The sequence below is a fragment of the Companilactobacillus metriopterae genome (assembly GCF_002762335.1).
GTDB lineage: Bacteria > Bacillota > Bacilli > Lactobacillales > Lactobacillaceae > Companilactobacillus > Companilactobacillus metriopterae.
In genome coordinates this window covers 230,686-461,371 of sequence record NZ_CP024610.1, presented here as the reverse complement: position 1 = coordinate 461,371, position 230,686 = coordinate 230,686, and the positions used below count along the sequence as shown (strand labels likewise).

The following is a 230,686-nucleotide window of genomic DNA, read 5'->3' as shown; positions in this document are numbered from 1 at the left end:
CAATACCCGAATTATTGTTATTGAATTCTAAAGTTAGTTCCGCAGTAACGGGTGATTTAGTAGTTGTAGATCCATCTTTAGTGGTTTCAGTATCACTATCAGCTGACATATCAAGTTCACCTGATTTTTGCCAAGGAACATATTGTGCTTTCATAGTGGCACGTTTAGCGTATGGACGGGCAAGAATAATTAAATCTTTACCACCTAATTGCTTTAATTCTTCAGTCATAAAAATAACCTTCCTTTATAAAATTTTGAAATGTAAATCTAATATTCCATGTAGTAGAATTTGATTTTCTACACTGGTATCAATTACCAAACGTTGTTCGGTTCTATTAATTTCTAAAGCTAGGTTATAGTGATTGGTACGTCTGATTTTTAAAGCTTCTTTTAAAAAGCTATCAATCATTTCACTTACATTTGCCCTATCTTTAGCGTCATTCCAGAACTCAATTGTTTGGTCAATTGATCCATTTAAACTGAACTTTGTACTATCGTTAACCGTTTGAGAGTTTCCAATAATAACAAATGGATATTCAGCGTTCTCATCTTCCATTGGTAAATAGTCATATGTGCTATAACCTTTATCAGATGAAAATTTATACAAATAATTGAATAGTTCTAATTCTGGGGATTGCATATTAACCCCTTTCAACCGCTTTTTTAATATTGCTAATAAACTTGGGATATACAGTATTTAGTGCAGGCTTCATAACTGGTTCAGCTGACATGTATCTGGTACCTAATTCCACATATGGTGAATAGTTAGTTTCCATAACAACACGCCAAGAAAGACCATCTCCCATTGGATATTTATTAATATGACTACGTGTAAATCCTTTTGAATATCCTTTGTTGTAGGCAGTACTAGTATTCCTAATGGCAGTTTCTTCTAGTTCTTCAGCGCTTTTTTGTACTGCAGTTTTAACAGCTGATAAATTCGCCTGTTTTTTTAACTGAACTTGTAATTCATTCAAACCAGATATCTTAAAATGAATACCCATTAAGCTTCACCTACCAGTAAGCTCTTTACTTTTGAAGTGTCTAAGTATTGCTTTTTCACATACTTAGTCTTATCTTTTCCAATCATTAAAAAAGACCAGTTTAACCTAATCGGCTTAGCTAGTCTTATTGTTTTAGTGTTGGAATCGTACTTACCAAAAGTTTCAAAACTTCTTTGTGTACTATTATCTGTAACGTTTGCCCAAATAGTGGCTACCTCAGTTTCAACAGTCTCATGTTTACCAGTTTCAGTATTGTAAGAGTCTTCTTCATGAATAAAAGTAATTTTCTTGTTAAACCTCATCGTTAACTCTCCTTGCATAAGGATTGGTTAAGCTAGCGACTGGTTTAGAACTATCGTCATTTTCGTTTAAATAGTCTTGAATATCCTTGTTAAAATCTGAGAAATCATCATCTTTAAAAGTGATGCTTTCACCGTCTTGAGAATAGCTGGTCATACCCTCATTTTCTACTCGATTAAATCTACGAATAGAAACCTCAAAAATAATATATTCAAGTTCAAAAGGTATTTCTTCATCCTTTTTCAAATGAAGTTTATTTAAAAGACGCTCTCTTGTCTTCTTGATAATAAGTTTAAGCTGGTTATCTTTATCCTCATCATCAATCTCTAAGAGCGTTTTAATATCATCCAGCATTGTGTTTTCTTCTGGCATATAACCCTCCTAACTGGCTGGTGTAGTGAACTCCGGAATATTAGTAGAGTCACCTGTCGCATTATCGTTTTTAGCAAAGATAATTAGTTCACCTGTTGCATACTTTTTACCCGGAGTTAAACCGGGGGCACTAACAACTGAGCTACCAACTACACCATTAACTAATATTTTGTTTGCTACAGTGTCTTTAATCTGTAACTTATCTACTGGGTTCAAATTAGAAACAGTGACTTTAACATGCGTACTATCCGGAACTTCAACCTTACTAATTACTGGAACTGGTGGTTTCCATGCAACAGTAAACTCTGGAATATTAGTAGTTACTTCATCGTTGAAACTGTTTGTAGCTTTCAAAGTATAAGTTCCTACTGAATATTTAGTTCCAGGTTTTAGTCCTTTAATGTGAATAGTTTTAACACCAGTATTAGCAGTCGCAATTACTTTATTATCTTTATCCACTACACTCAGTTTTTGATCGCTATCAATTAATTTAACAACGATGGTCACATCATCAGATGTAGTAGAAGAAACAGAAGCAATTTCTATTGGACTAGGTATCGGTTTTGACGTTGTGAAATTATCACTGAAAATTACTTCATTTTGATTTTTTAACTCAACTGTTTGCGATTTTCCAATCAACATATTTTCAGCATGAAATAATTCCCCAACTTGAAAATCTTTTTTAACAAGGGAGTTGTTTAAATATAAGTCAGACATTTAAAATCCCCCACTTTCTATATCCACTTAAGATTAATTGTGTAATCTTGGGGTTCAGGTACATCTTCGGTAGCTGCTTGTTTAATAACTACTTTTTGAGTTACCCCAATGGCTATTCCTGCACCTTCATGTCCTTCAAGTTGAGCTGGTGTAACAGCATCTATCTGAATTACAGGTGTACCGTTTTTAGAAATTAGAGAGTTTTGTATATAGGCTACATCATCAATAAAGACTTCAATGCCCGGTTTCAAGCTCAATAGTTTCTCTGTTGGTTCGCCATCTTCATTGACAAAGTAGTTAATGAACGTATCAATATCCTCCTCAGGAATAACTGTTCCCTTAGGAGCGGCGTATTTGGCTCTTGCAAAGGACAATTGACCGGCTTGAATATCTTTTGAGTATGAAACAGTTCCCTCGGTTGTATCTTTAAGTTCTGCTTCAACTCGCAAATCCATGACTTCTCCATCCAATTTACCAGACCATAAGAACCAACGAGAGGCAGGTATTTTCAAAGAAAATTCTTTCTCATCAAGTACATCTCCGTTGTCATCTTTTAGCATGGCTTTATTTGTTGATCCACCCATATAGTCCTTAAATGTCAATTTATCCTTAACGTTAAAACCATCAGTACATTCTTCATCGTTAATAAATAATTTACTCATATTTAATCCCCCACTATATCAGCGCTAGTTTCAGTAATATTACTTATTTTTAGCGCTTTTGCTGGGTGTGGCAGGCTTGTCGCCTCCAACTGTTGCAACTATAACCTTTGAATCATCATACAAATATGCTCCATAGATCTTATCAGCAGTCATAATTGTAGTTTTGCGTGTAATATCTCTATCAGATTCCGCATTAATATCACGTTTTATCAATAGTTTAAGAGCTGGACGTGCTTGTTTATCTTCTGGGTCAACAGTTTTAATGAAGATGGCTTCATTCTCAGCTAATCTACGAGTTCTAACTAGTTGAACACCTAAAATATCAGCGTAAGTACCTTTGATTAATTCATTTGCTCCAACGTCAGTATTAATTTTTTGTTGAATGGCATCATAGCGAACTTTACTTGCTGTTTTAGGATTCATAAGAGCTACTACCACTCCGTCTTCTTCTTCGTTATAAATATCCATAGCTGTATTGATACCTTCAACCGTTGCTTCAATCGTTACCTTTTGTGTACCAGTTTTAGAGGCATCAATTACATCATTTTCAACTTTATTAGCAATAGCAATACCTAATTGTTTTTGATGTTCCCCAACAACATCACCCAATCCGCTTAGATATGATTCATCAGTGAATTCAGTACCTTTTGCAGCTTTTTTGATTGTCATTTTAGTAGTTTTGGTTCCAATCTTATCAAGCGGAATTGCTTCACCTTCTGGAATATCTTTTGCATCTCCCATATATGTAAACTGAGGAAATGTTAAAGTGTCGCCGGGGTTACCTTGCAAAGTATCGTCAACTTGAGCAATTGGTGTAAATCTAAGTGCGTTTTCCATTTCATATGAAACGATTGGTGCCATAACTTCAGGATTTACTAAATCCTTTAACATTGTTAGTGTTCTTTCTTCTGCCATTATATTAATGACCTCCTGTTATTTGTTTAAATTCTTCTGGATGTTCTCTTGAAAATTGAACTCTTTCAGCAGTGTCCATTTTCTTAAAATCCTCTCCAGTAACTGTTTTTGTGGCTGTACCACCGTTTACTCTTGGAGTACTTCCTTGAGATAATTCTTTTCGTACTTCTTCTGCGATAGCATTTTTAAAGTCAACCAATGCTTCTACATTCTTATTCGCAACATCTTCATCAGTTGAATTAAGAATGTTAATTAAATCAGATGAGATAGTATCCATTGAGATACCATTTTCTTTTAAGGAACTAGTAATTTGATCAGCTGAATTTCTTAAGCTAAGTGCTTCTTCTGCTTGTTTAGCTCGTTCTTCTGCTTGTTTCAAGTCATCATTAATTCTTTCTTCAGCGGACATCTTAGCTCGTTTCTTTTCTTCTTTAAGTTTTCTTTCATTGTCTGCTTTTAATTCTGAAAACTTCTTAGTAAACATTTCATCAAGCTTTTTATTAAAATCATCTTCGGTGTAAGTCTTAGTTTCTTTGTCTGTATTTTGGTCTAAGTTACTATCCTTAGATTCATTCTCTTCAGTAGATACATCTACTTCTTCATTAACTTCTTGTGTTTGATTTTCGTTTTCCATGCTATATATTCTTTCCCCTAGCTTTATATGTGAATCAAGGCTTGCACATTATAATTCCCATAGCTTTTATAGTCTTCAATGCTTGGACTAAAAAAGCACTCAACTATTTTAGTTGAATGCTAGTCAATCGTTATTCCTATAAAGTGACATCTACAATTAGGATGTACTGGTAAATCAGGAACTTCTTTTATCTTAAATATCTTATTGTCGTATGGTTTGCAAATTGAACACGCACCACGCTCACACAGCCATTTTACGTTTTTGTAACCTTGCGACTTGATTAAATCTATTTTATACTCCGAAGCCATTCTTGCCGATTCTGTTCTAGCCAATCTATCAGCTGCGTAATTTGCATTCTTAACACTTGAGTTAAGTTGCTTCTTGATTTTAGAAATAGACTTATCCCAACGTTCACCTTGTATCATTCCGCGACTTAACATCTTATCTAATTCGGCTTTAAGTGCATCGTTATTCATCCACAATCTTTCTGAAAATGTGGTGTTTTGATAACTACCATTAAGAAGTGTGTTTATCTTTAGACTTTGTGATTTAGTAATATCTACTCCAAGAATACCCGCGTTCTCTTTTGCTTCTTTATATAGATCTTCACTTAAATGTTGCTTTAGTAATTCTTCAATCTCACTATTAGTTTTAATAATATCAAGCCCTATACGAGCTTTAAGAGCTTCTAATCTGTTTATACGTAATGTTGCATTATAAAGCCTTAAACGTTCATTTGCATAATCTGAGAAGTCTTTATCTTTAACCATTTGTTTTGCTTGATTTTGAAATGATTTAACATCAAACTCACTTACTTTTTTACGAGCTTGGTCTAAAGTTAAACCTTCTTTTTTGGCATATCGTACATAAAACTCATTAATTTCTCTGTTAATTTCTAGCTCTAGTGAATTATATTTTTGACTTAATAGTCTGGCGAATTCTTCATCATCTTTGATTTTATTATCACTCCAAGACTTACTACGTTTTTCCCAATATTGATTACTAACCATCTATGTAATCAGCTCCAGGGTAATTTTCCTGTGCTTTTTTAACTTTCTCTTTATCTTCTTCAAACATGCGCTTGATTTCAGCTGTAGGATCTTTGACAAATGAAGCTAAAGAAAGTCTTGTTTCATCTGATACAACACCGTCTAAGTTTTTAAGTAAGTCAGCTTCCTCAGAAGTATTATTAGGAAGGTTGCGAGTGAATGAATATGTAAAATCAGACGGTTCACCAATTTGTATATTAGTAGCCAAAACATCGAACAACCAACGTAATGATTGAGTAAATTTACGTTCTTTATTAGCAGTTAGATTTCTCATAGATAGCAGTTTATATTCCAAAGCAGTACCACTTGTGGCATTACCAAAGACTTCATCATTAATATTAGCTATCATTGAAGTTTGGAATATTAAATTAGTTAATCGGTCTAATTGGTTTTCTTGCAAGTCATCAGCGCTAGGTTTCTCTAAAAACTTGGCGTCAACATCAATGTCTGATGAAGGATTTTTAGTTGAAATAATCCTCTGTTCTTGAATGTTAAGCTGTTCTTCTTCTTCTAAAGCAAAGTTCTTTAAGAACAAGTAACTATTGGCGAAATAATCAATATCATCAGATTTAGCACTTAAGGTTTCATTAATTGCATGAATAAGTGTAAGCACATTATCAAAGACACCCTGACGTTCTTCGTTATCATAGAATTCAATTGCAGGAACATTACCTTGAAAAATAAGTGTATTAACTTCTGTTATTCTTAGTCCACCCGAATAGGTGAAGTGTTGGCGCTCGTTTGAATAATAAATATCTCCAACAATCTCATTGTCTTTAGTTTTACTATAGTTAACAAAGGCTAATGGTTTTCTTTCTATAGTGTCATCAAAAATCATAAATGAATTAGTTGGAGAACAAACAGTTACCCGTGTTTCACTCTGTTCATTGTTGTAAACGAGCATGTAAGAACGTCCATAAATAGATGACTGCTTACTAACTTCATTAATCTTATCTACAACTGAATTCTTGTTAATCCATGTTTGTAGTTCATTATTCTGTTGTTCTTTCTTGGTTGTAATTGTTGGGGGAATTCCAACAAAGAAACCATTTAATGTATCTACTAAATACTTGGGAAAAGGAACTGCCAATCGTTTATGATCTAGCATACTTTCACCAAAACTTTTAGTTAGTATTGGAGCGTTTGTTTTATATTCATCAATCTTACTTTGGTACATCTTTGATTCATTATTGATGTGATAATCAATAAAATCAGAGATATCTTGATTAGTTAGGTGTTTATCTACTGGAAATAGATAAGTATAATTATCTGTTACAATTCCATTTTCTAACATTTAATTCCTCCTAGAATAATAGGTTTCTATATGTTTTAACTTGTACTTTTCCTCTACCATTAATCTCTTCAACTGCATATCTAGTTGCATCTAAAACGTGATTGAACAGATCGGTCGGTTGATTAGTGTATTCATTACTCTTCTTATCTTTTTGCCATGTATAGTTATCCAATTCTTCAATTAAAGTAGTACAACGATCATCTACATCAAATTGATATTGTTGTAAGAATTGAATACCTTGAATAACAGAGTCCTTACCTTTTTTTGCTGGTCGGATACGATCGATACCTTCTCTTCTAATTTCAGCTATTGACTTCTGTTCTGCTGCATCGGCAGTAATAACTTCTTTTTCATATCCCATATCTTTAATTGCTTGAGCTATCTGATTATTAAGTAACCCTTTTTTTGTATATTCTTCCAAGAAGTAAATAGTTTTATTTCTTTCATCCACTTTGATATGAATAAACGCTGAAGGATCATTTGAGTAACCAAAATCCAATCCAAACATGCTTGGAAGATTTCTGAGTCTATCAGAATTCTTATCTAAGCGACTTGTTTTATAGTTAGGAAAGATTAGTTTATCTAATGTTGCAAACTCTCCTAGAGCATATATTCGATACCATGCGGGATTAGTAAGTTTGAACTTTTCAATCTGTTGTTTAGTATTTTCATCTAAAAAATGATTATCCTGATATGTAGATTGATGAATAATAGTATTAGATTGATCGTGTAAAAAGAAGTATTGATATACCCAATTGGCTTTAGAAACCGGATTAAACATTAAATAGATTTGTTTATCAGGATGTTTCTTTTCACGAACACGAAGAGTTAACTGTTCATAGTCTTCTTGATTAAATTCAGTTGCTTCTTCCATTACTACATCAGATAATCCTTTAATTGATTTAATCTTTTCTGGGTTATCCATTCCTTTGAACAAAAAAACACTCCCATTAGGAAGTGTTATTTCATAGTTAGATTTGTTAACTCGACAATAAGGAAGAATGCCCCACTCAGATAGTCTTATAAGAACATCTTCATAGATAGATTCTTTAACAGTTGCACCAACCTTACGTAAAAAAAGAACCTTACGAGGATATTTCCAATCCTGCAAGGCTTTTACTACAACTTTTTGTACAACTCCGTGAGACTTACCAGAAGCAGCACCACCATACCAGATTTCAGTGAAGTTTGAATAGTCTTCTAATTCATAATAAACTTGGCGATTAAATACATTTTGAGGATGTTTAATATTAATATTTATTGTCATAATTAATCCACCGTTATCTCAATATCTTTATCGTATCCATCTATTAACGACTTAAAATCAACTCCATTATCTTCCAATGTATCTAAGCTCGACATAACATCAACAACTCTAGATGAAGTTTCAGTATCTAAGTTTTTTGAAATTATTCTTTTGTATAAATTAATTTTAAAGTTGCTATATTCTAATTTGTTTTTTAAAGCATCATTTTCATCAAGAACGTTTTCTATAATTGTTTCAAACTTATTCATCTTCGTAATCTCCAATATTGATATCTATATTTGTATTAGTTTGTTCCACTTTATCAGTAAATAAGGCATGTCTCTTGCCCATTAATTCGGCCGCTTTCAATCTTTGGGGCATAGAAGCAGTAATCTCTACAACTTCACCGGTATTAGTTAACTCTTGAGATGTAGTATTTCCTCGCATAGTATCAGTTAAAAAGGTCATTACTTCCTCTGCATCGGCGATAATTTTTTTGTTCACAGATTTCATCTGTTGCTCGATTGCTGATTTTACTTCAACATTTTTCAACAGCCTTTGTCCTTGTGAATAAGCTGTCTTTTCACTATATCCAGCTCTAATTGCAGCCTGAGTTGCGTTTAAATCTTTTAAATATTCAGTTACAAATAACTCTTGTTTTGGTGTCATTTAATCACCATCCTTATCCAACATCCATACAATCAGACCGCCTACGCCTAAAATAAGCAAAGCTAACAATAAAGGTATGAATACTGGTAAGAAAACCAACCACCAACTCCAAGTAATAAACCCTGTTATTTTTGCAATAACAAATATCAATGTTAATAATCCACAGAAACCAATTCCGGTATGTTCTTTTTCATTAGATTTCATAAGTAACCCTCAATCTTTCTTCATCGTATTCAAAAAGGTACATGACTTTTTTACTAGTCGTGTACCCATTTTTTATTTCATAAGGATCATTAGGTTTTGGTGTTCCTAATTGTCTCCATGTAATTCCGTTCACATCTCTAAATCTTTCAGTATGATAATGGCCTGTATGTAGTTCATGAGTACTACCTAAATACCATTCATCTTTGTACTCAACAGGATATAATCCCATAAGATTTTTAGTACCATAACTACCATGGCTTAACATAATAGATACTCGACCTAACATATAGCACATACGCCAATCAGTGGCAGGGTTATTATCATTAAACTCTATATCTAATTGTGGATATCGTTCACGCATTGCATATAAAAATACATACTCAATATCTCCAGAGTGGTTACCAAAGACAGTCTTAAGTTGAACATGTTTAGCGTGTTTAAATGCAGTACCAAGGATTATATCAAACATCTCTAAAGCATCTTTGATACCTTGTCTCATATCCGCATTGTCCAGCAATGTACCACTTACAGTAGTAGAAGTATTAATTTGGTCTGAATGGAATAAGTCACCCAACTGTTCAATAACGATAGTGTCATATGTTTTAGATTGAATGACGTCGTTAATGTTATCTAACATATCCGTGATATCTGATAGCTTCGTCCAACCTAAATGTATATCAGCCAATGGAATTACTAAGTTACGTTTTGATGTTCTACCATGCAATTTACTAAATTTGAGAGGCTTAATATCACCCTTGAATAATTCAGCAAAATCTTTAGCAGTTAATTCATCACTTGGTTTAACCGATATCTTAGATTGAAATGAGGTTGTGCCTTCGCTTTGTTTCCAAAAGTTTGAAGTACCATTGGATATTTTCCATAATTTAGGATTATACCCATGGGCTATTAAAATATCCTCAGGTGTCTTACATTCATTATCTATAACATTGATGATTGTTTCTGAGGTCTGTACATGATCACTATTCCACTCTCTATTTTCAGCAGTGAGTGTTTCAGTAACATCATCACGTAATCCTTCACGTCGAAGCATTGAACTCACACTATCTTGCGTAAAGGGACGATCAAATTCATCAGTTAATTTCTGAGCAATTTGGGCATATGTACTGCCAGCTTTTCGTAAATCCCTTGCTCTATTAATTTCTTTCATATTCCAAGTTCTCAAAAGCTTCCGTCTCCTTACGTAAAATAGTGTTATTTTTATTTCTTAATAAAACTCTTATAGTAATCAAATCCACGATATGTAGAATAAAATATTTGGAAGATACCAATCATTATCAAAATAATTCTTCCAATTAAATTATCAGTAATAATATAAAGAACAGCCGTAAAGGTTATAGATATAAAGCTTCCCCATATCAACATTATAAAAAATGCTTTATCCATTTTTATTTCTCCTCAAAAGTTAAATATCTCTGTATCCCTTATATATCAAGTACTCTGTTTTTCCTTTCAATAATGCAAAACAAAAAGCACAGCCGAATGAGCGACTATGCTTTTTATTGTAATTTTTTCATAGGGTCCGCAATTCTTGCGGTCCTTTTTATTTTTATTTGCCTATCCGGGAAGATAGACATATGGTGTTAGATAGAATTGAACTACCGACACGATGGTCTTCAACCATCTGCTCTACCAACTGAGCTATAACACCGTTACTCATTAAAAACTAAATCAAAAATATATTTGGGCTTTTACTCCTGCTTCAAATTTTTATCATTTATTAGGCTATGCGCTCAAAAGGTCTGAGTATACAGGAGCTACCTCTATACTTCCTTTTGCATTACTTACGCAGTCTATCTCGACGGATAACAACTTTCACACGAACATTCAGATTTTTAAATTTATTATTTTAAGTTGTTCTGTATAGGTTGACCTTGTGCTACTCGTACTAACTTCATTTGTTATACACATACTTCTATGCTTCACGTCAAATAGCCTTATTAAACATACTAGCGTTAACCAAAGTGTTTAACTCTCTAGCAATACTAGCTTCCCCGAATTACGTTTATCCGTTCTATTGTGGCTACCAAATGTTAGTTATGCCTTAATGACTACCAATTATCCACATGGCAACAAACGATAATAGCGTTTACTATAGTTAAATATTGTCTCCAATACTCAACTCATCAATTATAAGTATCCCAATAATCAAATTAACCGTTTTACAGCTACCATCACAGCATGATGTTCAATCATTCTCCACTGTGTTCAAATATATTCTTGATTTAATTTTCAATGAGCTAAGCGAGCAGTAGGAATCGAACCTACATATAAGTACGTCTGTTTTAACGTCTTTTACCTGACAAACAGCCAGTCAAGGAATCGAACCTTGATCATCGTAGGAGTTATTTAAACGCTATGCGTCCTCGTACCAATACCAATCTGGCTACATCGGTTAATAATTATTTTTGCTACTATATCAATTTAACATGTTGACACGGTAGAAAACTATACGTTTTTTTCTACACTTATCAATCCTTTTTCAATCGCTAACAGTTCTAATAATCTATATCGTTTTTTATAAATACCCGCGATAGAATAATTTAACCTATCTGCAACTTCTTGCCATCCAAGATAATCAGAGTTAGCAAATCTCATATTATACATAAGTAATTGTTCATCGCTCATTTTATTAATAGCACGTTCACAATCAGATTTTAATTTAAACAGACGTTGAAGTTCCTTATCTTCGTCTTTTTTTATCACCAATATTTCTTGTGGCTTGATAATGATTCCAGATGAACCACCACCAATATTAGAATCGCTTTCTGTCCAGGGATGTTCTAATGAAACCACACGGACAGCAATATTGTAATTAACTTGTTGATATTCTTTAAAATCCTCTTCTAGTTCTAGAAGTCTACTCTTAGTTAATTGTTGAATAATTTAATCCCTCCTATCTAACTTAGGATAGTCAACTAATCTTTTACTCTGATTTCTGATAACCCTCCACCATCCAATCAATATAAGTTTTAGCTTTTTCTAAATCTTGTACTGGATCATCCTTATATCCAGATCTAAATAGATATTTAATGGCATTGCCTCGAAGATATCCCCTATATTCTTCTTCTGTCATTGCCTTCATTGCATCAATTACTTCTACACTTCCATGTGTGTAATGTGAGGGGTGTTCTACTGATTTATTCATCCAATCCACTCCCTAATCTTATCTAATTCAAAATTACTCCAAGTATCTAAGGCTTCACTACCATCATCTTCCATACCAGCATAGACTCTGATAACTGGAAAACTTTGATGTCCAGCCAATTTAAACTTATTAAGTTTCTGTTCTCCCCATTCAGTGTTAGGGTCTACTAATATTTTTGTAACAGGAATATCAGCCTTTTCAAAACGTTCTGCAGTGAGTCTGCATTTCATACAATTTTTTGTGTGGTATATAACCACGTGTATTGGGTTAGTCATTTTTTATAAACACTCCATCTATAGTCTTGCCTGTTCTATCTTTAATCTCTTCATAAGCACCATTAAGACATTCATTAATATCAACACTAGTTTGCTGACACAAGATTATCAGTACTACTAGGGTATCTCCAATACTATCTTGAAATGAACCATTTGTATTAGAGAAGTCTTTATTAGTTAGAGCATCTGAAAGTTCTTGGACTTCCTCTTTTAATTTAATGAGTTGTTTCTCTGGGTCATTATTATTTAAACCACGTTTTGTTGACCATTCTTGAATTAGTGTTATTAGATTGTTATTCATTCTTCCACCTCATATTCTGTAGGATATATGCGAGTGATATAACTTGGATTTATATAGAAATTTTTTAGATGATTGCCATGATAGTCATACTCACTAACTGCTAATAATCCGTTTACACTATCAAAGTTTGCTAAGGCAATAGCATTGTCCTCACTGGTAAAGAAAGTATCTTCATAGATCGAATCGACCGCATACAACTTTTCTTTTGCCATTACTCTTCCACCTCTTCAATCGAGTAGTTAACAAAACTAGGAAATTCTTTTTCCCAATTTTCAAGTGTCATAGCTAATGGCTCTTTAATAAAAGGAATAAACCAACCATATTTAACAAGCATATTATCTTCTGCATCATATTCCCCTAAATACTGATGGGTCCCTTTGTTATATAAATAGTATTTTTTCATTCTTCAACCTCAACTAACATCTTTTCGTATGCAGGGTTAATATCTAGCCATTCTTGCTTGGTGTGTTTTAATAATTTTGCTTCACTCATGGCTGCACCAACGTCATCGAACCATTTATTTAGATTTGAATTTGAAAAAGTGAACCCTACATTGCACAATATCTGATCTGTATATTTATCCTTCACATAATACAAAGGCTCTTGATATCCACCTTCTACATATTTATTAAAGAAGTCTTTTTTGTTTCCATTTCTCGGTAAATCTTCGTCCGCATAAAGCCACATGTCTATCAATTCATTTAAATCACACCCTAGTTGGTCATCTGTGAATATGTCACATGTGAACCCCCCGTTATTGAAAGTCCAGGTATCCTCATATACATCACATACCAGTTCACCAATAAATTCATTTATATTATCGGTATCAAGTGCTGTATTGTATACCTGTTCCCCATATTCTTTTTTAATCTTCATAGTTGTTCTCCTTTTTATTAATATTCGATGGTATTCTTTCTTGTGGACACATCAACTGCCTCGATTGTATATGTTATTTTTACGTTATATGTGAATGGTTCCTTTGAAAGTTGTTCATTCAAGAGATTTAAAATGTTGATTGCTTTTTTTAATGTGCCGGTTGTGGCCACTATGTCAGCAAATGAATCTATTTTATCTGAGGTTCTTGCACCCCCAAAATTATTTAGACCTTTATACAAATATTGATTTCTTGTTTTTATAATATTAAACATCACTGTTCTCCTTACACTAATTATTACTAGCCGACTTAAGTAACTCACTTAAGAACCTGTCAGCATCATTTCGTTTTCTAATATTCACACCCATAGGTGTCTCAATATGTGGTTCATATATTGAGTTTACAAATTTAATATCAAGTGTCTTCTCCGCTAATTCATTGCAGGGAACTATATTCACATCACTAAATCCCATCGGGTCATCTAGATAGTTTTGAATTAGAAATACATTACTGGCAGTTTTCTCTAAAGAGTCACCCATTACTATTACTGCGTTCATTCCTCTGATTGACATATTGAAAATCAATATCAATGTTGCTAGTTCGTCTAGCTCTTCAAGATAATGAAAATGTTCGCTAGGTCTATATTCCCAAGGGAACTCTTTTTGACATTCCTGCCACCAGTGAGCAATTGCAAGACCACCTGAACCAGCTGCAATTTCATAATAGTTATCATCTTCAAATTCAGATAATCTATTTAAAACTTGTGCCACACTGTTGGGTGTAAAGTCCTGTTTCTTTTTCTTGCGGTTTGCCATTTCAGACATAAAGAGTTCATGGAATTGATCCTTTGATAAATCTGAATCCTCTTCTAAAAACTTTCTAAAAAAATTTTCTCTAGTTTGTTTATCAAATAGGATATTTTTCAACTTGTCAGGCATTTTATAGAAGTCTTTCTCTATACCGAATAAGTCAGCATTCATAGCTGTCTCCCACACATAGGGCAGTAGTTTATCTCTGTTCCAATAGTAAAACCTTTACCAAAACCACCTTTATACCTTACTAATAAATTATTTTCCGAGACTTCCATCCATGCTTCACCAATTACACTATTAGTATTAAAAAGTCTTTCTTTATCACTCTTTCTACAATATCCACATTCTTCCATTACAGTTTCCTCCCACAGTTAAACCTATCGTTCATAAAGTGGTAATTTTTTCACCCACCTTAAGTTACCTTTATTAATTTCGTTATCTATTGACCATGTTGAAATACCAACAGATTTTGCCACTCTTCTTTTAGGAACGCCCTGGTCTAATAACTTTTGTGCGTACTTTATATCGTAATGACTACTTACAGAAATGGCATTTAAATATGCTTTGTGATCAAAATAGTTGTACTTATATAAGAAATTAATAATTGTGTAAGACATTCCTAGATCATCATGAATTTCTTGTTTTTTACCTTTATCTAATAATCTTTGCGCTTGTTTTAATTGTGGATTTTTTTCACTCCAAGTTTTAAGTGACAATTCATTTCTAATAACCATATTAGTTAACATCGTTTGACTGATTGAATTGTTCCTTGCTACATCATCTAAGGTTAGATATCCGCTATCTAAATCAAATTGAATAACTTTTATCATTGCTGGATGAATAGTTGTATCTGGTCTATCTAATTTTCGTCTAAAAGCTTTAATCCTAGGATCATCTAGATGTTCTAAGAGATTTTCAGGTCCAAATTCCTTTTCAACATCAATTACTAAATGTGTATAGTTAGTCATTAATACCCCTCTCTGTATATAAAGTCTCCCTTGATATACTCTTTATAATTTTTATAAGTTATTATTGCCATATCTCGAGAGTCGATCATGATATCAATAACACCTTCATTATTTGTTGTTATGTAGTACTTTTTAAATCCAAATTTATACTCTAGTGATTTCATTCTCTTCCTCAAGTTCTTCTATTTTTAAAAGTAGAGTTTCGTTTTCTATTTTCAATTGTTTTTTCTCAATTTCTAATTCATGTATTTTTTCGATATATAATCGTTCATCCATTAATAATGTTGATTGCATCTTCCACTGAACGAGCCACACCATACAACACAGGGTATTGTTCTGCCATAGCCTTAAATTTAATCTGTTCAGGGCGCAATCTACCTTTCTCATTTTTAACTTCGATAAAAAACATTTTTCCATCGCTATGTCTGAAACCACATAAATCAGGAAATCCTTTAGGCATAGCTTTAAATATTCTTCCATCAGGTAATTTAACCTGACCAGCATTACTTCTGAATATTGTGCAGTCATGTTTAGAAACTTCCAACATGATGTTTGATTGTATATTGTGTTCTGATTCCATAGATTTAATAAATTAACCACTAGATAACCACTACAAGTGGTTACTCCGTATCCCTTGTCAGACAAAGGTTTAGGTAACCAAAAACCACTTACCATTAAAAATGTTTGAAACTTTATAAGAGTGTTAAACAATATATACCTATAAAAAATATTTAAATATAGTGGTTTAGTGGTTATAAAAAGCTGTGTTCCTTGATAGAGTAAGCTTTAATCATAACCACTTAAGTGGTTATTAAGTGGTTATAGTGGTTATATTTTTTCATATCCTCTCCTAAAACTTCCGTTAACCATTTTTCTTTTATAACTCCACCCATCTTTGTTATCCATGATGTTTTTTATCTTTTTACCTAACCTAGGATTAGTTGCTAAGTTATCAACCCGCAGAGCTTCTTTAGCAATATCTGCACTAGTAGTGAATTGCAGATCACTGTTTTCCAGAAACCTATCAATCTCTTCTTCAAACGGTTCAATATAGATAAATTGAGAACGATGATTGTTTAGCATCTCTTCTTCTTCATCTGTTAAATTGAAAGAAAAGTCATTCTTATATAGGTTCACCGCTTCACCCCAGATTTGATTAACTGTAGGTTGATCTAGGTATTGAACTGGATGTAATAACTGCTTCTTCTTATCAACTAAGTTTGGCAAGAAACGTCGTGAACCTGTCTTATCTTTCAAGTATTGAACTTGATTAGTAGTTCTAGATAATACAAAGTTCTTGTATTCATTAGTAGTACTCTTGCCGTATGCTTTACGGAATTCTAAACGTTCCGCACTGGCAAACTTCTTCAAGTCCTCAAAACTGCTTCTAGCAGTCGCAGTCATTTCATCATCATTAACAATCCATGATCTAAGCATATTGACATAACTATCCTTATCTCTAAAATCACTGAACTGATCTGTGTACCAACCATTGGATAGTTTCTTTAGAAGTGTTGTTTTACCAGCTCCTTGTCCCCCTACTAGATCTAATACGAAATCAAACTTAGTTTCAGGTTTAAATACCTTGGCTACTGCACCTACTAAAAATAATCTAGTTTGAAGTTTGGTTATTTCAGTATCTTCAACACCTAAATAGGTCGGTAATAAATCGTTAACTCTAGGTTCTTTATCCCAGTCTTCAAAACATTTATTTAAGTAGTCAATCACAGGATTATAACTGTGTGCGATTGCCTCATTAATAATGGCTGATTCTAGTAGATTCTTTGGAAACAATACTTGGTATTTATCTTCAATATATCTAAGAATCAATGGTGTATAGTCATCTTTCATCCTCGTATCATTGATATATAATTCAGGAATTGTTTTCAGTAGTTCTATTTCATGAGTGAAATTATTGTAAGCAAATGTATGACTTAATAATTGATCAGCCTCTAGAACTAAACCAACATTTCTAAGACTGTTTTGTTTAGGTTTTCCATATTGATTAAGGGTGAAAAATATTGGAAATTGAGCTATATTTTCAGCTTTAACAGCTTCTTTGTGTCTCTTGATAGATTCTTCAACACTCAAACTTCACCACCCCCACGTCTTCTAATATCTTTATCTAGCATTGATTCAAATGTTCTATTTAATTCTTTATCTGGTAGAGGATCAGGTGTATTTTCATTAGCCATAACAGCTAACTGATATGCCATATCTGCCTCAACGTTTCTATATAGCAGTCCACCTATTAATGAAGTCAATTCATTATTTCTACTACCGTTATCACCTAACCCATTGACTAGTGACTCAAATAATTTAGTAGTTGCTGTCTTGGTACCAGAATTATAATTAGTAAAATCAACCGAGCTCTTATTTTCTCTTTGATTGATTAACTGAATTAATTTCTTACTTGGTGTAACAATTGGATTATGATTTTCCCATTCGTATTTCTTACCATTTATTTCACTAGGCGATATTAATACATAGTTATTTTCATGTGCTTTTATATCTACACCTGGTAACCAGCCAATGTTTTGCCTAACTTCAATGTCATCTCTTTTCAGATAAAACAATTGACAACCACCGCCAGCTGTTTTTTGTGACAATGTAGATTTTAATAATTCTTTGCGTTCATAATTTTCTATAGTTTGAAAACCATCTGCACCATCATCATGTCTATCAATATCAACTACAAAGAAGTTAGTAGTTCTAAGAGCTAATTGAGCGTCTGGATGTTTTCCCCAGATTTCTTTAATCTCGTCGCTATTTAATGGTGGTTTATCAGCAAATTTAATGAGTGGTTGTTTATCCACCATAGGTAAGACACTCATACCTTTTTCTGCATAAGCTAATGCATAATTAACTAGATTAGCCATTATCTAACCTCCTTAGAAAGGAAGGTCTTCTTCTTTTACTTCAATTGCTTCATTAGCATTAGGGTCCATTGGATAAGCAGTTTCACTAAAGTTCCAAGGTGCAACTCTGTTAACCATTCTTGTTTCACCGTTGTATGTATTTTCTTCTTCTTTTACATAGACCTTAGCTGGCTTACCTATCAATGCATTTCTAACGTCGTCAATTGTGTTGTATTCTTTACCTTCATCAGTACCTACAGCTTTAAAGATGTTTTGAATACTTGCCCAGTCATAATCTTTAGATTCTTTACGCTTCCAGTTGTCCATGAATACAATTCTGTTATGATGTTTACCATTTGTTTCTGGTAGTGCCTTGTCTAAATCCTTACGAACTCTAAGTTTAAGTTGCAATGTTTCTGCACCATTCTTTGTTGCATTCTCTACAACATCTTCAATAACCATTTCATATTCATCAGTTGGTAGTGCAGTATATTCTCTGTTTTCTGTATTTGAGTAATCTGTTTTAATAAGTGGCATATTTAAATAATTCCCTTCAATTTAGCTTGGTAGTATACCCAGCCATTTTTATATTTTTTTGCTTTCGCATATTCTTGTAATTCTTTGTAGCTGTTTAGTTCACTTACTTTTTTAGTAACAATATAGTTAGTAATAACTTCTAACTTAACGTCTTTCTTTTCGTCCATTTTTACTGCGTCTGCTTTTAATTCAGCTCCACAGTTTGGACACGTATTAACTCCACCCTTCATTACAAAGAAACATTCAGGGCATTGTTTAATAACAATAGAATCAGTGTTAGTTTTTTTCTTACGTTTCTCTCTATCATCTAGCGACCAGAAACGTTCACTATCTGGTAATCCAAATCTAGAATAATTTCCGACGTGATCAATAATTGTAGATATCTTATTAGGCTTATATCTCATACCCCGCATTGATTGTTGGATATTCAATACAAGTGATTCAGTAGGTCTTAACATAATTACCACTGAACAATCTGGTACGTTAAAACCTTCCGAGATAAGGTCCACATTACTAATAACTTGCAGGATTCCTTTTTTGAAATCAGACATTATCTGTTCACGTTCTTTATTAGGTGTTTTAGAATCCGCATGAGCTGCCTTTATACCTGATTTATTAAACTGTTCAGCTATATACTTACTGAATTCAATAGAGTGACAATATACAATGGCTTGCTTACCATCTGCTACCTTCTTATAGGTGCTTATTACATCTCCAAAGATTGTTCGACCTATCGCATCGTCAATTGATTTGTTAGTGTAGTCACCAGTGCTAGAACGTTTTAGCTTTTCATCATCAACTAACTTCACTGAATAGTACTTGTAAGGTGCTAAATAGTTATTCTTTATCAACCATTCAACGCTAGGACCTTCAACCATTGAATCGTATACATTGCCTAAACCCTTACCATTCATACGCCATGGAGAAGCAGAAAAGCCTAATCTAGGAACATCAGAATAATATTCATATATTGATTGATAAGTCTTAGCTAATGAATGGTGTGTTTCATCAGTGATTATTAATGTTGGTTTTGGTAGACTATCTAATCTGTTAGCTATCTTTCCAACAGTCATTACAGTGCATCTATTTAAATCCACATCATTATTTTCAAATGATTGTTTAATCTGCTCTACTAGCTCTTTTCTATGAACAGTAAACATTACCTGTCCATCTGGTTTTAACAATGCTAGACGTGCAATTTCTGCAATAATGACCGACTTACCAGAACCAGCAGGACTAACTATTAATACTGATTTACTTTTCTTACTTAGTTTCTGTCTTGCTTGATTTACCAGCGTCTGTTGATACTGATGAAGCTTGTACATTAACATCACCCCAGTTGAAAAGTTGCTCTATACTAGTTGCTTTACGATTGTCTAATCTATTCTTAGCAAACATTCCGTCATTTCCTTCTAAGAAAACTCCTCTATTACCTGATTCTGGATTAATTGCCATACGACCAACTACATCAGCTAAACCTAATAAGCCATCTCTAACTGATTCACGTAACTGTGGAGCAAACTGATTAAATTCTTGACCATTGGCATTAGTTACTTGTCTATTATTTTCCCAAGCGGTAGTTACAATGTTAATGTCTGGTAACATGTAAATCATTGTCATAACTCTGGCAAAATAATTAGTCCACTGTGAGTAATCTTGTAACTCATTACTGATACCATTGTGTGAATTACGACCCTTTTCAACGAACCAATCCTTTTCAAAACTAGAAACGTTATCAATAACCAAGTTGTCATAATTCTTTATTGCTTCAGGTAACTCCTTTAAAAGAGTTTCCATAAATTCTTCTGGGTGTACTCTATCAAATTCGATTATGTCTACATCAGTACCAGCTAGAACCCTTGAACTATTATCTAAATCAATTACTAAGGTCTTACCTTTTAAGTTCTTAATAGCTGATGTTTTACCAACACCAGGCTTACCGTATAAAATAACCTTCCAATTTTTACTTCTAGAAATATTTTTAGCGTTCTTTATTTCCATTATCTAATCCTTAAAGAAGAACCAGTTTCTAGAGTTGCCCCAGGAACTTCTTTTCCTTTCTTTAAGTCTTCTTTTAGTTTTTGATTATTGAGTACATACTTTGTTTCAAAATAACTAGCTGGTACTTTTCCTTCATCAAATGTGTTTAAAGATGGTTGGTTGTTCTGAACCCAAATTGTAAACTCAGGTGTTTTAATCTTTTCCTTACCGATTGATTCCATTTGTTCAGCTAAACTGTTTTTTAATTTAGCTCTATTATTTTTAATAGTGGTTGCTCTAGCTCCAAGTCTTTGAATCTCTTCTCTAAGAGCCACTTCATCTTTAGCTAATTCTTTATCAACCTTTGCATAGTTAACTGCTTTATCTTCTATTGCTTCATCTATAGAATCCAACGTGTCATGGAACAATGTTGGGTCCATATCTTCTGCATAATCTAATAACTTCATGTAGTTATCAGTTAGTTCATATAATGTAGCCATAAGTACTCCTTTCGTGGTAAACTTAACTTGTAATTTATATTGCTTAGTCCCTTAATCAGTTGCCGCTGATTGGGACTTTTTTTGTGCCCTAGAATATTCGATATTTATCACCCCTTTCTTTGGTATAATTTTGGTAATGATAGTATTGGAGAATAGATTCATGATTGATTTTTTGAAAACATTAAATGCTTCTGATTGGATTGCAGGTATTTCATTTTTACTTAGTCTTTTGTTAGCAGTCGACAAATTATTTTCTTATAGAGCGAGGACACAAATTCAAAAAATTGAATTTGTTTATCCGCATAATGCCAATTTTTATATACATCTATACATAACTAATAAATCTTCTAGAACCATTGGTATTTACGACATGAAGATTAAAGATACTCGCCTAATAAAACATTCGCATGATTTTAAGCCTTCTAATTCTTTACCGTACGGAAATATTCAAACATCAATGTTTCCAATTAATATAAATCCATGGGAACAAAGAGAGATACTAGCTGAATTTGTATATGAAACCAAAGATGAAAACGAACATATTGTTGGACCAAGCCAAGGGGACAAAATTACAATTAAAATTCAAACAAATAGAGGCATAGTATCTAAGGAAACTGTTCTTCCAATGATTCCTAAAGAACAAGGGAAAGCACTAGAAGAATGGTAGATAAAATCCATAATGACCACCATAATTTATCATCCAATCTGACACCTCCGGGTGTTATTTTTTTACTCTTCTTCTGCCCATTCATCGTACAAACGATCTTCCAATTCATAATCGTATGTATCGTTAAAACTAACTCCATACCAGTTTCCGTCTTCGTCCATTAGTCGAAGTAGTCCTTGATATTAAAATTATGTTTAGCTAGGTCTTGAATGAACATTGTTATGCTGACTGAACCTATAATTGCTACTCCAAGCCAGCTTAGTAATACGTCTATTGAAATCATCAGTTTCTCCTCTCGTGTATTTCCTGAAAATGATCGGACATAAACTTTTTGAATTTGGCTGGTTCAAACTCCCAAATGTTCTTACCTGAATTTTCAGGTTTGTTTACGAAGTCTTTCAGTTCATCCTGCCACTTTGGAACCAATAAACATCTTTCTTTAAACCAATCTAAATTGTGGTTATATCTTTCTTTTAAATCTTTAGCTGTCCACCATCTAGCAGTATCCTGTTCTTCTTTTAGTTCTATATACTCAGCTTTATCAATCAATACTTTGTCTTCTGGCATCTCTAAAGTCAGCGTTGTAGTTATTTTTTGTGGCATGTGAATCACCTCCTTTTGGGTTATAAATTAATTTTCTTTTTTCTTTGTACGATTATTTCGTACTTTTTGCCCAAAAAAATATCGTCAAATTTAACATCAAATATATCCATATACTTTTTCAACAAAACAGTTGGTAAGTTACTACTATCCTTTTCGTATTTAGCTAACGTTTTGGCTGAAATATCCAGCATATTTGCCATTTCAACTTGGCTGATACTAACACTCTTTCGTAATTCTTCAATTGTTGTAATTTTAATCACCTCCTGACAACACAAATAAGTATAGTACGTTTTATTCGTACTGTCAATATTTATTTTCGTATTTTTCGTATTATTTTGATTGCTTTTGCGTAATTACCGTAATATAATGTTTTCGAGGAGTAACATAATATGAAAAATAACGAAGAACGTAGAAAAATTATTGCAGCTAACATAAGAAAATACTTGTCTCAAAACAATATGAGCCAAACTGATCTTTCCGAGAAAATTGGAATATCAAAAAGTACCCTTAGCGATTATATAAATTTAAGATCTGCGCCTTCATATGGAGTAATCCAAAAAATTGCAGATACATTCAATGTTAATAAGAGTGATATAGATTCAACTTTCAAAAATAGTGAAGAGATCAAATCGATTGTGTCTGGCAAATACAACTACTTCGATGCAGGTATTTCAGCCGGAACTCTTCAAACTGTAGACCCCTTCACATCGAATGAAGTTGAAACTATAGATTTACCCGACGTTATTATGGGTAGATATGCAAATGATCCTTCTATATTTATAACTAGAATAAATGGCGAATCAATGAATAGAGTATTACCAAATGGTTCATTAATCGCTGTTAAGAAGTTTAAAACATTATTAGACTTGAAAGATGGCGATATCGTAATATTCCAAGATGGTGGTGATTTATCAGTTAAACGATTCTACAATGACACTAAGGGACAAATACTTACGTTTATGCCAGATTCAACTGAATCAGATTTTGTACCTATTAACTACAGATATGAAAGTGCCGATAAAGTAAATATTATAGGTAAAGTTGTTATTTATACGGTGGAATTATAATTAACTGTCCAAACACTGAAGACACAAAAAGCTGAACATTTTTAGGGAGAATTTATTATGAAAAAGTATGTGTTTGGTTTATTAACGATATTTTCTGTTTTTATAATATCTGCATGCTCTGTCAAAAATACAGAAAACAAAACAAGTGATGATACAAAAACTGTAAAAAAAGAAAATAGTAAGAAAGAAAAATATTATTTTAAAAATAACAAGCTGGTTATGCAAGATGTTGATATAAATATAACTGATGAAAAAATTATTCAACCAGGAGAAACTGGTAATGAATATGGAGAAAAACCAGTTATTGCATTTTGGTATGAAACAACAAATAAAACAAATAAAGAAATCAATCCAATGACTGCTTGGATTTCTGCTTTTAAAGCAATACAAGACAATAATAAAAATAGTGTCAATGAATTAGATGTTGGTATGTTACCCGATGAGCAATTTTTGGATTCCCAATCAGAGAATATCAAAAAGAATGGCACAGTTAAAAATGCTATTTCATATGAACTAGATGACACAAACACACCGGTTCAATTAACTGCTACAAAAGGCTATGACGAAACAAAATTAGGAACTATGACATATAATTTAAAATAATTAAATAAGCCACACTAGGCTTATTTATTTTTAGCTAAATTAGGAGGCGTAGCAATGGAGGTATATAAGAGAGGAAATTCTTGGACTGTTAGAATAAGGTACAATGATGGCATAAATCAAAGAAAATCATTTTCTAAATCAGGTTTTAAGACAAAAAAAGAAGCTTCTATTTTTGGTAATGAAAAAGAGCTTCAATTAAAAAGAGATGGCATTCAGCAATCAAACATTGCTTTTGATGAATACGTTAGAAATTGGATTGTTGTATATAAAAAAGGACGTGTCAGTGAGCACAGTTTTTACATATACTCACAAATACCAAAAGAAATAGAAAAATATTTTGGGTCTTTACCTATCAATAAGATAACAAAAATTAAATACCAATCATTTTTAGATGTTTATGCCACTGATCATGTGAAAGAAAGTGTTCAAAAACTAAATACTAGAATCAAAAGAATTATAGCTGACGCCATGGACGAAAAGTTAATAACTCAAGACTTTACTCGAAATGCAATTATAGGTGGGAAAAATAGCAAAGACAAAGATTTAAAATTTATTGAGTTAGATGATTTAATTAAATTAAATCAAATCTGTAAAAATGAAATGGATTTTCAAAGTATAACTAAATATGCGATTTTCGTTGGATTAAGAACTGGTATGAGATATGGTGAAGTTGTGGGCTTAACTTGGGATGATATAGATTTTTACAATCAAACCATAAACATAAATAAGACATATGATTATCATAATCATACTGGTTTCAAACCAACAAAGACTGAATCTTCAAACAGGATCATCGACATAGACAAAGAAACTGTTTTAGAACTCAAAAAACTAAAACAAACACAAAGCATAAATTTTGTTGAACAAGGATATAGAGATCCACTGAATGCTGTTTTTAGAAATAATAGAAAAAATATTCCAACTAACGATACAACAAATAAGGTGCTTCGGGATTTACTTAAAAGAGGAAACATACAAAAAAGCATAACATTTCATGCATTAAGGCACTCTCATGTGTCTATGTTAATTGATAAAGGAATCGATATAAGCTATATTTCAGAAAGACTTGGGCACTCAAATACAACAATAACATTAAGCGTATATGCACACTTACTTGAAGACAAAAGAGAAAAAGAACGCAAAAGAACATTAGACCTCATAGAAAACATTTTATAGTTCGTCCCACATTTATCCCACTAAAACCACAAAAACATTGATATATAAGCGTTTAAATAGTAAAAAGATCACCTTCTAGGTGATCTTTTTTTTATGATGCTTGTTTTACTAAACTTGTAACACCATCGTTAAATGATATTAACCCATGATCTTTATCAATCATAGCGCCAGAAAGTTTGTTTTCAACTATAACTGCAAGGAATTCTTCAAATCCTAGTGACATACCTACAGTTGCCCATACGTGTGCAAATGCTGCATCTAGATCCAAGACTGTTACTTGTTCCAAAGTAGTATTTTGATCATATTCATAATTTGTTAAATCAGGCTCACCACTAATGGTAGCAATTGATAAGTTTTCTACATTATATTCTACTGATTCACTAGCATCTTCAAATCCTTTAATTTGAACACCCCACTGGAATTCACTGTCAGGATCTGTAGCAAATTTGATATCACTGCCAGCATTCATAGATATACCTACAATATTTTTATTAACTAATAAAGGACGTAGATACTTGTTAAATGTGTCTTCCATAGCCCAAGAAACGATTATATCTGATGGATTATACTCTTTTTCACCAAAAGCTGAATAAGCATCTTTTGTAACTGATTGGATAAAAATTGCTTTTGAATAGATAGATTGAAAGTCTGGTGAGTTTACAAGATCATAGTTTTCACCATGTCTATAGTTATTAATCATTGAAGTTGGATTGGTTAGTGAAAACTCTTCTTGAATTCTTTCCATGCGTTCTGAAATTTCAGCAGTAGCTTCATTTAAACTATCTTGTACATCAGCATTCAAATCAGTTGCAGCAATTTTTATTGTAATATTTGTGTCCATCTTGTTAATTACCATTGCTGGATAATAATACTTGTTAAATAAATTTTTCATAATTAAGTCCTTCTCTCGATTTACGTTGTTTATGTTTTTAATTTCTATTTATTAACTTGAAACCAAGTATATCGGGATTTTTTGAATTAATTATGAACATTGTGGGTAGTTAATAGGAATAATTAATTAATAAAAAAAGAAGCTTAATAATAAAACATTAAGCTTCTTTTTTCTTACCCATTGAAAAGAATATATTTAAAATTATTGCTGCAAAACTACCAATTACAAGACCGTTATTTAAAATAGTTTGTAAAGTTGATGGTAAGAAATGAAGTAGATTTGGTTGAACTGTAACTCCCAATCCTAAACCAATAGCTACTGCAATTATTAACATATTATCGTTATTTAAATTAACTTTTGATAACATACGAATACCTTCAGCACCAACAGTACCAAACATAATTAACATGGCCCCACCTAGTACAGATGTAGGTATCATAGTTGCAATTGCACCAATCTTAGGCATCAATCCTAGTATTATAAGTAAGAATGCTGAATAATACACAGGTTTTTTACTCTTAATTCCAGATAATCTAACCAAAGCCACATTTTCTGAGAATGTTGAGTATGGAAATGTATTAAAGATACCACCTAAAACAGCAGCTAATCCTTCAGATACATAACCTCTTTGTAAATCTGATTCATCTAATTTTCTATCAGTGATCTCAGCTAAAGCATAGAAAACACCAGTAGATTCAATCATACAAGTCAAAGCAGCTAGAATCATAATTAATGATGATGACCATTCAAACTTGGGAACATCGAAGTAAAATGGTCGTGGTATTTGGAACCAACTAGCATCATTAAAACTTGCTATCCCTACTTTTCCCAATCCGGCGGCTACTAGTGAACCGGCAAGAATTCCAATTAAAACAGCAGTTCTTTTGATAAATCCTCTACCCCAAACATTGATAATTAAAATAAGTAATGCTGTAGAGAATCCTAGGATTAAATCAGTTGGATCTCCAAAATTTTTGGCAGTTGGATCTCCACCACCAATATTTTGAAAAGCAACCGGTATCAAAGTAAATCCAATTAATGTAATCAATGAACCAGTTACAACTGGTGGGAAAAATCTCTTTAGTTTCGCAAAGAACTTGGCTACCATCATTATAAAAATTCCTGCAATAATAATAGAGCCATACATATAGGCAAGTCCAAAATGCTTACCTATATTTTGTAACGGTGTTACATACTGAACAGCCGCACCTAGAACAACGGGTAATCCAACACCCGTAAGTGGTGTTCTTTTTAGTTGAAGTAACGTAGCGACCCCACACATGAAAATATCCACTGAAATCAAATATGTCATTTGTTTAGCGGTAAATCCTAATGCAGCACCGACCAAAAGTGGTACAAGCACATCTCCCGAATACATTGCAAATAGATGTTGAAATCCTAAAATAAGGTTCTTACCAAAGGATTGCTGTGGTTCCTCGTTACGAATATCCATAGTCCCCTCCAACATTAAGTTTTGAAAATTATATCACTTTTTCAGAAAGTATTGAATGACTTAATCAAATGAAAATAAATTCATTTCAAATTTAATGTGATAATATGAAAGTGTCGATTAGGAGGAAGTTTAAAAATGAAAAAAAATCATTTAGATGATGCTTGTACAACAATTTTAGTTGGAAAGAATGCTAGTATTGATGGTTCTACTATGATTGCCAGAAATGATGATACATTTTTGGCAGTTTCACCACACAGTTTCGTCATGAATCCTGAAGTAAAAGGTGAAGAAGGACGTACTGTTAAATCTTGGTTAAATAAATTTGAAGCTCCCATTCCAGCAAATGGTCATAAGTGGCCAGCTGTTCCCAATGTTGATTATAAAAAACATGGCTACTATGACGAAAGTGGTATTAACGGAGTAAACGTAGCAATGTCAGCTACTGAAAGTACATATGGTAATGAACGTGCATTGGCATATGATCCACTAGAAATTGATGGTATGGACGAAGATACTATTGTGAGAATGGTTCTTCCATATGTAGATTCAGCCAAAGATGCAGTTCAAAGAACAGGTGACTTAATTAAAGAATACGGATCTCCTGCTGGAAACTCAGTTTTATTCAGTGATAAAGATGACGTTTGGTATATGGAAATTGTTACTGGTCATCACTGGGTAGCTCAGCGTATTCCCGATGACAGTTATGCCATAGCAGCAAATCGTGTTTCTATTCAACAAGTTGATTTTGATGATTCAGAACAATTTATGTGGTCAGATGATATCCAAGAATTCGTTGAAAAATATCATCTTAACACTGACCAAACTGGATGGAATTTCCGTCATATATTTGGTACAGATAATATGAAAGACCGTCACTACAATACTTCTCGTGTATGGTATGGTCAAAGATACTTCAATCCTGAAATTATTCAAGATCCAGAAGATGGCGAGTTGCCATTCATCATGAAGACAGATAAAAAAATTACAGTTGAAGATATAGAGTATGTACTAGGATCTCATTACAATGAAACTCAATATGATCCACTAGGTACAGGTTCTGATGAAGATAAATATCGTTACCGCCCTATCGGTCTAAATAGAACTCAAAATTCTCATATTTTACAGATTAGAAATGATGTACCCAAAGAATATGCTGCTATTATGTGGTTCTGTTTTGGATACCCAACATTCACTCCATTTGTGCCATTCTATACAAATATGGATGAAACACATGAATCTTATCGAGATACCGATTTAAAATTCAATTTCAAAGATGCTTACTGGATGTTCAATTCATTGGCTGTTCTAGTTGAATCTCATCATAAAGAATTCATTCAAGACGATATTGATTGGCTAACAGATTTGAAACAAGAATTCAGAACATTCATTGCAAAAACTGACGAAGAAGCAGCAACAAAATCACCTGATGAAATGTCAGCCTTCCTTACAACGAAAAACAATGAATTAACTGAAGAAGTTCAAAATAAAGTTCATGATTTCTTTGGTCAACTTTATACTAAAGGAATTACCTTATCTAAACTTACATTTAATATGGATAAAAATCTTTAATATAAAAAGCTTAACTATGCAGAATATAGTTAAGCTTTTTATTTTTCGAATCGCTAGAAAAACCAATTAAGGTAAGTAATGCTACAATTAAATTATTATTAGTGAAATTCTGTATCCTATAAATAATATTAGCAAAATATTTAATGTTGTAGGTATAATAGAAAATAAGAATTTATTATTAAAAGGGGAATTATTATGGAAGAAAAGAACAAATTAACTTCCGGTACTTTGCGTAGGGGATTTTGGCTTGCATTTGCTGCTTCATCTCTTTGGGGTATTTCCGGTGTTGTAATGCAATTGGTAGCAAAGGATTTCCAGTTACCTGCTGTTTGGTTTATTGGAACAAGAACTACCGTAGCGGGAGTTCTATTATTGGTAATTTCTTTATTCGTATTACCAAAGAACCAATTCTTCGCTATTTTTAAAAATTGGAAAGACACTCTCACTTTAGTGGCATTTTCAGTATTTGGATTATTAGCTAATATGTATACCTTCTTTTATGCTATTAAAACTGGTAATTCATCTACAGCTACGATTCTGCAATACTTATCACCATTGTTTATCATGGTTGGTGCTGTATTATTTTTCCACAAAAAAGTACTTCGTGTAGACGTAATTTCATTTGTACTCGCATTAATTGGTGTTGTTCTTTTAATTACTCGAGGAGATATCAGTCATCTTTCAATACCTGTTAGTTCACTACTTTGGGGTATCGCATCTGGTGCTACTGCTGCTTTATATGTAGTTATTCCTCAAAAGCTAATAGCAAAGTATAATGGCTTGCTAATCACTGGTTGGGGTATGTTGATTGCTGGTATTATATTTAACTGCATTCGTCCTATATGGGTCAACCCACCAAAGATGGAAACAAATGCTATTATAGGTGTTTGTGCTGTTATTTTAATCGGTACCGTTGGTGCTTTCCTACTAATGGTATTCAGTACAAAATATACAACTGCAGCCACTGTAAGTATTACAGATGCTGTTCAACCATTTGTCACACTTATTCTAAGTATTCTATTCTTAAGTTATGACGTTAACTTTATAGAAATTCTAGGTGCTGTTATTGTTGTATTTGCTATTTATATTCTAAGTAGATACGACACTGGTAATAAATAATTTCGGAGGTAAAGTATGAATATATTTGGATATGGAATTAGAGAAGACGAATTACATGCATTAAATCAATGGATTGATAACAATCCTGATGTAGAAGTTCAATACACGGATAAGACACTCACACCTGAAACTGCTGCCTTAGCAGAAGGAAGTGATGGAGTTGTTACTTTACAAACTACTCCATATGAACGTGCTGCACTAGAAAAGCTAACTAGTTTTAATATTAAATATATCTCAATTAGAAATGTAGGATACGATAATTTTAATCTTCAAGATCTATCTGATTTAGATATGACATTAACTAATGTTCCTGTCTATTCTCCATATGCAATAGCTGAACACGCTTTACTTCTTGCCGGAAGATTATTAAGAAGAGTTCCAGAAGTGGACAGAAAATTTGACGAAGGTGACTTCACTTGGGCTCCTACTATTGGTAAGGAACTTAGAGAACAAACTGTTGGTATCATTGGTACAGGTCATATTGGACAAGTCGCTGCTCAAATGTTTCACGGTATGGGTAGTAAAGTTATTGGTTATGATGTTTCTGAAAAAGACAATTTTAAAAAATATGGTACATATGTTGAAAGTCTAGAAGAACTTTATCAAAATTCTGATATTGTTGATTTGCACGTTCCTCTTTTTGATAGCAACAAATATATGATTAATGACGAATCCATCGCCAAAATGAAGGATGGAGTTTTCATTATAAACGCTGCCAGAGGAGAACTGATTAACACAAAATCTCTTATCAAGGGACTAGATTCTGGTAAAATTGCCGGAGTTGGACTTGATGTATTGGACAATGAAAATACTGTCTTTGGTAAAAAAATAGGTAGTATTGAAAATATTTCTGATCCGGATATCAAGAATCTTGCAGAACGAATTAACGTTATCATCACACCTCACAATGCATTCTATACAGAAACAGCTGTTTATAACATGATTACTGTTGCATTTGACTCTAGCAAAAAATTAATTTCTGGCGAACAACCTGAAAATATTGTAAAACCTAAATAAATACAAAAAAAGAAGTTGCCATAATGGCAACTTCTTTTTTATTTTAATTAATAAAATACTCTTTTAACACCTGCAATGTTTCCTCTGTTAGACCAAATACTTGAAATTTGGACTTTTGAAGGCCATGAATCAATCATTGTGTTTCCATCTAATAAAATTCCGACGTGCCAAATCACACCAGTGCTGGGATCAGTGAAGAATATCAAATCCCCTCTTTGTCGATCAGCAAATCTAATTGATTGAAAATTATTATCTTGCCACATCAATCTAGAATTCCATTCATTTCCTGGTTGAGCATGTTGGATAGATGAATATCCTGATGTATCAATTCCTGCAGCATATAGTGATTGAGTAACTAGACCTGAACAATCAACACCATAATATGGATAGCTTGAACCGCCTGAATACCAAGGTTGTCCTAAGTATTGTCTTGCTTGATTAATCATTGCTTCAACATAATCACTTCTTGTTGATTGTTTATTTATAGCTAATGGAGCCACATAAGAATCTATATCGTACCAATCAGATTCGGAAAATCCCATAGCTTTCCATGTTGCAAGATCTGTAACTCCTGTAACAGGTAAACCTACTCGAGATTGAAGATTTTTCACCGCATTAATACAGGCGCTATCATAGATAGTGTGCTTGTTTGATAAACCAAAATGTCCTCTTACCAAAGCAACCTTGACACCTTCTACACCACTATATAAATCGTATCCTACATTTCCTTGCGGTTGTATTTGAGTGTACTGTATCTGATACATTCCAGATGGATTCTGATATGCCGGACTCTGACTTGGATCATATGTAGTTGAATCATTACTGTTCAACCAAATGTCAGTCGCTATTTGATAATATGTAACGCCATCAACCACGACAGTGCTAGAATATTTCCATTCTGAACCACTAGGTAAAATATTTCCCAATTGGTTTACATCATTAGAATCAGATAAGTATGAATATTCCATTGCTCCCCAAGACTTAACTCTTAAGTAGCCACTAGAATTTGTATTTTCTGATGACAGTAATGTCTTAGTACTTTCAGGAAATGCAAAAATATCTTGCTCAGTACTCTGAGCGTATGTTGATACTGGTTGCCCTAACAACAATACCGTAGAAAATGAAGCTAATAAAACTACCCTATTCAATTTTTTCATATATTAATCCCCTGCCCAAATGTATTAATAAAATAATATCATAAATAAATTATTCTATACAGTCTGAATCCAACCTTCAGGTGCTTCCACATCTCCAAATTGAATACCTGTTAAAGTATCATACAGTTTCTGACTAACTGGTCCCACCTCTGTCTCACTATAAAATACGTGGAAATTACCATCGTGTTCTATCCCACCAATTGGCGAGATAACAGCTGCTGTCCCACAGGCACCTGCTTCTTTGAATTGATCTAATTCATTTATATCAATTTTTTCTTCAGAAACTTTCATGCCAAGTCTATTTTCAGCTAACCACAACAATGAATACTTAGTTATACTTGGCAGAATCGATGGTGAAATAGGAGTTTTGAATTCATTGTCTTTAGTAATACCAAAAAAGTTGGCCGCTCCTACTTCTTCAATATATCTATGCTCTAGAGGATCTAGATAGACGCAATCCGCAAAACCTCTACCTTTTGCGTCTTCCTCAGGCAATAGACTTGCAGCATAATTACCACCAACTTTAGCTTGACCAGTACCTCGATGAGCTGCACGATCCAGTTTAGAAGTTGTAAAATTGACTGGTTTTAAACCACCTTGAAAATAACTTCCAACCGGCATAGCAAATACAGTAAAAATATATTCAGAAGCTGGACTTAATCCGATATTTTCACCTACACCAATGATTAATGGTCGAATATACAAAGTCGCACCAGTCCCATATGGAGGTACAAAATCTCTATTAGCTGAAACCACTGATTTTACTGCTTCCACAAACTTATCTTCAGGATATTCCGGCATTAACAATCTTTGACATGATTTTTGTAATCTTTTAGCATTTTGGTCTGGTCGGAACAATTGAATTTTATCATCTTTAGTTCGATATGCTTTCAATCCCTCAAACGCCTGTTGACCATAGTGAATTGCCGGAGAACCCTCATTAATAGATAGGTTACTATCTTCAGTCAATCCACCATCTTGCCATTCACCATCCTTATAATGCGCCAAGTAACGATATGGCAAGTCCATATAATTAAAACCTAAGTTGTTCCAATCTATTTTATTTGCATCTGCTTTTACCATAATTATTCCACCTTTCATTCTAAAAATTAGAAATTAATTAGAATTGTTAGTTAAATCGTAATTTGTAATCGTTACTTTGTCAATTATTACAGGTATTATTAATATAATAAAAAGAACCCAACACTTAATTGCGTTGAGTTCTTTTATTTAAATAAACTTGTAATGATGATAAGCACAATTATAGGAAAAAAAGCACGATGCTTGAATTAATCAAACATCGTGCTTTCATTTTTCCAATTAGGAAATTATTTTGAAGCTTTTTCATCGCGATTCTTTAGAAAGTTGATAACTTCTAAAGTTTTCTTTTGACGATCTGTACCGTTCTGTGCGTTTACGGGACGGCGGTGACCTGTCATACCTTTATGATTATTTTGTGACATCGAAAATCCCTCCTCCCTTTCTTACTTGAATGTTACTAACCTTAATAGTATAAATGGATAACTTTATTTTTTCAAGTGTTATTTAAGCCCAGTTACCATTTCTCATAACTGGAACTGCTGAGCCATCTTCTAAAATACCATCAATGCTCATATCATCAGACCCTATCATAAAATCTACGTGTGTTTGAGATATATTCATACCATGTTCTCCGAGCTCCTCATCTGACATCTTGGTGCCACCTTGAATGTTAAATGGATATGCGGCACCTATCGCCACGTGATCTGATGCATTTTCATCGAATAAAGTATTATAAAAAATAATTCCTGACTCTGCTATTGGAGATTTTTGAGGTACCAGTGATATTTCACCTAATGAATGAGTTCCAGCATCAGTTTCAATAAGATCTTTTAAAATTTCCTCTCCAGTGTCAGCTTTGGAATCAATAATTTTACCATCTTTAAATGTTAATTGAATTCCCTCTATCAGACTTCCAGAATAACTTAATGGCAACGTAGAACTAATTACTCCATTAATCTTTCGATTATCAGCTGAAGTAAATACTTCTTCTGTTGGCATATTAGGAACGAAGAAATTACCTGAAATATCATTAGTTCCAGCAGCCTCCCAAAGATGATTCTTTGGTAAACCGATTGTTATATCAGTTTTAGCTGACTTATATTTTAACTCTTTAAATTGATGTTTATTTAACCAATCTGCTTTTTCATTTAAAGTGGCGATTTGTTTATCCCATGCTAGTTCTGGATCGTCTTGATCCACTCTAGTTGTCTTAAATATTTCTTCCCACAACTTATCTTCTGCTGCTTCTGGAGAAAGATCTGGAAATACTTTTTTTGCCCATTCTTGATCAGCTGCTCCTACAACTAACCAGCTAATATCATTATTTTGAGTTGATTTACGTACCGATTTCCAAGCTTCTCCTAGTGACTTCTGATACATTGATAATCTTTTAGAATCAACATCCTTAAGTTCATCTGGTGCACCCGATAATACAGATATTCTTGAAGCCCTTTTTTCCATCAACTGATCTGCCTTTTGAGAAACATATGCAGGCTGATTTTGAAGTCTATCTTCACTAGCGTGATTCAAAAACCCCTTTGTAATCTCTGAATCATTCCACTCAACTACCACCTCATTAGCACCTAGTTGATAAGCTTGATCAACAATTTTTCTAGCTAATTTCAATTGATTGACGCTAATGTAAAGTATTATAGTTTGTCCCGGTTGAACGTTTACACCATTTTGTGTAATTAATTTAGCATACTTGTCTAACTTTTCATCAAAATTTGGTAATGTCATAATAATACCTCCAGTATTGGTTTTTTCATTCTATCACTAATAATATTGTTATATAATAAAAATTATATTAAATAAAATATTATGTACTAGGACAAAATTATCGAAAACGGCAAAAGATCAATCATTCAAAATTTGAGTTACATCTATTTTTTAGTAATCGGGGGCCCCGCTCTCTATATCGGCTTCATTACATCATTAATGTCAGTAGCTGCCTCACCTAACCCATATTTATGGCTTTGGGTGGAAATGATCATTGTTATACTTATTATATTTGTAGTACCTCTAATTCTAATAACTTTGTTGCATAAAAACTATAGTTTTATTTATCCTATAATTTTAATAGTTTGGGGTGTCATTACATTTTTTCAAATCATACCTCTAGTAATCATTGGTGTATCTGGTTGGATATACAATGGTTACCATAAAAAACCTGTTGAACCAACAAAAACGGATCAGCAAAATGACGAGAATTGAGCATAAATTTTGTATAGCATAATTACAATCAGCACTTATATCTATATATATTAAAAACAGATCTCAAAAAGAATGAAAAAAATAACTTACGAGGATTTTTTATTTATGCTAGGCTAGATATCTAGTAATAAATAAGGAGTTTTAAAATGCCAAGAAATTTAAAAGAAGAATTACTATTTACTCTTGTTATGGCTGGCTTGATGGTTTTAGTCATGGCTGGTTATAACATTGCGCTGAATGATGGATTTAGCAATGGATATGTCATGGAAGTATTGAAGGGATACCCTCTAGCATTAATTTTTGCTGGTGCTGTAGATTTGATAATTGTTGGACCAACAGTTAAACATATATTTTTCAAACACATGATTAATGATTATATGAAACAAAAACAAATCCGTATTGCTTTAGTTATCTCAACTATGATGGTTCTAGGAATGGTAACTATCATGTCAGCATTTGGAATGGTTATGCAACAAAGTTTTGGTAACAATATCTTACTATCATACCTACATATCTGGATTTTCAATCTTATTCTTGCTCTACCTTTACAAATACTTTTAGTAGGTCCTATCGCAAGAAAGATCTTAGCTTCTGTTCAAAAAACTGCAGAATAAAGATAGAGACTTATAAATAAATATTATTATATAAAAAAGAGTAATTACTAATTTTTAGTAATTACTCTTTTTTTATGGACGTTTAAATTAACTAAATAATAGCTATTTAGAATTATGTTTATTTTATTAGAGAAGTCTTAATAATTGAAATGATGTATGATAGTGCTAGTCTACAGTTGAATAACTATTAGGAGGAGAAAAATGAAAGACTTTACAAATAAGAATGTAACTTTACCACTTACAGTAAGCCTTATTATTAATTTTGGTCATTTTTTTTCAATTCCATTTTTGACTTTACTACTTCAGCACAGAGGTATGAAATTAACACTTATTGGAATAATTTTAGGTATCCCAGCATTTGTATCATTTGTAGCTAGTCCTCTGATTTCATATCTACTAAATAGGTATTCCCCTAAGTTAATTATGCTTGTTTCATTATTTCTTATAATTGTAGGATTCTCAGGTTATACCTTACTGCAAAATTTTTACGGATTAGCATTCAGCTCATGTCTGGTAGGTCTAGGATTTTGCAGTTACAATCCTATTTATCAAACACTATTGTCAAGTCTACCAGGAAAACAATCTGATAGGGCAATGATGGCAAGTTATTGGTTAACCAATCTGGCTGGAGCAATAGGCCCTCTGGTTGGTAGTTTAATCGGTGGTGGTAAAAGCTCTAAACCATTCATACTTTACATTATTCTTTTATTTATAGTACTAATTCCAGTATTTCTAATTGATTACACGATAATAAAAGTTGATAAAAATAATGAGAATATTTTGAAGAATACCTTTTGGAGCGTGTTAAAGAATCGTACTTTCCTACTACTAGCTTCAATTTATCTACTATATTTCATCATAGAAACTCAATATGATTCTTCTTTTGCTATTCATTTACAAGCAATAAGTAATAATGGAGCCAGATACTTATCATACATGACGCTTTCACTCACTATATCAGTATTACTTTCCCAATTAATAGTAATGATTTTTGAAAAACATGAAATATATAAACTAGAAATTTTCATAGGTATAGGTCTATATCTTATTGCAATTATGGGATTTATTTTAATTAAGAATGCCCTAATACTATCAATTGTTGTCGGAAGTCTGCTAGGTGTTGGAGAGTCAATGATAGGTCCAAGAATACAAATATTGATAGGTAAATCCGTTTCACCTGAACAGAAATCCACAGCATTCATAATCAATAACGGTTTTGGTAATGTCGATTTCTTTATAGGACCCACTTTAGGTTTATCAATTATATCAATCAACTTTAATCTATACGAAATCCTATTGTTTGGTTTAATAATTTTAATAGGTTTTATATTCTTTTTATTTTTCAAATCTCAACCTTTATCTGCTGAAAGAGAGTAATAGATTAGAGTACTATGATAAAATGAGTTTAATATTTATTAGCGAGGTTAGTCATGAAACCAAAAACAACAGCTGTTCAGATTACCGGATATGTCATATGGGGAATTGAAACTGCTTTTATTATTTTAATAGAATCAATTGTAGGATTAGCTCTGGCAAATGGTGATAAAGGAACATTTACAGCTACTGAAATGTCTGTATTAATTTTTGTCGTTTGTTTGATAGGATTTTTTATGATTTCACTTCAAGTTCTTAGCTTCTTTGCAATTTTTAATCTGCATCGTAACTATTCAATGGTTTGGCCAATTATTTTGACAATAACTGCTGCTCTATCGTTTAGACTCATGTTAATTCCTGCAATCTGGGGAATCATTTATAATCTACAAAATAAAACCCACTCAATTTAATGAGTGGGTTTTTTATATTTTTAATACCAAGATGGCTTATCTCCGTCAGTGTTAGGTTTATTCACACCAATTGAATCACGAACGTAATCACTAGGTTTTTTAGTTGTATCAACAACTACCTGAGCAATAGACTTACGGGATACTTCTGTACCTTTAAATGTATCATCACGATGGGTAACTTCAAAGTTAACCTCATCATTATTAGTCAACCATGCAGGACGAATAATAGTATATTCGAGATCCGATTCTTCAATAACTTTGGCTGCTGCTGCATATTTTGTGATATATGATCCCAAAATATTATTATTCCATTTACCAAATTCACCTGGAACTTCATCATATATACCAAGTGTTGATATCCAAATCAAACGTTTAACACCAGAATTGTTCATTGATTCTACGACAGATTTAGCTTGTTCTTCTATATTATCTCCTGCTAAATTAGCATATACGATATCTACTCCATTAAGAGCATTGGACAAACTATTCTTATCAGAAGCATCGCCTTCAACAATTTCTACGCGATCACTTTCTTCAATAGACAATTTGTTAGGATGTCTTAAATACAATCGTAAATCAAAATCTGTTTGATCAAGATATAGTTCTTCGGCAATTTGTGCTATTTTGCCCCCAGCTCCTAATATCAATACTTTTGTCATAATTAAAGCCCCCAATTATTAAATTATAAATACAATATAATCCAATTTTTGATTTATTACAAAAAATATTTCTCATAATATTAAAAGCTAGTTTGTTAGTATTTTATCAATCTCCAATGATATACTTAGTGAGTAAAATAAAAATATTGCGAGGTAAGAAGTAATGACTAAAGTAATTATGGACTGCGATCCTGGTATTGATGACGCTATTGCGTTGACTGTTTTACTTGCTCATCCTGAAGCTGCTGATCTAATCGGAGTAACTACTATCGGTGGTAATGTACAACTTTATAAAGTGACAAAGAATGCTCAAAAACTACTTACTTTCCTAGGATCTAACACTAAAATTGCTATGGGACAAAGTGATCCCTTAGTAAAAGAAATTGAAACAGCTGGAGAAATTCATGGAAAAACTGGAATGGACGGATATCAATTTCCTGAAAACAGCTTGGAATACCCTATAGTTAGTGACAACGCTATAACATTCATGAATGAAGAGATTACTAATTCAGATGAAAAAGTAAATATTGTTGCCACTGGTCCTCTTACAAATGTTGCTTTACTTCTTAAAACTTTCCCAAAAGTTGCTGAAAAAATTGAACATATCTATGTTATGGGTGGATCAATTGAACAAGGAAATATCACACTAGCTTCTGAATTCAACGCTTATGTTGATCCTGAAGCAGCAAAAATTGTTTTTGACTCAGGATTGCCGATCACTCTCTCTGGTCTTAACTTAACTGAAAATAAAGCCTATCTAACAATGGATGAAATATCACAAATAAAAAATCTTGGCAAAACTGGTGAAATGGCTAGTGCTATTTTAGATTTCTACGCTTCAGCTGAACGCGAAAAAGGAATGACTAAAATTCCGGTACATGATGCATGCGCGGTACTAAGCTTAGTCGCTCCAGAACTATTCACCAAGAGCGAGAAATTTAATATTGAAGTAAGTCTTACTAATGATCAATTCCGTGGTATGACTTATCCTGATAGACGTGTATATGCTCCTGATGATAAAAACATTGAAGTACTAGAAGATGTAAATCGTGAAAAATTTGTTCAATACATTTTTGATTCAATTCAAAGTCATAATAAATAAATTAAAAAAGCTACCCAATTGGGTAGCTTTTTTAATTATTAGAAACAACATCGTCATATGATTTTGTTCCCTTATAAATATCATCTTTAAGAGGATTTTTCTTAAACTTGTAAATACGATATAGATTTAAAATTAGAACTAAGATATTTGCAATCAATGCAATCGAACTAACTGTCATTAATGCTGCATTAGAGTGGCTGCTCCTTACTGCAAATTGAGAACTTGTAACAAATGCTGGAACCGACATTGTAAACATCATCCAGAATGCTAGCGTTTGAGCACGAGCTTGTAACCATGTACCTCTTTTTACAAAGAAAGCTGCTAGAGTACATGAGATTAGCAATGCTGCTCCTGCATAGAATGAATGATCACCAACACAATTATAAACGTAAGCAAAGTTCCATAGATCATAAGCAATTATCCAAGGCCAAATTTGATCAGGCCAAATCATATCTTTTTGCTTATCTTTACTAATAAATATTCCAAACCAGCCCGTAATTGTAATAATGTTTAGAATACCAGCAATACCGTTCATTATATTCCAGGCACCACCATTCATAAATACACCGTCAATCATTCCATGCATACCATAAACTTGGAAATCTCGAATAACTGCTTCAAGAATATTTACACTTAAAATAATTGGTGGAAATAATAAATACCACTTGTTATTTTGCAATGACGGTATAAATCTTAGTGCCATAAATCCTAAACATCCGGCTAACGCAGAATAAACTTTAACCCAGTGGAACCATGTACCTGTACTACTACCTGGTCCGGCAGTGGTAGGCCAAACAAAAATAGTTAAAATAACTGGTACAGCAACAAACAAAATTAAAGCTATCCATTTGTTTATCCTAGCAAGTTCATTTAAAACCATTAATCCAGCTATAACTAATATCCAGACTAAAAAGTCTGCCCCTGATATATTTTGAAATAGAAACATAATAATCACCCCTATATAATGAATTCTTTCACAATTTCATTGTATCGCAATTATTAAAATATTAATAGGGAAAAAAGAACACCCTGCTGGATGTTCTTTAGTTTAGATCATATTTTTTATTTAAGTACACATAAAATGGAATACCTAAAATTGTTATTAATAATCCTATCATTGTAATGCCGAATTGCGTTATTACGGTACTTATAAGTATAAATAATCCACCGATGATAGCGATGATTGGAATTAAAGGATACAAAGGAACTTTATATGACCTCTGTAAATCCGGTTGTTGTCTTCTCAATTTAATAACTGCCCAGAACGCCATAGTGTAAAATAACCAAATAACAAATATCAGCATATTGGTTATAGCATCAAATTTTCCAGATAATATCATAAAGAAAGCAATAACAAACTGAACAATTCCACTAATGTAAGGAACACCAGATTTATTTAACTTAGATAAATATTTACCAAATGGTAATTTGTTTTTTAATCCCATAACATATGGAACTCTCATCCCTGTCATGATATAACCATTCAGCCCACCATAAACAGAAATCAAAATTCCAATAGTTATTATTTTTCCACCAATTTCACCAAAGATAACATTTGAAACATCTGATGCAATATTTAAATTACCAGATATTTCAGAAATTGGTTTTATCCAATAAAAAACACCATTTACTAGCAAGTAAACTACCATAACAATAGCGATACCAATAGCAATCGCTAATGGAAGATCTCTTTTGGGATTTTTCATTTCCCCAGCCATATTACCAACATGAATCCAGCCATCATAAGCAAACATTGTAGCTAGTAGAGCTTGTCCTAAAGCTGTGAAAAATGGGCTTCCTGAACCTGCTGTTACTGGAAATAAACTAAAGGCTTCACTTCCTGAGTGGAAAAAACCAAGTACAACGATTGCAACCAAGGGAATTAATTTACATATTAAGGCGATAGTCGTTACTTTTCCGGCAACCTTAACACTTATAAAATTAATTGTCATTATAGTTATTACACAAATTATAGCTGCGGGTATTATATATATAGCTTTTAATCCAAATAAATTTACAAACTGTGTCCCAAATGCAATCGATATTGCTGCAATATTTGCGGGAAAATATACAACCGCTTGTGCCCATCCAGCTAAAAAGCCCCAAAATGGACCATAAGAATATTCTATATACTTTGTTAGACCACCTGTTTCGGGGTACATTGCTGCCAGTTCAGCAGCAGTAAGACCAGCACATATTGTTATAAGTCCGCCAATCAACCATGCTAGCATAGACAAACTGACGGTTCCTGTTGACTCTGTTACAGCTGATGCTTTGAAGAAAACTCCAGTTCCTATAACAGTTCCAGCAACTGTAGATAATGCTGCTCCAAATCCTATTGATTTCTTTAGCTTAGCTTCTGCCATGAGTCAAACCTCTATCCAATTCCACCGTCTGGATGAACTGGTGCTAAGAATTGATCTATAATATTTGAAACTCTTTGTAGATCAACGTTTCCACCAGAAACCATGGAAACAACTTTTTTGTTTTTTAACCATTTTTCATCAATTTTATTTGATTCCAATGCAGCTGTGGGTAGTGCTCCTGCTCCCTCTGCAACAACTTTTGCTCTTTGCATAAGATCACGCATAGCCTTTGAAATTTCATCTTCACTTACAGTTACAATTTCATCAACAAGATCTTGGACGATTGGAAAAGTGATATCACCAGGTTCAGCAACATCAGTTCCATCAGCAAGAGTAAAATCATCATGATGGAAAGAAATCTTACCTTCATCAATAGACTTCTTCATTCCATGAACATTCTCAGATTGTACTCCAACAATGTGAATATGTGGATTAAATGATTTTAATGCTATTGCAATACCAGAAATTAATCCACCACCACCGACAGGTATAATGACTGTATCAACATCCCAACAATCATCCAATATTTCTAACCCAATTGTTCCTTGTCCAGCAATAACCAACTCATCATTGAATGGATCTACAATAGTTTTACATTCTTTTTCAGCACGTTCATGCATCCATTTTTTGGCCTCATCAAAAGTTTCACCATGAATATCAACTTCTGCTCCGTAGCCTGCAGTAGCATCACGTTTAGCTTGTGGTGCCTCTTCTGGCATAACAACAGTTGTTTTTACACCAAGTAATTTACCTGTTAAAGCAACTCCCTGTGCATGATTTCCTGCGGAAACCGTTATAATACCACGATCTCGTTCTTCTTTGGTGAGATGATTTATTTTATTATTAGCACCTCTAAATTTAAACGAACCAGTAAGTTGCATATTTTCCAATTTAAGAAAAACATCTCCACCAGCAACATTTCTACTCAAGAACATTGATTGAATTAAAGGTGTTTTACGAGCATATTTTCCAATAACATGTTTTGCTTCTTGAATATCTTGAAGTGATACTTTTTGAACTCTTGCCTTGTTTTCAACATCCATTTCCATCATGATTATTTCCTCTTAGTATATTTATTAGATTAATGTAGTTAAGTCCACATATGTTTGATCAACAGATCCTGCTAAACCAGAATTAGTAACATTACCATTGTATATATTGATTCCTGAAGCCAAAGCTGGATCGGTTTTGATTGCATCGACGATACCTTTAGATGCAATTTCTAAAATATAATCTATATTTCCTTTGGCTAGTGCCATTGTAGAAGTTCGTGGTACAGCTCCTGGTTGGTTAGGTACTGCATAATGAAGTACTCCATACTTTTCAAAGATTGGATTTTCAATTGTAGTTGGCGTATCAATTGTCTCTACAGTACCACCTTGATCAATAGCAACATCAACAATAACACTACCTTTTTTCATTGATTTAACCATATATTCTTTAACTAGCTTAGGTGGTTTTGATCCTGGGATTAGTATTGTTGATATAAATATATCTGCTTCTTTAATTTCCTTTGCTAAATTATCTTCTGTTGATTTCACAACTCTTACGTTAGAACCCTTAAACTCGGTTTCTAATTCTGAAATACGTTCGTCATTAAGCTCAATTATTACCACGCTACATCCAAGACCTAACGCCATTTGAGCAGCATTAGTAGCAGCATTTCCACCACCAAAAATAACAACTCTACCAGCTTCTATGTTAGATATATCAACTCCTGGAAGAAGAATTCCTTCTCCTCCATGTTGTGCTTCCAAATAATAAGCACCCATAATTACTGATCTTCTACCAGCAATAGCTGACATAGGTGCCAATAATTCTAATTTTCCATCTTTTTCAATTGTTTCTCCACCAATGGCAGTCATTCCACTTTTAACCATCTCATCCACAGTTTCTTTTGATGATGCCAAATGTTGAAATCCCCATACAATCTTACCTTTTTCAAAATACTTAAACTCAGATTCCATTGGTTCTTTAACTTTTATTGCTAGATCAGCTGACCATGCATTTTCATGGCTAACTATTTTTCCACCAACATTTTTATATTCATCATTACTAAAACCAGAACCTAATCCGGCATTCTCTTCAACAAGGACCTCATTACCAGCTTCAACCATACGTTTTACATTTTCTGGTGTGGCAGCTACGCGTCCTTCTCCTTCTTTTTGCTCTTTAATTACTCCAATTTTCATAAAAATTTGCTCCTTTGTTAATATTTTAACAATTTCCAAAGGTTACTGTATATCTTTTTTGTTTTTTTTTCAATACGATTTTTTGCTGTTTTAATAAGATCAATTGTGAATTTTCTTTCTATTCCACTTATGATAAGTATTTTCAGTTAACTAACTTTTTTGAAATTTTTTTGAAAATTGTGAATGTAAGCACAATCATTTAGTAAAACGTTTTCCTTCAATAAGATTTATCTTATTTTTTTATTAAACACTGTATACACTTGTCTTTTTGAGGAGATCAAAAAAGAGCTACTAAAATTAGTAACTCCATTTTATTTAACTTACAATTTAAAAAAGTTTCTAAAAAATTTCCACTTTAATTCTAATTAGAATTTCCATAAAATAATTATTTTAATAAAATTTCCATTTATCTAAAAAATTATTATTTATGATAAGTACGATGACTATTAATCATAAAAGATCTATATATTTGTTCAGTTAATACAAGACGCATTAATTGATGTGGATAAGTTATCTTACCGAAACAAAGTTTAAAATCTGCACGTTGATAGACTTCGTCGCTAACTCCTAAAGATCCCCCGATTATAAATGTAATATCACTTGTTCCATAAGTTGATAAATCATCTATTTTTGCTGCCAACTCTTCAGATGTCAGTTCTTTGCCACGAAGATCTAACAAGATAACATATTCTTTATCCTTTATCTTCTCAAGAATTCGAACTCCCTCTGCTTCCTTAACCATTTTTTCTTGCGCATCACTTAGCGTATCTGGTGCTTTTTCATCACTACATTCCACTATTTGTAATTTACAAAATGCAGAAAGTCTTTTGGAATACTCTTCAATTCCATTTTTTAAATACTTTTCCTTAAGTTTTCCAACAGTTATTATCTTAATGTTCATCTATCTACTCCTACCCCTTAGTTTTTAACAATACTTATTCACATCAATGTGATGCATCGATATCTAAAGTAATTCATTAGTTATTAACAGCTCAAATAATGTTTGTGTTTTTCTCAATAGTGCCCTTTAAGCTTATTATATCAACATTAATTACTATTATTTATTTTATATTACTTAGTTATGCACAAGATCATTCTAATCTGTGTATAAAATTATACCTTGTTTTAAAAACGTTTTTCCACAGTTATACACAAGTTATTCACACCTGTGTTAAACGTCTTAAGAAATTCTTTACATTTACCCGAATTTTCTTAACCTTTTCTTAAACATTGTTCAAAAAAAGACGTGAAACTATTATAAGTTCACGTCTTTTATCTTTAATCTGATGTTTTTTCAGTTAAATGCACTGATGCAGTTTTCAACTTACCATTATGATAATACTTGATTTTCACTGTATCACCAACTGATTTTTCATATAAAGCACTGTGCAAATCAGCCACAGAAGCAATTTTCTTACTTCCTAATTTAACGATAATATCATTTTTTGAAATTCCTGCTTTTTTAGCAACTGATCCGCTGTTTGTTTGTGCGACTACTACACCTTGTGTAACTGAACTTGGAACCTTCAATGATGTCTGAGAATCATCTGAGATTTGATCTAAATCAATTACTGATATTCCTAAACTTGGTCTCTCTACTTTACCATTCTTAACAAGTTGATTAATAATTTTAACTACTTCATTACTTGGAATAGCAAATCCCATACCTTCAACAGAAGTACCATCAGTACCTGATGTTAGTTTCATAGAATTGATACCTATAATCTGACCATTAGAATTAACAAGAGGTCCTCCCGAATTACCAGGATTAATAGCTGCATCAGTTTGAATAACTGTGGCCTCTCCAATTGTTTGTCCTGTTGTTTGGTCCTGTGTTTGAACCGTTCTGTTTGTTGCTGAAACTATACCTTGAGTAACACTAGTTGCGTACTCGCTTCCTAATGGTGAACCAATAGCGATAACTGAATCAGCTGGTTGCACACTATCTGAATTACCAAATGATGCAATTGCTGGCACCTTATCTCCGTCAATTTCAATAACAGCTAAATCAGTAGTAGCATCACTACCAATTAATTTACCTGTTAATTTTGTTCCATCTTTTAAGATAATCTCAATTTGATCTGACCCATCAACAACGTGGTTATTTGTAACAATGTAACCTTTTCCATTTTCCTTAGAGTAAATTACTCCGGAACCTTCACTATACTCTTGTAGAGAATCTGAAGATGATGATGAATTTGAGATATTTGAGTCTGATCCCGAATTATCTGAGCCAGATGAATCAGAAGATGAGCTATCACCGTCACTACTATCACCAAAAAGATCTCCGAAAATTGAAGAAGAATCTCCCTGTATTTTACTTTGCTTTTGTAAATTAACAACGGAAACAACTGCTTCATCTACTTTATTGTAGGCTTTTGTCATTGTACCCGTCGATTTGGTAGAACCTGTACTTACTTGAGTAGTACCTGGTCCACCTGATGATGAAGTTGTGTCAGGAACTGATGATGAAAATTGTGAGAATCCCCAAGTAGCAATTCCCACACCTAACATAGCAGAAATAAGAGCTACAATAGCTGTTTTAAATAAAGGACTTTTAAAATTCAAAAAATTACCTCGATTCTTATCTGATGATCTACGTTCAGGATTGTTATTATCCATTTGTACATTCTCCTTAAAGTATATATTCATAATAATATCTAAATTTGAAATTTTTATGAAACATATTTGAATATTATTATGCACTAAAAAAAAGTATAAATTCAAAATTTATACTTTTTTAAAGAATTATTAAATCATCTGGAATAATTGGATCAGTATCATTCAAATAAAAATCATGATCAACAGCCATATCATGGTTTTTCAAAAATGTTGCCACTGTCTCATGAGCTGTATATTTTGTATTGTTTTCAGGACTAAGGTGACCTAAATATACTTGCTTAGTATTTTCACCGATTACATCCATCAACCCTCTTGCTCCATCTTCATTTGAAAGATGACCCTTTTCACTGAGTATTCTTTGTTTGAGGGACCATGCGTAAGATCCATTTCTCAACATATCTACATCATGGTTGCATTCAAACAGATAACCATCAGCATTTTCTATCTTTTTTTCAACAGTATCAGAGATGTAGCCTGTATCAGTCAAAATGACAAAATCCTTGTTATTATGATGAAATTTATAAAATTGTGGATCAGCTGCGTCGTGTGATACTCCAAAACTCTCAATATCTAAATCGCCTAAACTTAAAACTTTATTTTTATCAAAAATGTTAATTTGATCGCTATCTACTTTACCTATTTTAGGCATCATAGCTTGCCATGTTTTTTCATTTGCATAAACATTTAAACCGTATCTTCGTGCTAATACTCCGACTCCTTTTATATGGTCGGAGTGTTCATGAGTAACAAATAGCGAATCTATTTCTTCAATATTTTTGCCAACAGAGTCAAGTAACTCTTTAATCTTTTTACCTGACATCCCTGCATCTACCAAAATTTTGTGCTGAGGTGTCTCGATATACGTAACATTTCCTGTACTGCTGCTGGCAAGAACACTTATCTTCATATTATCTAATTTTGAATCCAATTTAATTATCTCCAATAGACGACGAATCATCCTTAATTATCGCACCAGTAAATGCGTTGACCTGTTTTGTACTACTTATATCGTTGTCTGTATTTTTAATAGTTACAAACCATACAGGTATATAAATAGTATTATCGTTTGCTTCTAGCAATTTAGTATACGCCAAATTTATATAAGTTATCTTAGAATTATTCGGAATTTCAGAATTTGTATATAAATTATCCACTACGTCTTTTTCACTTTTTAATACTGATTTTTCATGTAAAACACTAGCTGAAGGAATATAAGTTTGTGTGTAACTAACTATCTTGTCACCTGAAACAGTAAATACCAATTGTGCTGTTTTATCAAAAATGGCTCCTGAGGAAACATTTTGAGCATACACAATTTTTGTACTTGAAGAAAGTTGTGGTGAATATGTGTACTTTTCACCAAATAGTATATTTGAGTCTTTCTTCATAAAATTATCGATTACAGAAACTTTTTTCTTACCATTCACATTCAATGTAGAAATTAAATTACTTGATATTTTATCATCATTGGCAATGTATGTAACAGATTGATTTTTTAATTTATTATAGTTTTGACCTAACACTCCACTGGGTTTAGCTCCTAAATAGTAACCGTATTGTTGATCACTATCCAATTTACCTGTTGAAATATTTCTCTTCTTCATTTCAACAGATGTTGATGTTACAGTACTTCCGCTATTAAAAAAGTGTTGACTACTTCTGAAAGACAGCAGCAAAAAGACATCTAGTGAAACGAAAACAACAAGAAAAATTATTTCTATTCTTCTAAAATCCATTTGCTACTCCTCCAAAGCTGATAAATTTGTCCATTCTGAATATGTTTTCCATTTACCTTGCATCTTAACGTAGTAGGTTGGAACTAAATCAACCACATTATCCGCATTTTCTTCATTCTTCCATTGATACCCAACTTCAATATCTTCAATATCATTAGCTAGATATCCTGAATTTACTAAACCTGTAAGTATGTCACTTGTAGGTTTCAGTTCTGTTTTTTGTTGATCCGATGGCACTGGAACTTCTAATACCCTATTTATAAACATTTCTGTTGAACCATCTCTACTAAAGTTGACTCTAACTGAACCAAACGTTGTTTTGTTAAATATTGGGAATCCCTCAACATACTCACGATAGATAAGACTCTTTTGTTTATAGTTTCCACGGAATAAACGTAAATTAGAAACCGAACTTTCTATCTTGGTAACTTTGTTATATCCACGCAAGAAAAAGTCTAAACGATTCTTTGGAACACTATTGTCACTATAGTCGTTAAAAGTTAGTTCTCCTGTTGAATGATCAGATTCAAGTCTAAGTGAATCTCCATAAGCATAAATATAATTATCACCATTTTGCGATGTACTTATATCATACTTACTAGAAGAAAATAGTGGCGAGGTATACTCGCTATCATTCTTGGATGTAATAACATATGAGTATGATTGCATACTAATTGGTTCCTTGAAGAATGTTCTGATACCTTGTTTCATTGTGTTCAACTGAACATCATAATTAATATTGGACTTCTTGGCCAAATCTAATACAGGTAATGACGATGCATTACCAACTTTTGCTCGATAAACTGTATAGCTATCATCGTCAGCCAAATATACAAATGGATCTTTTCCATTGTTTGTAGTAAATATAATTCTATCAAATGTTTTGTCAGAAGCTTTTTGCAGAATTTTATCACCCAATATATAACCCAACGTATTAACAGAAATCTGTGTTGGATAAACCAACTGGATAGTATCTTTTTGCTGGATCTTTTGTTGATATTTGGCACCATCTTTTTTAAAAACTAACTCAGGTGCTTGAATCTTCCACTTTTTCATGGACTCTTGAATTGTATAAGATATATTTTCTTTACTATTATAGATAAGTTTCTGATTCTTACCATCATGCCAAATAACTTGAGTAGGACTAATAATTTGATCAATTGGAATATTATCCTTGTCATATGAAGAAGACTCAGTTAAATCAATATCCTTCCCACGTTGGTATCTAGCTGTATTTGACCAGACAAAGAAAGATAGGACGATACTAGTTACTACAGCAATTATTAACAAAATTTGAACTACTCTACGACTAAATCTCATCCCACTCTCCTCCTGTCTCATTTGGATTAAATGGTAGAGAAATATAGAATGTTGATCCTCTACCTTCAGCACTATTTACCCAAATACGACCTTTGTGTTGTTCTACAATCTCCTTAGAAATTGATAATCCAAGTCCTGTACCACCTTGTTGCCTTGAACGAGCCTTATCTACTCGATAGAAACGTTCGAAAACATTCTTTATATCCTTACGAGGAATACCTAATCCCTCATCGGAGATACTTATTATGATATGTTTATTAGTTTCTAGTAATCGACATGTAATTACTCCACCATCTGGCGAATATTTAATAGCATTATTAATAATGTTATCTATAACTTGAGTCATTTTATCTGTATCAATTTCCACCCATAAATCTTTGTTAGTGATGACTCGCTTGATTCGATATTTTTTAACTACTTTATTATTATCTTCCTCAGCATCTGCTAACTGTTTCTTAAGCATCATATCGAATCGATCTAATATATATGAGAAGAATTCGTTGAAGTTTACCAACTCTTTATCTAGTTTTGATCTACCCTGATCCATTCTAGATAGATTTAGTAGGTCTTGTATCATACGAATCATACGATCAGTTTCTTCTGCTGTAACGCTCAAGAATTGTGGAGCAAGTTCTTTATTTTCCCAAGCACCATTATTAAGAGCATCGATGTAACTACTAATACTAGTCAATGGGGTTCTTAACTCATGAGAAACGTTGGAAACAAACTGACGGCGCTCTCGGTCAATCTTTTGTTGTTCTGTAACGTCATGAAGAACACAGACCATACCACTCACAAACCCACTATTTCTTTGAATAAGAGAGAATTCAGCGTTCAATATTAGTGAGTTATCTTCAGCGTAGTCTATCTCATCATTTGCATCATTTATTTCCAAAACCATAGGTTCAGGATTTTCTAACAATTCTTCAAATGTAACTTCATCACTAATCTTAAGTAAGTCAGTCAACATCATGTTGTGAACATCTTTTTCAATATTCAAGAATTCTATGGCCATTTCATTAATAACAGTGATATTACCTAATCTATTTGTAGCGATAACACCATCCGACATCTGAGAAAGAACACTATCCAAACGTCGTCGCTCAGATTCTGAGTTCTCAGTAGCTTCTTCAACCTTTACCGATAAATCATTAACCGACATGGCGAGTTGTCCTAATTCATCAGGTGAATAAACTCTAACCTGTCCTGAATAATCACCCTCTGCCATACGAACAGCTTGTTGACGCATTTCATCAATAGGACGAGTAATTGCCCTTGATATGAAAATAGAAATTATGGCACCAAGTAATCCAGCCATTAATGAAGCGGTTAGAAAAATAACAATGATGTTATTAATTCTAGAGTACACGGATTCCATGTTGGCTCGAATATATACTGCTCCAACTACCGTACTATCATCGGTTGATGATATTGGTTGGATTAATTCATATGAGCTACCACGGTCTTTGTCATAATATATTTGTGTAACTTTTTTATTACTCTTCATACTTTTTTCGATGGATTCACGTAATGATTTAGTTCCAACCACCGTATCACCATCAACTTTTGAGCCCACAATAATATTGTTATTATCAACAACTTGAATATCCGTAACATCTGAGTTACTGCGAGCATAATCTTGAATAATTTTATTGATATTATCCCTAGTATGGGAATCATTGTCTGTCAGATTGGTAGATAATTGTGACAAAACATACGGTGTAACAACAATTGTTTGTTCAAACTGGGATACATTTTGCTCTTCCAGTTGACGAACAAAATAAGCCCCAATAATTTCAATTGTGACAACAAGAATAAGAATAAACGACAACCCAATTTTGAAATGGATTGACTTGAAGAAACCAAATCTTTTTTTCAAATTAATTCACCCATATAAATTTAATAAACATTACTTATATTATACTTCAGTTGGAAAGAATAATAAAAAAGCAGTTTAGTCTAAATAGACTTAGCTGCTTTTAATTATTATCTGATTCTGGATCGCGTAGAAAATATCCTACCCCACGACGAGTCATTAACCATTCGGGCTGACTGGGGTTATTTTCTATTTTTTCCCTCAATCTACGAACTGTAACATCCACAGTACGTACATCACCGAAATAATCGTATCCCCATACTGTTTGAAGCAAGTGTTCACGCTTCATTACTTGACCAATATGTTGAGCCAAATAATGTAACAGTTCAAACTCACGATGTGTAAGTTCTATTTCCTTACCATTTTTTGTAACAGTATATGCATCTGGGAGAATAGTTAGGTCTCCAATTTTAATTTCTGAATTATTATTATCATCAGTTTTAGCTGGCATTTGAATACGTAGTCGAGCTTTGACACGAGCAACTAATTCACGATTAGAGAAGGGCTTTGTAACATAGTCATCAGCACCCAATTCTAAGCCGATAACTTTGTCAATCTCGCCATCTTTTGCAGTTAGCATAATAATAGGTGTATCTTTTGTTTTACGAACGGTACGGGCTACTTCTAAGCCATCAATTACAGGCAACATAAGATCAAGTAGAATAAGATCTGGATTTTCTTCTTCTACTAAGTCTAGTGCCTCTTGTCCGTCAAATGCAGTTAGTACTTCATAACCTTCATTTTCAAGATTATATTTTACAATATCGGAAATTGGCTTTTCATCATCTACTACTAGTATTTTCTTTGACATAGTTTCACTCCTCAATGATTACATTATACTAGGTATCGATAATTAAAACAAAATTCTAATAAATTAACCTTAAAAATCAGTAAAAAACTGTTGCTATATGGTGTTTTTTTGTGATAATATATATCTCGTTGATCAGTTACAAACATTTAATGGGCGGTTAGCTCAGCTGGCAGAGCAACGGACTCTTAATCCGTGGGTCCAGGGTTCGATCCCCTGACCTCCCATACCAATAAAATCAACACTAAACAGTAATCACGCAGCTTAATAGCCGTGGTTACTGTTTTTTTTCGTCTTAAAATTCATGATTTTTGATATCTTTATCGGTACTTAGATTAAACCTGTTGAGCATTCTTCTATAAAAAACAACGACGCTTATACGCCGTTGTTTTTATTTTCCAATAATTCTAATAATTCATTGTAATTATTAATTCTAGAGTTACTGTTATTTTTAATTTTTTGATAAAGATAAGAAAAAATTTGTGATCCTTTATTTAGATTTTGGTTAACCATAACAACTAATATAAAATGAACCCTTTCTCCATCGACCACTAATTCATTACTCATATTTATACCTAATATGTCATATTGTTGATCAATATCTGCTGATATATGTGGTATAGAAATATGATTGACAATTAATTGATTTCCTTCCAATTCACGACTCACAATTTTTTTCTTATCATTACTGGATAGTAGCTTTCTTTTACAAAAAATATCTAATCCATCATTTAAGGCTTCTATAAAATCACCAGTATTATTTTCTAAATTTAAAAAATTATCTTCAGAAAAATCTAGTGAAATATATTTATCAAATTCAATATTTTGAACTAGCTTTTTTATTTCCCTAAGTGAAACATCATTTAATATTCCATTGTATTCAAAATCATAATTTACCTGAGATAAATTACTGCTAGAACCAACTACTAAATCCGCATTATCATTCTCTAAATTCGAGTCTTGAACAATTTCCACTGAAACATTATCTATGTTATCTAATAACAATGTTTGATTAATCGATGCTATAGAATACTTATCTTCTATTAACTTTATGTTAACTTTATTTATCTCATTAATTCTTAGATTATTAATTACGTAAAGTGCTATGTAATTAGAATCTATATACACTTCCTTATCAAAAAAATTATTTAGATTTTGAGCTATTTCATATGATAGTTCAAATTCAAACGGATTATTCTGCCTTAACAATTCAAATTGATTTTTTTCTATTTCATTAAAATAATTAGGAAATAATATAGAACGAACAACATGATTTTTTAATTCTTCAAGAAATTTATCATTGACCAGATTTATATGGTAGTTACCATTAATTTCTGAAAATAATGACGATAAATCCAATTTAACAAAATCATCAACTATTGTTCTTTTTTGTTTACTAAAGTCGTTAAATCTATAATCTGTGGATTTACAAGCATCTATCTGAGAAACTAATTGTTTTTCATTTAAATATTGGGAATATGATAGTTTATCAATATTCGTTGAAGAAACATCATCTTTAACAAAAATCAAACTAGATAATAAATCTACCTTTTTGTACTTAGATACATTAAGATAGTTACCCACTCTGACTTTAGTTTTTATTTCAAAAATTTGGTTATACTTATCGTTAATCAAATCAATTAAATCGTGCAATTCTTTAGTTGTTAAATTTAACTGTTCTGTTAGTTCATCAGTTGTCTCAAATTCATTTATCAATAGTTGATAAATCAAACGGTATTGAATACTTTGAAATTCTTTCATTTTTGATTCTAAAAGATAATCATTATTAACATTTAAACTGTATCCCAAATTATTATCAACGAATCCTATATTATCAATTCCTAGCCAATAATTAATTGCATCAATATCTCGAATTATAGTTCTTCTAGAAACATCTAAAACTTTTCCTAACTCTTGACCTGAATAATTTTTCTTCAATCTTTAACAGCAGGTTGATCATTACCCATTTTAATTTTAGATTCCTTATTACCACCTAAAACATTTGCCTTACTATCAATGTCATCGAACAGAGTATCAATATGTTTTAAAGCTTCAGAAACAGGTAACTCAACAACCTTTTTCCCTTGGAAACGGTCTTTATCTTCATCAGTAAGACCCTTTCCTAATGCCAATACAACATAGTCAGCTTCTGCTATTTGTTCACTAGTTAATTTGTTCTCTACACTACTAGCACCTTGTGTTTCAATATGTACTTCATATCCTAGACTTTTACATTTTTCTTCAATTGCTTCAGCCACCATGTAAGTATGAGCTATACCAGCTGGGCAATTTGTTATACCTACTATTTTCATTACATTTCCCCTAATTAGTTATGACATTATTTACAATTTCTAAAATTTCTTCCTTAGTTCCATTTTTCAAAACATTTGTAAAATCTTCATGCATAAGTTGGCGACTCAATTTTGCCAATAATTTCAAATGTTCATCAGCTTGATTGTCAGGTACCAATAGATTAATCATGGTGTTAACTGGCTTACCATCCAAAGAATTCCATTCAATTAGATTATTAGTTCTAATTACAGCAACAGTAACATCAATCACTGCAGAGTTTTTAGTATGCGGAATGGCTATTCCTTTGCCAAAACCTGTAGTGGATTCTTTCTCTCTTTCAATCAGTCCCTGGTATATACTGTCAACATTATTAGCACGTCCATTTTTCACCGAACTATTTGCAAGATACTTAAAAACATCATCTTGAGTAGACAAATCTAAGTCTAAATTAACCAAATCTGCATCTATTATATTCATATTTTCACCTCATTGATTTTTATATCTTTATATTAATTCTTAATTAAGAAAGCGTTAACATATTAAATGTCACTTTTTAAGTGACATAGATAATTTATTCACTAATGCATATGTTTTAATTTTTTAAAAATGTTAATATTAACCCATAACAAAAGGAGATATCATGACAAAAATAGACGTATTCGCTCATGTATTACCAGAGAAATTTTATAATGAGATGTTAGAAATTGATAGCACAATTCCAAAACAATACCCTTTTATCAAACAAAAAGAATTGTTATCTGATATAAAAAATCGTCGTACTAACTTTCCTGTAGATGTTAAACAAGTTATTTCTGCAGTTAACGTAAATCCTGAAGATTACGTAGATGCTGATAAATCTGCCAAATTATGTATTGAAGCAAATAAAGAAATTTCCAATTTAGTATCTGAAAACAGTGATTTATTTACTGCCGGTATAGCTATGCTACCGATGAATAATATCGATGCTTCTCTTGATATCATGAAAGATGACATTGCCAAATCATCTGAATTAATCGGGATTCAATTATTCACTCGTGCTTTAGGTAAAAGTATCGCTGATACAGATTTTCTACCCATCTTTGAAACTGCTAGTAAATTAGATATACCTATTCTTCTACATCCAGTTTTTGATTCTAGAAAACCCGACAATAATATCGTTTTCAGCTGGGAATATGAACTATCCCAAGCAATGCTGCAAATTGTTCAAGCTGGCATATTCCAAAAGTTTCCTAACTTAAAAATAATTGTTCATCATGCGGGTGCAATGATTCCCTTCTTTGCAGGCAGAATTGATAATATATTACCTTCAGATCAAGCAGAAGATTTCAAGAAATTCTATGTTGATACTGCAATACTTGGTAATACAAAGGCTCTAGAATTGGCAGTAAGTTACTTTGGTGCGGATCACATGTTATTTGGTACCGATGCACCATTTGGTATTCCTGATGAAGGAGCTACTGAAGAAATAATCTCTGCAATTAATGAGATGAAAATCAGTGACTCAAATAAAGAACTAATCTATCAAGGCAATTTTGAAAAAATCTTTGGAGATCAGTAATGATATTTAGAATATTTAATTTGAGAACAGACTTAAATAACATCAATGAATTTAATAATCTAGGCAAAACTAATATAGAATCAGCAATAAAACTGGAGTCAGGCACCAAAACTCTACTATCTGCACACGATACAAATGACGTTACTGATAATTTTGTTTTAGAAATTTATGAAGATTACAATTCATACATTAAGCATGCCGATTCTGAATACTTTAAAAAGTTTGCTGAATTTTCCAAAAATTAAAATCTTGATCGACATGAGATATTCGAACTTGACCCTGAACTTCTGACAGAAAAGAAAGCTCCTATTCAAGAACTTTATAATGCTCAAACTTCAGTAAGATTAGCTAAAATAAAAATTGATACTACTAATGCTGGTATATTCAAAAATGTCGTTTTCGAAGAAATGAAAACTGCGGTGGAAGTAGAATCTAGCGTTTTTCTTATGTACGCTGGCTCTCTTAACGATGATCCATCAAAATGGATATTCTTTGAAATTTACCAAGACAACAAAGCATATCTGAAACATTTAGAGACTGATCACTTTAAAAAATATATTTCTGGGACTAAAAATATTGTCTTAGAAAAACAACTTTATGAATTAAAACCCAATACCCTTGCAAATAAGGGTGGATTATTTTATCAAAGTAAATAAAAAGAAGTAACGACATCAGTCGTTACTTCTTTTTTTAATATGTTGTCTGTAATTGTAAAAGCTGTGCCTGATTTATCTCTGTAAATAAGGTACTGGATATTTCTTGATTAATTTCTCCGTTATTAAAGCATTCCTGTATAAAACTGTATTCATGTTGGAAAGCTTCCATGTAATAGGAATTATCAATTGGCTGTTTATTTGCTTGATATTCATGCTTAACATTATTAAAGAATCGATCCATAACTTTTCTAACCATGAATATATGAGTATTTTCAGTCTTATTTTGCTCAAGTCTTGCCTGCATAACACTATCCAAGTAGTTGTCCACTTCTTCAATTACTTCATTATTTAATGATAATAGCTCTTCTCTGGTTTTGGTCCATTCAGAAACCTTTTGAGCATACTCTTGGTCATTTTCAATTCTTCTATTTCTAAAGACTTCACGCTGTCTTCTAGTAATAACCCTATTTTTAGTATGCCAAATTATCTCTTTAGACATATGTTGAATTCTATCTCTTAAAGGAATTCTTTTATTTTCAATTAGTGACCGATACATAATATGATCGTAAATATCAATGGTTTGTGGGCTATATTTTTTATTTATCTCATCACTATGAATAAAACTATCCGTTAAACTCTTTGTTTCATTGAAGAGTAAATAAAAATTATCATTGAAATCTTTTCTATTCAGAGTGGTACGGTTTCTCTTCTGTGTTTCCAATTGATATGTCAATTTTTCTCTAGTATCGTGATCTTCTATTGTCGATCTCATTTGTAAAATAGCGTAATCCACCATTTTATTTCTAGTATCATTTAAATCTTCGATATCATAATCCTCTGATTTACTCTTAAGAATAATTGGGAATATTATGGCACTAAATATCATACTAATTATAATCACAAATGTTGTAATCGTAATTAGTTCTTCTCTGTAGGGAAATGCTTGTCCGCCAATGGTTTTAGGCAAAGAAAATGCCATAGCAAGTGTAACAGTTCCGTGAATTCCACCAATTGCAAAAATTTTAGAATACTTTTTATCTTCTTCTCTGGAAACGTTTCTCCAAAAGGTTTTCTTAATACCGTCATTTCTATAAGTTCCAAAGTATCTAATGGCTATCATTACCAGATAAATTATCAAACTTACCAATAGCATACTTAAAATCTCTCTAAAACCTATTTTTTCAAAGTTTTTCCATATACTAGGTAGTGCTAATCCTAATATCAAGAAGACCATATCATTCAGAATATCTGTTATAACAGACCAGATTGTTTTTGTTGTTAATTGAACATTTGTAGAAGTTAGTTTCAATCTATCTGACTCCCAATTGTGTTCTATACCTGTAGCAACCACAGCCAGGATCCCTGATACACCAAAATATTCAGCTAATAAATATATAAAAAATGGTGTTAATAAACTAATAGGAATCGTAATTAATTCAGGATTATCCCCATGAATATTGATATTATACCTAACCATTACAAGAATAATTCCACCTATCAGTCCTACAATGATTCCACCTATTGAAACAAATAGGAAGTGTCCTATCCCACCGACAATTGAGAAATTACCCTTATATAAAACAGATAAGGCTAGATCTAATAGCACTAATCCTGTTGCATCATTAAAAAGAGATTCCAGTTCTAGAGCATCATTAACACCCGTAGGAACTGATCTATTAGAGGTCATTGTTTTTACAGCCATTGCATCCGTTGGTGTAACGATAGCTGCCAAAGCAATAGCTAGTGGAAGAGTCCACTTAACTTCAAATGTGTTAGCTGTGAAACCTACAATCAAGACAGTCACACAAGCTAAAACTACGGACATTATAAAAATTCCCCAAAATTTGGATCTCACTTTTTCAAATGATTGCTTTTGTCCGTCATAGAACATCAACGGAGCAATAAATAGCAACATAAAATACTCAGGCTCTATTTCAAAATTTTGAAAAATAGGAAAGATCGATAAAAATGCCCCTGTTGCTATAAGTATAAAAACTTCGGGAATTTGGGTAACAAATCTTCGAATAATATTTGCTCCAATAACCCCAACTAATAAAAATGCTACTGTATAAAAAACTGTCATATTTATTTCCTTAAATGAATTAGATATTGATTGCCAATTCAGTATTTTACTCAGTTTCCTGTGAACGGTCTACCTATTTTTAAATATATACAAAAAAATCTAACCTAAAATTTTTTTTGAGGTTAGATTTTATAAATTTGAAGTCAATATCAAAATATACACTACCGAATAAAAAATAGACCCTATGGCAGGTATCAATAAATTATTTTTAATTTCTATTTTTTCATCATTTAAAACGTAATAATAAAAAGATATAAAAATAATGGGAAATAAAATTAAACTAGCAATCTTTAAATTTATCGACGATAAAACTAATGATAGTAAAAGGCTAACAACGATTGCCATAGTTTGACTTAAAATAAGCGCGTTAAACATTTGATTCCCCTGGTTATATTTCCGATCGGTTAATATTAATAAAGAAATTATTACGATATACAAAATCAAAATTGATATCATCATTTTAAATCCCGAAAATACAGATTGTAAAAACATGATATTTATCGCTTTATTCACAGTAAAATTCAAAGAAGCAAAAGATAAAATGATTTCTGAAATTAGCATTGTCAGTAAAAATACTGTAGATTTTTTTGATTTACCCATAATTAATAACTATAAAAATAACCCTAATCCCGCTAATCCTCTTTGAGTAGCGGCATCTTGATTATCTTTGCCAATTAATTTAACTAATTTAGATAACTCAGCAGATTTTTCATCACTTAAAGATATTTTATTTTCCTTCATACATTTGCCAACTTGTAGGAGAAATGTTGCTCCGTAGATGTCACCAGAATAGAATTCTCCTAACAGTTCACGTAATGGTTCTTCATTCTTTTCAGTTAACATCCCTATTAATTGAAATGCTAAATATTTTTGTTCATCATAATTTTCTGACATTTTTAATACCCCAATCCCCATGTTTTTCAATACTATAATAAACTAATGCGATACTAAGAATAACTAGCAATCCCCAGCTGGATATTTTACCCAAACCTACCAAGTGCCAACCCATTCTCTGATTTGGATACTTCCAAGCAGAAAAAAATGTTGAAATATTTTCAGCTACCCACAAAGCTATCCCAATAAATAAGAATGCCATATTCATGTACATATAATGAACTCTATCTTTAAGTACAAAAAATACTTTGGTTTTCCAAAAAATAATTACCGTAGCTGCTATAATTATGTACCTTAAATCCCATATAAAGTGATGGGTAAAAAAGTTTAAGTAAATTGCAATACACAACACAACCACAGATAATTTTTTGGGCCAACTTTCAAATTGTAAATCAAAGACCTTCCATGCACGAAAAATATAACTACCAACACTAGAGTACATAAATCCGCTATACAAAGGCACTCCTAATATTTTAGTATAGGCAGGTTCTGGATATGCCCACATCCCAATAGACGTTTTAAATATCTCTAGTATCAAACCCACCACATGAAATATTAAAATCACTTTCACTTCTTGCCAGGTTTCATAACCTGTTACTATTAAGGCAATTTGGAATATAATTGCTAAAATTAGCAACAAGTCATATCTATATAAATGTGGAATATGAACATACTTAGTTACGAACATTGCACCAAATAACAATACCGGAAACAAACAACAGGATGCTTCTTTTTTTATGAAATCTATCATGTAATCAAATTCTCCCCAATGTAAATTTAATTGCAATGTTATAAATATAATAATACAAGGCAAATAAAAAACAACTACACGGATAACGATATAGTTGTTAATTTTCGGGATTTATTAGATAGTACAGTGCCACATCTCGATATGTTCCTTTGTTAAACAAGTAATCTTTGAGTATTGTTTTTTCTGTGAATCCAGCACTTTTTGCCACAGCTCGACTGGGGTGGTTATCGATATCAGCAAGCAAATCCAAACGATGGATTCCCAAATTATTAAATGCTACATTTATCGTTTTTTTGAGAGAATTATGCATAATGCCCCTATGGGAATACTTATCACTAAGCCAATAACCAATTTCACCTCGATGATGTTCATCAAGAATATTATGTATATCAATCATTCCAACTAATTTATCTTGATAATAAATAACCATTAACCATAATTCCCTGTTGGATATTTTTTCAGATAACATATTAATTGAATTTTTTTCATCTTCAATAGATTTAGTTTTTTCTACCCAACTTAACCATTCATCAAGAGTATCTCTGCTTTCATCTACTGCATTATATATTTCTTCCGCCTGAGAAATATCAAGACTCTTTAGAGTTATATCTTCGGATACTTTGTAATACTCCATAAAAAACACCCCCAAATTATTAAGCTTAGGGTAAACTTTTTTTACAATTATTTCAATTCGTATCCAATTAAAATTCCACCATCTTCAGCATAATAGCTACACAATCCTTGGCAAGGAGTTATTTCAACAATCGCTTGCGGATAATTTTGATTAATCAATGATTGTATACTTTCAGCTAAAATTGGATTATTTACATGGTTAACTTTTACTTTTCCACCTGAGTAGCCATTGGAGTTCATTTGTTCTAGCAATGTATTTAAAAATTTCTTTTGGCTTCTTACTTTAGTAACAAGTTCTAATTTTCCGTCTGAACTAGCGGTAATTATCATCTTAATATTTAAAAGTTTAGCGCACTTAGCGAGCGCTGAATTAACACGACCATTCTTTGCCATATTATCCAAAGAACTCAAAGCAGCGAGCAATCTTGTTTTTTGCTGATATTCAACGATATTATCCGCAATTTCTTGAAATGATAGTCCTTCTTCAATCATTTGATCTAACTTTTCAATGATTAGACCCATTTCCGGTCCTGTCGATTTTGAATCTATCACCTTAATATTAATGTTAGGATTTTTTTCTTTGAATATTTCAGCTGCTTGTACAGCTGATGAATAGCTCCCAGATAGTTGACTGGTGATAGTCACCACAAATATATTGTCTGCACCCTCAAAAGTTGTCATCCACTCGTCAATATTAGGACATGAAGTTCCTGAGTTTTTTGCATTTGAAAGACTCATCTGCATTTTTTTAATATCTAATTCTTGATTATCTTTATACTCAACATCATCTGCAATAATTGTTAAAGGGACCTGTTTATATAATTTATTATCTAAATTTCTAACATCTGATGAGGAATCTGAAATAATTCTAAATGTCATAGTAAACACCTTCACCGTTTTTCTATATTCTATCGGTTTTTCAAAAACCTGTCAAAAGTTTCATAAATACTTTTAAGAAACTAATTTGAACTTTATGAACGCATCTTATATAATTTATACTCAAGAAGGTGTAAATACATGGACGAAAAGTCGCAAAAAACTATCGCTGATTCTATCAAAAACTTCACATTACCAAGTTATAAAGAGATTCCTAATGTTGGCCTATATCTCGAACAAACTGTTAAGTATTTAAATGAATATCTGGAACCACTGGGTGATGTTACTATTACTAATTCAATGATCAGTAACTACGTAAAGAAAAAATTAATAGATAGTCCTATTAAAAAGCAGTACTCCAGAGATCAAATCGTAATTTTATTCTTTATTGCGATTTCAAAGGTAGTTCTTTCTCTAGAAGACATCAATAAGTTGTTATCTGTTCAGGCAGATACTCATAATGTTCAAGAATCATATGAATATTTTTGCTCAGAGCTAATTGATATATTAAATAAAGTATTTTCACGACAAAAATTAAGCGAATTTGATAGCTCTAATGAACCTGAAGAAAAGATAATGTTACAAAATGTAATAACCGCCATCGCTAATAAAATCTACTTAGATAAATATTTTGAAATGCTATAAAATAAAAAAAAAACTAACCCTATGGGTTAGCTTTTTTCAACGATTTGAAAGTTAATATATATTTCATAATCCAGGTAATATCATATTCCAAATATCGTCAAATCGTTGCTTATAATCTGAACGATTCCAAGTTTCTTTAAAACTTGGCAAAGTAAATATCGCAAAACAAGATAATATTGCTTCGGATTTTCTAAAATCTTCATCTCTATAATTCATGAGTTCATTGATGTAGCGATAACTTGGTGTTAATACATTCCTTATTTCAGAAGGATGATCATCCAAATAAATAGAAATCAAGTTGAATATCTCTAAATGTTCGTTTGCAGCTCTTTTCTTGGCATTGGCAAATTGCCACAACCAATCATATAGTTCATCCGTATTACTTTTATAACTAGATTTCAGCTTTATAGATGCGACAATGTTTTCTTCAAACCAACATATCGAAGCACATTGCCATAACTCGTTTTTATTTTTAAAATATTTATAAATTGCGGCATGTGTTACGTCTAATTGATCTGCAATTTGTTCAATTTTTATATTTGTTTTTTTCTCGTCGATTACCAATTTTAATGCGGTATCGATGATTATCTGTCGTGATAAATTTGCCATATCCGCCTCCAATTGAAAATATTATAACATTTTTAGTTACATTTTTTGAATTTTGAAACTAAAGGTGTTATATTATCATCAGTTACAAAAAAAGAAAAACGTTACTGGAGATTATTAAAAATGAAAGCAGCTCAATTAACTAAATACCAAGACGATTTCAAACTAGTAATTAACAACATCGACAAACCACAAATAAAATCAAATGAAGTTTTAATAAAAATTAGTTATGCCGCAGTAAATCCACTTGATATACTTGTTGGCACTGGAAAAATCAAATTAATAAAAAACTACAAACTACCACAAACTCAAGGGAATGAAATTTCAGGAGTTATCGAAGAAGTTGGTTCTAACGTTCATGATTTTAAAGTTGGTGATGAAATATATACTCGATTACCTACTGAACATATCGGAGGATTTGCTGAATATATTGCTCTAGATAGCTCAACTATAGCTAAAATTCCCAATTCATTAGATTTAAAAACAGCTGTAGCAGCCCCCTTAACAGGTCTGACAGCAATTCAAGCATTAAAAGATATAATGAAAGTTGAGTCTGGAAAAACTATTTTGATCCCTGGTGGATCTGGTTCTTTTGGTCAATTAGCGGTCCCTATTGCTAAAAGTTTAGGTTTAAAAGTTATCGTCACAGGAAATGCTGACTCTAGAGAAAGAATTACCGCTCTAGGTGCAGATGTATATTTAGACTACAAGATCGATAACTACTGGGAAAAGCTTTCTGAGATAGACTATCTTATTGATACACTTGGAACCAAAGAATACGATCATGAATTGTCTGTTATGAAAAAAGGTGGCAAAATTCTCTCTCTAATTAGTGGACCAAACAAAAATTTTGCTGAATATTATAACTTCACAGGTTTGAAAAAAATGCTATTCAGTTTAGCAGGCAAAAAATTAGATCGTAAAGCGGCTGAACATGGTGTTAGTTATAATTTTATTTTTGTTAAAAATGATGGTTCTCAACTAAAGCAACTTTCAAAAATAATTGACGATAATAAAATAGTTCCTGCTATTGATCCTGAAGTATTTTCTTTATCTGAGATAAATGATGCAATAGATAAAGTACGTAACGGACATCTACAAGGTAAAGTTGTTATTAAACTATAATAAAAAAGCTAACTATTAATTAGTTAGCTTTTTATTTAAAATTCTTTATTGTGTTTATCAAAAAAATCGTGATATATCTTTACGTTATCTAACTCAGTCCATTTTTTTGTAGTGACTGGATTAGAATCCATATCAAATATCTTGGCATACTTTATAGAAAGTAAAAACGGTGAATGAGTAGCAATAATAAATTGGCAATTATAAAATCTAGCAGAATCTTCAATGAATCTCACTAATTCAATTTGTAATTTTGGGGACAATGAATTTTCTGGTTCATCCAAAATGTACAACCCATCATCTTTAACTAATTTTGTAAAATAATTGAACGCACTCTCTCCGTTGGACTGTTCCCGAATGTTATCCATTACATGTTCGCGTGTAAATTTGGATTGAGTCTGTCTACGTGCCGTTGTTATTTCTTTTAATTTATTATAGTCTTCTGGTCCATGATAATGAAAATTTGCATGCTTAGCATCTAAATATTCCTCATACACTTCACTTTTTCTTTTATCAATACCTTCATTGACTTCTCTAATATTGAGCATGTAATCAAAAACATCATCACTGGTGATAATGCAGCTACTAGGCGTTAGTTCATGAGAAAGATTGAAATCTGACATATCCAAATATTCTTCATAAAAATTAGTTCGATTATATGGGGTTTCTCGACTAAGCTTTAGTTTTTCAGAAATAACATTAAGAATTGTTGTCTTACCAGATCCATTGCTACCACTAAGTATTGTTATTGGTTCAAAATTTATGGTTTGAACTCCTTTGCTTACTATCGTTTGAAAAGGATAGTAGCTGTTGTACACTTTCAATTCTTGATTTATAAAAAATCTCCATTCTTGATCTTCCGTCGGAAAAGTAAAATTTTCTAGGTAAAGCATATTCCCTCCAGTTTTTAAATTAATAAAACAGATTAATCTTACCTTAAAATTACATTCTTCCGTAAATAAAATCAACATCTCATCTTTTTTCAAAAAATTAAGATAACATATAGGTATTAAAGGGAGAACTATATGAAAACCATTTTATTAACTATTGCTGCGTATTGCTCGACCAGTATCGATTATTTAATTATATTAACTATTCTCTTTAGCGGTATTAAAACTAAAAATCAGAGATGGCTAATCTATTGGGGTGATTTTTTAGGTACAAGTGTTCTTATCGGTGTATCACTTTTATTTGGACTCGTTTTAAATTTTGTACCAGATGAGTGGATATTAGGATTACTTGGTATTATTCCGATTATATTCGGTATTAAAATTTTAATTTCAAATGATGATGATTCTGAGGTAAGTGCTCAATTTTTAAAAAATAAACATATAGTCATAAATGTAGCTATTATAACAGTCACTTCGTGTGGTGCAGATAATCTCGGTATTTATATACCTGTTTTCTCCCAAATAAATATTTCTGAGATTCCTATTATGTTAATTACATTCTTTATTATGATGTCTATTTTTTGTTACATTGGTTACCTTATTTCAAAGGCACCTGTTATCTCTAGTATCCTTGATAAATGGCAAAAATATATAACATCATCAATTTATATAATAATAGGTGCTTATATTTTATTTGAATCTGGAACTATAATTCACTTTATTTAAAATATTTATTTCTAGCTAAATATACCCTATTTGATTTATTATTGAATATACAAGTGGAGGTTATTAATTATGAAAGATATTAAATTAATTGCTAATTTTGGTACTGGTACCATGGGTCATGGCATAACGTTACAATTTGCAATGGCTGGTTATGACGTAAACCTGATAGGTCACTCTGAGGCAGGGCTTAATCGAGGTGTCGAAAATATCAATAATGATCTAGATTCATTTGTTAATGCTGGTTTAATCAATTCAGATGACCTTCTTTCTATCCAGGATAGGATTCACCCAACAATGGATATAGAAGCATGTTTAGAAAATGCAGATTTCGTCATTGAATCAGTTGTGGAAGATTTGAAAATAAAACAAGATCTTTGGGAACATATTGAAAGTTTAGCTCCAAAAGATGCTATTTTTGCAACAAATACATCAGGGTTAAGCCCCACAGAAATTAGTAAAAATCTTGAGCACAAAGAACGTTTTGTTGTCGCTCATTTTTATAATCCTGCACAACTTATGCCTCTTGTTGAAGTTGTTCCAAGTGAAAGCACATCGCAAGAAGTCTTAGATACCACTATAAAACTAATGCACAATATAGATAAAAAACCAGTTGCTCTCAAAAAAGAAACTCTTGGTTTTGTTGGAAATAGACTTCAAATGGCACTTATACGTGAAGCACTTAGCTTAGTTGAAGAAGGAGTTGCCACTCCGCAGGATATTGATGAACTAATGAAATATAGTCTAGGAAGACGTTGGAGCCTCGTAGGACCTCTTGAAAGCTTAGACTTAGGTGGATTAGATGTTTTTGATAAAATAAGTAAATACCTATATTCAGATTTAGAAGATAATAAGGGCGAAGATCCCACACTAAAAAAATTAGTAGATGCAAATAAAACTGGTTTAAAATCTGGTCAAGGTTTCTATACTTGGTCCAAAGATAAAGGGCAAAAAGTTACTTCAGATAGAGATAGTGAACTTATAAAATTACTAGTTTCTGATGTCCAAAAAACAAAAAAGAAAAATGCCTAAGGTATTCTTCTTTTTATTTAACTAATTCTGTTAATCTCTGTAAATTTATTTCAAAAGGTCTTGAAAATGTATACTGATCTTTAACAGCATTAGAATATAAATCTTTTGCTAAACCCTTAATAATATCTTCTGGATCAGCGTGCTCTTTAACTAGATAATTGTATGCTTCCAAAAGCTCTTGCTTAATATCAACGTACTTATCGTCATTTACTTCCCTAAGCATTTGAGCAACAATACGCTGAGCTTCTTTATTTAAAAGTCTTCTTTTTCTACCACGATTAAACAATATAGTACCTCTCAAATTTTCCATCTAAGTTTAATTATACTAATTTAATGAAATAAAGGGAACTAGTACACTTTAAATATTCCAATGATATAATTCTTACTATAACTAGGGGGATTTATGAAAAAATTATTTAAAGTATTTACATTGATATTATTACTAAGCATTTTTGTTTCTGCTTGTGCAAATACAGCAAGCAAAAGTACTGCTAAAGAAGAAAACACTACCAGTAAAAAAGTTACAAATAAAAAGAAACTAAGCAAAAAAGAACAAAAAGAAATATTAGATATTTTTTACAAAATGGAAACTACAATAGCCTACTATGACAGTCAAATTGGAAACATTGGTTATATGGTTCAAGATGGTATTGATCAACAAGTTGTCGAATCTGTTCAAAATTCTACTCAAGAAAATCTAACAAACAAAAAAGATAAAATTGCTAATAACGCTACTGAGTATAAAAATGAACTAAGAGCAACTAAAGCCGATAAAAAAGATGTTGAAAATGTTATTAGTGAATACGATCAATTATTTACATACTACAACGGATGGATTCAAGATTTAGAATCATTAAACTTATCAAACGTTTCTACTGTTAGCTCATCCTTGAGTGATGGACAAGACGACTATCTGGCTGTATCAAATGATCTTAGTGAAGATATGATGGATACACTAGTAAAAACCGGTATGTCTAAATCTGATGCTAGCTTACAATTCAAAAAAATAATTAAAAAATCAGTTAAAAACTATGGCGATCCAGTTGACGCAGAAAATATGAAATATTATTAAAAAAGAACACCCTTATAGGTGTTCTTTTTTTAATTTATAACAGTAATCAATGAAGACAAAAAGTTAACAAAATAAATTATGCTAACAATCATAATTGTGTACAGATTAACCTTATTACTATTTTTCTCGGAATAAAATAAAATATCAAATGTTATCAAAACTACTGCTGGATGAACAATTGCAATAATATCCAAGTCAAATGACCCTGACAAAATAATTGCTACAGCATTAGCCACTGTGACAGATAATATTAAAGTATTGAATATTCTACCGTTCACCTCGCTACTGCGTTCTTTCGTTATCCACTCAATCAATAACCTAACAATCACAAAAATTATCAAAAGAACTAGATAACTCATCAACAGAGTACCAATCATTGCTGCAGCTTCTGCCCCGGTTTGACTCAGATGTAGTTGATTTTCTAGATGTATAACCAGACCTCTAGAAGTATCATCTCTAATGAGAATAAAATCATATATTGCTAGTGATAAAAAGTAAAATAGTAGCATGAATCTTGATCTATTTTTGTACATTTAATTTCTCACTTATCTTAGTCTTATATCTATTAAAACATAAACTAAAAGTATTTACTTTTTTCAAAAATAAACTTTACTTATAGTTAACTCTAAGTATTACAATGTTTAAAATTATAAGGAGTAATAAATAAAAATGACAAATATACTTATTATAGGAGCAACTACTAGAGATTATTTTTTGAATCATACAAATGACAATTTAACATTAATGGTCAGAAATACTTCCAGATTAGGAAATATAGATCAAAATCGAGAAACCGCGATTAAAGGAGATGCCACTAAAGAGTCTGATATAGAAAATGCTTTAAATAATCAGGATGTTGTGTTTGTTGCAGTTAGTGGCAATCTACCAACTGTAGCTACTGCTGTGATTAATGCTATGGAAAGAAAAAATATAGATAGATTATTGTTTATAACATCAATGGGTATATATAATGAAATTCCTGATTCTATTGGATCTAATGGAAATTTAGAATTTAACCCTATCTTATCTAGCTATTGAAAAGCTGCAGATATTATTGAATCTACAAACTTAAACTATACAATTATTAGACCTGGTTGGTTCCAAAATAGTTCTAATGTTGATTATGAAATTATAAAAAAAGGTGAGCCTTTTGGTGGTCACGATGTCACATTAGCTGGTATTGCAGACTTAGTAGTCAATTTATCACATGATAAAAACTTAGGTTCAAGAGATAGCTTAGGCATTAATAATAAATAAAAAATCTCACTCGATAATCAAGTGAGATTTTTGTTTAGTCATAAGAGTGACCTTTATCAACTAGAAATTCTTCAAAATCCTTACCAGTGCCATTTTCAATAATATCTTCATACCACTGAACTTTGTCATCGAGAATCTCTTTCGATTTCAATAGTGCTTGAATTTCTTTTTCAGAACGCAACTGAACAGAATGTAACAAATCTAATCTCGCCGAAATTGTTGAATCACCCTGCGATCTTAGTTTTACATAAGTTTTTAATTCTGATATTGTCATACCGGTTTTTTTCAAATATAGAATAAACTTCAACCAACTCACATCAGACAATGTGTAGTATCTTATTCCACTAGAGGTTCTGTGTGCTTTGACTAATTCCTCTTTTTCATAAAAACGAATGGTATAACTACTAACACCAACTATGTCAGCTAATTCACCAATTTTTAAATTCTTTTGTTCATCAATTGCATCCATATGTCTAATCCTTATAAACTTCTTTTGCTCTGTTAAAAGCTGACCAAGCCTTTGGCCATCCTACATAGAATGATAAGTGTGTAATCATTTCTGATATTTCTTCTTTAGTTATACCATTTTGCTTACCAATAGTTAAGTGAGCATCTAATTGCTCCAAATTTCCTCCAGAAATAAGCGCTGATATAGTTATCATTGAACGATCATGTGCAGAAAGTTTGTCTTCCCTACTCCACACCTCTCCAAAAAGTACATCATCATTTAACTCAGCAAATTTGGGTGCAAATTCACCCAAAATGTCATGTCCTGCAGTTTGTTTTTTAGCCATAATTTGATCTCCTTATTTTGATAATTTATTATAATCTTCATCAGTTACTTTATTTAACCATTCACTAGAACCTTTTGTTATGGCAATATGTGAGAACCAGCTATCTTTTGTTGCTCCATGCCAATGTTTTACACCATCATGTATCGTTACAACGTCACCTTCTTTTAATAATTGAGCAGGCTTACCTTCTTCTTGATACCAGCCTTCTCCAGCTGTAACTAACAATAATTGGTATCCATCATGATGAATATGCCAATTATTACGACATCCCGGCTCAAATGTTACATTTCCCACATTAACATCAACTTCAGGATCAGCTACAAGCATTTTTAAATAACTTTGACCGATGAAGTATTGCGCATAAGCATCATTCTTTTCACCTAAACCAAAAATATTATTTGTTTTTATATCTTCATTCATAGATAAAACCTCCAAATTTATAATTACAATCCTACAACTTAGAGTTAACTTTAAGTCAAGGAGTTATTTTAATAAAACATTATTTTTATCATTCTCTTGATGACGTGTTAACATAATTGATGAAGGAATAGGAAAGTGTGATTAATGATGACTAGAAAATTTATTGAACATAAGGACACGGCTTTAAAACTTTTAGATCAACTCTACGATTCTATCGCTGATAATTCTGACAATAATGTTGTTTTCAAAAATTTGATTGAAGATGCCTCCGTTAAAATAGAAAATAATGAATCTTCTGCTAACATAATAATAAAAAAATTACTAAACGACTTAAAAGCATTAGAAAATAATGAGCACTTTGCCATTAACGAAAAAAGTTCATATTATCTTGATAAATTAAATAAACTGGCTTCAAAAGAAAAAGTGTCTATTTTAATTCAAAGTATTTTTAGTGACATATCATAAAAAGAGCATAACCCATTGGTTATGCTCTTTTCTTGTGATTATTTACTGTAAAATATGACGTTATAGGGACTGTAAATATTACCCCTATAATACAAACTAGCGTTGTTAATATCTCAGCAACAAGTAATTTATCATTGATAAACTCTGAATTAGTAAATTTTAAACTATGCATCAAGTAGATCAAAGTAAATGTTGAAGCAAAAAAATTAAGTAACATTGTATTAATTTGTGTTATTAAAATCTTATTTCCTACTGAAAAACCATCATTAAAGATTTCGCTATCAGTTAAATCCGGCTTATTATCAATGATTTCATTTAATCCACTAGAAATTGCAACACTAGTCTCCGAAATAACTCCTAAACTATTAATAACTATAATTGCTATCGCAATTTCGGGAAATGATATACCTAACTGTAAGGAAAAGCCTTCTAACTCTTCCTGATTTTCAATCCACATCCCTTGGAAATTAGCATAGTATTGAACTAAAAATGTAATACCAAGTATCAATAACATAATAATTAGAGAAGTTTTAAACGCGGTATTAGCAGTATCATAATTTTCTACACTCAAATAGATAGCTATTACTAAAACAAAAATGGAGATTACCACTGTTGTTATAATCGGATCAAAACCATCAGCAATCAAAATTACTAAAACTAATATTAAAACAACATTAATTCCTAATCCAAAAAGAAATGTTAAACTTCTCTTTCCCATCACAATTATGCTTAAGAGGATAAACGCAATAAATAAATAACTCATTTTGCAACCCTCCTATTGATAATTTTTGTAGCAATAAAACTAGTTATCGGAACTGTGATTAATATACCGATACTACTTATTAGTAATTGTGCGATTCCTAAAGTCAATGTCATATCAATAGTATAATTGATAGAATTCCCATTGCTTAGATATAGGAAAACAATATTTAAATGTTCTGCCACTACAATAAACAATAATATATTAATTAATGGTCCGACTAATTCTCTACCAATATTCATACCAGATTTAAACAATTTTCCGTCCTGCACATCTGGCACTTCTTGTTTAATCTCAATTAAAGACGCTGTAATGTCCATTGTCTCGTCCATAATTACACCTAAAACGCTAAAGATGACTCCGGAAATGAAAACCATAAAATATGGCTGCAAACCATAATCAGAATATTCCAAATGAATATTTTGATTATTAGATAAATACATCAAAAATATACTTAATAGAATCGCTAAAGTAGTCGATATTGTGGTACTCAAAAAAGCCACTAACGCATTAAAACTCGGTCCCAATATTACCACCAAAGAGATTATAGTTACCAGCAATGCTGTAATTATTGCAGATATTAATAAAATACTCTTTGGAACATTAATGATAATGTACATAAAAATAACAAACACAATTATATTTAGTACAATACTTAAAAATAGTCGAATTCTATCGTATTTCATCAAAAATAGAATTAATACAACTAAAGAAATTAAACCTACAACAACGGTATCTCTTTTCTGTGAATAGATTGAGTACTCTGATGAATTCTTTTTAACCACTAATTGTTGACCAACTCGATATTTTTGAGTCATCAGCAAAGAACTATCATACTGATTGGTTAAATTTATTGTTTTACCTTTATCTTTAGTATTTAAAAATTTACCAGTGATTGTTTGATTATATATTTTAGCCTCATTTTTGTACTCATCCGTTTCGGTACTTTGATAATTTGTTTTTACACTTGTCACCTGTACAATAGGATCACTATAGATTGCAGAATCTATTCGAGTGAGAGCTGTAATTGCTATTCCAATTAGACAAATAATTATTATCTTTACCCAGTTTTTCATATAATGTCCTCTTTATTTACTACCATATTATCTAACTTAATTGACAATTGTTAAACCTTAAAATATTCTGTATAAAATGCTTAATACATATCAGGGGAATCGACATTCATGAATAAACATACAAAAAGAGTGTACGGAACACTCATAGTACTATTTTGCTTTTTAGTATTTGCGTTTTTCTACGTTAAAAATGATACCGAAAAAGCTAAAAACGATATGCCTAAAATAGGTGTGCTACAACTGATGTCCCATCCTGCTCTTGATGAGATAAATCGTGGTTTAGACGACACATTGAAAAAGAATGGCTACATTGACGGTAAAAACATAAAAATAGAATTTCAAAATGCGCAGGGTGATCAAAGTAACTTGCGTACTATCAGCAAGCAATTTGTTGAGGACAACGTAGATGTTGCCGTTGGAATAGCTACTCCATCTGTTCAATCACTCAATAGTGCTACTTCAAATATACCTATAGTAATGGGTGCTGTCACTGACCCCAAAGGTTTTGGAATTATACCTAGTAATACTAAACCTGGTGGAAATATTACTGGAGTATCTGATCAAGCACCAATTGATCAACAACTTAGTTTAATTAAGCAAATTATGCCAAATACAAAAACAATTGGAATCATATATACCTCAAGTGATATGTCTGCCACAACAGAAGCTAAACGTATGCAAAAATTAGCTGAGAAACAAAATTTGAAAGTTAATGTCAAAACGATTAACAGTATAAATGATCTCGATCAAATTGCTACAGATCTATCACAAAATGTTGATGCAATCTATGTTCCTACTGACAATACTATTGCCAGCGGTATGCAACTATTGTCAAAAATAGCTAGTCAAAATAATGTTCCCGTCTTCCCTGCCGCTACAACAATGGTAAAAGATGGTGGCCTAGCAACTGTTGGTATAAGTCAATATGAACTAGGTCAAAAAACTGGTGAAGATGTTATAAAAATTTTAAAGGGTAAAAAACCAGGAGATATACCTGTAACCTTTATTAAAAATGGTCATCTTATTTTAAATGAAAAACAAGCTAAAAAATTAAACATTCAGTTCCCCGATTCACTAGTTAATAAAGCTGAGAAGAAAGGTCAGGTTATCAAATGAATTTAATTATTTCTACTATTGGTCAGGGATTAATCTGGTCACTTCTAGCTGTGGGTTTGTTCATCACTTTCAGAATTTTAGATTTTCCCGATATGACAGTTGAAGGATCTTTTCCCCTGGGTGCTGTGACCAGCATAATGCTTATTCAACAGGGATATTCTTCTGAGTTCTCATTACTAATTGCATTTATCTATGGTGCATTAGCAGGTTTTGTTACTGCTTTCTTATATACCAAACTCAAAATTCCAGTACTTCTATCTGGAATACTTACAATGACAGGTCTATATTCAGTAAATTTAAGAATTTTGGGCAAAGCCAATATGTCTTTAACTAAACCACAAAATATCTTTAATAAATATGGTATGGATAAACTACCTGTAAACTTTAACGGAATTATATTAGGAATCATTTTAATAACCATTATCATTGGATTACTGATGCTTTTCCTAAATACCGAAAAAGGACAAGCACTTATTGTAACTGGTGATAATGAAATTATGGCATCATCAATTGGTATTAATACTACTCGTATGAAGTTTATCGGATTGATGTCTTCTAACGGCATTGTTGCCCTAACTGGTGGATTAATAGCTCAACAAAATGGATTTGCTGATGTGAATATGGGTATAGGGGTCATTGTTATCGGACTATCAGCTATTATCATTGGAGAAGTTATCTATCCAGATGTACCTCTAAATATTCGTATTATTACAATTGTTATTGGTAGTATCGTTTACCGATTAATCTTAATGGTTGTTCTTCAATTAGGATTTAACCCTAATGATTTGAAACTTATTTCTGCAATTATACTTTCACTATGCCTTGCTCTACCAACAATTCGCGAACAGTTTATTCACACATTAAAGAGAGGAGTAAAATCAAATGCAACCTCTACTAGAGCTAAATAATGTAACTAAAACAATCTATAATCAAAATGAAGATATTAATATCTTAAATGGAGTATCTCTAAAAATTTATCCTGAAGACTTTATTGTAATACTTGGAACTAATGGTGCTGGTAAATCTACTTTATTCGATTCCATCACTGGCGCCCTTAATATATCTAGCGGAAAAATTTTGTTGAATAATTTAGATATTACTTCAAAAAATTTAAATACTAGAAGTAAATACATCTCTCGCGTATATCAAGATCCAAAATTTGGTACTTCACCAAAAATGACAGTTGCAGAAAATCTTCTGCTAGCAAAAAGACGTGGTCTAAAGCGTCGATTAATATTTAGAAATCTAAAGAAACATTTACCAGAGTTTGAAGAGCGTTTAAGTGAATTTAAAACACTAGATAATCGTTTAAACACATTTACTAATAAATTATCTGGTGGTCAACGCCAAACTCTTAGCTTCTTAATGTCGATAATTCAAAAACCAGACCTATTGATGCTAGATGAGCATACTGCAGCGCTAGATCCACAGACCAGTCATGAACTAATGGAAAAAACAGATGAAGTTATCAAAAAAGAAAAACTTACCTGTATGATGGTTACACATAATCTAGAAGATGCAATGAAGTATGGGAATCGTCTGATTATTTTGCAACATGGACAAATTATTTCAGATTTCAATTCTGAAGAAAAAGCTCAGTTAAAAGAAAAAGACTTGTTGAAATATTTTTAATTTCAACAAGCTTTTTTTGTAGAAAAATAAAAACTTTGAATATTTATTCACATATTACAAATTCAATTAATTTCATTTGTGAAAAATCATATTCTAATTTTCTGATTATTTTACTTAGATGTTTTATTTAAAGTGAGATTTATTTCAAAATTATGTATTTTATTGTGATTTACTTATCATATTCAAAATCCTAAAACCCTTGATAGCACTTGCAGTAACCGCTTACAAGTGTAATAATATAGAATATAAATTAATCAGGGGGTTAATTAATTATGAAGAAACGGAATTTTATATACGCTTTTATTTTTTCACTTCTTATTGGGGTAACTGGTCTTTTCACAATCCAACAGACTACATATGCCGATAATAATGATCCTATTGTTTTCGTCCACGGATTAACTGGTTGGGGTCGTGGTGAAGATGGCGACAATCTATACTGGGGTGGCAAAACCACAGATATCATCACTCGCCTAAATAACGAAACAGGACATACAGTCTATGAAGGTGTTGTAAGCCCATTTGGTAGCGATTGGGATCGTGCCTGTGAACTTTACGCATACATCAAAGGTGGTACTGTAGACTATGGTGCTGCCCACTCTACTGTTAATGGCCATGAAAGATATGGTAGAACATATCCTGGACTATATCCTGATTGGGATGAAAATCACCCTATTCATTTAGTAGGACACTCTATGGGTGGTCAAACAATTAGAGATCTTGATTCTCTACTTAGAAATGGTGATCAAAAAGAATTACAGATGTCTGGTGAAGATGGTACTAGTCCATTATTCAGAGGTGGACACAACTGGGTTGATTCTGTAGTTACAGTAGCAACACCAAATAACGGTACACCAACAGCTGAAACAGTTGGTAATCTACAAGCTGTTAGAAATTTACTTTACACAGGAGCAATTGTTTCTGCTAAAGTTCCAAATGTTGTAATCTCAAATGATTATAAATTAGATCAATGGGGCCTAGTGCGCAAACCGGGTCAATCTCTTGTTAGTTACCAAAAACAAGTTCTTAAGAGTAAAATCTGGAACTCAAATGACAACTCAATATACGATCTAACATTTGATGGAGCTAACGCTATAAATGCTAGAACTAATTTAGGTAGCAACGTTCACTACTTTACTTATTCTGGATTAGCTTCATATCCAACAAAAACAGGACGTTACAACCCTATCGATACTATGAACGTTGTTGATCCTGCTGGATCATGGTTGATTGGACACTATGGCAACGATCCACAATGGTGGCCTAACGATGGTGAAGTTCCAGTTATATCAGCTAAATATCCATTTGGACAAGCAGCTGCTCGTGATGATCAAACACCTGATTCTCAAACTGGTGTATGGCAATACAACGATCCTATCAATGGTTGGGATCACAAAGACTTTGCATTATTAGATGCTAAACAAGCACCTGAACTTGAAGAGCCAGTTATGAACTTCTATAAAGGAATTGTTAACAAACTAGCTGCTCTAGATTAAATAAAAAAGCTATCACAATATGTGATAGCTTTTTATTTTGCCTTTTTTATAGCTTGTTGCAAATCGTCTAGTAAATCTGCTTCATCTTCAACACCAACAGAAATACGGATAAGTTGATCTGTAATACCATTTTCTAATCTAATTTCTCGTGGAATAGAGCTGTGTGTCATAACTGAAGGAACTTCAATTAAACTTTCAATTCCACCCAAGCTTTCAGCTAGAGTAATTAATTGTAATGATTCGATAAATTTCGTTACATCAACATTTTCAGCTAATTCAAATGAGATTATAGCTCCAAAGCCCTTCATTTGACGTCTAGCTACTTCGTAGCCCTTAGAATCAGGGTCACCAGGAGAAAAGACATTGCCGACATCTGAACTTTCTTTTAAGAAGTCATAGATAACTTTAGCGTTATGATGATGTGCTTTCATTCTAACGCCTAGTGTCTTAATTCCACGCATAATTAACCAAGAGTCATCTGGTCCTAATACACTACCTATAGAATTTTGTAGGAAAGCCAATCTTTCTGCTAATTTTTCATCATTAGTTGCGACTAATCCCCCAACAACATCACTGTGGCCACCTAAATATTTTGTAGCACTGTGAAGCACTATATTGGCACCTAGTTTTAATGGATTTTGATTGAAAGGTGTTGCAAAGGTATTATCAACAATTGTAAGTAATCCATTTTCCTGACTTAAATTAGCTATTAATTCAATATCTGAAATTGTTAACAAAGGATTTGTTGGTGTTTCTAAATATACAGCTCTGGTATTTTCTTGAATGGCTGATTGGATTTCTTCTATTTTGGATGTATCTACAAAAGTAAATTCCAATCCATTTTCTTTTAATACATTGTCAATCAAACGGAATGTTCCACCATAGACATCATTTCCAACAATTATATGGTCACCTGATTTGAATAGAGAAAATACTGAATGAATTGCTGCTAATCCAGAAGCATATGCAAAACCATGTGTTCCTCCTTCAATATCAGCTATCAGTGATTCCAAAGCTGCTCTGGTAGGATTACCTGAACGTGAGTATTCCCAGTCGGGATTTCCACCTAATTTATGTTGATGAAATGTTGAAGATCGATAAACTGGTATAGAAACAGCACCTGTTGTTTTATCTTCACTAATGCCACCATGAATAAGTTTTGTGTCAAATTTCATATTTTATAACCTTCTTTATATTAATTACCAATCATTATAGCTAATAATTTATTTTTTATCTTTTATTTAACAAAAAAAGATTGCCTTTCGGCAATCTTTATTACATTTTTACAACTATTTTACCTTTTGCATGATGTGATTCACTAATTTCATGAGCTTTCTTTAAACCATCTTCGCTAAACTCTTGAACTGAATCAATAATAACTTTAACTTTTCCCTGACTAACTAGATTAACTAATTCAGTTAGTTGAGCACCATTTGGTGATAACCACAATGAAGTAGCAGTTACTTGATTTTCTTTAGCTAAATCTTCATTTACTGCACCGGCGATAGTAGTTAGTTTTCCACCTGGTTTTAAAATCTTATAACTTTTATCAAGAGTATCTCCACCGATAGTATCAAATACCGCGTCCATATCTGATAAGACTTCACTAAAATCTTCAGTATTGTAATCAATCACTTGATCAGCACCTAATTCTTTTAAGAAGTCGGCATTCTTGGCACTGGCAGTAGTAACCACAGTTGCACCAATGTGTTTTAAAACTTGGATAGCAATAATTCCTACACCACCAGCACCACCTTGGATGAGAACTTTTTGACCTGGTTGAACATCTAATTCATCATAGATTCCTTGCCAAGCTGTAAGTCCAGCTAGTGGAAGAGCTGCACCTTCTTCGAAAGACACATTATCTGGAAGTAATGCTAACTTATCTTCCTTAACTGCTGTATATTGAGCATAAGTACCACGATTTGTTAGATCTGGACGAGCTAAGATCTTATCCCCAACTTTGAAGTTAGTTACATCTGATCCAATTCTAGTAATGACCCCTGAAACATCCCATCCTAGAATAATTGGAAAATCAAGTGGAATCATCTCAGATAAGTAACCCTCACGTAATTTCCAGTCAATTGGATTAATTGATGTAGCCTTAACTTCAACTAATACTTCATCATTTGCAATATCTGGTATTTCAATATCAGTCATTTTTAGTTGGTCTCTACTACCATACTCGTTAATTACTACTGCTTTCATAATTTATAATTCTCCCTATTCAATTCATTATTTAATTAAGATTAATTTTACCACTCACATAGAATATATGGTTTATTTAAATCTTTACTTTGATAAGTTATTTTATAATAAATAAAGATAATAATGCAAAATTAAAATCTAGTATTTTCTTAAACTAACTTGATCTACAAGATGATTATTGGACTTATGTAAAACTAAATTGGCACGATTTTTTGTTGGTGCTATATAATTCTTTAAATTTGGATAATTGATCTCATTCCATACTTCCTCAGCCATATCAATAGCTTCTTGACGAGGAATCTTTGTAAATTGATGATAATAACTTTCAGTATCATTTTTAGAAATATCCAATAATGATTCAAATCGGTTCATAAACCAGGATTTTATATTTTCAACTTCTGCATCTATATAAATAGAAAAATCAAAATAATCACTCATGTATATTTGTTGATTAGCGGATAATTGTAGAACATTTATACCTTCAACAATCAATATATCAGGATTTTTAACAGAATTATATTGATCTGGAATTATGTCATAGATATTATGCGAATATAGCGGATACTTGATTTCCTCACCCTTAGTTTTGACATCACTTAAAAACTTCAACAATTTATCCATATCATATGTTTCTGGAAATCCTTTTTTCTCGGAAATTCCTCGTTCTTCTAAGATACTATTTGGATACAAAAATCCATCGGTAGTCATTTGTTCCACACTATATTGAGGATAAGCTCGTTGAATTAATACTTTTAGAAGTCTAGCTGTAGTACTTTTTCCTACAGCAACTGAACCAGAAATACCAATTATAAAAGGGACTTGCACATTCTTCTGACCTAAAAATTCATTTCTCAATTTTACTAATTTGCGATGGTTCTTCAAATAAATGTGTAATAGATGCCTAATTGGAGCATAAATATCTCTTACATCGTCAATAGAAATTTCATCGTCTAAAGATTTTATATTTTCTAGCTCTTCATCTGTAATTGGTTTTTTGTCATATTCTCCATGAAAATCACGCCATTCTTCACGCGTAAATGAATCATAGTTATTTAATTTGTTCATATAAAAAATACCCACTCATTGTTGATTATATTCATTAACATTTATTATTTTTCTGGTATTCTAATATTATAGAACATTTTACATTTTAGGGGCATACTATGAAGAAAATAGTATTAATCGGGGACTCACTTCTAACAAATTTTCAAAGTGAGCATTTAGAAAATTCTGTTGATAATAAATTCATTAATCTATCTAAAGATCAAGATAATTCAAATTCTATCTCAGGTAAATTAGACACCATTAGTAATCAAGATCCTGATGTTATTGTCGTAGGATTTGGAATCAATGATATCTGTGTAGTTGATGATATAAAACCGGGCAAATATGCTTACAACATAACTAAACTAATCGAAAATTTCGGTACAGAGAAATTAATTTTACTGTCGCCACAATATATCGATTGGACTAAAAACCCTGATTATCCTTGGACTCGACAGGTGCAGTTTGAGCTCATAACAGAAAATATTTCTAAAAAGCATAACCTTAGATATTTGGACATTTTGCACAAAATGTCTTATGGTAATAAAGATGAATTTTTGAAGAATGATGGAATTCATTTGGCAGATAAGGGACTTAACTTTGTAGAGTCCAGTATTGCTCCAGAAATAGACTTTTTATTAGCACAATGAAGGAGTTCATATGAATTATAATATTCCACAAAAATATTTTATACTGGCCTGCGATGAAAAAGGTAGTACAAAGATATATACAAATAGTCGCAAGAGAGCTTTTTTAGCTGCCAGTTCATTCTTTGATCTTGCTATAAATGACATTATTGATTTAACGGAGAAGAGCGTTATTATCAAGAAGGTTCTTCCTCCTGAAAAAGAATACTTAAATCAGTTTTTCCAGCTTATTAATAAAAATCAGGGTAAGAGTGTTGTTCACGTTCTTCGATCTATGAATAGTGAAAAAGTAACTAAACCTATCTACAATCAAATTGGTGATTCATTATCTGTTCGAGATGTTGTTCGAAAAGAAGTTAAGGGAACTATTTTCAACAAATATAATAATTATTTTGCTGACACTACCTTACAAAATAAGCTAAAAAATGAATTAACAGAAGAAGCATTTAGTAATGAAAAATTAGATCCTGAAACTATTGCTATATTATCAGTTTTATATAATGGTCACATAGTTAAAAACAATATTACTAAATCTCAGATGGACGAGTTAAAATCTAAATTCAAAGATATGGAAAAAGACCCTGATTGCGAAAAGATTATAACTATTTCCAAGAGACTAAACAGAACTATTTCCACAATAATTTAAAAAAGAAGACATCAGCTGATGTCTTCTTTTTTATATATATGTAATTTTCATTCCTGATAGGTATAGATTACCTTCGATATTCACTTTAGGACCATCACCTTTTACAGGACGACCACTCTCAGACAAGCCACTCAAAGTGTTATTGATTCTATTGTTGATATTCCATTCTCTTGGAATAAATAAATCTACATTACCTAGTGAACAGTCAACATAAATACTTGCTTCATCTTCTACTGTGACATTTTCAAAATAGACTTTAGCATCACCCATTGAAACTGTGATATTAGCACTTCTAAAATCGTCTGATTCTATATATCTGATTCCCTGTGACATTCTAACCTGAACATTTACGTCAGGATTATCAACAGTTTTTACATCACTATTGCCAAAATTTTGTCCATAAGACATTATTTTTTTTTTGTAATAATTAACATATCTTCTCTGATGTTCTCTAATAATCAAAGGTCTAAATATTAATGATAATCCAATTGACAATAATACTGCAATTCCAATAACAGTCCATGGAACTAGGCTAGATATGCCCAAAGGTTTTGAGAATATCATTGCCAGAAATGCTAGTGAAAAAACTGCACCTGTTACTTGCATATGTACCAAACTCTGTACAAAAGCAGCTACTAAAAATACTGAAGCTAAAATAGACCAAAATCCAATATTATAAGTGATTAGATTCATTTGACTTGCTGCCAAAATGGCTGCGCCTAGAACGAAGAAAACGCCCCAAAACCATCTTTGTCTCATAATTAATAATCCTTCTTCCCTAGTTTTATTTTTACATCCTTATAAAATCTTCGTGATACATAAACTTGTTTATAAGAATTCTTGAACTCAATCAAATTTCCTGTAACTGATCGAGTTAGCGAACGAACTTGATCTAAATTTAAAATTGTAGATTTTGATACTCTGATAAAGTTTGCTGGTAATATCTCTTCTAACTCATACAATCTTTGATTAACTCGATAAGAATTATCACTTGTATGAGCATAGACATCACGGTCATTAGTTTCAAAAAACAAAACTTCTGTAAGATCTAGTTGGTATACCGTATCATCATGATAACCAGAAATTTTTTGTAATTCTTGAATTATTGACTCTAACTTTTGAACTAAATCTACAACTTCTTGATCATCTTTAGGAGATTGAATTACAATTGTCTTCTCAGAATATTCATCTGAAATATCTAATTTAACTTTCAAAATTCAATCCCCCTTTCGCTTAATATTATTAGACCACATCATTTATTCTTAGTATACCGTATTTGTATAAGTGGTATTTTTTGATTACTAAACGGTCAAAAAAAGCTCGCACAATTAAGTGTGAGCTTTTATTTTGAATAATATTCCGTTGGTATTTTAGACAATAATGATGACAGTTCGTTTATCGCTATAACTGTAAGTTTATGCATAGCACGAGAACAAATTGTATAAACTAATTGTTGCTCATCATCTGTAAAGACATCTTTTGAAGCATCCCAGAAAATGACAGCATCAAATTCCAACCCCTTTGCAAGATATGATGGAACAACTATTGTTCCTGATGCCAAACGTTGATTTTCAGAACTAATCAATGTTGATCTAACATTTTCTTTTTTTAGAAAATCATGGACTTTTTTGGCATCATCTAGCGTCTTCGCAATAATAGCCGTTGTATATTCATTTTGAATATTTTCATTGAGTTGTTTTACTACAGTTTTTATACCTGTTGAAACATCTTTATCGATAACAACATTTGGCAAATCGCCTTCTCGATTGAACGGTTCAATTTTTTGACCGTTAGTCAAAATTGCTTTTGTATAATTAGTAATCTGCTTTGTTGAACGGTACGAATGTGTTAGTTGAACAACTTTTGTATCATCAATATCAAATAGTCCTTGAACTTCTGACAGCAATGTTTGAGAATTTTTCTTTGTGAAAATTGACTGATTCAAATCGCCAAGCATCGTATAACGAGCTCTTGGGAATCTGTATTTCATATACGCCAATTGGAACGGTGTGTAGTCTTGTATCTCATCTATGAAGACAAACTTCATGTCTAATTCCGGTTTGCTACCTGTTACCAAATCGTATAGATACAAATATGGCGTCAAATTATCCATTGAGATTTGCTTATTATTAAAAGTATCAATGAAATTCTGAACATAATCATCCCAATTTTGTTCTGTAATTCCATATTTATCTAATTCAGCAATTTGAGGAACTGACCTTAAGAAATTCAAATAATTTGTTGAAACATTTAAAAATTGGAAATGGATTATTCTTTTGTAAACTTTTTGAAGAGATGCAGTAACAATTTTACGTGCAAGGTATTTCTGTTCCTCATCCCCATTCTTAAATTCCTGATCTGAGGTTCGATACATTGCTTGTAATTCTTCAGTGCTGAGATTTTCGATTCTTTCTGAAACCCATTTTGCTCTCATTTCAGAATTAATTTTGCGATTCAACAATTTTACAAGTCTTGTAACTGTAGCATCTAATCTATTACCAAGGTTGTATTGTGGACCATAACTATAATAAATTTCAGCTATTTTTTCTTTAGATATAAATACTTTTCCTTGGAATTTAATGTCTTTAAAACTGACACCACTTTGATTTAATAAATTGGAATAATTAGTTAATAGTTTAAAGAAGTCTATATCAGTAATATATTTTGAAATTTTCTTCTTCTCTGGATCAATCGTTTTTTCAAATTGATCTGCCAAATTCTCAACAGTCAAATTAGGAAGTCTTCGTGCTAAGAATTGATTGTATGTCATCTGAACCATATTTTGCTCACCCATTTCAGGTAAGACATTTTGGATATAGTCGTTGAATAACATATTAGGTGAGAACATTACAACCTGACTAGATGTTAAATTCCCACGATATCTATATAGAAGAAAGGCAATTCTTTGTAGAATTGCTGAAGTCTTTCCAGATCCGGCAGCTCCTTGAACAAATAACAATTTAGAGTCTGTATCTCTAATTATCTTATTTTGTTCCTTTTGAATAGTTTTAACTATCCCTTTCATCTTAGTAGATGAACGTCCATCTAAAACTTCTAATAGCATTTGATCGCCAATAGTTTCTTGGGTATCAAAATAAGTTGAGATTTGGCCATCTTCAACTAAAAATTGTCGTTTTAAGAATAAATCAACAGTTTGCTCACCATCTGGAGTTTGATAGGTAACATTTCCCAAATTACCATCGTAGTATATCGATGAAATGGGTGCGCGCCAATCGTAAACTAAAAATTTATCATTTGCATCTGTAAAAGAACTCAAACCAATGTAAACTTGTTCTTTTTTAGGTTCGCCTTTTTCCTGAAAATCCAATCGTGCAAAAAATGGTGTTTTTTCTAGTCGGCTTAAGATATCCAACCTTTGTTTAGATTGACGCCAACTATTATTTCTTTCATTCAACATCTGTTGTTGTTGATGGATTGAAAGTGCCGCATCCATTGATATGCCATCGCCATCCATACCAACATGTATATCGCCAAATGCGTTATTGATTTCTTTAAGCTCACCTTCAGCTAATTCTATCTTTTCTTGCAAAGAATCCTTGGCAACTCTGATATTATCTACAACGAAATCTAGATGATCTTTCTCTAATTGCAATTCATCTAGTTGATCCATCTCTGTTTGATTTGTCATGTTGTCCCCTTAATTAAAGTCATAATATGTTAACATTTATGACTTAATATATCAAAATTATATAAAAAATTTATAAAACTCAATTTCCAAAATTTATAAAAACTTCTTTTGACACTCAAATAAGTTGCCAAATATTATACGATAAAGTGAATTGAAGTTCCAACAGTTAGACTCTAAAATTACTTTTGATTATTTTATATATAGTCATATACTGTTAAGCATAAGGAGATGACTATATATGAAACAAGGAACAACGATTATTACATTAGATAACGGATACCATCTATGGACTAATACACAAGGTGAAGGAGATATTCAATTACTTTGTCTTCACGGTGGACCTGGTGGAACACATGAATATTGGGAAAACTTTGGTAAAGAACTTGCTGATTTAGGCGTTCAAGTATCAATGTATGATCAACTTGGATCATGGTATTCAGATCAACCTGATTATTCTGACCCTAAAATTGCTGAAAAATACCTAACATACGATTATTTTTTGGACGAAGTAGAAGAAGTTCGTCAAAAATTAGGATTGGATAATTTTTACTTAATTGGACAATCATGGGGTGGAGCTCTTGTACAAATGTACGCTGAAAAATATGGCGATCATTTAAAGGGCGCTATCATTTCAAGTATGGTGGACGAAATTGATGAATATGTTACAAGTATTAACCAATGTCGTATGGATGCTTTAGGCCCAGAAAAAGTTAAGTATATGGAAGAAAAAGAAGCAGAGAACGATCTTGAAGACAAAACTTATCAAGAATACGTTGATGTTTTAAATGCTGAATATATTGACCGTAAGCAACCTGCAGCTATCTCACACGTAATAAGCACAATGGCAACAGATGTATACAATGTATTCCAAGGTGATAATGAGTTTGTTATTACAGGTAAGCTTAAAGATTGGCATTTTAGAAGTCATCTTAAAAATATAACAGTGCCTACCCTTCTAACCTTTGGAGAACACGAAAGTATGCCAATTTCTACTGCAAAAATTATGCAAAAAGAAATTCCACATGCAAGACTAGAAACAACACCAAACGGAGGTCATCATCACATGATTGATAACCCTCCAGTATACTTTGATCATTTGAAGAAATTCATTCGAGATGTAGAATCTGATAATTTTAACGATTAAAAAAAGACCTCAAATTGAGGTCTTTTTTCTATCCTTATCTATTAAAAATATTAGTAAAACTAGCAACAATATAATTACAGACAATACAACTAGCTCCTTAAAATGGCTCTGGATGATTGCATTGCCTCCCAGTGCATATATTATTGCCATGGGTAAGCTACCAATAATTGTAGCTGTGATAACTTTTTTTCTAGATAAATTGGTACTTACAGAGGTTAAACTGATAATTGATGTGGGAATAAATGGTATCGCATAACCTATCACAATTCCCATGCTCGGATGATTCATAGATCTAATTTTTTGACCAAATTTCGTTTTCTTTTTTCGTTTATCTATGTGTTCATTAAAGTTAATAAATATGCGTTGAGCAATCAAATTTCCAGCTACCATTCCCGTAACATTAATAAATGAACCTATGATTTTACCAAAAATTATACCTGATAAAATTCCTATAACTGATACAGGTAATCCTGGCACGATGGAGAAACAAGCTAATAAAAGTAAAAATAGAAATATGTCTAAAAATCTATATTGCTTAATACTAGTCAGAAACTTTTCTAAATTTAACATAGAAAAAACAGGTCGCAGATTTCCCCACTCCCTTAAAATTATTATTAGAATAATAATAACAGCTAATAACGATGTTAAATAAATATATTTTTTAGAACTGTCTAATTTCAATCTTATCCGCCCTTTTAATTTAAACGTTAGTCTAATTATAGTAGAATAGTACTATTAAGACTAGGAGTGATTAAATGTCAAAATACGAAATTTACTTTATTAGGCACGGTAAAACTGTTTTCAATACATTTAAAAAAATGCAAGGTTGGTCTGATACACCTCTTACAGAAGCAGGAGTTTTGGTTGCAGAAAAAGCCGCATTAGCACTTAAGGATATTAAGTTTGATATTGCTCTTTCTTCTGATACAACTCGTGCAATGTCCACTTGTCGTATTATCCTTCAACAAAATGTAAACAAAGATAAGTTAAAGCAAGATACTATCAAGGAATTTAGAGAAGAATTCTATGGATACTTTGAAGGAATGAACTCTGATGAAGCCTGGCTAATGGCTGGACAACCACATGATGTATTCTCATTCCCTGAAATAAACGAAAAATATGGCCTAGATGCTTCTAAAAACTTCATGAAAGAAGCAGATCCTTCTCACATGGCTGAAAATGCTGAAGAATACTGGGCAAGAATTGACAAGGGATTTGAAAAATTAGATAAAATTGCCAAAGATGGTGACAAAATTTTACTAGTTTCTCACGGTACAACTATTCAATCTCTTGCTGATAAATATAAAAAAGAGGACTTCAATACATTTACTGGTCCTAGAAATGCTTCTTTAAGTCGTATGGTCAGAGACAATGGCGTAAATGTTATGGAAACTTACAACGAAATTTTAGGCTAAAAACACCCTTAGAGGTGTTTTTTTATATACTAGATACGATTAATAAAACAAAAATTCAAAAAAATTTTAGAGTATAATATCTATGTAACAATGACAGTTTGTGGCACCCTGTCTTAAAAAATCACACAGTTAAGGAAGTAGTCTCCATGAAACGAAGTACCGAAAGTAACTTAATTTCAGTAGGTATAGTAGCAGCCTTATATGTTGCTGTGACACTTGCTATTGCACCGTTTAGTTACGGAGCAATTCAACTAAGAATTTCTGAGTTGTTCAATCACCTTGCAGCATTCAATAAAAAATATATTTTTGCGATAACCTTAGGCTGCTTTATAGCAAATATATTTTCGCCATTAGGTTTGATAGATATGATTTTTGGAACTATAGCTTCACTTATTTGCACAACATTAACCTGGTTCTTTGCAAAAAATATCAAGAATAAATATTACAAATACATTATTGCAACACTTTGCCAGCTACCTGGTACATTTATAGTTGCGTTAGAATTAAACATATACATGAAGTTACCGCTATTATTGACATGGTTAACCGTTACAATTGGTGAATTTATTTCCATGTTCATAGGTGCAATCATTATCGATCTTGTTTCTAGAAAAATAAACTTTAGTGAAGGAAAAATAATCAAATGAAATTCTCAGATGTATTAAAAGAGATTGAAAACGGTAAAAAAGCACGTCGTAAAAGTTGGTCAGTTGGTGAAGAATATATATTTGAAGTTACTGATTTAAGAATTTCAGGAGACGAGGTAAATCCTTTTCTACTCATTAAAACTGACGAAAATCCCAGTCTTTCAATATTTCAACCAAATACCTGTGAAATTCTAGCAGATGATTGGGAAATTGTAGAATGACTGCTATTTACCCTGATTTAAAAGGAAAAAAGATTTTTATAACTGGTGCTAGTAGTGGAATTGGAAAAGCACAGTGCTTAGCTTTTCTTAATCAAGGCGCAATTGTTTTTGCTGTAGATAAATCTAAATGTAACATTAAACAGAATAACTTTAATTTTAAATTAATTGATATCAACGATTCTGATGACATTATAGATTACTTAAATAAATTAAATAACATTGATATAGTTTGTAATACTGCTGGTATTTTGGATGATTTTTCTCCCAGTCTGGAAACCTCAAGATATAAATGGGATAAGGTCATAAATACTAATTTAACCAGTATGTTTACCGTTACAAACGTAATGGTAGAAAAAAGCCTCTCAACCAAATCACCTTTAGTGTTAGTAAATATGGCTTCAATTGCTGGAATGATTGCAAGTGGAGGTGGAGCTGCTTATACCGCTTCAAAGCATGCTATCGTTGGTTACACAAAGCAACTGAACTTCGACTATGGAGAAAAAGGAATAAGAGCAAATTGTATATCACCCGGTGCTGTTAAAACTTATATGACAAAAGAAGATTTCAATAATAACGCTGAAGTTGCTAAAAGAGTTGCCTCCGAAACCCTCATTAACCGTTATGCTGATCCTAGTGAAGTTGCAGAATTAACATTATTTTTAGCTAGTGATAGTTCCAAATATATTTATGGAGCTAACATACCTATCGATGCCGGTTTTATTCTGGGGAAGAAAATATAATAAAAAACACCTTACATTGTAAGGTGTTTTTTATGCCATTCTTCTATCAATAACTTTTGACAATAATGACAGTGCATAACACACAACGAAATACATTACAGCCATCGCTACAAAGATAGGAACGATAAAGTTGGGATCTTGACCATAGACTACTTGACCATGTTGCATTAATTCCGGAACAACAATGATTGTAGCCAACGATGTATCCTTAATTAAAGAAATGAACTGACTAACTAGTGCAGGTATCATTTTCTTGTATGCTTGAGGCAATACAACATGCCACATTGCTTGAATAAACGTCATACCGTTCGCCCTCGAAGCTTCCATTTGTCCAATATCAACGGCGTTAATACCAGATCTAATAATTTCAGCAATCATCATTGATTCAAATACCGAAATTGCTAGTATTGCGGCTGGAATAGTATCCGGTTTGAATCCAAACGCTGGCAAACCAAAATATGTAAAGAAGATAATCAACAATAGCGGTAGATTACGTACAATATCAATTATCAAGCCAATAAATTTTGAAAAATATGGAATTTTAGAATATCTAATTATTCCTAAAACAGATCCTAATATGAAGCTGATAACTAGAGAAATTACAGAAATTTCAATAGTTACTAATAGACCCTTTAGAAGGAATAATATATTAACTGGTGAATAAGCGTCGATAAATGTTTGCATAATATTTTCCTCCTTCTAGACGATCTTTCTCTCTAAATGCTGCATGTAGTAACTGATTGGTAAAGTAATAATAAGGTAGAAAATAGCTACTACAAAATATGTATTAACTGTTTCAAATGTAGTGGATGCAATTGAATTACCTTGATACATCAAATCAAATCCAGCCACAAAAGCTAACACACTCGAGTTTTTAACTAGGTTTACAAATTGATTTCCTAACGGTGGAATTACATATTTAAATGCTTGTGGCAAAACAATATAACGCATTGCTTGCACATATGTCATACCATTTGAACGAGATGCTTCCATCTGTCCGACATCAACTGAATTAATACCAGCACGAACTGTTTCAGCGATAAAAGCTGATGTATAGATTATTAATCCAATTGTACCAGCAGCAAACCCGTTAATTTTCACAACATACATTGGTATTACTAGATAAAAGAACATTGTAATAACTAATAATGGAATATTTCTAAAAATTTCTACATAAACATTACCAACAATTCTAGCGAACTTATTAGGTATAACTTCCAGAATAGCAAAGAATGATCCTAAAATTAAACTAAAGAATAATGCCAAGACACTTGATAATAAAGTCCATCCGAATCCTGTAAGAAATTGAGACCAATTATCTACAAAAAGTTTAATCATATCTTAGCACCTCCTTATAGTTAAAGCCGGGAACATCCCCAAACCATTTTTTAATTAGCTTATTATATTCTCCATCTTTAATAACTTCTTCTAAAGCTTTATTGATAGCTTGTTTGAAATCATCTTGACCTTTATTAATTCCAATCCCATATGGTTCCACAGTAAATGGTTTTCCTTGAACAACATAACCAGGATTTTGAACAGCCATACCTGCCAAAATAACATTATCAGTTGTTAGAGCATCACCCTGTCCAGATTTCAATGCTGTCATAGCTTGTGCATAATCTGGTAACTGTAGAACTTTAGCATCTGGCGCGTATTTTTGAACATTCTGAACTGAGTTTGATCCTACAACACCAATTACCGTTTTACCATTAAGATCACTAACTTTTTTAACATCAGATCCGTCTTTTACAAGAATAGATTGACCAGCATCAAAATATGAATCTGAGAAATCAAGAACCTTTTCTCTATCTGGTGTAATTGTCATAGTAGCAATAATTGCATCTATATTACCATTTTTCAAAAGAGGAATTCTTGATTGAGATGTAACGGTTACAAATTTTGCTTTAGCATCTTTACCAAGCATTTTTTTAGTAATTGCTTTGGCTAAATCAATCTCAAATCCCTTCTCTTCACCATCTTTAACATCAATCAATCCTATTAATTTTGTATCGGCCTTAACACCCCAAGTAATTGTTTTTGATTCTTTATCATTGTCTAAAATATTTTGTTTTGATAATGGCTTTTGACCACAACCACTCAACAATATTAAAGCTAGAAATAGGGTTGAAATTAATAGTAAATATTTTTTAAATTTCATATATTATTCCTCCCCTATATCAATGTTTAATTATCTTACTTAAGAATTGTTTAGCTCTCGGATTAGATGGATTTTCAAAGAATTTACTTGTTTCATCATCAGCCAATATTTGTCCTTGATCCATAAAAATAACTCTATTTGCAACTTCTTGAGCAAATCCCATTTCATGGGTAACGATCAAGCTTGTCATATCACTTTGACTTGTAACATATTTTATAACTCTTAAAACATCATCAATCATTTCAGGATCCAAAGCACTCGTTGGTTCATCAAATAACATGCACTTAGGTCGCATTGCTAGTGAACGTGCAATTGCCACACGTTGAGCTTGACCACCTGAAATTTGAGATGGCATATTCTCAGCTTTATCAGCTAAACCAACCTGATCCAAAATGTCCATAGCTCTTTTTTTATTTTCAGTTTCATCTAATTTCAAAACTATCCTAGGTGCTAACATGACATTCTCTAAAACGTTTTTGTTTTGATATAAATTAAAATGTTGGAATACCATACCTACATCTGTTCTAATACGATTTATATCTGTTTTTCTATCAGCAATATCATGACCATTTACAATAAGCTGACCTTCTTGAATTGTTTCCAGACCATTTACAGTTCTAGCAAGAGTACTCTTACCAGAACCTGACGGTCCTATTAAAACTACAGTTTCTCCCTTATCAATTTCCAAATTAATATCTTTTAATGCGTGAAACTTCCCATAATATTTTTGAACGTCACGAAATTCAATCATTGACATATTCCCTGACTCCCTTCATTTATTAGTTAATCGTTAAAGACTCATTAAAAATATTCTAATATTAAAAGACTTCTTAAGCAAGTCTTTTAATAACAGCGATTAAATACTTCCGATTACAATAATCATAGATCAAACTCAAATATTATTCTAATTTTCCAAACTTATCTAATATATTGATCAAAAAATTATAGCTTTACCTTTTATTTTTACTTATAATGTTAATTCTATGTTAAAAATGGAGGTGGATTATTTTGGATAATAAACTCACTGAAATTACTTCCAAAAAATCCTATATTTCTTGGCCGGTTATTGCCTTACTAGATTTTGTCACAGTTATTAGCTTTGACGATCTTATTTACAATTTTAAGAATCAAGGACTAGGTGTTGTTACTACTTGGATTTTAATGCTAGTTTTATTTGTCGTACCATATGAAATGATGGTCGGTAATCTAGGTTCTGCTTTTTCTGGTGACTCAGGTGGTCTGACGTCATGGGTAAGAGAAACCAGTGGAAATACCTGGGGATATATCTGCGCCTGGGTATACTGGATTTCTTGTCTTCCATATATAGTTGATGTTGCAAACTCTACTTTAATTTCATTTGGCTGGATTTTAACCGGTAACAATTCAATCTCTAAATCAATGAGTAACAGTACTTTTGCTTTACTAACCGCTGCCATATTTATTACTTTTATTTTCATACAGCACCGATTGAAGAACTCTATCAAGTGGTTGGCAATAATTGGTGGAAGTGCAATGTTTATAATTACAGTTCTTTATGTAATGTTGACGTTCGTTTATCTTGGAACCGGCAATGCTCCTAGCACACAACCATTCAACTTGAAATCATTTATTCCTAAATTAGATCTTCATTATATTTCTACATTTAGTTTGGTTATCTTTGCAATGAGCGGTTCAGAATATGTCGGTCCTTACATTAGCCAAATGAAAGATGGTAAAAGAGATTTTCCTAAAGCAATGTGGCTTTTGGCAATAATGACAGGATTCCTTACAGTTTTAGGATCATTTTCTCTAGGCGTATTTTTCAATGCACATAGCTTACCTCATGATTTAAAAATGAATGGTTCATACTATGCTTTTGAAGCTATGGGCAATCATTTTGGATTAGGAAAACTATTTCTATATACATTCTCGATTACACAAGCTATCTATATGATGGCACAATTAGCTGTCTTACTAGATGCTGGAACTCGAATGTTTCTATCAGATACTGCAAAAAATTATTTACCCAAAGCCTTAACTAAGCTAGATAAAAGAGGATTGCCTATTAATGGATATTGGCTGACCGCAGGAATTTGCACGTTAATAATGGTTTTAAGTGCTACCCTTCCAAATATGAACGACATTTTTAATCAACTACTTAGCCTAAATGGAATTATTTCACCATATGCCTCATGTTTTGTTTTTAGTTCTTTCATAATACTGAGATTTAAAGACGATAAATTTAACTCGGAATTCAAGTTTATAAATAACAGAAATTTAGCAATAATAGCTGGTATATGGTGCTTAACTTTAACCTTTTCCGCTGCAACGCTTGGAATCATCCCTGCTGATGCCAAATTTGGCACTACAACTTGGTACCATACACTTATACTGAATATTTCTGAGCCTTTGATTATGGTTGCCATCGGAGCTATTTTGCCAATAATTGCCAAATATGAAAGAAGAAACAAAAAAAAGCTATCTTAATTTTGATAGCTTTTTTATTTTAAATTAAAAAATGTTATGATATTAGGAATCGAAGGGACTGATTATCATGAGAAATAAAATGTTAAAAGTTAAAAAGTTAAAATAATTTTAGAAATACCTCTAGGATATTTCTAACTAATCCAGGAGGATTATATGGACAACACAAATATTGAAAATCAAAGAGTAATTATTGCTGGAGTTAGTCATTTACAATCAGATTTTGATTATACTATGGAAGAATTAGAATCGTTGGTAAATGCAAATAACATGGAAGTAGCTGAAGTTATAAAACAAAATCTTGACCATGTTAGTGGTTCTACCTACTTTGGTAAGGGTAAAGTAGAAGAGATTGTCCAGATTGCAGAAAACAATGATGTCACAACTATTGTTTTAAATGACGAATTAACCCCATCTCAAATTAGAAATTTAGAAAAAGCTACGAAGTTAAGCTTCATGGATAGAACTGAACTAATACTGCAAGTTTTCTCAAATCGAGCTCAAACAAAACAGGCTAAGCTACAAGTTGAAATTGCAAAATTAGAATATCAATTGCCACGCATTCACCCGTCAGGTAATCCATTAGATCAACAATCTAGTGCCGGTGGATCTGGAGCAGTAGCTAACCGTGGTGCTGGTGAAACAAAATTAGAATTAGATCGTCGTGTTATTAGAAAAAGAATTACATATTTAAAATCACAATTAGCCGATGTCGATAAAACATTAGATGTACAGAGTCGCAAAAGAACTAGTAACTCAACTCCACTAGTATCTCTAGTGGGTTATACTAATGCCGGCAAGTCTACAACTATGAATGGACTTTTGAATTTTAATAAGGAAGACTCACAAGATCGAAAAGTTTTCGAAAAAGATATGTTGTTTGCAACACTAGATACCAGTGTACGTAACATTGAATTAGAGGATAATACTAATTTTTTACTATCTGATACAGTGGGATTTGTTAGTAAGTTACCCCATAAATTAGTTGAATCATTTAAAACAACACTTAAAGAAGCACAGAACGCTGATCTTTTAGTTCAAGTGATCGATGTTAGTGATGAAAATTCTAAAAAAATGATTGAAGTTACTGAACAAACACTTAAAGAAATTGGTGTAACGGATAAACCAATGATTTATGCTTACAACAAGGCGGATCTAAAAGAAGGTATGACATTCCCTACTATTGAAGGTGATAACCTTTATTATTCTGCAAGAGATGAAAACTCAATTAAGGAACTACTAAATTTGATCAAAGAAAGAATTTTTTCTAACTTTGAAACTGTGGAATTAATTGTTCCTTATACTGATCAAAAAATTACTGAACAAATTCTTAGAAAATCTCAAGTTGTTGAAAAAGAATTTCAAAATGAAGGAACTTATATTAAAGTTAAATTTTCTCCAAATGAGATTAAACAATATGATAAATACCTAAAAAAGGCCTAACTAATTATAGTTAGACCTTTTTATTTTCAAAATACTTATTTTTTATTAAATTAGAGTTTTTTTAATATTAATTTCTTGAATTTAATAATATTTATAGTAATCTAATAATATGATAAGCCTTAAGGGGGTTTAATAATGAATAAAAAGAAAATATTTCTGGCTTTATTACCAGTTTTTTTACTCACTACATTATTAGTCGGTTGTGGCAACAATAATGAAACAAGAGATAAGAAAACGCTTGAACTTACTTCATCTACACAAATTAATACAATGGACTCTTCTCTAAATACCGACATGTATGGTGCACAAAATTTAACTAATACTATGTCAGGGTTATATAGATACGATGGTGACAAATTGGAACCTGATTTGGCAAAATCTGTTGTAAAACCTACAAACGATGGTAAAACATATACTTTCGAATTACGAAAATCTAAGTGGTCAAACGGTAAATACGTTACAGCTGACGACTTTGTTTACGCATGGAGAAGAATCGTTGATCCCCAAACAGCATCACAATATGCCTATATCTATAGTGGTGTAAAAAACGCTGATGATATTATGATAGGTAAGAACCCTGTAGATTCATTAGGAATAAAAGCACTTGGAAAATATAAACTTCAAGTAGACTTGGATCAACCTATACCTTACTTCAATGCTTTAATGACTAGTTCTCAGTTCTTTCCACTGTATAAACCAACTGTAGATGCAGCTGGTAAACAATACGGTCTTGATAGTAGCAAAATGGTTTTCAACGGACCATTTAAGCTAGTCAATTGGAAGGTTGGTAACATGACTTGGACCGAAGTAAAGAATGATAAATATTGGAATAAAAACAATGTAAAACTTGATACAGTTACATACGATGTAATTAAAGACAGTAACACTGGTATTAACCTCTACGATACACATATGGTAGATAGATTTGAAAAAATTGGTGGCGACATGGCTAGACAAGTCAAAACTAATAAAGATTTCTCTATTGATAAGCAACCTTCAACTGGCTATATAGAATTAAATCAAGCCAAGAACCCAATATTAAAAAATCAAAAAATTAGACAAGCAATTTCTCTATCTTTCGATAGAAAAGAACTTACTGAAAATGTTCAAGGTAATACAGCAATTATTGACCCAACAGTAGTCCCATCAGGTATTTCTAAAGATCCTACTACAGGTAAAGATTTCACAGAAAATCCTAAACTTGATAGCTTGAAGCAATATTCTGAATATAATCCTAAAAAAGCAGCTAAATTGTGGAAAGAAGGACTAAAGGAAACCGGTGGAAAGAATCTTACATTTACTCTTCTAGGTGACAATACATCTGTTAAACAAAGTGAATTCTTACAAAGTCAAATGGAAAAGAATCTTCCAGGAATTAACATAAAGATTGAAAATGTACCATTTAAGAACAGATTGCAACGTTCAACTTCTGGAGACTTTGACATGGTGGTATCACTATGGAATGGTGATTATCCCGACCCTATTACATTCTTAAACCTATTTACTACAGGAAACCCTCAGAATAATGGTAAATATGAAAATAAAGAATATGACAAACTAATTAATGATAGTAGTACTATTCACGCTAATGATCCTGTTGCTAGAAATAACGATTTAATCCAAGCAACCAAGATTATCACTGAAGAACAAGGTGTTATTCCACTTTATCAAACTGTTCAAGCAAACTTAACTCGTCCTAACCTTAAAAATTATGAGGTCACTCCGGTTAGTTTGTACAACCTAGCAACTACTTACAAAAAATAAAAATTAGGGGAAAAACTATGACAAAATATATTCTCAAAAGAATACTATATTTATTCATTACTTTGTTCATCGTTGCCACTATTACTTTCTTCCTAATGAAGTTACTTCCAGGTACACCCTTCTCTAATCAAAATAGATTAGCACCTGAACAACTTGCATTAGTTAAGAAACAATACGGTTTAGATCAACCTATCTGGATTCAATATTTAAAATATTTAGATAGTTTGCTACATGGTAATCTTGGAACTTCATTCCAGTTCAATAATGAACCTGTTACAGAATTAATCACAAGCCGACTAGCTCCTTCAATGCAAATTGGTGCTCAAGCTATGATTTTAGGAACTATCCTTGGTATTCTACTAGGTGCTGTTTCTGCCTTTAAGAAGGATACATGGGTTGATACAACAGCTACATTCTTTTCAATTTTAGGACTTTCAATTCCTTCATTCGTTCTAGCTATTGTTCTACAGTTCTATCTAGCACTAAAATGGGGTATTTTCCCTGTAGCGCTATGGAAGAATTTCCAATCAAGTATCTTACCAACATTAGCTCTGGCAGCCTTACCTCTTGGTAATATTGCCAGATTTATGAGAACTGAAATGGTTGATGTCTTAAGTAGTGACTACATTGAACTAGCTAAAGCAAAAGGAAATAGTAGTTGGCAAGTTGTTGCTAAACATGCTTTAAGAAATTCATTGATTCCTATTATTACTATTATTGGACCTATGGCAGTTGGTATTATGACTGGTTCAATGGTTGTTGAAAATATATTCTCAATACCAGGTATTGGTGATCAATTTGTTTCTTCAATCATTACTAATGATTATCCAACAATCATGGGACTTACAATATTCTACTCATTCTTATTAATCATAATTTACTTAGTAGTAGATATTCTTTACGGAATAGTTGATCCAAGAATCAGATTAGGAAACGGAGGAAAAGAGTAATGGAAAATTTACCTAACATATCAAAAGATAAATTAAAGTTAGTTACAAAAACTAATGATCAAGATAAAGAAAAACTTGATACTCCTTCCCTAACCTATATGCAAGACGTACGTCGTCGACTTTTCTCTAACAAAGTATCAATGGTAACTTTGACTATTCTAGTTATTATTATCTTAATCTCAATTTTAGCTCCCCTTATTGCTCCACACGACCCAAATGCACAGCAAGTTACATATGCTAATTTGCCACCAAAACTGGCCCAACTAAATATACCTGGATTTAATGGTTTTCAAAATCAAAATGGTCATATGGTCGATGCTTATAAACAATTAAATGTACCAAAAGGTCAATATTACATCTTAGGTACTGATTACCTAGGTAGAGATTTACTTTCAAGAATTATCTATGGTACAAGACTTTCATTATTTGTTGCTTTCGTTGCTACACTAGTTGATTTAATTATCGGTGTACCTTATGGAATTATCTCAGGATGGAGAGGTGGACGTGTTGATGCGTTCATGCAACGTTTCATCGAAATTATTTCATCTGTTCCTAACTTAATTGTTGTCATACTTATGATTTCTGTTTTACAACCCGGTATCACTTCAATTATCCTAGCAATTGCAGTTACAGAATGGGTAACTATGGCGCGTCTTGTCAGAGCCCAAACTTTCCAACTAAAAGAACAAGAATATATACTAGCTGCTAGAACTTTAGGTGAATCTTCATTCAAAATTGCAATGAAACATCTAATACCTAACCTTTCTTCAACTATCATTATTCAAACAATGTTTACTATTCCTACCGCTATATTCTTTGAAGCCTTCTTAAGTTATATCGGTATCGGTGTTCCTGCTCCAAATGCTTCATTAGGTACTTTACTATCAAACGGTCAACTGTCATTTAGATTCCTACCATATCAAATGTGGGCACCTGCAATTATCTTGAGTATCATCATGATTTGTACAAACCTTCTAGGTGATGGGTTACGTGATGCATTTGACCCTCAATCTGACCACTAAGGAGAAAAATAATGGATAAAATTTTAGAAGTTAATGATTTAGAAGTAAATTTTAATACCTATAATGGTACTGTCCATGCTATCCGTGGTGTTAGTTTTGATTTAAATGCAGGTGAAACTTTAGCTATAGTTGGTGAGTCAGGTTCTGGTAAATCCATAACTGTTCGTTCAATAATGCAACTACTTGCCTCAAATTCTGACATTACTAATGGTAGCATCAAATATCATGGCGATGATTTATTGAAAAAATCAGATAAGGAAATGGATAAAATTCGTGGGAATAAAATTTCTATGATTTTCCAAGATCCTATGACATCATTGGATCCTACTATGACTATTGGTAAACAGGTCGCTGAGCCTCTACGTATTCATAAAAATATTTCTAAAAAAGCTGCGTTAAAGCGTGCAGAAGAAGTTCTAAATCTTGTGGGTATTCCTAACGCTAAGGGTAGATTGAATGACTACCCTCACCAATTTTCTGGTGGACAACGTCAAAGAATTGTTATTGCAATAGCTATCGTAGATTATCCAGAAATTCTAATTGCTGATGAACCTACAACAGCTCTTGATGTGACTGTTCAAGCACAAATCATTGATTTGCTTAAAGAACTACAAGAAAAAATTGGTACATCTATCATATTTATAACTCATGATTTAGGTGTCGTTGCAGGTATTGCTGATCGTGTTGCTGTTATGTATGCAGGAAGATTAGTCGAATATGGAAATGTAGATGATATTTTCTACAATCCTCAACATCCTTACACATGGGGATTATTGGACTCTATGCCTACTTTGGACGTTGACGAAAATCAACATCTAAATTCTATTCCTGGTACACCACCTAACTTGCTCAACCCTCCAAAAGGAGATGCTTTTGCACCTAGAAACAAGTATGCACTAGAGATTGATCTTGAAGAACAACCACCGTTCTTTAAAGTATCAAAAAATCATTATGCCGCAACTTGGCTATTACATCCTGATGCACCAAAAGTAACCCCACCTGCTTCTGTCCAAAGACGTTTTGATGAATATAAAAAGTTAGGAGAAACAAATAATGGCTGATCAAAAACAAAAAATTGTTGAAGTTAAACATTTAAAACAATATTTTAATATTGGCAAAAAGAATGAAGTTAAAGCTATTGATGATGTTTCTTTTGACATTTATAAAGGCGAAACTTTAGGTCTTGTTGGTGAATCAGGTTCTGGTAAAAGTACAACAGGAAGATCTATAGTCCGTCTATACAGTCCAACTGACGGTGAAATTTTGTTTGAAGGTCAAGATATATCTAAGATTAAAAATCATTCTAAAAATATGAAAAAATTTCGTAAAGAAATGCAGATGATCTTTCAAGATCCGTATGCTTCATTAAACCCTAGAATGAAAGTTAAAGATATTATTTCAGAAGGATTAGATATTCATGGCATTGCCACAGGTAAAGAGGAACGTGAAGAAAAAATTGCTGAATTATTAGATATGGTTAACTTAAATCCTGAACATATGTCACGTTATCCCTACGAGTTTTCCGGTGGACAACGTCAAAGAATTGGTATTGCTCGTGCTTTAGCAGTTGACCCACAATTTATTATTGCTGATGAGCCAATATCAGCACTTGATGTATCTATTCAAGCTCAAGTAGTAAATCTACTTCAAGATATCCAAAAAGAGCGTGGCCTTACCTACCTATTCATTGCTCATGATCTTTCAATGGTCAAATATATTAGTGATCGTATTGCTGTTATGTACCATGGTAAGATTGTCGAACTAGCTAGTGCTGATGAAATATATGACAATCCTCTGCACTCATACACAAAGAGTCTTCTATCTGCTATACCTATACCAGATCCAGAAACAGAAAAGAAACGTACTAGAATTGATTTTGATCGTAGTCAAGCATTTACAGATCAACATTCATTCAGAGAAGTATTACCAGGTCATTTCCTTTACTGTACTGAAGAAGAAGCTGCTAACATCAAATAAAAAAAACTCCTATCGACTAATGATAGGAGTTTTTTATTTGTATATTCTTTTAGGGGGGAGAATATATTTATATATTAAGAGAATTAATGTTTTATAGGGGGGAATATTATTGAAAAAAATTTACTATACGGCTTCGATTGCTTATTCGTTTCACCTCTTTGTTATTTGAATATGTATTTATAATAACTTAGACCTGTGACCAAATTTTTATGACAATTAGAAGTAATTAATAAATTTATATGAATAAACTATGAACTTGCATAACTATTTATCTCTTTCTATTGCATAGAATTCAAACTATATCTATCGACCTACTGTGACTACTTAAATGCTTCAAAATTTCATATAGATTTGATATCTGATGATGATTTTAACAATGAAAATATTAAGTCCACTATTCAAATAATGAAGTCTAACTACGAAACATCTTTAGATAGATTCTCTAATAAAGATAATGATGATGACCAAAAGTAATTAACTCAGATAAAAAAGACTATCCGTTTAGGATGGTCTTTTTTAATATCCTTTAAACTTAAATAGAACAAAAAAAGAGACTATCCAAAATGGATAGTCCCTTTTCTTTTCAACAATTAATTGAAAGCATAAGTGTTCTTATTAAATCTTTGTTGGTTCCATACAGCTCTTTGTGCTGCATTGCAGATACATTCTACAAAGTTTCCATTGTTATCTTTGTATCCACATACTTGATCGCCTGTTAATGAATCATAACAATTACAATTATCAAGATCTGCTCTATCCCCTTCTTCAGAAAGATTTACACAGTCACAATAATTGATGACATTGCCTTCTTCGTCGTAGTCGAAATAGTATTTGCAGTAAGAGTGATGAACGCCTTGAAGATCTGTATAACAACAAACCATCATAATATCGTAATGTACCCAGAATCCTAATGAAGGAATCTCACGGATAACATTGTTTCCATTTCCACCGTTTGTAAATGATGGACTTAGAATTAATGCAGGTTTCTTAGTACCATTTGCATTAAGTCCGCTCATACCTGGAATTGATTGTCCTAATAGACCGATCACTCCTATTAACATTAGTAGTGTTCCTAGTACACCACCTAATAGTCCTAGTGTAATCATGCCTAGTGCTAATGGGATTAGTAATGCGTTGAATAATAATCCTAATAGACTTAATAGATTTAATGGAAGTGCAATAAATCCATTTAATACTGGTAGTGCTAGTAATCCTAATAGAGGAATTCCAACAAACAATGTTAGTACTACTGGTAATACAAGTTTTAGTAATCCTAAATTACCCAATGTTAATAATGGTCTTATCAACAAGTTCAATGGTAATGCTAGTAATACTAATGGGAACAATGCATTCAATAGACCTAACAATAATCCTAATGGTACTAGTACTAGATGTGCTAAGAAGTTGTTTAGAGTCATTAGAGGTAATAGTAACAAGTCTGTTAATCCCTTAGCTAATAGTGGTAACAAGATCAATTCTAGAGGTTTGATGATTAGTAATAGAGGTAACAATACTAGATCAAGAAGAACCTTTAGGAATCCTGGTAACAATAGTAGTGAAAGAATAGCATCGTTGAACAATCTAATACCATTAATAACATCTAACAAGATCATTAGAAGACCTAATGCCAATAGAGGCAAGTTACTAATTGCTAGCAACAATAGACCGTTAAGAATGATTGGAAGAATAGCCTTCACGATAGGAAGAGTTAGTCCTGTTAACAATCCTAAGTTCAACAAGAACAATGGAAGTGTCAACAAGCCAGAGATAATTGGCAATGCCAATAGTCCCAAGATATCTAATCCAATATTTAGAATTGGTAATAGTAATAACATCAATCCTAATGGAATTAGAAGTTTCAAGTTATCAACTAGTACTTTAGCAAGTGCTAGTGGAATAGCTACTAGACCTAGAGCAAGAGCTAATGGTAGTAAGACAGGTAATAATGGCCAGAATAATGGATTTAACATATTCAATAGAGTCAAGATACCTAGACCACCAAGAAGCAATAAGTTCAATAGATCAAGTGGCAAGTTAGCTAATGGTCCTAATACATCCTTCAAGATATCAATTAGCTTGAATGGAATTAGTAGTGCGATTGTCCACAATAGTGGGTTTAGCACTAGAAGTAGAGGCCATAGCAATGGATTAATTAGTACGAATAGTTTACCTAGTAATCCTAGACCTAACAATAGAGGAAGAGCTAGAAGACCAAATAAATCAAATGGTAGTTTAATCAATCCGTTTAGAGCACCTAATAATAGAGGAATTAGGTTACCTAGTACAAATGCAATTGGTAATGACAATAATAAATTACCTAGAAGCATTAGTGGTAGCAACAATAGATCTACTAATAACTTGATTGGTAAGTTAACTAATCCAGCAATTAGAGGAAGCAATAATGTCAATACGATTGGCAAGCTTAGTAATGTCATAGCTAGTGTAACTAGAGGCAATCCAAGCAAGAATGAACCAAGTCCTAGAAGAAGAGGAAGACCAAACAATAGGAATGGAGTTTCCACTAGACCTCTGAACAAGTTCTTCAATAGTTTGAATGGCAATAGTAGCAAGTCAGTTACTAATAATAACCAGAACGCTGCCCTTCTAATGAAGTTTAGCAATGGTAGGTTGAACCAAAGTGGCATTGTCAAGATAGCTAGAGCTAATGGCAATAGACTGTTAAATAGTTTCAATCCAGTTGTTAATAGTGTAATTGGTAATACCAAGAAGAATGTCAAAGCTTGTCCTAATAGAGGAAGAGCAATGAATAGCAATGGAGCTATTACAAAGACATTCAAACCTAGATTTCCTAAGAAGATTGGTAGGAATGATAATAATCCAAGAATTGGTAACAATAATAATGACAATGCGTCTTTAATCAAGTTAGCAATTGGATATGTAATCAATCCAGCAAGTAATCCCCAAAGAATTGGTGCAATTAAGTTTCTCAATGTATCTAATAGTAATGGCAATAGAGCCAATTGAGTAAGAATTAGTAGAGGAAGAGCAATTAGACGAACACCAGGAATTAGAAGACCAACTAATGACAATAAGTTCAATAGAGGTAATCCTAATAGTCCAAGAATATCTAATGGCAATCCACCAAGAAGACTTCTCAATAATGGAACAACAATTGAAGCAAGAATTGCAGGAACTAAACTAGTTAGTTTATGTAGAAGCAATAGAGCTGGTACTCCAACGAATAATGTCAATGCTTTGAATAATAGAGAACCTAGAATTGAAAGCAATGGAACAAAGATCCAGTTTAGAGGGTTAAACAATTGAAGTGGTCCAAATACTGGTAGTAGTAATAGGTTTAATCCTAGAGCTACCAATAGAGGCAATAGACCGTTAACTAATAGATCAAGAAGAACCTTAAGAGGTAGTAATACAAGATCAATTACTGCTAGACCATTTAATAATGCAGGGATCAAGAATTGTAAGTCTAAGAATAGATCTAAGAATGGAATTAATCCAGGTAGAATCAAGAATCCTAGAAGCAATAGTTGAGCGATGATATTAAATAGATCTATAGCGTTACGGATAGCATTGAATAGAAGAACTGCACCATTCAATAGTAATCCTAGTAACAATGGCAATGCATTGGCAACAAGAGCGCCAAGAACATTAGCAATAATAAATGGTAGAACACCCTTAGCTATTGGGAATGTTAGAAGAGTCAATAGTACTAAGTTAATCAAGAACAATGGCAATGTTAGAAGACCACTTAGAAGTGGAGTTAAGAACAAGCTCAATAGATCATTGATTAGATTAATAATTGGCAATGCAAGAATAGTTCCTAATAGAGCTAATGGCAATCCTAGAAGAAGTAATCTAGCAATATCCCCTATTGTTCTGATAAGAGCAAGAGGTAAACCAACTAGAGTTGCGAACAAGTTGATTGGTAATAGAATTGGTGCAAGTAGTAATCCAAGACCTGGAATCAATAGACCTAGAAGAGTAAGAAGTTGAACTAATGGAATTAGAACAAGCAAGTTCAATAGATCGATTGGTAAATTACCAAAGATATCTCTAAGGACGTCAGCAATTGCAAGAGGGAGTAGCAATAAGCCAAGTGGCCATAGAATTGGTGTCAAGATGTTCAAACCAGGGATAAATGGTAGTAACAAGTTGAATAGAACCAAGCCAATAAGTTTAGCTAAATCAAATGGTAGTTTAAATAGATGTCTGAATAATCCACTTAACAACAATGGTAGTAGCAATCCAGCAAGCAATGCTAGAGGAAGACCTAGAAGCTTATTACCTAGAAGTAATAGTGGTAATAGGATTAGATCAACTAGAAGTTTAATTGGTAACAATAAACCAGCAGCTAATAGAGGCAATAGCAATGCCAATAGAATTGGCAATGATAGAAGCATATTTAGCAATGTGATTATTGGAAGACCAAGAAGCAATGTTGTTAAACCAGCTAGTAATGGTAAACCAAAACCAAGCAATGGAAGACCGAACAACTTAATAATGTTGTTAAATCCGTGTAGTAACAACAATGGTAGAAGTAATAGAATCAAACCGATTCTAATTACATTCAATAGAGGAAGACCTAGCCAGATTGGCAATGTTAGAAGAGCCAAAGCTTGACCGATCAAACTATTGATAAGTTGTAGCGCTGTAGTTAATAAGTGCAATGGTAGTAGTCCTAAGAATGTTAAGCCTTGAGCCAATAATGGAAGACCGAACAATAGTAATGGACGTAGAGCCAAAGCGTTACCTAGTACATTGAATAAGAATACAGGCAATGTTAGAAGTATAGAAAGAATTGGAAGACCTAGAAGAGTCAAGATGTTCTTAATTAGGTTAGCAATTGGATATACAACTAGGCTTGCAAGTAGACCCCAAAGAATTGGAGCGATTAAGTTTCTTAATGTATCTAATAGTAATGGCAATCCTAATAGCTGTGTCAAAATTAATAGAGGCAAGGCAATTAGGTTAACACCAGGAATCAATAGACCAAGAAGAGATAGAAGATTGATTAGAGGCAATCCAAGTAATCCAAGAATATCTAGAGGTAAACCACCAAGTAGAGCTCTTAGAAGACCAAGAATAAATCCATTAAGAAGAGCAGGAAGAATACTTAGAATCAAGTTATTCAATAGTAATAGAGGTAATAGGAATAGTGTAGCGGCAATCTTAGCTAATAGAGTAGCAATAGCAGAAAGGATACCCATGTTAATCCACTTCAATGGGTTCAATAGAGAAATCAAACCGAAGAATGGAATTAATAGAAGTAATGAGCCAAGGAACACTAGACCAGGGATAAGAAGTTGATTGAATAGATCGAAGATCCACTTCAAAGGAGTTCTTAGAAGATTGAATAGAGAAAGACCATTCAATATAGCTGGAATAAGGAATAGACCAGCCATTAGAAGATTCCAGAATGGAATCAAGTGAGGCAATCCAAGGAATAATAGAATTCCAAGATCAGCCAATAATCTTAGACCATCTAGAAGTATTACTGGTAGGCCTAATAATGGTCCAAAGATCATATTAATCAAACCAAGTGCAATAAGAGCGCCAGTTACCAACCAAGGTAACAATAATTTTGTTATTGGGAATGCAACAAATGCAAGGAATGTTAATAACAAGAATAATGGCAATGCACTTAGTAGCATTAGTCCAAGTAGTAATAATGTACTAATTGTTAAATTAATTAAGTTCAAGATAGCAAATGTTGCTAATCCTGTAACTAATGACCAGAACAATTGTGATAATAGGTCTAACAAGCTCTTCAATAATGTAAATGCTGCAAGAGCTAATAATGGTAAGAATGCTAACAACCATAATGGTATTGTTAATAGATTTAATAGTGGAATAAAGTTTAAAAGACCTAGAAGTAGACTTCCAATTAATAAACCACCTAATACTAATAATTTCAATAAGTTCCATAGCAACGGTCCAGTAATGAACGTTACTAAACTAACAACAAATTGATTAATTAAACTAATAATACCATTTATAATTCCCCTAACTATTCTATTAAATAATAATAATGGAAGAGCTAGTAATCCACCTAATAATGGTAATCCCAACAAGAATAATGGTATTGCCAACAATAGGATTGGGAATGCTAGTAATAGTAATGGTAATAATAGTGTTAATCCTAATAACAGTGTACCTAAAGGAATAATTAGGAATGGTAGTGCAAATAACAAGAATGAGAATGCAGCTATTGCTGCAACCAATAGTTGTGAACCAAGGGCAATCGAAATTAGTAATGGTAATATCAACGCACCTGGGAATATTAATAATAATGGAATAATTGGCAATAAGAATGATGCTCCCACTATATTAATTACAAATAATGGCCATAGAATTCCCATACCGATAATTGAATATGAAATGGCTGTAGCCATTCCTGACCACCATAGTCCGATTGGCATGTATGTCCAGTCTGTGATCAATTGAACAATCCAGCCAATTATTGGAACTAATCCTATTAATTGTGCTTCTTGCCAAATTGGATTTCCAAAAATCAAGTAATTAATAAATGGAATAAATGAGAATGTATTTGGTAGCCATTCTACAGCAAACATAATAAATCCTGATAGAATATTACCAACAGATCCCAATCCAACGAGTTGGGCAATTAACAAATTAATTATTCCAAACAATGGATGAGCAAGTATTGCATTAACAAATCCAATTACTAATGAAATTGCTATAACTGGTCCAAATAGAAGTAAATCAACCCCACTTATAGACATCATAATAACCATATTTATTAACGTTAATAATAATGGTTGGATTACAAATGCAACAATCATTACCCATATTGTAAATACGTTTGGTACATTAATACCTAATGTAGCAAATGCATTTAAGAATACAATGATAAATGCAATTATCAAAATAATAACTACATTTAATATCAAAGGAACTGTTACCAATAGCGGATTGATAAATGCAATCTTAATGAATTCAAGAGCTATTGTAACAACAGCAACTTGTAGAGCAAAGAATGCAATCCAACCAGCAACAAAGTTCAAACTAATTGGTGAAATAACTTGTGTTAATACAAGCAATCCCATAGCTATAACGGCATTGAACAATCCTACAAGAATTGCAAATGCAGATATAAATTTAAATAAATAGTTCAAAGGATTTAACCAATTTACAAACATTCCAACAAATGAGAACAATGTCAATGGAATTGTAATTGGCCATACCAACCAGTAGAACAATGGTGTAATAAACATTGTATAAATCATTACAATGAATGTCTTCAAATCAGAAATTGGGTTTACCAATATCTGAGTGAAAATTGGTGCAAAGAACCAAATAATAAGTGCTTGTGCAGCAATTCCAATAATTATTATAGGAAGAACAACGAGTGCTATTCCAATTAATACCGGAATAGAAACAGCAATAGCAAATGCAATTAGTCCTACAATAGATGGAATTATCAACAATAGTGCTATTGGTAATAAACCAATTACCAAGTACAACCCGATTGTTCCAACAATAAATACTAAAGGAACAGCAATAGTTAGGAATATTGTATAAGAAATTGCAGCTAAGAATCCTGGACCCCATAGACCAATTGGCATGTATGTCCAATCAGTAATTAATTGAACAATCCATCCAATTATAGGTACTAATCCGATCCATTGTGCCAATTGCCATACAGGATTACCAAAGATTAAATATAATCCAAATGGTAATAGTCCAAAGACACTTGGTAACCAAGATTGAGCAAGCATAAATAATCCCAATAAGAAGAACACTATTGATGATACGGCTACTGTACCAAGTACAACTAGTTGAATAATTGTTAGGATTGGTGTTGAAATCAATGCATTCAAAATTCCAAAGAATACTGATGGAATTGTTATCAAACCACCCAATACTACGGCAATTAAATCATTTACGATCATAAATGGTAATAACACTAGTGCCAAAGTCACACCTGTAGCAACTTCCAATACTTGAAGCGCCCAAATTGTAAATACATTAGGTACATTAATTCCTAATGTTGCTAATGCATTTAGGAATACAATAATGAAGTCAATTACTAATGCGATCAATGCAAATATAATAATAGCATTACTTGCTAAGAATGCATTAATAATGAATACACCCAATACAAGAGCAATAGTATTGAAAGCAGTTAGAATATTGAAGAATGCAAGAATGCCTGCTAATCCCTTCAATCCAAAGATTGATAGATTAATTAGAATTGGTGCAATAATCCATACACTAAATAGTTTCAATAAGAATGTTGGTAGTCCAATCAAGAAGAACAAGATTACTTGATTAATTAAGTAAATAATTAATCCAATTACTGCTGTAATCAAGTCTGTTATTACCCCTGCTATTAATGCAAGAATAATTGAATTAATTGGACGTAGGATAAAGAAGTATCCTAATGAGAATGGCCAGATTAGAAGATCTAATCCACTAACGACCAATACAATAATTGATGGTAGGAATAATAGTAAATCAATTCCAAATGATAGTAGTGTGATTAATCCAAAGATTGGTGTAAAGAACCATCCGATGACAGGAACTAAAATTGATAGTCCTGTTAGAAGAAGATTAAATAGATTTACTGCTATATTTATTGCCCTTAAGCCCCATACAAGTACGAAGTTCAAACCAAGAATAAATGATAGTACAAATCTTGCACCTAATCTGAATAATCCGACAAAGAATCTTAGAATATGAACAATAATTCTTACTGTCCATTTAATTACTAAGTTAATTCCTATTTGAGCAATTGCTGGAATAATTACTAATCCAGCTACAATTGCAATGTGTAGAAGTGTCTTAGCAATTGATGTGAATACCCAAATTGCTAATCCGATTAATGCGTTAATTGTTGCAATTACTGCATTAATTAACATTAATCCTACTGCAACTAGTCCAATAACAATTAATGAAACCAAACCAATTAAAGCAAATATTGAAAGTGCATTGAAGATTAAGTTTAGAGGATTTAACCAGTTAACAAACATTCCAATAAATGATCCTATTGTTAATGGAACAGTTATTATATCAAATACCCAGAAGAATATTGGATTTATAAACATCGTATAAACCAAAACAATAAATGTTACGAAGTCAGATATTGGATTTACCATAATTTGCAATACAACTGGTCCCAAGAACCAAATGATAACTGCTAATGAAGCAGCACCAAAGATCAATGCAGGGATAGCAAGTAATCCAAGGATGATAACTGCAGGAATAAATGCTGCAAGTATTAATAGTAATCCACCAAGTATAGCTGGTATAGCAAAAATCAATACCACTGGTAATAGATATAATGCAAATGCACCTACTATGAATACTAGTGGTACAAATAAGACAACGAATATTGCGTAACTAATTGCAGTAAGCAAACCTGTTCCATATAATCCAAATAGCATGTAAGGCCAGTCAATAATCAATTGAACAATCCAGCCAATTATTGGAACTAATCCGATCCACTGTGCTATTGCCCAAATTGGATTACCAAAGATTAAGAATACTGTGAACGGAATCAATCCGAAGACAAATGGTAACCATGTTTCTGCTAACATGAATAATCCAAGAATGAACATTACCAGAGAAGAAACACCCACAGCTGCAATAACAACTGCATGAATCAATGTCAATATTGGAGTAGAAATGAATGCTGTCAACAGCCCAATTAGAGTTGTTGGAATTACAACAAATCCACCTAGCATGATTACAGCAAAATCAGCTGTTATCATCAATGGTAGTAAGATAAGTGCTAATAATACAGCCTGTGCAACTTCAAATACTTGCATTGCCCAAACTGTAAATACATTAGGTACATTAATTCCTAATGTTGCTAATGCATTTAGGAATACAACAATAAAATCAATTACTAATGCGATCAATGCGTATATAACAATTGCATTACCTGCTAAGAATGCATTGAATACAAGGGTTAAAAATACAAGAACAACAGTATTGAAAGCAGTTAGAATATTGAAGAATGCAAGAATGCCTGCTAATCCCTTCAATCCAAAGATTGATAGATTAATTAGAATTGGTGCAATAATCCATACACTAAATAGTTTCAATAAGAATGTTGGTAGTCCAATCAAGAAGAACAAGATTACTTGATTAATTAAGTAAATAATTAATCCAATTACTGCTGTAATCAAGTCTGTTATTACCCCTGCTATTAATGCAAGAATAATTGAATTAATTGGACGTAGGATAAAGAAGTATCCTAATGAGAATGGCCAGATTAGAAGATCTAATCCACTAACGACCAATACAATAATTGATGGTAGGAATAATAGTAAATCAATTCCAAATGATAGTAGTGTGATTAATCCAAAGATTGGTGTAAAGAACCATCCGATGACAGGAACTAAAATTGATAGTCCTGTTAGAAGAAGATTAAATAGATTTACTGCTATATTTATTGCCCTTAAGCCCCATACAAGTACGAAGTTCAAACCAAGAATAAATGATAGTACAAATCTTGCACCTAATCTGAATAATCCGACAAAGAATCTTAGAATATGAACAATAATTCTTACTGTCCATTTAATTACTAAGTTAATTCCTATTTGAGCAATTGCTGGAATAATTACTAATCCAGCTACAATTGCAATGTGTAGAAGTGTCTTAGCAATTGATGTGAATACCCAAATTGCTAATCCGATTAATGCGTTAATTGTTGCAATTACTGCATTAATTAACATTAATCCTACTGCAACTGTGAGAGTAAGAACAATTCCAACCAATCCAATCAAGGCAGCAAGTGCAATACCATTAAATATGTAGAATAATGGATTAAACCAGTTAACAAACATAGCAACACCAGAATATATAGTTAATGGAATTGTAAATACTTGGAATACCCAGTAGAAGACTGGATTAAGAATCATTGTATAAACCATCACAACAAAAGCTTTAAAGTTTTCTATTGGGTTAACAATTAATTGAAGAATTAATGGTGATAAGAACCAAACAATTACACCCAATGAAGCTAGTCCAAATACCAATACTGGAATTGCTATTAGAAGAAGTCCAATAATAACGGGAATGAATGCTGCGAGTACTAGCAGTAATCCACCAATTATGGCTGGAATTGCAAAAATAAGAACTAGTGGTAATAAATATAGTCCAAGCGTTCCAACAATGAATACTAATGGTACAAATATGACAACGAATATTGCGTAACTAATTGCAGTAAGCAAACCTGTTCCATATAATCCAAACAACATGTAAGGCCAGTCAATAATTAATTGAACAATCCAACCAATTATTGGAACTAATCCGATCCATTGTGCTATTGCCCAAATTGGATTCTCAAATATCAAGAATACTGTAAATGGAATAGCCCCAAAGACAATAGGTAACCAAACAGCAGCGAGCATGAATAATCCTAATACAAAGAATACTAATGATGCCGCAGAAGTTACTGCTAATACTAACGTAAGAAGTATTGTCAGGATTGGATTTGTTAAGAAAGCAAACAATAATCCAAGTCCCATATTAATAACAAATGGTAAGAAACCAAGAACTACTAGTAGCCCATCGGTCAATATCATAATTGGTAGTAACAGAAGTGCCAATATTACAGCTGTTGCAGGTTCTATAAGTAACATAGCCCAAACCGTAAATACATTTGGTACATTTATACCTAATGTTGCTAAAGCATTTAAGAACACAATAATAAAGTCAACTATAAATGCAAGAAGTGCATATAAGACGACAGCATTACCAGCTAAGAATGCATTTAGTATGAATCCTCCTAATATCAATAGCACAATGTTAAATGCAGTTAATACAAAGAAGAATGCTGGAATACCTGTTAAAGCACGTAATCCAAGAGTTCCAAGTGCTGTATTTATAAGGAAGAATCCGATTATTACTGGGAACAATACAACTATAGCCACTAATCCTATCACTGCAGCGATTGAAACACCGTTAACAATATAGAATAGAGGATTTAACCAGTTAACAAACATTCCAACAAATGAAAGTAGTGTTAATGGAATAGTAAATACTGCAAATACCCAGTAGAAGAATGGACTTTGAATCATTGAATAAATCATAACGATTAAAGCTTTGAAATCTTCAATCGGATTAACTAATAAAACAAGTACTATTGGTGCTAAGAACCAAACCAACACTGCTGTTGCTGCGATACCAATTACAAACGTAGGAATTGCAACTAATAGTGCCAACAATATTAGAGGAACTGAAATTGCAAGTAATAGTAATACTCCACCAATAAGTGCAGGTATAAGAACTAATAATGCAATTGGTAATAGAGCTAATTGAATTGAGAATAGCAAGAACACTGTTCCTAGAATAAGGGGCATTGCTAGACCAAACCATAGCATGTACATTACAGAAGATATAAATCCTGGTCCCCATAGACCGATTGGCATGTATACCCAATCAGTAATCAATTGAACGATCCAACCAATTATAGGCACTAATCCGATCCATTGTGCTATTCCCCAAATTGGGTTACCAAAAATTAAGTATTGTAAGAATGCAAATCCACCAAATACAATTGGTAACCAAGCGTGTGCTAAGTGGAAGAATCCACCAACAACTACAGGAACCGCAATAACTGCATTTAAAGCAAGAACTAATATAAATGGTATCGATAGTAACGGATGAGCTAAGAATGCAAATAAAAGACCAAGATTTAATTGCAATGCTGTTAAAGGAATTGCAATTAAAGTAATAATAAAGTCCACGAAAAGCATTACTGACATATTAATTAACATCAAAGGAACTATTGTTGCAGAAAATCCAATTTGCATAATCCATACAGTAAAGATGTTAGGAACATTAATACCTAGAGTTGCAAGAGCATTTAAAAATACAATAATAAATGCAATTAATAAAGTAACTAGTACTGTAAATACAAGCATACTTCCAACAAGGAAGGCGTTGAATGCATAAAGTCCCACTGTAACAATTATATTTAACACAGCTAATGAAAGTGCAACGAAAGCTGGAATTCCAAAGATTGGCAATAGCCCAATCAATGATCCAAATTTCAAAATTTCAATAGCTAAGAATGATCCAAAGAATGTTACTAACATTCCCACTAATCCGATAGCATCAAGTAGATGGAATAAGATATTAAGTGGGTTTAACCAGTTAACAAACATTCCAACAAATGAATAAACTGTAAGTGGGATAAATATAATCCAGAAAACCCAGTAGAAGAATGGGTTAAGAATCATTGTGTAAACACTAATAACAAATGCTTCAAAGTCAGCAATTGGGTTTACCATAACCTGCAAAATAATTGGTGCAAGGAACCAAATAATTACTAGTGAAGCTAATCCAAATAGGAATAAGAATGGAATTAGCAATACTGCTAGAAGCAACAATCCTAATGTAATAGGAAGAGCTAATAACATTGATAGTAGAATAAATGGTATAGAAGCAAGTAAGAACAGTATAATTGGTAAAATAATTAGTCCTAGTGCTAATAGACCCAATAATATAGGCAATGCAATTGCCAATAAAGGTAATGTTAGCAAGAACAATGGAAGACTTACGAATAGCAATAATGGTAATAATAGCAGATCTAATAAATCACCTAGTAAGTTCAATAGTAACTTACTGATAAATTTAGCAACTAGACCAGCAATAAAGCTATTCAATAAACTACCTAAAGCACCCAAGATTGATAATGGAAGACCAATCAATAGTGAAAGCAATGCCAAAGGTACAGTAATTAAGTGCACACCAGGAATCAAGAATGTTAATAATCCAAGAAGAATCATTGGGATTAAGAACAATAGTTGTAATCCTAGGAAGAATGGTAATCCACCAAATAGTAATTTAGCCAAACCAGTAAGTAAACCAACTAGTAATGAAGGAATAATACTTAGTAGTAAACTACCTAAAATATTCAATGGTAATAAAATTAATGGAAGTAGTAGTAACAACAATACAGTTCCTACTAAACCAATAATAGGAGAAAGAATTAAATTAATTAATAATCCTAACAAGAAAGTACCAATACCAGCAAGAATAGCTAGTGGTAATCCTAAGAACGCATTAATTAATGGCAAGATTAAGAATAAGAATGCCTTAATCAATCCAACAAGAATATTTCTAACAATTCTCAATAGTACTAATCCAACAAGAAGTTTTCTTAATAGATTAATTCCTGGAAGAATTGTCCATAATGGAAGTGTTAATAGTGTTCCAGCAATGTTTAGTAATTCTAAACCAAATTCCAATGCTCTTCTGATTAAGTTAAATAGTACTAATGCACCAAATGTTAACAATTGATTTAACAATGGTAGACCAAATAATAGAAGTGGTCTTAGTAATAGTGCATTACCTAATAAGTTAATGAAGAATAATGGCAATGTTGAAAGCAACATTAAGATTGGCCATAGAAGTAATAAAGCAATGTCAAAGAATAGATTTAGGAATAAGTATGAAACGATTGTTCCAAGTACGTTCCAAATCAATTGTTTGATTAGGTTATTTAGAAGACCTAATAGAACAAGTGGTAGTCCTACTAGTCCAGCTAGTAGTCCAAGTGGAACTGTAATCAAGTTTAGTCCAGGAACTAGTGCTGTTAGTAGTCCATTAAGAACTAATGGTAATAGAAGACCAAGTGCTAGAAGCAAGAATGGTAGTCCACCAAATAGTGCACGCAATAGACCTACTAGTAATCCAGCAAGTACTGCAGGAATTAAACTTAATAGTAAGTTGTTAAGAATGCTTAATGGTAGAGCTACTAGGTAGAATAATACCTTAGCTAGCAATGTAACTAGAGCTGCACCGATTAAGTTATTCAACCATGATAGAGGATTTAGAATAGAAATTAATCCTAATAATGGTAGTAGTAATAAGAATGATAGACCAGCTACCAATAATGGTAGAAGGAATGTATTTAGCAAGTCTAATAATAATTTAACTGGTAGAAGCAATAGACCTAGTCCGCTAATCAATAGAGTAGCTAGACCTAATAGGTTTAGTGCTAATAAAATTAGATCTAAGAATGGAATTAAGTTAGGTAGTAATAATAGAATCAATGCAAGTACTGGGAATTGTAATCCTAGTAATTGTAGACCTAATAGACCTAGCAATCCTAGTGCTCCAATCATTAGAGCAAAAGGCAATCCAAGAGCTAATGCCAATCCACTAACAGCTAATAACAATGGTAATAGAACCAAGTTATTGAAGGCTTTTAGAAGAATAGCAGGAATACCAATTAGATTAAATAGTAGGAATTGATTTAACAATACTAATGGCAATGAAAGAAGAGTCATAACAATATCTGAGATAACCCCTGCTCCAAGAGCCAACAATACTGAAGTAAGTGGTCTAATGAATAACCAGTATGGGATTTCTAATAGAAGACCCACAAGAGTTAATGCATTCAATAGACTAGCAATCAATTTAAGTGGTAATAGAATCAAGAAGTTTACTAGTGATATTAAGGCTGTGATTACGTTGAATAGGAATAAGAAAGGACCGGCAACAGGAACAAGCAATGAAGGAATTGCTAGTAATGCACTAACTATTCCGATAATTGCGCTGGCTGCCGTGGCGACTCCAAGTACAAGACTTGCTAGTCCCAAAATAAATTGAAGAACTAGTCTTGCGCCTAATCTGAACAAGCCAATAAAGAATCTAACTAGATGTACAACTGCTCTAATTCCCCACTTAACAGCTGTATTAATTACAAGTTGTCCAATAACAGGAAGTAAGAACAATCCTAATAAGAATCCTAAAACAAGAAGATTATTTAGCAATGTTAGTGCTAACCAAATATTAAATCCAATAAATAGATTGAAACCAAGAAGTAACAAGTTATTCAAAGCGGCTAAGCCTAGAATAACTGGTAGAGCAACAAGGAATAATAGGATAATTGCACCTAATAATAGTAGTTGTGCCCCTATTCTTAGTAATCTGTTAAAGATTTGAATAGCAATCATAGCAAGTACTGTTAAACCAGCAATTGCAAATGATAATGCAAGTGTTGCCAATAGTGACAATACCAATGGAATAGCAACATTGATAAACTTCAAGCCTAAGAAGTTTAGAGTTGTTAGAGGTAGTAATAGTAAGAAGTTAATAAGACCAAGTCCCAATGGAAGAATAAATCCAAGAGCTAGTTCTACAACGTTCTTAATAAGGTCAAAGCCGGCTTTTAAAATACCAATTGGTAGAAGTAGTGCAACAGTTAGTGCTGCAAGTCTTCTTAGTAAGTTAATTACTGGAAGTATTGACCATAGAGGAAGTGTTAGAAGTGTTGATCCGATATTAAAGATATCAAGAGCTACTTCAATTCCTCTCTTAAGCAATGTTAGTCCCCAAAGAGTAACAAATGTTAATCCTTGTGCTAACAATGGCAATCCAAGCCATAGTAGTGGGAATAGAATAAATTGTGCTCCCAACAAGTTACCGAATAAGAACAATGGTGTTCCTAATAGTAATAGTAATGGTACAAGAGATAATGTTAATAGATCTTTTAGAATGTTAGCTGTTACATATGTAATTACAAATGAAGCTACAGACCAAAGGATGTTTGTAAATAGATTGTTTAATAGTCCAAGTGTAACTAATGGTAGACCAATCAAACCTGCAAGTAGTCCTACAGGAACAGTAACTAAGTTAAGTCCTGGAACTAATGCAGTAAGGAATCCATTTAGTACAAGTGGCAATAGTAAACCAAGTGATAATAGTAAGAATGGTACTCCACCTAGAAGTGCACGTAACAATCCAGCAAGGAATGATACAAGTGCTGCAGGAATGAAACTTAGCATTCCATTAACAACAAGATTTAGAGGTAGTAAGATAGCATTCAAAATCAATTGGTTAAGAGTTGTACCAACTAGAGATAATAGTGGTAGATTAATCCAGTTCAATGGGTTTAGAAGAGCAATAGGTCCAAATACTGGAGCTAATAATAGCTTGCTTCCTAACCATACAAGGAATGGGATTAATAAGTTAACAATTGTGTCTAGAAGTAATTTCAATGGAAGACCAATGAACAAGTTCAAGACAGATAGTACCAATAAGATTAATGGCAATACGAATAATAGATCCATGAAAATATTAAAGAATGGAATGAAACTTGGTAGAGCTAGTGCTGCAAGAGCCAATAGTGGCAATCTTAGTGATAGCAATAATAGACCAAGTAATGCAATTAGTCCTAATCCACCGATAGCCAATAATAATGGTGTACCTAGTGTTAGAGCCAATGCCAAACCATTGATAATCAAAGGTTCTACAAGTAATGCATTAAATAAGTTTAATAGTAATAATGGTAATGTGATTAGTCCTTGTAGTAATAGTTGTCCTGATAGGAATGGAATTACTGACAATAGACCAGTGATAATATCAGAAATTAATCCAGCACCTAATGCCAATAGAATAGAAATAATTGGTCTTACAAATAGAAGCAATGGAAGTGTTAACAATAGGAATCCTAATGATAACAAGTTCAATAGACCTAGTACTAGTTTTACAGGAAGTAGAATTAGCGCATTAGCCAATGAAAGAAGTGAAATAATTAAAGGAAGAAGTGCAAGGACCGGTCCAACAACCGGAATCAATGCTGTAAGAGCTGCAATAACTCCACTAACAACAGCGGAAATTACAGAAGCAGCCTTAGCTAATCCGGCAGCTAGGTTCAATAGACCTAGAACAAATGATAGAACCAATCTTGATCCTAGTTTAAACATACCAATAAAGAATCTTGTTAAATGAACAAGTGCTCTAATTCCCCACTTGATTGCAGTATTAACAGCAAAAGTACCTAGTAATGGCAATGTGAACAATGCAATTGCAAGACCTAATAACATTAGTGTCTTAGCTAAATTGATCAATCCCCATATTGCGACAGCACCTATACCATTAATTAATAGTAAAGCGAAGAATAGAAGTGCTTGACCACCTAGAACTAGTAATGGAAGTCCAAGTAGAATTGTAGCTGCAATAATAGCTGTAATTGCTAGTCTAATTCCACCGTTAATTAAATCAAGAAGTACTTTAAGTACAAGATTTAAAGCAAATGTTCCTAAAGCAATCAAACCACTTAGAATAGTTGAAACAACGAATGCACCAATAAATGGTAGAGAAACGTTGAACAATGTTAGACCAAGAGTGTTCAATAGAGCAATTGGTGATAGTAACAAGAATGTTAGAGCACCAGCTGCTAGTGGGAACAATAGTGTATTCAATAGACCTAAACCTAGAAGAACTAGATCTAGTAAACCTTTAATAACTGCTAGAGGGAATCCAATAAATGATAGAGCAAGAGCAATATCAACAATTCCGTTAACAACAGCTTTAATTACGTTAATAAATAGTAATGCATTAAATGTTAAGAATTGTACAAATGTACTGATAGCTGCAGTAATTGCAAAATTCAATACCATTGGAAGAACAATGTCCAATAGAACAAGTGGAATTGATCCAAGCAATGTGTTAAGCAATGCTAGTCCAAGACCTACAACAGTATTAAAGATAGCGATTGGTGCAGTTAATAGAACAGATACAACTGTACTAAAGATAAATGTATTAATAAGATCAAAGACACCAAATGCTAGTTTAGCACCGATAATCAATGGTAATGCACCCAATAATAGTGGGATTGCGATTGGTGCAAGTAGTAATGCAGGAATCACAATTGTAATAATTGGAAGAACAAATGGTATTGCCAACGCAGCAGTAATAGCTACAACTGGTGTGATTAGAGCCATTGCACCAAGAGCAAGTGGAGCTAATAAAAGACCACCTAGAACTAATGGAGCAGACAATAATTTAGTTATAATACCAAATGGTAATCCAGCGGCAGCTGAAGCAAGAGATGAACCTGCAGTAACAGGCGCAGCAACTGCAGAAGCTGCAGAGTTAGTTTGTGCTTGGTTCATATAGTTTTGATATGCTTCAGAAGTTTGAAGTGCACTGTTATTAACAGCTTGATCAAAGTCCCCTGCCTTCATATCTTTACCTAATGAAGCCAAAACAGAAGAGAATTGTTGTTCGAACTTATTACCATCAGGAATAACACGACCATCTACTGTATAGTAGATATCTCTTCCGTCAGATGATCTAAGAACGAAGTTGTGGTAGTTACCAACAGTGTCATTTTTATCAACAGAATTTGACAAGTAATTCCAGATTGTAGGAATAGACTTAGTCATTTCTTGTTTTTCAGCTTCAGAAGCCCATGGTGTCATCTTGTTGTAAGTGTCTTTTTGAATAGCACCAAATTGTTGCATTGAGCTATTGTCATTGACAACTTGTGCATCACCATGAGTAGATGAACCATTAGAGTTATTGATTGCTTCTTGCAACATAGCATCTGTGTCTATAGCAGAAATGCTAGGAAGAGAAACAACACTAGCTCCATTAGTTGGTGCATCTAAACTGATAGTTGAATGATTCAACACAGTGTTGATAGCATCCGCTGCACTTGTGGAATCAGAATTTTCAGGATATTTTCCCTCTAAATATTCCTGATAAATTTCTGATTTCTTAAGTGTATCGATGTCCATCGCTTGATCAAGAGCTCCGGGTTCGATTGAACGTCCAAAACTTCTTGCCAATTGTGGCATTTGCTTTTGTAATTTATTATAACTTGCTTGATTAGCAGTTGTATCTATTGTAATAAATAGATCACGACCTGAATCAAGAATTGTATGGAACTTCCATACTTGACCTTCAGTATCAGATTCAAGTGTGTTGTGTCCAATATAATTCCAGACAGTTGGCATGTCTTTTACAATTTCAGCAACTTCATCAGAAGTAGCACCAGTAGCTTTATTATTTACATGATTGTAAATTTGAACAAACTCTTGGTTTGATTCATTTACATCAGTAGATTCACTACCAGTTGTAGTTTGACCTTGTGATAAATAATTATCCAAAGTAGCTTTAGGATCACTTGATCCTTGACTTTGGAATTCAATATAGCCATCATTTGTGGCTTGAGTAGTAGATGTTGGTGTTACCGAACTTGTAGTAGCAGGTTCTGTAGCATCGTTATCAGTACTAGAAGTTGTAGTTTCATCTGAATTAACGTTAGAATCCACATCTGATCCCTCAATCGATGTAGTTTCTGCGTTAGAAGATTGAACTTCTGGAGTTACATTATTTTCTGATACAGCAGCTGTAGTAGATTGTGTACTTGGAGCTGTTGTTGTTTCAGAGTTAGTTGTTTGATTAGAAGAAGTTACATTACTTGTACCTGAAACTTCTATAGTAGTACGATCATTAACCGCATTCTCAGCTTCTGAGAAAGTTGGATTAGGCGAAGATGATGATTGACTAGTCGTTGATTGTGACTGACTAGCACTTTGTGAAGAAGCAGCTGATTGTGTAGTAGCTGACCTATTAGCGTCCCCCTCAGAATCACTATTAGATTTTTCTTCATTATTAGAATTACTTTCTTGAGAATTGTTTGATTCTCGTTGAGAAGTATTTACCTTAGATTGAATTTTATTATTTTTTATATCAATTGATTTACCGGCGAAGGTAGCATATGCTTTTGTGTTTGCTTTTACATTCTTAGTAGCAACCCCAAAAGTTTCTTGATAATTGGCATTCGTTGAATCCTTCTTGAAGTTAACAATCAGTTTGCCGTTAGTTTTAGTAACGTCATAAAGATCATTCACTTTATTGGAGGCCCGCTGAATTTTCTTCACATCGACATTTTTCTTGTCAAACGTGATTTCCAATTTATCACCCTTCTTGATAACATCATTTGATGTAGCATTAATATTCAAGCTCATAATAGGTACATCATCTTTTTCAGATATAGAGATCTTAACTATCTTGTTAGGATCCCGAGTCGGCGTCTTTAATGAAGAACTCGGATCGACGTCACTCGATGTATTCGGTTCGTACTGTGCGGCCTGAGCAACCTCAAGTCCAGAGTACGCAGCTACCGGAAGTAATATAGTAAGAACCGATAACCATGTTATTATTTTCTTAAATAAGGAACCTTCGCCATAAATCATAATAAATTCTCCCCAACTGTATCTCCTTTGAAAACCCCTCAATTTCCAAAAAATAAGATGTGTTTTTAGTTTTTGCTTATCATATACATATCAAAAAACTAATTCATATAGAGCATAATAATCCCTTATTCAATTAAAATCAATATCAAATATAAATAATTTTTAAAAACTGCATTTATCTAAAACAAAATTATATCTATTTAATAATTAAATATAAATAAAATATTAAAACCCCTCATTTAGAACTTTTATTAACTATTTCGTAGTCGTAACTAAATATATAATTATTTATTCTATTATTACTTATCAAGATTACTAATATCTAATACCTCGGAAGTTTCATATATATTATTTTTAATGTAAGATATATCTTCTAGTAGAGATTTCTTATCCTTGTATGATTCGCTTTTTGCTATAATTTCTTGACTTTTTGACATTATCATAAAATAGAATTTTTCATTTATCGATGACTTAATTATTAAAAAATACATGTACTCACCTCTTTTATATTAGATTATTATTATTATAGCTATAATTTTAAAATTATTAAAGAAATGTTGAATAATTTAATTTTATTTTTTAATATTTAATTATCTTTAAAAATTCAAAAACACGTACTTATTAAGTCTAAATTATTCAGATTTGTATGTAAATTTTAATGCCTGTTATATTCTCTCTAAAAATACTTATAAATAACAAAAAAAGTAGTCAAAATTTTAAATTTTGACTACTTTTAAATTATTCGATGTTTTCTTTCCAAAATAGAAAATATGAAGATTATCAATGATGAAATTAACAGTACGTAATACCCTAATCCCAATAATGATGTGAAATAATTTGAAAAATCAGATCCAGACTGATTGAACAAAAAATATATAACTACATATATAAATGCCATCAGCCCTGATGTGATAAATCTAACCAGTCTAGACAGAAATCTAATCAAGGTAAAGAATAAGGCTATTACTGACAACGCAATTAACAAATAGACAATATACTGAATAATAGCAAGTTCCTGTGGTGGTGTTGAAACTAGACTTATAATGCTATCAATTTGGTTTACACTGTCTATTACACCATATAGGGTTATTTTTTGAGATAGCAGATTGGACACTTCAGAGGGAATCGGGACTCCCTTAGTAAAACTATTGAGAAGCGTTTGACTATTTAAAAATGGTAAATAAAATATCGCATATATATTTACCACTGAAGCTAATAAACTAATAAATTTGAATACACTTTTATTCTTAAGCATTTTTACACCATGTAATTATTGATTTACTTAATTATACAAAAAAACAAGCCCAAAGGCTTGTTTTATATATTCTTAACTTTTAATTATGCATCAACGTGAACAGCAAATGATGGCATAAAGTAACTTGACATTGTACGTACTGAAACGCTTTGTCCTGGTTTAGGAGCATCAATGTATTGGTTGTTTCCAAGATAGATAGCTACGTGATATGAAGAACCTTGGTTACCCCAGAATAATAGATCACCGGCTGATGCGTTTTGAACAGAGATTTGTGAACCTGCTGATTCTTGAGCAACAGTATATGATCCAATTGGTTTACCTGTAGCTTGTTGGTAAACATAACCAACAAATCCTGAACAATCAAATCCTGAAGTTGTCTTTCCACCCCATACATAAGGTGTTCCGATTAGTGATTGAGCTGTATCAATAACTGATTGTGTAGTTGTTGCTGCTTGTGTAACAGCTGGTGCAGGGTCAACAGTTACATCGCTAGCTTTTAGCCATGCATTGTTACCAACAGCATACCAAAGGTTGCCTGCTTCGTCTTGGACTTCTGAAACTACTGCCCAGTCAGTGCTTACTGCAACAGAACGATCGGCTGTCTTAGCTCTTGATGTTGTGGCAGAAGGTGATGTATATAATTGTGCTTCAACATTAGTGCGAACAACTGAAGCTTTATTTGTAGTTACTTCTGTAACTGCAGCTTGTACAGTTTGTGATTCATTGTTGTTTAGATTTGTAAGACCAGCAGCTGTTGTAGCAAGTGCTGCGGCTGTAGTAAGTGATACGAAACTTCTTTTAACTGTTTTATTCAAAATTAAATCTCCCAATAAATGTTTAATTCGATTTTTACGATTTTTTTTTTTTATAATTATTTTAAGTTGTTTTGCTTAACCAACGCTCACTATACTACGCTTATAATATTTCAGTAATGTTACAAAAGCGGTAATATAACATTACATATTTTATTTATAGTAAAACCCATCCCCCAAGCACTTGATACATATAGGATTATAGTGCTTAAGTTTTTTATAATTTTTTCATAAACTTTCTATAATTAGGTCTATTTGTCCAGTAGTTTGCTCAAAATCATTATTTTTTATTTCAAATGCGTGACCTTTTAGTTCATTTGGGAGAAATAAATCACGTTTAAATTCCTCACTACTTAATCTTAAATCAATTCTACTTTCTTCATCCCCGCGATTGACTAATCTATCTGAAATAATTTCTTCATCTAAATCCAAAAATATAACAACACAGTTTTCTTTGTATTTATTATAGTAAGAAACAGCACCTGCTGTATCTAATACTATTGATATCAAATCGTTGCTTTCCCACATTTTATTAAGACCTTCTATAGAAGAACCATATTTGTTGTTTGAATACTCAACTCTTTCTAGATAATGATTTTCTTCAAATGAATTTATCGATTCAAAATAGTAGTCTATGCCATTAACTTCTCCATCACGAGGCTTTCTTGTCGTATGAGTAATGACACTAGGTATATTATATTTATCTTTTAAATATTGGCTGACTGTGGTTTTTCCTGTTCCACTTGCTCCTGTGATTACAATAACTTTTTTACTCATAAAAAATTTCCATTCTATATAAATTGAAATATTCTCTCTATTATATTATTATACAGTGACGTTAAGTAAATAATTTTGGGAGTCAGTATATATGAAAATTGAAGATTTAAAAATTGGTGAAACATACAGCTGTGAAGTTGAAGAGGACATGGACTTTCCTTTTAAGGGTAAAGTAGAAAAAGTTTATGAACATTCAGCATTAGTTGAAATTACGGATGTTGATCCTAAAGATGAAACAAATAAAATGGAACTTAACAACAAAATAGTTGTAAGTATTAAAAACATCACCGCAGTAAAATAAAAAAAATGACCTCTTAAGGTCATTTTTTTTTATTTATTATCTGTTTTAATAAATGATCTATCTGGAACACGTATTACTCTGTACTCAGAAGCAAGCTTTCCTGCGTTCATTCCTAGTCCATTTATGAAATTTTTCTTATATCTTGCCTGTCCAGTTATTACATATGCTCTTGTATATTTATTATCATATTTAGAAATATCTTTTTTGTTCCACTTCATAGCTACACGTGGGACATTCAAAGGCATAGTTGCATCTGATAATGTTGCATACTGACTAGATACTGAATAGTTTGAATCATCTACACGATATTTATAGACATCAATATTCGAGGATTTATCTCCATCTATCTTTACATAGTAACCTTTTCCTGTTGCATCTGTCTCAACTCTTAAAGGTTCATACTTATATGTGATTGCATAATTTGAAGATGATTTTGTATCTACTTTAGTAAAGAAGCTGACATACAACATCCCTACTACTACTGCTATTAAAGCTATCATTTCAGCAAAGTCTATTGCCAAAATTCCAGCCGATATTTTCTTTTGACGATATACGAGTTGCCTTAAATGTCTTCCTCTAATATTCAAAACTACAAATATCAATAAAGCTAATACGATTAACCAAGCAAAAATCCCTATCAAGTTCCACATATATATGTCCCTACCCATTCCACGGAAAATTTTATTAATGTCAAGTCTAGTACTTTAAAAAATTTACAATATAATTATCTTTAAGGTCAATTTTATCATAAATAAATTTTAGGATAAATTTAAATAATTTAAACTTTTCTTAAGATTTTGAAAATTGAATAATGTACTATATATAGTACTTCCTGAAGATTTTTTTACTATATCTTGTATATTTCGAGTATTAGTAATTGATTTTAGGAACACTTGTTCTATACTAGAAACATCAAGTTCATTAAGGGGATGACAGAAATGAATAGTATTGTAGTATACAGTAAAAATAATTGCATGCAATGCAAGATGACAAAGAAATATTTAAAAGAGCACAATGTTAATTTTGTGGAAAGAAACATCAATGATCAACCAGAATATCTTGATGATTTGAAGGCCCAAGGCTTTCAGAGTGTACCAATCGTTATGAATGAAAACATTAACCCAATTGTAGGATTTAGACCAGACAGCCTTAAGGAACTGATTGACTAATGACACAATTGGTTTTTTATTCTATAACCGGTCAAACTAGACGTTTTATCTCTAAACTTGACTTACCTGAAAACCAAGTAATTGAAATAACTGATGACAATCCTCTTATAAATATGACTGAGGACTATATCCTACTAGTCCCAGCCTATGAAGATGATATGATGGATTCTGTGATCGATTTTCTAAATTTCGAAAACAATTCTGCAAATTGTATAGGTGTTGCTGGTTCTGGAAATCGTAATTTTAATACTCTATATAATCAAACTGCTAGAAAAATTGCTCAAGGACTAGAACTGCCAGTAATATTTGAATATGAATTTAACGGCACCGAGAAGGATGTTAATAACTTTAAGAAAGTGGTACAGGAATTTGGGACTAAACACACTAGATCTTAATAAAGTAAGTTACTTTAAATTAAATAATGAAATTAATATTCCAGTAAACAATTCAATTCCACTGCACAAGGATAAAGAAGCCATTGAGGCTTTTTTAAATGAGAATGTTTACCCTAATACTATGGAATTTCTTTCTTTCAAAGACAGAATTCAATATCTACTTGATAATGATTTTATTGAAGAAGAAGTTATCAATAAGTACTCAATTGAATTTATAGAATCACTATATAACTCACTTAAGAAGAAAGATTTCAAATTCCAATCATTCATGGCAGCATATAAATTTTTTAATCAATATGCTCTTAAAACAAATGATGGCGATCTTTACCTTGAAGATTATGAAATGCGAATCCTTTTCAACTCATTATTGTTTGCCAATGGAAATGAGGAACTAGCTAAGTCTCTTGCAGAAGAGATGATCTCTCAAAGATATCAACCTGCTACTCCTTCATTTTTAAATGCAGGACGCAAAAGACGTGGCGAATACGTCTCTTGTTTTTTAATTCAAGTGACTGATGATATGAACAGTATTGGTAGATCCATCAACAGTGCCTTACAACTTTCTCGTATTGGTGGTGGAGTTGGTATCACACTGTCAAATCTTCGTGAATCTGGATCACCAATTAAAGGTGTAGAAAATTCTTCATCCGGTGTAATCCCAGTTATGAAATTGTTAGAAGATAGTTTCAGTTACTCTAACCAACTTGGCCAACGCCAAGGTGCTGGTGCAGTATATCTAAATGTCTTTCACCCAGATATCATCGATTTTCTTTCTGCTAAAAAAGAGAATGCCGACGAAAAAATTCGTGTTAAGACATTGTCACTAGGTATCATTGTTCCTGATAAATTTTATGAATTAGTTCGTAACAATGAAGATATGTATCTATTCAGTCCCTACTCAGTTGAACGTGTTTATGAAAAACCATTTTCATATATTGATATTACTGAAGAATACGACAATCTGGTTAAAGACGAAAGAATTAAAAAATATAAAATCAGTGCCCGTGAGTTAGAAGAAGAAATAAGTAAGCTACAACAAGAATCTGGTTATCCATACGTTATCAATATCGATACAGCAAATCGTGCTAATCCTATTGACGGAAAAATTATCATGAGTAATCTTTGTACAGAAATTCTCCAAGTTCAAACTCCTTCTGAATTAAATGAAGCTCAGGAATATGTTCAAATGGGTACAGATGTTAGCTGTAATTTGGGTTCTACAAATATTGTTAATATGATGAACACCCCTAATTTTGGTAAATCAGTTGAAACTATGACACGCGCTTTAACATATGTTTCTGATGCTTCAAATATTGAATCTGTACCCACAGTAGCATTAGGTAATAAGCAAAATCACGCTATAGGATTAGGTGCAATGGGTCTTCATACATACCTTGCAATGAATCAAATTGAATACGGTAGCCCAGAGTCAGTTGAATTTACAGCTACTTATTTTCTACTATTAAATTATTGGACTTTGAAAGCCAGCAACAAAATAGCTACTGAACGTAATGAGACTTTCAAAAACTTTGAAAAATCTGACTACGCAAATGGTTCTTACTTTGAAAAGTATATTAATGAAGATTTTGCTCCAAAGAATCCTCGTGTTATTGAATTATTTAAGGACATTGATATCCCAACTATTGAAGACTGGAAAGAATTAAAAGACAGTATTCAAAAGAATGGACTTTATAATGCTTATAGAATTGCTGTAGCACCTAATGGATCAATTTCTTACGTAAATAACACTTCAGCTTCTCTTCAACCAGTAACAAGACTAGTTGAAGAAAGACAAGAAAAGAAAAATGGTAAACTATACTTCCCTGCTCCATATTTAAGCAATGATACAATCAAGTTCTATAAATCAGCTTATGACATTGATATGCGTAAAGTTGTTGATGTTTATGCTGCTGCTCAACAACATGTTGATCAAGGAATGAGTATGACTATGTTCATCCGTTCGGAAATTCCTGAAGGTCTATACGAATGGAAAAACGAAACATCTCAAACCACACGTGATTTAAGTATCATTAGAAATTATGCTTTCTATAAGGGAGTCAAATCAATTTATTACATCCGAACATTTACTGAAAATAATGATGAAATTGGAAGTAACGAATGCGAAAGTTGTTCAATTTAGGAGAATAAAATGACTGATACATACTACAAATCGATTAACTGGAACAAGATAGAAGATCAAGTTGATAAAGCATCTTGGGAAAAACTAACATCACAATTTTGGTTAGATACACGTATTCCATTATCTAACGATATAGATGATTGGCGTACACTAACTCAAGAAGAACATGACTTAGTTGGTCACGTCTTTGGAGGTCTAACTTTACTAGATACTCTTCAATCCCAAGACGGAATTGATCAATTAAGAAAAGATATTAGAACCCAAGCAGAAACTGCTGTTTTCAATAATATTCAATTTATGGAATCTGTTCATGCAAAGAGTTACTCATCAATTTTCAGCACACTGAATACCGCTGAAGAAATTGAAGAAATTTTTGATTGGACTGACCATAATGAATATCTTCAAATAAAAGCAGAATACATAAATGATATCTATCAAAATGGAACTCCCTTGCAGAAAAAAGTAGCTAGTGTTTTCCTTGAAACATTTTTATTCTATTCTGGATTCTATACACCTCTTTATTACCTCGGTAATAACAAACTTGCAAATGTCGCTGAAATTATCAAATTAATCATACGTGACGAATCTGTTCATGGAACTTATATCGGTTATAAATTCCAACTTGGTTTTAACGAACTAAGTGAAAAAGAACAAGAAGAAATGCAAGAATGGATGTACAGTTTACTTTATCAGCTATATGAAAATGAAGAAAAATACACTCATCAACTATATGACAATATTGGTTGGACTGAAGAAGTATTAAAATTCTTGAGATATAATGCAAATAAAGCTCTTATGAATTTAGGTCAATCTCCACTCTTCCCTGATGGAAATGCTGAAGATGTTAACCCTATTGTTATGAATGGAATTTCTACCGGAACAAACAATCATGATTTCTTCTCACAAGTTGGTAACGGATACCTAATGGGAAAAGTTGAAGCAATGAAAAATTCTGATTACACAATTGGATATACAGACAATAAAAAAGACTAGGACAAAAATCCTAGTCTTTTTTATTTATAAAACATTTAACTTCTATATCCCCAAAAGATTGCAAATATAAGAATAATTAAAACAATTGTAGTAATGATTGTGTATAGTTTGTCACCTTCTTTGAAGAAGGCATAAATAGATACCACCACTCGCAATACTGGTGTGAGAATTAGCATGAAAATTCCCAACATTATAACTGCATATGATTTTCCCGAAGCTATTCCCGAAAAAATTTCAGTAAATCTTCTTGGAAATTCACCACTACCACTGTATCCTGATCCTGATATAAAATAAATTATTATACCTGCAGTAATAATAATTGCAGAAATAACCACTCCTATACGAAGAATTCGACCAATGATTAATTCGATATCTCTTTTTTGTTGATCCATTAGATTGTCACCCCGAATCCTTTAAGAGCCATTTGAATTCCTAAATAAATAAGAATAGGAATGAAAATCATTCTAATAACTCTTGGTCTCATACGTTGCATAATTCTTGCACCAACTAAAGATCCTACCAAAACTCCAAGTGCTAGTGGTCCAGCAATATCTGGTTTGATAGATCCATTAAAAAAATAAACCGTAGCACTAGCAGCTGCAGTGACACCCATCATCAAATTACTTGTTGCACTTGATGCTTTTAAAGGCATCTTCATAATGGTATCCATTGCTATAACTTTAAATGGACCACTTCCGATACCTAATAAACCTGAAGCCAAGCCTGCTCCACCCATCATTGCAAATCCACCAGGAACATTTGTTAATGAATAATCTATTTGCTTTTTCTCAACCTTGTCATAATATGATCCTTCAAGTTTCATCTTTTTTACAATTGGATCATTTCCATGATAAGGTTCCTCACTCTTATTACCAATCAACTTCATTATCATGTTAACTGATGAGTATAGAAGGAAAAATCCAAATAAAATAAATAGCCAAGCACTTGGAAAAATTCCTACTAACATTGCACCTACAACTGCACCCACAGTTGTAGCAATTTCTAAAAACATAGCTACTCGAAGATTCAACATATCATCTTTTAAGTAAGCAATTGTCGAGCCTGAACTTGTAGCAATAACAGTAACAATACTAGCACCGATAGCATATTTTATATCTACTCCCATAGCCATTGTTAATACTGGAGTAACAATCATTCCACCACCAATACCTAACATAGCACCTAAACATCCAGCCAAAGCACCAACCAATAATAGTATTAAAAGATAGTTCATATAAATCTCCAATTAAACATTATTTTAAATAATTAAATTTCCTTTACAACTTTTTCTTTATAGTTCTTTAAAGATGTTTCGTAGTTAGACTGCATTATTTGAATAGTGGACTTAATATTTTCATTGTTAAAATCATCATCAGATATCAAATCTATATGAAATTTTGAAGCATTTAAGTAGTCACAGTAGGTCGATAGATATAGTTTCGTTTCTACTTCAGATTCTTCATCAAAGAAATTTGATACTTTCTTAGAATCCTGAAATGGTAGGTTAATAATGCCTGTTTCAATACAAAAATCTATATCGAATTCGGAATCAACCACATGAATGATTACTTGTGATAGTTCATTGTTAGCTAAATCTTTTTTTATTTGTTCACTAGCTTTATTTATTGACCATAGATCAGATTGAAGTAGATCATCTTTACTTATATCAAGATTAGTACTTTTAAAATTGTCTTCAGTTAGATCTTCAATAAATTTACTTACTTTAATCTTCATAGATATCTCCTAATTAATCAGTTTCTTTTACTAGCAACATAAGAACGGCCATCAATATCATTATAATTGTAATACCAAAGAACATATTTGCAAATGACATCACAGTAACAACTACGCTACCCACGTAAGGACCTAATGCACGTCCCAATGATCCAAAAATAGTATAGAAACTTTGGTAAGTTCCTCTATTTTTATCAGTTGACATCTTACTCAATAGCGCTGGAATAGTTGGAAATACCAATGACTCTCCGACAGTTAATATTAGCATACTGATTATAAATAGAGAATAATTGTTTGCTCCTGGCAATAATAGGAAGGATAGCCCCATGATAACTGTTCCAACAAAAATTTGTACTTTCAAATATTTGATTATTTTCGAAATTACTCTATTAACAATTGGTTGAATTATCAATAATGATCCGGCATTAACAGTAAATATAAATCCATATTGTCTTGTAGAGAACCCCTTATTTAACATATAAATGGACATATTACTGTCCCACTGAGAATAACCCATCCATACTGCAAAAATAGCAAAACAGATGATAACCATATTTAAAATGAAACGATTATTCCCTATTATATCTCTTGGATTAACCTGATTTGAATCTTTATAGGGCTTATTAGATTTAGTGGCATCTTCGTTAACACTATCCAGAACATCTGACTTTAAAAATAGAATTACTATACAAATTAAGAAAAATAATACTGGTATAAAGAATGTTAAGAAAATACTATTATTAAAGATAATTCCGACGGCTGTTGAACCAACAGCTATACCGATATTGGATGCTAAATACATATTATTAAAAATAATACGGCTATCACCAACAGATTGTTCAGCAACAAACGCTGTATAGCCGCTAATGGCCGTATAAGCGATTCCCATCCCGAACCCAAGTGTTACTAGTAAAATTACGTAAGTGGGCCATACGTGATGAAATGACATTATTAACAGCGATATAACAGATATGAAGTAACCTATATATAATGTTTTCCTTCTTGAAAATTTATCAAAAAGAATTCCACCCAAAGCATTACCTAACATCATTAATAATGAATATATCATTAATGCAAATCCGGCAACTGTAAGAGGTTGGTGTAAATTTTTGTTAATAAAAATAGTATTTACTGGCAGTATAAATCCCATTACTAAGTTGAAAACAACATTTAATGTTAGCAACCACATTCTTTGACTTTTCATAATCTTAACGTACTAATTAAAGAATTAGTTTACCCCTTAAAGAATTTATAAAACAAAAAGAGTACAGATCCATAAAGGAAACTGCACTCTTAATGCGGTAGTACTTATAAAAATAAGTAAATAAACAAGAGGTTCACACAATTGTTTATAAATATCGCTCACAATACGGTGAGTAATGCCTGATATTCTACCATCAAGTGCTACATAAAGTGTAGCTCTCGACTCATCGCATTTGATAATTGTATATTATTTAGACTAATCTTGCAACTCGAATAAACTTGGGTTGTCAGTAGCCTTTTCATCTGTCCAGATTTTATATATCAGATTTAGTAGAGCACCCATTTGAGATTGAGCACCATCAGGACGCCATCTAAATATACATACATCATCTCTAAAGCCATCTGGCAATTGATTTGCATTTGATGTAATTACAACATCAGCTTGGTCAGGTTCATTAACTATTTTTACATAAGGTAATGAGTCTAAAGTGATTGATAAATCTGAGTAAACTAGGAAAAATGATTCTAATTCTAGATAAACTCGTACTTTAAGCACAGGACTATACATTGCTGAGAATCTGAATGCCATTGAGTATAATGCATCAGCAATTTCAGTGTAGCTGTAACGTAATGATGCATATTCCTCTTTTCTAACTAGATGTTGAACTGTCGCTAGAATATTATTTCTTAGATCATCATCTCGCAGCTTACTTATAGTATCTCCTGATCCAGCAAATAATTTCAAACATTGTAAATAATTTGTTCCCAAAACCATAACACCAGCTACGGAACTCATCAAATTATACTGATATCTAGCAAATGAGTTTTCTGTTAGTCCAAATTTAGTAATAATTTCTTCGTTATCATATGGAACTAACTTTAAGAATTCTTGTGTGAAGTTAAAGAAAGTAGGATTATATTTCTGCATTTGAGAAGTTACAGATTGAATGTATGAGTCTGAAACGTCAAACATAGAAGGCACACAAATAACCAAGATATAAAATTCTGCTGATTGTGACATTTGTTCTTCTAATGTCATTTTATTTCTAATAATATCAACAACTTTTTTAACATTATCTGATTGAGGTTTAATATCTAAAAGTTCATCGATAGAATCAAACACATTTGGGAATGGATAGTTTATTGTTTCGAGATTCTTTTGACCCATAGAAATATGACCATCTAACATTCTGTATACATGGGCCATAATCAAATATGAATAGAATTTTTTTGTAATCTCATTAGGTGCTGCTAGTCTGTACTGTTCCAATCCAAGTTCGACAACCTTAAGAGCAGTCTCCTCCCTTAAGTCATCAAAAGGCCAGAAGTATCCTCTAGTTGCATTCCAGTATAAAGAAGCAATTGCTAATGTAATAGATTCTTCATCACCAACAAAACGAAGTGGTTCGTAGGCAATCCTAACACCAAAGCCCTTTAAAAACTCTCTAACTTCTTTTAAATGTCTAAGTACGGTTGCTTTACTACTGTCTAATTTTGTATAGAATTCAGTAAATGATGTTTCTCTTTGTTTTACAATTCCCTCAATAAGTAAATAGGCATCTGATTTTGTTGTCAAATAAGCATGATATTCGTCTGAAGAATATTGAAAAATATCATTAATTTCAACGTCATCTTTTTTGTATATTTCCTTAAAGTCTTCTTGTATACCTAAGAAAGTATTATAAACACTACCATAGCTTTTGTTCATTTCGTAAGCAGATTTCCTTAAATTAATATCGCTTACTTCTATTTTTCTAGTTCTATATGTATCAATCAAGTTAGCACTTGCCAACTGATTAATTTTAATTTGTTTAATTTTTGTAAATAACTGAACTTTTTCTATTTCAGATTTTGACAAAAATATATCTGTAAAACTATTCATGTGTATACCTCCATATCATTTTTAAATTATATCATTCGTTCAAATATTATTAAATATTATTGTCTTAATTTATTAAAAAACGATACAGTGTTGATTTATTAAAGATATATTCAAGTTTAATTATTAAAAATAATAAAGAGATTGTTGTCAGGTTTCATTTTTTAGAACTAAAAACTTAAATAAAACAAAAAAAGAGACTATCCAAAATGGATAGTCCCTTTTCTTTTCAACAATTAATTGAAAGCATAAGTGTTCTTATTAAATCTTTGTTGGTTCCATACAGCTCTTTGTGCTGCATTGCAGATACATTCTACAAAGTTTCCATTGTTATCTTTGTATCCACATACTTGATCGCCTGTTAATGAATCATAACAATTACAATTATCAAGATCTGCTCTATCCCCTTCTTCAGAAAGATTTACACAGTCACAATAATTGATGACATTGCCTTCTTCGTCGTAGTCGAAATAGTATTTGCAGTAAGAGTGATGAACGCCTTGAAGATCTGTATAACAACAAACCATCATAATATCGTAATGTACCCAGAATCCTAATGAAGGAATCTCACGGATAACATTGTTTCCATTTCCACCGTTTGTAAATGATGGACTTAGAATTAATGCAGGTTTCTTAGTACCATTTGCATTAAGTCCGCTCATACCTGGAATTGATTGTCCTAATAGACCGATCACTCCTATTAACATTAGTAGTGTTCCTAGTACACCACCTAATAGTCCTAGTGTAATCATGCCTAGTGCTAATGGGATTAGTAATGCGTTGAATAATAATCCTAATAGACTTAATAGATTTAATGGAAGTGCAATAAATCCATTTAATACTGGTAGTGCTAGTAATCCTAATAGAGGAATTCCAACAAACAATGTTAGTACTACTGGTAATACAAGTTTTAGTAATCCTAAATTACCCAATGTTAATAATGGTCTTATCAACAAGTTCAATGGTAATGCTAGTAATACTAATGGGAACAATGCATTCAATAGACCTAACAATAATCCTAATGGTACTAGTACTAGATGTGCTAAGAAGTTGTTTAGAGTCATTAGAGGTAATAGTAACAAGTCTGTTAATCCCTTAGCTAATAGTGGTAACAAGATCAATTCTAGAGGTTTGATGATTAGTAATAGAGGTAACAATACTAGATCAAGAAGAACCTTTAGGAATCCTGGTAACAATAGTAGTGAAAGAATAGCATCGTTGAACAATCTAATACCATTAATAACATCTAACAAGATCATTAGAAGACCTAATGCCAATAGAGGCAAGTTACTAATTGCTAGCAACAATAGACCGTTAAGAATGATTGGAAGAATAGCCTTCACGATAGGAAGAGTTAGTCCTGTTAACAATCCTAAGTTCAACAAGAACAATGGAAGTGTCAACAAGCCAGAGATAATTGGCAATGCCAATAGTCCCAAGATATCTAATCCAATATTTAGAATTGGTAATAGTAATAACATCAATCCTAATGGAATTAGAAGTTTCAAGTTATCAACTAGTACTTTAGCAAGTGCTAGTGGAATAGCTACTAGACCTAGAGCAAGAGCTAATGGTAGTAAGACAGGTAATAATGGCCAGAATAATGGATTTAACATATTCAATAGAGTCAAGATACCTAGACCACCAAGAAGCAATAAGTTCAATAGATCAAGTGGCAAGTTAGCTAATGGTCCTAATACATCCTTCAAGATATCAATTAGCTTGAATGGAATTAGTAGTGCGATTGTCCACAATAGTGGGTTTAGCACTAGAAGTAGAGGCCATAGCAATGGATTAATTAGTACGAATAGTTTACCTAGTAATCCTAGACCTAACAATAGAGGAAGAGCTAGAAGACCAAATAAATCAAATGGTAGTTTAATCAATCCGTTTAGAGCACCTAATAATAGAGGAATTAGGTTACCTAGTACAAATGCAATTGGTAATGACAATAATAAATTACCTAGAAGCATTAGTGGTAGCAACAATAGATCTACTAATAACTTGATTGGTAAGTTAACTAATCCAGCAATTAGAGGAAGCAATAATGTCAATACGATTGGCAAGCTTAGTAATGTCATAGCTAGTGTAACTAGAGGCAATCCAAGCAAGAATGAACCAAGTCCTAGAAGAAGAGGAAGACCAAACAATAGGAATGGAGTTTCCACTAGACCTCTGAACAAGTTCTTCAATAGTTTGAATGGCAATAGTAGCAAGTCAGTTACTAATAATAACCAGAACGCTGCCCTTCTAATGAAGTTTAGCAATGGTAGGTTGAACCAAAGTGGCATTGTCAAGATAGCTAGAGCTAATGGCAATAGACTGTTAAATAGTTTCAATCCAGTTGTTAATAGTGTAATTGGTAATACCAAGAAGAATGTCAAAGCTTGTCCTAATAGAGGAAGAGCAATGAATAGCAATGGAGCTATTACAAAGACATTCAAACCTAGATTTCCTAAGAAGATTGGTAGGAATGATAATAATCCAAGAATTGGTAACAATAATAATGACAATGCGTCTTTAATCAAGTTAGCAATTGGATATGTAATCAATCCAGCAAGTAATCCCCAAAGAATTGGTGCAATTAAGTTTCTCAATGTATCTAATAGTAATGGCAATAGAGCCAATTGAGTAAGAATTAGTAGAGGAAGAGCAATTAGACGAACACCAGGAATTAGAAGACCAACTAATGACAATAAGTTCAATAGAGGTAATCCTAATAGTCCAAGAATATCTAATGGCAATCCACCAAGAAGACTTCTCAATAATGGAACAACAATTGAAGCAAGAATTGCAGGAACTAAACTAGTTAGTTTATGTAGAAGCAATAGAGCTGGTACTCCAACGAATAATGTCAATGCTTTGAATAATAGAGAACCTAGAATTGAAAGCAATGGAACAAAGATCCAGTTTAGAGGGTTAAACAATTGAAGTGGTCCAAATACTGGTAGTAGTAATAGGTTTAATCCTAGAGCTACCAATAGAGGCAATAGACCGTTAACTAATAGATCAAGAAGAACCTTAAGAGGTAGTAATACAAGATCAATTACTGCTAGACCATTTAATAATGCAGGGATCAAGAATTGTAAGTCTAAGAATAGATCTAAGAATGGAATTAATCCAGGTAGAATCAAGAATCCTAGAAGCAATAGTTGAGCGATGATATTAAATAGATCTATAGCGTTACGGATAGCATTGAATAGAAGAACTGCACCATTCAATAGTAATCCTAGTAACAATGGCAATGCATTGGCAACAAGAGCGCCAAGAACATTAGCAATAATAAATGGTAGAACACCCTTAGCTATTGGGAATGTTAGAAGAGTCAATAGTACTAAGTTAATCAAGAACAATGGCAATGTTAGAAGACCACTTAGAAGTGGAGTTAAGAACAAGCTCAATAGATCATTGATTAGATTAATAATTGGCAATGCAAGAATAGTTCCTAATAGAGCTAATGGCAATCCTAGAAGAAGTAATCTAGCAATATCCCCTATTGTTCTGATAAGAGCAAGAGGTAAACCAACTAGAGTTGCGAACAAGTTGATTGGTAATAGAATTGGTGCAAGTAGTAATCCAAGACCTGGAATCAATAGACCTAGAAGAGTAAGAAGTTGAACTAATGGAATTAGAACAAGCAAGTTCAATAGATCGATTGGTAAATTACCAAAGATATCTCTAAGGACGTCAGCAATTGCAAGAGGGAGTAGCAATAAGCCAAGTGGCCATAGAATTGGTGTCAAGATGTTCAAACCAGGGATAAATGGTAGTAACAAGTTGAATAGAACCAAGCCAATAAGTTTAGCTAAATCAAATGGTAGTTTAAATAGATGTCTGAATAATCCACTTAACAACAATGGTAGTAGCAATCCAGCAAGCAATGCTAGAGGAAGACCTAGAAGCTTATTACCTAGAAGTAATAGTGGTAATAGGATTAGATCAACTAGAAGTTTAATTGGTAACAATAAACCAGCAGCTAATAGAGGCAATAGCAATGCCAATAGAATTGGCAATGATAGAAGCATATTTAGCAATGTGATTATTGGAAGACCAAGAAGCAATGTTGTTAAACCAGCTAGTAATGGTAAACCAAAACCAAGCAATGGAAGACCGAACAACTTAATAATGTTGTTAAATCCGTGTAGTAACAACAATGGTAGAAGTAATAGAATCAAACCGATTCTAATTACATTCAATAGAGGAAGACCTAGCCAGATTGGCAATGTTAGAAGAGCCAAAGCTTGACCGATCAAACTATTGATAAGTTGTAGCGCTGTAGTTAATAAGTGCAATGGTAGTAGTCCTAAGAATGTTAAGCCTTGAGCCAATAATGGAAGACCGAACAATAGTAATGGACGTAGAGCCAAAGCGTTACCTAGTACATTGAATAAGAATACAGGCAATGTTAGAAGTATAGAAAGAATTGGAAGACCTAGAAGAGTCAAGATGTTCTTAATTAGGTTAGCAATTGGATATACAACTAGGCTTGCAAGTAGACCCCAAAGAATTGGAGCGATTAAGTTTCTTAATGTATCTAATAGTAATGGCAATCCTAATAGCTGTGTCAAAATTAATAGAGGCAAGGCAATTAGGTTAACACCAGGAATCAATAGACCAAGAAGAGATAGAAGATTGATTAGAGGCAATCCAAGTAATCCAAGAATATCTAGAGGTAAACCACCAAGTAGAGCTCTTAGAAGACCAAGAATAAATCCATTAAGAAGAGCAGGAAGAATACTTAGAATCAAGTTATTCAATAGTAATAGAGGTAATAGGAATAGTGTAGCGGCAATCTTAGCTAATAGAGTAGCAATAGCAGAAAGGATACCCATGTTAATCCACTTCAATGGGTTCAATAGAGAAATCAAACCGAAGAATGGAATTAATAGAAGTAATGAGCCAAGGAACACTAGACCAGGGATAAGAAGTTGATTGAATAGATCGAAGATCCACTTCAAAGGAGTTCTTAGAAGATTGAATAGAGAAAGACCATTCAATATAGCTGGAATAAGGAATAGACCAGCCATTAGAAGATTCCAGAATGGAATCAAGTGAGGCAATCCAAGGAATAATAGAATTCCAAGATCAGCCAATAATCTTAGACCATCTAGAAGTATTACTGGTAGGCCTAATAATAATCCAAGGAATGGACCAAAGGCAGCTAACAATAGCACTACAAGATTACCAAGAATTAATGGAAGAAGACCTGCAATAATTGGGAATCCTAACAATGTTAGTACAGCAAAGTTTAGAAGTACTAATGGCAATGTTAGTAATCCGCTAAGAATTGGTAACAACAATAGATTAATTAGACCATTAATCAAGTGGAACACAATAGAAGCGGCAATAAAGATTAGCAATGCAGGAACAGTTAGATTGAAGATATCCTTCAATACGTTGAAGATTGCCAATGGAAGTTGAATCAATCCCAATACCAATTGTAGAGGCAATAGAACTAAGAAGAACAATGGCCATAACAATGGGTTAATTAGAGCTAGGAATGAAAGGATAAACAATGGAAGAGCTAGCAATCCAAGACCTAATAGAAGTAATAGATCAAGAGGAAGAGCAGCTAGAGGTCCAAGAATATTTTTTAGAACATCTAAAATCTTGAATGGTAGCAATGCACCTAGAATCCACCATAATGGTGTAAGCAATAGAAGCAATGGCCATAGAAGAGGATTTAGAAGAGCTAAGATTTGTCCTAAGAATACAAGGCCTTGAAGCAATGGAAGACCTAGTAGACCAAGTAAATCAAGTGGTAACTTGATAAATCCTAGCAATTGGCCAAGAAGTAATGGCAAGATCAATCCTAGAAGTAACGCAGGAATTAGACTTAGAAGTCTATTTCCAATAAATAGCAATGGCAATAATAATAGATCAGCTAATAGCTTAATAGGAAGAGCTAATAGTAATGCTAGTAATGGAATTAGTAACTTACCAATTAGAGGTAAGAATAGGAATTTCAATGCCAAAGTAATTAGAGGAAGACCTAATAACATAGCACCTAAACCAAGTAATGCAGGAATTGCAAGAAGAGCCAATAGTTTCAATGGAACACCTACGAATAGGTTAAGAAGTTTCTTCAAGATATCTAATGGCATACCTACAAGAAGTGTCAACCAGAAGGCAACTCTTCTAATGATATTCAATAGAGGTAGGAAGAACCAAATTGGCATTGTAAGAATTGTAAGAGCTAATCCTAACAATCCGTTAAATAGTTTAAGAGCAGTATTTAATAGACTTAGTGCCCACATAGCTAATCTCAATAGATGTTTACCGATAATTGGTAACAACAAACCAGCAAACAATGGAATACCTAAACCATTCAATAATAGATTGAATAGAAGTAATGGTAAGAATAGCAATGCTTGTGTTAATAGACCTAACAATGATGAAAGAATGTTGTTAATTAGGTTAAAGATAGGATATGTAATCAAGAATGTTAGAACACTCCAGATTAGTTGTCCTAGAAGATTTCTCAAAATATCAAGGTTAAGTAGACCTAGTAGTGGTAGACCTAGCAATAACAATGGTAGTGCAGCCAATTGAGTAAGAATCAATAGAGGCAATGCGATTAAGTTAAGTCCTGGGATAAGTGAACCAATTAGAGAAAGAATATTAACAATTGGTAATCCTAGTAATGCACCTAATATAGCCAATTTACCAAGAATATCTAGAGGTAGACCACCAAGTAGACCTCTTAGTAATGGAACAGCAAGTCCAGCAATCAATGCAGGAACTAAACTCAATAACTTGTTCAATAGAATTTGTAGAGGAACAAGAATTAGAGGTAGTAATAGATTTGTTAACAGTAATCCTAAACCAGTTAGAAGTGGTGCTAGTAACCAATTAATTGGATTCAATGGGTTAAATAGCAAGAAGCTAAGAGGTAGAGAAAGTAAGAACAATCCTAGAGGTAATAATAGATTTGCCAAAATATCATTAAAGATATTTAGAGGTAGCAATAACAAGTTAATTAGAGAAGCGAGATTGATAAGTAGAGGGATAAAGAATAGAGCAGAAAGTACTAGATCAATACCGATTCTAATAAGACCTGGGAAACCACCAAAGACAACAAATTCAAGGAATAACTTGAATAGAAGTTTGGCAATATCTTTTAGCACTCTAAATGTATCAATTAAGAATACTGGGATTCCTATTAAACCAGCAAACAATGGTAAACCAAGTCCCAATAATAGAGACAATAGAGGTAGAACCAATGGAAGAAGAACAAGACCAAGGAATGCAAGAGGATCTAAGATCAACTTAGCAATGAAACCTAATACAGAGTTGATAAGTAGCGGTAGAAGACCTAGTAAACCGATAATAAATGCGCCTAATAAGTTAAGACCAAGATTTATTAGAGGTTTGATAACTAGATACTTCAACCAATCCCAAGCTGCCCATAGTAGTGTTATTGGTATGAATAGTAATCTGAATAGTGCGTTTATTATTTCAAATGGTATAGATAATGCAATTAATATCTTAATACCTAATAAGGTTAATGGTAACAATAGACCAAATACTAGGTAGAATGGTAGAGATAGAACTAAGTTTCCTAACAATGTTAACAATAACGTATTTAGTGCTGCTAACAATCCCATTGCTAAACCATATAAAGCTGGAAGTATCATTTGGACAGCAATAGGAACAACTATACCGATATTAATTACACCAAATATAATCCCAATTGCAATCACAATTGCATTAATAGCAGGAAGTAAGAATGGTATAACTCTAAGAACTAGATAAATTATATATCCAATAACATTGTATATAGCGTCAACTAGGAAAATAATGGCATCAATAAGGATGGCAACAAATCCTACAACGGCTCCAACAACAACGTTAACAATAAGAGTTAAGATAAACCAAATTAATCCACCTGGAGCACCAAAACGTAATGTATTTGTGAAAACAAATAATTCATGAATCGAGGCTAAAATATTACCAAAGATAAATACTGGGAATAGGATTGAAGAAGATATAGGCTCAATTAAGAACTTAAATATCATTTCATACCATCCACCTGGTGTTAAGAACATAATTGGTAGAGAAGCAATAATACCACCCAAGTTTTCCAAAATGTTAATACCAAGTAAAATTCCGTAGAAAATTTTAGCAACAAAAACTTCAACAAAAGTTGATATTACCAGTCCTAAAATCCAATTAATTGAATTCAAAGCTCCAAGGACATATAAGTAAAGGACTCTTATCAATACTATTCCCAAATGTATTGGCAAGAACAGTGCACTAATTGGATTTAAAGTAATAAATCCAACTAATACATCATAAAATGACAATAAATTAACAATAGGCAATGAAGATATTGCTAATGAAAATAGCATACGTACAGCCTGTTCACCTATAAGAGCAATATCTAGTAATGGAATCAAAGTCCAAGCTAGAGCATTAATACCTGTAGTTTGATCAGCAATTAAAGGAATCCAATCAATACCGAAAGGTAATAGTGCAGCAAATATTGAAACAACACCAAACACATATTTATTAATAACCAGAACAACAATGTATATAACTGCACCAAGTAAAAATACCAGTACATGATCAATAACATCCATAACAAATTCAAATGCTGGAACATTAGTTGTTAATAAAAGTCCCAATCCAAGAGAAGCTAGAGGAGTTAATTGAGAAAGTGATACAAATAGTCCCTCAATAAATCTAATTGTTAAATATACAGGTATTTGGGCAATAAATAGCAATTGGAATACACCCAATGTTACAGCTAATAATGCGAACGGTATTGAGGTTGCCAAAGGATCTAATAATAACATTGGCAACAATACAACTGTAAACAATAGTACGGATACCAAATCATAAGGTCTGTATAGAAGTGAAGGTAATCCACCTAAAACAGTAAGGAAAGTATTTATTAAAGAAGGTACAAATCCTAAAACAATAATAAGTTTAATAAATAAATCTAATACAGTTAATTTAATAACATTCAAAGTAAAGTCTACAAATGTACCTAAATGACCTACAAGTCCTAGTATTGTCGATAATATTGGTCCAATAAATGGAACAAAGAATAGCAATGCTTGGAAAACATATAGTGAAATATCTAAGAATACTTGTATTAATAATGAAATAGTTAATGGATTTACTAATAAAGCAAAAATAACTACTTCTGGCAAGAATATTAATAAGTTAACTGGGGTTAAGAATGTAAATGGACTTGTAAATACAAATGCAATTAAAGCTAGAATAATGGCAAATTTGATAAGCTTACTAAATCCTAGTATCAATGAAGCAATAAAATACAAGAAAATTGGAGCAAATAGTAAAGGTATAAAGAAATCACCAAGTACTAATATTGGGAACCAAAGTCCATACCATAGTAATGCATCAAGCGGTGACATTATTATGTAGAATATTACAAATGAAACTACATTTGAACTCAACAAGATAACTGAATTAATTATAGTAATTAGTGGTATTAATCTTAATCCAGGAATTAACAGATTAATTAAACTTAATCCAACAATTCCAACTCTTACTACTAATGTAACAACAGCTAATGCGATATCTATAATTTCAAAAATATCAAAAATAATAGCATGTAGCCAACCTCTAAAGAAACTAACTATTAACCAAGGAGCAACCAGTAATCTAAATACAAATATTTGAACTGCATGGTATATAGCCAAGGCTAAAATTATTCCACTATTCCATAGAGTCCACAATACTCTAAAGTAAGTATTAGGAATCAATAATGGTAGTAATTGAGCAGCAAAGAATGTAAATGTTGAAACTGCAAGTCCTAATAGTTGAACTGTAAACGAATGTTTAATTATGTCCCAAATAACTCCACCAACAGTAAAGAATCTTACACCGAGAGTTATCATGTCATAATCTTTTGTAATCCAACCCCAGAAAAATGGTACGGCTAGTCTTGAGAATATTTGTAATAAGTTATAAACAATACCAACTGAGGATAAGAACATAATTGGTGTATTTATTAATTCAACTAATAACAACAATGGTAGTTGTAATAAATTACCAAACAATAGACCAATTGGTAAGAACACAATTGCTGCAATTCCAACTAAAATAATAACTGGAATCACTAGTAACAAGAATAATGGAATTCCAAGTTCTGTTAATAAGACAGCTGTGTTAATAATTCTAAATTGTAACAATGCATCTTTACTTAATTGGAAAATAAACGTTAACCATGGAATTACTGCAACAACATTTAGCATCCAAGTTGCAAAAGTAATTGTTAATATAAATCTTCCAAATAGTCTAATAGGATCAATCCAATTCCAAATCCAAATAGTTTGGATAAGTGTAAAGATAAGTAGATGTCTGTAGTAATTTACAGCTAATCCAATTGGATTGAAAATTAGATATCTAAAGATACGTAGTGGTGATAAGAAGTTAGGGAATAAATTGACTGGTAATAATGTCAATACTCTAACTAAATCAACTAATAGTTGACCAATAATTACCAAAGGCAATGTTGCCGGCATAGCAAGAAATGCAGCAAATAGTACAAATTTAATAGTTAATGGTAACAATAATGCACCTATAAAGCCTAGACCAGGCAACATCAAACTACTAAATACATAAAGCGGTATTAAGTAGAAGAATATATAAGCAGAAATTGATGGTAATAAATCTAATAACTTAATGAATGGGAACATCTCTCTAATTATGAAGAAGAGAACGATATAAGGTAATGCATAAACTAAAATATTCAATCCTAAAGTAATTACTACAATCAAGAACAATAATGAAAGAACAGTAGTTAGTAGTGCTAATCCGGCAAGGAATGAAACTACTTTGTCAACTTGTATCTTAATCAAAGTAATAATTATCGTATTTATTAAGAAGAAAAAGGCAACGATTAATGTATTTGGAATGGCATTTAACAACCAATCTAAAATAAATAATATTAGGAAAGTTCCAATTACAAATAGAACTGGAATAATCAAAGCATTAAATGCAGTAAACCATACCAACCCATTTATTAAAGAACCAACAATTAATCCCATAATTAATGGTAATAAAAGATTAAATAGTACGAAATTACCTATTAAAATTAATGGCAATAATAACATGTAATTTAGTAATGTTAGACCAAGTAATATCTTAAATGGCAATCCTAGAATTGAATTTATAAAGTAGAATACTGAGTTAATAATAACTAAAGCATTGGCAATAAATCTCAAGACTAAGTTCAATACTATCCAAGATAAGATTGAATTAAACATTGCTAACCAAGTAACTATAAATAGTTCAATAGGTGCAACAATTGATAATGCTATTGATACAAAAATCAAATTAAGAATGGTAATCAAAATTCCTAATACGACTTGAATTAACCAATAGATATTTTCTAATGCTGTGAATAATGGTAAGAATACGATTATCCAATTCAAAACAACACCTGGTAAACCAAGACTTAATCCTAATGCTCCAGCAATTAGTTCTCCAGCAATAAATAAAATTAATTTAATAGGCAAAGGCCACAATAGATTGAACAATAGTAACAATAATACATTTACTTCATGAATTATTAATGGAGTCAACCAGATAAAGACCTTAACAGCATAGTTAATTGCAAAAAGAATCAAGAAGACAGGAATCTTGAAGAAGATAAATGTCAATACAGCTACGGCAATATCATTGAAGATAAGTAGCGGGTTAACTAACCAGAAAAGACCAGTAGAAATTAATCTAATAGCGACTAAAATCCAACCAATAATAGAAAGAATAACTCTTAAAATAATACCGAATGGGAAGAACAAAATAATAGTATTTAAGACAGCTAATAAGACATCAAAAGCAATAGCCGCAATGATTTGAAGTAATAGATTCAAAGCAATAGAAGCAAGAGCTGGGAATACCAAATTGAATAGAGTTAGAGGAATAAACAAGAATAACAAGTTAAATCCAGAAATAGCCAAACCAATAAGTGATAGCGGAATAGCCACAAGACCACCCAAGCCAAGACCGGCAAGTAATCCCAAACCAAGATTCAATAAGAAATGATTGAATTGTCTTAAAGCATCAAAGATAAGTTTTACAAAGTTCAAAGGAACAAGAATAAGAGCATTTAACCAGAATAGTCCCCTTCTCAAGAAGTTCAAAATAGGAAGAATAGACCATAGAGGAAGAGTTAATAAAGTAAGACCAATATTAATAAGATCAAGAATAGAAAGTGCGATTCTCTTCAAAAGATTAAATAGAGAAAGAAGCACAGTGTTCAACAATTGAAGTAAGAAAGGAATAGCAAGACCAAATAATAATGGGAAACCAATTAACAAGTTAAATAGTTGCAATGGTAGTAATGAAAGCAAACCAAGTAAGTGCAACAATAGAGGGATCAAAATAATAGCAAGAGCATCAAGAATTAAGTTACTTAAGAAGTAAGTAGCAATATTAGCAAGAATACTCCAGAACAATTGACCCAATAAGTTACCAAGAATACCAAGACCACTTAGAAGTAAACCAAGAAGAAGAGGCAAACTAAGCAATAGAGCTAATAGTCCAAGAGGCACAGTTAACAAGTTTAAACCAGGAATTAGAGCTGTTAGAAGACCATTTAGGACTAGAGGTAACAACAATAATAGAGGCAATAGACTAGCAAGATTCAATAATAGGAAGAAAGGTAAACCACCCAATAGAGCACGTAGAAGACCAACAATGAAGCCAGCAATTAAAGCTGGAATTAAACTTAACAATAAGTTAAGAACAAACTTCACAGGAATAGCAATCAAAGTACCAATAATTTGAGCAGCAATAGCACCTAATAGAGAAAGAATAGGAGCTAGTAACCAGTTAACAAGGTTAAGAGGACCAAATAAGAATAAGTTTAAAGGAATAAGTAATAGAGTTAATCCAAGAGGAAGCAAAGTATTAAGTAGGAAGTCATTGAAGATCTTCAAAGGAAGAAGAAGAAGTTTCAAAAGACTAATCAATAGCAATGCAAGAGGAATGAAGAAAGCCAAATCCATAACAATGTTTAAGAATGGGATAAGACTAGGCAAACCAAGAAGGATTAAACCAATTAAAGGAAGATCCAAGCCAACAAGAGCAGCAGCAATCAAAAGAGGTAATGCAAGAAGAGCAAGACCTAAGAAGAAAGGAATACTCAAGGCAAGTAATAATCCCAAACCATTAATAAGAAGAGGAGCAGCAATAAAGATGCTGAACAATCTCAAAAGATCTAAAGGTAAAGTAATAAGTCCTTGAAGAAGAAGTTGACCCAATAAGAATAGAGGTAAACCAATCAAGAATAGAATAACGTCAGATACAAGACCTGCAGTTAGAGCCATCAAGATAGAAATCAAAGGACGAATAAATAAGAAGTAAGGAAGAGAAACAAATAGTAATGTTCCAATATCCAAAAGACTCAATAGATCTAAGAATAGTTTTAATGGAAGTAAGAATAATTCGTTAGCAATATTCAATAGAGTCAATAGAGCAAATAGAGGGAATAATAACCAACCCGGAACAGGAAGAAGTAATGACAATACAGAAAGCGCAGCATTAACAAGACCTGCAATAAAGTTAGCTAATCTAAGAAGACCAGTAAGAACATTTGCCAAACCAATGATAAATGAAAGAACCAATCTAGCACCCAATCTAAAGGCACCAACAAAGAATCTAATAATATGAATAATAGCGCGAATAGTCCATTTTGTAACAAGAGCGAATACAAGTTGACCAGCTAATGGAAGTAAGAACAAACCAGCAGCAATTGCCAATAGACCAAGATCTTTTGCAATAGAGCTTAACAACCAAAGAACAAAACCGATAAATGCATTAAGAGCTAGTAATAAGAAGAAACCAATTACTTGACCGATAAGTACAAGAGGGATTCCTACAAAAGCGAACAATAGTCCGAATAATGCAAGTAATCCTAATTTAACTAGACGGTTAAATATTCTTCTCAAGATATCTAATGCGATTAAACCAAGAGTTGTAAGAATTTGAGTTGCAATACCCAATAGAATTGAAAGACCAAGAGCAATAACAAATGGTAACAACAAGTTGAATCCGTTAGTTAACAAGAAAGTACCAATACCAGCAAGAATAGCTAGTGGTAATCCTAAGAACGCATTAATTAATGGCAAGATTAAGAATAAGAATGCCTTAATCAATCCAACAAGAATATTTCTAACAATTCTCAATAGTACTAATCCAACAAGAAGTTTTCTTAATAGATTAATTCCTGGAAGAATTGTCCATAATGGAAGTGTTAATAGTGTTCCAGCAATGTTTAGTAATTCTAAACCAAATTCCAATGCTCTTCTGATTAAGTTAAATAGTACTAATGCACCAAATGTTAACAATTGATTTAACAATGGTAGACCAAATAATAGAAGTGGTCTTAGTAATAGTGCATTACCTAATAAGTTAATGAAGAATAATGGCAATGTTGAAAGCAACATTAAGATTGGCCATAGAAGTAATAAAGCAATGTCAAAGAATAGATTTAGGAATAAGTATGAAACGATTGTTCCAAGTACGTTCCAAATCAATTGTTTGATTAGGTTATTTAGAAGACCTAATAGAACAAGTGGTAGTCCTACTAGTCCAGCTAGTAGTCCAAGTGGAACTGTAATCAAGTTTAGTCCAGGAACTAGTGCTGTTAGTAGTCCATTAAGAACTAATGGTAATAGAAGACCAAGTGCTAGAAGCAAGAATGGTAGTCCACCAAATAGTGCACGCAATAGACCTACTAGTAATCCAGCAAGTACTGCAGGAATTAAACTTAATAGTAAGTTGTTAAGAATGCTTAATGGTAGAGCTACTAGGTAGAATAATACCTTAGCTAGCAATGTAACTAGAGCTGCACCGATTAAGTTATTCAACCATGATAGAGGATTTAGAATAGAAATTAATCCTAATAATGGTAGTAGTAATAAGAATGATAGACCAGCTACCAATAATGGTAGAAGGAATGTATTTAGCAAGTCTAATAATAATTTAACTGGTAGAAGCAATAGACCTAGTCCGCTAATCAATAGAGTAGCTAGACCTAATAGGTTTAGTGCTAATAAAATTAGATCTAAGAATGGAATTAAGTTAGGTAGTAATAATAGAATCAATGCAAGTACTGGGAATTGTAATCCTAGTAATTGTAGACCTAATAGACCTAGCAATCCTAGTGCTCCAATCATTAGAGCAAAAGGCAATCCAAGAGCTAATGCCAATCCACTAACAGCTAATAACAATGGTAATAGAACCAAGTTATTGAAGGCTTTTAGAAGAATAGCAGGAATACCAATTAGATTAAATAGTAGGAATTGATTTAACAATACTAATGGCAATGAAAGAAGAGTCATAACAATATCTGAGATAACCCCTGCTCCAAGAGCCAACAATACTGAAGTAAGTGGTCTAATGAATAACCAGTATGGGATTTCTAATAGAAGACCCACAAGAGTTAATGCATTCAATAGACTAGCAATCAATTTAAGTGGTAATAGAATCAAGAAGTTTACTAGTGATATTAAGGCTGTGATTACGTTGAATAGGAATAAGAAAGGACCGGCAACAGGAACAAGCAATGAAGGAATTGCTAGTAATGCACTAACTATTCCGATAATTGCGCTGGCTGCCGTGGCGACTCCAAGTACAAGACTTGCTAGTCCCAAAATAAATTGAAGAACTAGTCTTGCGCCTAATCTGAACAAGCCAATAAAGAATCTAACTAGATGTACAACTGCTCTAATTCCCCACTTAACAGCTGTATTAATTACAAGTTGTCCAATAACAGGAAGTAAGAACAATCCTAATAAGAATCCTAAAACAAGAAGATTATTTAGCAATGTTAGTGCTAACCAAATATTAAATCCAATAAATAGATTGAAACCAAGAAGTAACAAGTTATTCAAAGCGGCTAAGCCTAGAATAACTGGTAGAGCAACAAGGAATAATAGGATAATTGCACCTAATAATAGTAGTTGTGCCCCTATTCTTAGTAATCTGTTAAAGATTTGAATAGCAATCATAGCAAGTACTGTTAAACCAGCAATTGCAAATGATAATGCAAGTGTTGCCAATAGTGACAATACCAATGGAATAGCAACATTGATAAACTTCAAGCCTAAGAAGTTTAGAGTTGTTAGAGGTAGTAATAGTAAGAAGTTAATAAGACCAAGTCCCAATGGAAGAATAAATCCAAGAGCTAGTTCTACAACGTTCTTAATAAGGTCAAAGCCGGCTTTTAAAATACCAATTGGTAGAAGTAGTGCAACAGTTAGTGCTGCAAGTCTTCTTAGTAAGTTAATTACTGGAAGTATTGACCATAGAGGAAGTGTTAGAAGTGTTGATCCGATATTAAAGATATCAAGAGCTACTTCAATTCCTCTCTTAAGCAATGTTAGTCCCCAAAGAGTAACAAATGTTAATCCTTGTGCTAACAATGGCAATCCAAGCCATAGTAGTGGGAATAGAATAAATTGTGCTCCCAACAAGTTACCGAATAAGAACAATGGTGTTCCTAATAGTAATAGTAATGGTACAAGAGATAATGTTAATAGATCTTTTAGAATGTTAGCTGTTACATATGTAATTACAAATGAAGCTACAGACCAAAGGATGTTTGTAAATAGATTGTTTAATAGTCCAAGTGTAACTAATGGTAGACCAATCAAACCTGCAAGTAGTCCTACAGGAACAGTAACTAAGTTAAGTCCTGGAACTAATGCAGTAAGGAATCCATTTAGTACAAGTGGCAATAGTAAACCAAGTGATAATAGTAAGAATGGTACTCCACCTAGAAGTGCACGTAACAATCCAGCAAGGAATGATACAAGTGCTGCAGGAATGAAACTTAGCATTCCATTAACAACAAGATTTAGAGGTAGTAAGATAGCATTCAAAATCAATTGGTTAAGAGTTGTACCAACTAGAGATAATAGTGGTAGATTAATCCAGTTCAATGGGTTTAGAAGAGCAATAGGTCCAAATACTGGAGCTAATAATAGCTTGCTTCCTAACCATACAAGGAATGGGATTAATAAGTTAACAATTGTGTCTAGAAGTAATTTCAATGGAAGACCAATGAACAAGTTCAAGACAGATAGTACCAATAAGATTAATGGCAATACGAATAATAGATCCATGAAAATATTAAAGAATGGAATGAAACTTGGTAGAGCTAGTGCTGCAAGAGCCAATAGTGGCAATCTTAGTGATAGCAATAATAGACCAAGTAATGCAATTAGTCCTAATCCACCGATAGCCAATAATAATGGTGTACCTAGTGTTAGAGCCAATGCCAAACCATTGATAATCAAAGGTTCTACAAGTAATGCATTAAATAAGTTTAATAGTAATAATGGTAATGTGATTAGTCCTTGTAGTAATAGTTGTCCTGATAGGAATGGAATTACTGACAATAGACCAGTGATAATATCAGAAATTAATCCAGCACCTAATGCCAATAGAATAGAAATAATTGGTCTTACAAATAGAAGCAATGGAAGTGTTAACAATAGGAATCCTAATGATAACAAGTTCAATAGACCTAGTACTAGTTTTACAGGAAGTAGAATTAGCGCATTAGCCAATGAAAGAAGTGAAATAATTAAAGGAAGAAGTGCAAGGACCGGTCCAACAACCGGAATCAATGCTGTAAGAGCTGCAATAACTCCACTAACAACAGCGGAAATTACAGAAGCAGCCTTAGCTAATCCGGCAGCTAGGTTCAATAGACCTAGAACAAATGATAGAACCAATCTTGATCCTAGTTTAAACATACCAATAAAGAATCTTGTTAAATGAACAAGTGCTCTAATTCCCCACTTGATTGCAGTATTAACAGCAAAAGTACCTAGTAATGGCAATGTGAACAATGCAATTGCAAGACCTAATAACATTAGTGTCTTAGCTAAATTGATCAATCCCCATATTGCGACAGCACCTATACCATTAATTAATAGTAAAGCGAAGAATAGAAGTGCTTGACCACCTAGAACTAGTAATGGAAGTCCAAGTAGAATTGTAGCTGCAATAATAGCTGTAATTGCTAGTCTAATTCCACCGTTAATTAAATCAAGAAGTACTTTAAGTACAAGATTTAAAGCAAATGTTCCTAAAGCAATCAAACCACTTAGAATAGTTGAAACAACGAATGCACCAATAAATGGTAGAGAAACGTTGAACAATGTTAGACCAAGAGTGTTCAATAGAGCAATTGGTGATAGTAACAAGAATGTTAGAGCACCAGCTGCTAGTGGGAACAATAGTGTATTCAATAGACCTAAACCTAGAAGAACTAGATCTAGTAAACCTTTAATAACTGCTAGAGGGAATCCAATAAATGATAGAGCAAGAGCAATATCAACAATTCCGTTAACAACAGCTTTAATTACGTTAATAAATAGTAATGCATTAAATGTTAAGAATTGTACAAATGTACTGATAGCTGCAGTAATTGCAAAATTCAATACCATTGGAAGAACAATGTCCAATAGAACAAGTGGAATTGATCCAAGCAATGTGTTAAGCAATGCTAGTCCAAGACCTACAACAGTATTAAAGATAGCGATTGGTGCAGTTAATAGAACAGATACAACTGTACTAAAGATAAATGTATTAATAAGATCAAAGACACCAAATGCTAGTTTAGCACCGATAATCAATGGTAATGCACCCAATAATAGTGGGATTGCGATTGGTGCAAGTAGTAATGCAGGAATCACAATTGTAATAATTGGAAGAACAAATGGTATTGCCAACGCAGCAGTAATAGCTACAACTGGTGTGATTAGAGCCATTGCACCAAGAGCAAGTGGAGCTAATAAAAGACCACCTAGAACTAATGGAGCAGACAATAATTTAGTTATAATACCAAATGGTAATCCAGCGGCAGCTGAAGCAAGAGATGAACCTGCAGTAACAGGCGCAGCAACTGCAGAAGCTGCAGAGTTAGTTTGTGCTTGGTTCATATAGTTTTGATATGCTTCAGAAGTTTGAAGTGCACTGTTATTAACAGCTTGATCAAAGTCCCCTGCCTTCATATCTTTACCTAATGAAGCCAAAACAGAAGAGAATTGTTGTTCGAACTTATTACCATCAGGAATAACACGACCATCTACTGTATAGTAGATATCTCTTCCGTCAGATGATCTAAGAACGAAGTTGTGGTAGTTACCAACAGTGTCATTTTTATCAACAGAATTTGACAAGTAATTCCAGATTGTAGGAATAGACTTAGTCATTTCTTGTTTTTCAGCTTCAGAAGCCCATGGTGTCATCTTGTTGTAAGTGTCTTTTTGAATAGCACCAAATTGTTGCATTGAGCTATTGTCATTGACAACTTGTGCATCACCATGAGTAGATGAACCATTAGAGTTATTGATTGCTTCTTGCAACATAGCATCTGTGTCTATAGCAGAAATGCTAGGAAGAGAAACAACACTAGCTCCATTAGTTGGTGCATCTAAACTGATAGTTGAATGATTCAACACAGTGTTGATAGCATCCGCTGCACTTGTGGAATCAGAATTTTCAGGATATTTTCCCTCTAAATATTCCTGATAAATTTCTGATTTCTTAAGTGTATCGATGTCCATCGCTTGATCAAGAGCTCCGGGTTCGATTGAACGTCCAAAACTTCTTGCCAATTGTGGCATTTGCTTTTGTAATTTATTATAACTTGCTTGATTAGCAGTTGTATCTATTGTAATAAATAGATCACGACCTGAATCAAGAATTGTATGGAACTTCCATACTTGACCTTCAGTATCAGATTCAAGTGTGTTGTGTCCAATATAATTCCAGACAGTTGGCATGTCTTTTACAATTTCAGCAACTTCATCAGAAGTAGCACCAGTAGCTTTATTATTTACATGATTGTAAATTTGAACAAACTCTTGGTTTGATTCATTTACATCAGTAGATTCACTACCAGTTGTAGTTTGACCTTGTGATAAATAATTATCCAAAGTAGCTTTAGGATCACTTGATCCTTGACTTTGGAATTCAATATAGCCATCATTTGTGGCTTGAGTAGTAGATGTTGGTGTTACCGAACTTGTAGTAGCAGGTTCTGTAGCATCGTTATCAGTACTAGAAGTTGTAGTTTCATCTGAATTAACGTTAGAATCCACATCTGATCCCTCAATCGATGTAGTTTCTGCGTTAGAAGATTGAACTTCTGGAGTTACATTATTTTCTGATACAGCAGCTGTAGTAGATTGTGTACTTGGAGCTGTTGTTGTTTCAGAGTTAGTTGTTTGATTAGAAGAAGTTACATTACTTGTACCTGAAACTTCTATAGTAGTACGATCATTAACCGCATTCTCAGCTTCTGAGAAAGTTGGATTAGGCGAAGATGATGATTGACTAGTCGTTGATTGTGACTGACTAGCACTTTGTGAAGAAGCAGCTGATTGTGTAGTAGCTGACCTATTAGCGTCCCCCTCAGAATCACTATTAGATTTTTCTTCATTATTAGAATTACTTTCTTGAGAATTGTTTGATTCTCGTTGAGAAGTATTTACCTTAGATTGAATTTTATTATTTTTTATATCAATTGATTTACCGGCGAAGGTAGCATATGCTTTTGTGTTTGCTTTTACATTCTTAGTAGCAACCCCAAAAGTTTCTTGATAATTGGCATTCGTTGAATCCTTCTTGAAGTTAACAATCAGTTTGCCGTTAGTTTTAGTAACGTCATAAAGATCATTCACTTTATTGGAGGCCCGCTGAATTTTCTTCACATCGACATTTTTCTTGTCAAACGTGATTTCCAATTTATCACCCTTCTTGATAACATCATTTGATGTAGCATTAATATTCAAGCTCATAATAGGTACATCATCTTTTTCAGATATAGAGATCTTAACTATCTTGTTAGGATCCCGAGTCGGCGTCTTTAATGAAGAACTCGGATCGACGTCACTCGATGTATTCGGTTCGTACTGTGCGGCCTGAGCAACCTCAAGTCCAGAGTACGCAGCTACCGGAAGTAATATAGTAAGAACCGATAACCATGTTATTATTTTCTTAAATAAGGAACCTTCGCCATAAATCATAATAAATTCTCCCCAACTGTATCTCCTTTGAAAACCCCTCAACCCATTGATGTAAAAGGAAATAAGTAATATAATTCCAACAATATTTTCTATTGATACTGTTATATTAATACACTGATATAGATTATGCAACACAATTTAGATCATTTATTTTGAATTTTTTTTACCTTATAATGACGATAATCAAAAGCTTATATATTTCAAAAGCCTATTCCAAGGGGAATAAACACCAATTTTCATTTTATCCAAAATAATGACATATATCTTAAACCAATTTAGACCTAAAAATTGATATTAAAACTGATTTAGACAAAAAAAGATGGATAACGAGTATTTCTCGTTATCCATCTTTTCATCTATAGAATATTCTTATAGCGTGGCGACTTCCTATCCTCGCAGGTAGTTTCCCACCAACTACTTTCGGCGTTAAGAAGCTTAACTTCTGTGTTCGGCATGGGAACAGGTGTATCCTTCTTGCCATCATCACCACACTATTGGTACCTCGTACCTTCAAAACTAGATATTAAGAAATTTTAAAACACTTTAAACCACTTACTCGATTAAGCCCTCGATCTATTAGTACTGCTCAGCTCCATATGTCGCCATACTTCCACCCGCAGCCTATCTACGTCATCATCTTTAACGGATCTTACTTCCTTAACGGAATGGGAAATCTCATCTTGAGGGGGGCTTCGCACTTAGATGCTTTCAGCGCTTATCCCGTCCATACATAGCTACCCAGCAATGCCCTTGGCAGAACAACTGGTACACCAGAGGTATGTCCATCCCGGTCCTCTCGTACTAAGGACAGCTCCTCTCAAATTTCCTACGCCCGCGACGGATAGGGACCGAACTGTCTCACGACGTTCTGAACCCAGCTCGCGTACCGCTTTAATGGGCGAACAGCCCAACCCTTGGGACCGACTACAGCCCCAGGATGCGATGAGCCGACATCGAGGTGCCAAACCTCCCCGTCGATGTGAACTCTTGGGGGAGATAAGCCTGTTATCCCCAGGGTAGCTTTTATCCGTTGAGCGATGGCCCTTCCATGCGGTACCACCGGATCACTAAGTCCGACTTTCGTCCCTGCTCGACTTGTCAGTCTCGCAGTCAAGCTCTCTTATACCTTTACACTCTGCGAATGATTTCCAACCATTCTGAGAGAACCTTTGAGCGCCTCCGTTACTATTTAGGAGGCGACCGCCCCAGTCAAACTGCCCACCAGACACTGTCCCTCGCCGCGATTATCGGCGTAGGTTAGAGTTTTCATATAACAAGGGTAGTATCCCACCAATGCCTCCATCGAAACTAGCGTTCCGACTTCAACGGCTCCTACCTATCCTGTACATGTTACACAAAAACTCAATATCAAGCTACAGTAAAGCTCCATGGGGTCTTTCCGTCCTGTCGCGGGTAACCCGCATCTTCACGGGTATTATAATTTCACCGAGTCTCTCGTTGAGACAGTGCCCAAATCATTACGCCTTTCGTGCGGGTCGGAACTTACCCGACAAGGAATTTCGCTACCTTAGGACCGTTATAGTTACGGCCGCCGTTTACTGGGGCTTCAATTCTTAGCTTCGCCGAAGCTAACCAATCCTCTTAACCTTCCAGCACCGGGCAGGCGTCAGCCCATATACGTCATCTTACGATTTAGCATAGACCTGTGTTTTTGATAAACAGTTGTTTGGGCCTATTCACTGCGGCTGGCTTTTACACCAGCACCCCTTCTCCCGAAGTTACGGGGTCATTTTGCCGAGTTCCTTAACGAGAGTTCACTCGCTGACCTTAGGATTCTCTCCTCGACTACCTGTGTCGGTTTGCGGTACGGGTAGTTTAATTCTAACTAGAAACTTTTCTTGGCAGTGTGAGTTACTGTGCTTCGCTACTTAAATTTCGCTCCCCATCACAACTTGTCCTTATAGTTATAAGCATTTAACTCATATCAAGACTCGCGGCTTGGACACACTTTTCCAGCTGTGTGCACACATCATCCTCCTGCGTCCTTCCATCGTTCAAACAAATTAAACTAGTACAGGAATATCAACCTGTTATCCATCGATTACACCTCTCGGTCTCATCTTAGGCCCCGACTAACCCTGGGAGGACGAGCCTTCCCCAGGAAACCTTAGTCTTTCGGCCGATAGGATTCTCACCTATCTTTCGCTACTCATACCGGCATTCTCACTTCTATGAACTCCACTGCTCCTCACGGTACAGCTTCAATGTTCATACAACGCTCTCCTACCACGCATCTTACGATGCATCCACAGTTTCGGTATTATGCTTAGCCCCGGTACATTTTCGGCGCAGAATCACTCGACTAGTGAGCTGTTACGCACTCTTTGAATGAATGGCTGCTTCTGAGCCAACATCCTAGTTGTCTAGGCATTTCCACATCCTTTTCCACTTAGCATAAATTTTGGGACCTTAACTGGTGATCTGGGCTGTTTCCCTTTCGACGATGGATCTTATCACTCATCGTCTGACTCCCGTGTATAAATCGGTGGCATTCGGAGTTTATCTGAATTCGGTAACCCGAGATGGGCCCCTAGTCCAAACAGTGCTCTACCTCCACGATCCTTACCACGAGGCTAACCCTAAAGCTATTTCGGAGAGAACCAGCTATCTCCAAGTTCGTTTGGAATTTCACCGCTACCCACACCTCATCCCAGCACTTTTCAACGTACATGGGTTCGGTCCTCCAGTGAGTTTTACCTCACCTTCAACCTGGACATGGGTAGGTCACTTGGTTTCGGGTCTACGTCTACATACTCAATTCGCCCTATTCAGACTCGCTTTCGCTACGGCTCCGTATTTTCTACTTAACCTTGCATGCAAACGTAACTCGCCGGTTCATTCTACAAAAGGCACGCCATCACCCGTAAATGGGCTCTGACTACTTGTAGGCACATGGTTTCAGGATCTATTTCACTCCCCTCCCGGGGTTCTTTTCACCTTTCCCTCACGGTACTGGTTCACTATCGGTCACTAGGTAGTATTTAGCCTTGGGAGATGGTCCTCCCAGATTCCGACGGGGTTTCACGTGTCCCGCCGTACTCAGGATACTGACTAGAGTTGCTTGCATTTCGCTTACGAGGCTTTCACTCTCTTTGGCTGATCTTTCCAAATCATTCAGCTATACTTACATTTTTTCTCATGTCGTCAGTCCTACAACCCCAAAGAGCAAGCTCTCTGGTTTGGGCTATTCCCGTTTCGCTCGCCGCTACTCAGGGAATCGATTTTTCTTTCTCTTCCTGCAACTACTTAGATGTTTCAGTTCATTGCGTCTTCCTCTTATATGCTATGTATTCACATATAAGTAATTATCCATTACGATAATTGGGTTCCCCCATTCGGAAATCCCCGGATCAAAGCTTGCTTACAGCTCCCCGAGGCGTATCGTCGTTAGCTACGTCCTTCATCGGCTCCTAGTGCCTAGGCATCCACCATGCGCCCTTTATAACTTAATCTGACAAAATTTAGATTTCTAAATCTGTCGCGCAGTTTTCGGTGTTTCTTTATTTCTTAATATCCAGTTTTCAAGGTACGAGTTCGAGAGTATAGACCTCTCAAAACTAAACAAAGTTTTAACTAATTGTGTAATTCCGATTCGCACTCTCGTGCTTTTCCTTAGAAAGGAGGTGATCCAGCCGCAGGTTCTCCTACGGCTACCTTGTTACGACTTCACCCTAATCATCTGTCCCACCTTAGACGGCTAGCTCCTAAAAGGTTACCCCACCGGCTTTGGGTGTTACAAACTCTCATGGTGTGACGGGCGGTGTGTACAAGGCCCGGGAACGTATTCACCGCGGCATGCTGATCCGCGATTACTAGCGATTCCAGCTTCATGTAGGCGAGTTGCAGCCTACAATCCGAACTGAGATCAGTTTTAAGTGATTTGCTTACCCTCGCGAGTTCGCAGCACGTTGTACTGACCATTGTAGCACGTGTGTAGCCCAGGTCATAAGGGGCATGATGATTTGACGTCGTCCCCACCTTCCTCCGGTTTGTCACCGGCAGTCTCGCTAGAGTGCCCAACTAAATGATGGCAACTAACAATAAGGGTTGCGCTCGTTGCGGGACTTAACCCAACATCTCACGACACGAGCTGACGACAACCATGCACCACCTGTATCCATGTCCCCGAAGGGAACCTCTAATCTCTTAGACTTTCATGGTATGTCAAGACCTGGTAAGGTTCTTCGCGTTGCTTCGAATTAAACCACATGCTCCACCGCTTGTGCGGGCCCCCGTCAATTCCTTTGAGTTTCAACCTTGCGGTCGTACTCCCCAGGCGGAGTGCTTAATGCGTTAGCTGCAGCACTGAAGGGCGGAAACCCTCCAACACTTAGCACTCATCGTTTACGGTGTGGACTACCAGGGTATCTAATCCTGTTTGCTACCCACACTTTCGAGCCTCAGCGTCAGTTACAGACCAGAGAGCCGCCTTCGCCACTGGTGTTCTTCCATATATCTACGCATTCCACCGCTACACATGGAGTTCCACTCTCCTCTTCTGCACTCAAGTTTACCAGTTTCCGATGCAATTCCTCGGTTGAGCCGAGGGCTTTCACATCAGACTTAATAAACCGCCTGCACTCGCTTTACGCCCAATAAATCCGGACAACGCTTGCCACCTACGTATTACCGCGGCTGCTGGCACGTAGTTAGCCGTGGCTTTCTGGTTGAATACCGTCAATACATGAACAGTTACTCTCATGCATGTTCTTCTTCAACAACAGAGTTTTACGATCCGAAAACCTTCTTCACTCACGCGGCGTTGCTCCATCAGACTTTCGTCCATTGTGGAAGATTCCCTACTGCTGCCTCCCGTAGGAGTTTGGGCCGTGTCTCAGTCCCAATGTGGCCGATTACCCTCTCAGGTCGGCTACGTATCATCGCCTTGGTGAGCCGTTACCTCACCAACTAGCTAATACGCCGCGGGTCCATCCTAAAGTGATAGCAAAACCATCTTTTAAATTTCAACCATGCGGAAGAAATTGTTATGCGGTATTAGCACCTGTTTCCAGATGTTATCCCCCTCTTTAGGGTAGGTTACCCACGTGTTACTCACCCGTCCGCCGCTCACTCAAATGTGAAATCTCTCTGGTGCAAGCACCATTGATCATTCACGAGAGTTCGCTCGACTTGCATGTATTAGGCACGCCGCCAGCGTTCGTCCTGAGCCAGGATCAAACTCTCATATTAGAATTTGTGACTCATAAATTAATTACTAGCAAATTGACAATTGCATTGTATTTTTGTTTACCTTTTGTTTGACAAAAGGCCTACACAATTAAAGCGTTAAAACTTTGTTCAGTTTTCAAAGGTCTACTTCTTGTTAATCGCTTTCGCTTCTTAACAAGCGACTAGAATATCTTATCAACTTAGCTAACTCATGTCAACTAGTTTTTTAAAATATTATCTGAGAAATAAGTCCCTCAACTCATTTCCCTATTGTCTCTCTCAAAACAACAAAGAATATCTTAGCAATAAAAGCAGATGGTTTCAAGTGTTTAAACGTAAAAACTTCTATTTATTTTTTAATGATTCGATATCGATGATTTTATCGATCCAATAACTGCTGTAAAAATCTTCTTCGTGTGTTACTAGTATAACAGAACCAGGGTAATTCATCAATCCTGAACGCAGTGCTGCCTTACTCTCGTCATCCAAATGATTAGTAGGCTCATCCATGAATAAAATATTACTCTCGTCAAACATAAGGTCAGCTAATTTTACTTTGGTTTGTTCACCACCAGATAGTGATCTCATTTCTGACATTACTTGCTGATTGGTCAATCCTGTTCTAGTTAATACTTGCCTAACTCTTTTAGAATCTTCTTTGCTATGTTTATCGCTTATTACTTTAAAAGGTGTCTCTAGATTAGAGTTCCACTTCAAGTCTTGTTTAAAGTAACCTATCTCGCTTACATCTGAAAAATCAAAGTTACCTTTTATAGAAGGTATTATTCCTAACAAGGTCTTAATTAGAGTTGACTTACCTATACCGTTGAATCCTTTTATTACTATTTTCTCTCCGCTTACTACTGAAAAGTTAATAGGTGTTTCAAGTAATGGTTGGTCATCGTATCCCACTACTAGATCGTTTACTTCCAAAATCACCCTAGATTGGGCAATTGGTTTATATGGAAACTCAAATGTAGATACACTTTTATTACCTGGTGGAGTTATTATATCTAGTCTTGCTAGTTGCTTCTCTCTACTACGGGCACTTTTAGATCTAGATCCCGCCTTATTCTTTCTTATGTATGCTTCTGTCTTCTTAATTTGTTCTTGTTGTTTAACATATGCCTTCATATGTGTTTCTTTATTGGCAGCTTTTTGCTTTAGTGCTTGCTTCAATGATCCTGTATATTTGGTAATCTTGCCGAATTCGAAATCAGCAACACAGTTGATTATATTTTCCAAGAATCCATAATCATGGGAAATAACAATGAACGCTCCTGAAAAATCATTAAGATAGTCTGTTAGCCAATCTATGTGTGTTGTATCCAAATAGTTAGTTGGCTCGTCTAAAAGAATCATATCTGGCTTCTCTAAAAGAATTTTTGCCAAGATGATCTTAGAACGTTGTCCCCCACTTAGCTCTGAAACATCATGATCATAACCAATTGCGTCGATTCCTAAACCGGTAGCAACTTGTTCAATCATAGTATCAATTTCATAAAACTGGTTAGCATCCAACAATTCTTGGAGTCTACCTGCCTTGATTAAGTCTTCATCATCGGGATCATTCATATATATTTCGTTCAGACGATCACTTGCTTCATACAACTTAGCAAAGGCTGATCTGAGGTACTCACGGATGGTCATCCCTTTAACTAGCTTTGCCTCTTGATCAAGATAACCTATTGTTAGATTCTTCTGCCAGGTTACCTTTCCTTCATCTGGTTGGATTTGCCCTGTCAAAATTTTAATGAAAGTAGATTTACCTACCCCATTTTGGCCCATTATCCCCAAATGGTCTTCTTTATTTACTTGTAATCCAGTATCATCGTAAAGCTTCTTATCCAGAAACTGATGAGTTAGATGACTAACTTCTAAAATGCTCATTAATTGTCTTCTTTCTATAAATGTAAAAGGGCTGAAAAAATTTTCAGCCCTTCTGCCTATTTGGATGTTTGATTTTTTGTAAAGATATCATAAGTCTGATCTAAATCTACGTTGAAATCAAATCCTCGATCTTCATTTAATTTATTAAGTTTTGTTTCTTCATTATTCAATGTTTCTTTTGGTAATCCTAATTGTTTACGCAATTTGTTTGATGCACGTTGTAATTCTTTTGTTGGAGCTACTTCAAATGATTGACCATCAATCATTGATCCGTAACCTTGGATATAGTCTGAATCAATATCCTTAGATGCTCCTCGATAGTTAAGGAACATTGATTGCATATCATTAAATGGCATACTTGTTGTCATTGAATCAGAGATACTATCTAAGACTGATTGATAGTGAGTGAAAGTCTGAGCGCTTGCTGCTGATTTAATAATTGCAGATATAACTTGTCGTTGTCTCTTTTGTCTACCATAGTCTCCATCAGGATCATCATGGCGCATTCTTGAGTAGTCCAGTGCTTGTTGACCGTTTAGATGCATTTTACCCTTCTTGAATACAGATGGTTTCTTACCTGTGTCTCCATAAGAGAAACTAAATGGAACATCTACATCAACTCCACCAACACTGTTAACAATCTTAGTTAATGAATTGAAGTCTACCTTAATATAGTAATCAATTGGAATATTTAATAGTTTTTCAGTTGTAACTACAGAACTCTGTTCTGTACCTATGTTATATGCAGAATTAATTTTTTGAATCTTCTTTGTGTTATTAGTGCTTGTCTTCCATATTTGAGCCATAGTATCTCTTGGTACTGACATCATTGTTGTCTTATTTGTATCGGGATTTACTGTAACTACAATCATAGTATCTGAGTTTCCTTTGTAATCGACCTCAGTATCACGTATTCCGTTATCTGTTGTATCGACACCTAGTAATAGTATAGAAACTGGTTTTTTGTTTTGAATTTTAGATGATGCTTCTCTACCTGCCAGAGGCTTATATGTTTTACTAAATGCTCCTTGAGTCTGGGCATATAGTCTAAATCCGTATGAACCTAATGCGAAGAATACTATTAGTAAAGTTAAACTGAATATTTTAATAAACTGTTTAGATGCTTTCCCTGTCTTTGGGGAAGCAAGCGCACCATTACGTGTAAGGTTACCACGCTTTGTTCTGCGGGAATTTTTATTGTCCATTATTAACTCCAAATGTGAAATCAGATTTAATCGTATAGATGTATTATACAGACTTTTTTCATCTCTTACTATAAAAATCTATCAGCTTTATACTTTTACAATATTTTTGGAGTAATTTTAATGTATACTTTTCAAGTATCGGAGGAAAAATATGTTAGAAGAAAATTACGATGCAAAAACGTTTAGATGGTGGAATATCGCCCTCGTTGCTTTTACAGCTGTTTGGGGACTAAACAATGTTATTAACAACTACGCTAATCAAGGTTTAGGTGTTATAACCTCTTGGATTCTTATCATGGTACTCTATTTTGTACCTTACGCTTTAATGGTTGGTCAACTTGGCTCGACTTTTAAAGACTCTGAAGGTGGCGTTAGTTCATGGGTTAAGGCATTGTCCAATAACCGTCTAGCCTACTTTACTGCGTGGACCTATTGGATTGTTCACATCCCTTATCTTGCTCAAAAACCTCAACTGATCATGATTAGTTTATCTTGGTTATTTAAGGGTAACGGTTCATTTATCAATACTGCTTCTCCTATAATAGTTCAGGGAGCTAGCTTGATTATATTCTTAGTATTCGTTTGGGTATCAACTAAGAGTACTGATTTTCTAAGTAAGTTAGGAAGTTTGGCCGGTATATTGATGTTTACTATGTCTATCTTATTTATTATTTTAGGTGTTAGTGCTCCATTTATTACTAAGGCTACTATTGCTACTCCTAACATGACAGACATTCATACTTACATACCTAAGTTTAATCTACAGTACTTCACAACTGTTTCTATGCTTATATTCGCCGTTGGTGGTGCTGAAAAGATTTCACCATATGTCAATAAAACAAAGAATGCTTCCAAGGAATTCCCACTAGGAATGATCGTCCTTGCTACTATGGTTGCCGTAAGTGCTGTTCTTGGATCATTTGCTATGGGGATGATTGTTGATTCTAATCACATCCCTCAAGATCTTATGGCTAATGGTGCTTACCAAGCATTTCAATACTTAGGTAACTCATTCCATGTTGGTAATCTTTTTGTTTGGTTATACGCTATTACAATGGCACTTGCTTCAGCAACTGCCCTGGCAATTTCAATCGATGCCCCTCTTAGAATGTTGCTGAATGATGCTGATAAACATTTCATTCCAAAAGCCCTATCTAAGAAGAATAAAAATGGTGTTGCTGTTAATGGTTATATTATGACCGCTATCCTAGTATCTATTCTTATCATTGTACCTGCTATTGGTATCAATGGAATGAATGATTTATACAACTGGATGCTTAATCTAAATGCTATTGTTATGCCAATGCGTTACTTATGGGTATTTTTCGCTTATATGTTGCTTACAAGACAATTGGACAAATATCAATCTGAATATATGTTTGTTAAAAACAAATACGTTGGATTCGGATTTGGACTATGGTGCTTCATCTTAACTTCATTTGCCTGTATCTTAGGGATGATTCCTAAGATGAACCAAGCTAACGACCCATCATCATGGTGGTTCCAACTAGCTTTAAACATTGCCACACCTATCATTTTTATTCTATTAGGACTTATCCTTCCTGCAATCGCAAAGCGTACTAACAAAAATGAATTAATTGATTAAATTAAAAAGACTAGCCTATGGCTAGTCTTTTTTTATAGTGCTTTATCTAAATTAGGTACCTTCTTAGCGTTAACTGATTCAGAATGATTTTCAGCTGAACCGTCGTTTAAAATGAAGCTATCTGTTGATTTGCAACGTGGGCAATGCATTTTTATCTCATACTTAGTAGAACCATCACCATTAGTAGCCACTTCATCACGGCTATCTATAACCATTGCCGGATGATCACAGTTGTAACAAGCAAACACAATAACACCCTTAGTTAAAAATTCTTCTGATTTCATACTAAAATCCTCCATTTAATTATCATACGATAAATATAATACCTTCTGGCTTAATTATCAACGTTTATGGTTATATCTGGTGCTGATCCACCATAACTTCTAATTTGATCCATGATATCTTCAAGCTTTTTCTTCTGTGCTTCCTTATCATCGTCATCATTCTTATAAGCGGTTTTAACCTTAGCAAGCTGATCCTGATAATCCTTGTTCAACTGAGCCAGTTTAGTCTTCTTATCGCTATCTTTTTGACTCTTTAATGTATCTATTTGGCCTTGAATTTCAGCTAATTTAGCAGCGTCTTTATCTGAAAGTAGCTGAGCTTGGGTAAAGTTCAACTCTTTTTGTAGTTTGATTAATTCATTACTGAACTTAATCTTTGCCTTTTGATGTTTAACGTTAGCATTCAAATAACCTATTTTTTGTAGCGTCTCTAACTTAGATTTATATTGAGATTTCTTAGTAAATGGGCTCTTCTTATATTTTGAAATAGCCTTTTTTACCTTAGATTCTCGTTTCTTCTCTTCTTTTTTAGTTAGATGGTAAATAATTCGATAGTCTAAATCGTCCAAACGGTTGTTGTTATCTTTACGTTGCTCTTTGTTAAATAAATCAAATTTTGTTGTTATTTTGTCCTGTGTAGACTGTTTCTTTTTACTCTTAACAACTTTTAAATCTTGACCGTCTTTTTTAATATCACTAGGCGTTGTAAAGTCCTTATTCTCTTCTTTAAGGTAATCTACCAGATACTCACCTTCAGCTTTAAAGGTTTGCATTGATAACTCTTGCTCACTAGCTGATATCGTTGAAGGAGTATCATTTCCTGTCCAGTTGGCAATTGTAAACTCTGGTGTGGATCCAACAAAATAAGAATCCTTAGTATCATCAGTAGTACCTGTCTTACCAGCTGTATAGCCGTAATTAGATAACGCAGCTCCTTTACCTAATCCATCAGTAATTACAGACTGCATAATGTTAATAGTCATATAACTTGATTCAGGACTATATACCCGTTTATTAATGTGTCGATTTTGGTAAATATAGCGATTATTAGAGCTATCATAGATGCTATTCAAATTACTTGGATGGATAAACTTACCACCTCTGGCTAATGTACTGTATGCTGATGCCATTTCATTGGTAGTTGTACCGTAAGTAAATCCACCAATAGCAATAATCGGATTATTATCCTGTGGAGATAATCTTGCAAATTCCATTTTTAATAAATCATCGTAGTAACTGTGTTTTGTATCGGAAACAGCCAACTTATATGCAACAGTGTTTACAGAATTTTCTAGAGCTGATCGAAGATCCATCTTACCTTTGAAGCCTTCATACCAGTTTTTAATATTATCAATCTTTGAATCTTCAACTGTACTCTGTGGAAAATATCCTCGTTCAAATGCGGGAGCATAAGCAACTATAGGTTTTGCACTTGATCCCGGTTGACGATAACCACTGATAGCACGGTTAACTTGATCGTCATCAGTTGATCGACCTCCGACAATAGCTATAACATCCCCAGTCTTATTATCTACAACTGTACTTGATAACTGTGGCGTCAATTTCCCATTAGAGTCCTTACCTGTGTACGCTTTATACTGGTCTTGAGCAATCTTAACAACTTGATTTTGTAGATTCATATCAATTGTTGAATTTATTGAATATCCACCACTTAATAATTGACCTCTTGCCTTATCGAATGCCTGTTGATAGCTAGCATTATAATCATTACGCTGTTGGTCACTATCAAATTTGTACTTCATAGTGAAGCCTGACGATTTCATTAACTCTTCCGTTGCATTATAGATAGCGTAATTAATCGCATAGTCTTTAGAAATATCATTGTCGTAGCTCTGCTGATTAATTTTTAGCTTGATAGGTTGTTTTACAGCATCTTTATACTCTTTATTTGAAATCAATTGACTATCAAGCATAGTCTTTAGAACAACATTACGTCTATATTTAGCATTATTAGGATTAATAACAGGATCGTATAAAGTTTGATTATTTGGTAAACCGATAAGTAAAGCTAATTGGTCTATTGAAAGTTTTGACTGATCCTTTGAAAAATAGTATTCAGAAGCACTACTAAATCCATAATTACCATGTCCCATATAGACATTATTAATATAAAATTCTAGGATCTGTTGCTTACTAAATTTCTTCTCAATCTCTTGGGCGATAACCATTTCTTTGATCTTTCGATCTGATGTTTGTGACTGATCCTTTAGAATAATATTTTTAACTAATTGCTGAGTTAATGTTGATCCACCTTGTTGTCTTCTCAGGAAGATTCTGGAAAAAGCAGCTCGCCCAATTCCATAGATATCAACACCATGGTGGGAGTAAAATCTTTTATCTTCAACCTGAACTAATCCATTTTTGATCAAAGGATTCACGTTATCTATTTTTGTGTAAATTGATGATGTTGTTGACAACTTTTTAATAACTTGATGATTCTTATCATAGATTAATGTCTTATTCTTTGGCTCAAAGTTATCTTTTTTGATGTTTTGGCTGTAAGCATAGCCATCCCTAATGGAGTTCTTTATCTCTGTACCATTTTTTATCCAGAAGATTCCTACCGAGACCAAGAAAATTAAGATAATGGCAAATAAGACCCACAGAATGCGTCTTTTCTTGCTACCTTTAACCTTATTTTTCTTTAACTGCTGCTCTCGCATATTACTCCCCTAATTTGCGTAGAATATCATCCCAGTTGATACTTGTGATTTTAATTTACCTAAATCACTTGAACTGACAACTAAACCATTATTTTTGCTAGATCCTGAATAAATGAAACCAATAGAACTTGAGCTACTAAAGTAAATTGAATTAGTTAAATCCGAATCATTTTTTACCCAGAATACTGGTTTAGCAGCGTTAAAATTACTTGTTGAATTACTTGGATAGCTATCACTTGGAATTGATATTACTTGACCAAAACTACCAGAACTGTCTGTTACAATACCTGTGCTTTCATCTGAAATTAACTTTTTAATTCCATACTGCCCACCAGAAACTTGCGATGATTTAACACCGATTGTTCCACTATTCGAGCTATATTTTCCTGATTTGTATGTCAGTACAGCTAGTTTATTAGCGACACTGTCATAATAGAGAACCTTGCTATCTGTAATATTATTGGCACTCAATACTTTGTTAGCACGATTTATCATATCAGCGGTAGATATTATTGTAACAACTGCTGGTTGAAATTTATCATCTCCCAATGAGGAATTTTTCAATCTGTCTAATTCCCTTTGTGCATCAGTAACTCTTGAATTAACTTGCTCATGACCGTCATAGTATGTATTTAATTCGTTGACTATATCAGACCAACTATCTTTGACAGTCTTGTTCTTTATTAGCTGATAATAGGTATTAACCAGTGTTATATTTTCAAAACTCAGAGACGAATTATCATCCGTGTAATCATCGTATGCCTTGGATATATTTTTATCCGCATCTTGAGTTTGTTCGTACCATATTTGAATTTTATCTAGACGATTCTTTTGCTTTTGGTAGATGTCCTGATTCTTTTCTCCAGTCAAATTCTTGTCAATATCATTGATAAGAGCAGCATCTACTCCATTATGGTAGTTGGATTTATCATCGTAGAGACTGCTTATTTTTGCGTCGTTTTCTTTTCTCTCATCAACAATCTTTTTAACTTCTCGATAACTCTTAATGTTGTCTTGGGACAAGATACTGTCACCTGTTGATTTAATAACTCCTCCAACAAAATCAAGTGATCTCTCATTTACTTTGGTTTTGAGAATTTTGAATTCTTTTTGTTGATACTGTGAGTTCAACAGTTGAGTAACACTGGCGTTGGCTACTCCCCTAGATAACATGATGACAAAAACTACAGCTGTTAGTATTACAATACCTTGCGCTACATGCAATAACCATCTTGATACTTTAGTTTCTGGTTTCATTTTTTTCCCTAGATATATGTTTTTTTGATTTCTTAATATATACTAACAATAACAGTAAAGGATAAAAATTTGAAAAATCTAAATAAATCTTACGTAAAATTAATAGTTCCAATAATAGTGGTAGTTATTATTGTTATTTTATTCATATTTAACGCTTTTCAAATTAGAGATAAGACCGCAGATGGAATATCAAGTATATCTGTACCCTTTTCACTTATTGTAAATCCTAAGCATATCGATGAAGGTGTTACCCCTAAGGGTATCAAGATAACTGATACTAACTATGAAAAAACTAAAAAGCATGTGCTAGAGTTAACTGATAATATTGAGGCAAACTATCTTCAAACCAAAAGATTTAGTTTCTTATCAGCAAATCAAGAAAAACAATTGAAGAAAATGATCAATAGTTCCCAATATCAATACATATACAGCATAACTTTAATCAATTTTGGTAAAGATACCACTGGAAATTACCTGACTATCAGTTGTAATCAATACAATGACACAAAAAAAATTGTCGGTTACCGCTATCGCCTTTACTATCAAGGAGATAGTATTAAATCAGCTAAATATATAAAGAAGCTATCTGACACTACTCCTCCAAAATACGTTTATGACGATGTGGCTGTAAGAAATACCGGTATCAAGCAAGCTAATTCATTCATGGACAGTGTTAAAACAGCTATTTTAAATTCCAACCTTACTTCAACGAATGCCCAAAACGCTGGAAACTTTAACCAGATATCAACCAATTTGGGACTTGATCCTGATTATAGTAACAAGGGATTGTATCGTTTTTCTAAAAATGCTAACTCTCGTATAACTAATTATGCTATTATCGACTACGAAATTACTGATGTACCAAGAAAGACTAGGATTTATATCAAGCAAGTGAACAATGGTGTTTCATACTACTACACACTTAGTTATAACCGTAATAACAATCAGTTCGTAAGTTTCCAAAATGGCCTAATATCGTCTACAAATACAAAATAAAAGGGATGTAATCATATGATTACATCCCTTTTATTTATTTCCAAACATCTGATACTGGAATTGTTTGTGAACGATCTGGTCCAACTGAAACTGTTGAATAACTAACACCTAACTGATTTTTAAGAAAGTCTAGGTATTCAAGAGCTTGTTGAGGAAGATCCTCTAAACTTTTAATACTAGTAATATCCTGATCCCAACCTGCAAATGTCTTATAAACAGGTTTGCAATTTGATAGTTCCTTCAAACTTGCAGGATATTCAGTAATTACTTTTCCATTTAGTTCATATCCAGTACATACTTTGATTTCTTCTAATCCAGTTAACACATCCAACACATTTAGGGCAAGATGTGTGACACCAGATACATTACAAGCATGCTTTAAAACAACTGTATCAATCCAACCAACACGACGTGGTCGTTTAGTAACAGTTCCATATTCATGGCCTCGTTCGCGGATAAAGTCACCTATTTCATCATCAAGTTGTGTTGGGAAAGGTCCTTCCCCAACTCTAGATGAGTAAGCTTTTACAACACCGACAACTCGATCGATCATAGGTCCACCAACACCAGCACCTGTACTTACTCCACCAGCTGGATTAGATGAAGTTACATAAGGATACGTACCATGATCGATATCCAACATTACACCTTGTGCGCCTTCAAAAAGTACATTTTCACCATTACTTATTTCTTTGTTTAGGAAAGCAGATGTATCGATTACACGATCTTTTAGTTCTTGACCAATTTTGTAGTAATCCTCAAAAATATCATCAAATTCCATAGGATCTGAATTATACAATTTTGTGAATAATTCATTTTTTTGATCAAGGTTATCCTTTAAAACCTCTGCAAATGTTTCTTTATCAAGAATATCAATCATTCTGATACCGATTCTAGCAGCTTTGTCCATATAAGCTGGTCCAATACCACGATTTGTTGTACCAACCTTAGAATCACCACGTGATTCTTCTTGTAACTTATCTAGCTTGATATGGTAAGGCAAGATAATGTGAGCGCGATTAGATATCTTCAAATTACTTGTATCGACACCTTGTTCATGAAGTCTTTTTAGCTCTTCACTAAGTGATTCTAAATTTAAAACAACACCATTTCCTATCAAACTAACCTTGTCAGAGTACAAGATTCCTGATGGGACACTTCTTAATTTGTAAACTTTGTCATTCATCTTAAGAGTATGTCCAGCGTTGTCGCCACCTTGATAACGAGCAATTATTTTGGCATCTTCACTTAAATAATCAGTAATTTTACCTTTACCTTCGTCACCCCATTGTGTTCCTACTACTACTACTGTTGTCATAATTTCCCCACTTAATCTACTTATTTATTCAGAATAATTAGCAATTGATGAAAACTTATTGTAAGACTTAACAAATAATAACTTCGCCGTTCCACGAGGACCTGAACGGTTTTTACCAATAATTACTTCTACTTCACCTACATCTTGATCCTCTACTTCAGCTGGTTGATCATCATCGTCTCCGCCCTCATCACGATAGTAATCATCACGATATAGAAAAGCGACAATATCAGCATCTTGCTCAATAGATCCAGATTCACGAATATCTGAAAGCATTGGTCGTTTGTCCTGTCTGGCTTCAACACCACGGGATAGCTGTGAAAGAGCAATTATAGGGACGTGTAATTCCTTAGCTAGTTTCTTCAATTGTCTTGAAATAACAGAAACTTCTTGCTGACGATTTTCTTGACCAGTACCTTCAATCAATTGAAGATAATCGACAACTATAAGGTCTACTCCACCCTCTTCTTTGGCTAAACGACGACATTTTGAACGAATCTCGGCCATCTTAATACCAGGAGTATCATCTATAAAAATATTAGTTCTAGAAAGACTACCCATTGCAACAACCAGCGAATTCCATTGATTTTCGTCAAGTTGACCCGTTCTTAAAGCATTAGAATCGATGCTACCCTCAGCACAAAGCATACGAGTAACAAGTTGTTCAGCTCCCATTTCTAGTGAGAACATTGCCACAGTTGCATTAGATTTTGTAGCCGCATTTTGAGCAATATTCAAAACAAAAGCTGTTTTACCAACACCAGGTCGAGCTGCTAAAATAATTAGCTCATCATCGTGAAGACCTGTTGTCATATTGTCCAAATCTTTAAATCCGGTAGAAAGACCTGTAATATCTGAATCTTGTTCATAAAGTTTCTCGATATCCTTAAATGTAGACTTAACGATATCTTCCATCTTTCTAAATCCGTTGCTATTACGATTTTCTGAAACATCCATGATATCTTTTTCAGAAAGATCAATAATTGAATCCAGCTCATCGCCTTCTTCAAATGATCGATTGACAATTTTTGTAGCTGCACTAATTAAATTACGCAGAGTGGCTTTGTCACGTACTATCTTTGCATAGTACTCAACATTGGCTGCCGTTGGAACTGCAGCAGCTAGTTCTGCAAGATAGCTGACTCCTCCAACGTCCTCTAGGTTGTTATTCTTATCAAGTTCACTTTGAACTGTAACAACATCAACCGGCTCACTACGATCATTCAAATCAATCATTGATTGAAATATTAATTGATTTGCGTGCTGATAGAAATCTCCAGGCTCGACAAACTCATTGGCACTTGGAAGAGCATCTGCACTAAGAAAGACTGCACCTAAAACAGATTGTTCTGCATCTCGATCATTAGGTGGAATTCTTGTAGTTAAATTATCCATTTTTTAATTCTTCTCGAAAATATGTACTCGTATTGTGGCTTCTAAGCTCTCAAAAAGCTTAACTGGTACATTTATGTATCCAAGTGTCTTAACACCGTCAGAGAGCTCCATTTTGTGCTTGTCGAGTTTGATGCCATATTGCTTATCTAATTCTTCAGCAATTTTTTTAGTTGTGACTGATCCAAACAATTTTCCATCGGCTCCAGATTTGGCTCCAATTTCAACAACTGTTTTTTCGTCTTCAATTTTTGCTTTTAATTTTTTTGCATTTTCTAGTTCTGCATCGTGATCTTTTTCTTCACGTTTTTGTTCACCTTTTAATTTAGCCATATTTGCAGTTGTTGCTTCAACAGCTTTATTATTCTTAATCAAAAAGTTTTGAGCATATCCAGAAGCGACTTCTTTTATCTCTCCCTTTTTACCCTTACCTTTAACTGTTTCAGTAAAAATGACTTTCATAATTAAATCTCCTATTTATCTTTAGAATCAGAGTTTGTAATAACATCAATTAATTTTTGACGTGCTTCTTCCACCGAAATATCGTCCATTTGTGTAGCAGCATCGGATAGGTGTCCACCACCGCCAAGTTTTTCCATAATTAATTGAACATTTATATTACCCAAACTACGAGCAGAAATTCCCACACGTCCATCAGGTCTTCTTGAAATCACAAATGAAGCTTCAACATTATTCAATGATAATAATGTATCTGCAGCCTGAGCTACAATGACAGGATCGTAAGCATGGTCTTCTTCACCAACACAAACCGCCATATTGTTATCAACCATAACAATGCTTTCAATCAAATGATTTCTTTGAATGAATGATTCAATATTTTCTTTTAAAAGATTTTGTATCATTGCTTCATCAGCACCAACTGAACGTAAATAACTAGCAGCATCAAAAGTTCTTGTTCCTGTTCTAAGTGAGAATGATTTTGTATCAACTGCTATACCAGCTAACATTGCAGTTGCTTCGATTTTTTGAATAGCTTTTTTATTCTTTGGTTGATACTCTAACATCTCTGTTACCAATTCACTTGTAGATGATGCATAAGGTTCAATGTATATAAGCATTGGATTTTCTGGGAATTCTTCACCACGTCTATGGTGATCAATAACGACAACTTTCTCGTTACCACGTTTGAAGATCCCAGGATTAATTGAAATACTTTGTTTTGAATGATCAACCATGACAATCAAGGTCTTATTAGTAATAATTCCCTCTGATTCAGCTGAATTAATTAAATCATTCTTCAAATCTGGATCTTTGTTAGTTTCATCAAGCATTCTAGCAATATCTGTGTGGACATCATTCTGATCAATAACAATCTTACAAGGAGTGTTATTCATTAGTGATATTCTTCTAACTCCTAATGAAGATCCTAAAACATCCATATCAGGATGAGAGTGTCCCATAACAATAACTTGATCACTGTCTTTAAGTAACTCTTGCAATGCTTCACTGATCATTCTTGCCCTTACACGGGTACGTTTTTCCATTGGGTTAGTGTTACCACCATAAAATCTAGCTTTTTGCCCAACTTCTTTTACAATAACTTGATCTCCACCACGTCCAAGAGATAGATTCAAATTCTTTTGTGCCTCATCATTTAAAGTATTTAAATCATCAACCCCATAGGCAAATCCCATACTTAAGGTAAGTGGAACATTTTGATGATATGTATACTCTCTAATACGATCAATTATCTTGAAGCCTTCTTTTTCTTGTTCAAATAGCTTACTAGTATACGCAAATGTTATAAAGTGGTCATCATCTATCCTCTTAAGATACATTTGATTTTCTAATGCCCAGTTTGATAACTCATTAGTAAGATAATTATTTAAGTTTGATATATCTCGATCACTCATTGACTGAGTAATCTCTACAAAGTTATCTAGATAAATTTGACCGATAACTGAACGATTTTCTTCGTACTCTTGTTCCATTTCAACATAGTGAGTGACATCAAACATATATATTGCATTAAACTGTTCTTTTATTTGTACTAAGTACTTCTTATCATTAATTGAAATAGTTTTTGATATATCTTTCTCATCACTATCTATTAGTTCAGATAATTCCTTAGATATATCGCTAATATTTTTAGTATAGATACCACTTATCTCATTATTATCAATGAAATAAGGGTTTACCCATTGTATTCTTTGTTCTTCATCGTATATTAAAATTGCTAATGGATATTCTATAAAACTATTATCTACCGACCTATCAATTCGATATTGTAGATCATTGGTGTATCGTCCTGCTTTTTCACCTAATAATAAGAATATATGTATGAATAATATAGATATAACAACTACCAGTAACGTTTGAACTGCGCCTATTATTCCACCATGAATTATTCCTGTTATCAAAAGTGATAGTAGAATTATAACTATAGCACCGGCAGTCAATTGGGTCGATCCATCTACCCTCTTAAAGAAAAACTGTAGATTATCTTTTAATTTTTTCATAATAAACCCCTCTTGAATATACCTATATATTTTACCATATTTACCTTATTGTTTCTTTAGGTAGAGGCGGTTTTAGGCAATAAAAAAAGACCGCATATGCGATCTTTTTTTATTATTAATTTTCAGCAACGAATGGCAATAGAGCCATGATTCTTGCTCTCTTAATAGCTGTAGTAAGTTTTCTTTGGTTCTTGGCACTTGTACCAGTAACACGTCTAGGAAGAATCTTACCATTTTCAGCAATAAATCTCTTTAGTAATTCTGTATCTTTATAATCGATATGTTCGATGTGGTTAGCAGCGATAAAGTCAACTTTACGTCTTCTACGTCCGCCTCTTCTTTGTTGAGCCATTTTAGTCAGTCCTTTCTATATAAATTAATTAGAATGGTAAATCATCGTCTGATATCTCGATTGGTTTACTGTTGTCAGCAAATGGATCGCTCATACCGCCAAATGAATTAGAATCGTTATTATTATTACTATCTTGTGGAGCAAATGAAGATGATTGTTGGTTCGAAGGAGCTGAATTATTTGTGTTTGATGAAGATCTTCTCTCAGATTCAGATCTAGATTCTAGTAATGAGAAACTGTCTACGACAACTTCTGTTACATATACTCTATTGCCTTGTTGGTTCTCATAAGAACGTGTTTGTAAACGTCCTTCGATTCCTACAAGTGATCCTTTATTAGTAAAGTTTGAGAAGTTTTCAGCAGCTTTACGCCAAATAACACAATTAATAAAGTCGGCTTCACGTTCGCCCTGTTGATTAGTAAATTGTCTGTTAACAGCAACTGTAAAACTAGCTACAGCTGAGCCACCAGAAGTATATCTAAGCTCAGGGTCTCGTGTTAAGCGTCCTACAAGAACTACTCGATTAATCATCTTATCTCCTCCTTATTTTGTTTCATATGAAACAAATTATTCTTCGATCTTAATGATCATGTGACGAAGAATGTTGTCTTCGATCTTTGATAGACGATCGAATTCGCTTAGTGCTTCATCATTAGGTGCATCAACTGTGACGATGTGATACATACCTTCTTTTTGATTAGCAATTTCATATGCTAAGCGTCTCTTTTCCCAGTCCTTTGATTCAACAACTGTTGAACCGTTATCTGCAATAATCTTATCGAAACGTTCGATAAGTGTACTCTTAACGTCTTCTTCAATATCAGTTCTAATGATATATGTGATTTCGTAGCGTGTTTCTGCCATGACTGTGTACCTCCTTATGGTCTAATGGTTCAATTAAATGAACAAGGAATATAAATTTAAGTTTATACTCACAAAGTAATATATTACCATATTTCATAAGCTATTGCTATATAAAAAAAACAAAAAATCATTTCTACCTAACACAAGTTTTTAAACTTGTTTTAAATTACGTAGAAATGATTTTGTTTTAATCTTTTATATTGTTGTCTTGAGAATTTTCATCTTCTGAAATTGTTTCACGTGAAACTTCTTCCTCTTTGGCAACTTTTGTCATAGTTGATACTATCGTGCCGTCATCAACTTTAATTAATCTAACCCCAAGTGTTGCACGACCAGTTTGAGATACATTTGCTACATCAAATCTGATCATTACTCCTTTACTTGTGATTAGCATAATATCTTCATCACCATTAACAGCAGTTACACCAGCAATTGGTCCATTTTTTTCAGTGACATTGGCAGTTTTTATACCTTTTCCACCACGACCTTTGACTGGATATTCTGTTGCCTTTGTACGTTTACCATATCCTTTTTCAGAGATAGTAAGTACTTCTTGATCAGGTTTAACAATCGATGATCCAACTACATAATCTTCTTCACGTAGCTTAATACCACGAACACCACCGGCTGTTCTACCCATAGCACGAACATCTTCTTCTTTGAAGGTTACGGCATAACCCTTATGAGTTCCAATAAAGATTGTCTGTGAACCATCAGTCATATAAACATCATTAAGTTCATCATCTTCTTTAAGAGTAATAGCACGAAGACCTGAGTGTCTAATATTAGTAAAGTCACTAACCTGTGTACGTTTTACAGTTCCGTACTTAGTTACGAAGAATAGGAATGTATTCTCTCGATCAATATCACGTCCAACATTGATTACAGTTTGAACTTTCTCACCCTTTTCAATGTTTAACAAGTTAATAACCGGAATACCTTTGGCTGTACGGCCATATTCTGGAACTTCATAACCCTTTGTTCGATAAACTTTACCAGTATTCGTGAAGAACAATAGTCGATCATGGGTAGATGCATACAACATCTGTTCAATGAAGTCATCATCATGAACACCCATACCTTGTATACCACGACCACCACGGTTTTGAACTTTAAATTCATCTGCAGATAATCGTTTGATATAACCTTGGTGAGTTAAAACAACTAAGATGTTCTCTTCTTCAATAAGATCTTCATCTTCAATAGCGTTAACTTCACTAGCACGAATTTCAGTACGTCTCTCATCACCAAATTTTTCTTGAATTTCTAACAATTCATCATAAATAATTTGGTCGACACGTTCTGGATTTGCAAGAATATCTTTGTAATCAGAGATTTTTACTAATAATTCTTGATATTCTGCTTCAACTTTTTCACGCTCTAATCCTGTCAATCTTACCAAACGCATATCTAGAATAGCTTGGGATTGAATATCTGACAATTCAAATCTATCTATCAATGTTTGTTTAGCAATGCTTGAAGTTTGAGATCCACGAATAATAGAAATGATTTCATCAATATGATCAAGAGCTATTCTCAATCCTTCTAGGATATGAGCTCTTGCTTCTGCTCTCTTCAACTCAAATTCAGTTCTACGTGTAATAACTACTTCTTGATGAGCTAAATATTCTAGTAGCACTTGTTTAAGTGACAACACTTTAGGTGTTTTGTTAACAATCGCAACCATATTGATACCAAATGAAACTTGAAGCTGTGTCAACTTGTATAGATTATTTAAAACAACAGAAGCACTGATATCACGACGAATATCGATTGAAATACGCATACCTTCACGATCAGATTCATCGTTCAAGTCAGTAATTCCTTCAATTTTCTTATCACGAGCTAACTCTGCAATTCTTTCAACAAGATTTGCCTTGTTAACCATGTAAGGTAGTTCGGTAACAATAATCTTTTCTGCACCGTTTTTCTTTGTCTCAACTTCTACTTTAGCGCGAATCATGATAGTACCCTTACCTGTTTCATAGGCTTTGCGGATACCTGAACGTCCCATGATAATACCACCTGTAGCAAAATCCGGTCCAGGCAATACTTGCATCAAATCAGCAATTTCAGCATCTTTATTTTTCATCAAGATGTGTAATGCATCGATAACTTCCTTCAAGTTATGTGAAGGAATATTTGTTGTCATACCAACTGCGATACCTGTAGCACCATTAACTAGCAAGTTAGGGAAGCGAGCTGGTAGAACCATAGGCTCACGCTCTTCACCATCATAGTTAGGTACAAGGTCAACTGTATCTTTGTTGATGTCTCTCAACATTTCTACGGCAATTTTACTCATACGAGCTTCTGTATAACGCATTGCGGCTGCAGGATCACCATCGACAGAACCAAAATTTCCGTGTCCATCAACTAAGGGATAACGGTATGAGAAATCCTGTGCCATACGAACCATTGATTCGTAGATAGCTGAGTCACCATGGGGGTGATACTTACCCATGATATCCCCAACAAATCTAGCACTCTTTTTATGTGGCTTTTCAGGTGTTACACCCAATTCGTTCATACCGTATAGAATACGGCGATGAACGGGTTTCAAGCCATCTCGAACATCAGGAAGTGCACGTGAAACAATAACACTTGCTGCGTAATCGACAAAAGATTTTTTCATAACTTCTGTCAAATTTACATTTGATATTCTTCTATCATCCATTTATTTATGTCCCCTTAATTTTTAGTAATCTACTTCAGCGTATTGAGCGTTTTCTTCGATAAATTCTCTACGTGGTTCAACTTTATCGCCCATTAGCATTGTGAAGACGTTATTTGCTTCAATAGCATCATCTAAACTAACTCTATCTAAACGTCTTCTTTCAGGATCCATAGTTGTTTCCCATAATTGTTCTGCATCCATTTCACCAAGTCCCTTATATCTTTGGATCTTTGCTTCAGGTTTTGCAGGTAATTGAGAAACAAACTCATCTTTTTCTTTATCAGTATCAAAATATTCCATGATATTTTTACCTTGTCGAACTTGGAACAATGGTGGCTTAGCAATATAAACATACCCTGCATCAACGATTGGGCGCATGTATCTATACAACAATGTTAGTAACAACGTTCTAATATGAGCTCCATCGACATCGGCATCAGTCATGATGATTACCTTGTGATAGCGTGCTTTTGATACATCAAATTCTTCACCAAAACCAGTTCCCATAGCTGTGAACAGTGTTCTGATTTCTTCATTTGCTAAAATCTTGTCCATTGAAGCTTTTTCAACATTCAAAATTTTTCCACGAATAGGTAGAATAGCTTGAGTTAAACGAGAACGACCAGTCTTAGCTGAACCACCAGCTGAATCTCCCTCAACAATGAATAATTCAGAGATTTCAGGATCTTTACTAGAATTATCTGCTAATTTACCAGGTAAATTAGAAATTTCTAGACCATTTTGTTTACGAGTAACTTCACGAGCACGTTTAGCAGCTAGACGTGCTTTTGTAGCAAGGTTACCCTTCTCAACAATTTTTCTAGCAACACTAGGGTTTTCTAGTAAGAACTTCATGAAATGATCACTAAACAGACGATCAGTGATCGTTCTAGCGTCTGAATTACCTAGTTTTGTTTTAGTTTGTCCTTCATATTGTGGATCTGGATGTTTTACTGATACAACAGCTGTCATACCTTCACGAACGTCCTCACCAGATAGCTTTTCAGTATCCTTTAGAAGTTTATTCTTGTGAGCATAGTCATTAATAACACGTGTTAAGGCAGTCTTGAAACCAACCTCATGTGTACCACCTTCATAAGTGTGAATGTTATTAGCAAAAGTCATCAAGTTTGTATGGTATTCATCCGTGTATTGAAGAGCCACCTCGACATTGATACCGTCTTGATTACCTTCGATATAGATTGGATCTTCAAATAGAACATCCTTATCTGTATCAAGGTACTCTACATAACTTTTGATACCACCTTCATAGTGATAAACAATTGGTTCTGGATTTTCAGAACGTTTGTCAGTAAAGATAAGTTTTAGACCTTTATTCAAAAAGGCTAACTCACGAATTCTTGTAGTCAAAATTTTATCATCAAAAACAGTTGTTTCTGTAAAAATATCTTCATCAGGTACAAAGTGAACCTTTGTTCCATGAACAAATTCATCAGCAGCATCCCCAACAACATACATAGGGTGCTTAACTTTTCCACGCTCGAAATCTATTCCATAAATTTTACCCGCGCGTGTTACTTGAACATCAACTGTCTTACTTAGTGCATTAACAACTGACGCACCAACACCATGAAGACCACCAGAAACCTTGTAACCTCCACCACCGAACTTACCTCCGGCATGCAGAATTGTATAAACTGTTTCTAAAGCAGGTTTTCCAGTCTTTTTTTGGATATCGATGGGAATACCACGTCCATTATCAGTAACTGTAATTGAATTATCAGGCTCAACAAAAATCTGGATTTCATCAGCAAATCCAGCTAGAGCTTCATCGATACCGTTATCAATAATTTCCCAAACAAGGTGATGTAGACCTTGTTTACTAGTTGATCCAATATACATACCAGGTCGTTTACGAACGGCTTCAAGTCCTTCTAAGACTTGAATTTGACTGGCATCATATTCTTCTACTTTTTCTTCTTCTACTTTTTCCAATTCAAGATCTTTATTTTCAGCCATGAATTTCCTCCTAAGAAACAGTACCTTGATTAATGTTTAAAATGTTTGGATTTTTTACTAAGTCTCGATCAATATCCTCAATCGATGTTGTAGTAATAAATGTTTGGACATTATCGCCTATTGATGACAATAAATGGGTCTGTCTCACATTGTCTAATTCAGATAAAACATCATCCAACAAAAGTATTGGATAATCTCCAACTTCCGACTTTATTAATTCTACTTCTGCCAGCTTTAAACTAAGAGCCACACTTCTTTGCTGACCTTGGGAACCAAAATCTTGCACGTTTTTTTGGTTGATTAAGAACAATAAGTCATCCCTATTAGGTCCATATAATGTTATGCCTCGATCAATTTCTTTTTGAGAGTTATCTTGAAATTTATTCTTATATATTTCATAAATTTCTTCCAAACTCTTATCCGCTGGATCAAAAAAAGTTTGATATGAAAACTCTAGTTTTTCTGTTTGATTAGATATTTCTGAATGAATATTTTGAGCAAATTTTTGAATTTTACTCAAAAAAATTAATCTCTGATAAACAACCTGAGCACAAAATTGCGCTAATTGATCCGATAAAACTTCCAAATAAACTCGATCACCGTTTTTTTGGTATTGAAGTTTCTTTAAATAAGCGTTTCGCTGTTTTAAAGATTTACGAAAATTCGTCACAGCAGCTAAGTATTGGGATGAAATTTGTCCAAATTCCATATCAATAAACTTCCTTCTGATTGCAGGATTTCCTTTTACAATACTCAAATCTTCTGGTGAAAAAAGCACAACATTCAAATTACCGATATAACTTGATAGTTTCTTTTGTTCGAGATTATTAATCCGAGCTTTCTTACCAGACTTACTAACAGCTAGATCGAGAGACAAACTATTTCGATTGTCCCGAACAACTAAACCGCTAATTCTAGCAAACTCACTCTGCCAGTTAATCAAATCTTTATCGTTACTAGTTCTGTGACTTCTCGTCAAAGCCAAAAAATACATTGATTCTAGTAGATTTGTTTTTCCTTGGGCATTTTGTCCAAGAAAAACATTGATATTTGGCGAAAACTCAATGTCCAGTGATTGATAATTACGGAAGTTAACTAATTTTAATTCTTTGATATACAAGAGAACTATGCAATTTCAAAAGTAGTATTTTCAATAACTAGAACATCACCAGAGTAAAGTTTTCTACCCCTACGATTTTCATCTTCACCATTTACCTGAACCATATTGTCTTTTAAGTACATCTTGGCTTGGCCACCAGTACCCACGATACCAGCTTCTTTGATAGCCTGACCCAAAGTAATGAACTCTGTCTCGATCGTAATTTTTTCAGACATAAATTATCCCCTCATCCATCATTTTATTCACTAATGACATAGGTAATATTATAGTTGTTTTTTACTATAAAAACAAGCTATAGGCAATTTTTAAGCGATTTGAGCCATTTTACCCCCATTTACTTGTTCCCCTACTAAAATAATCTAAAATCTTTTTAAAACTAAAAATAAGGCTATATTTATGCAAAAAAAGAAGATTCCAAGAATCTTCTTTTTAAAATGTTCTAACTGGAGTTATCAGTTGAACAAAGTTTTCTTTATTTTCAGTAGGTCTCAATGTAAATGGATGTAATGGAGATGTGAATGACATCTCTGTATTTGTACTTCCACCAAAGGATTGAAGTGCTTGTTTCAAGTAATCAGGATTGAAGGAAATTTCTAAATCCTCCCCTTCAACGTTCTCTAGTTCAAGAACTTCCTCAACTGTACCAACCTCTGGAGAATTACCAGTTAGAATAGCTTTTTTATCAGCAACATTTATTACTAGTTTGATAACATTATTACGACTTTCGTGTGAAAGAATTGACGCACGGTCAACAGATGAGATTAATTTTGAAGAATCAAACATCAAACGAGTTGATGAGTCACTAGGAATCAAACGATCTGTTTCAGGATAACGTCCATCAAGTAAACGTGAAAAGAACATAACATTGTCAAAACTGAAAAGAACTTGATTTTCAGATATAGCAACTTTGATTTCTTTAATAGAATCACTCACTGTCTTAATCAATTCAGATAGACTTTTACCAGGAATGATAAATGAATATGCTTCATCACTTGTAATATCAATCTTGCGCTGAGATAGTCGATGACTATCTGTAGCAACTAATGTTAATCCTTCTGAATTTAAAATAAAGTTGACACCTGTAAGTACGGGTCGGCTTTCTTGAGTAGAAACGGCAATAACAGTTTGACTAACAACTTCTTTGAATAGATCAGTTGGAATTGTTAGCTGTTCACTTGTTTCAACTTCTGGAAGATGCGGATAACTATTTGCATCTAATCCGTTGATAGTAAATTCTGAAACACCAGAAGAAATAACAGTTTGATTATTGTTTGTTACTTCCAAAGTCAAAGTATCTCCAGGAAGTTTCTTAATAATTTCACTGAAAAAACGAGCAGGTAAAACAATAGAACCAGTACTTTCAATATTTAGATCATTGTCTGAATCACTTGATATAAATGCTTGGATAGAAATATCAGCGTTACTACCAGTTAAAGTTAAACCAGACTCGTCTAAATCTAACTTGATACCTGTAAGTATAGGAATTGTAGTTTTACTAGAAATTGCTCTCAAAACATTATTTGATTGATTTACAAATTTGATACGATCAATAGAAAATTTCATTTGCTGAGTCCCTTTTTTAATTAATTAATATATATAGATAGTAATAGTAGTAGGTCCTGTTAATTGCGTGCATAAACTAGTGTAACACTACAGAGGCAAGTCGGACAGCTGTGAATACCTTCTGTGGATAATTGTTGATAAATTGGATAGTTTTCCACATGTGAATTACTTCAGATCTTCTTTCAATTCCTCAACAGCTAGTTTAATTTGACTGTCTGAATCAATAAGTTCATTAATTTTTTCGCATGAATGCATTACTGTAGTGTGATCTTTGTTTCCAAATTCACGTCCTATTTGTGGTAATGATTTACCAGTCAATTCTCTAGAAAGGTACATAGCAATTTGTCTAGGTACAACAATAGTTTTGACACGTTTTTTACCTTTCATATCATTGACTGTAATATTGAAGTATTTTGCAACGCTGGTTTGAATTTTAGCAATTGAAGCACCTTGTTTTTCTTTGTTGAGCTTCAATACTTTTAAAGCATCAGCAGCGATACTGGTTGAAATATCTTCATTTTTCATAGTAGAAAATGCTTGAACACGGACAAGAGCGCCTTCAAGTTCACGAACGTTAGAATCTACTTGCTCAGCAATATATGAAAGTGTTTCGGTTGGTATTTCAAGATTTTCGGCATTAGCTTTATTTCTAAGAATAGCAATTCTTGTTTCCAAGTCAGGTGCTGTGATATCAACAGATAGTCCCCATTTGAAACGAGAAACCAGACGTTCTTGTAACTTAGGTATTTCGTTTGGTAAACGATCTGAAGTCATGACGATTTGTTTTTCTTTAGTATGTAATTCGTTGAAAGTATGGAAAAACTCTTCTTGAGTCCCCTCTTTTTCAGCGAAAAATTGAATATCATCTACTAAAAGTAAGTCTACATTTCGATATTCTTGTCGAAAATCATCTTGTGTTCTATTTTGAATAGAATTAATGAAGTCGTTAGCAAATGTCTCACTGGTTACGTACTTAACTACTGCAGTTGGATCATTTTCTAGCATTTGGTGTCCAATGGCTTGCATCAAGTGAGTCTTACCTAATCCCACTCCCCCGTATATAAATAGTGGATTATAGATACGACCTGGTTCTTCTGCAACAGCAAGGGCTGCAGCGTGAGCCATTTGGTTACCTCCACCAGTTATGAAAGCTTCAAAAGTATATTTTGAATTCAAATCAGAACTATGGAAGACTTGTCTCTCTTCTCTATTTTTTACTGGTTTTTCTGTTCCAGTAGAGTTGTTTTGTGAATTTGATGTTTCATTAAACTCATCTTCTGTTTTAATGACAGGATTTAATTCCTGACCATTAAAGTCAAATGAGTAAAGTGCGATATCTTTTGAATAGTTGCGATTCCAGTAATCTTTATGAAGATCAGATGGAACAGAGATATAGATATCATTACCTTCAAGATTTACAGGTTTAGCACTTTCAATCCATGTTGTATAACTAACTGGTGTCATATTAGATTTTAGTTTTTCAGTAAAGAAATTCCAAAACTCTGTTAATTTGACTGCAGTTTCATTGTTTAAGTCCTGCACAATAATTCTCCCCCCTATATAAATTTTAGTGACCTACGTAACGAGAAATAACAAAGATAAGTTTATCATTTGAAAAAAAAGTTTTCCACAGAACATATGTTTTATTTAAAAAAAAATAACAACTTGTTAATACAAATCCAAAAAAATTGTGTAAATTAAGAGAAATTATTAGTTATTCACAATTGTTTCCACAAGCTGTTGATAAAATTAAGCCTGTTTTAACAATCTTTTGCTGAAAAATAGAAAAAAGATAACAAACCTGTGGAAAAGTAAGTAACAAATAAGTATTTTCCGCAAAAAGTTGTTCAAAGAAATGTTCATAACCTTTTTTATACAATCTATTAACATTAAGTTCACAGGGGTGATTGTTAATAACTTATTAAAAACCAGTAAAATAATGGTTTTCATTCTAATAAAAACATGATATATTTATAGAGCAATTGTCTGAAGAGTTAATTTTATTCAGGAGGTCTACTGATGACTACAAAAAGAACATTTCAACCTAAGAAACGTCATCGTGAACGTGTACATGGTTTTATGAAACGCATGAGCACAAGTAATGGTCGCAAAGTTCTTGCAAGACGTAGAAGAAAAGGTAGAAAAGTATTATCAGCATAATTTGGAGGGGTCACTGACTAGTTAGTGACCCTTTTTTATTTCAACAAATAAAATGGTGGCTTAATTAAGATGAGAAAAAGCTTTCGTATAAAAAAAGAATCGGAATTTCAAAATGTTTATTCAAACGGTGAATCATGTGCCAACCGTAATTTTGTTCTTTATCAAATTCATAATGAAGGACAAAAACATTTTAGAGTAGGTATCTCTGTAGGGAAAAAGATTTCTTTAAGAGCCGTAGGTCGCAATAGAATTAAAAGATATATTCGCCAATCATTATTAGAATTGAAACCAGAGATTCCTAATGATACGGACTTTTTAATTATTGCACGTAAGGGTGCTTTCTACTTAGATATGGCCGAAACGAAAAAAAATATAGTACATTTACTAAAATTAGGTAAAATGATAGAAGATACAGATAAATAATTTAATTAAAGGGTGTAGACGTGAATAAGAAGAATTATAAAAAATATGTCGGAATATTTATGCTACTTGGTTTGGTTCTGATATTAACAGGTTGTTCCAACCTGAATGAACCGATAACTAGTCAAAGTAGTGGTTTCTGGGATCACATTGTCTTGTACAATTTCTCAAGATTTATCCTATGGTTATCTTCATTAGTAGGGAACCAATATGGTTGGGGTATTATCTTCTTTACAATTATCATTCGTATGATCTTGTTACCACTTAACTGGTTCCAAATCAGAAGTATGAATAAACAAATGAAGGTTCAACCAGAAATTCAAGCACTTCAAAAGAAGTATTCAGCTAAAGATCAAGAAACACAACAAAAACTTCGTGAAGAAACACAAAAATTATATTCAGAAGCAGGGGTTAATCCTGTCGCAGGTTGTTTACCGCTATTAATTCAACTGCCAGTTATGTTTGCTTTGTATCAAGCAATTTATAAAACAGCTGAACTACGTAATGGTAGTTTCCTATGGATGCAATTAGGAAAGCCAGATCCATACTACATAATGGCTGTTTTAGCAGCATTATTTACTTTCTTAAGTACATACATGTCAAGTTACTCACAACCAACACAGAATTCAACAACTAAGATAATGGCCTATGTAATGCCAATCTTTATCTTTATCCCAGCTCTTACATTCCCATCAGCTATTACACTATATTGGGTAATTTCTAACTTCTTCCAAGTTATTCAGACATTGGTTTTCCAAAATCCATTCAAATATCGTCGTGAACAACGTGAAAAAGAAGAACGTGAAAAAGAACGTCAACGTCAAATAAGAAAAGCCAAAAAACGCGCACATAAAAAATAAAAAGCCGAATTCATCTTTGATATAGATGGATTTAGCTTTTTTATTTAGTATTTATCAAAAAATGATTATAAATTTATTAATAATTATTTTAATTGCTACCTTGTGAATTTTTCTGAAAATACTGTGCTATACTTTCAATTATTTCAAAAAATTCGTCTGAAGGTATTATATAAGCATATGAGTAAAAAATATCGCATTATAGGTTTGATCATTTTCATAGGTTTAGAATTCGTAATTATAAAACCAGTATGGGAGATGTTGCGTGATCATTTTGGTATGAGAGCACAATTACCAAATATTTTAACGGTCATCTTCGCAGGTATCTTGGGTTGGATATATTACTTAATAATTTTGAAATTTCAATTGAAAAAAAGAAATATAACTTTAACTAAATACTTGATGCAGAGACGAAAAATAGCTCTTAAAAGAAAAAATCAGGATCTATAACCAGGAAGGGATGAGTAATCATCCTTTTTATTTTGTCTTGACTTTATGTCGATATAGACATAATATTATCTATGTTGATAACGACATAAAAATGAAAGAAGGATATATATACTATGACAAAACAATTTAAAACTTTAGAAGACTTTTTAGGAACACACTTTATCTATACATATGACAACGGTTGGGAGTATGAATGGTACGCAAAAAATGATCATACTGTAGATTACCGTATTCATGGTGGAATGGTCGCAGGACGCTGGGTGACTGATCAAGAAGCCAACATTGTTATGCTCACAGAAGGTATATACAAAATTTCATGGACTGAACCTACAGGTACAGATGTTGCGTTAGATTTCTTACCAAATGAAAATAAACTTCATGGAACAATTTTCTTCCCTAAGTGGGTTGAAGAACATCCTGAAATAACTGTAACTTACCAAAATGATCATATTGATTTGATGGAAGAATCTCGTGAAAAATATGAGACTTACCCTAAATTAGTTGTTCCAGAATTTGCAAATATTACCTATATGGGGGATGCTGGTCAAAATAACGAAGATGTTATCAGCCAAGAACCTTATGAGGGTATGCCTAATGATATTCGTGAAGGTAAGTACTTCGATGAGAACTACAAACGTATTAACAAATAAAAATTAATTATGTTAGAGTTAACTTTAATAGTTAACTCTTTTTTTGAAGCGAGGGAATATTTTTGCCAAAGAAACGTATCTTACCGTTTGTAATACTAGGATTAATTAACAATGAAGAACAATTGACGGGATATCAGATAAGCCAAGAGTTTAAAAATGAAATAGGTGAATTTTGGTATGCTTCGCATAGTCAAATTTATCCCGAATTACAACGTATGTTAGATGATAATTGGATAACTTCTATTGATGACAAAAATGATTCTAGAAGGACTTTTTATAAAATAACATCTGATGGTGAGAGCAACCTCTTAAATTGGCTTAAAGAGCCTGTAAACGATCAGAATGATGAACTGACACCGTTAAAGATGTTTTTTATCAAGGATGGTAAAAGTCCAATCCTTAAATCATTAATTGAGCAGGATTTGGAAGTTCACCAGAAAAAATTAGATCACTTGCAAGAACGATTAAAATCAATCTTTTCAGATGATCAAACGATTAGCGATAACTATGGTCACTATTTAGTTTTAACAAGAGCGATTGAGCGTGAAGCGAATCATTTGAAGTGGAATAAAACAAATTTAAAAAAGTTTAGCTAGTTGACAAAGAAACTAAATCCCGTTAATATATCAAAGAATTAAATATACTGAAAAGTAGTCAAAGTGCTTTTCCACCTACAATAGTCGCGGGTGGATTATGCACTTTTTTTGTGCCTTAAAAGGAGGAAATATGCCTACAGTTACTGAGTACGATACAATTACAGCTATCTCTACACCACCTGGTGAAGGGGCAATATCGGTCGTTAGATTATCTGGGGACCAATCCATTGAAATAGCTAGCAAATTATTCAAGGGTTCAGATTTAAATAAAGTAGCATCACATACAATTAACTACGGTCACTTATATGATCCTGAAAATGGATCATTGATTGATGAGGTTATGGTATCAGTAATGCGTGCGCCCAAAACGTTCACACGAGAAGATATTGTTGAAATCAATACTCATGGTGGAATTGTTGCTACTAACAAAGTTTTACAAACTTTAATCGGATCAGGTGCCAGAATGGCTGAGCCAGGTGAGTTTACTAAACGTGCATTTTTAAATGGTCGAATAGATTTAACTCAAGCTGAATCAGTGATGGACCTGATACGTGCTAAGACAGACAAAGCTATGCAAGTAGCTGTTAATCAATTAGATGGAAATTTAAATCATTTGATTTCCAATTTACGACAAGAAATCCTTGATACACTGGCACAAGTGGAAGTTAATATTGATTACCCTGAGTACGATACTGAGCAAATGACTACAGATTTACTACTTGAAAAGGCCAAATTAGTCAGTCAAAGTATCGACAGTCTTTTGAAAACAGCAACCAGTGGACAAATCCTGCAACATGGTTTGGCTACAGCTATTGTTGGAAAACCAAATGTTGGTAAATCAAGTTTATTGAATCGTTTGTTGGATGAAGATAAAGCTATCGTTACTGATGTTGCGGGTACAACTAGAGATATCGTTGAACAATACATCAATATCGATGGTGTACCTTTGAAATTGATTGATACAGCAGGTGTTCGTGAAACAGATGATGTTGTTGAAAAAATTGGTGTTGAGAGATCTAGACAAGCACTCAAAGATGCTGATTTAGTCATAGTTGTTTTGGATTCTAGTCGTGATTTAGAAGAGGAAGATCGAGAATTATTAGAAGCAACTAGCGATAAAAAACGTATTATTATCTTCAATAAGGATGATCTAGTTCATAAGATATCGCCAGAAAATGTTGACCAATTGAAAGAAGATGACATAGTTCTAGTAACTTCAGCTATCAAAAATGACGGAATTGAAACAATCAAGTCAACAATTAGTGATATTTTCAATGAAGGTATCGAAGATAACAATAGTTCAAACGTTATTATTACTAATGCTCGTCAAGCGGGTCTTTTGCTTCAAGCTAAAGATAGTTTAAATGAAGTAATCAATGGTATTGAAATGGATATGCCAATAGATTTGGTTCAAATAGATATGACAACTTGCTGGGAGACACTGGGAGAAATTATCGGTGAAAGCTATCCAGATGAGTTGATAACACAGTTATTCTCACAATTTTGTTTAGGAAAATAATAGGTGGATTTTAATGGAAATAAAAGAATATGAAGCAGGCAGTTTTGATGTAGTAGTAGTAGGAGCCGGTCATGCCGGTTCTGAAGCAGCATTGGCTGCAGCTAGAATGGGCAAGAAAACACTTCTAGTGACAATTAATCTTGATATGGTAGCTTTCATGCCATGTAATCCTTCAGTAGGTGGTCCTGCTAAGGGAATCGTTGTAAGAGAAATTGATGCTTTAGGTGGACAAATGGCAAAGAATATCGATGCTACCTATGTCCAAATGCGTATGCTAAATACTGGTAAGGGTCCTGCAGTTAGAGCTTTGAGAGCTCAAGCAGACAAAAATATGTATCACGAAGTTATGAAAGATACATTGGAAAATGAAGACAATCTTACACTTCGTCAAGGAGTTGTTGAAAGATTAGTTGTTGAAGATGGTGTTTGCCAAGGAGTAGTTACAAGTACAGGTGCTATTTATCGTGCAAAATCAGTCGTATTAACAGCGGGAACTAGCTCACGTGGGAAAATTATTATTGGTGAATTGATGTATTCTTCAGGTCCAAATAATTCACTACCATCAATTAAATTATCAGAAGATCTAGAAAAACAAGGATTTAAATTAACTAGATTCAAAACAGGTACACCTCCTCGTGTGAACAAAAATACTATTGATTTTTCTAAAACTGAGGAACAACCAGGTGATGAGGTACCAAATCACTTCTCATTTGAAACACCTGATGAAAAATACTTAGATTTGAAAGATCAATTGTCTTGTTGGATGACTTATACCAACTCACAAACACATGCAGTGATCAATGCTAACCTTGATCGTGCACCGATGTATTCAGGTGTAATCGAGGGAGTAGGTCCTAGATACTGCCCATCAATCGAGGATAAAGTTGTTCGCTTTGCTGATAAACCAAGACATCAAATATTCTTGGAACCAGAAGGTCGCAATACTCAAGAATATTATGTTGGAGATTTTTCAACATCAATGCCTGAAGAAATTCAATTAGAGATGATTCACTCAATGGCAGGATTAGAAAGTGCCAAGTTAATGCGTGCTGGATATGCAATTGAGTATGATGTTGTTGAACCATGGCAATTGAAACCAAATTTGGAAACAAAGGTAGTAGAAAATCTCTTTACAGCTGGTCAAATGAACGGAACTTCTGGATATGAAGAAGCTGCTGGTCAAGGACTTATGGCTGGAATTAATGCAGCATTAAAAGTTGATGGAAAAGATCCATTTATCTTACGTCGTGATGAAGCATATATTGGAGTTTTAATCGATGATCTTGTTACTAAGGGTACAAATGAACCTTATAGATTGCTAACAAGTAGAGCCGAATATCGTCTAATTCTTCGCCATGATAATGCGGATCTAAGATTAACTGATAAGGGTTACGACCTAGGCTTAATTAATGAAGAAAGATATGCTTCATTTAATGAAAAAAGAGCTGCTATTGAAGCAGAATTAGATAGATTGGGTCGTAAGATGATAACACCTAAGCAGGCAGACCCATTCTTACAAAACTTAGGGATGAAACCACTTAAAGATGGTATCTTAGCTGATCATTTCTTAAGACGTCCTGAGGTTCACTATGATGATGTTATTAGTATCATGGGTGAAGAAGTAACAGCAGATCGTCGAGTTAAGGAACAGGTTGAAATTGCTGTTAAATATTATGGTTATATTAAAAAAGAAGAAATTAAAATTGATCGTCTAAAACGTATGGAAGAAAAGAAAATTCCTGAACGTTTGGACTATACAAAAGTGAGTGGTTTAGCTACCGAAGCTGTACAAAAGCTATCTAAAATTAATCCACAAACTCTAGCTCAAGCTAGTCGTATAAGTGGGGTAAATCCTGCTGATATCGGAATTTTGAGTATTTACATTCAACAAGGTAGAATTGCCAAAGTTGCAGAATAAAACAAAAAAACAGCTATAGAACATTGTTCTATAGCTGTTTTTCTATTGTAAGTGTTTCATGTGGAACAAATAAAATGTTTCATGAAAAAAATAGAAAATGATAGTCAAAAAAATTAATTGGTAAAAAAAGTAACTATCACTAATCATTTATTTTAAAAGTAAATAAAAAAAGCATACTACAATTCGTAGTATACTTTTTTAGTAAGAAGTTAAATATCCTCTAATTTTACTGTATCAAGGATTGTAACGTGGCTATTATCTAAATCAATTAATGATTGTTCGACAAGTAATTTTAATTTTCTAGAAAGAGTCTCAGGAGTAGTACCTAAAAAGCTAGCTAATTCTTTCTTTTTCATTGGGAGCTTGAAAGAATCTTTATCGAATTCAATTGATAAATCTATTAAATATGATGCCAATCTTTCTGCTACACGATCCATAGTTAAGAACTTATTTTGCTTTTCGGTATCAACTAATTTGTCCGCATTAATTGATAACAGATTCCAACTCAAATTTGAATTTGATAGTAATAAATTTTTGAAATCATCATATCTTAGAGTACAAACTTTCGTATCTTGAATGGCCTCACCATATCTAGAGGTGTTTTTATCACCAAATAAAAGATTTTCACCTTCGTAGTCACCTGAATTTGATACTCTAAGTAATTGTTCTTTTCCACCGGAGGTAAGTTGATATATCTTAACTTTTCCACTAGCAATAATAACCAAGGAAGACTCATCACTGGGTTGAAAAAGTAATTCTCCTTTTTTGAAAGAACGATGATTGACTAGTGAATGAATCTCACGTTGATCATCGTCGGAAAGATTATTAAAAAGGGGCACTAAACTTACACAACTATGTTCCATAGTTTTCTCCTTACTCTTCTTCAAGTCCTTGACTAACATCATTATTAATTTGAAATTGCAAAGTAGTAATCTGTCTTTTCATAAAGGAATACAATTTTTTTAGTAATAATTCTAAACCATACTTTTGTTCATTTTTAGCTAATACTATAGCACGAATTATAAACATTAATTGAGTGTCAAAATCTTGTATTAGTTCAGATATTTTTGTAGTTGATTGTTCATATTTTAATGATCCAGATTCCTTTAACATAGTGTTTTCTAGAAATTCTTCTGTTGTTGTGGGAATAATTTCATTTTCAGAAATCAGCTTTATAGATAAATTTTCAATATACTTTTGTTCATTTTGAGCTAACTCATTTAAATAATTGGTAAATGAAATATCAATATCTTTATGAAAAATACTAATCTGTCGAATTTTATTTTGGTTAATACTCAAATTTGAAATAACATGACCTACCATTGCACCAGCTGTAACATTTTTATGATTTTCAGCTGAATTTTGCTTCTCTAAATTGTACATTTCTGTTGCATTCATAGTTATACCTCCTGAATAATTTCTGTTTCTTTTAAATTTTTTACTGTGTATCCAAGTTTTTCAATTACTTGTTTAATATCTGTAGCAGAAACTTTGGATCTATTCAACTCTACTTTGACCTTACTAGAATTAAAAAGCACACGTACATTTTTAACTCCAGGTTGTTTATTTACAGCTGTTTCAATTTTTTGCATACATGATGGGCAAGTTAAAGTATCCAATTGATAAACGACCTTATTCATAGTAATTATCTCCTAACTCATTTATATCTAAAATATATTCATAATTACAGTTTTAAAAATTGATTTCTATCAATTTTTACTAACCTTTATCGAAAGTAGTCTCATGGCATTGCTAATAACGACCAGAATACTAATCTCATGAATAAACATTCCAGATGCCATATGCACATAACCTAAAATTAGACCAACAAGTAATAATAGAACCGTTCCCACTGAAATAATAATGTTCTCCTTGATATTATGAGTTGTCTTATTAACTAAATTCAATGAATAACCTAAATGATTAAATTTGGAGTTAGTTAAAACAATATCTGAAGTTTCAATAGCTACATCTGCACCATTTCCCATGGCAATACCAATATCAGCAATTGCAAGAGAGGGACTATCATTAATTCCATCCCCTATAAATACGACAATATGTCCATTAGTTTGAAGTTTTTTAATAAAATTAGATTTTTCTTCGGGGAGAAGATTTCCGTGAACTTCGTCTAAATGTAGCTCATTTCCAACTAAATCGGCAGTATTCTGATTGTCCCCAGTTAACATAATTAGTTTCCTAATACCTTGTTTTCGTAAATAAATTAGTGTGTCAGAAACGTCAGATCTAATTTGATCGTGTATTCCTAAAATTAGTTCAATTCTATTATTTAGCGCCATAATAACAATTGAGTTACCTTCTTTTTGCAATTTTTTTATAGTTTTTTTTTGTTCATTATCGAATAAAAGATTATTAGCTGTCATCAATTCAGTATTTCCTACTAGTATTTGATTTTGATTGATTAAGGCTTGGATTCCTCGACCTTTGATAACATTTGTTTTAGAAATGATGAGCTGTTTAAATTCTGGGTTAAATTCTAAAATAGCTTTAGCTAAGGGATGAGTTGATTCACTTTCAATATTTGATAAAAGATCTAATGCAGTACGATGATCTTTACTGTAATAAAAAGTATCTGTTACTTGAGGTTTTCCACGGGTAAGAGTACCTGTTTTATCAAAAACTATTGTATCAACATGGCTGTATCCATCGATAACATCACCACCTTTGATTAATACACCATTCTTTGCTCCATTACCAATTCCAGAAACTATTGATACTGGGACACCAATAACTAGTGCTCCAGGACAACCCAGAACTAGTACTGTAATAGCCAAAACTAAATCCTTAGTTATGAAAAATAGAATTATAGCTAAAATAAGTACTGACGGGGTGTAATATTTAGTAAAACGATCAATTAATTTTTGAGTATCAGATTGAGAATCTTGGGCTTCTTCTACTAATTCAATAATTTTTCCAAAAGTTGTATCCTCACCAATATTTTGTACTTGAATTTTTACTGTACCGTCATCTAAGATGGTTCCAGCAAAAACTTTATTTTCAGTTTTCTTTTGAATTGGTTTTGCTTCGCCAGTTATTGTAGATTCATTAAAGATACCTAAACCATCAATGATTTTACCGTCAACTGGTATTAATTCACCTGTTTTAACAAGTATAGTGTCACCGATGTTTAATTGATCAATAGCTATTTTTTGAATATCATTGTCGGTAACTTTATTAGCAGTGGTAGGAGTTAGTTGTACTAGCTTTTTAATTGCTGAATTGGTTTTTTCCAAAGTTTTCTTTTCTAGAAAACTACCAAATAGAAATAAGAAAATAACTATTGCCGATTCGCTATACTCACCTATAAAAAATGCTCCTATAATTGCAATAGAAACTAATATATCAATACTTATAATTTTTAGTTTTAGAGCTTGATAAGCTTGAATGAATATAGGAATAGATCCCACAATAGAAGCAATAATCATAGAAATTTGATAACCTTCGATGTTGTTTGAAAAATATTTCATGGTAAATGCAATTGAAATGAACAAACCGTTGATTAGTACTATTTTGTTTTTATATTTTAGTATTTTATTCATTTTTATTACCCCCAAATGGTAATTTGAGTTTAATGGATAAAATAATTTATTTAATTGATAGATATCAAGTTATTTAGAAAAATAAAAAAAGCACACTACCTAGGTAGTGTGCTTTTCCGACTGGTACTTATTACATCGTTCGATCCAGAGGGGCTTGATACTTAAATCAATCTGCTCTACTAGTATGTAAAATGCCATGTATAATTCAGTGACTATTAGTATATACACGATATGACTAATTCAGTCCTTTTGTTAAATGTACCAGCCAAGGAGGTTAACTCCATTTGAGTTAGGAGCTATCTCCTTTATGGTTATAGTTATATCATGCTCCGGAAAACATTGCAAGCGATTACATGACTTTTTATAAATTTTTACAATAAATAAAGATTTTGGATATATTATTATTTATGACTAGCTCTATATTAGAATAGAAGTAATTGCTTTAGAAATAGGTGGGAAATTTGAAAGTTTTTATTAGAGATTTGAGATCGTTTTTTGGAAATACCTTTAGGTATGCTAAGAATATTGTTTTAGTAAATATTTTGATATTCCTGGTCATTATACCAATGTTGGCTAGCTCAATAGAATGGACATTTAAACATGAGGGAATAGTTGATTTCTTTTCTCTATTCTCATCATTTTCAGTTCATCCATTTTACAGCATTTTGATAATAGTCCTCATGCTCCTCATGTTGTTCATGATTATTTATGAGTTTATCTTTTTATTTTTAGGAGTATTTTTACTTCAAAAAAATTATCAATTACCTGCGACTTATCTGCTAAAGAGGTCATTTACAGAAACTAGAAGAATATCATTTAGTTCATTATTATTTTTGATTTTCTACTTTATATTGATTATGCCCTTTAGTTTGATTGGCTACAAAACTGACTTATTATCAAAAGTTCAGATTCCTGTATTTATACTTGATTATATATTTAGTAATAAATATATACTTGTTCCAGTGATAATCTTAGTTTATCTAGTATTAATTTATATCGGATATCGTCTAATATTCACTGTTCCCTTAATGATCATCAAGAAAATGAAATTAAGGGATGCTGTAAAGACAAGTAAATACTTAACTAAAAAATGGGCTAAAAAGATTTTAAGTTACTTCATCGGATTTAATATAGTTATTTATCTAATGACAGCTGTCTTGTATTTCATAATAATATTAATTCAAGGTTATGTTGATAAGAGCTTTTCGTCTGCTTCCTTGCCTGTATCTATGGTCTCGTTATTAGTTATCCAGGCAATAAAATATATTTTCACGATGATATCTTCACTTGTTTTCTTCTATATTATTTCGATTGTTCTTTATGAGTTTGAACCAAGTATTGTTGAAGAGAGATATCAGTTGGTTCTTAAAAAAACAAAAAAATCAGGTATATCAAAATTTGTTTTTTATACGGTAGCAACGGTACTATCATTGGTACTGCTAACAGGAACAGTTACCTATGATTACCTGTATCTTTCAGGGCAGATATTAACGAATCCAGAAATTATTTCACATCGTGGAGTAAATGGGAATAATGCTGTTCAAAATTCTATTAAGGCTCTGAATGATACAAGTACCAAAGTAAAACCAGATTACGTCGAGATGGATATTCAAGAAACTAAAGATAAGCAATTTGTAGTAATGCATGATAATAATTTGAAGGCTTTGACTGGTGTTAACACAACTACTCGCCAATTAACGTTGAAGCAATTACAAAAATTAACTGTCACAGAGAATGGAAAAAGTTCTAAGGTCATAAGTTTTGATGATTATTTAGCCGCGGCCAATAAGGACAATCAAAAACTTCTGATAGAAATAAAACCTAACAAAGCTGATTCTAAGGATATGATTAGTATTTTTATCAAGAAGTATAATAAGGAGCTCTTAAAAAGAGGAGACATCATACATTCACTATCTAACGATATAGTTGATGAACTGAAGACACGCTATCCTAAACTAACAGTTGGTTACATCATGCCATTTAATATCGTTGGTCCACCAAAAACAAAAGCGGATTTCTTCACGGTTGAGTACACTACATTGACTTCTGATTTTGTTACGCAAGCTCATGATCAAAAGAAGAAAGTCTATGCATGGACAGTAAATGATGAAAATGTCCTAACTCGTACTATGTTTTATGAAGTGGATGGGGTTATAACTGATTCACCAGAAGAAATTGGAAAAGCAGCAAAAGAAACAGTAAAAACAAATGACTACGTAGTCAAATTAGTAAACTATATGGTTATCGAATAGTTTAAAAGCATACCGAAAGGTATGCTTTTTTATTTTCATTAATTCATCAAATAATGTTCACATTAATTTAAGTTTAGCTTAAGTTGATCAAAGCATAATGATGACATACTAAAGAAAAGGAGGACATCAGATGATTATTTTAAACTCAATTCACGGAGCAGTAACAGCTGGAGCACAAACAACAGCTAATGATCTAAATGCAGTTTCTCATCTAATAAGTAATGTTTTCCGTTAGCATAGAAGATTTATAAAATACAATTTAAATAAAAGAGGTAACTAATATGCAAAATTTTAATCAATTTCCACAATTTGGACCACAACTACCAATCCCAGAATTACCACTAGATCCAAACCAAAAACCTGAACATAAATAATAGGAGTATTACCAAATGATTATTTTTAATAAAATAATTTAATTTCTATTTATTAACTTTGAACAATACTATTTAAGCTTAGCTTAAGTTAAAACGCAGATAATGTGATTATTCTAAAAGAGAGGAGATAATAGATGATTATTTTAAACTCGATCAAAGGCGGAGTTTCTGCTGGAGCACACACATTCTCAAATGATCTAAATGCCTTGGGCAACTTTATTGGACAAGTATTTAGTTTCTAAAAAAATTCATGTATATTCCCCCTGAATCCAGACAAAATCTGGGTTCTTTTTTTTATAAAAAAAATTGTGACAAATATAATAAAAAAATATAAGATTAGGACATCAAGTTAATGGGGGTTAACGGGGATGAAATATACAATTTATTTGAGTATGACTTTTTTCTCTTTTTTGATGGCTTTAGTAATGTTTCAAGATAACGTATATGCACGATCTTACTCAGTAACTAATTATGATGAAGTTGTTGAAGTTAAGGATAATGGGGGTGCAGACGTTACTCAAAAGATTACCTATGATTTTAAAGGTAAATATAAAGGTGTCGAATTTGTACAAGATATCAGGGGAACTGGTGGCGGAACTTTGCCTAAAGTAACTTATTTTCCTGAAAATAAGAATTTGAAAATTAATTCAATTGGCTCTAGTGAAGAGCTTTTTGCTACTGCAGAGGGCAATTTATCTAATGAGAAAGTAACTTTTATCTACAAATACAGTTTGTCCGATTTAGTAACCAATTATAAAGATACTGCTCAAATAAATTGGAATGTTATTGGCAGCGAGTGGACTACTGATTTGTATAACGTAAATATAGTTTTTAAATTACCTAAGAGAAATATAAGTGGTTTGAAAGCTTGGACTCAGACTACTGGTAACGTTGAAAGAATCGTTGATAAAGAATCTGGTACAGTCACTTTCAAGATGGCAAAAAATAAATATAAGACTGCACTGTCTACTGATATAAGTTTCCCTCCAGAGGTAACTAACAATAATCTTAATGTAGTTAATAAAAATCAGCGAAATAACATAATTTCTTCTGAGAATAACTACGTCAAAGAGCAAAAAGAAAATCAAAAAACAAAACAAATGATTGCTACTACAATTTCAGCAATATTGGCAATTGCTGCATTGTTGATATATTTATTTCTTCGTTATAGATATAAGAAGATTGAAGTTAAAAAGAGTATCATATCCAATTCTATAAACCATTTAGGGGATGTTCCTGACGTTTCTTCAAGTGTTGCTCAGGTCATTCTTTACAATGAAAGACCTGATGAAAATGCCTTTACAGGAGATGTTCTAAAAGAATTAGCTGATCAAAATATCGAGCTAGTTGAAGACGATAAGAATTTTACTATTAACAGTCTGCAAGTTTCTGATAATTATCTGTTGAATTATTTAATTAATAAGATTGGAAATGGTCAATCTGTAAGTAACAAGGATATTGAAAAATATTCAAAATGGGATAACTTTGGGAGACTTGAGGAAGCCTATAGGAATTGGCAAAGATATACTATGGAAGAAGGTAGAACTTACTTTAACAAAGCCAGTGAAAGAATAGTTACAGGATCATCAATGAAACAGTATTTGATAGCTTTATTATTGATAATAATAAACGCAACTATGCTAATAGGAATTGGATTGCAAAGAAATATCAGTTTGCCTATCCTGATAGCTACTGTCGCATTCATGTTGTTTGTAGTAATAGATATAAAAATTAGACGTAAAAAGGTAACCATTTATAACGACAGCGGTAGTTTATTAATTAATGACTTTGAACAACTTGAAAAAATGTTTAAGAATATCGATAAAACTAATTTGAAAGATATCGGTGACATAGATTATTGGGCACAGATTGTTCCATATGCGACAGCATTTGGATTATCAAGACCTGTTATTGATGCAGTTAAGAAGACATTCCCAGATGCAGATATCGCAGAAAGTAATCTAAATTCGATCTTTAATTTTAGTAATGGATACTTCGCAGGAATATTTGCCGGTATATTTATCAGCGGAATAATTCTTGGAGGAGGAAACAGCAACCTATTCACCACAGGGGGAACAGACGGTTCATCTGGTGAATTTGGTGGCGGTTCCGGAGGAGGAGCTTTCTGATATTTATAATTTTAAAAAAGAACCTAACTATAAGTTAGGTTCTTTTTTATGTAAATGCATACAATGTTGGTTGACGAAATGCCTATACTGGGATAATCTAGAATTACATTTATCGATAATGGAAATGTGATAAATATAAATTAAATGGGGGATTATTTTATGAAAACAAGTAAAATTAAGTATCTTTGTGTTGCCTTACTAATTACAGGCGCAGTCGCAAGTACTTCAGGAATTATCACTAATGAAGGAAGTTCAGTGCGAGTAGCTCAAGCCGCTACTAATACATATACTTCAAATGTTGATTTATATTACAAGGGTCAAGCCTACACAAAGCGTGCATTATTCACAAATCCAGCTACCGTTGATTACAGCTCAACAGATTTAGCAAATGTAACTTTAACTTTGAGTAGTCTAGCTAAAACTAGTTTGGCAAGTATCGATATAAACGGATCAAAATATTATCCAAATAATGGCAAACTTGTTTTACCTTTGAAGACTGATGGATCATTTTCAGATGTGACAGTCAATATATCAGTTGTTGGATTGATTAATGAATCTCAACCAATGCAACTAAGAATAGCATCACCTAAGACAGAAACAACAACAGGTGGAAACACATCTAATGGCTCTGCCTTTGATAAAGAATTTGGATATAGTTACGATCCTATTAATCAATCGGTAACAACTAATAGTCAAATCGCCACTTTGTATGACGATAGTTACAATGTTGTTAAAAACCGTCTTCTTGCCGGAAATTCATCATGGTATACAGATAGAACTAGAACTGATTCTACTGGTACAAGATACTATCGTGTAGCAACTCATGAATGGGTTAAAGCTAGTTCATTAATTTAAGGGGAAATATTGATGAAAATGAATAGAATAAAATATACTTGTCTTACATTATTATCTTTAGGTATTGTTGGATTTAGTACAGCAGTTGTTGATGATGTAATAAATATTCAACAAGTTCAAGCAACTTCAACAAATGATTATCAATCAAATATTGATGTTTACTATAACGGTCAACCTTATACAAAACGACCATTATTTGATGGAATGGCTGATATAAAGACTTCTAATGGTCAAACTACCGCTACAATTCCTTTGAGTGATATTGCTAAAAAGTACCTGTCATCCATTGTTATAAATGGCAAAACATATCAAGCTACATCAGATGGTAAGATTACCTTACCAGTAAATTCTGATGGTAGTTTTAGTGATATGACAGTTAATATTAGTGTACCTGGATTGGTTAATGAGTCACAAAATATGCAATTAAGAATTGCAAAAACTAATTCATCTGTACAAACTTCTAATAACGTAACAAGTACAACTAACGTTGATGATAAGGCAGAAACAAAGACTGAAAGTTCAGTCACTGATCAACCGATAAATGTAGGAGATTACAGTTATCAAGTATTGAAAGAAGATTCCAATGATGGTATTTCAACTGCTAATCAATTCTTCACTCAAAAAACTACAGTAAAGCAAGCACAAAATGGTGAATACATTGTAGGGCTTGAAATGAAAACACCAGTTAGTTATGGATCAAATACTACTCAAATTTTATCAATCAATAATAGTCAGATAAATAAAGACGATATTACTACATATCAAAGTGGTGATTACTACTATATGGCTTTTGACTTTACTGTAAAAAGTTTGGATGAGCTTAATAACTTAGTTCCTGCCAAAATTAAAGTAGATATAGATAGTTATTCATATCATGAAACTTACAACATTAACTTTAAATTTAGTAAGTCCGATGGGGACAACAATACACAAGTGGAATTACCAATTGTATCTGGTTTATCAAACGATAAATCAAATGGTGGTTCTGCTCCTTCTCTACCTAGTTTCACAGGGGTAAGTTCATCACCAATGATGCCATCATCGTCAGGAAACTCAGGTAGTTCGTTACCATCATATAGTGGAATGCTACCTCAAACAAGCAGTAAAGCTTTGCCTCAATATATTTCATATGCGGGATTTATATTACTTTCAATAGCTATGTTTAATATTGCACGTACAAAGTTTTCTGAGGACTTGCTATGAAGAAAATAGTTTCTCTGGTTTTTATAACGCTTGCTACAATTTTAGGTATTACTTTAACAAGTAATATTCAAGATGTTAAAGCTGATGCTGTTAACTATACAGTTGTCCAACCAAGTGGCGCTACAAGTTATGCCGATGCATATTTTTCTAAACCTGCTACAGTAAATGTTGTAAATAATTCTTATCAAGTGTCTTACACAGTTAAGACTGATAAAAAATTAGGTTCTTGGCCTGTTAGAATTTTATCTATGAATGTTCAAACAACAGGTATTAAAAATAGTGAGGATGCAAATTTTTACTATACAACAATTACTTTTACTTCTAATCAATTAAGTAATATTACAGGTACAATGAAAGTTGATATTGACAGTATCGATTATCACCATACATATCCATTTGGCTTAATGTTCAGTAACTATCCTAAATTGAACAATTCAAATAATTCACAGCAATCAGCTGCTGCACAACCAGAGAATTCAAATGCTGATAGCAATGCGAATAATTCTGAAAAGAAATCTGACAAAGATAAAAAGCCAAAAAAGAAAACTGACAAAAAGAAATCACCAAAATCAAGCAATAAAAGTGATAAAAAGAAATCAACCAAAAAAGACGAAAATCATAAGACTAACATTCCTCAAATATCTGCCGCTGTGGCAGTTGGTGCATTAGCACTCGGTGGAGGATTCTTTGCAAAAAAGAAAAAGTTATTCTAAGACAATAATTTTCGTCTTTTTTCTTTGGTTGATAGGATTAGGTTCAATTTTTTCTTTAAATGTATTATCAAAAAGTACAGATAATACTAAGAATGACAATGCTCCGGTTGTTACAACATATGCATTAGTTCAGATGGCAGACACCCTTCATATAGACTTAAAAGGAATACCAACAACAAGTTATAGCATTCCCAAAAGATATAACGGTGTTACAAAAGTTGGAAGTCCAATGTCTCCAAATATGGAGAAAATAAAGAAGTTGAATGCTAATCAGGTCTATGCTGTAACTACTCTTAAGGATACTTTGAATGAAGGATTTAAAAGTAACGGCATAAATGTTACATATGTTGATTTACAAAATATTGATAGCTTAAAAAGTTCTCTGAATTCAATGGCAAAAAAATGTGGTAAACAAAAATATGCTGACGAGTATAACGCCAAGCTCGATAGAAGCGTCAATAAAATAAAACAAGATAACAAAAATAACAAACCAAAAAAAGTGTTAATTCTTTTTGGAATGCCTGGAGGAAGTTATCTGCAGGCAACTAGTAATTCATATATAGGATCACTAGTAAGTACTACAAATAATAAAGTAATCGAATCAGATACTAGTGGTGAGTACGTCTCAGTTAATATGGAAGAGGTTCAAAAAGCTAAACCTGATATTGTTATATGTTTAGCTCATGCTATGCCTGATGTAGTAAAGAAAGACTTTCAAACGGAATTTTCCAGTAATCAAGTTTGGCAGCAGATGCCCGCTTTTAAAAATGGAAAAGTATTCTATTTGAAAGAACCGTTATACTCTTCAACCGCTAATATGAATGTTATTCGTGCTTTAAATGGGATAAATAAAATTGTCAATGGAAAGTAAAACAAGACTCAATAAATTTCTAATATTTAATGCTGCCCTATTGTTGATATTACTCTACTTGAATATCAGCTTTTGTGATAGTAGCGTTATAAATCCTTTTAATGTCAAAGGTACAAATGCAGCTGTGTTACAGTTGAGATTGTCCAGAACAGTAGTAGCAATGTTTACAGGCGCATTAATATCAATTTCAGGACTGTATTTACAATTGATATTTAGAAACAATCTAGTTGATCCTGGTTTAGTTGGATTGACATCCAGTGCTAGTTTTTTTAAAAATTTATTAGTAATTTTTCTGCCAATATTTCTAGGTTCAAAAATTATATATGGCGCTGTTGGATCATTATTATTAATTGGAATCTTGGTTTGGATTAAAGAAAAAGATGTTAGTCCTACAAAATTTGTTTTATTTGGTGTTTGTCTAAGTGTTTTCTTTACATGTTTAAATCAGATACTGAATTATATAACTCATAACCAAGAATCTTCAATTTTTGCTGGATTTAATTTAATTAGTTCGAATCAAGCATACCTAATGATTATTTTAGGATGTATATTACTGACTTTATTGATTTTATTTGATAAATATATTCCATATTACTCTTTTAATGACAACAAAATTATTGAGTTAGGAATAGACATCCGAAAAATAAATATTTATATATTATTAATAATCAGTATCGTTATATCAACTGTGGTTGGAATAGTTGGTGAATTCTTATTCTTAGGAATTGTTATACCTAATATTGTTAAACAAATTGATGGTATAAAAACTAATCAATACTTTATCGACACAATTTTACTCGGTTCAAATCTGATGATTCTTTCTGACTTTTTGGGAAGAAATCTATTCTATCCGGTGGAAATACCTGCGGCTTTAATTTGTAATATAATCTGTGCACCAATATTATTTTATTTTGTAATTAGGGGGAGCAATGGAAGCGAAGAATATTAGTTATTCATATGATGAAAAAACAGTTATTGATAATCTTTCAATAGAACTCCCCGATAAAGGAATTACTTCAATTATTGGTCCAAATGGTAGCGGTAAAAGTACTTTATTGAAGATACTTACAGGACAAATTAAAGATTACCAAGGAAACGTATTTTATAACGATAACAACTTGAGGGAGATCTCAATTAAAAATCGATCAAGTATAGTTGCTTATTTTAATCAACGTGAGAAAATCTATGGATCAATAAGTGTTCAATCTATTTTAGATTTGAGTAATCACCATGATATTGATTATTCAGAGTATTTAGAATATCTTAATTTAACTGATAAATTGGATGTTCCTTTCAATTCTTTGTCTGGTGGTCAACAGCAAGTATTGCTTATTATAGCGGTCTTAATTGAGTCAACAGAATATGTATATCTTGATGAACCCTTTAATAACCTGGATCCTAAGTATAAAAAACAAGTTGTTAAATTGATAAAAGATGTAAAAAATAAGCAATCGTTTTTTATTGTGGATCATGATTTAGATACTCTTGCGCAGTTATCTGATTATGTAATTTTGTACAATAACGGATCAATAATTAAGCAGGGAAAAACAACTGATATTATTCAAAAAGATTCACTAGAAAACACTTTTGAAACAGAATTCAATTTTAATCTTGATAATGATGGTAATTCTAGAATTTTTCAATCATTTTAAGAAGTACATATCTATGTGCTTTTTTATTTTGATTAACATTGTAATCGTTTTTATAAATGTTAAAATAATCACGTATAAAAAAGGGGTGTGAAGATTATCAAAAAATATCGAAAATATTTATACTTGTTTGCAGCATCATCAATAATTATTGGCGGATCTGTATTATTTTTAAGTAAGTCAAATAAGGTTTCAGCGGCAACTGTAGATCCTACAGAAACAACAGATGAGAAGAATAATGCTGATCTTTCACAACAGGCAGCAGCTGATTCTATGGTTCTACTACAAAACAAGAACAATGCTTTACCAGTATCAACTGACGATGCAGTTGCATTGTATGGTGGTGGAGCTTATGGAACGATAAAAGGTGGAACTGGATCGGGAGATAGTAATCCTAGAGATACGGTTAACGTCTGGGATGGATTAAATGATAGTGGTTATAAAATAACATCAGACGAATATTTAAATGATACTAAGAGTGATTATGATCAAAAGAAGCAAGATTATGACAATGAAGGCAATTCTTTATTATCGACATTTAAATATGATGATAAAGCTATTACTCAAGAAGAATTTGATTCTGCTCCCGCAGATGTCGGTATCTATGTACTTCAACGTAATTCTGGAGAAGGAGCTGATCGTACAGATACAAAAGGTGACTATCTGTTAACAGACAATGAATATCAAAATATCAAAAAAATGTCTGAAACTTATGAAAAGAGCATAGTTTTACTTAATATTGGTGCTCCTATCGATACAAAACGGATTGATGAAATGCCAGACTTAGATGCAGTTTTACTCATGTCACAAGCAGGACAACGAGGTGGTAATGCTGTTGCCGATATTATAAGTGGTAAAGTAACTCCATCAGGTAAACTGACTGATACGTGGGCATATAATTACTCTGATTATCCATCTTCAGATACTTTTAGTAAAAATGATAACAATTCAGAACTTGAAAATTACAATGAAGGTATCTACGTAGGTTATCGTTATTTTGATACTTATAATGTGACTCCTCATTATGAATTTGGATATGGTGAGTCGTACACAAACTTCAATATTGAACCACAAAGTACAATGCTAAGTGGCAACAAAATTACTACACAAGTAAAAGTTACAAATACAGGCAACAAGTATTCTGGAAAAGAAGTTGTCCAAGTTTATTACTCAGCACCAGATGGAACGGTTGATAAAGCTTATCAAAATTTGGTTGCTTACGCTAAAACAAAGAATTTAGCACCAGGAGAAAGTCAAAATTTAGTAATTACTTTTGATGCTTCAAATATGGCTAGTTATGATATTGAAAAAGCTGCCTATGTTATGGACGCTGGAGACTATACATTACTAGTAGGTGACAGCTCAAGAAATACTAAGGTTTCAGCAGTTTTAAACTTACCGGAAACTGTTATAACAGAACAATTATCTAATAAGGTAATGCCTGCTAATGATCCAACTGAATTGCACGCACAACCTTCTAATTCAAACATATCTAAGAATATGGATAAGTCAGGTGCGGTTAAGCTTAATTTAGATCCTGATTCATTGAATTTGGTTAATGGAGATAATGCATCAAAATACGATTCAAATTCAACTACAACGTTAATAACGGATGATTCACAAGTAGCAAATTTACCAGATAATGGTATGAATCAGAATATCGAAAATGTTGGATATGTGGCAACTTCTTATACATTGAAAGATGTCTACGATCATAAGATAACTATGGATCAGTTTGTGGCTAGTTTATCAGCAAAACAATTGAGTTTGATAGTAAATGGAAGCATGACCTTTAAAGGCACTAATTTTAATGACATTATGTCAGAATTAACAGAAAATCCTTCTATAGTTGGTAATGCCTCAACTCAAGTTAAGGGTGCAGCAGGACAAACAACTGATACATTAGTAAATAAGGGTGTTCCAATTACAGTCAATGCAGATGGACCAGCTGGTTTGCGTCTAACAAATGAGTATACTGATATGGGAAAAACATATTATCAATACGCTACTGCGTGGCCAATAGGTACTCTGTTAGCTCAATCATGGGATAAAGATATGATTGAAAAAATTGGTCGTCAAACTGGTCAAGAAATGATTAAGTTTGGTGTTGATACTTGGTTAGCACCGGGAATGAATATCCATCGTAATCCTTTAAATGGACGTAATTTTGAATATTATTCAGAAGATCCATTAGTTTCTGGAGTATCAGCAACTGCCATGACTAGAGGAGTACAGTCTAACCCTGGTGTTGGAACAACCATAAAACACTTTGTTGCTAATAACCAAGAAGAAGACCGTATGACAAGTGATTCAGTAATTGGTGAACAAGCACTTAGAGAAATTTATCTAAAAGGCTTTGAGATTGCTGTTAAGGATTCACAACCAGAATTTATAATGTCATCTTATAACAAGGTAAATGGTGTATATAATTCAACAAATTATGAATTATTAACAGATATTTTACGTGGTGAATGGGGTTATAAAGGATCTGTAATGACTGATTGGTTTAGTGTTGGAGGATTAGAAACTTCAGCTGAATCAATACATGCCGGAAATGATTTAATCATGCCTGGTGGTACAGTGAGCCATATTCAAGAAAATGTTTCAAAAACTGGTGAAAATGGCAACAAGTTAATGCTAGGTGACTTGCAATTATCTGCCAAGAGAATTTTGACATATATTATGAATACAAATTCCTTTGCTAAGGCAAATAAGGTAACAGTTGATAGTTATACACCAGCTGATGTAAGTGATGTTTTCACAGTTAAATAAATAAAAAAGTATACCTTGTAGGTATACTTTTTTTGTTTATATTATTTTTTTGTTCCTAGAAGTTTACCGGCAACAGGTAATTTACCAAGTTCGGTAATTTCATCAGATGGTATTACGATGGTATTTGATTCTGATTTAGCTAAATCAGAGAATGCTGTAATGGATTGATTCTTAAAGTACTTATCATCAGCATTTGATAGTCCAGTTTGGATAGTATCAATACGATACTTTTCAGCATCAGCTCTAGTTTTTGTAGCATTTGCTTCGGCTTCAGCCGTAGCAACAAGAGCATCATTTTTAGCTTTAGTTGTTAGTTCGATTGATTTAGCTTCACCTTCAGCTTTGGCAATGGAAGCAACTCTTTCACGATCAGCTGTAAGTTGCTTGTCCATCGCTGCTTGAATAGAAGTAGAAGGTGTTAATTCATCAATGTTTATACGATCAACATTGATACCGTAAGTATTTGTTAAATCACCGATAGCTAATGCTAACTCTTGGTTAATTTTAGCAGTTGAACCTAAAGCTTCGTTCAAATCCATGCGTCCAATAATATCACGTAGATGACCACGAACTAGCTGTGACATAGATTCTACTGAATCTGTATTTTCATATGTGTATTTAACAGAATTAGTAACATGGTAGTTTAATGTTAAACTTGCACGTACGTCGGCATTATCCTTTGTAATAATTGAATAATTAGGTAAAGATAGTGGTGACATAGCAAGACTGACCTTACGAACTCTTTGAACAAAAGGGATGTAGAAATGTAAGCCAGATTCAACACTTCTACGATATTTACCTAGTGTTTCAATTAAACCTTGATTATTTTGACGAACAATTGTTATCCCAAATGCCATTATTTTTCCCCATTTCGACCTATAATTATAATATTTCCAGTGGCGTTTTTAATTATGTAAGTTTCTTTTTTATCTATTTTAGTTAAATTTTCATCTAACTTATATCTATAGAAAATTCCATGAATTAATACTAGATCATCTTTTTCAAAAATATTTTTTCCATCAATTTCTTGACCTACAACATTTCTAATTTCAAAATTGGATTCAGCATTAGAGATGCTATTATCAAGAGCATTAATCACTATATCTTCAATAGAAAGATTATCTTTCTTTGCTTGATTTTTTAATCTCAAAAAAAGATCATCCGATAATTTTAATTCCAAACTATGCAAAATAAGTCACCCCTTTCTTATTATTAATATAATTATACTGTATTTGGTTTAATAAAATATAATTTGATATATCTTTTTTATATTTAATTGTATACTCAAGAGAAAAAAGGAGATCACTTATGACTAATATTACAAGTTATGAAAATTTAAGATCGGTTTTTAACCCTCGAGTTTCAGAAAAGTTGCAGTTACCAGCTGAATACAACGAAGGACTATTTGTTGCTGTAGAGAATGATCCCATAACTATCAGTTTGGAAATTTCAGGAGACCAAGTTACTAAAATAATTATTCATTCTAAGTTAGATGAAACACCATTGTATGACGAAACATTTATGGGTTTTGAAGGAGGAATGAACTGGTCTTCCATGAAATTCTTTAATGGTTATCAAAAGGCAATTAAAGAACATACTGATGTATTAGCTCAAGATCATGGAATTTCTGTAAATCATGAAGCAAAGAATGTAAATAACTTAACAGTTACAATTACTAAGGACTAAAAAGAATAATTTCACAAACTAGGAGAACCCCCGAAGGGAGTTCTCTTTTTTAATATAAATGTTGAAAAATAAGGAAATTTTCTTAAAAATTGTGCATAAAAAAAATATTTTCAAAAAATTACCTATATTCGTTTGTGAAATTGAATTATTTCTGTTATAACTATATATGAAGCTACAAGAAAACGCTTACTAAAATTTGGAGGCAACATTAAATGGTTGAATTTAACAGTAAAACAAGACTTGCAGATCTTAAAAAAATGCAAGAAGAAGAATTAGATATTCTAGTTATCGGTGGGGGAATTACTGGTGCTGGTATCGTTTTGGATGCAAAGACTCGTGGTCTAAATGCTGGACTACTAGAAATGCGTGATTTTTCATCAGGTACTTCTAGTCGTTCAACAAAACTAGTCCATGGTGGACTACGTTATTTAGCACAATTTGCTATTAAGGAAGTTCATGAAGTTGGATCTGAACGTGCTATCGTTTATGAAAATGCACCTCATGTAACAACACCATTGAAAATGATGCTACCTTTCTACAAGGGTGGTACATATGGTCGTTACTCAACAGCTCTAGGTCTAGATGTTTATGATCGCTTGGCAATGGTTCGTAAGAGCGAACGTAAATTCATGCTAAATCCTACAGACTCATTGGAACGTGAACCATACTTGAAGAGCGAAGGATTACAAGGTACAGGTGTTTATGTTGAATACCGTACAGATGACTCACGTCTAGTTACAGAAGTTATCAAAAAAGCTCATGAAGATGGAGCACTTTTGGCTAACTACGCTAAAGTAACTAACATTACATATAATGACAAAGGCCAAGCAGATGGTGTTGAATTTGTTGATCAAATTACTGGTGAAACAGGAACAATTCATGCAAAACGTATCGTAAATGCTGCTGGTCCTTGGGTTGATGATATTCGTAAGATGGATGGTTCTGATGTTGGTAAACATCTACATCTAACAAAGGGTGTTCACTTGATTGTTGACCAATCAAAATTCCCAATTTCAAACTCAATCTTCTTTGATACACCATTCAATGACAAACGTATGATGTTTGCTATTCCTCGTGAAGGAAAAACATACTTCGGTACAACTGATACAACTTGGGAAGAAGATCCAAAAGAACCATCAGTTACAAAACAAGATGTTAACTACATCTTGAAAGCAGTAAATGGTATGTTCGATATCGAACCACTAACATTCGATGATGTTGAATCTGCATGGTCTGGTGTACGTCCTCTTATCCAAGAAGAAGGTAAAGATCCTTCAGAAATTTCTCGTAAAGATGAAATTTTCCACTCAGATTCAGGACTATATTCAATTGCCGGTGGTAAATTGACTGGTTATCGTAAGATGGCTGAAAAAATTGTTAATAAAGTATTGAAAGATATTACAGAAAATTATCCTGGATACACATACAAGAAAGCAGCTACTGAAAAACTAGCTCTATCTGGTGGATATCCTAACGGTAGTGAAGAATTCTTAGCTTCAATTGATGGTTCTATTCAACGTGGTGTTGATAAAGAACTTACAGAAGAACAAGCAAGTAAGCTAGTTCATCGTTATGGAAGTAACATTGATGCTGTATATGAATATGTTGACGAAGCAAAATCAGCTGATACAAAACTAGATCCAGTTGATTATGCACAATTGCACTATGCAATGGAACAAGAACTTGCAATGCATCCAATTGATTATCTTCTACGTCGTAGTAGTCAAATGTTGTTTGATTTCGATCACATGAATTCAATTAAAGATAATATTATTGATGAAATGGCAAATTATTATGACTGGGACGATGCTACAAAAGCTCAATTGACTAAAGAAGTTCAAGATCAAATTGAAGTTCGTCAAGAATTTAAAGAAGGCGTTAAAGCTTAATTCTAATAAAAAGCGACTAGCTAATTTAGCTAGTCGCTTTTTGTCTAAAATTGATACAACAGGAGAATGTCATGAAAGAACAAGATTATAAATATAAAACAATAAATCCTTACAACAATGAATTTGTAAAAGGATTTCCTAATACAACTGATGATGAAATAAAAGAAACCTTAGAAATAAGTGACAAACTATACCATGATTGGAAAAAGCAAGATATATCAGAACGTGCAAAAATTTTAAAGAATATTGCTAAGGTATTCCGTGAAAATTCTGATGAGTTAGCTAAAATAGCTACTATTGATATGGGTAAACTTATCTCTGAATCAAAAGGTGAAGTAGAAGTCTGTGCTATGATCGCTGACTACTTTGCTGATAATGCAGAAGAGATGCTAAAACCTAAAAAAATCAACACTATTGCAACCGGAGAAGCTACTGTAGAAATGAATTCTACAGGGGTAATTATGGCCGTAGAACCATGGAATTTCCCATACTATCAAATTATGCGTGTGTTTGCTCCTAATTTTATGGTTGGTAATCCTATGATTTTGAAAGATGCGGCTAATATTCCTACGTCAGCACAAACATTCGAAGATATGGTTATTAAAGCTGGTGCTCCCAAAGGTAGTATAACTAACTTGTTTATAAGCTATGATCAAGTATCAGATATTATTGCTGATAAACGAGTTCAAGGTGTCGCCCTAACAGGATCAGAACGTGGTGGAAAATCAGTAGCACAAATTGCTGGTGCAAATATCAAAAAGAGTACGATGGAATTAGGTGGTATGGATGCATTTATCGTTTTAGGTGATGCTGATATGGAACAGGTTAATAAAACAGCTTTTGGAGCACGTTTGGCAAACGCTGGACAAGTTTGTGTATCTGCAAAAAGATTTATTGTGATGGACAATGTATACGATGAATTTCTAGAAAATCTGAAGGATAATTTCGAAAAAGTTATTCCTGGTGATCCACTAGATACTAAGACAACACTTGCTCCTATGAATACCAAAAAGGCTAAAGATAAGCTTCAACAACAAGTAGATGAAGCTATATCTGCTGGAGCAAAAGTTTATTATGGTAACGAACCAATCGACTTGGAAGGACAATTTTTCCAACCAACTATCTTGACAGATATCTATAAAGAGAATCCTGCATATCACACTGAAATGTTTGGACCAGTAGCACATGTTTATAAGGTTCATTCAGAACAAGAAGCAATCGATTTGGCAAATGATTCTGACTTTGGTTTAGGAGGAATTGTCTTTGCTGGAGACGAAAACCATGGTGCTGAAGTCGCTTCAAAACTTGAAACAGGTATGGTTTATGTAAATAGCTTTGTTGTAACGCTACCAGAATTGCCATTTGGAGGAGTAAAGAATTCTGGATATGGTCGCGAAATGAGCGAATTAGGACTAAAAGCATTCGTAAATGAAAAACTAATTTTAAAAGCTCCAAAACCAGATTTTGAAAATTTGGCTGGTGGAATTGGATAAAACAAAAAAACTATTCATCAATTATGATGAATAGTTTTTTTGCTTATCAAGTGATAAAGATCTATTTAATTTTAAGTGGAGCTAGTGATTCCTCTATACTTTCAATAGGTGATGATATTTGTGCCAAGGTTGCTGCAGTATAAGCACCTTCCACAAAAGCTACATCAAATTTTTCAATGTCTCTATCAGTAAATTCCATTAGCATTTCTAGATTCATTTTTGAACTTCCTAAATCATAAAAAGCTAAAATTTTATCACCAGTATTTTCGTCTATTGCTGCTTGAATTTTTTCAGGAGAAGAACCAATATCGTTGTCTTCAGTTCCTCCAGCGTAAGTAATAGATAAATCAGGCGCTGCTTCTTTTATTAATTTTGTAACGCCTAAAGCAATTTCATTTACATGGGAAACTATAAGTATTCCGTACTTCATATATTTTTACACTTCCTATATTTGATTTAATAGAGCTTTGAATAATAGCTCACTAGATTTTGCCCCTGGATCAAGATGACCAACTGATTGTTCACCAAGATAGCTTGCACGTCCCTTAGTAGCAACTATGTCTTTTGTGTTATTTAGGGCTTTCTCAATTACTTCACTGTTTAGTTTATCATCTGATAAACTATCTGCAACTGGTTGCCATACATCAATCATGGTTTTCATTTTTACATCTGATTCACCACGTCTTTTAATTCCATCAGTACCTATTTGGATTAAATCTGCAAGTTCAATATTTTCTGATTTCACAGCTTTTGCCATGTCCATGAAGGCAGTTCCGTATAACGGTCCTGAAGCTCCACCAACTTTATTTACTAGGCTCATAGCTGTTGTCATGTAAAGTTTAGCAACATCAGTAGCAGGTTTATTTTGTAGCGCCTCTTGCGCTGCTTTAACCCCTCGTTCCATGTTTGTTCCATGGTCACCATCTCCGATTGCGGTGTCTAATTCATTAAGTAAATCTTTGTTTTCAATAATACTTTCAAAAAATTCGTTTAACCAGTTTTGAGCTTGTTCTAATTCTAATTTCATTTTTATATTCTCCTACCATCCGATTGTTGTAACAGGTTCATTTAAATAATTGATAAGTTGATCATCAACTTTGGATATTGTTAAAGATAATCCTTGCATATCGATAGAAGTAACCAAATTACCAACTTTTGAATATTCAACGTTGAAGTTTTTATCTTTTAGAATATCTAGTACATCATTTGTAAAAATATATTGTTCCATTAATGGAGTTGCACCCATACCGTTGACTAATACTGAATATTTAGCGGAAGTGTTGTTTTCAAAGGAATCCATAATTTTGGAAGTAAGCTCTTCAGCAATTTCTTTAGAAGAACGTAATTTTTCAACAGAATATCCACGTTCATTATGTATACCTATTCCGAATTCAATTTCGTCATTTTGTAGCTCAAATCCTGGATGTCCAACAGCAGGTACAGTTGCTGCACTTAAAGCAATACCAATTGTATGAGTTTGATTAATTACCTTTTCTCCTAGAGCTTTTAGATCAGTTAAATTTAAATCTGATCTGGCTGCAGCTCCCAGAATTTTTTCAACAAGAACAGTTCCGGCAACACCACGTTTACCCTGTGTATATTCACTATTTTCAACTGAGATGTCATCGTCCACTATTATTTGTTCAACTTTGATATCATCAAAGTCTGCCATTTCCTTTGCCATATCAAAATTCATGACGTCACCGGAATAGTTTTTGACTATTAGTAGAACACCTTCACCGTTATCACTTGCTTTGATTGCTTCATATATCTGATCCGGTGTGGGAGAAGTAAATATTTCACCACAGACAGCTGCAGATAGCATTCCGTCGCCAACAAATCCTGCGTGAAGTGGTTCGTGACCACTTCCACCACCAGAAACTAGACCAACAATTTTATTTTTTTTGAAATTTTCATCATTTCTAATAATTGCCTGAGTTCCATCAATTTGTTTGATTAAATCAGGATATGCTTTTGTCATACCACTTACCATTTCTGGTACTATATCTTCAACTTTATTCATTATTTTTTTCATAGATATGCTCCTAGCAAGATTAAATTTTAGATCTAATATTTACAATATATTAATTTTAACATATAATGTAACCGTTATCAAAAAGGAGATGTATAAAATGGTCAGAATTTTTGCTAGTCCATCAAGATATATTCAGGGTAAGGATGTATTTCCTAACGCTAATATATATATTCAAGATCTTGGCGACAAGCCATTATTATTATGTGATAGTGTGGTTTGGAATATTATAGGTGATAAAGTATATAACAATTTAAAAGACAATGACTTTGATGTTGTTCATGTTGAATTTGGAGGCGAAGCATCTGATGAAGAAGCTTCACGTGTAGAAAAGATTGCAAAAGAAAATTCTTCTAACGTTATATTAGGGTTAGGTGGAGGAAAAACTGTTGATGCTGCCAAAAAGGTTGCTTATGACCTTGGTTTAAAAGTTGTCAGCATGCCAACAACAGCCTCTACTGATGCCCCATGTTCAGCTTTGTCAGTTATGTACCATGAAGACGGAACATTCAAGGATTATTCATTCTATAAAAAGAATCCTGATTTGGTTTTGATCGATACTGCAGTTGTTGCGAATGCACCAGTAAGAACTTTAATAGCTGGTATTGGTGATGCAATGGCAACTAATGTTGAAGCATTAGATGTAGCACAAGGTCATAACCAATCAATGGTTCACGGTCAACAAACTTTAGCAGCAATGGCGATTGCTCAAACTTGCATGGATAATTTGTTTGCACATAGTAAACAAGCAATCAGTTCAGCCAAAGCAGGTGTTGCTAGTGAACCTCTAGAAACGATCGTAGAAGCTAACACACTACTGAGTGGACTAGGGTTTGAAAGTGCAGGCTTAGCAGCTGCTCATGCCATATATGATGCCTTTACCGTACTAGATGGTGATATAGAAAAAATGATGCACGGTGAAAAAGTAGCATATGGAACATTGTGTGAATTGATATTGGATAATGCACCAGAAGAAAAAATGAATAAGTTTATTGATTTTTATCAAAGTGTTGGATTGCCAACTACCTTGGAAGATTTGCATATTGCTGATGTTACCTCAGAAGATCTATTAAGAGTTGGTCAACAAGCAACAATTCCAAGTGAGACTATTCATAACATGCCTTTTGAAGTTTCATCACAAGATGTTGCAGATTCTATAAGAGCCGTAAATGAATACGTTGTTTCTTATAATTTGAACAAATAAAAAAACCTACCATTTGGTAGGTTTTTTGTTTTATTGTCCACTTACGTATGACACAAGTCCTTTATTTACATGAATGACAATTCCCTCATCAACGAATCCAGCGTATTCTTTTGCGTTAGAAATTATACTTGCTGCAAGAACTGGTCCTACTGTAGGAATTAGAGATACAACAGCTGATGAAGCAACTGCGCCTGATCCAACGATTAGTTTTAGAGCACGGCTACTAATGTAGATATCTGGTGAGAATGTTCCGCGAGTAAATGTGATAGCAGTGATGTTAGTTGCATCAGCTGGAATACTTAGAACAACAGGAATATCAACTGCTTCTTGTGAACTTTCAACTGATACCCCGTCATCAGTTGTGTCAGCCAAAGCTACTGTTGGAGTAACTGTCACTATTAGTAGTGTTGCTGCTGCTATTGTGCTAATAAGAAATTTTTTCATAATTTGAATCCCCCTCTTTGTTTATGCCAATAATATACCATTTTTTTTCATTCAATGAAATCGTTTTCTTAAAACCGTATTAATTTTTATTTTCAAGCGAAAAAATGAAAAAAGAATCGCATTTTTTGCGATTCTTTTTCTTTAATATAAAGATATAAGTCTATTTATAATTTTCAGGAGATTTCCCGGCTTTTCTGTAACCATACATAAAGTAAATAACTATACCAATTGCAAACCAAACTAATGAAGCAATCCATGATTGAATACTTACTTGAGTCATTAAGGCAACACATAAAATTGCTGACAATCCTGGAAGCCAAGGGTATAGGGGCATTTGAAAGCTACTCTTTGGAATATCATCACGTTTTCTTAGTTTAATTACACCTAAAGAAACAAAAGTAAATGAAACCAGAGTTCCAATATTAACCAAACTTGTCAATTCTTTAAGAGAGACAAAACCACCTAATAAAATAGCTAGAACAGTGATTGAATTTAGTGAAAGCATAGGAACTTTATTGTCAGGATTAATTTCACCGAATTTCTTAGGTATCAGATTATCACGCCCTAGAGCGTAGACTAATCTTGAACCACCATAGACGGTGTTTAACATCATGGTGAACATACCAGCTAAAGCACCAATACTAATTATAAAACTAATACGACCCATTCCCACAGCGTTTAGAGCATAAACAACTGGGTCAGCTACATTTAAATTTTTGTAATTAACCATACCGGTTAGAACAGTAGACATAATTAGGTACAGAACAGTACAGATAGCTAGTGAGTAGAGGATACCAGCTGGTATATTTTTTTGAGGATTTTTAACCTCAGGGGCTGATGAGGAAACAACATCAAATCCTAGATATGCAAAGAATACTAAGGCAGCTCCTTTGATCACACCAGCTCCTCCCATAGGGAAGTAGGGATGGTAATTTGTAGGTTTAATAAAAAATAATCCAATTATAATAAATATTGCAATAACTGCTAGTTTGACAAATACCATGAATGCATTGACACGTGCAGATGATTTTATTCCTCGACGTAGCAAGAAGTAAATAAATATTAAAACAATGACTGAGGGTAGATTTACAAAAGTTCCTTGGCTGGGATCAAAAGGACCGGTTAGTTCCTTAGGTATCTCGATACCAAAACCGTTGAATAAACTTACAAAGTAAGCTGAGAATCCAGAAGAGACTGCGGCAACACCAAGAACGTACTCTAGAACAAGTGACCAACCGACAATCCAGCCAGGAAATTCACCAAATATCAAACTTCCATATGAGTAAGTACTTCCGGCAACTGGAAAAGTTGAAGATAATTCAGCAAAACATAAGGCTGCCAAAACACAGACAATCGCTGCTAAAATAAATGAAATCGTAATCGCAGGACCAGAGGTAGAATATGCAACGATACCAGGCAAAATAAAGATACCTGTACCAATAATTGAGCCGATTCCCAAAGCGATAAGATTCCATTTAGTAAGTGTTTTTTCAAAATGAGCATCTGACAACATAAATTCTTTGATGCTAGCTTTTCTAAATAGCTTTTCTTTCATAAAACATCCCCCCTATTTCTGAAAAGTTGTACCTTTTAGAGTACTAATAGTTTCAGCTGTAGTCAATGGTCTATCTACTTTTATAAATGAAATGAAACATAAATATTAATGTCTATATAAAAATATAATAAGGTTTTGTAATATTTTGTGAAGCTTTTGTGAATATGCTAGAACTTATCAGCTATAAGGGTTAACATATTGTGTAAGGTAATTGAATAGCCAATTTTGTCTAAAAATAATATAATAAAAAATAAAGATAAAGCTAAGTAGAGGTATCATCGTGGAAAAACTTGTAGAAACATCTAGAGGAACAGTTAACATAAAAGTTACTGGTAATTTGGATGATGATAAGAGAGTAATCGTGTTAGTTCCTGGAGTTTTAGGATCAACAGAATACTACGAGTCAATTACACCACTATTATCAGATAAGTACATTGTTGTTACTGCAGATTTATTAGGACAAGGTAAATCTAGCCAATCAAACGACAAAGAATATGATATAGATATGGAAGCATGGGCTATTCTTGAGGCATTAGCAATGGTTCCTATCACATCACAATTAGTTTTATTTGGTTATGGTATCAGTGGTCTGGTAGTGGCTAATATGGCTGAATTAAGAGGCATAAGTGTAGATAAAATCATCCTTATGAATACACCAGCAAATGCAAAACACGCAGAGATAAGCTCATCAAGACGAGTATCATTGTTTAGCAAGGGCGTAAAATCACATAGCTACTTTGCGAAGAATTTTGATGAGTCAAAATTAACTAATCCTAAACTTATTGAAGAAGCCGCATCACAAACAGACCGTCGTGATGTAAAGAAACTAGACAAGATGGGAGTAGATTATCTTGAAAAGAAGGCACTCAACCGCCGACTAAGAGAAATCTATCTTCCAACATTGGCAATATTCTCTGATGAAGATCAAATTCTTGGAGAAGAAGGTATTGCTGATTCTAAGGCTTCAATAGGTCGAGTACCTAAGCTTAAGATTGTTGATATCAAAGGCGTAGGACATGCTGCATTCCTAGAAAAACCTGAAGAAATTGTAGACATTATAAAGAAATTTGATGAAGAAACAAAAGATGATAATAAATAAAAACAGTCAATTTTATATTGACTGTTTTTTTTGTTGACCACATCTAATATAATTTAAGCATTATGTTAGATGTGGGGTAGATATGCCTATGAATAATTGGAAAAAGAATATTTCTTTATTCTTAATAGGTCAATTTCTTTCTGGGGTTACTAGTATGATAGTTCAGTATGCAATCATATGGTATCTGACAAAGAAAACTGGCTCAGCAACCGTGCTAAGTTTTGCAACTTTATTGGGGATGTTACCGATGGTATTTTTAAGTCCATTTATAGGTCCATTTGTGGATAGATTGAACAAAAAAATGCTATTAATTGTTCCTGATTTAGTGGCTGCATCATTTGCAGTTATACTTTCGATTTCAGCTGTCATATATCACACTTTTCCATTGTGGTTAGTTTTTGTTTCATTATTGGTTAGATCAATTGCGCAAACTTTCCAAATGCCAACAATTCAATCGATTCTACCAACAATGGTTCCTGATGAACAATTGACCAAGACAAATGGTCAACTAGGAATGGTTCAATCGGCCAATATGATTATTGCACCAGCATTAGGTGCCTTTCTATTTTCAATCATTCCTATATCAATGTTGATTCTATTAGATGTTTTGGGAGCTGCTGTAGGAGTTACCTTATTGATGTTCGTTGATATCGTTGAAAATCCTAAGTATGATGAAAAAATTCATATTTTAGATGATACAAAATTTGGATTAAAAAAACTTACAGATAAAAAAGGCCTATGGTATTTGACTTTAATTGGTTCTATATTTGTATTACTATTTATGCCTGCTGCTAGTTTGTATCCTTTGATGACTATGTCTTATTTCAAGGGGAATGTCAGTCAAGCCGGCGTAGTAGAGGTTATTTATTCTGTAGGAATGCTTGCAGGAGGGACCTTTATTGGTATCTTTGGTAATTGGAGTGACCGCATGAAACCAATCATATTATCATGTTTTGTTATGGGATTATCGATAGGTTTTAGTGGTTTATTACCAGGAAATCAGAGAGGATTTGCTGCATTTGTAATATTAAATTTAATTGCTGGTTTAGCAACACCTTTCTTTAATACATTGGTTATGGCGATGATCCAACAAAGTTATCCACCGCAACAGCTTGGGAAGATATTAGGTATTTTTAATTCCTTACTAAGTATCACCGGACCAGTTGGTTTGATATTTGCTGGACCTTTAGCTGATAAAATAGGCGTCGAAAAATTATTTATAATTGCTGGTATAGGGGCATTTATCTGTGGAATATTAATTCTACTTATACCAATAGTTAGGAATTATGATAAACAATTGGAAAAAGAAAAAGCAAACTCTATATAGGGTTTGCTTTTTTATTTACCTTCAATAAATTTTTTATCATAAAAACTAGATTTTGTTGATAGACCTGTATTTACTTTATCAAAGCCATCTTGTTCGATTAAAGTTTTACGATCTGACAATAGATTAGCACCCATACCTAGTCTATTTCCGTTAATTTTAACACCTAGAGATGCTAATGTTGTTGGAAACATATCCATGGTGCTAAACTGACGATCTTTTGTTTTCACGTTTTTAGTTTGATCACTTGGTGCATTCAAAATCATATTAAAAGTGTGACGGTTCGTTACTCCTTTGTAGTAAGAAGTATCCATTCCTAAATGGTCACCATCAACGATGATCGTAGTGTTTTCATACCAAGGTTGCGTTTGAGCCCATTTGATAAATTCTGCAATCTGATAATCAGAGTAGGCAATAACCTGAGAGTATTTATCTCCATATTTACTGTAACTACTTGGCATCGATTTCTCTTTGTAGCCACCAATGTGATGAGTATTAACGGTTAACATAGTTAAGTTAAAGGGCTTATTTTGTTGACTCAAGTAATTAAGATCTACTTTTGCATAGTCGAATAACTTACTATCTTCATATCCCCACCAAACTTTGTAATTGTTAGGGATCCTGTTAGTTTTTTTGGCATTTTTGTAATCATCTATGAAGACATCGCAATGTTGGCTGAAGTAATTTCTTCTTCCACCAAATGTTGCATCAGAACCTAGCAAAAATGTTTGATTATAACCATTTTTGGCTAAAATATCGTTTATTGAAGTTATGCCAGGTAAGAATTTGTCGTCTTGGCCATTCGCATATGATCCCTTTGTCTTTAATCCACTAGGAACTTTTAGTGGCATACCACTTGTTTGAGCCACCATACCAGCAATTGTGTATCCTGTACCTTCAAGTTGTTGAGCTCCACCAAATTCCTTATCACTATCAGAAAAATGAATTCCCTGATTAGCTAGTTTAGTAAGATTAGGAAGCATGTTTTGGCTGTCTTGTCCGCCCATACTTTTGGAAGTTGCAGTAGATTCTAAAGATTCACCATAAATATAGATTAGATTTCTTTTTTTCTTAGGGAAAGTCAAAAGACTCTCTTTAGGTTCAACGTAGTTTCTTTGAATATAGTTTGAATCAGATGTTAGATATTTGTAGAAAGCCACAGCGTTGATGTTATATGCAGCAACCGATGTCGTTAAGACAAAAACAAGTAGACTTGAGATAAATGCCCTTTTTCCAAATCTTGAATTCGTGTGTTTTTCCATTGGAAGATAAAATATTGCTACCAAAACTACTAGTAACAATATCCCAATAAATAATGGACCGGTGATAAAACTATTGATAAAATTACTATCGGCACCCTCCATCGGTTGAGTCAGATTGTAAATAATTTGTTCTGGACTAAGGTTGTTGAAATTGCTGTTAGCCCATATACTAGCCAGTAATAAAAAAATTCCGAGCGCTACAAAAAAAGCACTCAAAATACTTATAAACAAGTATTTTTTGTTTACTTTACCCCGATTAAATTTGTTCATAAAAATACCCCAATAATTTAAATAATTGCTATCAACGATACTCTAAAAATAATTTAATATCAAGTTGTTATAATGTAATAAATTAAGAATAATATTGTATATTAAGAGATAAAATTAGTAGGGCGAGGTAATAATTATGGACAAAAAGAAGGCACTATTAATAATTGATTATACAAATGACTTTATTGCTGATGATGGTGCTCTAACTTGTGGAGAACCAGGTCAGAAAATCGAAAACAAAATTATTAGTTTGGCAGACGAATTTTATCAAAATGGAAATTTCGTATATTTACCAACAGATACTCATATTAAAGATGATAAGTTTCATCCTGAGACAAAATTATTTCCCACTCACAATGTAAAAGGAACAAAAGGACACGAATTATATGGCAAATTAAAGATTTGGTATGATAGTAATTCAAATAGCGAATTAGTTAATCAATTTGATAAAACGAGATATTCATCATTTGCAGGAACTGACCTAGATTTAAGATTGCGAGAGAGGGAAGTCACAGATTTGTATTTAACTGGAGTTTGCACGGATATATGTGTACTTCATACAGCAATAGATGCATACAACTTGGGATACTCGATAAACGTCTATAAAGAAGCTGTGGCATCATTTAGTCAAACAGGACATGATTTGCTTTAGAACATTTTAAAAATGTCTTAGGAGCAAATATATTGTAAATAAAAAAAGAACCCAACTAGGGGTTCTTTTTTTATTTATTATAAAGTTCCTTTACGGAATGCTGTCTTAAGACCGGCAACTTCAAGAATACCAACATCAGCTGACATGTGCTTCATAAATGAAGCAATGTGACCGCGGAATTTCATCTTGCTAGGTAGTTCAGCTATACCATGGTTTTGACCAAGTGAAGCAACAGTACCTTTTGATTTGTAAACAAATTTAACTAGCGGCTTGTCATTAATTGCATTAGCAATGTTTTGCGCTGTAATAGTACCTTGAGCAGTAGCTAATTGACCCGTTGTAGGTAATGGACGATCTTGTCCTTCAGGAATCATTGCTGAGTCATCACCGATGAAGAATGCTTCGGGGTGATCTTCTAGATTAAGATAACTAGTTGTCATTACACGATTTCTACGTGCATCAAATCCTGAAGCCTTGATAACATCACTACCACTAACTCCGACAGTCCAAACAATTGAGCTGGCTTTGACTTCTTTAGTTTCATCGCCCATTTGATATTCAACAGAACCTTTATTGATTTTCTTGATATCGGCACCTGTAATAATATTGATACCATGATTTGTAAGATAGTTAACAGCATACTTAGCAAGTTCACTATCAAACATAGGTAGGATACTTGTGGCTTTTTCTAAACAAGTAACAGTTATATCAGGGACATTATATTTTGCTTTAAGAACTTGTTTAGAATCTACCAATTCACCAAGCATCTCGATACCTGTAAAACCAGCACCACAAACAACGATACTCAAATCTGCGGGATCATTTGATGTTTTGTAATTAGAGATATTTTTTTCAATTGTATCGTAAATTTTTTCAGCAGTTTTTACACTCTCAAGGATAAGAGCATTTTCACTTGCACCCTCAAGACCGAAATCTTCAGATCTGAATCCAAGAGCGACTACTACGTAATCGTAAGTCATATCGTCATGATCAGAGAAAGAAACTTTTTTGTTATCAACATCTATATTTGAAACAGTAGCTTTGATGAAGTTAACCTTTGATGGTATAACATCAGTTATTTTGAAAGAAATTGCATCTGCTTTTCTTGTTCCAGCAGCTATTGTATGCAATCCTGTTTTTTCAACGTGAAGTTCTGAGTCATTTACTAAATCAATTTGTGTATCACTTGATGCGTGTTTAGCTAATTCGCGCGCTGTACGTAAACCACCGTAACCAGCACCTAAGATTAAAATGTGAGCCATAATTATTATCTTCCTCCAAGTATGATTAATTAAATATTTTCGTTATTATTCATTATATATCTTTGTTTTCACAAATGGTATTGATTTACTCGATAACATCTCTAGAAATTGAGTTTTTTAAGAAAAATGGTGCTAAAACAGTAATTAGGATGATACTTATAATAATTGCTGAGTAATATTCTTCTGATAAAAGACGTACTTCAAAGCCAATTTGTGCAATAATTAATGCCATTTCCCCACGGGAAATCATACCAGATCCAATGATATATGATTCTTTGTTACTGAATCCGGATATACGTGCACCCAAACCTGCTCCAAATAATTTTCCAACTATTCCAACGACAGTTAAGCTGACTATTAACCAGAAATCTTTTAAGAAGTTTGAAAAATCGATTGAGAGACCAATACTTACAAAGAAAATTGGAATAAATATTGAATATCCAATTTTTTCAATGTTATCTCCAATCTCATTGTCGTATTGATCAGATGCGGAAACAATTATTCCTGCAGCAAATGCACCTAGAACAGCGTCCAAATGAACAGCATCTGCGAAGACTGCAAATATAAAACATATTATTAGAACTACAACTGTAGGTGCCTGAGGAGCATCGAGATATTTAACTAAGTTAAGTATTTCAGGAATAATCCATTTGTAACTGGCAATAGTTACCACAACAAACACTATCCATAGGCAAACTAATAGTGCCAAACTTTGCCAAGAAAAATCACCTGTTAATGTACCCGACATAATGCTTAAAATTGAGATTGCCAATATATCGTCAACAACAGCCGCACCAAGAATAACAGTCCCTGATTTACTTTGTAAATAATTCAATCCCTTTAAAACTTCGACAGAGATTGAGACGGAAGTCGCAGCAAATATAACCGCAATAAACGTACTCTCACGTAATTCGATGCCAAAGGCAATAGAAGTTACAAAGGTTAATATCATTGGTATAACAACACCAAAGACTGCAACGTTAAAACTTGGTGCAAAGTGTTTTCTTAGTAGTTTGAAGTCACTCTCTAAACCAGCAATGAACATTAATAAAATTACGCCAATTTCTGCGAATAATTCTAATGAATGTGTCGGTTTTACAATATCTAGTACTCCTTTACCAAGGATAACACCTAAGAGAAGTTGTCCAATAACACTGGGTATATTGATTCGATTGAATACAGTACTAACTACAACACTTAAAAAAAGGATTAGTGTTAGTATCTCTATAAATTCCATATCTACTCCTCATTTTTTATTTTTACTCCATTTATGAAGATTTCAACCATAGTTTTTAAGTTAGCTATGTTATGTCGTCTGCTTTCTTCATCGTACTCTATATATGGTAACAACATTGTTAAATAAGTTCCAACTTGAACTGGCAAAGCAATGTCTTTTCTGAGAACTTCTTTGTTAGATTGGAATATATTATATAGAACCTTATAGTATCCGCCACCCCAGTTTTGACTGATATTTTTCTTTTCTTCATCAGTAAAAAAAGTTTCAATATCATGGCGCATTAAGAAATAGTTTATTTTAAAGTTTTCAATCATGAATGTTGAAATATTTAGAAGTAATTCACTGAAGGGCTCGTCTTTGTTTTCGTTGTAGTATTTTAATAAGTTATCGCCAAATTCCCCCATGGAAAAATCTATGGATTCAGCATACAACACTTTCTTATTTTTAAAATAATGATACATATTAGGTTGAGTAATACCTAATTCTTGGGCTATCTGCCTAGTAGAAGTCGCCTGAAATCCCTTGGTGAAGAAACTTTCGGTAGCTACTTCTAAAATGTTATTTTTTGTCTTTTCGGCTTGTAATTCACGAGAATTCAAAATAAAATCTCCCCTCTTATCTAGGTATTATTATAACTTATTGAAAAACAAATAGTATAATTATCAGCCGATAAATAAAAACCTCTTTACTTTAATTTAAAGTAAAGAGGTTATTTTTTTTCTTTAACGATATAGATAGGGCGTTTTTTAACTTCTAAGAATATTTTACCGATGTATTCACCTAGAATACCGATACATATTAGCTGAATACCACCAACTAAAAGAATTATAGAAACAATTGAAGACCAGCCATCAACACTACTCATAGGATAGATTAACTTTCTAACAACAATAGCAATCATAGCTACAATTGATATCAAAGAGAAGATCGATCCTAGCCATGTTGCTAGAGATAGAGGTCTTTCTGTGAAGTCAATAATTCCAGAAATAGCATATTTAGTTAGTTTCCAAAAATTCCAACTTGTTGATCCAGCAGACCTTTCACGATTGTTGTAAGGGATGTATTTTGTGTTGAAACCAACCCAACTGAAAATTCCCTTAGAAAAACGATTATATTCTGTCATTGATAATACTGCATTAACCATTTGTCTGGTCATTAGACGATAGTCACGAGCGCCAGGGATTATCTTAGTTTGAGACATTTTGTTGATTAAACCATAGAATGCATTTGAACAGACAGATATAATTACATTTTCTCCCTTTCGATCCATTCTAGCTGTACCAACACAATCGTATTCATGCTCTTCCAAAATATCGAACATTTCTGGCAAGGTTTCAGGAGGATCTTGAAGGTCAACATCCATTACAGCAACGTAGTCACCAGTTGCTTCTTTTAGACCAGCATATATTGCAGCCTCTTTACCAAAATTTCTTGAAAAAGATACAAAATGAACATCTTCTGGATGTTCATTTTGTAGTTCTCTTAAGATAGGGTAGGTGTGATCCTTCGATCCATCATCTATGAACCAATATTCAATTTTGAATTTATCAATAGTGCTCATCAATTTTGTCATTGTATCGTAGTAAATTTGAATTGTTTCTTCTTCGTTAAAACAAGGGACAATTATTGATATTTTCTTCATATTTTTCCTCAAATATAAAAATACTCCATAACAGAGTGCTTATTTAAATTATTTCTAGTTTATCAGGTAACAGATCACTATTATTTAGATTTTCTTCAATCAAACTAACTGTTATATCGTGCTTGATACTTTGCTCGATTTTCTTCAAATCAGTAGTGTTTTCAACAAGTATATCAGTTATATACTTTTTATCATTAAGTAATTTATTTAAGACACCAATATCATCATTTACATTTTTAACGATAACAATAATATTCTCATTATTTAGTTGGAAATTACTATTAATAACTTCAAACATTAGATCACCAAATGTTGTTACAAATGTAGTGTTTTCGCTGAATTCGACAGTTTCTAGCCACCAAGCTATAAGGCTTTCTTTGTTTTCAAAGGCTTCTTTAACTTCATCATTTCCATCAAAAACTTGGAATAGTGAAATATTTCCATCGTTATAAATCTCAGCTAAGGCTTTTTGACCATCCATTTTGTAATAATTTTGTTCTTTGATTTTTCCGATATTATAGATGATTTCTGAAGATAAAATGCCCGCCATATTATATAAACTAGTCTTAATTAGAGTATTTTCACGGAATTCTTTCAATTCTTGAATAATGCCGTTTTTGTATGTAGCTTCCATGATTAAGCTATTTGTAGCATCATAAACAAGCTCACGATTGTCTTCTGTTGTAACTGTCCAATCGTCATGAACTTCTAAAATAAAGTTTTTGGCTGCTACTACGTCAACACTCTGTAAATCTGCGTACATGTTAAGAATGATAGGCTTGGGTAGATTTGAATTATCCATGCTTTGGCTAATTTTCTCAACAATATGTCTATCATAGCTTGTTGTTACTGAAACAGCAGATTTATTTGTCTGACCTTCAATAAATTTGATGGTTCTGATATGTTGAACAAAATCATCTTTTTCAGAAATAGAATCAGCAAAAAGGAAGTAATTTTTACTTGAATTAATATCTATATCTCTAATTAGATGTCTAGTGTTAAATGTATCTTTAATATATTCAGCGACCGTATCAATTTTGGAGTCAACTTTTTCAATTTCACTAGAAATTTTTTCGGTTTCCTTTTCTAAATTGCTGATATTACCTTGATAGTGGGCAATATCTGAAGCACGAGAGGCTTTATTTTTTTCAAAATTGTTTTGCATAATGGTAACTTTGTTTTCCAAGTCACCAACATTTTTAGCTTGGGCAGTAA

The 230,686-nt window shown here is 33.0% G+C and carries 199 protein-coding genes, 2 tRNA genes, 3 rRNA genes and 2 pseudogenes (2 of these 206 running past the window's edge); 71 read left to right on the top strand and 135 right to left on the bottom strand.

All coding sequences use genetic code 11. The features are described 5' to 3' along the window. The 37 genes from CS873_RS02185 to CS873_RS02010 all read right to left on the bottom strand — a co-directional run. On the bottom strand, positions 1 to 229 hold the start of the coding sequence (locus CS873_RS02185; RefSeq protein ID WP_099974252.1) for a phage major tail protein, TP901-1 family. It extends 626 nt beyond the left edge of the window; the window shows 229 of its 855 coding nt (coding positions 1-229); its start codon is at positions 227 to 229; the stop codon falls past the left edge of the window. 15 nt (positions 230 to 244) lie between these two features. Next, positions 245 to 640 (bottom strand): hypothetical protein, encoded by a 396-nt coding sequence (locus tag CS873_RS02180; RefSeq protein ID WP_099974251.1) that lies wholly within the window; start codon positions 638 to 640, stop codon positions 245 to 247. 1 nt (position 641) lies between these two features. Then, positions 642 to 1,004 carry an HK97-gp10 family putative phage morphogenesis protein gene (locus tag CS873_RS02175; RefSeq protein WP_099974250.1) on the bottom strand — a complete coding sequence of 121 codons (363 nt, stop codon included), beginning with the start codon at positions 1,002 to 1,004 and terminating at the stop codon, positions 642 to 644. After that, positions 1,004 to 1,306 (bottom strand): phage head completion protein, encoded by a 303-nt coding sequence (locus tag CS873_RS02170; protein WP_099974249.1) that lies wholly within the window; start codon positions 1,304 to 1,306, stop codon positions 1,004 to 1,006. Before CS873_RS02170 ends, CS873_RS02175 begins: the two co-directional genes overlap by 1 nt. Continuing rightward, complete coding sequence (locus tag CS873_RS02165) at positions 1,296 to 1,676, bottom strand: phage head-tail connector protein (protein ID WP_245823069.1); 381 nt, start codon at positions 1,674 to 1,676, stop codon at positions 1,296 to 1,298. The genes CS873_RS02170 and CS873_RS02165 overlap by 11 nt, the downstream gene beginning before the upstream one ends. Positions 1,677 to 1,685: 9 nt before the next feature. Continuing rightward, positions 1,686 to 2,393 carry a hypothetical protein gene (locus CS873_RS02160; RefSeq protein ID WP_099974248.1) on the bottom strand — a complete coding sequence of 236 codons (708 nt, stop codon included), beginning with the start codon at positions 2,391 to 2,393 and terminating at the stop codon, positions 1,686 to 1,688. Between the two features lie 17 nt (positions 2,394 to 2,410). Then, positions 2,411 to 3,055, bottom strand: coding sequence for a hypothetical protein (locus tag CS873_RS02155; protein WP_099974247.1), 645 nt, complete (start codon positions 3,053 to 3,055; stop codon positions 2,411 to 2,413). A gap of 39 nt (positions 3,056 to 3,094) precedes the next feature. Then, complete coding sequence (locus tag CS873_RS02150) at positions 3,095 to 3,970, bottom strand: N4-gp56 family major capsid protein (RefSeq protein WP_099974246.1); 876 nt, start codon at positions 3,968 to 3,970, stop codon at positions 3,095 to 3,097. A gap of 4 nt (positions 3,971 to 3,974) precedes the next feature. Continuing rightward, positions 3,975 to 4,604 (bottom strand): capsid assembly scaffolding protein Gp46 family protein, encoded by a 630-nt coding sequence (locus tag CS873_RS02145; RefSeq protein ID WP_099974245.1) that lies wholly within the window; start codon positions 4,602 to 4,604, stop codon positions 3,975 to 3,977. Between the two features lie 119 nt (positions 4,605 to 4,723). Further along, positions 4,724 to 5,614, bottom strand: a complete 891-nt coding sequence (locus CS873_RS02140) for a minor capsid protein (protein WP_099974244.1) — start codon at positions 5,612 to 5,614, stop codon at positions 4,724 to 4,726. Further along, positions 5,607 to 6,947 carry a phage portal protein gene (locus CS873_RS02135; RefSeq protein WP_099974243.1) on the bottom strand — a complete coding sequence of 447 codons (1,341 nt, stop codon included), beginning with the start codon at positions 6,945 to 6,947 and terminating at the stop codon, positions 5,607 to 5,609. Before CS873_RS02135 ends, CS873_RS02140 begins: the two co-directional genes overlap by 8 nt. A 10-nt stretch (positions 6,948 to 6,957) precedes the next feature. Further along, a complete protein-coding gene (locus tag CS873_RS02130; protein ID WP_179946637.1) occupies positions 6,958 to 8,214 on the bottom strand; it encodes a PBSX family phage terminase large subunit in 1,257 nt (418 codons plus the stop codon). 2 nt (positions 8,215 to 8,216) lie between these two features. Further along, positions 8,217 to 8,462 carry a hypothetical protein gene (locus CS873_RS02125; RefSeq protein ID WP_099974241.1) on the bottom strand — a complete coding sequence of 82 codons (246 nt, stop codon included), beginning with the start codon at positions 8,460 to 8,462 and terminating at the stop codon, positions 8,217 to 8,219. Beyond that, positions 8,455 to 8,862 carry a terminase small subunit gene (locus CS873_RS02120; RefSeq protein WP_099974240.1) on the bottom strand — a complete coding sequence of 136 codons (408 nt, stop codon included), beginning with the start codon at positions 8,860 to 8,862 and terminating at the stop codon, positions 8,455 to 8,457. The genes CS873_RS02125 and CS873_RS02120 overlap by 8 nt, the downstream gene beginning before the upstream one ends. Then, complete coding sequence (locus tag CS873_RS02115) at positions 8,863 to 9,066, bottom strand: hypothetical protein (protein WP_099974239.1); 204 nt, start codon at positions 9,064 to 9,066, stop codon at positions 8,863 to 8,865. Then, positions 9,056 to 10,234: a metallophosphoesterase family protein gene (locus CS873_RS02110; protein WP_138108121.1), complete on the bottom strand. Its 1,179-nt coding sequence runs from the start codon at positions 10,232 to 10,234 to the stop codon at positions 9,056 to 9,058. The genes CS873_RS02115 and CS873_RS02110 overlap by 11 nt, the downstream gene beginning before the upstream one ends. 50 nt (positions 10,235 to 10,284) lie before the next feature. After that, positions 10,285 to 10,470: a hypothetical protein gene (locus tag CS873_RS02105; protein WP_099974237.1), complete on the bottom strand. Its 186-nt coding sequence runs from the start codon at positions 10,468 to 10,470 to the stop codon at positions 10,285 to 10,287. A gap of 192 nt (positions 10,471 to 10,662) precedes the next feature. Then, positions 10,663 to 10,735 (bottom strand) — tRNA-Phe (locus CS873_RS02100). A 797-nt stretch (positions 10,736 to 11,532) separates the two neighbouring features. Further along, complete coding sequence (locus tag CS873_RS02095) at positions 11,533 to 11,967, bottom strand: DUF722 domain-containing protein (protein ID WP_245823086.1); 435 nt, start codon at positions 11,965 to 11,967, stop codon at positions 11,533 to 11,535. A 43-nt stretch (positions 11,968 to 12,010) separates the two neighbouring features. Further along, positions 12,011 to 12,232, bottom strand: coding sequence for a DUF3310 domain-containing protein (locus CS873_RS02090; RefSeq protein ID WP_099973858.1), 222 nt, complete (start codon positions 12,230 to 12,232; stop codon positions 12,011 to 12,013). Further along, the gene (locus CS873_RS02085; protein ID WP_138108120.1) at positions 12,229 to 12,462 is read right to left on the bottom strand and encodes a hypothetical protein; all 234 of its coding nucleotides are present in this window, start codon (positions 12,460 to 12,462) and stop codon (positions 12,229 to 12,231) included. Before CS873_RS02085 ends, CS873_RS02090 begins: the two co-directional genes overlap by 4 nt. Positions 12,463 to 12,499: 37 nt before the next feature. After that, positions 12,500 to 12,808, bottom strand: coding sequence for a MazG-like family protein (locus CS873_RS02080; RefSeq protein ID WP_099974235.1), 309 nt, complete (start codon positions 12,806 to 12,808; stop codon positions 12,500 to 12,502). Continuing rightward, on the bottom strand, positions 12,805 to 13,020 hold the full coding sequence (locus CS873_RS02075) for a hypothetical protein (protein ID WP_099974234.1): 216 nt from the start codon (positions 13,018 to 13,020) through the stop codon (positions 12,805 to 12,807). Before CS873_RS02075 ends, CS873_RS02080 begins: the two co-directional genes overlap by 4 nt. Then, entirely contained in the window at positions 13,020 to 13,211 is a 192-nt protein-coding gene (locus tag CS873_RS02070) for a hypothetical protein (RefSeq protein WP_099974233.1), read from the bottom strand. The genes CS873_RS02075 and CS873_RS02070 overlap by 1 nt, the downstream gene beginning before the upstream one ends. Further along, on the bottom strand, positions 13,208 to 13,684 hold the full coding sequence (locus tag CS873_RS02065) for a hypothetical protein (protein WP_099974232.1): 477 nt from the start codon (positions 13,682 to 13,684) through the stop codon (positions 13,208 to 13,210). The genes CS873_RS02070 and CS873_RS02065 overlap by 4 nt, the downstream gene beginning before the upstream one ends. Before the next feature lie 17 nt (positions 13,685 to 13,701). Next, entirely contained in the window at positions 13,702 to 13,956 is a 255-nt protein-coding gene (locus CS873_RS02060) for a hypothetical protein (protein WP_099974231.1), read from the bottom strand. A 16-nt stretch (positions 13,957 to 13,972) separates the two neighbouring features. Continuing rightward, entirely contained in the window at positions 13,973 to 14,662 is a 690-nt protein-coding gene (locus CS873_RS02055) for an N-6 DNA methylase (protein WP_099974230.1), read from the bottom strand. Next, positions 14,659 to 14,847: a hypothetical protein gene (locus tag CS873_RS02050; RefSeq protein WP_099974229.1), complete on the bottom strand. Its 189-nt coding sequence runs from the start codon at positions 14,845 to 14,847 to the stop codon at positions 14,659 to 14,661. The genes CS873_RS02055 and CS873_RS02050 overlap by 4 nt, the downstream gene beginning before the upstream one ends. 24 nt (positions 14,848 to 14,871) lie before the next feature. Beyond that, positions 14,872 to 15,462 (bottom strand): hypothetical protein, encoded by a 591-nt coding sequence (locus tag CS873_RS02045; protein WP_099974228.1) that lies wholly within the window; start codon positions 15,460 to 15,462, stop codon positions 14,872 to 14,874. After that, positions 15,462 to 15,626 carry a hypothetical protein gene (locus CS873_RS08080; protein WP_169922420.1) on the bottom strand — a complete coding sequence of 55 codons (165 nt, stop codon included), beginning with the start codon at positions 15,624 to 15,626 and terminating at the stop codon, positions 15,462 to 15,464. Before CS873_RS08080 ends, CS873_RS02045 begins: the two co-directional genes overlap by 1 nt. 104 nt (positions 15,627 to 15,730) lie before the next feature. Continuing rightward, the gene (locus CS873_RS02040; protein WP_099974227.1) at positions 15,731 to 16,042 is read right to left on the bottom strand and encodes a VRR-NUC domain-containing protein; all 312 of its coding nucleotides are present in this window, start codon (positions 16,040 to 16,042) and stop codon (positions 15,731 to 15,733) included. A 248-nt stretch (positions 16,043 to 16,290) separates the two neighbouring features. After that, entirely contained in the window at positions 16,291 to 17,553 is a 1,263-nt protein-coding gene (locus CS873_RS02035) for a virulence-associated E family protein (protein ID WP_099974226.1), read from the bottom strand. Continuing rightward, positions 17,550 to 18,341: a bifunctional DNA primase/polymerase gene (locus CS873_RS02030; protein WP_099974225.1), complete on the bottom strand. Its 792-nt coding sequence runs from the start codon at positions 18,339 to 18,341 to the stop codon at positions 17,550 to 17,552. The genes CS873_RS02035 and CS873_RS02030 overlap by 4 nt, the downstream gene beginning before the upstream one ends. 12 nt (positions 18,342 to 18,353) lie before the next feature. Next, a complete protein-coding gene (locus tag CS873_RS02025; protein ID WP_099974224.1) occupies positions 18,354 to 18,857 on the bottom strand; it encodes a DUF669 domain-containing protein in 504 nt (167 codons plus the stop codon). 2 nt (positions 18,858 to 18,859) lie between these two features. Further along, positions 18,860 to 20,182 (bottom strand): DEAD/DEAH box helicase, encoded by a 1,323-nt coding sequence (locus CS873_RS02020; RefSeq protein ID WP_099974223.1) that lies wholly within the window; start codon positions 20,180 to 20,182, stop codon positions 18,860 to 18,862. Further along, positions 20,121 to 20,858, bottom strand: a complete 738-nt coding sequence (locus CS873_RS02015) for an AAA family ATPase (protein WP_099974222.1) — start codon at positions 20,856 to 20,858, stop codon at positions 20,121 to 20,123. The genes CS873_RS02020 and CS873_RS02015 overlap by 62 nt, the downstream gene beginning before the upstream one ends. Then, positions 20,858 to 21,337: a siphovirus Gp157 family protein gene (locus CS873_RS02010; RefSeq protein ID WP_099974221.1), complete on the bottom strand. Its 480-nt coding sequence runs from the start codon at positions 21,335 to 21,337 to the stop codon at positions 20,858 to 20,860. The genes CS873_RS02015 and CS873_RS02010 overlap by 1 nt, the downstream gene beginning before the upstream one ends. Before the next feature lie 160 nt (positions 21,338 to 21,497). Between CS873_RS02010 and CS873_RS02005 the strand changes: the two genes are divergently transcribed. Beyond that, positions 21,498 to 22,004 carry a hypothetical protein gene (locus CS873_RS02005; protein ID WP_099974220.1) on the top strand — a complete coding sequence of 169 codons (507 nt, stop codon included), beginning with the start codon at positions 21,498 to 21,500 and terminating at the stop codon, positions 22,002 to 22,004. A 160-nt stretch (positions 22,005 to 22,164) separates the two neighbouring features. On the opposite strand, the gene CS873_RS08285 is transcribed toward CS873_RS02005, so the two are convergent. From CS873_RS08285 to CS873_RS01995, 3 genes are read right to left on the bottom strand one after another with little or no spacing between them, the layout of a single operon-like run. After that, positions 22,165 to 22,287: a hypothetical protein gene (locus tag CS873_RS08285; RefSeq protein WP_281252434.1), complete on the bottom strand. Its 123-nt coding sequence runs from the start codon at positions 22,285 to 22,287 to the stop codon at positions 22,165 to 22,167. Next, on the bottom strand, positions 22,287 to 22,607 hold the full coding sequence (locus CS873_RS02000; protein ID WP_099974219.1) for a DUF771 domain-containing protein: 321 nt from the start codon (positions 22,605 to 22,607) through the stop codon (positions 22,287 to 22,289). Before CS873_RS02000 ends, CS873_RS08285 begins: the two co-directional genes overlap by 1 nt. A 20-nt stretch (positions 22,608 to 22,627) precedes the next feature. Then, positions 22,628 to 22,867: a helix-turn-helix transcriptional regulator gene (locus CS873_RS01995; RefSeq protein ID WP_245823068.1), complete on the bottom strand. Its 240-nt coding sequence runs from the start codon at positions 22,865 to 22,867 to the stop codon at positions 22,628 to 22,630. 129 nt (positions 22,868 to 22,996) lie between these two features. Between CS873_RS01995 and CS873_RS01990 the strand changes: the two genes are divergently transcribed. The 3 genes from CS873_RS01990 to CS873_RS01980 are packed head-to-tail and all read left to right on the top strand — an operon-like array spanning position 22,997 to position 25,453. Next, on the top strand, positions 22,997 to 23,674 hold the full coding sequence (locus CS873_RS01990; protein ID WP_099974218.1) for a LexA family protein: 678 nt from the start codon (positions 22,997 to 22,999) through the stop codon (positions 23,672 to 23,674). 57 nt (positions 23,675 to 23,731) lie between these two features. Beyond that, on the top strand, positions 23,732 to 24,277 hold the full coding sequence (locus tag CS873_RS01985; protein ID WP_179946636.1) for a DUF5067 domain-containing protein: 546 nt from the start codon (positions 23,732 to 23,734) through the stop codon (positions 24,275 to 24,277). 54 nt (positions 24,278 to 24,331) lie between these two features. Beyond that, positions 24,332 to 25,453: a site-specific integrase gene (locus CS873_RS01980; RefSeq protein WP_099974216.1), complete on the top strand. Its 1,122-nt coding sequence runs from the start codon at positions 24,332 to 24,334 to the stop codon at positions 25,451 to 25,453. Between the two features lie 91 nt (positions 25,454 to 25,544). On the opposite strand, the gene CS873_RS01975 is transcribed toward CS873_RS01980, so the two are convergent. Next, positions 25,545 to 26,345, bottom strand: a complete 801-nt coding sequence (locus tag CS873_RS01975; protein ID WP_099974215.1) for a hypothetical protein — start codon at positions 26,343 to 26,345, stop codon at positions 25,545 to 25,547. Positions 26,346 to 26,502: 157 nt separating this feature from the next. After that, on the bottom strand, positions 26,503 to 27,798 hold the full coding sequence (locus CS873_RS01970; protein WP_099974214.1) for a nucleobase:cation symporter-2 family protein: 1,296 nt from the start codon (positions 27,796 to 27,798) through the stop codon (positions 26,503 to 26,505). Between the two features lie 135 nt (positions 27,799 to 27,933). On the opposite strand from CS873_RS01970, the gene CS873_RS01965 reads away from it, so the two are divergent. The 3 genes from CS873_RS01965 (at position 27,934) to CS873_RS01955 (ending at position 31,503) form a co-directional block, all read left to right on the top strand. Beyond that, a complete protein-coding gene (locus tag CS873_RS01965) occupies positions 27,934 to 29,367 on the top strand; it encodes a C69 family dipeptidase (protein WP_099974213.1) in 1,434 nt (477 codons plus the stop codon). 195 nt (positions 29,368 to 29,562) lie between these two features. Next, entirely contained in the window at positions 29,563 to 30,486 is a 924-nt protein-coding gene (locus CS873_RS01960; protein WP_099974212.1) for a DMT family transporter, read from the top strand. A gap of 15 nt (positions 30,487 to 30,501) precedes the next feature. After that, the gene (locus tag CS873_RS01955) at positions 30,502 to 31,503 is read left to right on the top strand and encodes a D-2-hydroxyacid dehydrogenase (protein WP_099974211.1); all 1,002 of its coding nucleotides are present in this window, start codon (positions 30,502 to 30,504) and stop codon (positions 31,501 to 31,503) included. Between the two features lie 47 nt (positions 31,504 to 31,550). Here the strand turns inward: CS873_RS01955 and CS873_RS01950 are convergent, their stop codons facing one another. The 4 genes from CS873_RS01950 to CS873_RS01940 all read right to left on the bottom strand — a co-directional run bounded on the left by CS873_RS01950 (position 31,551) and on the right by CS873_RS01940 (position 35,441). After that, entirely contained in the window at positions 31,551 to 32,660 is a 1,110-nt protein-coding gene (locus tag CS873_RS01950; RefSeq protein WP_099974210.1) for a C40 family peptidase, read from the bottom strand. Between the two features lie 54 nt (positions 32,661 to 32,714). Next, on the bottom strand, positions 32,715 to 33,743 hold the full coding sequence (locus tag CS873_RS01945; protein WP_099974209.1) for a branched-chain amino acid aminotransferase: 1,029 nt from the start codon (positions 33,741 to 33,743) through the stop codon (positions 32,715 to 32,717). Between the two features lie 245 nt (positions 33,744 to 33,988). Beyond that, the gene (locus CS873_RS08280) at positions 33,989 to 34,123 is read right to left on the bottom strand and encodes a hypothetical protein (RefSeq protein ID WP_281252431.1); all 135 of its coding nucleotides are present in this window, start codon (positions 34,121 to 34,123) and stop codon (positions 33,989 to 33,991) included. Positions 34,124 to 34,205: 82 nt separating this feature from the next. Further along, complete coding sequence (locus CS873_RS01940; protein ID WP_099974208.1) at positions 34,206 to 35,441, bottom strand: aminopeptidase; 1,236 nt, start codon at positions 35,439 to 35,441, stop codon at positions 34,206 to 34,208. Positions 35,442 to 36,061: 620 nt separating this feature from the next. On the opposite strand from CS873_RS01940, the gene CS873_RS01930 reads away from it, so the two are divergent. The 3 genes from CS873_RS01930 to CS873_RS01920 all read left to right on the top strand — a co-directional run bounded on the left by CS873_RS01930 (position 36,062) and on the right by CS873_RS01920 (position 38,313). Beyond that, positions 36,062 to 36,529: a DUF2798 domain-containing protein gene (locus CS873_RS01930; RefSeq protein ID WP_099974206.1), complete on the top strand. Its 468-nt coding sequence runs from the start codon at positions 36,062 to 36,064 to the stop codon at positions 36,527 to 36,529. Positions 36,530 to 36,730: 201 nt separating this feature from the next. Then, entirely contained in the window at positions 36,731 to 37,906 is a 1,176-nt protein-coding gene (locus CS873_RS01925; RefSeq protein ID WP_099974205.1) for an MFS transporter, read from the top strand. Positions 37,907 to 37,959: 53 nt separating this feature from the next. Then, positions 37,960 to 38,313 carry a hypothetical protein gene (locus CS873_RS01920; protein ID WP_099974204.1) on the top strand — a complete coding sequence of 118 codons (354 nt, stop codon included), beginning with the start codon at positions 37,960 to 37,962 and terminating at the stop codon, positions 38,311 to 38,313. A gap of 20 nt (positions 38,314 to 38,333) precedes the next feature. Here CS873_RS01920 and CS873_RS01915 read toward each other — a convergent pair whose 3' ends face one another. Continuing rightward, positions 38,334 to 38,972, bottom strand: coding sequence for an SDR family oxidoreductase (locus CS873_RS01915; protein ID WP_099974203.1), 639 nt, complete (start codon positions 38,970 to 38,972; stop codon positions 38,334 to 38,336). Positions 38,973 to 39,135: 163 nt separating this feature from the next. On the opposite strand from CS873_RS01915, the gene CS873_RS01910 reads away from it, so the two are divergent. Then, the gene (locus CS873_RS01910) at positions 39,136 to 40,074 is read left to right on the top strand and encodes a nucleoside hydrolase (RefSeq protein ID WP_099974202.1); all 939 of its coding nucleotides are present in this window, start codon (positions 39,136 to 39,138) and stop codon (positions 40,072 to 40,074) included. Positions 40,075 to 40,105: 31 nt separating this feature from the next. On the opposite strand, the gene CS873_RS01905 is transcribed toward CS873_RS01910, so the two are convergent. The 11 genes from CS873_RS01905 to yycF all read right to left on the bottom strand — a co-directional run bounded on the left by CS873_RS01905 (position 40,106) and on the right by yycF (position 52,997). Next, entirely contained in the window at positions 40,106 to 41,020 is a 915-nt protein-coding gene (locus tag CS873_RS01905; RefSeq protein WP_099974201.1) for a DUF5692 family protein, read from the bottom strand. 97 nt (positions 41,021 to 41,117) lie between these two features. Beyond that, complete coding sequence (locus CS873_RS01900) at positions 41,118 to 42,440, bottom strand: APC family permease (RefSeq protein WP_099974200.1); 1,323 nt, start codon at positions 42,438 to 42,440, stop codon at positions 41,118 to 41,120. 11 nt (positions 42,441 to 42,451) lie between these two features. Beyond that, positions 42,452 to 43,483 carry a bifunctional threonine ammonia-lyase/L-serine ammonia-lyase TdcB gene (tdcB, locus tag CS873_RS01895; protein WP_099975323.1) on the bottom strand — a complete coding sequence of 344 codons (1,032 nt, stop codon included), beginning with the start codon at positions 43,481 to 43,483 and terminating at the stop codon, positions 42,452 to 42,454. A 33-nt stretch (positions 43,484 to 43,516) separates the two neighbouring features. Continuing rightward, complete coding sequence (gene ald, locus CS873_RS01890) at positions 43,517 to 44,632, bottom strand: alanine dehydrogenase (RefSeq protein ID WP_099974199.1); 1,116 nt, start codon at positions 44,630 to 44,632, stop codon at positions 43,517 to 43,519. A 421-nt stretch (positions 44,633 to 45,053) separates the two neighbouring features. Continuing rightward, positions 45,054 to 45,533: a 23S rRNA (pseudouridine(1915)-N(3))-methyltransferase RlmH gene (gene rlmH, locus CS873_RS01885; RefSeq protein WP_099974198.1), complete on the bottom strand. Its 480-nt coding sequence runs from the start codon at positions 45,531 to 45,533 to the stop codon at positions 45,054 to 45,056. Between the two features lie 377 nt (positions 45,534 to 45,910). After that, positions 45,911 to 47,254, bottom strand: coding sequence for a S1C family serine protease (locus CS873_RS01880; RefSeq protein ID WP_099974197.1), 1,344 nt, complete (start codon positions 47,252 to 47,254; stop codon positions 45,911 to 45,913). A 118-nt stretch (positions 47,255 to 47,372) separates the two neighbouring features. Next, complete coding sequence (locus CS873_RS01875; protein WP_099974196.1) at positions 47,373 to 48,212, bottom strand: MBL fold metallo-hydrolase; 840 nt, start codon at positions 48,210 to 48,212, stop codon at positions 47,373 to 47,375. Beyond that, positions 48,184 to 48,990: a two-component system regulatory protein YycI gene (locus CS873_RS01870; protein WP_099974195.1), complete on the bottom strand. Its 807-nt coding sequence runs from the start codon at positions 48,988 to 48,990 to the stop codon at positions 48,184 to 48,186. Before CS873_RS01870 ends, CS873_RS01875 begins: the two co-directional genes overlap by 29 nt. Positions 48,991 to 48,993: 3 nt before the next feature. After that, the gene (locus CS873_RS01865; RefSeq protein ID WP_099974194.1) at positions 48,994 to 50,310 is read right to left on the bottom strand and encodes a YycH family regulatory protein; all 1,317 of its coding nucleotides are present in this window, start codon (positions 50,308 to 50,310) and stop codon (positions 48,994 to 48,996) included. Then, positions 50,300 to 52,189, bottom strand: a complete 1,890-nt coding sequence (walK, locus tag CS873_RS01860) for a cell wall metabolism sensor histidine kinase WalK (RefSeq protein ID WP_099974193.1) — start codon at positions 52,187 to 52,189, stop codon at positions 50,300 to 50,302. Before walK ends, CS873_RS01865 begins: the two co-directional genes overlap by 11 nt. 100 nt (positions 52,190 to 52,289) lie before the next feature. Next, positions 52,290 to 52,997 (bottom strand): cell wall metabolism response regulator VicR, encoded by a 708-nt coding sequence (gene yycF, locus CS873_RS01855; protein ID WP_099974192.1) that lies wholly within the window; start codon positions 52,995 to 52,997, stop codon positions 52,290 to 52,292. Between the two features lie 150 nt (positions 52,998 to 53,147). Between yycF and CS873_RS01850 the strand changes: the two genes are divergently transcribed. Further along, a tRNA-Lys gene (locus CS873_RS01850) sits at positions 53,148 to 53,222 on the top strand. A 147-nt stretch (positions 53,223 to 53,369) separates the two neighbouring features. Here the strand turns inward: CS873_RS01850 and CS873_RS01845 are convergent. From CS873_RS01845 to CS873_RS01835, 3 genes are read right to left on the bottom strand one after another with little or no spacing between them, the layout of a single operon-like run. Next, positions 53,370 to 54,932, bottom strand: a complete 1,563-nt coding sequence (locus CS873_RS01845; RefSeq protein ID WP_099974191.1) for an HTH domain-containing protein — start codon at positions 54,930 to 54,932, stop codon at positions 53,370 to 53,372. Then, positions 54,929 to 55,306 (bottom strand): fructose PTS transporter subunit IIB, encoded by a 378-nt coding sequence (locus CS873_RS01840; RefSeq protein ID WP_099974190.1) that lies wholly within the window; start codon positions 55,304 to 55,306, stop codon positions 54,929 to 54,931. The genes CS873_RS01845 and CS873_RS01840 overlap by 4 nt, the downstream gene beginning before the upstream one ends. Before the next feature lie 10 nt (positions 55,307 to 55,316). Continuing rightward, positions 55,317 to 55,763 (bottom strand): fructose PTS transporter subunit IIA, encoded by a 447-nt coding sequence (locus CS873_RS01835; RefSeq protein ID WP_099974189.1) that lies wholly within the window; start codon positions 55,761 to 55,763, stop codon positions 55,317 to 55,319. A 163-nt stretch (positions 55,764 to 55,926) separates the two neighbouring features. Here CS873_RS01835 and CS873_RS01830 point away from each other — a divergent pair, with 163 nt between their 5' ends. The 3 genes from CS873_RS01830 to CS873_RS08325 are packed head-to-tail and all read left to right on the top strand — an operon-like array spanning position 55,927 to position 57,500. Beyond that, a complete protein-coding gene (locus CS873_RS01830; RefSeq protein ID WP_099974188.1) occupies positions 55,927 to 56,844 on the top strand; it encodes an amidohydrolase family protein in 918 nt (305 codons plus the stop codon). Next, entirely contained in the window at positions 56,844 to 57,089 is a 246-nt protein-coding gene (locus CS873_RS01825; protein WP_099974187.1) for a hypothetical protein, read from the top strand. Before CS873_RS01830 ends, CS873_RS01825 begins: the two co-directional genes overlap by 1 nt. A gap of 18 nt (positions 57,090 to 57,107) precedes the next feature. Continuing rightward, positions 57,108 to 57,500 (top strand): putative quinol monooxygenase, encoded by a 393-nt coding sequence (locus CS873_RS08325; RefSeq protein ID WP_342743848.1) that lies wholly within the window; start codon positions 57,108 to 57,110, stop codon positions 57,498 to 57,500. Positions 57,501 to 57,534: 34 nt separating this feature from the next. Here CS873_RS08325 and CS873_RS01815 read toward each other — a convergent pair whose 3' ends face one another. The 5 genes from CS873_RS01815 to CS873_RS01790 all read right to left on the bottom strand — a co-directional run bounded on the left by CS873_RS01815 (position 57,535) and on the right by CS873_RS01790 (position 62,740). After that, complete coding sequence (locus CS873_RS01815) at positions 57,535 to 59,583, bottom strand: cation:proton antiporter (protein WP_099974185.1); 2,049 nt, start codon at positions 59,581 to 59,583, stop codon at positions 57,535 to 57,537. Between the two features lie 609 nt (positions 59,584 to 60,192). After that, entirely contained in the window at positions 60,193 to 60,477 is a 285-nt protein-coding gene (locus CS873_RS01805; protein ID WP_099974183.1) for a hypothetical protein, read from the bottom strand. Next, on the bottom strand, positions 60,461 to 61,228 hold the full coding sequence (locus CS873_RS01800; RefSeq protein ID WP_099974182.1) for a DUF817 domain-containing protein: 768 nt from the start codon (positions 61,226 to 61,228) through the stop codon (positions 60,461 to 60,463). The genes CS873_RS01805 and CS873_RS01800 overlap by 17 nt, the downstream gene beginning before the upstream one ends. 97 nt (positions 61,229 to 61,325) lie before the next feature. Further along, positions 61,326 to 61,862 (bottom strand): GNAT family N-acetyltransferase, encoded by a 537-nt coding sequence (locus tag CS873_RS01795; protein WP_099974181.1) that lies wholly within the window; start codon positions 61,860 to 61,862, stop codon positions 61,326 to 61,328. A 47-nt stretch (positions 61,863 to 61,909) separates the two neighbouring features. Continuing rightward, positions 61,910 to 62,740: a DegV family protein gene (locus CS873_RS01790; protein ID WP_099974180.1), complete on the bottom strand. Its 831-nt coding sequence runs from the start codon at positions 62,738 to 62,740 to the stop codon at positions 61,910 to 61,912. A 138-nt stretch (positions 62,741 to 62,878) separates the two neighbouring features. Between CS873_RS01790 and CS873_RS01785 the strand changes: the two genes are divergently transcribed. Beyond that, on the top strand, positions 62,879 to 63,382 hold the full coding sequence (locus tag CS873_RS01785) for a DUF1836 domain-containing protein (RefSeq protein ID WP_099974179.1): 504 nt from the start codon (positions 62,879 to 62,881) through the stop codon (positions 63,380 to 63,382). A gap of 63 nt (positions 63,383 to 63,445) precedes the next feature. Here CS873_RS01785 and CS873_RS01780 read toward each other — a convergent pair whose 3' ends face one another. Next, positions 63,446 to 63,991 carry a TetR/AcrR family transcriptional regulator gene (locus CS873_RS01780; protein ID WP_099974178.1) on the bottom strand — a complete coding sequence of 182 codons (546 nt, stop codon included), beginning with the start codon at positions 63,989 to 63,991 and terminating at the stop codon, positions 63,446 to 63,448. 120 nt (positions 63,992 to 64,111) lie between these two features. On the opposite strand from CS873_RS01780, the gene CS873_RS01775 reads away from it, so the two are divergent. Beyond that, entirely contained in the window at positions 64,112 to 65,113 is a 1,002-nt protein-coding gene (locus CS873_RS01775) for an NADP-dependent oxidoreductase (protein ID WP_099974177.1), read from the top strand. 35 nt (positions 65,114 to 65,148) lie between these two features. Here CS873_RS01775 and CS873_RS01770 read toward each other — a convergent pair whose 3' ends face one another. Continuing rightward, entirely contained in the window at positions 65,149 to 66,003 is an 855-nt protein-coding gene (locus CS873_RS01770) for an AAA family ATPase (protein WP_099974176.1), read from the bottom strand. A 132-nt stretch (positions 66,004 to 66,135) separates the two neighbouring features. On the opposite strand from CS873_RS01770, the gene CS873_RS01765 reads away from it, so the two are divergent. Next, a complete protein-coding gene (locus tag CS873_RS01765; RefSeq protein ID WP_099974175.1) occupies positions 66,136 to 66,726 on the top strand; it encodes a cadmium resistance transporter in 591 nt (196 codons plus the stop codon). 69 nt (positions 66,727 to 66,795) lie between these two features. Continuing rightward, positions 66,796 to 67,755 (top strand): 3-hydroxyacyl-CoA dehydrogenase family protein, encoded by a 960-nt coding sequence (locus CS873_RS01760; RefSeq protein WP_099974174.1) that lies wholly within the window; start codon positions 66,796 to 66,798, stop codon positions 67,753 to 67,755. 13 nt (positions 67,756 to 67,768) lie between these two features. Here CS873_RS01760 and CS873_RS01755 read toward each other — a convergent pair whose 3' ends face one another. Next, on the bottom strand, positions 67,769 to 68,041 hold the full coding sequence (locus CS873_RS01755; protein WP_099974173.1) for a hypothetical protein: 273 nt from the start codon (positions 68,039 to 68,041) through the stop codon (positions 67,769 to 67,771). Between the two features lie 117 nt (positions 68,042 to 68,158). Here CS873_RS01755 and CS873_RS01750 point away from each other — a divergent pair, with 117 nt between their 5' ends. Beyond that, positions 68,159 to 68,827 carry a hypothetical protein gene (locus CS873_RS01750; protein ID WP_099974172.1) on the top strand — a complete coding sequence of 223 codons (669 nt, stop codon included), beginning with the start codon at positions 68,159 to 68,161 and terminating at the stop codon, positions 68,825 to 68,827. Between the two features lie 29 nt (positions 68,828 to 68,856). Here CS873_RS01750 and CS873_RS01745 read toward each other — a convergent pair whose 3' ends face one another. Next, positions 68,857 to 69,360 carry a hypothetical protein gene (locus CS873_RS01745; protein ID WP_099974171.1) on the bottom strand — a complete coding sequence of 168 codons (504 nt, stop codon included), beginning with the start codon at positions 69,358 to 69,360 and terminating at the stop codon, positions 68,857 to 68,859. Between the two features lie 136 nt (positions 69,361 to 69,496). Here CS873_RS01745 and CS873_RS01740 point away from each other — a divergent pair. Further along, a pseudogene (locus tag CS873_RS01740) lies at positions 69,497 to 70,084 on the top strand (NAD(P)H-binding protein). 34 nt (positions 70,085 to 70,118) lie between these two features. Here CS873_RS01740 and CS873_RS01735 read toward each other — a convergent pair. From CS873_RS01735 to CS873_RS01725, 3 genes are read right to left on the bottom strand one after another with little or no spacing between them, the layout of a single operon-like run. Beyond that, on the bottom strand, positions 70,119 to 70,553 hold the full coding sequence (locus tag CS873_RS01735) for a MerR family transcriptional regulator (protein ID WP_099974170.1): 435 nt from the start codon (positions 70,551 to 70,553) through the stop codon (positions 70,119 to 70,121). Between the two features lie 4 nt (positions 70,554 to 70,557). Beyond that, positions 70,558 to 70,878: a carboxymuconolactone decarboxylase family protein gene (locus CS873_RS01730; protein WP_099974169.1), complete on the bottom strand. Its 321-nt coding sequence runs from the start codon at positions 70,876 to 70,878 to the stop codon at positions 70,558 to 70,560. 12 nt (positions 70,879 to 70,890) lie between these two features. Continuing rightward, complete coding sequence (locus tag CS873_RS01725) at positions 70,891 to 71,298, bottom strand: cupin domain-containing protein (protein WP_099974168.1); 408 nt, start codon at positions 71,296 to 71,298, stop codon at positions 70,891 to 70,893. Positions 71,299 to 71,442: 144 nt separating this feature from the next. Between CS873_RS01725 and CS873_RS01720 the strand changes: the two genes are divergently transcribed. After that, positions 71,443 to 71,763, top strand: a complete 321-nt coding sequence (locus CS873_RS01720) for a hypothetical protein (protein ID WP_099974167.1) — start codon at positions 71,443 to 71,445, stop codon at positions 71,761 to 71,763. A 19-nt stretch (positions 71,764 to 71,782) separates the two neighbouring features. Here the strand turns inward: CS873_RS01720 and CS873_RS01715 are convergent, their stop codons facing one another. Both CS873_RS01715 and CS873_RS01710 read right to left on the bottom strand, forming a co-directional pair. Further along, positions 71,783 to 72,526 carry a YibE/F family protein gene (locus tag CS873_RS01715; protein ID WP_099974166.1) on the bottom strand — a complete coding sequence of 248 codons (744 nt, stop codon included), beginning with the start codon at positions 72,524 to 72,526 and terminating at the stop codon, positions 71,783 to 71,785. Then, positions 72,523 to 73,599 carry a YibE/F family protein gene (locus CS873_RS01710; protein ID WP_099974165.1) on the bottom strand — a complete coding sequence of 359 codons (1,077 nt, stop codon included), beginning with the start codon at positions 73,597 to 73,599 and terminating at the stop codon, positions 72,523 to 72,525. Before CS873_RS01710 ends, CS873_RS01715 begins: the two co-directional genes overlap by 4 nt. Before the next feature lie 108 nt (positions 73,600 to 73,707). Between CS873_RS01710 and trpX the strand changes: the two genes are divergently transcribed. The 4 genes from trpX to CS873_RS01690 all read left to right on the top strand — a co-directional run bounded on the left by trpX (position 73,708) and on the right by CS873_RS01690 (position 77,840). Further along, positions 73,708 to 74,715, top strand: a complete 1,008-nt coding sequence (gene trpX, locus CS873_RS01705; RefSeq protein ID WP_099974164.1) for a tryptophan ABC transporter substrate-binding protein — start codon at positions 73,708 to 73,710, stop codon at positions 74,713 to 74,715. After that, positions 74,712 to 75,623 (top strand): ABC transporter permease, encoded by a 912-nt coding sequence (locus CS873_RS01700; protein WP_099974163.1) that lies wholly within the window; start codon positions 74,712 to 74,714, stop codon positions 75,621 to 75,623. Before trpX ends, CS873_RS01700 begins: the two co-directional genes overlap by 4 nt. Continuing rightward, positions 75,598 to 76,347 carry an ABC transporter ATP-binding protein gene (locus CS873_RS01695; RefSeq protein ID WP_099974162.1) on the top strand — a complete coding sequence of 250 codons (750 nt, stop codon included), beginning with the start codon at positions 75,598 to 75,600 and terminating at the stop codon, positions 76,345 to 76,347. Before CS873_RS01700 ends, CS873_RS01695 begins: the two co-directional genes overlap by 26 nt. 272 nt (positions 76,348 to 76,619) lie before the next feature. Further along, a complete protein-coding gene (locus CS873_RS01690) occupies positions 76,620 to 77,840 on the top strand; it encodes an esterase/lipase family protein (RefSeq protein ID WP_099974161.1) in 1,221 nt (406 codons plus the stop codon). Between the two features lie 32 nt (positions 77,841 to 77,872). Here the strand turns inward: CS873_RS01690 and CS873_RS01685 are convergent, their stop codons facing one another. From CS873_RS01685 to coaA, 3 genes are all read right to left on the bottom strand, one after another. Next, positions 77,873 to 79,015, bottom strand: a complete 1,143-nt coding sequence (locus tag CS873_RS01685; RefSeq protein ID WP_099974160.1) for a trans-sulfuration enzyme family protein — start codon at positions 79,013 to 79,015, stop codon at positions 77,873 to 77,875. A gap of 100 nt (positions 79,016 to 79,115) precedes the next feature. Beyond that, positions 79,116 to 80,048: an NADP-dependent oxidoreductase gene (locus CS873_RS01680; RefSeq protein ID WP_099974159.1), complete on the bottom strand. Its 933-nt coding sequence runs from the start codon at positions 80,046 to 80,048 to the stop codon at positions 79,116 to 79,118. A gap of 138 nt (positions 80,049 to 80,186) precedes the next feature. After that, on the bottom strand, positions 80,187 to 81,113 hold the full coding sequence (gene coaA / locus CS873_RS01675) for a type I pantothenate kinase (RefSeq protein ID WP_099974158.1): 927 nt from the start codon (positions 81,111 to 81,113) through the stop codon (positions 80,187 to 80,189). A 98-nt stretch (positions 81,114 to 81,211) separates the two neighbouring features. Here coaA and CS873_RS01670 point away from each other — a divergent pair, with 98 nt between their 5' ends. Beyond that, the gene (locus CS873_RS01670; protein ID WP_099974157.1) at positions 81,212 to 81,742 is read left to right on the top strand and encodes an SGNH/GDSL hydrolase family protein; all 531 of its coding nucleotides are present in this window, start codon (positions 81,212 to 81,214) and stop codon (positions 81,740 to 81,742) included. Between the two features lie 10 nt (positions 81,743 to 81,752). Then, the gene (locus tag CS873_RS01665; protein ID WP_099974156.1) at positions 81,753 to 82,385 is read left to right on the top strand and encodes a GPP34 family phosphoprotein; all 633 of its coding nucleotides are present in this window, start codon (positions 81,753 to 81,755) and stop codon (positions 82,383 to 82,385) included. Between the two features lie 30 nt (positions 82,386 to 82,415). On the opposite strand, the gene CS873_RS01660 is transcribed toward CS873_RS01665, so the two are convergent. The 3 genes from CS873_RS01660 to helD all read right to left on the bottom strand — a co-directional run bounded on the left by CS873_RS01660 (position 82,416) and on the right by helD (position 86,034). Continuing rightward, entirely contained in the window at positions 82,416 to 83,144 is a 729-nt protein-coding gene (locus tag CS873_RS01660) for a LiaF transmembrane domain-containing protein (RefSeq protein ID WP_099974155.1), read from the bottom strand. 2 nt (positions 83,145 to 83,146) lie between these two features. Beyond that, entirely contained in the window at positions 83,147 to 83,599 is a 453-nt protein-coding gene (locus CS873_RS01655) for a LytTR family DNA-binding domain-containing protein (protein WP_169922435.1), read from the bottom strand. Between the two features lie 128 nt (positions 83,600 to 83,727). Continuing rightward, on the bottom strand, positions 83,728 to 86,034 hold the full coding sequence (gene helD / locus CS873_RS01650; RefSeq protein ID WP_179946635.1) for an RNA polymerase recycling motor HelD: 2,307 nt from the start codon (positions 86,032 to 86,034) through the stop codon (positions 83,728 to 83,730). A 238-nt stretch (positions 86,035 to 86,272) separates the two neighbouring features. Between helD and CS873_RS01645 the strand changes: the two genes are divergently transcribed. Further along, positions 86,273 to 87,178 (top strand): proline-specific peptidase family protein, encoded by a 906-nt coding sequence (locus tag CS873_RS01645; protein ID WP_099974153.1) that lies wholly within the window; start codon positions 86,273 to 86,275, stop codon positions 87,176 to 87,178. 9 nt (positions 87,179 to 87,187) lie between these two features. Here the strand turns inward: CS873_RS01645 and CS873_RS01640 are convergent, their stop codons facing one another. Further along, positions 87,188 to 87,859 (bottom strand): TVP38/TMEM64 family protein, encoded by a 672-nt coding sequence (locus CS873_RS01640; RefSeq protein ID WP_099974152.1) that lies wholly within the window; start codon positions 87,857 to 87,859, stop codon positions 87,188 to 87,190. A 74-nt stretch (positions 87,860 to 87,933) separates the two neighbouring features. Here CS873_RS01640 and CS873_RS01635 point away from each other — a divergent pair, with 74 nt between their 5' ends. The 4 genes from CS873_RS01635 (at position 87,934) to CS873_RS01620 (ending at position 90,201) form a co-directional block, all read left to right on the top strand. Further along, on the top strand, positions 87,934 to 88,593 hold the full coding sequence (locus tag CS873_RS01635; protein WP_099974151.1) for a histidine phosphatase family protein: 660 nt from the start codon (positions 87,934 to 87,936) through the stop codon (positions 88,591 to 88,593). 146 nt (positions 88,594 to 88,739) lie between these two features. Beyond that, complete coding sequence (locus CS873_RS01630) at positions 88,740 to 89,240, top strand: QueT transporter family protein (RefSeq protein ID WP_099974150.1); 501 nt, start codon at positions 88,740 to 88,742, stop codon at positions 89,238 to 89,240. Further along, on the top strand, positions 89,237 to 89,461 hold the full coding sequence (locus CS873_RS01625) for a DUF2829 domain-containing protein (protein WP_099974149.1): 225 nt from the start codon (positions 89,237 to 89,239) through the stop codon (positions 89,459 to 89,461). Before CS873_RS01630 ends, CS873_RS01625 begins: the two co-directional genes overlap by 4 nt. Then, positions 89,458 to 90,201 (top strand): 3-oxoacyl-ACP reductase, encoded by a 744-nt coding sequence (locus tag CS873_RS01620; RefSeq protein WP_099974148.1) that lies wholly within the window; start codon positions 89,458 to 89,460, stop codon positions 90,199 to 90,201. Before CS873_RS01625 ends, CS873_RS01620 begins: the two co-directional genes overlap by 4 nt. A 30-nt stretch (positions 90,202 to 90,231) precedes the next feature. On the opposite strand, the gene CS873_RS01615 is transcribed toward CS873_RS01620, so the two are convergent. From CS873_RS01615 to CS873_RS01600, 4 genes are read right to left on the bottom strand one after another with little or no spacing between them, the layout of a single operon-like run. Continuing rightward, positions 90,232 to 90,885 carry an amino acid ABC transporter permease gene (locus CS873_RS01615; protein WP_099974147.1) on the bottom strand — a complete coding sequence of 218 codons (654 nt, stop codon included), beginning with the start codon at positions 90,883 to 90,885 and terminating at the stop codon, positions 90,232 to 90,234. A gap of 15 nt (positions 90,886 to 90,900) precedes the next feature. Continuing rightward, entirely contained in the window at positions 90,901 to 91,539 is a 639-nt protein-coding gene (locus CS873_RS01610; protein WP_099974146.1) for an amino acid ABC transporter permease, read from the bottom strand. Beyond that, entirely contained in the window at positions 91,532 to 92,362 is an 831-nt protein-coding gene (locus tag CS873_RS01605; protein WP_099974145.1) for a glutamate ABC transporter substrate-binding protein, read from the bottom strand. Before CS873_RS01605 ends, CS873_RS01610 begins: the two co-directional genes overlap by 8 nt. A gap of 19 nt (positions 92,363 to 92,381) precedes the next feature. Then, positions 92,382 to 93,119: an amino acid ABC transporter ATP-binding protein gene (locus CS873_RS01600; RefSeq protein ID WP_099974144.1), complete on the bottom strand. Its 738-nt coding sequence runs from the start codon at positions 93,117 to 93,119 to the stop codon at positions 92,382 to 92,384. A gap of 251 nt (positions 93,120 to 93,370) precedes the next feature. On the opposite strand from CS873_RS01600, the gene CS873_RS01595 reads away from it, so the two are divergent. The 7 genes from CS873_RS01595 to CS873_RS01565 all read left to right on the top strand — a co-directional run bounded on the left by CS873_RS01595 (position 93,371) and on the right by CS873_RS01565 (position 101,981). After that, positions 93,371 to 94,828 carry an APC family permease gene (locus tag CS873_RS01595; RefSeq protein WP_099974143.1) on the top strand — a complete coding sequence of 486 codons (1,458 nt, stop codon included), beginning with the start codon at positions 93,371 to 93,373 and terminating at the stop codon, positions 94,826 to 94,828. 153 nt (positions 94,829 to 94,981) lie between these two features. Then, the gene (hflX, locus tag CS873_RS01590; RefSeq protein ID WP_099974142.1) at positions 94,982 to 96,268 is read left to right on the top strand and encodes a GTPase HflX; all 1,287 of its coding nucleotides are present in this window, start codon (positions 94,982 to 94,984) and stop codon (positions 96,266 to 96,268) included. A gap of 135 nt (positions 96,269 to 96,403) precedes the next feature. Then, positions 96,404 to 98,032: a peptide ABC transporter substrate-binding protein gene (locus tag CS873_RS01585; protein ID WP_099974141.1), complete on the top strand. Its 1,629-nt coding sequence runs from the start codon at positions 96,404 to 96,406 to the stop codon at positions 98,030 to 98,032. 17 nt (positions 98,033 to 98,049) lie between these two features. Continuing rightward, entirely contained in the window at positions 98,050 to 98,982 is a 933-nt protein-coding gene (opp3b, locus tag CS873_RS01580; RefSeq protein ID WP_099974140.1) for an oligopeptide ABC transporter permease, read from the top strand. Then, complete coding sequence (locus tag CS873_RS01575) at positions 98,982 to 100,004, top strand: ABC transporter permease (protein WP_099974139.1); 1,023 nt, start codon at positions 98,982 to 98,984, stop codon at positions 100,002 to 100,004. The genes opp3b and CS873_RS01575 overlap by 1 nt, the downstream gene beginning before the upstream one ends. An 11-nt stretch (positions 100,005 to 100,015) precedes the next feature. Continuing rightward, positions 100,016 to 101,065, top strand: a complete 1,050-nt coding sequence (locus tag CS873_RS01570; RefSeq protein ID WP_099974138.1) for an ABC transporter ATP-binding protein — start codon at positions 100,016 to 100,018, stop codon at positions 101,063 to 101,065. Beyond that, entirely contained in the window at positions 101,058 to 101,981 is a 924-nt protein-coding gene (locus CS873_RS01565; protein WP_099974137.1) for an ABC transporter ATP-binding protein, read from the top strand. Before CS873_RS01570 ends, CS873_RS01565 begins: the two co-directional genes overlap by 8 nt. Before the next feature lie 590 nt (positions 101,982 to 102,571). Here the strand turns inward: CS873_RS01565 and CS873_RS01560 are convergent. The 4 genes from CS873_RS01560 to CS873_RS01545 all read right to left on the bottom strand — a co-directional run bounded on the left by CS873_RS01560 (position 102,572) and on the right by CS873_RS01545 (position 125,776). Then, positions 102,572 to 122,932 (bottom strand): hypothetical protein, encoded by a 20,361-nt coding sequence (locus tag CS873_RS01560; protein WP_099974136.1) that lies wholly within the window; start codon positions 122,930 to 122,932, stop codon positions 102,572 to 102,574. Positions 122,933 to 123,231: 299 nt separating this feature from the next. Then, positions 123,232 to 123,423: a DUF1508 domain-containing protein gene (locus tag CS873_RS08345; protein ID WP_099974135.1), complete on the bottom strand. Its 192-nt coding sequence runs from the start codon at positions 123,421 to 123,423 to the stop codon at positions 123,232 to 123,234. An 847-nt stretch (positions 123,424 to 124,270) separates the two neighbouring features. Next, a complete protein-coding gene (locus CS873_RS01550; RefSeq protein WP_099974134.1) occupies positions 124,271 to 125,002 on the bottom strand; it encodes a C40 family peptidase in 732 nt (243 codons plus the stop codon). 225 nt (positions 125,003 to 125,227) lie between these two features. Next, positions 125,228 to 125,776 (bottom strand): guanylate kinase, encoded by a 549-nt coding sequence (locus CS873_RS01545; protein ID WP_099974133.1) that lies wholly within the window; start codon positions 125,774 to 125,776, stop codon positions 125,228 to 125,230. 91 nt (positions 125,777 to 125,867) lie between these two features. Between CS873_RS01545 and CS873_RS01540 the strand changes: the two genes are divergently transcribed. Beyond that, positions 125,868 to 126,077 (top strand): DUF2187 family protein, encoded by a 210-nt coding sequence (locus tag CS873_RS01540; RefSeq protein ID WP_099974132.1) that lies wholly within the window; start codon positions 125,868 to 125,870, stop codon positions 126,075 to 126,077. A 29-nt stretch (positions 126,078 to 126,106) separates the two neighbouring features. Here CS873_RS01540 and CS873_RS01535 read toward each other — a convergent pair whose 3' ends face one another. Beyond that, complete coding sequence (locus tag CS873_RS01535) at positions 126,107 to 126,727, bottom strand: LVIS_2131 family protein (RefSeq protein ID WP_245823067.1); 621 nt, start codon at positions 126,725 to 126,727, stop codon at positions 126,107 to 126,109. Between the two features lie 288 nt (positions 126,728 to 127,015). On the opposite strand from CS873_RS01535, the gene nrdH reads away from it, so the two are divergent. From nrdH to nrdF, 4 genes are read left to right on the top strand one after another with little or no spacing between them, the layout of a single operon-like run. Continuing rightward, entirely contained in the window at positions 127,016 to 127,246 is a 231-nt protein-coding gene (gene nrdH / locus CS873_RS01530; RefSeq protein WP_099974131.1) for a glutaredoxin-like protein NrdH, read from the top strand. Beyond that, complete coding sequence (nrdI, locus tag CS873_RS01525) at positions 127,246 to 127,641, top strand: class Ib ribonucleoside-diphosphate reductase assembly flavoprotein NrdI (protein ID WP_099974130.1); 396 nt, start codon at positions 127,246 to 127,248, stop codon at positions 127,639 to 127,641. Before nrdH ends, nrdI begins: the two co-directional genes overlap by 1 nt. Then, complete coding sequence (gene nrdE / locus CS873_RS01520) at positions 127,616 to 129,781, top strand: class 1b ribonucleoside-diphosphate reductase subunit alpha (protein WP_099974129.1); 2,166 nt, start codon at positions 127,616 to 127,618, stop codon at positions 129,779 to 129,781. Before nrdI ends, nrdE begins: the two co-directional genes overlap by 26 nt. A 9-nt stretch (positions 129,782 to 129,790) precedes the next feature. Further along, entirely contained in the window at positions 129,791 to 130,774 is a 984-nt protein-coding gene (gene nrdF, locus CS873_RS01515) for a class 1b ribonucleoside-diphosphate reductase subunit beta (RefSeq protein WP_099974128.1), read from the top strand. Between the two features lie 35 nt (positions 130,775 to 130,809). On the opposite strand, the gene CS873_RS01510 is transcribed toward nrdF, so the two are convergent. The 11 genes from CS873_RS01510 to CS873_RS01460 form a co-directional block, all read right to left on the bottom strand. Next, positions 130,810 to 131,166 carry a DUF1634 domain-containing protein gene (locus CS873_RS01510; protein WP_099974127.1) on the bottom strand — a complete coding sequence of 119 codons (357 nt, stop codon included), beginning with the start codon at positions 131,164 to 131,166 and terminating at the stop codon, positions 130,810 to 130,812. Beyond that, a complete protein-coding gene (locus tag CS873_RS01505; protein WP_099974126.1) occupies positions 131,166 to 132,008 on the bottom strand; it encodes a sulfite exporter TauE/SafE family protein in 843 nt (280 codons plus the stop codon). The genes CS873_RS01510 and CS873_RS01505 overlap by 1 nt, the downstream gene beginning before the upstream one ends. 32 nt (positions 132,009 to 132,040) lie before the next feature. Further along, positions 132,041 to 132,508 (bottom strand): hypothetical protein, encoded by a 468-nt coding sequence (locus tag CS873_RS01500; protein WP_099974125.1) that lies wholly within the window; start codon positions 132,506 to 132,508, stop codon positions 132,041 to 132,043. A gap of 13 nt (positions 132,509 to 132,521) precedes the next feature. Then, positions 132,522 to 133,712 carry an MFS transporter gene (locus tag CS873_RS01495; protein WP_099974124.1) on the bottom strand — a complete coding sequence of 397 codons (1,191 nt, stop codon included), beginning with the start codon at positions 133,710 to 133,712 and terminating at the stop codon, positions 132,522 to 132,524. Between the two features lie 255 nt (positions 133,713 to 133,967). Then, the gene (locus CS873_RS01490; protein ID WP_099974123.1) at positions 133,968 to 135,593 is read right to left on the bottom strand and encodes a helix-turn-helix domain-containing protein; all 1,626 of its coding nucleotides are present in this window, start codon (positions 135,591 to 135,593) and stop codon (positions 133,968 to 133,970) included. 233 nt (positions 135,594 to 135,826) lie between these two features. Continuing rightward, positions 135,827 to 156,616 (bottom strand): hypothetical protein, encoded by a 20,790-nt coding sequence (locus CS873_RS01485; RefSeq protein ID WP_099974122.1) that lies wholly within the window; start codon positions 156,614 to 156,616, stop codon positions 135,827 to 135,829. Between the two features lie 374 nt (positions 156,617 to 156,990). Further along, positions 156,991 to 157,107, bottom strand: a 5S ribosomal RNA gene (gene rrf, locus CS873_RS01480). 65 nt (positions 157,108 to 157,172) lie between these two features. Beyond that, positions 157,173 to 160,089, bottom strand: a 23S ribosomal RNA gene (locus CS873_RS01475). A gap of 164 nt (positions 160,090 to 160,253) precedes the next feature. Continuing rightward, positions 160,254 to 161,827 (bottom strand): 16S ribosomal RNA (locus CS873_RS01470). The 16S, 23S and 5S rRNA genes sit together here, the layout of an rRNA operon. A 324-nt stretch (positions 161,828 to 162,151) precedes the next feature. Then, a complete protein-coding gene (locus tag CS873_RS01465) occupies positions 162,152 to 163,696 on the bottom strand; it encodes an ABC-F family ATP-binding cassette domain-containing protein (RefSeq protein ID WP_099974121.1) in 1,545 nt (514 codons plus the stop codon). A 56-nt stretch (positions 163,697 to 163,752) separates the two neighbouring features. Continuing rightward, positions 163,753 to 164,901, bottom strand: a complete 1,149-nt coding sequence (locus CS873_RS01460; RefSeq protein ID WP_099974120.1) for an LCP family protein — start codon at positions 164,899 to 164,901, stop codon at positions 163,753 to 163,755. Between the two features lie 151 nt (positions 164,902 to 165,052). Between CS873_RS01460 and CS873_RS01455 the strand changes: the two genes are divergently transcribed. Next, on the top strand, positions 165,053 to 166,507 hold the full coding sequence (locus CS873_RS01455; protein ID WP_099974119.1) for an amino acid permease: 1,455 nt from the start codon (positions 165,053 to 165,055) through the stop codon (positions 166,505 to 166,507). 32 nt (positions 166,508 to 166,539) lie between these two features. On the opposite strand, the gene CS873_RS01450 is transcribed toward CS873_RS01455, so the two are convergent. From CS873_RS01450 to CS873_RS01440, 3 genes are read right to left on the bottom strand one after another with little or no spacing between them, the layout of a single operon-like run. Continuing rightward, on the bottom strand, positions 166,540 to 166,791 hold the full coding sequence (locus CS873_RS01450) for a hypothetical protein (protein ID WP_099974118.1): 252 nt from the start codon (positions 166,789 to 166,791) through the stop codon (positions 166,540 to 166,542). A gap of 50 nt (positions 166,792 to 166,841) precedes the next feature. Continuing rightward, positions 166,842 to 169,475 carry a transglycosylase domain-containing protein gene (locus CS873_RS01445; protein ID WP_099974117.1) on the bottom strand — a complete coding sequence of 878 codons (2,634 nt, stop codon included), beginning with the start codon at positions 169,473 to 169,475 and terminating at the stop codon, positions 166,842 to 166,844. 9 nt (positions 169,476 to 169,484) lie between these two features. After that, a complete protein-coding gene (locus tag CS873_RS01440; protein WP_099974116.1) occupies positions 169,485 to 170,732 on the bottom strand; it encodes a hypothetical protein in 1,248 nt (415 codons plus the stop codon). Between the two features lie 69 nt (positions 170,733 to 170,801). Between CS873_RS01440 and CS873_RS01435 the strand changes: the two genes are divergently transcribed. Beyond that, positions 170,802 to 171,728, top strand: a complete 927-nt coding sequence (locus CS873_RS01435; RefSeq protein WP_099974115.1) for a hypothetical protein — start codon at positions 170,802 to 170,804, stop codon at positions 171,726 to 171,728. 34 nt (positions 171,729 to 171,762) lie between these two features. On the opposite strand, the gene CS873_RS01430 is transcribed toward CS873_RS01435, so the two are convergent. The 13 genes from CS873_RS01430 to dnaA form a co-directional block, all read right to left on the bottom strand. Then, positions 171,763 to 173,046, bottom strand: a complete 1,284-nt coding sequence (locus tag CS873_RS01430) for an adenylosuccinate synthase (RefSeq protein WP_099974114.1) — start codon at positions 173,044 to 173,046, stop codon at positions 171,763 to 171,765. A 24-nt stretch (positions 173,047 to 173,070) separates the two neighbouring features. After that, a complete protein-coding gene (gene dnaB / locus CS873_RS01425; RefSeq protein WP_099974113.1) occupies positions 173,071 to 174,441 on the bottom strand; it encodes a replicative DNA helicase in 1,371 nt (456 codons plus the stop codon). Between the two features lie 3 nt (positions 174,442 to 174,444). Further along, a complete protein-coding gene (gene rplI / locus CS873_RS01420; protein ID WP_099974112.1) occupies positions 174,445 to 174,900 on the bottom strand; it encodes a 50S ribosomal protein L9 in 456 nt (151 codons plus the stop codon). A gap of 11 nt (positions 174,901 to 174,911) precedes the next feature. Further along, complete coding sequence (locus CS873_RS01415) at positions 174,912 to 176,918, bottom strand: DHH family phosphoesterase (RefSeq protein WP_099974111.1); 2,007 nt, start codon at positions 176,916 to 176,918, stop codon at positions 174,912 to 174,914. Between the two features lie 115 nt (positions 176,919 to 177,033). Next, positions 177,034 to 177,270, bottom strand: coding sequence for a 30S ribosomal protein S18 (rpsR, locus tag CS873_RS01410; protein ID WP_099974110.1), 237 nt, complete (start codon positions 177,268 to 177,270; stop codon positions 177,034 to 177,036). A gap of 28 nt (positions 177,271 to 177,298) precedes the next feature. After that, a complete protein-coding gene (gene ssb, locus CS873_RS01405) occupies positions 177,299 to 177,802 on the bottom strand; it encodes a single-stranded DNA-binding protein (protein ID WP_099974109.1) in 504 nt (167 codons plus the stop codon). Positions 177,803 to 177,838: 36 nt separating this feature from the next. Further along, complete coding sequence (gene rpsF, locus CS873_RS01400; RefSeq protein ID WP_099974108.1) at positions 177,839 to 178,135, bottom strand: 30S ribosomal protein S6; 297 nt, start codon at positions 178,133 to 178,135, stop codon at positions 177,839 to 177,841. 187 nt (positions 178,136 to 178,322) lie between these two features. Next, positions 178,323 to 180,812: a DNA gyrase subunit A gene (gene gyrA / locus CS873_RS01395; RefSeq protein WP_099974107.1), complete on the bottom strand. Its 2,490-nt coding sequence runs from the start codon at positions 180,810 to 180,812 to the stop codon at positions 178,323 to 178,325. 21 nt (positions 180,813 to 180,833) lie between these two features. Continuing rightward, a complete protein-coding gene (gene gyrB, locus CS873_RS01390) occupies positions 180,834 to 182,792 on the bottom strand; it encodes a DNA topoisomerase (ATP-hydrolyzing) subunit B (RefSeq protein WP_099974106.1) in 1,959 nt (652 codons plus the stop codon). A gap of 10 nt (positions 182,793 to 182,802) precedes the next feature. Beyond that, positions 182,803 to 183,912: a DNA replication/repair protein RecF gene (gene recF, locus CS873_RS01385; protein WP_099974105.1), complete on the bottom strand. Its 1,110-nt coding sequence runs from the start codon at positions 183,910 to 183,912 to the stop codon at positions 182,803 to 182,805. Between the two features lie 5 nt (positions 183,913 to 183,917). After that, positions 183,918 to 184,127 carry a S4 domain-containing protein YaaA gene (gene yaaA / locus CS873_RS01380; RefSeq protein ID WP_099974104.1) on the bottom strand — a complete coding sequence of 70 codons (210 nt, stop codon included), beginning with the start codon at positions 184,125 to 184,127 and terminating at the stop codon, positions 183,918 to 183,920. Positions 184,128 to 184,341: 214 nt separating this feature from the next. Then, positions 184,342 to 185,475, bottom strand: coding sequence for a DNA polymerase III subunit beta (gene dnaN / locus CS873_RS01375; RefSeq protein WP_099974103.1), 1,134 nt, complete (start codon positions 185,473 to 185,475; stop codon positions 184,342 to 184,344). Positions 185,476 to 185,640: 165 nt separating this feature from the next. Continuing rightward, entirely contained in the window at positions 185,641 to 186,939 is a 1,299-nt protein-coding gene (gene dnaA / locus CS873_RS01370; RefSeq protein ID WP_245823085.1) for a chromosomal replication initiator protein DnaA, read from the bottom strand. Between the two features lie 555 nt (positions 186,940 to 187,494). Here dnaA and rpmH point away from each other — a divergent pair. From rpmH to mnmG, 8 genes are all read left to right on the top strand, one after another. Then, entirely contained in the window at positions 187,495 to 187,635 is a 141-nt protein-coding gene (gene rpmH / locus CS873_RS01365) for a 50S ribosomal protein L34 (RefSeq protein WP_057887251.1), read from the top strand. Positions 187,636 to 187,704: 69 nt separating this feature from the next. Further along, positions 187,705 to 188,058 (top strand): ribonuclease P protein component, encoded by a 354-nt coding sequence (gene rnpA, locus CS873_RS01360; RefSeq protein WP_099974101.1) that lies wholly within the window; start codon positions 187,705 to 187,707, stop codon positions 188,056 to 188,058. A gap of 20 nt (positions 188,059 to 188,078) precedes the next feature. Then, positions 188,079 to 188,915, top strand: coding sequence for a membrane protein insertase YidC (yidC, locus tag CS873_RS01355; RefSeq protein WP_245823066.1), 837 nt, complete (start codon positions 188,079 to 188,081; stop codon positions 188,913 to 188,915). A 177-nt stretch (positions 188,916 to 189,092) separates the two neighbouring features. Then, positions 189,093 to 189,362: a hypothetical protein gene (locus tag CS873_RS01350; protein ID WP_099974100.1), complete on the top strand. Its 270-nt coding sequence runs from the start codon at positions 189,093 to 189,095 to the stop codon at positions 189,360 to 189,362. Between the two features lie 113 nt (positions 189,363 to 189,475). Next, positions 189,476 to 190,012 (top strand): phenolic acid decarboxylase, encoded by a 537-nt coding sequence (locus CS873_RS01345; RefSeq protein WP_099974099.1) that lies wholly within the window; start codon positions 189,476 to 189,478, stop codon positions 190,010 to 190,012. Between the two features lie 62 nt (positions 190,013 to 190,074). Further along, a complete protein-coding gene (locus CS873_RS01340; protein ID WP_099974098.1) occupies positions 190,075 to 190,608 on the top strand; it encodes a PadR family transcriptional regulator in 534 nt (177 codons plus the stop codon). Between the two features lie 130 nt (positions 190,609 to 190,738). Further along, positions 190,739 to 192,127 carry a tRNA uridine-5-carboxymethylaminomethyl(34) synthesis GTPase MnmE gene (gene mnmE / locus CS873_RS01335; protein ID WP_099974097.1) on the top strand — a complete coding sequence of 463 codons (1,389 nt, stop codon included), beginning with the start codon at positions 190,739 to 190,741 and terminating at the stop codon, positions 192,125 to 192,127. A 13-nt stretch (positions 192,128 to 192,140) separates the two neighbouring features. After that, positions 192,141 to 194,045 carry a tRNA uridine-5-carboxymethylaminomethyl(34) synthesis enzyme MnmG gene (gene mnmG / locus CS873_RS01330; protein WP_169922432.1) on the top strand — a complete coding sequence of 635 codons (1,905 nt, stop codon included), beginning with the start codon at positions 192,141 to 192,143 and terminating at the stop codon, positions 194,043 to 194,045. 209 nt (positions 194,046 to 194,254) lie between these two features. Here mnmG and CS873_RS01325 read toward each other — a convergent pair whose 3' ends face one another. The 4 genes from CS873_RS01325 to CS873_RS01310 all read right to left on the bottom strand — a co-directional run bounded on the left by CS873_RS01325 (position 194,255) and on the right by CS873_RS01310 (position 197,602). Next, positions 194,255 to 194,908, bottom strand: a complete 654-nt coding sequence (locus CS873_RS01325) for a Crp/Fnr family transcriptional regulator (protein WP_099974096.1) — start codon at positions 194,906 to 194,908, stop codon at positions 194,255 to 194,257. A 10-nt stretch (positions 194,909 to 194,918) separates the two neighbouring features. Then, complete coding sequence (locus CS873_RS01320; protein ID WP_099974095.1) at positions 194,919 to 195,443, bottom strand: ferritin family protein; 525 nt, start codon at positions 195,441 to 195,443, stop codon at positions 194,919 to 194,921. 2 nt (positions 195,444 to 195,445) lie between these two features. Further along, positions 195,446 to 195,685, bottom strand: a complete 240-nt coding sequence (locus CS873_RS01315) for a heavy-metal-associated domain-containing protein (RefSeq protein WP_099974094.1) — start codon at positions 195,683 to 195,685, stop codon at positions 195,446 to 195,448. 69 nt (positions 195,686 to 195,754) lie between these two features. Then, positions 195,755 to 197,602 carry a heavy metal translocating P-type ATPase gene (locus CS873_RS01310; protein ID WP_099974093.1) on the bottom strand — a complete coding sequence of 616 codons (1,848 nt, stop codon included), beginning with the start codon at positions 197,600 to 197,602 and terminating at the stop codon, positions 195,755 to 195,757. 461 nt (positions 197,603 to 198,063) lie between these two features. Between CS873_RS01310 and CS873_RS01305 the strand changes: the two genes are divergently transcribed. The 9 genes from CS873_RS01305 (at position 198,064) to CS873_RS01265 (ending at position 210,420) form a co-directional block, all read left to right on the top strand. Then, positions 198,064 to 199,854 (top strand): glycerophosphodiester phosphodiesterase, encoded by a 1,791-nt coding sequence (locus CS873_RS01305; protein ID WP_169922431.1) that lies wholly within the window; start codon positions 198,064 to 198,066, stop codon positions 199,852 to 199,854. 742 nt (positions 199,855 to 200,596) lie between these two features. Continuing rightward, positions 200,597 to 202,357 carry a DUF2207 domain-containing protein gene (locus CS873_RS01300; protein ID WP_099974091.1) on the top strand — a complete coding sequence of 587 codons (1,761 nt, stop codon included), beginning with the start codon at positions 200,597 to 200,599 and terminating at the stop codon, positions 202,355 to 202,357. 159 nt (positions 202,358 to 202,516) lie between these two features. After that, positions 202,517 to 203,212 carry a hypothetical protein gene (locus CS873_RS01295; protein WP_099974090.1) on the top strand — a complete coding sequence of 232 codons (696 nt, stop codon included), beginning with the start codon at positions 202,517 to 202,519 and terminating at the stop codon, positions 203,210 to 203,212. A 12-nt stretch (positions 203,213 to 203,224) separates the two neighbouring features. Next, positions 203,225 to 204,415, top strand: a complete 1,191-nt coding sequence (locus CS873_RS01290) for a hypothetical protein (protein WP_099974089.1) — start codon at positions 203,225 to 203,227, stop codon at positions 204,413 to 204,415. Then, complete coding sequence (locus CS873_RS01285; protein ID WP_099974088.1) at positions 204,412 to 205,128, top strand: NEAT domain-containing protein; 717 nt, start codon at positions 204,412 to 204,414, stop codon at positions 205,126 to 205,128. Before CS873_RS01290 ends, CS873_RS01285 begins: the two co-directional genes overlap by 4 nt. Next, entirely contained in the window at positions 205,103 to 205,999 is an 897-nt protein-coding gene (locus CS873_RS01280) for an ABC transporter substrate-binding protein (RefSeq protein WP_099974087.1), read from the top strand. The genes CS873_RS01285 and CS873_RS01280 overlap by 26 nt, the downstream gene beginning before the upstream one ends. Beyond that, positions 205,989 to 206,948, top strand: a complete 960-nt coding sequence (locus CS873_RS01275; protein ID WP_138108117.1) for an iron ABC transporter permease — start codon at positions 205,989 to 205,991, stop codon at positions 206,946 to 206,948. The genes CS873_RS01280 and CS873_RS01275 overlap by 11 nt, the downstream gene beginning before the upstream one ends. Continuing rightward, a complete protein-coding gene (locus CS873_RS01270; protein ID WP_099974085.1) occupies positions 206,929 to 207,651 on the top strand; it encodes an ABC transporter ATP-binding protein in 723 nt (240 codons plus the stop codon). Before CS873_RS01275 ends, CS873_RS01270 begins: the two co-directional genes overlap by 20 nt. Positions 207,652 to 207,738: 87 nt before the next feature. Beyond that, a complete protein-coding gene (locus CS873_RS01265; RefSeq protein WP_099974084.1) occupies positions 207,739 to 210,420 on the top strand; it encodes a glycoside hydrolase family 3 protein in 2,682 nt (893 codons plus the stop codon). Positions 210,421 to 210,461: 41 nt separating this feature from the next. On the opposite strand, the gene CS873_RS01260 is transcribed toward CS873_RS01265, so the two are convergent. Together CS873_RS01260 and CS873_RS01255 are read right to left on the bottom strand one after the other, a co-directional pair. Beyond that, positions 210,462 to 211,277 (bottom strand): SPFH domain-containing protein, encoded by an 816-nt coding sequence (locus CS873_RS01260; RefSeq protein ID WP_099974083.1) that lies wholly within the window; start codon positions 211,275 to 211,277, stop codon positions 210,462 to 210,464. Next, positions 211,277 to 211,570 carry a hypothetical protein gene (locus CS873_RS01255; RefSeq protein ID WP_138108116.1) on the bottom strand — a complete coding sequence of 98 codons (294 nt, stop codon included), beginning with the start codon at positions 211,568 to 211,570 and terminating at the stop codon, positions 211,277 to 211,279. Before CS873_RS01255 ends, CS873_RS01260 begins: the two co-directional genes overlap by 1 nt. 158 nt (positions 211,571 to 211,728) lie before the next feature. Here CS873_RS01255 and CS873_RS01250 point away from each other — a divergent pair, with 158 nt between their 5' ends. The 3 genes from CS873_RS01250 (at position 211,729) to CS873_RS01240 (ending at position 215,488) form a co-directional block, all read left to right on the top strand. After that, entirely contained in the window at positions 211,729 to 212,106 is a 378-nt protein-coding gene (locus CS873_RS01250) for a hypothetical protein (protein WP_099974081.1), read from the top strand. Positions 212,107 to 212,318: 212 nt separating this feature from the next. Further along, positions 212,319 to 213,995 carry a glycerol-3-phosphate dehydrogenase/oxidase gene (locus CS873_RS01245; RefSeq protein ID WP_099974080.1) on the top strand — a complete coding sequence of 559 codons (1,677 nt, stop codon included), beginning with the start codon at positions 212,319 to 212,321 and terminating at the stop codon, positions 213,993 to 213,995. A gap of 71 nt (positions 213,996 to 214,066) precedes the next feature. Then, positions 214,067 to 215,488 carry an NAD-dependent succinate-semialdehyde dehydrogenase gene (locus tag CS873_RS01240; RefSeq protein ID WP_099974079.1) on the top strand — a complete coding sequence of 474 codons (1,422 nt, stop codon included), beginning with the start codon at positions 214,067 to 214,069 and terminating at the stop codon, positions 215,486 to 215,488. Positions 215,489 to 215,549: 61 nt separating this feature from the next. Here CS873_RS01240 and dhaM read toward each other — a convergent pair whose 3' ends face one another. From dhaM to dhaK, 3 genes are read right to left on the bottom strand one after another with little or no spacing between them, the layout of a single operon-like run. Continuing rightward, positions 215,550 to 215,918 carry a dihydroxyacetone kinase phosphoryl donor subunit DhaM gene (dhaM, locus tag CS873_RS01235; protein WP_099974078.1) on the bottom strand — a complete coding sequence of 123 codons (369 nt, stop codon included), beginning with the start codon at positions 215,916 to 215,918 and terminating at the stop codon, positions 215,550 to 215,552. 15 nt (positions 215,919 to 215,933) lie between these two features. Next, on the bottom strand, positions 215,934 to 216,515 hold the full coding sequence (gene dhaL / locus CS873_RS01230) for a dihydroxyacetone kinase subunit DhaL (RefSeq protein WP_099974077.1): 582 nt from the start codon (positions 216,513 to 216,515) through the stop codon (positions 215,934 to 215,936). 12 nt (positions 216,516 to 216,527) lie between these two features. Next, positions 216,528 to 217,523: a dihydroxyacetone kinase subunit DhaK gene (gene dhaK / locus CS873_RS01225; protein WP_099974076.1), complete on the bottom strand. Its 996-nt coding sequence runs from the start codon at positions 217,521 to 217,523 to the stop codon at positions 216,528 to 216,530. A 97-nt stretch (positions 217,524 to 217,620) separates the two neighbouring features. On the opposite strand from dhaK, the gene CS873_RS01220 reads away from it, so the two are divergent. Further along, the gene (locus tag CS873_RS01220) at positions 217,621 to 218,724 is read left to right on the top strand and encodes a glycerol dehydrogenase (protein ID WP_099974075.1); all 1,104 of its coding nucleotides are present in this window, start codon (positions 217,621 to 217,623) and stop codon (positions 218,722 to 218,724) included. Positions 218,725 to 218,754: 30 nt separating this feature from the next. On the opposite strand, the gene CS873_RS01215 is transcribed toward CS873_RS01220, so the two are convergent. Next, a complete protein-coding gene (locus CS873_RS01215) occupies positions 218,755 to 219,168 on the bottom strand; it encodes a hypothetical protein (RefSeq protein WP_099974074.1) in 414 nt (137 codons plus the stop codon). 160 nt (positions 219,169 to 219,328) lie between these two features. Beyond that, positions 219,329 to 220,723 carry an amino acid permease gene (locus CS873_RS01210; protein ID WP_099974073.1) on the bottom strand — a complete coding sequence of 465 codons (1,395 nt, stop codon included), beginning with the start codon at positions 220,721 to 220,723 and terminating at the stop codon, positions 219,329 to 219,331. A 280-nt stretch (positions 220,724 to 221,003) separates the two neighbouring features. Here CS873_RS01210 and CS873_RS01205 point away from each other — a divergent pair, with 280 nt between their 5' ends. Both CS873_RS01205 and CS873_RS01200 read left to right on the top strand, forming a co-directional pair. After that, positions 221,004 to 221,822 (top strand): alpha/beta fold hydrolase, encoded by an 819-nt coding sequence (locus CS873_RS01205; RefSeq protein WP_099974072.1) that lies wholly within the window; start codon positions 221,004 to 221,006, stop codon positions 221,820 to 221,822. An 82-nt stretch (positions 221,823 to 221,904) separates the two neighbouring features. Beyond that, the gene (locus CS873_RS01200) at positions 221,905 to 223,149 is read left to right on the top strand and encodes an MFS transporter (RefSeq protein WP_099974071.1); all 1,245 of its coding nucleotides are present in this window, start codon (positions 221,905 to 221,907) and stop codon (positions 223,147 to 223,149) included. Positions 223,150 to 223,160: 11 nt separating this feature from the next. Here CS873_RS01200 and CS873_RS01195 read toward each other — a convergent pair whose 3' ends face one another. Further along, the gene (locus CS873_RS01195) at positions 223,161 to 224,678 is read right to left on the bottom strand and encodes a sulfatase-like hydrolase/transferase (protein WP_099974070.1); all 1,518 of its coding nucleotides are present in this window, start codon (positions 224,676 to 224,678) and stop codon (positions 223,161 to 223,163) included. Positions 224,679 to 224,814: 136 nt separating this feature from the next. Here CS873_RS01195 and CS873_RS01190 point away from each other — a divergent pair. Continuing rightward, positions 224,815 to 225,368, top strand: a pseudogene (locus CS873_RS01190) (cysteine hydrolase family protein). Between the two features lie 39 nt (positions 225,369 to 225,407). Here CS873_RS01190 and CS873_RS01185 read toward each other — a convergent pair. The 5 genes from CS873_RS01185 to CS873_RS01165 all read right to left on the bottom strand — a co-directional run. Next, positions 225,408 to 226,592 carry an NAD(P)/FAD-dependent oxidoreductase gene (locus CS873_RS01185; protein WP_099974069.1) on the bottom strand — a complete coding sequence of 395 codons (1,185 nt, stop codon included), beginning with the start codon at positions 226,590 to 226,592 and terminating at the stop codon, positions 225,408 to 225,410. An 85-nt stretch (positions 226,593 to 226,677) separates the two neighbouring features. After that, entirely contained in the window at positions 226,678 to 227,829 is a 1,152-nt protein-coding gene (locus tag CS873_RS01180) for a cation:proton antiporter (protein ID WP_099974068.1), read from the bottom strand. Positions 227,830 to 227,831: 2 nt separating this feature from the next. Further along, positions 227,832 to 228,428, bottom strand: a complete 597-nt coding sequence (locus tag CS873_RS01175) for a TetR/AcrR family transcriptional regulator (protein WP_099974067.1) — start codon at positions 228,426 to 228,428, stop codon at positions 227,832 to 227,834. Positions 228,429 to 228,538: 110 nt separating this feature from the next. Continuing rightward, positions 228,539 to 229,471, bottom strand: a complete 933-nt coding sequence (locus CS873_RS01170) for a glycosyltransferase family 2 protein (protein ID WP_099974066.1) — start codon at positions 229,469 to 229,471, stop codon at positions 228,539 to 228,541. A gap of 43 nt (positions 229,472 to 229,514) precedes the next feature. Further along, positions 229,515 to 230,686: the 3' portion of a coiled-coil domain-containing protein gene (locus CS873_RS01165; RefSeq protein ID WP_099974065.1), read on the bottom strand. It continues 733 nt past the right edge of the window; the window shows 1,172 of its 1,905 coding nt (coding positions 734-1,905); its start codon lies off the right edge, out of view; it ends in the stop codon at positions 229,515 to 229,517.

What these genes read in the sequence shown, in the direction of transcription:
- CS873_RS02180 (WP_099974251.1), bottom strand. Translation starts at nt 640, where the DNA reads ATGCAATCCCCAGAATTAGAACTATTCAATTATTTGTATAAATTTTCA.
- CS873_RS02175 (WP_099974250.1), bottom strand. Translation starts at nt 1,004, where the DNA reads ATGGGTATTCATTTTAAGATATCTGGTTTGAATGAATTACAAGTTCAG.
- CS873_RS02170 (WP_099974249.1), bottom strand. Translation starts at nt 1,306, where the DNA reads ATGAGGTTTAACAAGAAAATTACTTTTATTCATGAAGAAGACTCTTAC.
- CS873_RS02165 (WP_245823069.1), bottom strand. Translation starts at nt 1,676, where the DNA reads ATGCCAGAAGAAAACACAATGCTGGATGATATTAAAACGCTCTTAGAG.
- CS873_RS02160 (WP_099974248.1), bottom strand. Translation starts at nt 2,393, where the DNA reads ATGTCTGACTTATATTTAAACAACTCCCTTGTTAAAAAAGATTTTCAA.
- CS873_RS02155 (WP_099974247.1), bottom strand. Translation starts at nt 3,055, where the DNA reads ATGAGTAAATTATTTATTAACGATGAAGAATGTACTGATGGTTTTAAC.
- CS873_RS02150 (WP_099974246.1), bottom strand. Translation starts at nt 3,970, where the DNA reads ATGGCAGAAGAAAGAACACTAACAATGTTAAAGGATTTAGTAAATCCT.
- CS873_RS02145 (WP_099974245.1), bottom strand. Translation starts at nt 4,604, where the DNA reads ATGGAAAACGAAAATCAAACACAAGAAGTTAATGAAGAAGTAGATGTA.
- CS873_RS02140 (WP_099974244.1), bottom strand. Translation starts at nt 5,614, where the DNA reads ATGGTTAGTAATCAATATTGGGAAAAACGTAGTAAGTCTTGGAGTGAT.
- CS873_RS02135 (WP_099974243.1), bottom strand. Translation starts at nt 6,947, where the DNA reads ATGTTAGAAAATGGAATTGTAACAGATAATTATACTTATCTATTTCCA.
- CS873_RS02130 (WP_179946637.1), bottom strand. Translation starts at nt 8,214, where the DNA reads ATGACAATAAATATTAATATTAAACATCCTCAAAATGTATTTAATCGC.
- CS873_RS02125 (WP_099974241.1), bottom strand. Translation starts at nt 8,462, where the DNA reads ATGAATAAGTTTGAAACAATTATAGAAAACGTTCTTGATGAAAATGAT.
- CS873_RS02120 (WP_099974240.1), bottom strand. Translation starts at nt 8,862, where the DNA reads ATGACACCAAAACAAGAGTTATTTGTAACTGAATATTTAAAAGATTTA.
- CS873_RS02115 (WP_099974239.1), bottom strand. Translation starts at nt 9,066, where the DNA reads ATGAAATCTAATGAAAAAGAACATACCGGAATTGGTTTCTGTGGATTA.
- CS873_RS02110 (WP_138108121.1), bottom strand. Translation starts at nt 10,234, where the DNA reads ATGAAAGAAATTAATAGAGCAAGGGATTTACGAAAAGCTGGCAGTACA.
- CS873_RS02105 (WP_099974237.1), bottom strand. Translation starts at nt 10,470, where the DNA reads ATGGATAAAGCATTTTTTATAATGTTGATATGGGGAAGCTTTATATCT.
- CS873_RS02090 (WP_099973858.1), bottom strand. Translation starts at nt 12,232, where the DNA reads ATGAATAAATCAGTAGAACACCCCTCACATTACACACATGGAAGTGTA.
- CS873_RS02085 (WP_138108120.1), bottom strand. Translation starts at nt 12,462, where the DNA reads ATGAAATGCAGACTCACTGCAGAACGTTTTGAAAAGGCTGATATTCCT.
- CS873_RS02080 (WP_099974235.1), bottom strand. Translation starts at nt 12,808, where the DNA reads ATGAATAACAATCTAATAACACTAATTCAAGAATGGTCAACAAAACGT.
- CS873_RS02075 (WP_099974234.1), bottom strand. Translation starts at nt 13,020, where the DNA reads ATGGCAAAAGAAAAGTTGTATGCGGTCGATTCGATCTATGAAGATACT.
- CS873_RS02070 (WP_099974233.1), bottom strand. Translation starts at nt 13,211, where the DNA reads ATGAAAAAATACTATTTATATAACAAAGGGACCCATCAGTATTTAGGG.
- CS873_RS02065 (WP_099974232.1), bottom strand. Translation starts at nt 13,684, where the DNA reads ATGAAGATTAAAAAAGAATATGGGGAACAGGTATACAATACAGCACTT.
- CS873_RS02060 (WP_099974231.1), bottom strand. Translation starts at nt 13,956, where the DNA reads ATGTTTAATATTATAAAAACAAGAAATCAATATTTGTATAAAGGTCTA.
- CS873_RS02055 (WP_099974230.1), bottom strand. Translation starts at nt 14,662, where the DNA reads ATGAATGCTGACTTATTCGGTATAGAGAAAGACTTCTATAAAATGCCT.
- CS873_RS02050 (WP_099974229.1), bottom strand. Translation starts at nt 14,847, where the DNA reads ATGGAAGAATGTGGATATTGTAGAAAGAGTGATAAAGAAAGACTTTTT.
- CS873_RS02045 (WP_099974228.1), bottom strand. Translation starts at nt 15,462, where the DNA reads ATGACTAACTATACACATTTAGTAATTGATGTTGAAAAGGAATTTGGA.
- CS873_RS08080 (WP_169922420.1), bottom strand. Translation starts at nt 15,626, where the DNA reads ATGAAATCACTAGAGTATAAATTTGGATTTAAAAAGTACTACATAACA.
- CS873_RS02040 (WP_099974227.1), bottom strand. Translation starts at nt 16,042, where the DNA reads ATGGAATCAGAACACAATATACAATCAAACATCATGTTGGAAGTTTCT.
- CS873_RS02030 (WP_099974225.1), bottom strand. Translation starts at nt 18,341, where the DNA reads ATGGCTAATCTAGTTAATTATGCATTAGCTTATGCAGAAAAAGGTATG.
- CS873_RS02025 (WP_099974224.1), bottom strand. Translation starts at nt 18,857, where the DNA reads ATGCCACTTATTAAAACAGATTACTCAAATACAGAAAACAGAGAATAT.
- CS873_RS02020 (WP_099974223.1), bottom strand. Translation starts at nt 20,182, where the DNA reads ATGTACAAGCTTCATCAGTATCAACAGACGCTGGTAAATCAAGCAAGA.
- CS873_RS02015 (WP_099974222.1), bottom strand. Translation starts at nt 20,858, where the DNA reads ATGGAAATAAAGAACGCTAAAAATATTTCTAGAAGTAAAAATTGGAAG.
- CS873_RS02010 (WP_099974221.1), bottom strand. Translation starts at nt 21,337, where the DNA reads ATGGCTACATTATATGAACTAACTGATAACTACATGAAGTTATTAGAT.
- CS873_RS02005 (WP_099974220.1), top strand. Translation starts at nt 21,498, where the DNA reads ATGATTGATTTTTTGAAAACATTAAATGCTTCTGATTGGATTGCAGGT.
- CS873_RS08285 (WP_281252434.1), bottom strand. Translation starts at nt 22,287, where the DNA reads ATGATTTCAATAGACGTATTACTAAGCTGGCTTGGAGTAGCAATTATA.
- CS873_RS02000 (WP_099974219.1), bottom strand. Translation starts at nt 22,607, where the DNA reads ATGCCACAAAAAATAACTACAACGCTGACTTTAGAGATGCCAGAAGAC.
- CS873_RS01990 (WP_099974218.1), top strand. Translation starts at nt 22,997, where the DNA reads ATGAAAAATAACGAAGAACGTAGAAAAATTATTGCAGCTAACATAAGA.
- CS873_RS01985 (WP_179946636.1), top strand. Translation starts at nt 23,732, where the DNA reads ATGAAAAAGTATGTGTTTGGTTTATTAACGATATTTTCTGTTTTTATA.
- CS873_RS01980 (WP_099974216.1), top strand. Translation starts at nt 24,332, where the DNA reads ATGGAGGTATATAAGAGAGGAAATTCTTGGACTGTTAGAATAAGGTAC.
- CS873_RS01975 (WP_099974215.1), bottom strand. Translation starts at nt 26,345, where the DNA reads ATGAAAAATTTATTTAACAAGTATTATTATCCAGCAATGGTAATTAAC.
- CS873_RS01970 (WP_099974214.1), bottom strand. Translation starts at nt 27,798, where the DNA reads ATGGATATTCGTAACGAGGAACCACAGCAATCCTTTGGTAAGAACCTT.
- CS873_RS01965 (WP_099974213.1), top strand. Translation starts at nt 27,934, where the DNA reads ATGAAAAAAAATCATTTAGATGATGCTTGTACAACAATTTTAGTTGGA.
- CS873_RS01960 (WP_099974212.1), top strand. Translation starts at nt 29,563, where the DNA reads ATGGAAGAAAAGAACAAATTAACTTCCGGTACTTTGCGTAGGGGATTT.
- CS873_RS01955 (WP_099974211.1), top strand. Translation starts at nt 30,502, where the DNA reads ATGAATATATTTGGATATGGAATTAGAGAAGACGAATTACATGCATTA.
- CS873_RS01950 (WP_099974210.1), bottom strand. Translation starts at nt 32,660, where the DNA reads ATGAAAAAATTGAATAGGGTAGTTTTATTAGCTTCATTTTCTACGGTA.
- CS873_RS01945 (WP_099974209.1), bottom strand. Translation starts at nt 33,743, where the DNA reads ATGGTAAAAGCAGATGCAAATAAAATAGATTGGAACAACTTAGGTTTT.
- CS873_RS08280 (WP_281252431.1), bottom strand. Translation starts at nt 34,123, where the DNA reads ATGTCACAAAATAATCATAAAGGTATGACAGGTCACCGCCGTCCCGTA.
- CS873_RS01940 (WP_099974208.1), bottom strand. Translation starts at nt 35,441, where the DNA reads ATGACATTACCAAATTTTGATGAAAAGTTAGACAAGTATGCTAAATTA.
- CS873_RS01930 (WP_099974206.1), top strand. Translation starts at nt 36,062, where the DNA reads ATGCCAAGAAATTTAAAAGAAGAATTACTATTTACTCTTGTTATGGCT.
- CS873_RS01925 (WP_099974205.1), top strand. Translation starts at nt 36,731, where the DNA reads ATGAAAGACTTTACAAATAAGAATGTAACTTTACCACTTACAGTAAGC.
- CS873_RS01920 (WP_099974204.1), top strand. Translation starts at nt 37,960, where the DNA reads ATGAAACCAAAAACAACAGCTGTTCAGATTACCGGATATGTCATATGG.
- CS873_RS01915 (WP_099974203.1), bottom strand. Translation starts at nt 38,972, where the DNA reads ATGACAAAAGTATTGATATTAGGAGCTGGGGGCAAAATAGCACAAATT.
- CS873_RS01910 (WP_099974202.1), top strand. Translation starts at nt 39,136, where the DNA reads ATGACTAAAGTAATTATGGACTGCGATCCTGGTATTGATGACGCTATT.
- CS873_RS01905 (WP_099974201.1), bottom strand. Translation starts at nt 41,020, where the DNA reads ATGTTTCTATTTCAAAATATATCAGGGGCAGACTTTTTAGTCTGGATA.
- CS873_RS01900 (WP_099974200.1), bottom strand. Translation starts at nt 42,440, where the DNA reads ATGGCAGAAGCTAAGCTAAAGAAATCAATAGGATTTGGAGCAGCATTA.
- tdcB (WP_099975323.1), bottom strand. Translation starts at nt 43,483, where the DNA reads ATGGATGTTGAAAACAAGGCAAGAGTTCAAAAAGTATCACTTCAAGAT.
- ald (WP_099974199.1), bottom strand. Translation starts at nt 44,632, where the DNA reads ATGAAAATTGGAGTAATTAAAGAGCAAAAAGAAGGAGAAGGACGCGTA.
- rlmH (WP_099974198.1), bottom strand. Translation starts at nt 45,533, where the DNA reads ATGAACATTAAGATAATAACTGTTGGAAAACTTAAGGAAAAGTATTTA.
- CS873_RS01880 (WP_099974197.1), bottom strand. Translation starts at nt 47,254, where the DNA reads ATGGATAATAACAATCCTGAACGTAGATCATCAGATAAGAATCGAGGT.
- CS873_RS01875 (WP_099974196.1), bottom strand. Translation starts at nt 48,212, where the DNA reads ATGATTCGTCGTCTATTGGAGATAATTAAATTGGATTCAAAATTAGAT.
- CS873_RS01870 (WP_099974195.1), bottom strand. Translation starts at nt 48,990, where the DNA reads ATGGATTTTAGAAGAATAGAAATAATTTTTCTTGTTGTTTTCGTTTCA.
- CS873_RS01865 (WP_099974194.1), bottom strand. Translation starts at nt 50,310, where the DNA reads ATGAGATTTAGTCGTAGAGTAGTTCAAATTTTGTTAATAATTGCTGTA.
- yycF (WP_099974192.1), bottom strand. Translation starts at nt 52,997, where the DNA reads ATGTCAAAGAAAATACTAGTAGTAGATGATGAAAAGCCAATTTCCGAT.
- CS873_RS01840 (WP_099974190.1), bottom strand. Translation starts at nt 55,306, where the DNA reads ATGAAAATAGTAGGTATAACAAATTGCCCAGCTGGTATAGCTCATACT.
- CS873_RS01835 (WP_099974189.1), bottom strand. Translation starts at nt 55,763, where the DNA reads ATGAATATAATAGATGCAGATTTGGTTAATTTAGACTTAGATTTGTCT.
- CS873_RS01830 (WP_099974188.1), top strand. Translation starts at nt 55,927, where the DNA reads ATGACAAAAATAGACGTATTCGCTCATGTATTACCAGAGAAATTTTAT.
- CS873_RS01825 (WP_099974187.1), top strand. Translation starts at nt 56,844, where the DNA reads ATGATATTTAGAATATTTAATTTGAGAACAGACTTAAATAACATCAAT.
- CS873_RS01815 (WP_099974185.1), bottom strand. Translation starts at nt 59,583, where the DNA reads ATGACAGTTTTTTATACAGTAGCATTTTTATTAGTTGGGGTTATTGGA.
- CS873_RS01805 (WP_099974183.1), bottom strand. Translation starts at nt 60,477, where the DNA reads ATGTCAGAAAATTATGATGAACAAAAATATTTAGCATTTCAATTAATA.
- CS873_RS01800 (WP_099974182.1), bottom strand. Translation starts at nt 61,228, where the DNA reads ATGATAGATTTCATAAAAAAAGAAGCATCCTGTTGTTTGTTTCCGGTA.
- CS873_RS01795 (WP_099974181.1), bottom strand. Translation starts at nt 61,862, where the DNA reads ATGGAGTATTACAAAGTATCCGAAGATATAACTCTAAAGAGTCTTGAT.
- CS873_RS01790 (WP_099974180.1), bottom strand. Translation starts at nt 62,740, where the DNA reads ATGACATTTAGAATTATTTCAGATTCCTCATCAGATGTTAGAAATTTA.
- CS873_RS01785 (WP_099974179.1), top strand. Translation starts at nt 62,879, where the DNA reads ATGGACGAAAAGTCGCAAAAAACTATCGCTGATTCTATCAAAAACTTC.
- CS873_RS01780 (WP_099974178.1), bottom strand. Translation starts at nt 63,991, where the DNA reads ATGGCAAATTTATCACGACAGATAATCATCGATACCGCATTAAAATTG.
- CS873_RS01775 (WP_099974177.1), top strand. Translation starts at nt 64,112, where the DNA reads ATGAAAGCAGCTCAATTAACTAAATACCAAGACGATTTCAAACTAGTA.
- CS873_RS01770 (WP_099974176.1), bottom strand. Translation starts at nt 66,003, where the DNA reads ATGCTTTACCTAGAAAATTTTACTTTTCCGACGGAAGATCAAGAATGG.
- CS873_RS01765 (WP_099974175.1), top strand. Translation starts at nt 66,136, where the DNA reads ATGAAAACCATTTTATTAACTATTGCTGCGTATTGCTCGACCAGTATC.
- CS873_RS01760 (WP_099974174.1), top strand. Translation starts at nt 66,796, where the DNA reads ATGAAAGATATTAAATTAATTGCTAATTTTGGTACTGGTACCATGGGT.
- CS873_RS01750 (WP_099974172.1), top strand. Translation starts at nt 68,159, where the DNA reads ATGAAAAAATTATTTAAAGTATTTACATTGATATTATTACTAAGCATT.
- CS873_RS01745 (WP_099974171.1), bottom strand. Translation starts at nt 69,360, where the DNA reads ATGTACAAAAATAGATCAAGATTCATGCTACTATTTTACTTTTTATCA.
- CS873_RS01735 (WP_099974170.1), bottom strand. Translation starts at nt 70,553, where the DNA reads ATGGATGCAATTGATGAACAAAAGAATTTAAAAATTGGTGAATTAGCT.
- CS873_RS01730 (WP_099974169.1), bottom strand. Translation starts at nt 70,878, where the DNA reads ATGGCTAAAAAACAAACTGCAGGACATGACATTTTGGGTGAATTTGCA.
- CS873_RS01725 (WP_099974168.1), bottom strand. Translation starts at nt 71,298, where the DNA reads ATGAATGAAGATATAAAAACAAATAATATTTTTGGTTTAGGTGAAAAG.
- CS873_RS01720 (WP_099974167.1), top strand. Translation starts at nt 71,443, where the DNA reads ATGATGACTAGAAAATTTATTGAACATAAGGACACGGCTTTAAAACTT.
- CS873_RS01715 (WP_099974166.1), bottom strand. Translation starts at nt 72,526, where the DNA reads ATGAGTTATTTATTTATTGCGTTTATCCTCTTAAGCATAATTGTGATG.
- CS873_RS01710 (WP_099974165.1), bottom strand. Translation starts at nt 73,599, where the DNA reads ATGAAAAACTGGGTAAAGATAATAATTATTTGTCTAATTGGAATAGCA.
- trpX (WP_099974164.1), top strand. Translation starts at nt 73,708, where the DNA reads ATGAATAAACATACAAAAAGAGTGTACGGAACACTCATAGTACTATTT.
- CS873_RS01700 (WP_099974163.1), top strand. Translation starts at nt 74,712, where the DNA reads ATGAATTTAATTATTTCTACTATTGGTCAGGGATTAATCTGGTCACTT.
- CS873_RS01695 (WP_099974162.1), top strand. Translation starts at nt 75,598, where the DNA reads ATGCAACCTCTACTAGAGCTAAATAATGTAACTAAAACAATCTATAAT.
- CS873_RS01690 (WP_099974161.1), top strand. Translation starts at nt 76,620, where the DNA reads ATGAAGAAACGGAATTTTATATACGCTTTTATTTTTTCACTTCTTATT.
- CS873_RS01685 (WP_099974160.1), bottom strand. Translation starts at nt 79,015, where the DNA reads ATGAAATTTGACACAAAACTTATTCATGGTGGCATTAGTGAAGATAAA.
- CS873_RS01680 (WP_099974159.1), bottom strand. Translation starts at nt 80,048, where the DNA reads ATGAAAGCAGTAGTAATTAACGAGTATGGTAGTAGAGACCAACTAAAA.
- coaA (WP_099974158.1), bottom strand. Translation starts at nt 81,113, where the DNA reads ATGAACAAATTAAATAACTATGATTCATTTACGCGTGAAGAATGGCGT.
- CS873_RS01670 (WP_099974157.1), top strand. Translation starts at nt 81,212, where the DNA reads ATGAAGAAAATAGTATTAATCGGGGACTCACTTCTAACAAATTTTCAA.
- CS873_RS01665 (WP_099974156.1), top strand. Translation starts at nt 81,753, where the DNA reads ATGAATTATAATATTCCACAAAAATATTTTATACTGGCCTGCGATGAA.
- CS873_RS01660 (WP_099974155.1), bottom strand. Translation starts at nt 83,144, where the DNA reads ATGAGACAAAGATGGTTTTGGGGCGTTTTCTTCGTTCTAGGCGCAGCC.
- helD (WP_179946635.1), bottom strand. Translation starts at nt 86,034, where the DNA reads ATGACAAATCAAACAGAGATGGATCAACTAGATGAATTGCAATTAGAG.
- CS873_RS01645 (WP_099974153.1), top strand. Translation starts at nt 86,273, where the DNA reads ATGAAACAAGGAACAACGATTATTACATTAGATAACGGATACCATCTA.
- CS873_RS01635 (WP_099974151.1), top strand. Translation starts at nt 87,934, where the DNA reads ATGTCAAAATACGAAATTTACTTTATTAGGCACGGTAAAACTGTTTTC.
- CS873_RS01630 (WP_099974150.1), top strand. Translation starts at nt 88,740, where the DNA reads ATGAAACGAAGTACCGAAAGTAACTTAATTTCAGTAGGTATAGTAGCA.
- CS873_RS01625 (WP_099974149.1), top strand. Translation starts at nt 89,237, where the DNA reads ATGAAATTCTCAGATGTATTAAAAGAGATTGAAAACGGTAAAAAAGCA.
- CS873_RS01620 (WP_099974148.1), top strand. Translation starts at nt 89,458, where the DNA reads ATGACTGCTATTTACCCTGATTTAAAAGGAAAAAAGATTTTTATAACT.
- CS873_RS01615 (WP_099974147.1), bottom strand. Translation starts at nt 90,885, where the DNA reads ATGCAAACATTTATCGACGCTTATTCACCAGTTAATATATTATTCCTT.
- CS873_RS01610 (WP_099974146.1), bottom strand. Translation starts at nt 91,539, where the DNA reads ATGATTAAACTTTTTGTAGATAATTGGTCTCAATTTCTTACAGGATTC.
- CS873_RS01605 (WP_099974145.1), bottom strand. Translation starts at nt 92,362, where the DNA reads ATGAAATTTAAAAAATATTTACTATTAATTTCAACCCTATTTCTAGCT.
- CS873_RS01600 (WP_099974144.1), bottom strand. Translation starts at nt 93,119, where the DNA reads ATGTCAATGATTGAATTTCGTGACGTTCAAAAATATTATGGGAAGTTT.
- hflX (WP_099974142.1), top strand. Translation starts at nt 94,982, where the DNA reads ATGGACAACACAAATATTGAAAATCAAAGAGTAATTATTGCTGGAGTT.
- CS873_RS01585 (WP_099974141.1), top strand. Translation starts at nt 96,404, where the DNA reads ATGAATAAAAAGAAAATATTTCTGGCTTTATTACCAGTTTTTTTACTC.
- opp3b (WP_099974140.1), top strand. Translation starts at nt 98,050, where the DNA reads ATGACAAAATATATTCTCAAAAGAATACTATATTTATTCATTACTTTG.
- CS873_RS01575 (WP_099974139.1), top strand. Translation starts at nt 98,982, where the DNA reads ATGGAAAATTTACCTAACATATCAAAAGATAAATTAAAGTTAGTTACA.
- CS873_RS01570 (WP_099974138.1), top strand. Translation starts at nt 100,016, where the DNA reads ATGGATAAAATTTTAGAAGTTAATGATTTAGAAGTAAATTTTAATACC.
- CS873_RS01565 (WP_099974137.1), top strand. Translation starts at nt 101,058, where the DNA reads ATGGCTGATCAAAAACAAAAAATTGTTGAAGTTAAACATTTAAAACAA.
- CS873_RS01560 (WP_099974136.1), bottom strand. Translation starts at nt 122,932, where the DNA reads ATGATTTATGGCGAAGGTTCCTTATTTAAGAAAATAATAACATGGTTA.
- CS873_RS08345 (WP_099974135.1), bottom strand. Translation starts at nt 123,423, where the DNA reads ATGTATTTTTTAATAATTAAGTCATCGATAAATGAAAAATTCTATTTT.
- CS873_RS01545 (WP_099974133.1), bottom strand. Translation starts at nt 125,776, where the DNA reads ATGAGTAAAAAAGTTATTGTAATCACAGGAGCAAGTGGAACAGGAAAA.
- CS873_RS01540 (WP_099974132.1), top strand. Translation starts at nt 125,868, where the DNA reads ATGAAAATTGAAGATTTAAAAATTGGTGAAACATACAGCTGTGAAGTT.
- CS873_RS01535 (WP_245823067.1), bottom strand. Translation starts at nt 126,727, where the DNA reads ATGTGGAACTTGATAGGGATTTTTGCTTGGTTAATCGTATTAGCTTTA.
- nrdH (WP_099974131.1), top strand. Translation starts at nt 127,016, where the DNA reads ATGAATAGTATTGTAGTATACAGTAAAAATAATTGCATGCAATGCAAG.
- nrdI (WP_099974130.1), top strand. Translation starts at nt 127,246, where the DNA reads ATGACACAATTGGTTTTTTATTCTATAACCGGTCAAACTAGACGTTTT.
- nrdF (WP_099974128.1), top strand. Translation starts at nt 129,791, where the DNA reads ATGACTGATACATACTACAAATCGATTAACTGGAACAAGATAGAAGAT.
- CS873_RS01510 (WP_099974127.1), bottom strand. Translation starts at nt 131,166, where the DNA reads ATGGATCAACAAAAAAGAGATATCGAATTAATCATTGGTCGAATTCTT.
- CS873_RS01505 (WP_099974126.1), bottom strand. Translation starts at nt 132,008, where the DNA reads ATGAACTATCTTTTAATACTATTATTGGTTGGTGCTTTGGCTGGATGT.
- CS873_RS01500 (WP_099974125.1), bottom strand. Translation starts at nt 132,508, where the DNA reads ATGAAGATTAAAGTAAGTAAATTTATTGAAGATCTAACTGAAGACAAT.
- CS873_RS01495 (WP_099974124.1), bottom strand. Translation starts at nt 133,712, where the DNA reads ATGAAAAGTCAAAGAATGTGGTTGCTAACATTAAATGTTGTTTTCAAC.
- CS873_RS01490 (WP_099974123.1), bottom strand. Translation starts at nt 135,593, where the DNA reads ATGAATAGTTTTACAGATATATTTTTGTCAAAATCTGAAATAGAAAAA.
- CS873_RS01485 (WP_099974122.1), bottom strand. Translation starts at nt 156,616, where the DNA reads ATGATTTATGGCGAAGGTTCCTTATTTAAGAAAATAATAACATGGTTA.
- CS873_RS01465 (WP_099974121.1), bottom strand. Translation starts at nt 163,696, where the DNA reads ATGAGCATTTTAGAAGTTAGTCATCTAACTCATCAGTTTCTGGATAAG.
- CS873_RS01460 (WP_099974120.1), bottom strand. Translation starts at nt 164,901, where the DNA reads ATGGACAATAAAAATTCCCGCAGAACAAAGCGTGGTAACCTTACACGT.
- CS873_RS01455 (WP_099974119.1), top strand. Translation starts at nt 165,053, where the DNA reads ATGTTAGAAGAAAATTACGATGCAAAAACGTTTAGATGGTGGAATATC.
- CS873_RS01450 (WP_099974118.1), bottom strand. Translation starts at nt 166,791, where the DNA reads ATGAAATCAGAAGAATTTTTAACTAAGGGTGTTATTGTGTTTGCTTGT.
- CS873_RS01445 (WP_099974117.1), bottom strand. Translation starts at nt 169,475, where the DNA reads ATGCGAGAGCAGCAGTTAAAGAAAAATAAGGTTAAAGGTAGCAAGAAA.
- CS873_RS01440 (WP_099974116.1), bottom strand. Translation starts at nt 170,732, where the DNA reads ATGAAACCAGAAACTAAAGTATCAAGATGGTTATTGCATGTAGCGCAA.
- CS873_RS01430 (WP_099974114.1), bottom strand. Translation starts at nt 173,046, where the DNA reads ATGACAACAGTAGTAGTAGTAGGAACACAATGGGGTGACGAAGGTAAA.
- dnaB (WP_099974113.1), bottom strand. Translation starts at nt 174,441, where the DNA reads ATGGATAATTTAACTACAAGAATTCCACCTAATGATCGAGATGCAGAA.
- rplI (WP_099974112.1), bottom strand. Translation starts at nt 174,900, where the DNA reads ATGAAAGTCATTTTTACTGAAACAGTTAAAGGTAAGGGTAAAAAGGGA.
- CS873_RS01415 (WP_099974111.1), bottom strand. Translation starts at nt 176,918, where the DNA reads ATGAAAAAATTAAAAGATAATCTACAGTTTTTCTTTAAGAGGGTAGAT.
- rpsR (WP_099974110.1), bottom strand. Translation starts at nt 177,270, where the DNA reads ATGGCTCAACAAAGAAGAGGCGGACGTAGAAGACGTAAAGTTGACTTT.
- ssb (WP_099974109.1), bottom strand. Translation starts at nt 177,802, where the DNA reads ATGATTAATCGAGTAGTTCTTGTAGGACGCTTAACACGAGACCCTGAG.
- rpsF (WP_099974108.1), bottom strand. Translation starts at nt 178,135, where the DNA reads ATGGCAGAAACACGCTACGAAATCACATATATCATTAGAACTGATATT.
- gyrA (WP_099974107.1), bottom strand. Translation starts at nt 180,812, where the DNA reads ATGGATGATAGAAGAATATCAAATGTAAATTTGACAGAAGTTATGAAA.
- gyrB (WP_099974106.1), bottom strand. Translation starts at nt 182,792, where the DNA reads ATGGCTGAAAATAAAGATCTTGAATTGGAAAAAGTAGAAGAAGAAAAA.
- yaaA (WP_099974104.1), bottom strand. Translation starts at nt 184,127, where the DNA reads ATGTCTGAAAAAATTACGATCGAGACAGAGTTCATTACTTTGGGTCAG.
- dnaN (WP_099974103.1), bottom strand. Translation starts at nt 185,475, where the DNA reads ATGAAATTTTCTATTGATCGTATCAAATTTGTAAATCAATCAAATAAT.
- dnaA (WP_245823085.1), bottom strand. Translation starts at nt 186,939, where the DNA reads ATGACACCAGTTAGTTATACAACATGGATTGAAAGTGCTAAACCTGTA.
- rpmH (WP_057887251.1), top strand. Translation starts at nt 187,495, where the DNA reads ATGACTACAAAAAGAACATTTCAACCTAAGAAACGTCATCGTGAACGT.
- rnpA (WP_099974101.1), top strand. Translation starts at nt 187,705, where the DNA reads ATGAGAAAAAGCTTTCGTATAAAAAAAGAATCGGAATTTCAAAATGTT.
- CS873_RS01350 (WP_099974100.1), top strand. Translation starts at nt 189,093, where the DNA reads ATGAGTAAAAAATATCGCATTATAGGTTTGATCATTTTCATAGGTTTA.
- CS873_RS01345 (WP_099974099.1), top strand. Translation starts at nt 189,476, where the DNA reads ATGACAAAACAATTTAAAACTTTAGAAGACTTTTTAGGAACACACTTT.
- mnmE (WP_099974097.1), top strand. Translation starts at nt 190,739, where the DNA reads ATGCCTACAGTTACTGAGTACGATACAATTACAGCTATCTCTACACCA.
- mnmG (WP_169922432.1), top strand. Translation starts at nt 192,141, where the DNA reads ATGGAAATAAAAGAATATGAAGCAGGCAGTTTTGATGTAGTAGTAGTA.
- CS873_RS01325 (WP_099974096.1), bottom strand. Translation starts at nt 194,908, where the DNA reads ATGGAACATAGTTGTGTAAGTTTAGTGCCCCTTTTTAATAATCTTTCC.
- CS873_RS01320 (WP_099974095.1), bottom strand. Translation starts at nt 195,443, where the DNA reads ATGAATGCAACAGAAATGTACAATTTAGAGAAGCAAAATTCAGCTGAA.
- CS873_RS01315 (WP_099974094.1), bottom strand. Translation starts at nt 195,685, where the DNA reads ATGAATAAGGTCGTTTATCAATTGGATACTTTAACTTGCCCATCATGT.
- CS873_RS01310 (WP_099974093.1), bottom strand. Translation starts at nt 197,602, where the DNA reads ATGAATAAAATACTAAAATATAAAAACAAAATAGTACTAATCAACGGT.
- CS873_RS01300 (WP_099974091.1), top strand. Translation starts at nt 200,597, where the DNA reads ATGAAATATACAATTTATTTGAGTATGACTTTTTTCTCTTTTTTGATG.
- CS873_RS01295 (WP_099974090.1), top strand. Translation starts at nt 202,517, where the DNA reads ATGAAAACAAGTAAAATTAAGTATCTTTGTGTTGCCTTACTAATTACA.
- CS873_RS01290 (WP_099974089.1), top strand. Translation starts at nt 203,225, where the DNA reads ATGAAAATGAATAGAATAAAATATACTTGTCTTACATTATTATCTTTA.
- CS873_RS01285 (WP_099974088.1), top strand. Translation starts at nt 204,412, where the DNA reads ATGAAGAAAATAGTTTCTCTGGTTTTTATAACGCTTGCTACAATTTTA.
- CS873_RS01275 (WP_138108117.1), top strand. Translation starts at nt 205,989, where the DNA reads ATGGAAAGTAAAACAAGACTCAATAAATTTCTAATATTTAATGCTGCC.
- CS873_RS01270 (WP_099974085.1), top strand. Translation starts at nt 206,929, where the DNA reads ATGGAAGCGAAGAATATTAGTTATTCATATGATGAAAAAACAGTTATT.
- CS873_RS01260 (WP_099974083.1), bottom strand. Translation starts at nt 211,277, where the DNA reads ATGGCATTTGGGATAACAATTGTTCGTCAAAATAATCAAGGTTTAATT.
- CS873_RS01250 (WP_099974081.1), top strand. Translation starts at nt 211,729, where the DNA reads ATGACTAATATTACAAGTTATGAAAATTTAAGATCGGTTTTTAACCCT.
- CS873_RS01245 (WP_099974080.1), top strand. Translation starts at nt 212,319, where the DNA reads ATGGTTGAATTTAACAGTAAAACAAGACTTGCAGATCTTAAAAAAATG.
- CS873_RS01240 (WP_099974079.1), top strand. Translation starts at nt 214,067, where the DNA reads ATGAAAGAACAAGATTATAAATATAAAACAATAAATCCTTACAACAAT.
- dhaM (WP_099974078.1), bottom strand. Translation starts at nt 215,918, where the DNA reads ATGAAGTACGGAATACTTATAGTTTCCCATGTAAATGAAATTGCTTTA.
- dhaL (WP_099974077.1), bottom strand. Translation starts at nt 216,515, where the DNA reads ATGAAATTAGAATTAGAACAAGCTCAAAACTGGTTAAACGAATTTTTT.
- dhaK (WP_099974076.1), bottom strand. Translation starts at nt 217,523, where the DNA reads ATGAAAAAAATAATGAATAAAGTTGAAGATATAGTACCAGAAATGGTA.
- CS873_RS01220 (WP_099974075.1), top strand. Translation starts at nt 217,621, where the DNA reads ATGGTCAGAATTTTTGCTAGTCCATCAAGATATATTCAGGGTAAGGAT.
- CS873_RS01215 (WP_099974074.1), bottom strand. Translation starts at nt 219,168, where the DNA reads ATGAAAAAATTTCTTATTAGCACAATAGCAGCAGCAACACTACTAATA.
- CS873_RS01210 (WP_099974073.1), bottom strand. Translation starts at nt 220,723, where the DNA reads ATGAAAGAAAAGCTATTTAGAAAAGCTAGCATCAAAGAATTTATGTTG.
- CS873_RS01200 (WP_099974071.1), top strand. Translation starts at nt 221,905, where the DNA reads ATGCCTATGAATAATTGGAAAAAGAATATTTCTTTATTCTTAATAGGT.
- CS873_RS01195 (WP_099974070.1), bottom strand. Translation starts at nt 224,678, where the DNA reads ATGAACAAATTTAATCGGGGTAAAGTAAACAAAAAATACTTGTTTATA.
- CS873_RS01185 (WP_099974069.1), bottom strand. Translation starts at nt 226,592, where the DNA reads ATGGCTCACATTTTAATCTTAGGTGCTGGTTACGGTGGTTTACGTACA.
- CS873_RS01180 (WP_099974068.1), bottom strand. Translation starts at nt 227,829, where the DNA reads ATGGAATTTATAGAGATACTAACACTAATCCTTTTTTTAAGTGTTGTA.
- CS873_RS01170 (WP_099974066.1), bottom strand. Translation starts at nt 229,471, where the DNA reads ATGAAGAAAATATCAATAATTGTCCCTTGTTTTAACGAAGAAGAAACA.